The organism is Bordetella sputigena (assembly GCF_965137885.1).
Taxonomy (GTDB): Bacteria; Pseudomonadota; Gammaproteobacteria; order Burkholderiales; family Burkholderiaceae_B; genus Bordetella_C; species Bordetella_C sputigena.
This window is the reverse complement of the sequence record NZ_CBCSCA010000008.1, coordinates 56,477-282,626: the sequence shown is the minus strand read 5'-3', so window position 1 is coordinate 282,626 and position 226,150 is coordinate 56,477. Positions and strand designations below refer to the sequence as shown.

The window sequence follows — 226,150 nt, the reverse complement described above, 5'->3', positions numbered from 1 at the left end:
GATGTGCCCGCGTAGTCGAGGACTTGCGGGACGCTGGATGGATTGTCCGTTACGGTGACGACAAGATTGGCCTGGCTGGGATCATCGACGCGGGTGATCTGCAGCACGCCCACGATGTCCGCCAACGCGGCCTTCCACTCGGCGATCGCTTCATCTATTTTGGCGCTCCAGTCCACGCCGACCGCTCCGCCGTTCACATCGAACTCCATGTAGGAAGTTGTCGGATCGACGTAGATGCGAAGCTGATGGTTGTAGGCGTCGATTGCGCTGAATATGTGACCGCTCCAGTCATGCAGAAACGGGACTGTCGACATCGTCTGCGCGTCGGCCGGCGCGGCGAAGAAAAGTGCGGCTATTGACGAGAGCAGCAGGCGTTTCATTCACGGCAACCGTTGCGGTTCATGGGCCTTTCCCGTTTGCGCGGAGACCGGGCATGGCGGGAAGCTTAGTGAAACGGCGAAGAAGGCCTGTTCAAAAACCGCGGATTCGTTTTGATTGCCCGACGGATCGCGCGCCCGATGTTCAACCCGCCTGCCAGCCCAGGCCCAGGCTCTTTTGCAAGGACACGAAATCCTGCAGCAGTTCGGCCTGGCCGGCGACGACGTCCTGCTGCGCGGCGAATTCGCTGCGTTGGGTGTCCAGCAGATCGATCAGCGTGGCTACGCCGGCGCTGTAGCGCTGGCGCGTCAGGTCGGCGGAGCGTTGCGCATAGTCTTGCACCTGGCGCAGGCGCACCAGGTGTTCGCGCTGATGACCGTAGCGCGACAGGGCGGTGTTGGCATCCTGCAGCGCGGCCAGCACGGTGTGGGCATAGCGCGCTTCGGCCTCATCGCGCGAGGCCTCGGCCGCATGAATGGCGCCTTGCGTGCGGCCGAAGTCCAGAATGTTCCATTGCAGATAGGGCACGCCCACCCAGCTGAAGTTTTCTTTGCGCGCCAAATGGCCCAGCGTGGACGCGCTGAAGCTAATGTCGCCGAACAGCGTCACCTTGGGAAACAGGTCCGCCACGTGTTCGCCGATCTGCGCGTTCGCCGAGGCCAGCCGCCGTTCGGCGCCGCGTATGTCCGGGCGCTGCCGCAGCATCGCGGCCGGATTGCCGACCGCGACGCGATCCGGCAGGGCCGGCAGTGGCGCGCTGGCGCTCAGTTCCTGGTCCAGCGCGCCGGGTTCGCGACCGGTCAGCACGGCCAGGCGGTCCAGCGATTCGTCGATCTGGGCCTCCAGCGGCACCAGCGTGGCCCGCGTCGTCGAGACCTGCGTGGACAGGCGCTGTACGTCGACATCGGCCGCCGTGCCGCGCGCGCGCCGCTGCTCCGTCAGGTCGAGCATGCGCTGCTGCAGCTCGGCGGAGCGGCGGGCCAGCGCCAGTCTCTGCTGTTGATCGCGCAGGCTGATATAGGCTTGCGCGACCTCGGCCGCCAGCGACACCTGGGTATCGGCCAGGTCCGCCCGCACGGCATCGGCTTCGGCGGAGGCGGCTTCCACGGCGCGCCGCGTGCCGCCGAACAGGTCCAGCTCCCAGGAAGCATCGAAGCCCGCGGTGTAGAACTGGACCGGACCCCGCCCGGACGAGCCGTTGTTCGAACCGTCGCCGTTGCCTTGCGATCCCTGTGTCAGGGCGGACGTGTCCGGCGCGCGTGTGCGCACGGCGGCGCCCACGGCGCCTACCGTGGGCATGCCGTTGGCCGTGGCCTGCTGCAATTGCGCGCGCGATGCCCGCAGGCGGGCCTGCGCGGCATGCACGTCGGGGTTGTGCGCCAAGGCCTGGTCGACCAGGGTATTCAACAGCGGGTCGTTCAAGGCCAGCCACCATTTGCTGATCGCCGGACCGGTGGCGACCGCCACGCTTGGCGTCCGCACGAACGCCGCCCGGGCGAGGGCGTCCGGAGCGGCGTCGGGGGCGCCGTGGTAATCAGGACCAACGGTGCAGCCGGCCAGCGCCAGCCCGGCGATAACGGCGACGGCCACCGTACGGATGGTCCCGGGTTCTGCATGCATAACGTCGTGCCTGTACATAAGTTTCAGTGGCCGGAGTCAAAGGGCCGGGTTCAATGGGCCGGGTTCAATGGCAGGGTTCAGTGGCCGGCGCCGGGCGCGCCGCCGCCGCGCGGCGTGCGCAGCAGCAAGGCCAGCGGCACGCAGGCCAGCAGGGCCAGCGCCAGCAGATAGAAAGTTTCGGAATAAGTCATTACCGCCGCCTGCTGCTGGATCTGCGCCGCCAGCTGGCCCAGCGCCCGCATATGCGAGTACGCCATATCGCCGGTCTGCGTGAACCAGTTGGCCGCGTTGGCGGCGATGCGGTCCTGGCCCAACACCGAATTGGCCGTCAGCGATTCGCGCAGCATATGGTCGTGGAAAGTATTGCGGCGATCGATGACGATGCCGATCAAGGCCAGGCCCACCGACCCACCCAGATTGCGCGCCATGTTGTACAGCCCCGCGGCGTCGCCGGATTCCTCGCGCGAGACCGCCGCCATCGACGCCTGGTTGAGCGGAAACATCGCCAGCACCTGGCCGATGCCGCGCAGGAATTGCGAACCGTAGAAGTCGTGGCCCACGCTTTGCGCCGTCAGGTCTATGTCCAGCAGGCAACTGCCGGTAAACATCAGCAAGCCGCCGATGACCAGGATGCGGAAGTCGACCTTGCCCAGCAGCCGGGGCAGCAGCGGCAGCATCAGGAAGGAGGGCAGGCCGGCCAGCAGCATCACCGCGCCGGACTGCTGCGCGTTGTAGCCGGCGATCAGGCTCAGGAACTGCGGCACCAGATAGGAAACCCCGTACAGCCCCGCGCCGATGGCCACGACGATGATGATGACGCTGGCATAGTGCGGATTGCGCAGCAGGCTCAAGCGCAGTATGGGCTTGGCGGCGGTCAGCTGGGAAATCCCGATCAACACGAAGCCCACCAGCGTGACGATGGTCAGGGTGACGATCATCCGGGAGTCGAACCAGCGCTCGCGCTGGCCTTCCTCCAGCACCACCGTCAGGCTGCTCAGGCCGATGGCCAGCCCGACGATGCCCAGCCAGTCGGCCTTGAAGAATTCCGGCCAGCGCGGATGTTCGGGCGGCAGGCCGCCCAACAGCAGCGCCACCAGGGCAAGGCATACCGGCAGGTTTACCAGGAAGCACCAGGACCAGCTGATGTTTTCCGCCAGCCAGCCGCCTACCACCGGCCCCAGCAGAGGGCCCAGCAGCACGATCAGGCCGAACAGGGTCATGCCCGCCGGCATCTGCGAGCGCGGCAGGCGCGTGCGGATGATGGTCTGCGCGGTGGGGATCATGGCGCCGCCGGTGAATCCCTGGCCAAGGCGTCCGGCGATCATCTGCGGCAGGCTGTGCGACAGGCCGCACATCACCGAAAACAGGGCGAACAATACGGCATTGCCCAGCAGGAAATTGCGCATGCCGAAAACGCGCGTCAACCATGCCGCCAGGGGAATCATGACGATCTCGGACATCAGGTAGCCGGTGGATATCCACGTACCTTCCGTGCCGGTGGCGCCGATGGACCCCTGTATCTGCGGCAACGCGGAGTTGGTGATGGAGATGTCCAGCGTCGCCATCAATGCGCCCAGCGCGCCGCCGGCCACGGCCACCCAGTCCGCCGCGGTGGCGCGGGGTTCGGCGCTGCCGGACGGCCGCGGCGCGGCGGAGGGATACGCCGTGTCAGCCATGATGACCCACGTTGCCTGCGTTGCCTGCGTTGCCTGCGTTGCCTGCGTTGCCTGCGTTGCCTGCGTTGCCTGCGTTGCCCGCATCGTCCGCCGGGCTCGTACGGGTCGTGGCCGGCGTACGCCGCGTGTCGACCTCGGCCGTCACCGACAGTCCAGGCACCAGCAGTCCGCGGGTATCCGCGTCCGTGTCGACCCGGATGCGCACCGGCACCCGCTGGACGATCTTGGTGAAGTTGCCCGTCGCGTTTTCCGGGGGCAACAACGCAAACTGGGCGCCCGTGCCCGGCGCGAAGCTGTCCACCACGCCGTGCAGTTCCCGATCGGGCAGGGCATCGACGTGCAGGCTCACGGCCTGGCCCGCCCGCATGCGGCCTATCTGCGTTTCCTTGAAATTGGCTTGCAGATACACGTCCTGGACAGGCACCACCGTCATCATGCGGGTGCCGGGTTGCACATACTGGCCCACGCGCACGGTACGGTCGCCGATATTCCCGGACAGGGTCGCCCGCACGAGCGTGTCCTGCAGATCCAGATTGGCCTGGCGCGCGCTTGCCTGCGCGGCTTCCAATTGCGCCCGGGCTTGCGAAATTTGCGCGGTGCTGACGGCGATCTGGGCCTGGGCGGCTTGTACGGCGGCTTGATTGGCCGCGAGCGTGGCCGTGGCCTGGTCACGCTGGTTGGCCAGGTTGGACAGCCGTTCGGTCGTCTCCGCGCCGGTGGCCGCCAAGGGCCGGTAGCGCCGCACTTCGTCTTCCGCATGCCTGGCGTTCAGGCCGGCCACGCGCGCCTGCGCCTCGGCCTGCGCGACGTTGGCGTTCTGCTGGCGGATTTCCGCTTGCGCGCGGTCGATATCGGCTTGCCGCGCATCGATGGTGGCCTGTGCCTGGTCCAGCGCCGCGCGGTATTGGCGGTCGTCCAGGCGCACCAGCGGATCGCCTGCATGCACCGGCTGGTTATCGCCGACGTAGACCTGTGTCACATAGCCGCTGACCTTGGGCGCGATGGTGACGCTGTCCGCCTGCAGATAGGCGTCGTCCGTGCTTTCGATGAAGCGGCCCACCAGCCACCAATGCGCGCCCCAGGCAAGCGCCGCGACGAGCGCCACGGCGCCGGCGCCGAACAGCACCCCACGCCGGCGGCGCGAACCTCCCTTGGCGGGATGCGCCGGCGCCCGGGCGGGCGCCGCATGGCCATCCATGCCGGCGGGCTGACTATTGTTCGGTGATGAACCCGCCGCGGACGGACTGCCGGCGGCGAGGGAAGTGGCGGGAATATCGGGCGATCCTGCGGAAGAAGGCATGTCGGCTGGGCGCGTTGATCGTTGAATTTTGAACGTTCGGTATATTTTTATCGCCCGGTAAAAATTTAGCAAGTGCTATATTTTGGCCTTGCTAGGGTAAGGAAGCGGCGGACCACGCACCGCGGATGACACTGCGGAGACAGGATATGAACGACACCAAGCGCACCCGGCGGCCGCCGGGCAGCGGCTATGCCCGTGGCGACGAGACCCGCCTGCGCATCATCGAGGCGGCCATCGAGCGGTTCGGGGAATTGGGTTTCGACGGCGCCTCCACGCGCGACATCGCCGCGCACGCGGGCGTCAACGCGCCGGCCTTGCAGTACTACTTCGAAAGCAAGGAGGGGCTATATCGCGCCTGCGCCGAACACATCGCCGACAGCGCGCGGGCCGGTTTCGACCCCGCCATCAATGCGGCCTGGGCGGCGCTGGATGCCGACGCCGATGCGGAGGTGCTGATCGACGCGTTCATACGCATTCAGGATCTGATGGCCGACCGCGCCTTACAGGCATCGTGCGGCCCGGACCAGCGCCTGTTCTTCGCGCGCGAACACGCCGGGCATGAGCCGCCGATCGCATCGGACATCCTGCGGGAACGGGTGCGCAAGCCCCTGGGCGACGTATGCGCCGCGTTGATCGCGCGCATCGCCGGCACGAATGTGGACGATCCCAAGACCATGGTGCGTGTCTTTACGCTGCATGGCCAGCTGGTGATCTTCCATACGGCCAAGCGCGGCGCGCTGTCGCTGTTGGGATGGCAGGATATCGATGCCGAGCGGGTGGCGCTGGTCAAGGAAACGGTGCGCGAGCAGACGCGCACGCTGTTGCGGCTGTGGAACAAGGAAGCGCATGCCCGGCCGCGGCGGCGCTCCGCTCGCCGCGCCTGATCGATCGGCCGCGCTGCCATGTAAGCGGCCTAGGGCCCGGCGCCGCGGAACTACAGTGCCGGCCGAAGTATCCCGGCGCCGCGGCACCACGGCGCCGCTGCCGGGCCAAGGAATCGCGCCGGCGTAGCACTACAGCGACTACAGCGCGGCCGCCGGGCCGAAGAACTCGTAGCGGCTGCGCGCGTCCGGCACGCCCAGGGCCGCCAGGGTTTTCTTCATATAGGCCATGAAGGGCTTGGGACCGACGAAATAGGCGTCCAGGTCGCCCGGCGCCGGCAGCCACTCCCGCAGCTGTTCCTCCCGCGCCCGCCCGACGCCGTCCGGCCGGCGCGCCGCGCCTTCGGCGGCTTCGTAGCACACATAATGGCGCAGCTGCGGATGGCGCGCGGCAAGCTGGTCGATGTAGTCGCCGAACGCATGGACCTGCCCATTGCGCGCATAGTGGATGAAGTGGACCGGCCGGTCGCCACGGCTCAAGGCCGCCTCCAGCATGGCCAGCACCGGCGTGACGCCGACGCCGGCGCTGATAAGCGCCAAGGGCCGTTCGCCATCTTCCAGCACGAAGTCTCCCGCGGGCGGGAAGACATCCAGCGTGTCGCCTTCCCGGATCCGGTCGTGCAGGAAGTTGGACGCCACGCCGCCCGGCTCGCGCTTAACGCTGATACGGTATTGGCTGCCGTCCGCGGCGCGCGACAAGGAGTAATTGCGGCGGATTTCCTGGCCATCGATATCCAGGCGCAGGCCCAGATACTGCCCGGGACGGTAGGCCAGCAGTGCGCCGCCATCGGCCGGGCGCAGATGGAAAGAAGTGATCTCGGCGCTCTCCGCGACCTTGCGCGCGACCACGAAGGGGCGCGCGCCGCGCCAGCCGCCGGTTTCCTGTTCTTGCGCGTCGTACACCGCGCCCTCGGCCTGGATCAGCAGATCGGCCAATTGCTGATAGGCCGCCGCCCACGCCGCGATGACTTCGTCCGTCGCCACCTCGGCGCCCAACACTTCGCGTATGGCGCGCAGCAGGCAGGTCCCGACGATGGGGTAGTGTTCGGGTAGAACCTGCAGCGCAACGTGCTTGTTGACGATCTGGCTGGCCAGTGGCGCCAGGGCCTGCAGCCGGTCGATATTGCGCGCGTACATCAGAACGCCGTTGGCCAGCGCGCGCGGCTGCGCGCCACTGGCCTGGTGCGCCTGGTTGAACAAGGGGCGAACCTCGGGATACTCCGCCAGCATGATCTTATAGAAGTGCGTGGTCAGCGCCTCGCCGCCTGTTTCGAGTAGAGGTACCGTGGCGCGGATGATGGCGAGCTGGTTCGAATCGAGCATGTCATGAAACTCCTGGTTGGCCGCGCGCGTGCTTCGCAGGCGGGCGGCGGACGTCCCGCGATGGGATCGCCATGTCTCAATGCAACACCCATGCCAACTTGCTTCCCGGGGAAGGCCATGTCGATCGATCTATAGAAATATGTTTTAAAGACTCTATTAATACAAATTGAAGTCGTAATGACTCTGAATCGATCCGGATGCGATATGCTCCTTGCATGCCGGAATCGACCAAATCCCAGAACCCGCTGCTCGCCGCCGTTATTCCATTGGTGGCCGATCTGGCGCGCGACCTGGCTCCGGCGGAACGCTATCGCCGCCTGTTGGAGGCCTTGCGCGCTTTGCTGCCTTGCGACGCCATCGGGCTGTTGCGGCTGGAAGGCGATGCGCTGATCCCGCTGGCCATGCAGGGCCTGAGCGCCGACGCCATGGGCCGGCGTTTCCGCCTTGACCAGCACCCGCGCCTGCACGCCTTGCTGCGGGCCGATGGGGCCATGCGTTTCCCGCCCGACAGCGATCTGCCGGATCCCTATGACGGCCTGGTGCAGGATGGCGGGGATCTGCACGTGCACGATTGCATGGGCTGCGCCATCACGGTGGGACAGCGCAAATGGGGACTCCTGACCCTGGATGCGCTGAAGGCGGGCCGTTTCTCGCGGCACGATCTGGCGGTGCTGGACGTCTTCGCCGGGCTGGCGGCGGCCACGGTCACCGTGGCGGCCCGTATCGAGCAACTCGCGGTCACCGCCGAGGACGAGCGTCAACGGGCGGAGAGCTATCGGCTGGCCGTCACCCAGACGACGCGTCGCCTGACCGGCCAGAGCATCGCATTCCGCCGCCTGGCCAAGGACGTGGAGATGGTCGCGGCCAGCGACCTGACGGTGCTGATCACCGGCGAAACCGGCGTCGGCAAGGAACTCGTGGCGCAGGCGCTGCACGCCGGATCTTCGCGCGCCGCCAAGCCCTTGATCAGCGTGAATTGCGCGGCCTTGCCCGACAACCTGATCGAAAGCGAACTGTTCGGCCACGTGCGCGGCGCGTTCTCCGGCGCCGTGCAGGACAGGCGCGGCAAATTCGAACTGGCGCACGGCGGCACGCTATTCCTGGACGAAATCGGCGAACTGCCCCTGAGCGCGCAAGCCAAACTGCTGCGGGTGTTGCAGAGCGGGCAATTGCAGCGCGTCGGGTCCGATCGCGAACATCAGGTGGACGTGCGGCTGATCGCAGCGACCAATCGCGACCTGGCCGAAGAAGTGCGCGCGCGCCGCATGCGGGCCGACTTCTACCATCGGATCAGCGTATATCCGCTGCGCGTGCCACCGCTGCGCGAGCGGGGCCGCGATGTCGTGCTGCTGGCGGGGACCTTCCTGGAGGAAAACCGTGCCCGTCTGGGCCTGGGCGGGGTCAGGCTGCAGCCCGAGGCGCATGCCGTGCTGCAAGGCTACGCCTGGCCGGGCAACGTGCGGGAGCTGGAGCACGTCGTCAGCCGCGGCGTGCTCAAGGCCTTGGGGCGCCAGACCGAGCGGCCGCGCATTCTGACAGTGACGGCGGACGATATGGATATTGAACAGCCTGGCGGTCACCGTGGCGCGCTGCCGGCCGGCGCATCGCCAGCCTGGCCCGGCGCCGGGCCGGAGCATACGGCGAATGGCGGCCAACCCGAGCCCATGGCCGCGGGCGCCCGGCCACCGTCCTTGCAGCACACCCTGCAAGCGGTGGAACAGGCCACCATCGAGTCCTGCCTGGCTCGCCATGGCAATAACTGGAGCGCCGCCGCTCGTGAATTGGGCGTGGACCGCGCCAATCTGCGCCGCCGTGCCGCGCGCCTGGGCATCCCGGTGCAAGGCAAGCCTGGCCGCCCGAGGCGCAAGCCCCGGACGCCCGGGCGAGAATGAGGTTCGCTGCATGGCAGCCGCGATGCGCGGCCGGTGTCCCGCCACGCGCGGAGCGGGCGCTGCCTATCCCCCCGCTTTCTTCGATACACCGGCATACGCTTCGATGGCGCGCAGCCGGCTTGCCCGCAGGTCGACGATCCGCGCGGGATAGCCGCGGGCCGCGCGCTGGGCGTCCGATGGGGCGTGTATGTCGCGATCGTCCAGGTCGGCCAGCTCGGGCAGCCAGTGACGCAGGAAACGTCCGCGCGGATCGAATTTCCTGGACTGCGTTTCGGGATTGAAAACGCGGAAGTAGGGCACGGCGTCGGTGCCCGTCGATGCGCTCCATTGCCAGCCGCCGTTGTTGGATGCCAGATCGCCATCGATCAGATGCGCCATGAACCAGGCCTCACCCTTGCGCCAATCCAGCAATAGATTCTTGCTCAGGAACATGGCGGTCATCATCCGCAGACGATTGTGCATCCACCCCATGGCGGCCAGTTGCCGCATCGCCGCGTCGATGATGGGAAAACCTGTGCGGCCGGCGCGCCAGGCCTGCCAATCGTCGTCCGCGTCGCGCCAGGGTATCGCTTCGGTTTCCGGCCGCATCGGACGATGCATGGACAGCGCGGGATGCGCGGCGAGCAGATGCAGATAGAACTCGCGCCAAAGCAGTTCGGTGATCCAGCCGCGTATGCCGACGCGACCGCTGTCCATTTCGCCATGATTGGCGGATAGCGCGGCACGCAGGCATGCGCCGGGGGAAATGACGCCGGCCGCGAGATAGGGCGACAGGCGGCTGGTGCCGTCCACGCCCGGAAGGTCGCGATTTTCCTGGTATCGGTCGATGGATACCTCGATGAAGTCGTCCAGGCGGCGCGCGGCGGCGTCCGCGCCGGCGGGCCACAGGGCCCGCAGCGCGTCGCCGGTGTGTGGCGTCTCGCCCGCTACGGCATTGCGCGCCTCGTCGGGGCGCGGTGCGTGGCCTGGCTGCGCGCGTGGCGCACCGTGCGCGTCTGCCGCGTCGCCCAGCATGGCGTTCAGCGACGGTATCGGGTCGGGCGGCGCGGGCATCCGCGACTGTGGTCGCGGCTCCGGCCCGGGGCGGGGAGGCGCGGCCGCCAGGCGCTCGCGGCATACACGCGCATAGGGCGTGAAGACCTTGTAGCACTCGCCTTTGCCGGTCGTGATGGTTCCCGGCCGCAGCAGCGTGGCGCCGTGGTGCGTGGTCCATTGGATGCCATCGCGGGCCAGGCGCTCGGCAACGCTTGCATCGCGCCGCCGTTCGTTTACGCCCCATTCGGCGTTGACGTGCACGGCGCGGACATCATGCCGCCGGCAGAAGCCGGCCAAGGCCTCGGACGCTCGCGACCAGTCTTCGATCGCACAGAACTTCAGCGGGACATTCAATGCCGCCAGGCACAGGCCCAGGTCTTCGAGATTACGGCGCCAGAAGTCTATCTTGGCCGGCGCGTCGCCATGCATGCGCCATTGGCCGGGCGCGGGCATGAACAGCGCGATCGCCGGGCCGTCGTCCAGCGCGGCCGTCAAGGCCGGATTGTCCTGTGCGCGAAGGTCGGTACGAAACCAGATGAGAGCAGCCATGCCGCCATTGTCGCATCGCCGCCGATGCCTTCACGGCTGGCGCATTGCGTCCGACCCGGCCGGTCAGCGCACTAGCGTCGCCGGCACGTCGCCACCACGTCGCCACCACGTCGCCACCACGTCGCCGCTACATCCCCGGTATCGCGCTGCCCGGCGTACACCTGCGGCGCGCAATACGCGGCCCGTACCAGAGGCACCGCGCTGCATTCCTGCATGGCGGGGAGAGGACGGCCGCATTGTCCACGCGGCTGGGCCGCTGTAGACTGCATCGATCCCCGTCTCCTTACCGCACGCGCGAACATGCACGCCTATCCCTTGAAGGCGCCGATGGCGGTACCACCCGACATCTATCGCTTTGCCGGCTGGACATTGAACATTGGTGCCCGCACGTTGCGGCGTCCGGATGGCGCCGCCGTCGTGTTGACCGGGGCCGAGTTCGACATGCTGGTGGTCTTCCTGACCTATCCCCAGCGCGTGCTGAGCCGCGAACAGCTGCTCGATTGGACGCGCGGGCGATCCGCGGGCCCGTTCGACCGCACCATAGACGTGCAGCTGAGCCGTCTGCGCCGCAAGCTGGGCGACCAGCCCAGGGCGCCCGTCATGATCAAAACAGTGCGTGGCGGCGGATACCTGTTCGCGCCGGAGGTCGAGCGGGACGCACCCTGAAGCGTGGCCGTGCTCGTCCGCTATCATGGCTGCTGTCGATATCGCAGCAGGATTTTTGCTTCATGGATGTACACGCCGCCCTGAGATCCGCCACGCAGGAGCGCCACCAGCGCCTGGACAGTTCGCTGCGCATCGGTTCGCCCGATGCCGGCTACGCCGACTATGTGGCCTACATCGCCGCGCTGGAAGCTTGGCTGCGGCCCGTGGAAGAGGCCTTGTGGGCGCGGGATTGGCCCGCATCGCTGCGGCCGCGGTTGCGGCGCGACAAGTCGGCGCGGATCGACCAGGATCTGGCGGCGGCCCGCGCGGTGGGCGAGCGGGCGCCGGCGACGCCCGCCTGCGGCATGTTGCCGGCCGTCGGAAAGTCGCGCGCCTATGACGCCGGTGTCATGTACGTCATCGAAGGCTCGCAACTCGGCGGCCGCATGATGGCCAAGCGCCTGCGCCAGGCCTGGCCCGACCGCCAGTTCGAATACATGGAAGGCTATGGGGCGGAGCTCGGCCCGTTGTGGAAGGACTTCATGGCCTTTCTGGCCGAAGAACTGAAAAGCGAGCGGGATGTCGAGCAAGCCACCGCCGGGGCCCGGGATGCTTTCGATACCCTGGCGGACTGGCTGCGCCGCCAGGGTCAGATCAGGACGGCGTAACGCCCAGGTCCCTGAGCGCGGCGTACAGCCCGTCCAGTTCATAAGGCTTCTGGATGAAGGCCACGCGCGTCGCGGCCGGCATGCCTTCGTCCAGCTCGACCTTGCCGTAGCCGCTCGCCACGAGGATGGGCAGTCCGGGATGCCGTTCTGCCAGCCTGCGTATGAGTTCCTTGCCCGGCATATCGGGCAGGCCCAGGTCCACGATGGCCGCGCCGACGCCTGCCGCGTTGTTCTCCATGGTCGACAGGGCTTGCGCGGCCGTACCGGCTTCCGCGACTTCATAGCCGAAATCCGTTAGTGCTTCGGACGTCAGTTCGCGCACCAGGTTGTCGTCTTCCACGATCAGCACACGGGCGCCGCGCACCCCTGGCGCGGCCACGGCGGGCGCCTGTCCGGCTTGGGCCGGCAGTGGCGATGAACCCGCGCCAGTGGCCGCGGCCGCGTTCGGCGAGGCCCGATCGAGAACTTCGCGCACGCGCTGCGCCAGGGCGCTGAAGGTAAAAGGCTTGGGAATGAGCGCGACGCCGGGCGGCAGCTTGCCGTCATGGGTCAATGTGCCTTCGGCGTAGGCGGAGGTATACAGGACACGCAAACCAGGCCGGACGGCACGCGCGGCTTCCGCCAGGTCGCGCCCGTTCATGCCCCTGGGCAGGCCGACGTCCGTGAACAGCAGCGAGATATCGTCGCTTTCGCGCAGGCGCCGCAAGGCGGTCATGGCGTCGGCCGCCTGATGGACCTTGTACCCCAGCTCGGTCAATGCCGAGGCCGAATGCGCGCGGACCGCCTCGTCGTCTTCCACGACCAGGATGGTTTCGCCGCGTGCCGCCACGGGCAGCGCGCCATCGTGGGCGCGTTCGCTGGCGGCGGCCCAGGCGCCGACCTGGCGTGGCAGGTAGATATGAACCGTCGTACCGACGCCGACGCTGCTGTCTATCGCGACATAGCCGCCGGACTGCTTGACGAAGCCATAGACCTGGCTCAGGCCCAGTCCCGTTCCCACGCCTATATCCTTGGTCGTGAAGAAGGGCTCGAAGACCTTTTCTATCAGGTCCTCAGGTATGCCGACGCCGGTATCCGACAGGCTGATGCGGATGTAATCCCCGGGTTGGGCGCCCAGGCCGGGCGTGCGTTCGTCCAGCACGGTGTTGCGGGTCTGAATGAGGATCTGGCCGCCGTCCGGCATGGCGTCGCGCGCATTCACCGCAAGGTTCAGCAGCGCGCTTTCCAGCATGTGCGGGTCGATATGCGCCGGCCAGATGTCGTCTTGCAAGTCGTTGCGCAGATCGACTTCCTCGCCCAGCATGCGGGTCAGCATTTCCGCCGTGGCGGCGATCAGTTCGTTGACGTTGACGCTGCTGGGCTGCAAGGGCTGGCGGCGCGCGAATGCCAGCAGGCGCTGCGTCAGCACCGCGGCGCGCTGCGCGCCTTGCTTGGCGTGGCTCAGCGCGGTTTCGACGCGCCCGGGATCGGCCCCGTCGGCCGCTCCGGCCCCGCCCAGCAACTGGCGCTCCAGCGTTTCCAGATTGCCCAGGATGACGGTCAGGAAGTTGTTGAAATCATGCGCGACGCCGCCGGTCAGCTGGCCGAAGGCTTCCATCTTCTGGGCCTGGCGCAGTTGTTCTTCGGCCTGCTCGCGCGCGGCATCGGCATCCGCGCGCTGGCGCATCTCCTGCAGCAGGCGCTCATTGGTCCGCAGCAGTTCGGCGGTGCGGCTCTGCACGATTTGTTCCAGTTCATCGCGCGCGAGCTTGGCGTCCGTGACGTCGATATTGGTTCCGGTCAGGCCCAGGAAGCGGCCCACGCCGTCGAAGCGGGGCACGCCGCGGCAATCCAGCCAGCGCAGGCGCCGCTGCGCATCGATCACGCGGATTTCCAGCTGCAGGGGCTTTTGTTCCCGCACGGCCTGGTCGAAGGCCTTGAGCAGGGCGGGCATGTCCGGCTCGTAGACCATGCGATACCAGCCCTGGCCCAGCATTTCGCTGGAAGGAAGGCCGAACATGACCTCGTAGTGCCGGTTGACGAAGATGACCTTGCCGCTCGCGTCCGTTTCCCAGATCAGCGCGGGCGCGGAATCCGATAGGGCGCGGAAGCGCACCTCGCTGTCGCGCAGGGCGACTTCGACGCGCCGCCGTTCGCGGCGGTCTTCGGCTTCGGACAGGGCGCGGCGCGCCGCGCCGCCCAGCCGTTCCAGCCGCTGCTTGAGCACGTAATCGGTGGCGCCGGTCTTCAGCGCCTTGACCGCGAGGTCTTCGCCGATGACGCCGGATACGAAGATGAACGGTACTTCGGGCAGCTTGCGCGCCGCCATGGACAAGGCTTCCCAGCCGTCGATGTCCGGCAGGGAAAAGTCGGAGATGACCAGCGAGATGTCGCCGTCGTCCAGGGCCTGGCCGTAGGACCGCCTGTCGTGCACCCGGCGCAGCGGCATATCGCGCAGCGCGTCGGCCAAATGATGCATCATCAATTCGGCGTCCAGGTCGTTGTCCTCGAGCAGCAGGATCAAGGCAGTTCCCGGCTATCGGCGCGCGTGCTATCGCGGCGACGCGGCGGGGGCGGTTGGTTCAATATGGCCCAGAACATGCCGAGATTGCGGATCGCTTCGAAGAATTCCGAGAACTCGACCGGCTTCACGACGAAGGAATTGACCCCCGACTGGTAGCTGCGCACCAGGTCCCTTTCTTCCTTGGACGAGGTCAGCATGACGATGGGAATCTGCTTGTGGTCGGCGTCGGACTTGATGCGTTCCAGGACTTCCAGTCCGTCCACCTTGGGCAGCTTCAGGTCGAGCAGGATGACCGAGGGTTCGCCCAGGGGGCGGCCCGCGTGGGCGCCACGCCGGTAGACATAATCGAGGGCTTCGGCGCCGTCGCGCAGCACGATCACGTCGTTGGCGATATTGCATTGCCTGAGCGCCGTCAGCGTCAGCTCGATATCGTTGGGATTGTCTTCTACCAGCAGGATAGGCCGCAGATCGTTCATTTCTATTTTCTATGCCCTACATATTCACGGATTGGGCAGGGCGAACGAGAACTTTGCGCCCTGGTCGACGATGCCTTCGCCCTTGATCCAACCGCCGTGCTTTTCAATGATGCGTTTGCACAAAGCCAAGCCGATGCCGGTCCCGTCAAAGTCTTCCAGCCGATGCAAACGCTGAAAGACGCCGAACAATTTGCCGGCATAAGCCATGTCGAAACCCACACCGTTGTCGGCAACCGTGAACAGCGTGAATGTACCGCAATTCTGCCCGGTGACCGTGACGATGGACTCGGGCCGGTTGCCGGAATACTTGACCGCGTTTTCCAGCAGGTTGTACCAGACCTGGCGGACGTATTGCGGGTCGCCCCAGGACTTGGGCAGATCGTCGATCCGCCACTGCACCTTTCTGTCCGGCAAGGTCAGTTCGACCGCCTGGCGGACCTCGGCCACCAGCTTGTTCATATTCAGCTCGGAGCTGGCCAGCGCGGCGCGTCCCAGGTGGGAGAAGCGCAATAGATCGTCCACCAGCCTGCCGGCCATGACGGCGGCGCGCATGATGTTTTCGATATAGCGCGTGGATGTCGCATCCAGGCCGGACTCGCGCTGCTTCAGCAGTTCGGCGAAGCCGGCGATATGGCGAAAGGGCGCGCGAAGGTCATGCGACACCGAATAGGAAAACGATTCCAGTTCGACATTGCTGCGTTCGAGTTGTTCGCTGAGTTCGGCGCGTTCTTCCGCGCGCTTCAGGATCAGGTTCACTACCACGGTGCGAAAATCCCCCAGCGCGTCGATCTCCGACTGGCGCCAGGGTGTAGCGCGTCCGCGCAGTTCTTCCTGCCACAGTTCGAAGGATTTGCGCGGATGCAGCCGGCCCGACACGGGATCCACCGACTTGCGGGGATCGCCGCGCCACTGCACGGTGCGTATCACTTCCGGACGGAACCACATCAGGTAGCCCGTGCGCAGGCTGGAGATCGAGGCCGCCGCCAGGCCGCTGGCGACCTCCGCGAATTCGGCGGCCTCGGGCCAGACCAGCGGCAGGCGGTCCGTGTGATAAGACTGCTCCACGTTATTGGCGTGCAGCCAGCCGGCGATCTTCAGGATCTGGGCCTTGGAGGGCGTGTTGCCCATGGTATGCACGTCGTCCTGCCACACCAGCGCCGCGCCATGGGCGCCCAGCAATCGGGTCCAGGCCGGCGAACCCTCGATATAGCCTTCCAGCAGCGTATCCGTGCGGGACAGCAGTTCCACCAGCTCGATCTCGATCTTCTTGAGTTCGATGCGGTGCGCGTGTTCGGCGATGCGCTCATGCGAGCCGATATGGTGGGCGATGATGCGGCCCAGGAATTCGCAGGCCGCGCGTATCTGCGGGCCGACCAGCCGCGCCGCCTTGCTGTGGCACGAGATCAGGCCCCACAGGTGGCCATCGATGACCACCGACACGGACATCGACGAACCCGTGCCCATATTGCGCATGTACTCCAGGTGTATCGGCGACACGCTGCGCCAGTTCGCCGCGGTCAGGTCGATGGGTTCCCGCCCGCCGCCCAGCAGGGCCGGTTCGAGGGCGACCGGCTGGTAGTTGGCGTCGGGAATCAACCGTACGCGATTCTGGCAGTACAGGGCGCGGGCCTGCGCCGGAATATCGGAGGCGGGGAAACGATGGCCCAGATAGGAGGGCAGGGCGCCGTTGCCGTCCTCGGCGACCACGGTGCCGTGGCCGTCGGTATCGAAGCGATAGGCCAGGACGCGGTCGAAACCGGTCAGCCGCCGCACTTCTTCCACGGCCCGCTGAAGAATGAGTTCCGGCCGCCCGGCGGGCTGGATTTCGTCCAGCAGCGTGCGCAGGCGCGGATAGAGCGCGTCCAGGGTGACGCCCTGTTCGATCCGGTCGGGCTCCAGTTCCACCAGCAGGCCCTGCGGCGTGCGCGCGCCGGAGACATGGATGCAGCGGTCGCCGATATACATCGCCGCCGACAGGGTGGCGTCTTCATCGCCTTTCCATGCCTGCAGCGCCTGCATGAGTTCGTTCAAGGCCGTTTTATCGATGACCTGCTGCAAGGGCCGTCCGGGCGGTACATCGATGCCCAGCACGTCGGCCACATTGGCGCTGCGGGTGAGCACCTCCAGCGTGTCGGCCGACAGAAGCAGTAGTGCCGCGAAAGGCTGGATGGCGCCGGGGATGCGTATGGGTTCCTGCGCGCAGCGGTCAAGGTCCGTCTGCATGGAGGAAGCTAGCGTTTGTTCTTGCGGCACCAGATCGCTCCGTTGCGGTGGGTTGCTCGGCGCCGAAATGGCAGAGCGCTAGGATAGCATCGGCGGCGTGGCCTCCTTGCCCTCAACGCCGGCCTCCGCGGTACGGCCGCGAGATGCATTCCCGGCTGCCGAGCAGGGGGGCGCGTCGTCAGCAATTTTCGAGCCCGGTTTCGTTGTTATAGTCGCGTCCATGGAGACACGACAGCAGGGGCGGCAACAGTCCTCGGTCCGGCAGGACGGGCAATCGAAAACGGCGTCCGGGGCCCACGCGGCCCCGTCACGCGCACCACTGGACGGATTGCTGGATTCGCGCCAGTCGTGGATCGTGGCGACCATGGCGCTGATCTGCCTGGGCATGTCCTTCGGCGGGCCGCTGATCTCCGTGGTCGGCTTGAAGACCATCGCCGCCGACATGGGCGGCGCGCGATCGGTGCCGGCGCTGGGCAGCTCGCTCGCGTGGCTGGGGTCCGCCGTGGGCGGCATCGTGATGGGGCGGGTGGCGCATCGTTTCGGCGTGCGCTGGACGGTCATCGGCGGCGCCTTGTCGGTCTTCATCGGACTGGCGATTTCGACCATCGGCGAACCGTGGGCCTTATACCTCGGCCATGGCCTGTTCATCGGTCTGTTGGGATTGGCGGGTTTGAACGCGCCGCTGTACGTGTACGTCAGCCATTGGTTCGTGCGGCGGCGCGGTTCCGCGCTGGCGCTGCTGTCCAGCGGCAATTACGTCGCCGGCATCGTCTGGCCGGTGATTTTCGAAACCGTGATCGATCGCTATGGGTGGCGCGCCGCGATGCTGGGGTACGGGCTGATCCAGGCTGCGCTGGTGGCCACACTGGCCATCGTTTTCCTGCGGCCGCCACCGGCGCCGGCGTCGTCGGCCGGCCCGGCCGCCGCGGGGCAGACGGGCAGGATTGCCGGCATGCGGCCCAACACGGTGTTCGTCATGCTGGCCGCCGCCGGCTTCCTGTGCTGCGTCCCCATGGCGATGCCGCAGGGACACCTGGTGGCGTTGTGCACCGATCGCGGCCTGCCGGCCACGGTCGGCGCGGCCATGCTGTCGATGTTGCTGGCGGTTGCCTTCCTGAGCCGTCAGGGCTGGGGGCTGATCTCCGATAGGATAGGCGGCGTCAGGACGGCCTTGATCAGCTCCGTGATGCAGATGGTGTCCGTGTCGGGGTATCTCTACGTGACGCAGCAGTTCGGCCTGTTTACGGTTTCGCTGGTCTACGGCCTGGGGTTCAGCGCCTTGATCCCGGCTTATGTCCTATCCGTGCGCGCGATATTCCCGCCGCAGGAAGCCTATTGGCGGGTGCCTGCCATGCTATTGATGACCGGCTCCGGCATGGCCGCCGGCGGCTGGGTGGCGGGCTTCCTGTACGACCGCTATGGCAGCTACGATCCGGCCTTTACGCTGGGGCTGGCGGCCAACGTGCTGAACCTGGTGCTGCTGATAGCCTTGACCCGGCGTTTGCATGGCGGTTTCCGTTTGCCGGTGATGCGCCGCGCGTAGAGCGGCGCCGGCAGGCAAGCAGCGCGAGCAGCCATGCGCGGATGCCGCGCTGCCGCCGGCGCCCTCGCGGGCATGCGGTACGCTAGTCGCATGAAGATCCAACTGCTCTCCGACCTGCACCTCGAAACCAATGCCGACTTCACGCCGACGCCGGCGCCCGAAGCCGATCTGTTGATCCTGGCGGGCGATATCGGCTCCTATCAGGCGGGTTCGAAGCTGGCGGGAGACGATTTCGGGCTGGAGATGTTTTCCCCACGCGACCGTTGGCCGGTACCGGTGATCTACCTGCCCGGCAATCACGAATACGACGCCCAGGATTTCGACGCGGCCCATGATCGCCTGCGCGCGGTATGCGACCGCCTGGGTATCGGCTGGCTGGAGCGCGAAACGGTGATCGTCGGGGGCGTGCGTCTGGTCGGGACGACGCTGTGGACCGATTTCGATGCGATGGCCAGGCCGGGCGATACGCTGACGCAGGTCTTGAACAAGCGCGGCAAGGCTTTCCGCGCCGCCAACTTCTATCTGGAAAAAGCGCGGACCACGCGCGGCGGCCAACCCTTTCTGGCGGAAGAATTGCGCGAGCAGGCGCTGGCGTGTCAGGCCTGGCTCAGGGATGCCCTGGCCGCGCCGTTCGATGGTCCGACCGTGGCGGTGACGCACTTCGCCCCGACCCTGGCCAGCGCCGATCCGCGTTATGGCTTGACGCCCGGGACGGCGGGATTCTGCAACAGCCTGGACGAACTGATCCCGCGGGCGCGGATGTGGCTGCATGGACATCTGCACCACGCCTTCGATTACGTCCAGGATGGCTGCCGCATCGTCTCCAATCCCTTGGGCTACGCATCCAAGGGCGAGCAGGAGGGCTTCCGGCCCGCGTTGACCCTCGATCTGGACGCCTTGTTCCACGCCAGGGAAATGTAAGCGCGCGGCATATCCCTTGCAGACGGACGAGCACGCCGCCCACGAGCGGCTTTCTGCAAGGAGACTCGATCATGAAGACCACGATTGCAGCCCTGATGATGGCGATGGCCCTGACCGCCTGCAATAAATCCTCCGACACCCCGCCGCCGTCATCCAGCAGCAGCGGCGCCAGCTCGCAATCCGGCGCGGCCGCCGCGCCTCCGGGACTGGGCAGCCTGGGCGGCAATACCAAGAAGTAGTCAGTTCACCGTGGCGTGGGACTGCTGCACGATTACACGCCAGCGTGCAATCTCGTCGGCCAGGAATTTCTTGAAGAACTCCGGGGATTCCGTCATCGGCGCGGTGCCCAGGTCCTCCAGCTGCTTGCGAAACTCGGGCTTGGAAACGGCCTGGTTCACCGCCTTGTTCAGCTTCTCGATGATGGGGCGCGGCGTATGCGCCGGCGCCAGGATCGAATACCAGGTCGCGACTTCCATGCCCTGGACGCCGGCTTCCGCCATGGTCGGAATATTCGGCACGGCGGAAAAGCGCTTTGCGCTGGTAATCGCCAGCGCCTTTACCTGACCGCTATCGACGAGCTGCTTGCTGCTGGGGATATTGACGAAGGTGAAGTCCGATTCGCCGCTGATCACCGCGGTCAGCGACGGCGCCGACCCCTTGTAGGGCACGTGCGTGGCCGTGATGCCCGCCTTCGCCTTGAACAGCTCGCCCGCCAGATGCTGGGTGCTGCCGCTGCCGGCCGACGAAAAGTTCAGCTTGCCGGGGTGCTTCTTGCCGTAGGCAATCAGGTCGGCCACGGAATTGACGGGCAGCTTGGGATTGATGATCAGCAGGTTGGGCGCCTCCGCGAAGATCGCGATGGGCTCGAAGTCCTTGACCGCGTCGTAGTCCAGCTTGGGATAGAGCGTGACGTTCACTGCCAGGGCGGTCGAAGACAACGACAGCGTATAGCCGTCCGGCGCCGAGCGCGCCACGTATGACGCGCCGATATTGGTGCCGGCGCCGGGGCGGTTTTCCACCACGATGGGCTGGCCCAGGATGGGCGTCAGTTCCTTGGCGATCAGCCGGGCGGCCACGTCGTTGCCGCCGCCGGGCGCATAGCCCACCACCAGCTTGATCGCGTGATCCGGGTAGTTGGCCGCGCCGGCATTCTGCGCCTGCGCGCCCTCGGCATTTAAAGATAGGCCCAGAAAGACGGCCGCTATCGTCGAAAGGAACTTCATTGTGCTGTCTCCGTGATGTTATGTGTTCCCATCGCGGAGACGCCCGATCACGAGCGCGGTCGGCGATCAGGACTTGCTTGGCTTCGCGGCGCCGAGGCTGACGCGGTCGGTTGAAGGCGGCATGGGCGTCGGCGGCAAGCCCGTAACTTATAACACCGAACGAGCGGAAAGCCGGGCCTATTTCGCGCGACACCTATTGCGGTTATCCCTCGGTGCGCAGCATGCGCGCGCGGCGCAGGCGGCCGCTGAACCGGACCCACCAGCCGTTGGCTGCCGCGGGCGCGCGGCGGCCGGAGCCACGATCGTCGATTCCGGCGAGCCCCGACGGCGGGACCAGGCCGCGTACCGGATCCCTGTCGGGCAGGGCGCGCGTGATCCGCGCGGCCGGCGGGAAGATGAATGAGGCGGACAATCGGTCCACGGCGCCGGCGACGTCTTGCCAGTCATCATTGTGGCTGAGGATGTAGTCATAACCGTCATGGCTTATCGACAACCAGCGCCGCTGGCGGCCATGGATGAAGTATCGCAACGCCACGATGTCGCGCGAGCGGCCGAAAGGCGGCGCCGGGCAAGGGCCGATGTGCGCCGCGCGGGCCGATTCCAGATGCCGCTGCATACAGCCCAGGCGCGCGGCCGCGGTGCCCAGGGAAGGGCGGATCCGCAGCTGGAGCCTGGTGTCGCCCAGTCGCAGGACCACCGTGGCGTCGTTGGCCGACAGGCTCGTGTCGTCGAGTTGCCAATCGTCCGGCATGTCGAAGGCAAAGCCGATACGTGGATGGCGGTAATGCATCTGAGTCACCTTTGCATGCGGGCGCGAGCGGACGCTGCCCGCGAGGCCGGCCGCGGGGCGGAAAAACGGCCTAGCCCGAACGAGCTTGTTTTTTAGCGGAAACCGTCGCTGGCGCGCCAGCGCCACGGCGTGGTCTACACAAGATGCGCGTGGGCATCCATACAGTGGACGTGTGCCTAACTATCAAAAGCGGATGAGGCCGGCGCGCGTCGATGCTGTTCGTTGACAGCGCGTCACGCGTATCGCTAATATGTACAGACATTAATTTTAATATGTACATATAAGACATCCTGGAGGAGCAATGAAAGCAAGAATCATGGCGGCCGCCCTATGGCTGGCCGCGGGCGTCGCGGGCAATGCCGCGGCGGCCGATTACCCCACGCGGGCCATCACCTGGATCGTGCCTTTCGCCGCTGGCGGACCGACCGACGCCATGGCGCGCAATATCGCCAATCGCGTGGGGCAGGAACTCAAGCAGACGATTCTCATCGAGAACGTCGCCGGCGCCGGCGGCACCATAGGCGCGGCCAAGGCGGCCAAGTCCACGCCCGACGGCTATACCTTCCTGGTGGGGCACGTGGGTTATATGGCGGCGGCGCCTTCGCTGTACCAGCGGCTGCAATACGACCCGGTCAAGGACTTCGAGGCGGTGTTCCGTTTCCCCGATACGCCGCTGGTCCTGCTGGTGGGCGCCGCCTCGCCGCAAAAGGACGTGAAGTCGCTGGTCGACTATGCGCGCGCCAATCCCGGCAAACTGAATTTCGGCAACGCCGGGGTGGGATCGACGTCGCATCTGGTGGCGGCCATGTTCGCCGCGCAGGCCGGCATCCAGATCACGCCCATCGCCTACAAGGGCGCCGGCCCGGCGATGAACGACCTGATGGGCGGGCAGGTGGACGCCATGTTCGACCAGACCAACACGGCCCTGCCGCAGACTCGTGGCGGCAAGATACGCGCGCTGGCGCTGACCTCGACCGCGCCGATGCCGCAGTTTCCCGGTGTGCCCACGGTAGCGGCCAGCGCGGTGCCGGGTTTCGAGGCCTCGACCTGGTATGGCCTGTATGCGCCCAAGGGCACGCCGCGCCAGGCCATCGACACGCTGTATGCCGCCTGGCAGCAGGCCTTGAAGGACAAGGACTTCACCGGCAAGATGGCCGAGCAGGGTATACAGTTGCTGGATGCCGGCCAATATGCGCCGGCCGCGTTCCAGGCATTTACCGCCAATGAGGTCAAACGCTGGAGCGGCGTCATCGAACAGGCCAAGATACCCAAGCAGTAGTGCTTCCATGCGCGACATCCACGCCGAAGACATCGTCACCAGCATCGCCGACGCGCTGCAGTTCGTCAGCTATTACCATCCGGCCGATTTCGTCATGGCCCTGCGCCGCGCGTACGAAGCGGAAACCCGGCCGGCGGCGCGCAATGCCATGCTGCAGATCTTGATCAACAGCCGCTTGAGCGCGCGCGCGCACCGGCCCATCTGCCAGGATACGGGCGTGGTCCACGTCTACGCGCGGCTGGGCATGGATGCACGCGTGCGCGGCGAACCGGGCATGCCGACGCCCACGCTGCAGGCACTGGCCGATCGGGCCGTCGCCCGCGCCTATGGCTGGCCCGACAATCCCTTGCGGGCGTCGGTAATACGCGAGCCGCTGGGCAGGCGTGTCAACACCCGCGACAACACGCCCGCCGTATTGCACGTGGAGCTGGTCGAAGGCGATGGCCTGCACCTGACCGTCGCCGCCAAGGGCGGCGGCGGCGACGTCAAGGCGCGCTACACCATGCTCAATCCCAGCGATTCCGTGGCTGATTGGGTGGTGGCGCAATTGCCCGGCATGGGCGCGGGATGGTGCCCGCCAGGCAGCCTGGGCGTCGGCGTGGGGGGCACGCCCGAACAGGCCATGTTCATCGCCAAGCGCGCGCTGTTCGAGCCCGTCGATATCGATCTGCTGCGCGCGCGCGGCGCCTGTACGCCGGCCGAGTCGCTGCGGCTGGCGCTGTACGAGCGCATCAACGCGCTGGGCATAGGCGCCCAGGGATTGGGCGGCGACCTGACCGTGCTGGACGTCAAAGTGGCGGAAGCGCCCACGCATGCGGCGTTGCAGGCGGTGGCCATGGTGCCCAATTGCGCGGCCACGCGCTTCGTATCCTTCGAGCTGGATGGGTCCGGACCGGCGCGGCTGCAGCCGCCCGATCCTGCATTGTGGGATGGCCTGCCCGACGCCATGCCGCTGGATGAAGGGCGGCGCGTCGACCTCGACCGCCTGACGCGCGACGACGTGGCGCAGTGGCGCGCGGGCGAAACGCTGCTGCTGTCCGGCACGCTGCTGACCGGGCGCGATGCCGCCCACAAGCGCCTGGCCGACATGCTGGAACGCGGCGAACCGCTGCCGGTGGATTTGCGCAACCGCGCCATCTACTACGTCGGACCGGTCGACCCGGTGGCGGGCGAAGCGGTCGGGCCAGCCGGGCCTACCACCTCCAACCGCATGGACAAGTTCATGCCGGCCTTGATGTCGCGCACGGGACTGCTGGTCTCGATAGGCAAGGCGGAACGCGGCGCGCAGGCCGCCGCCGCCATCGCGCAGGCCGGCGGCGCCTACCTGATCGCCGTGGGCGGCGCGGCCTATCTGGTGTCGCAGGCGGTGCGATCGGCGCGCGTGGTCGCCTTCGCCGACCTCGGCATGGAAGCCATCTACGAATTCGAAGTGCGCGACATGCCGGTGACCGTGGCGCTGGACGCGCACGGAGGGACCGTGCACAAGTTCGCGATATACAATGCGGGGTCCCAAACGCATGAAAAGGTCGCGACGCCCGATGGAGCCGCGTTACGCTGAACTCACCCGGACGCTGATCAAGGACATCGCCGACGGTGTCTATCCCGTGGGGGGCAGCCTGCCCTCGGAAATCGACCTTGCAAGCAAGTACGGCGTCAGCCGCGGCACTGTGCGCGTGGCGCTGGACCGGGTCCAGACCCTGGGCCTGATCACGCGGCGCAAGCGCGCCGGTACCCGCGTGGAAGCATCCGCGCCCCGCGCCACGGAATACGGCCCCACCATTTCCACCGTCGAAGAGCTGGTGCAATACGGCGCCGACACGGAGCGCGTGGTGCATAGCGTGCGCGGCATCGTCGTGGACATGGCGCTGGCGGATCGGCTGGGATTGCCGCCGGGCAGCCGGTGGTCGCACATCCAGACCTCGCGTACCAATCCGTTGTCGCCCGATTACCCATTGGCCTGGTCGCACCTCTACGTGCCGCAGGAACTCGGGCCCCGCATACGCCGCGCGATGGAAGAAAATCGCCAGGCGCTGGTATGCGACCTGATCTGCCAGGCCACCGGCCGCGTGGTGAAGGAAATCCGCCAGACGGTGCGCGCGGTGGGTGTACCGGCCGCGATCGCGCAGTCCCTGGGCACGGCGCCCGATGCCCACGCGCTCGAGTTCGTGCGCCAGTATTACGACCAGTCGGACAAGCTGTTCGAGGTCGCGGTCAGCCTGCATCCGGCCGACCGGTTCAGCTACACCACCGTGCTGCAACGGCAGGGGCCGGCGCGCTGAGGCGCCCCCGTGGATGACGACCAAGGCATGAGCTCGCGCGCGGTCTTCCCTCCGGCGTCTCGACAGGTGGCGTAGACCGCGAATAACGCTATCGTTCGGTACGTGGGTCCGTACTTTTCTTCCAGCTAAGGAGAAAGCGATGCGCAAGATGCGGGCAGTGCAGGTGACGAAGGCGAATGGGCCTCTGGAAATCGTCGAGCGCGACGTGCCGGAGCCGCCAGCCGGCCATGTGTTGATCAAGGTGCAGGCATGCGGGATATGCCACAGCGATTCGTTCACGAAAGAGGGCGTGTGGCCGGGCTTGCGCTTTCCGCGCGTTCCCGGGCACGAGATCGCGGGCGTGATCGACACGCTGGGCGACGGTGTGGAAGGATGGCAGGTCGGGCAGCGGGTCGGCGTGGGCTGGCACGGCGGGCACTGCGGTCATTGCGACAGCTGCCGGCATGGCGACTTCGTTCTCTGCCAGACCGCGCTGGTGCCCGGAATCAGCTACGACGGCGGCTATGCCGAGTACATGGTGGCGCCGCGGGAAGCACTGGCCCGCATGCCCGACGATCTGTCGGACGTCGATGCGGCGCCGCTGCTTTGCGCGGGCATCACGACGTTCAATGCGCTGCGCAACAGCGGCGCTCGCGCCGGCGACGTGGTGGCGATCCTGGGCATCGGCGGCCTGGGGCACCTGGGCGTGCAGTTCGCGCGGCAAATGGGATTCGTGACCGTGGCGATCGCGCGTGGGCAGGATAAGGCGGCACTGGCGCGGCAGTTGGGCGCGCACCATTACATCGACAGCCAGGCAGAGGATGTCGCCGGGACGCTGCGGAGCCTGGGCGGCGCCAGTGTCATCCTGGCAACGGTGACGAGCGGCAAGGCCATGAGCGCCGTGATCGGCGGGCTGGGACGCAATGGCAAGCTGATCATGGTCGGCATTTCGCAGGAGCCCGTGGAAGTGCCGGTGGCGCAGTTCATCGCGGGCCGCCATTCGGTGCAGGGCTGGCCGTCCGGCACGGCGGCGGATTCGCAGGAAACGCTGGCCTTCAGCGCCTTGTCCGGCGTGAAGCCCATGATCGAGGAGTATCCCCTGTCGCGCGCCGCCGAAGCCTACGATCGCATGATGAGCGGCAAGGCGCGCTTCAGGGTGGTGCTGACGCCGGATAAGCGATCTAGCTGAGCAGGTATGTCGGGGCCGCCGCCGCCGGGCGCCGGCGCGGCGCGCAGCGGGGCGCGGCCTCAGGCCGGCGCCGCGGGTGCCGCGGCCGTGGTTTCTTTGGACCGCGCCGCGGGCTTGCGTGCCTGCGCCGCCGCCTTGCCGCGCATCGCGTCGGCCGGCTGCGGAAAGCCGCTGCGGTCGGTGTAGTCGGGGTAGTCGATGCCTCGCCGGCGAGGCGGCCGGCGATAGGCGTTGGCGGCGTATACGTCGACCGCCGTGACGGTAGCCAGGTTGGCCAGCGTCGCGCCGGTGCGCAGCATCGTGGCGCGGCGGCTTCTGTCGCCGGTGACGGTGGCCATATCCAGCACGTCGCCGCCGACCCGTGCCCATAGCCAGGGCGCGGCATCCGCGGACTTCAGGATCCCTACGCCGGTGGCGATTTCGCGTAGTCCGTAAAGCCGGACCAGCGCCGGATTCTGTTTGACCCCGCAGACGCGGGCGATGGTTCTGGGCATGGCCAGTTCGGCGATACCCAGGCCGATGCTGAACCATCCCAGGCCATTCGCCAGGCGGCCGTGAGCGGCGTTTTCGGATGTGGATTGCGTGGTGTCGTCCATGGATGCTCCCTGTCGATGGTTCGCATCGTCAGCAAAGCCCGTTCCGGTCACCGCGCATGGCGAAAAACCTGGAGCGCCCCGCGGCATCGGCCGAGCGGGGCGAGCCCATCCTGCTCAGCGGCGATCGGTGACTTCAACCAGGTGATAACCGAACTGGGTCTTGACGGGGCCTTGCACGACGTTGACGGGCGCGCTGAACACGACTTCGTCGAATTCACGCACCATCTGGCCGGGGCCGAAGGTGCCCAGGTTGCCGCCGTCGCGGCCCGAGGGGCACTGGGAATGTTCACGCGCGACTTGCGCGAAATCGGCGCCGCCTTCGATGGCGGTCTTCAGTTCATTGCATTGCTGTTCCGTGGGAACCAGAATGTGGCGGGCGGTGGCTTGGGCCATGTGAGCGATCTCCTGTAGGCAAAGTGAACCCGAAAGCGTAACCCAATCGCGCGCGCCTTGCCGTGACGCGTTGAAACCCGCCGCCGCCGGTGTGTCAGCGTCCCCGCGCCTTCAACTGCGCATCCAGCCGCGTGTAAATGCGGCGGGCGTTGCCTTCGAAGATCTTGAACCGCGCTTCCGGCGTGATGTCGGCGGCGGCCACGTAGCGGCGGGTGTCATCGAAGTAGTGCCCGGTTTCCGGATCGATGCCACGCACCGCGCCTATCATTTCGCTGGCGAACAGGATGTTGTCGATGGGAATGACCCGCGTAAGCAGATCGATGCCGGGCTGGTGGTACACGCAGGTATCGAAGAACACATTGTTCAGCAGATGATCCTGCAGCAGCGGCTTTTTCAAGGCCTGCGCCAGGCCACGAAAGCGGCCCCAGTGATAGGGCACGGCGCCGCCGCCATGGGGGATGACGAGCTTCAGCGTGGGGAAATCGCGGAACAGATCCGAGTCCAGGCATTGCATGAACGCCGTCGTATCGGCATTCAGGTAGTGTGCGCCGGTGGTATGGAAACAGGCGTTGCAGCTCTGGCTGACGTGCACCATCGCGGGAACGTCGTACTCGACGAGTTTTTCGTACAGGGGATACCAGTAGCGGTCGCTCAGCGGCGGGCTGGTCCAGTGGCCGCCCGATGGATCCGGGTTCAGGTTGACGGCGACGTTGCCGTACTCCTCCACGCAGCGCTGGAGTTCGGGCAGGCAGGTGGCGACGTCCACGCCCGGACTCTGCGGCAGCATGGCGGCCGGCACGAAGTGATCGGGAAACAGCGAGGCGACGCGAAAGCACATCTCATTGCAGATCGCCGTCCAGGTCGAGGACACCTGGAAGTCGCCGATGTGATGCGCCATGAAGCTGGCGCGCGGGCTGAACACCGTGATGTCATGCCCGCGTTCCTTCATGATACGCAGCTGGTTGGACTCGATGGCCTCGCGCAGTTCGTCATCGCCGATATGCAGTTCCGACGCCTTGGGCGCGGGCGTGCCGTCGCTGATGGAAGCGATCTGGCGCTTGCGCCACGCTTCCAGGGCGGGCGGGGCGGTCGTGAAGTGTCCGTGGCAATCGATGATCATGCAACTCATCCGGTGTAGCGTCGGTGCGGGCGAGAGCCGGGCGATGCGAGCATCCGTGTCCGGGGAGCGCAGCCCGCGTTTTCGGAACGCTATAGTGGAGCTATATGGGCAGCGGGTCCAATATATATTTGCATGCGGCTTTATATGAGGATCGAATAAGTGAGCGCCGTGCTCATCCGGTCTTGATAGGCTTATGTCGCGGCCGCCGGTTGAGCTCCATCGCGGTCCCGCGGAATGGGAGCATCAAGCCGTGGGCGCCGCGCATTGATACCGTTCAGAAATTTCTCGAAGGCCCCCGTTTAGATTTTGCTTGTTCGTCCAACGTGACCGCCGTTGATACTCTGCGGGCGACACAGGGGAGACGATGCAACAAGGCCCACGTCGACGACGTGGGCCTCTGGGGTACTCTGGGTTATTACGGTGCGAAGACTGGTGTTATCGCATCCGGCGTTAGTTCTTCGCCGCGTCAGTCTTCCTGGCGCATGCCGGTGGCCTTGACCACGGCGCCCAGGCGCGCGCGTTCTTCGTCGCAGAATTTGACGAAGTCGGCGCGCGTGCCGCCGACGGGCTCGATGCCCAGCTCGGTCAGGCGCTTGACGTTGGCGGGATCCTTCATGGCCGCGTCCACCGCGCCGGCGACCTTGTCCAGGATCGCGTCGGGCGTACCCTTGGGCGCGTGCACGCCGGCCCAGTGCGCGATCTTGATTTCAGGAAAGCCTTGCTCGGCGGCGGTGCTCAGCTCCGGATAGGCCTTGATGCGTTCGGACCAGGTGCAGGCCAGCGCCTTCAGCTTGCCGGAACGGATCATGGGCAGCACGACGATGCTGGCTTCCGACGTGGCGTCGACCTGGTTGCCGATCACGGCGGACACCGATTCCGAGCCGCTCTTGTAGGGGATCAGGTCCAGCTTGGCGCCGTAGGTGGTGGTCAGGATGCCTTCGACGAAATGCGGCGTGCTGCCCGTGCCGGCGGTGGCGAAATGCAGGCCGTGGCCTTGCTTGGACGCCTCGACGAATTCCTTCAGGTTCGAGTAGGGCGAGCTGGCGGGCGCCACCACGACGGAGGGCGCCAGGCCCACCATGGCGACCGGCACCAGATCGCTGTCCTTGTAGTGGACCTTGCGGATCATGCTGTTGGAGATGACGCCGGCCGCGCTGATCAGGAAGGTATAGCCGTCGTTGTCGGCACGCGCTACGTAGTCGGTGCCGATGACCGCGCCGGCGCCCGGCTTGTTTTCCACCACGACCTGCGCGTTCAGATTCTTGGCGATGCCTTCGGCCGCGGCGCGTCCCAGCAGGTCGTTGGCGCCGCCCGGCGCGAACGGGACGATGATGCGGATGGGCTTGGACGGCCATTTGTCGTCCGCGAAAGCGATCTTGGGGGCGGCGGCGACAGCGGCCATGCCGAAGGCGGCCGTGTTGAAGCGGCGGCGAGAAAAGTTCATTGATGTGCTCCGGGGGTAAAGCTTTTTAGTAGTTGTTGTGTGTGGACTTGGGTTTGTGGACTTGGTGGGGACGTGTAATTTAACCGATTCAACGGCCCTTACACGTCGCCCGCCCAAGCACTCCGGAGCATAGGAAAAACCTGACAGGAAGCTGTCAGGAAGGGGCTCGGCGTGGATCAGGAATCCTGTCGCATTCCTGTCGCCTTGACCACGGCGCCCAGCCGGGCACGCTCTTCATCGCAGAACTTGACGAAGTCCGCGCGCGTGCCGCCGACGGGCTCGATGCCCAGTTCGGTCAGGCGCTTGACGTTGGCCGGATCCTTCATGGCGTGATCGACGCCGGCGGCGATCTTGTCCAGGATGGCATCGGGCGTGCCCTTGGGCGCATGCACGCCGGCCCAGTGGGCGATCTTGATTTTCGGAAAGCCCTGTTCGGCGGCCGTGGATAATTCCGGATAGGCCTGGATGCGTTCGGACCAGGTGCAGGCCAGGGCCTTGAGCTTGCCGGCGCGGATCATGGGCAGTACGACGATGCTGGCCTCGGACGTGGCGTCGACCTGGCCGCCGATCACCGCCGACACGGATTCCGATCCGCTCTTGTACGGCACCAGGTCCAGCTTGGCGCCGTAGTCGGTGGTCAGGATACCTTCGACGAAGTGGGGCGTGCTGCCGGTGCCCGCCGTCGAAAAATGCAGGCCGCCACGGCTTTTCTTCGATGCTTCGACGAAGTCCTTCAAGTTGGCGTAGGGCGAGCTGGCCGGGGTGATGATGACCGAGGGCGCCAGGCCTATCATGGCCACGGGAACCAGGTCGCTGTCCTGGTACTGGACCTTGCGGATCATGCTGTTGGAGATGACGCCGGCGCCGCTGATCAGGAAGGTATAACCATCGTTCTCGGCTCGCGCCACGTAGTCGGTGCCGATGACCGCGCCCGCGCCCGGCTTGTTTTCGACGACGACGCTGGCTTTCAGGTATTGGGCGATGCCCTCCGCGGCGGCCCGTCCCAGCAGGTCATTGGCGCCGCCCGCGGCGAAGGGCACGATGATGCGGATGGGTTTGGACGGCCATTTATCGTCCGCGTGGGCGATCCTGGGCGCAACGGCGATGCTGGCAAGGCCGAGCGCGGCCGCGTTCAGGCGGCGTCGCACGATATCCATGATTTGTCTCCGGTCGGTCGTTGTTGTTCGCGGCGGGCCGGCCGCGCATCGCGGCGCGGACCTGGGCGCGGCGCCCGCCGGTCTGTGCAGCGGGCCTATTATCCGCCGGCCGCCACCGGAGCGGAAGCGGGCCAGCCTAGCCGGCGTCGCCCCCCGTCAGCAGGGTGCGCCATTGCGGCAGGCGCCCCTTGGCGTCCAGTTGGTCGTGCAGCGAGGCGCCCTTGCGCGCCAGGGCCTGCTGGATGTCGGCGATGGACGTCGCCAGGGCGGGATTCATGCCGATTTCGGCCAGCATGGCGGCGGCCTCGCGCATTTCCTCGGAGCGGCGCTGGCCGTGCTCCGCGACGCGGCCGATCAAATAGGCTTCGTAGCCCTCATCCCAGCCGACGCTGGGGAAGCTGGCCGCCATGGACGCCAGCACGCGGTCGTCCACGCCGAAATGGCGCGCGGCCAGCATGGACTGCACGCACATGGCTTCCATGCCCTTGATCATGATGCTGCGGCACAGCTTGATGGCCGAGGCCAGGCCGATATCGTCGGCCACCGCTTCGGTGCGCATGCCCAGGGCATTGAGCCGCGCCGAGATGGCGCGCGCGCCGCGGCCGCCCAGCAGCATGGGCACGCGGATGCCCTGGGGCGGGACGGGCGCCATGACGGCCGATTCCACGTAGTCCGCGCCATGGCGCTGGATCAGCGCGCTGTTCTGCTGCTTGACCTTGGGCGAGACGGAGTTCAGGTCGATGAAGGTCTGGCCGGGCCGCATCAGGGGCGCGGCGCTTTCCGCGACGGCGCGCGCCTGGCTGGCCGTGACCGCCGAAAACACCAGCTCCGCGCCGGCCAGGCAATCCGACAGTGAGGCGGCGACCCGGGCGCCGCTGGCCGCGGCGCGCTGCTCGATCTGCGCGCGGGTGGCCGGGTCGTCCAGCTTGATGTCGTAGGCCGCCACCTGGCAACCTTGGGCGGCCAGGGCCTTGGCGAGGATGGGGCCGACTTCGCCGAAGCCGACGATGGCGAGCGCGGGGGCGCCGCTAAGGGTTTGCGCTCGCATGGGAGTTTGCTCTTGCATGGTGTTGCTCCGGTGTGTCGTGAGGGACCGCTTCTGGCTGCGCCACCGCGGCCGGCGCGGGCTTGCCCGCCAGGCAGGCGTTGAACTTGTCCCGATCGAACATGCCTTCCCATTTGGATAGCACCAGCACGGCGACGCTGTTGCCGATGACGTTGGTGGTGGACGTGGCGATGGCCAGGATGCGGTCGATGCCGAACAGCAGGCCGATGCCGCTCAGGGGCAGGGCGCGGGTGGATTGCAGGGTGGCCGTCAGCTTGACCAGCGCGCCGCCGGCCGCGCCCGCGCCGCCTTTGGACGTGACCAGCATGACGGCGAGCAGGGCCAACTGCTGGGACAGCGGCAGCGGCGTGTCGGTGGCCTGGGCGATGAAGCCGATGCCGCAGGCCATGTACAGGCAGGCGCCGTCGATATTGAAGCTATAGCCGGCCGGCAGTACGAAACCGACCACCGCCTCATCGCAGCCGGCCTGGTTCAGCTTGGTCACCAGGCGCGGAAATGCCGCCTCGCTGGCGGCCGTACCCATGGCGATGACGGCCTCGTCCTTGATCAGCGCCAGGATGCGGAAAATCGACAGGCCGGCCAGCCCGGCCACCAGGCCCAGGATCACGAAGATGAAGACGAGCGCGCTGGCGTAATAGGTCAGGATGTAGCGCAACAGGTAGAGCAGCGTGGCGCCGCCATAGCTGCCCACGGCCGACGCCATGGCGCCGAAGGCTCCCAGCGGCGACAGGCGCATGATGAAGCCCAGCATCTTGAATACCACGGCCTGCGCCTCGCCGATCAGCTTCAGCGCGATCCAGTCGGGCCTGGCGGTCAGGCTCAAGGCCGTGCCGGCCAGCAGCGAGACGAACAGCACCGGCAGGATGTCGCCTGTGACAAAGGCCGAGACCAGGGTGCGCGGGATGATGGACAACAGGAAATGCGTCAGCGTGAAGTCCGCCGAGGCCGCCTTGAGCACGCCCGCCGTATGGCCGGCGGCCGCGTCCAGCGCCGCGGCATGCAAGCCCTCGCCAGGGCGCACGACGTTCACCACCACGAAGCCGACCAGCATGGCGATGGTGCTGACTACTTCGAAGTAGATCAGCGTCTTGATGCCCAGCCGGCCCAGCTTGCGGAAGTCCTTGATGTGGCCGATGCCGTGCACCACGGTGCAGAAAATAATGGGCCCGAGCATCATCTTGAGCAGGGCGATGAAGCCTTCGCCCAGCGGCCGCATCTGTACCGCGCGCTGCGGGTCCAGCAGGCCGAAGATGATGGCCAGCGCGATGGCGACGAGAACCTGCACGTAGAGCTTCTTGAGCATGCTCACAGGCGGGCTCCGGAGAAAGGGGGGGATGGCATGGCCGGGCTATTCCGGCTTGATGCCGGCCAGTTCGGCGGCCGCCTTGGAACGCTGGTACTCGACGCGCAGGAAGTCCGCGAAGCCGGCCGGCGTCCGTTGCGCCGCCGTGGCGGTCTCCAGGCCGGAATCGCGCAGTTTGTCGGCGACGGACGGCATCTCCAGGCTGGCGGCCAGCCCTTGCTGCAGCCTGGCCACCGCGTCGGGCGGCGTCCTGGCGGGGACCAGCAGCCCGACGTAGCTGGAAGCGGTGAAGTCCTTCACGCCGGATTCGATGAAGGTGGGGATGTCGGCCGCGATGGCGGACCGCCGCGCCGCCGCCACCGCCAGGATGCGCACCTTGCCCGCGCGGTGCAGGGGCAGGGCGGTGGACAGCTCGGTCATCGTGGCGTCCAGGGTGCCGCCCACCAGATCCGGAATCAGCGCGCCGCCGCCCCGATAGGGCACGTGGACCAGGTCGGCGCCCGATGCCGTGTTCAGGCGCATCAGGGAAAGATGCGTGGCGCTGCCCACGCCCGAGGTGCCGGTATTGATGCGGCGTTTCCTGGACAGTGCGACCAGTTCGGTGAAGGTACGGGCCGGCAGGCCCGGGGTCACCACCAGCACATGCGGTACGTCGCCGATCATGCCGACCGGCGCGAGGTCGCGCAGCGGATCGTAGGGCAGGTGGGCCTGGACGAAGGGATTGACGGTCATCGGTCCGTTGGACGCAACCAGCAGCGTGTAGCCATCGGGCGCGGCGCGCACCACCATATCGGCCCCGATGCTGCCGCCCGCGCCCGGCTTGTTTTCCACCACGGCCGAGACGCCCAGCACCTGCGTCAGGCCCGCGCTGACCACGCGGGCCGTGGTATCGACATTGCCGCCCGGCGCGAACGGCACGATCAAATGCAGCGGCCGGTCCGGAAAGGCCGCCGCGCGGGCCAGCGGCGTCGATGCGGCCGTCAGCAGGACAGCGCAGCGCAGCGCGAAAGCGCGTCGGGTCACGGTCATGGGGCTCCTCCCTGTCGATTGTCGTCGGGACGTTCTGCGTGGTCCCTGTTCGTGCAATGCCGCTCAGGCGGGCGGCCGGCCAGCCGCCGGGGTTTCGATTTCTCCGCGCATCGGCATGCACGGAATCGACCGCTGCCTTTGGGTTTTCCGTGGCGCGTTCATAATGTCTCCAGCCTGGATTTGTATTTGAATGAAGTATCGGGCGGCCCCGCGCGGCACGGGTTGCCTTGTGCGGGGACCGCCGTTCTAATATTTTTATTTCGCTATTGCGGCACAGCATGGAAGAAAGCGCCGGAGGCGGCCTCAGCCTGCATCATCTGCACGTCTTTACCGTGGTCGCGACGGCCGGCGGCGTACGCAGGTCGGCCGAGGCGCTGTACCGTGCCTCGTCGGCCGTGACGCGCGCCGTGGCGCACCTGGAGCGCAGCCTGGGAGTGGCCCTGTTCGAACGCAAGGCCACGGGCATGCTGCTGACCGCGGCCGGCGAGGCCGTGCTGGTGCGGGCGCGCCGCATCGAGGCCGAGCTGGACGCCGTGCGCGACGAGGCCCTGGCGCTGCGGCGCGGCCAGGGCGCGGCCAGCAGCGTGGGCGCGACGGCGGCCTTGTTCCATACCCGGCGTCTGACCAGCGCGGCATTGCTGGCCGACGTGCATCACATGTCCACGGTCGCCCACGCCTGCGGGCTGACGCAGCCGGCCATCAGCGCGTCCATCGCCAAGCTGGAAAAGAACCTGGCCCAGCGCCTGTTCCAGCGCACGGCGCGGGGCATGGTCCCCACGCCGGTGGGCGAGCGCTGGGTGGTGCGCTTCAAGCGGGTGCTGGCCGAACTGCGCAACATCCAGGCGGACATGGCCGCATTGAACGGCGCGCTGGAAGGCGTGGTGACCGTAGGCGCGCTGCCCATGATCCGCACCATGGTGCTGCCCGCCGCCATCGCCAACGTGCTGGCGCGCCATCCCAAGCTGCGCATCCGCACGCTGGAAAGCCCGTACGGGGACCTGTGCGCTCGGTTGCTCAGCGCGGACGTGGATTTCATTCTGGGCGCCTTGAGGCCCTTGCACGATACGTCGCTGAGCACGTGGCGGCTGCTGCACGAGGACATTGTTTTGATCGCGCGCGCGGGACATCCGCTGGCGGGGCGCCGCGTCGGCTACGACGACCTGGCGCGCTATCCCTGGGTGCTGTCGCGGGCGTCCACGCCGCTGCGCGACCAACTGAACGATTTTTTCCGGCGCAAGGGGCGGCCGCTGCTCGTGCCCTCCGTGGAAACCGCGGACCTGGCGCTGCTGCGCGGGCTGTTGCTGCATTCCGATATGTTGACGGCCTTGTCCGTGCACCAGCTGCACTACGAATTCGAAGCGGGCGGGTTGACCACGCTGGACTTCCCGCTGGACGGCATGCGGCGCGAAATCGGCGTCACCACGCGCACCGGCGCGCAGCTGTCGCCCGGCGCCGATGCGCTGCTCGAGGAAGTCACGCGGCTCGCCGCGGCGATGGCGGACGGCGCGGCGTCCCGCGCGGCGGGCGCGCGGACATAAACGAAATAGAGCGGCGACAGCGACACAAGGCAACCCCACGCGGCGCGCGAGATCGCATACTCGGCGGTCTTGAAGAAGATGACAGAGGCGACATGAAAAGCGTGCCACCCCCGAATCCCCATCCCAGCAAGCCGTCGTACGTGTTGCCGCCGCGCAGCTGCGATGCGCACGTGCATGTGTATGGCCCGGTGGCGCGCTTTCCCTATGCGCCGGATCGCGCCTACGATCCACCCGAAGCGCCCATCGAAAAGCTGCGGGACCTGCACCGGCTGCTGGGCGTGGAAAGGGCGGTCATCGTGCAGGCGACGGTGCACGGCATCGACAATCGCGCGATGTTGCACGCCATCGCCAGCGGCTCCGGCCGCTATCGCGGCGTGGCCCTGGTGCCCGCCGACGTATCGGCCGAAACGCTGCGGGACCTGCATGCGCAAGGCGTGCGCGGCGTGCGGTACAACTTCATGCCGCACCTGGGCAAGTCCGCCGACACCGGCGAAGTGCGGGCGGTGGCCGAGCGCATCGCGCCTCTCGGCTGGCACGTACAGGTCCATGTGACCGCCGCCCATCTGCCGCAGATCCGCGGATTCCTGGAATCATTGCCCGTGCCCTTCGTGATCGACCACATGGGACGTCCCATGGTGCGGGACGGCCTGAACCAGCCCGCGCTCGCCGACCTGCTGGACGTACTCCGGCACCCGCGCGCCTGGGTGAAGATCAGCGGCGCCGAGCGGATTTCGGCGCGGCTTTCGGCGCAGGCAACGCCTTACGCGGACGCCGTGCCTTTTGTGCGGCGCATCCTGGACGTCGCCCCGGACCGCACGGTCTGGGGCACCGATTGGCCGCATCCCAACGTGCGCGAGGTGCCCGACGACGGCAAGCTCGTGGACTTGCTGCCGCTGTACGCGGACGATCCCGCCGCGCTCGAACGCGTACTGGTCAGCAATCCGGATCGCCTGTACTGGTACGAGTGAGGTTTCCGGGGCGCACCGCGATGGCGGTCCGGCACGGGCAGGATGGCTCCTGTCCCGTGGCGCGAACGGATAACTCGTGATTCGGGCGTGGAAAGCGCGGGTTCAGGCGCTGCCCGTATAGACCAGTATCGCCGCCGCCAGGTCTTCGGACGCCGCGCCCACGGCTTTGTAGACGGTGATTTCTTCCGTCGTGCGCCGGCCGGGATGTTCCCTCCGGCACAGGGCTTCCAGCGTTGCCAGGACGCGGTCGCGGCTGAAGACGCCGGCGGCGATGGGGGAGAGCAGGTCGCCGGCCTTGTCCAGGGCCTCTTCCGTGTCGACGAAGACGGACGTGTCCGCGAACGTCGCGTCGTCCGCCTCGCGCATGAAGGGCTGGAAGCTGCCGATCAGATCGACATGGGCGCCCGGGCGCAGGCAGGCGCGGCGCACCAGCGGCTGTTGCGAGAGCGTGGCGCAGCTGACGATGTCCGCTTCCCCCACCGCGGCGTCCAGATCGCCGGCGGCGGCGGCCTCGAAGCCATCGCCGCGCAGCCGGGCCGCCAGCGCTTCGGCCTTCTCGATGTGGCGGTCCCAGACGCGCACCTGGCGGATATCGCGCACCGCGGCATAGGCGGGCGCGAGCGCGCCGGCGACGTTGCCGGCGCCCACCACCAGCAGGCTGTGCGCGTCCGGCCGCGCCAGGAAGGAAGCGGCCAGCGCCGAGGCGGCCGCCGTGCGGCGCACCGTGATCTGGTCGCCATCGATCAAGGCCAGCGGCACGCCGTTGGCGGCATCGTAGAGCGTGTAAGTGGAATGCAGTCCGGGCAGGCGGCGGGCGCCATTGCCGGGGAAAATCGTCACGTGCTTGATACCCAGGTAATCGTCCCGCCACGCCGGCATGATCAGCAGGCTGTCCTTGGCGCCGTCGCCTTCACGCAGGATATGGTTATGGCGGCGGGGAACCGTGCAGCCCTGCACGAACATCCGCTCCAGCGCGGGAATAAGTCGGTCGAACGGCAGGCGGGCCGCGGTGGTGGCGCTATCGAATATCTGCAAAGGAGCCTCGTCGCAAGCGTGCCGTCCTGGCAGAAGATGCGGACCGGACCCGGCGGATTATAGAAAGATCCGCCGGTCGCCGGCCGTTGAAAGCCCGCGCTGCGTCGGCCGCGCCGCCAACGTCCCGCCGCTGGCCGCCTCGGCACGGCGTCCGGGCGCGGCGCTACCTGGGCGGCGCTACCTCGTGTACCGGGTCCCGCCAAGCCGCTGGCGCAGCGCATGCAATGGCGTGCGCCGGAAAGTTTCGAAGCGCTCTTCTTCTTCCGAAAACGCCAATGAAGGCTTGACCAGGTCGCTACGGCTGATGACGCCGGCCAGGCGGCGCGATCGGGCGTCGATGACCACGGGCACGCGTTCCAGCCCATGCACCGCGAGCCGGTTGGCGACAGCGCGGCAGGTTTCTCCGGGCAATGCCATGATGGGGACGTTCGCGCCGAACAGGTCGGCCATCCGGTGCGCGGCGGGATCGGCCAGGCCCCGCAGCAGCGCGCCGCGATCGACCATGCCGAGCAGGGCGCCGCCGCGGACGACGGGATAGGCCCGATGTGTCTGCCCATCGCCGAAATAGCCTTCCAGCGCAACGCGTAGCGACACGTCGGCGTCGATGGTGCGCACGTCCGCGGTCATGACTTCGTTGACGAAGTGGCGTTCCAGCGGATCGATGCCGTACTCGCGGTAGATGTGATAGCCGCGCCGCGCGATCTTTTCCGTCAGGATCGAACGGCGCATCACCAGCACCGTGAAACCATAGGCGCAGGCGGATGCCGTCAGCAGCGGCAGCAGGGCATTGATATCGTGCGTCAGTTCGAAGGCGAACAGCACGGACATTATGGGCGCGCGCATCATCCCGCCCAGGGTGGCCGCCATGAAGACCATGGGCCATAGCGCCGGCTGGCCGCCGGGCATATAGGGACCCAGTATCGCGCCGGCCGCCGCGCCCATCATGAGCAGGGGCGCCAGCACGCCCCCTGACGTGCCGGACGCCAGCGAGATCACCCAGATGACCGCCTTGACCAGGATCAGGCCCAGCACCACGCCCACCGCCAGATGGTTGTGCAGCAGGTCGCCGATCACGTCATAGCCCACGCCCAGGGCGCGCGGCTGGAAGTAGCCGCCGATGCCGATGGCCAGGCCGCCCAGCGCCGGCCACCACATCCAATGCAGCGGCAGCTTCATGAACAGGTCTTCCATTTTGTAGAGCGAGGTGGACAGTCCCCAGGACAGGGCGCCCGCCACGATGCCGGCGATGGCGCAGGCAACCAGGCCGGTCGGCCCCAGTACGCCGGTCTGCAGCGGGAACAAGGCGCCGCCTTCCAGGACCAGCGGCCGGAAGAAGCCGGCCACCGCGCAAGCCACCGCGACCGGCAGCAAACTGCGGGGCCGCAGTTCGAACAGCAGCAGCTCCACCGCCAGCATCACCGCCGCGATCGGCGTGCCGAAAACGGCCGTCATGCCCGCCGTCGCGCCCGCCACCAGCAGGGTCTTGCGTTCGGCGCCGGTCAGGTGGAAATGCTGGGCGATGAGCGAGCCGATGGCGCCGCCCGTCATGATGATGGGTCCTTCCGCGCCGAAGGGGCCGCCGCTGCCGATGGCGATCGCCGAAGACAAGGGCTTGAGCACGGCCACCTTGGGCGACATCTTGCTCTTGCCGAAAAGGATGGCTTCGATCGCCTCCGGAATCCCGTGGCCGCGGATTTTCTCCGTGCCGTAGCGGGCGATCAGCCCGATGAGCAGGCCCCCGAGCGCGGGGACGACGATGACCCAGGGGCCTGGCGCGTGATCCGCCGGAGAGCGCGCTTGGAAGGACAAGGTCTGGAAGAAGAACAGGTTGGTGAAGAAACTGATCAGCCGCAGCAGGCAGTACGCCGTCAAGGTGCTCAGCAGGCCTATCACGGCGGCGATGGCCGCGATGCGCAGCAAGCGCGCGCTGGCGGCGAAATCGCCTTTGTTTTTGTCGGGGTGCCGATTCATGCGCACGTCATTCCGGGGAAACACGAAGGGGATGCGTCAAGTATATCGTAATACGATATAATTCCACGGTTGCCGTGGAGCTGCCGTGTAAACTGCCGGATTTTTGATTCGGCGGTATGGACCCAGCACACCGGCGCGCAGGCCTGAGCGGCCCGACCCTGGTTCGCCTGCTTGCCCGCCTGACGGACATCGATGTTTCGGAACCCAGGCAATCCTTGGCGGACCGGCTCAGCCTTTGGCTGGGCTGGACGGATGCGATCGCCTTGTCGGCGGTGCTGAACAGCAATCCCCCGGCCGCCGATCGCCAGCCCGATAACGGGGCGGAAGAGGAGTGCGTCCGGGTGCGCAACGCGTTGACCAACGCCATCACGGAAAAGAATCGCGCGCCCAAGGCGGCCGACAGCCAGGCACGAAGCCGCGCCGTGGCGGCCGACCGCGGCCGGTCGCCGGCGTCTTCCAACGCGCCGGTCGACTACGGCCTTTACAGGCAGCGCTATCTTTCCCTGCAACAGGCCATGGAAACCGGCATCGGCAATCTGCGTACGCGTTTGCGCGGCATGATGGCCGGCAGGACGCCGGCCATGACGCAACTGGCGGCCGCCGACGCCATCATGGAAAGGGCCTTGGGCGCTCGCGAGCACAACGCGCTGGCCGGCGTGCCGGGCTTGCTGGAAGGGCATTTCCACCGCCTGCGCCGCGCGGAAGCCGCGACTCTGGCCGAGGCCGAGGACGCCGGCCATCCGCCGCCGACGGCCGCCGGCGCCTGGCTGGATGTCTTCCGCCAGGATATGCGCGCGGTCCTGCTCGCCGAACTGGATATTCGTTTCAAGCCTGTCGAAGGCCTGCTTGCGGCGTTGCGCGACACGCGCGGCGGCCGCGCTGAACCCGGGATGTCATGACCAGAATTCTCTATATTGTTGCTTTCGTCTTGGGGCTGGCCGTCGTCGGCTGGGTGGGCGCCGGCTATATCGGTTCGAATCCGCTGGCCCTGGCGGTTACCGCCATGATCGCGGTGGCGTATCTGGCCGGCTGCTGGGAGCTGCGGCGCTACCACCAGGCGACGGGCACCCTGTCGCGCGCGCTGGCCGGTCTGTCGGCGCCGCCGGCCAGCCTCCCAGGCTGGCTCGATACGCTGCCCCCCGCCTTGCGCGCACCGGTTCGTCTGCGCATCGAAGGCGACCGCGTGGCGCTGCCGGGCCCGGCGCTGACGCCTTATCTGGTCGGCTTGCTGGTCCTGCTCGGCATGCTGGGGACCTTCCTGGGCATGGTGGCCACGCTGCGCGGCACCGGTATCGCGCTGGAGAGCGCCACCGATCTGCAAGCCATCCGCGCGTCGCTGGCCGCGCCCGTGAAGGGACTCGGGTTTGCGTTCGGCACCTCGGTCGCGGGCGTGGCGACCTCCGCCGCGCTCGGCTTGCTGTCGGCGTTCTGCCGGCGCGAGCGCATCCTGGCGGCGCAGCGGCTGGATACCGGCATCGCCACGGTGCTGCGCGAGCATACGGCCGGACATCGGCGCGACGAGACTTTCCGTCTGCTGCAGCGCCAGGCCGAAGCCATGCCCGTGCTGGTGGACCGCCTGCAGGTCATGATGACGGGCATGGAACAGCGCAATCAGGCGCTGAACGAGCAACTGGCCGCCGGCATGGCGGCGATGGAGCGGCAGCATGCCGCCATGAGCGAACGCCTGGCCACCGGGCAGGCGGCGCTGGACCAGCGGCTGTTGTCCGGGCAGGATGCCCTGAATGCCAGGCTGGGGGCCGGCCAGGATGCCTTCCACGACAAGACGGAGGTCGCCTATGCGCGCCTGGCCGCGTCCGTGGAGCGGACCCTGAAGGAAAGCGCCGTCGAGAATGCCCGCCTGGCCGGCGCGGCCTTGCAGCCGGTGGTCGAAGCGACGATGGCCGGCCTGGCACGCGAAACGGCGGCCTGGCGCGATGCCGTCGCGCAGGCCGTGCTGCAGCAGCACGATGCCATCACCCAGGCCGTTCAGCAGCAGCACGGCGCCATCACACAGGCCGTGGAGCGGCAGCACGACGTTATCACCCAGGCCGTGCAGCGCCAGCACGACACCGTGGCGCAAGCCACGCTGGCCCAGCAGGAAACCATCGCCCAGGCCCTGCGCAAGCAGCAGGATACGGTGGCGGATGCCGTGCAAAAGCAGCTGGACGGTCTATCGACACGTTTCGAGACCTCCGCCGCCGCGCTGGAACAGCTGTGGCGCCAGGCGCTGGACCAGCACAAGGACAGCAACACCGCCCTGGCCGAAGACCTGCGCGGGTCGCTGGACCGCTATGCCGGTACTTTCGAGCAGCGGTCGGCGAGCCTGGTGGACAGCGTCGCCGGCCGTTTCGATGCGGCTACGGCGGAGATGTCGCGCGCCTGGACGGACGCGCTCGCGCTGCAGCAGGATACCGGCGGTGAACTGGCGAAGCGCAATCAGCAGGCGCTGGCGACGGCCGCCGCGGCCTTCGAGCAGCATTCCGCGGCGCTGCTGGCGCAATTGCTGGCCGGCTTCGAACAGCAGTCCGTCACGCTGCTGCAAGCCGTCGAACAGACCCAGGACCGTCAGCGCCTTGCGCTGGAAACGCGCGACAGCGAACGGCTGGATGCGTGGACCGCCACGCTGTCGACCATTGCCGATCAGCTGCGTACGCAATGGCGCGAGACCGGCGAGCAGACGACCGCGCGCCAGCAGGAAATCTGCGAGACGCTGTCGCGCGCCGCGCGCGAGATCACCGAGCATACGCAGTCGCATGCCCGCGAGACCATCGCCGAGATCGAGCGCCTGGTGCAGGCCGCCGCGGAAGCGCCGCGGGCGGCCGCCGATGTGGTCGCGGAGCTGCGCCAGAAGCTGTCCGACAGCATGGTGCGCGACAACGCGATGCTGGAGGAGCGCAGCCGTCTGCTGGATACCCTGGGCACCTTGCTGGATGCGGTCAATCGCGCGTCCACCGAGCAGCGGGAAGCCGTGGAAGCCCTGGTCGGCACCTCCGCCGATCTGCTGGAGCGCGTCGGCAGCCAGTTCACCGATACGCTCGAAGCGGAAACCGCCAAGCTCGCCGAAGCCGCGGGCATGGTTTCGGGCAGCGTCGTCGAAGTCGCCAGCATGGGCGAAGCCTTTGGCGCTGCCGTGCAGGCGTATGGACAGTCGAACGAGAAGCTGATGGAGCACCTGCAGCGCATCGAAGGCGCACTGGAAAAATCCATCGCCCGCAGCGACGAGCAACTGGCGTATTACGTTGCGCAGGCCCGCGAGGCCATCGACCTGAGCGTGATGTCGCAGAAACAGATCATCGAAGAACTGCAGCAGCTCGCGGAGCAGCGGACGTCGGCGGGTAGCGAAGCGGCATGAACGAGGACATCGACGGCGGCATCGAGACCACAGTCCCGACCTGGGCCGTGTTCGGCGACCTCATGTCGGCGGCCCTGGGGGCGTTCGTTCTTATCCTGGTCGGCGTGGTGGGCCTGCAGCTGCAGCTTTCCGCCAAACTCGATGAGGAAGTCAAACAGCGGCAGGCCGAGACGCAGCGCCGCCAGACGCTGGAGCAGGCCCTGGCCGTGCCCCTGGCGACCGGGCGCATTACGCTGGTCAATGGCCGGATCGGCATCAGCGGCAATGTGCTGTTCGCCTTGAATTCGGACCAGCTGCAGCCGGAAGGGCGCGACGTGCTGAAGAGCCTGGCGCAGCCGCTGTCCGACTACCTGCGCACGCACGACGAGATCCTGATGGTCAGCGGGTTCACGGACAATCAGCAGGTGCGCGGCAACAATCGCGGTTTCGCCGATAACTGGGAGCTTTCGGCCCAGCGCGCCCTGACGGTGACGCGGGCGCTCATCGACGAAGGCTTGCCGCCGGAATCGGTCTTCGCCGCGGCCTTTGGCGCCGAGCATCCCGTGGCTTCGAACGCCGACGCGGATGGCCGCGCCAAGAACCGCCGCGTGGAGATCGCGCCGGTGCCCAGGCAGGCCGGACAGGAACGGCCGGGCGGGGCGCCTCGGCCGGGCACGGCCACGCCGGCCACCTCCGCCGCTCCGGGGGCGGGCGGTGAATAGCCACCCCGACAGCGGTGCGCATGCCGCGGGCGTGCTCGACGTGCTCGCCGCATGGCGCGAGCAGGGCGCCGATCGGCTGGATCCGATTCGTTTCCACATGATCGAAGCGCTGGCTCGCCGCGCCGCCGCGCGGACCGGGGTGTCCCGGCGCGTGCTGGACGAAAGGCTCGCGCAACGCATGGAGGCTTATCGACGGGATGTCGATGCCTGCCGGACGCGGTCATCGCAAGGGACGCCCGCCGAACCCGGACTGGCCAAACCGGCCCCGGCCGAACCGGCGCCGGCAGAGTCCATGGCGGAACCGGCGCCAGCCGAAGCACCGGAAAGCCCGCTATCCGCGTTCGTCCACGAATTGCGGACATCGGGACCGCGCTGCGATCCGCTCACCGGCGCCGCGGCGCCGGCATCGGCGCCGCCGCCGGGCCAGGGCTCCTATCCCGAGCTGGCCCTGCTGGATTACTTCCGTGACACCTGGGGCCGCTACAAAACCCGGCGACAGCTGAAGCAATCGGAGGAACGCGTCCCGGAAAACGCCGGCCCGCTGAATTCCAGCCTGCTGGTGCATCGCACCCTGTCGCTGATGCGAGAAGTTTCCCCCGAATACCTGCATCAATTCCTCTCCTACGTCGATGCGCTGGCATGGGTGGAGCAGGCCACCAGCGTCGATCTGCTTTCCGACAAGGACAGGGCGCGCGGCGCCGGCAGGAAAGCCGGCCGCGCGCCGAAATAGCCGGAATCTCCCGGCCTTCCATCGCGAGCCCGAGCCGCAGGCCATGAAAGGCAGCCGGCGCGATGGTCATATCTCGTTACTCCTCTACGTCCTTCAGGGTCCGCCGTTTGCTGGAGCAGCCACCGGCAAGGTGGGCCGCGCCCGTCGCGCGGCCGCCGTCATCTTTCAATCCGGCGCGTCGCCAGCGTGCCGATTCGAGGAGAATCCGAATGCCATTGGCCAAATCCCTGACCGTCATGGGCCGTCTCGCCACGGCCTGCCTTGCGCTCGCCATCATCCAGGGTTGCGCGAGCCGCCCCGAAAGCAAGGAACCTCTCGTACCCACCTTTCAGAGCCAGAGGGTGTTGAACGGTGTGACCACCACGCCGGAAGGCCGCGTGTTCGTGAGCTACCCGCAGGCCGACGGCAAAGGCATACAGGTCGCCGAACTGGATGCTCAAGGCCAGCCTTATCCTTTCCCGGATGCAAGCTGGAACAGCCCGCAGAACTGGGCGCCGGGGACGGTGGGGTCCGGCTATGTGCAAGTGAACTCCCTGCGGACCGGGCCCGACGGCAAGCTATGGATCCTGGACGCCGGCGCGCCCGGCATCGGCAAGCAGGCGGTCAAGGGCGGCGCGCGGCTGTTCCGCTTCGATCCCCAGACGCGGCAATTGCTGCAAACCTACGATCTGGCGGCCGCCGTCTATCCCTATAGCTATATCGACGACGTGCGCTTCAATGGCCGCTACGCCTATCTGACCGACGCCGGCGCGCCGGGACTGATCGTGCTGGACCTGCGGAGCGGGGCGCTGCGCCGGGTCCTGGACAACAACAATGCGACTACCGCCATGCGGCAATTGCGCGCCGATGGACACGCGGTGCTGGATCCCAAGGGCCAGCCGGTGCGCATCCATGCCGACCAGCTGGAAGTCTCGCCCGACGGCCAGTGGCTGTACTTCCAACCGGCTTCGGGTCCGATGGCGCGTATCGCCACGCGCTGGCTGAACGACCCGGCGGTTTCCGAAAAGGAAATCGAATCGCGCGTCGAACTGGCCTGGGCCGACACGTCCAGCACCGGCGGCACGGCGATCGATGCCCAGGGGAACCTGTACACCACGGATACCGACAAGCGCCGCATCCTGCGCATCAGTCCGGAAGGCAGGGTTTCGACGCTGATCCAGGACGATCGCCTCGTCTGGGCGGATGCGCTGTGGATCGACCGCCAGGGCTACTTGTGGATTCCCGCGTCGCAGTTGAGCCGCACGCCGGAGTTCAACGGCGGCCGCATGGCGGTCCAGTATCCGGTGTGGATCTATCGCTTGCAGATCCATGCCGCGCCTAGCCCGTTGGATCATTCCTGATCGTCAATGACGCGAACGGAACCGGCCATACGCCGGCTCCGTTCATAATAATCCAATATAATCAGTTCTTTAAGCGTGGTTATTAAAGAAAAACATGAATGTAAGTTAAAGTGATTTCTCAAGAAAACCTAAAGTAATTTCTCAGGTTTGCTGTAGCGGCATCGCCAGTGTCGCCAAGGCGCCGAAGGCGCGCAGGTGCCGGGCTCAGCCGATCGCCGACAACAGCCAGCCGCCCGCCGCGGCGATGGCGACGATGAGCAGCGGCGGCCAGCGCATGACGGTCAGCAGCGCGAAGCACAGTAGGGCCAGGCCGAAATCCGGCGGCGATCCGATGGCGCTGGTCCAGACCGGGTTGTACAGCGCGGACAGCAGGATGCCCACTACGCCGGCGTTGATGCCGGCCACCGCGTTCTGTATGCCCGGCCGCGTACGCAGCAAATGCCAGAAGGGCAGCGCGGCCACGACCAGCAGGGCCGCGGGCAGGAAGATGGCGGCCAACATGGTCAGGCCGCCGGTCCAGCCGGACAGCGGTCCCGTGGATACCGATCCCAAAAAGGCCGCGAAGGTGAACAACGGGCCGGGCACCGCCTGCGCCGCGCCATAGCCCGCCAGGAAATCGGCGTTCGACACCATCCCGCTGCCGACCGCCGTGGCCTGCAGCAAGGGCAGCACCACATGGCCGCCGCCGAATACCAGCGCGCCGGAGCGATAGAAGCCGGCGAATTGCGCCAGCCACGCCTGGCCCGAGAGCTCCGCCGCCAGGGGCAGGCCGGCCAGCAGCGCGAAAAACAGCACGAGGGCGATGGTGCCGGTGCGCGTGCCGATATGCAGCGTCATCGCCGCCGGCAGGGGGCGTGGCGGCACGCGTAGCAGCGCCGCCCCCACCAGGCCGCATGCGACGATGGCGCCCACCTGGCTCCACGCCGTCGGCAGCACCAGTGTCAGCAAGGTGGCGGCGATGGCCAACATGGCGCGCGGACGGTCCGGGCACAGCGAGCGGGCCATCCCCCACACCGCCTGCGCGACGATGGCGACGGCGACGATCTTCAGGCCATGCACGGCGCCCGAGGCGGCGATGCCGCCGTAGTGGGACAAGCCCAGGCCGAACAGGATCAGCAGCAGCGCCGATGGCAGCGTGAAGGCGACCCATGCGGCCAGCATGCCGGCCCAGCCGGCGCGCATCAGGCCTATCGTCATGCCCACCTTGCTGCTGGCGGGGCCCGGCAGGAACTGGCTCAGCGCAACGATGTCGGAGTAGGCATGTTCGTCCAGCCATTTACGGCGCTCGACGAATTCGCCGCGGAAGTAGCCCAGGTGGGCGACGGGACCTCCGAAGGACGTCAATCCCAGGCGGAGGAACAGCAGGAATACTTCAATCCAGGCGGGCATCGATGCGGGGAGTCGGTCGCGGTGCGTCTGTATAGCACAGCGCCGTTACACCGTGTGGCGTGCCCGCGACCGCGACTATTGCGTCGGCGCCGCGGCCGTTGCGCCCGATGCGCCAGCGGTCTTGGCGCCCGGCTGCATCTCGATATTCAGCCATCTATCGCCGGGCTCGCCGCTCAGCGTACGGGCCGAGCCGGGCGCCAGGTGATATTCCGTCCGCTGGGTGTTTTCGGACTCCACGAACAGAACGATTTCCTGATCCGTGGTGTTGGCCAGGTAGATCTGTTCCGACGTCACGGACAGGGTTGCCGGAATCGCCGCGGTTTGCGCGTGGGCCGCGCCGGAAACGGACAATGCAAAGGCGAGCGCTACGTGGCGATGCAGATTGCTGCGCATAATGTTGACCTCGATGGATCCAGGAATGGGTGGACGCCTGCCGGGGCTTGGTGATCGAAGCGCCGATGCCCGGACGGCGGGTCTGGCGATGGCGAGCTGAACGACGATGGCGTGCCAGGCCGGCGCCGATTACACAGCGCGCCCCGCGCGAGGACAATTGCGACTTCGCTCAGTGCCGGCGCGCATGTTCGGGCAGCACCGTGCTTTGAGCCACATCCATGCCGCGGCGCAGCACGCCGCGATCGTGGCCGGCATCATGCTTTTCTCGTGAAGAAGTAGCCGACCGACCTGGGCGTGGCGCTCGCATGGGCCTCGCGGTGCGCCGGCCGATGCCGTCGCCTGCTTGCGTGGATGCGGGGGATTGCGCTTGATGCACGAGTGGGGGCGCGGCAGGGCCCATCATCGGCCGGCGTCGCGGGCGACGCTGGCGTCCATCATGCGCGCCAGCGCCTGTCGCGTGCGCGGCGCGCGTTGCTGCACAGCGGCGGCCCACGGTTCCATGTCGGTCAGCACCGTCATCAGGGACTCCGTATCCAGCCGGGCGGGAAAACGGAATTGCGGCCATGTCTTCTCAATGACGGGCACCGGTGCATTGACGGCCTTGGACAGGGCCGGCCAGTACTTGCGCGGATGGGTGCCCAGTTCCCGGGAAACCTCGGCGATCGTTTGCACCGATCGAACCAGGGCCGCGCGGCGCCTCGGATCGTTCAGCACCGCGGTCGTGGTGTTCAGGTTGAAACGCTCGAAGTAGGCGTGCGGCGGCTTGCGCGGATCGGTCATGACGATGGCGTCCTTGCCCAATTCGTCGATGGCGTTCTGGGGATGCGGCTCCCACATCGCCATCGCGTCCGCCCGGCCCTGGGCCAGGGCCGGCGGCATGGCCTCGGGCTCCAGCTTGACGGGCGTGACGTCGGCCAGCGTCAACCCGGCCGATTCCAGCATGACCCGCAGGAAGTATTCCGACGAGGTCGCCGGCGTGTAGGCAACCCGTTTGCCGCGCAGGTCCGCGATGCCGCGCAGGCCGGCGCTGCGGCGGCCCACCATGCGGTAGTGGCATTCGGCCAGCGTCAGGATGATGCGCAACTGCGGCTGCAGCACCGCGCTGAGCGTCGCCTGGGTTTCGCTGCCCGTGGCGGCATCGACCTGGCCGCCGACCAGCTGAGCCGACGCCGCGCGGCCGTTCGGCATGCGCACCACGCGCAGGCCGGGTGGATTGCCGATCAACAGCGGGCCGCTTTCGATGGTGGTCTGGTTTACCGCCACCGGCATCGGTCCATCGTCCGCGCGCGCCACGGACAACAAGGGAGCCGTGGCGAGTAAACCCAGTAAATGGCGTCTATGCATCGTTGTCTCCGGCTAGGACTTCTTTTCGACGTTGCGCTCTATCCAATCCAGCAGCCAGTCGGCGACCTGCAGGCTATTGCGGTCCTGCATCAGCATGTGGGAATTGCCGTGGAAGCCGACCTGCGGCAGCTCCACCAGCCGCGCCTTGCCTCCGGCCTTCGCCACGGCGTCGATGAACTCGCGGCATTTCCGCAGGCGCGGCGCCCAGCGTGGCGCGATCTCGACGTTGTCGCCGTACACCACCAGGATCGGCAGTTTGGTATAGGGCGCGAGATCGCCCGTGGGCGCCGGACACACCGTTGGTTCTATCGCGACGATACCGGCGATCCCGTCCGTGCCGAGCGCCGCCGCCTGGAAGGGATACACGCCTCCCTGGGAGTGGCTCATCAGGATCGTGCGGCGCAGTTGCCGCGCCAGGCGGGACAGGTTCGGTACGGTGGGGTTGGGCGTGGGCAGCGCCGCGAACCAGTCGGGCACCAGTTGCTTCCAGAGTTCGGCCTGGGCTTCCAGGGGAAATGCCAGGTTGGGATAAGGCTTGGGATATTCGGGACCGAAGCGGAAGACCGTCCAGGCTTCCTCATGTCCCGCGGCGAACAGGGCGGGCAGGGTGTCGGGAGCTGTCTTCCCCATCTTCACGCTGTTGATGGCGGAAGGGTCGAAGGCGGAGCGGCCGCGCGACACCTGGTCGATGGTGTACGTCGCGTACCCTTTACGGACGAAGTATTCCTGCCATCCCATGCGGCCGTCGGGTGTGGTTTCCCAGGTCTTGCCCGTCAGGCAACAGCCGTGGATCAGCGTGATGGAGGTGCGCCTGGCGCGCGGCGGGATCTGATAGCTGACATACATCTGGTCGACGGTAATGGTGCCGTCGGCGCCGCGGCCCGGGGCCGTCGACAAGGTGTCCGAGTGCACCTCGCGGCCGCCGACGAAGAAGCTGCCCTGGGCCTGTATGGTCAGCGGCTTGGCCGTGGACCGCGCCGCGGGCACAGGCTGCGGGGATAGGGGCGCCTTGGCCGGCTGCGCGGGCTGGCCGGATTGCGTGGGTTGCGTGGGTTGCGTAGGTTGTGCGACGGCCGCCGCGGCCATCACCACCATCGCCGATGCCATGGCGATGCCCGCCACCCTCCCGCGCGTGGCGGGCATGCGTTGCGTACCGGACATATCGTTTGTCTCCCTTGTTTTTTATTGTCGGGCCACGGCCGCCGCCGTCCCGTCGAAAGACTACAGATGGCGGCTGACAACGCCCTTATCGGCGGGCCCCGTCATATCGACGTCACAATGCACCGGTATTGATGGCGCCTGTTCCAGCCCCGCCTACCGCCGCACCCACATGGATACCACCGTCCGCCCGGATCCGCTAGCCAGCCGCAACAGGCTGTTGAGACTGTCGGCGGGGCCCGGGGGACTCATTTGCGCCTTCCGCTTCGGTGGCGGGCAGCCGGTCCGCCTGAACTGGGCCGACATCCAGGACGCCGCCGCGCTCGCGCCGGGCGAATTCACCTGGATCCACCTGAAGATCGCCGACAGCCGCATCCATGACTGGCTGGACCATGCGCGGGATATCCCGGAGGCCGCCCGCCGCTTCCTGGCCGGACGAGACAGCCGGCCCCGGCTGCACGTCACCGACAACGGCGTCTACGGCCTGCTGGTCGACTTGAAGATGGAGTCGGAAGCGCAGGACGATGAAAAAGGCATTCTGCATTTCTTCATGGACGGCACCCGGCTGATCACCGTGCGTACCCGTGCGCTGCGCTCCACCGATAAACTGCGGCGCCTGATCGAGGAGGGCGCCGGCTACGACTGCACGCTGAGCCTGCTGGCGGGCTTGCTGCAGTGCATGCACGAAGGCTTCGTGGAGAACCTGGAGGCCTTGACCGACGAGGTCGACGACATCGAGGCCTCCGTCCTCTCGGACCGGCGCGAGGCCGACCGCAGCGCGCTCAGCGCCGTGCGCCGCCAACTGGCGGAATTCCGCCGCCACATCAATCCGGAACGGAACATACTCGGCCGCCTGTGTACGCTGGGCCACGAATGGGCCGACAGCGATGCGCGCGACCACCTGGCCCAGGTCATCGACGGACTGCACGGCCTGGCCGGGGCCATCGATGCCCTGTACGAACGTGCCAAGCTGCTGCAGGAGGAAATCGCCTCGCAGATGGCGGAAGAAATGAACCGCAACCTGATGGTGCTGTCCATCCTGACCGCCTTGCTGATGCCGGGTACGCTGCTGTCGGGCATCTTCGGCATGAACATGGCCGACGTGCCGGGCTTGCAGACGCCCGGCGCGTTCTGGTGGGTCCTGAGCCTGATGGGCGCGCTGGGCGCCGGCATGCTGCTGCTTCTGAAAAAGCTGAAGCTCTTCTGAGGCGTCCAGCGCCTGCCCGAAGGCGTCGACGCCGCCCCGCGCCGGCCTCAATACCGTTCGGGGACCATCATTTCGGCCGGGACCGGGTGGCGGACGTAATCGGCGTGGCGTTCGCGCGGGGGCAGCACGATGCCGGGACGTTCGATGTCGTGGTATCGCATCTGCGTAAGCAGGTGGGTGATGCAGTTCAGGCGCGCGCGCTTCTTGTCCACCGCCTGTACCACCCACCACGGCGCTTCCGGGATGTGCGTGCGTTCCAGCATGGTTTCCTTGGCGCGCGTATAGGCTTCCCAGCGACGCCGCGATTCCAGGTCCATGGGGCTGAGCTTCCACTGTTTCAGCGGATCGTTGATGCGCCCCAGGAATCGCAGGTGCTGTTCTTCGTCGGTGATGGAGAACCAGTACTTGATCAGCTGGATGCCGGAGCGGACCAGCATTTTTTCGAACTCCGGCACGTCCCTGAAGAACGCTTCGTACTGTTCGTCATTGCAGAAGCCCATGACGTGCTCGACGCCCGCGCGGTTGTACCAGCTGCGATCGAACAGTACGACTTCGCCGGCGGCGGGCAAATGCGACACGTAGCGCTGGAAATACCACTGCGTGCGCTCGCGATCGTTGGGCGCGGGCAGGGCGGCCACGCGGCAGACGCGGGGATTCAGGCGTTGCGTGATGCGCTTGATCACGCCGCCCTTGCCGGCGGCATCGCGGCCTTCGAAGATGATCACCACCTTATGGCCGGTGGCCACCACCCAGTTCTGCAGCTTGACCAGCTCCCCCTGCAGGCGGAACAGTTCGCGAAAGTAGGTGCGCCGCCAGGCTTTTTCTTCATCGGTGGGCATGTGCGCCGCTTCGCCCTGCAGCTCCTCGAAGGTGCGGTCCTCCAGTTCCAGCTCAAGCTCTTCGTCGTAGTGGTCGGCCAGATCGCGGTGGATCCGGCGCACCAGTTCATTGTCAAGGTTGTCCAGCTTCGCGTCCAAGTGCGGCTCCCGGTTCAATGCAGGGGATGCTATGACGCATGAATGACAATGAAGTTACCGGGCGGAGCGGCCCCTTGCTATCATCGCCGCCGGACGTATGGCCGCAATCTCCACCGGAGCCGATCATGGACCGCCGCCGCCTCGAGTGCTTTCTGGCCCTGGCCGAGGAACTGCATTTCCATCGCGCGGCGGTGCGTTGCCATATGACCCAGCCGGCGCTGAGCCAGCAGTTGCGGGCGCTGGAGGATCAGTTGCAGGTGCAATTGGTATATCGCAGCAAACGGCACGTATCGCTGACGCGCGCCGGCGAAGTCTTTCTGGACGAAGTCCGCAAGATCCTGCGCACCATGGACCGGGCGGTCGACGTGGCGCGCCGCACCGAAAAAGGCGAGATCGGCCAGCTGACCGTCGGCGTAACGGCGCCCGCGCTCTACATCGTATTCCCCGAGATCGTGCGCGAGTTCAATCGCCGCCTGCCGGAGGTCGGCATGGTGGTCCACGACATGACCACGGCGGAACAGGAGCAGGCCCTGCGCAACCGCGCGATCCAGTTGGGCGTGGTGCATCCGCCGCTGGAAGACGCGGCCCTGTCCTGCCAGACCATCGCCACCACCGCATTCAATATCGTGCTGTCGGACCGCAATCCCCTGGCCAGGCGCAGGCGGCTGGCCTTGCGCGATCTGGCCAACGAGCAGTTCATCATCTTTCCGCGCACGATAGGCCCGCAGCTGTATGACCACATCATCAGCCTGTGCCGGGCGGAGGGCTTCAGCCCCAAGGTCATCCTGGAGACGACGCCGGCGCAGTCCATCATCGCCATGGCGGCGGCGGATTTCGGTATCGGCTTCATCGCGTCGGAATACCAGATGCTGGCGCGGCCCGGCGTGGTGTTCCGCAAGCTGACGGGCGTCACGCCCTATCTGTCGCTCGGCGTGGCCTACGATGCGGCGGATGTGTCGCCGGCGATGAAGGTGTTCCTCGACATCGCGCAGCGGGTCGGCGCGCAGGTGCGCTAGAGACGCCGCCGCGGGTTCAGTGATAAGCAAAACTACTCAATAGAGTCAAAAAAAGAATTGGAGCTTTTCTAGCCACGCTCCTATTGTCTGCTGCACTACATCCATAAAAGCAGGAGACAAAGCGATGACGCCTGTGCAGGCCGCCGCGCCCGGGACCGGGCCGTCCATCAAAATCGTCAGCGTGCGCACCATCGTGGTCAACGCCGAGATGCGCAACTGGATTTTCGTCAAGGTGCAGACCGACCAGGACGGCCTGTACGGCTGGGGCGAGGCCAGCCTGAACTGGAAAACCCGCGCCGTCACCGGCGCCGTCGAGGACCTGGAGCCCTTGCTGGTCGGGCGCGATCCGCGCGACATCGAACAGTGCGTGCGCGCCATGCACAAGCACAGTTACTACAAGCTGGGCATCATCGGCGTAACGGCCATCAGCGGCATCGAGCACGCGCTGTGGGACATCTACGCCAAGAGCCTGGACGTGCCGGTGTGGCGCCTGCTCGGCGGCCAGGTGCGCGACAAGGTGCGCCTGTACACGCATCTGGGCCTGGGCGATATGAAGTCGGTCTATGAGACCTTCGACCACGGCAGACTGCGGGAAAGCGCGCTGCGGGTGGTGGAGAAGGGCTATGACGCGCTGAAGGTGGTCTTCATTCCATACGGCAACCATGTGTCCTCCATCGCCGCTCGCAAGCACGTCGGGCGCCTCATGGAGACCGTGCGCGACGCCGTGGGCGAGTCGGTGGACATCATGGTCGACTTCCATGGCCGTCCCGGCTCGATCGCCGCATCGCTGGGATTCATCGAGGCGCTGGCGCCATACCAGCCCATGTTCTGCGAGGAGCCCGTGCAGCCGGGCGATACCGCGGCGCTGCGCGAAATCGCCCTGCGCGCGCCTTGCCCGATCGCTTCCGGCGAACGCCTGGTGGGCCTGAACGAGTTCATGCCGATACTGACCGGCAAGGCCGTGCACGTCGCGCAACCCGACCTGAACCACACGGGCGGCCTGCTGGAGGGCAAGCGCATCGCCGCCGTCGCCGAAGCCGAGTTGATCGGCATCGCGCCGCACAATCCCAATGGGCCCATCGCGGGCGTGGCGGCGCTGCACTACGACGTCTCCACGCCCAATTTCCTGATCCAGGAAGAAATGAGCGGCGCCGTGCCCTGGTACGACGACGTGGTGCAAACGCCGCTGCGGCGCGTGGGTACGCACTGGGAGGTGCCGCTGGGCCCCGGCCTGGGCGTGGAAATCAACGAGACGGAAGCCGCCAGGCATCCCTTCAAGCAGGAAGTCATGCACGCGACCGGCGCGGTGCTGGACGATGGCACCATCGTCGAGTGGTAGGCCGGCCGGTTCGAATCACAACGATGGAATGGACGAGCGCATGAAATTCTCAACTCCCGGCGGCGTGTACAACGCCACACCCGCGCGCGTCGTATTCGCGCGAGGCGCCATCGACGGTATTGCGGAAGAGGTGGACCGGCTGGGCGCGCGCCGCGCGCTGATCGTCACCACGCCCGGCCGCGCCGCGCTGGGCGACCGCGTGGCTTCCCTGTTGGGCGATCGCTGTGCCGGCCTCTGGCCGGAAGCGGTATCGCAGGTTCCCATCGAGTTGGCACGCGTGGGCCGGCAAGCCGCGCGCGACGCCGGCGCCGATTGCATCGTCAGCGCGGGCGGCGGCGCGGCGATCGGCCTGGGCAAGGGGATATCGCTGGAGCTGGGGCTGCCCATCGTCGCCATCCCCACGACGTATTCAGGTTCGGAGGTGACCGGCTTCTGCGGGATCACCATCGACGGCGTCAAGCGCATGCACACCAGTCTGAACATGCTGGCGTCCACGGTGGTCTACGACCCGGAATTGACGCTCGGCCTGCCGGCGGACATCAGCGCGGCCAGCGCCATGAACGCGCTGGCGCATTGCGTGGATGCCATTTACGTGCCCACGGTCGATCCGGTAACGGCGCTCGCGGCTGTCGAGGGGGCGCGCGTCATCGCGCGAGCCGCGCCGCGCGTCATTGCGCGGCCGGGCGATATCGAGGCTCGTTCCGAGTTGCTGTACGGCGCCTATCTGGGCGGCGTGGCGCTGACCGGCGGCTTCGCGCTGCAGCATGGGCTGGCGCACGTGCTGGGCGGCAGCTTCAACATTGCCCATGGGCTGTCGCATACGCTGGTGCTGCCGTATGTGGCGCACTACAACAGCGCGTACGCGCCGGAGCCGCTAGGCCGGCTGGGCGCGGCTATCGGCGCGGCCGGCTCAGGCGCGGCCGGCCCAGGCGCGGCCGGCCCTGACGAGACCGGCATAGGCGCAGCCATCCACGACCTGGCCACCGCGCTGGACATCCGCATGGGCTTGACCGGCACCGGCCTGGACCGCGCCGCGCTGCACGATGCGGCCCGCATCACTATCGAGACCGACGACGGCCAGAACCCGGGGCCGGTCACGGAAGACGTGGTCCGGCGCATCCTGGAGGCCGCCTGGGAAGGCGAGCGCCCGGTGTGACAGGGGGCCGGCGAGCCTGACGCCCCGCGCCGCCTCGCGGCCCGGGACCCACCTATAAAACCGATATGGCCGCTGTACAGGAGACATGACGATGATAAGCCGCAGACAGTTGATCAAGGCCGCCGGCGCCGCGGCGATTGCCGCCACCGGGATGGGCGCCGGCTTGCCCGCCGCCCGCGCCGCCGCCGAGTATTCCTGGAAGTTCGGCCACGGTTTTCCACCCAGCCATCCCATACACAAGCACGCGGTCGAGGCCGCGGCCTGGATCAGGCAACAGAGCAAGGGCCAGGTGGACATCGGCGTGTTCCCCAACAGCCAGCTCGGCGGCGACAACGACCTGTTGTCGCAGGTCTATTCGGGCGGCATCGAAATCTTCACCACCGGCGGCATCATCATGTCGACCCTGGTGCCGCACGCCGCCATCAGCGGCGTGGGCTTCATTTTCCAGGACTATGCATCGGTATGGGCCGCCATGGACGGCAGGCTCGGCGCCTTCGTGCGCGACGCTTTCGCCGAGAAAGGGCTGCACGCCGTCGACCGCATCTGGGACAACGGCTTTCGCGAGATCACCACCAGCAACCGGCCCGTCAACACCCCCAGGGACCTGGCCAACCTGAAGCTGCGCGTGCCTGTCAGCCCGATGTATATCTCGCTGTTCAAGGCCTTGGGCGCCGCGCCCACCAGCATCAACCTGGCGGAGGTCTATACCGCCTTGCAGACCGGCGTGGTGGAAGGCCAGGAGAACCCGCTGGTGGTCACCGACACGGCGAAGTTCTACGAAGTGCAGAAATTCTGCTCCCTGACCAACCACATCTGGGACGGCTCGTGGATCGTCATCAACGGCGACGCCTGGGATGGCCTGCCCGCCGACCTGCAGGCCATCGTCAGCCGCGGTTTCAATGACCTGGCGCCGCGCCAGCGCGCCGACATCGCGCAACTGAACGAGTCGCTGGGCGCGGGCCTGGCGCAGCGCGGCCTGGCGGTGAATCGCGCGGATCCCGCGCCGTTTCGGGAGGCGCTGCGCAAGGCCGGGTTCTACAGTGACTGGCAGTCCAAGTTCGGCGCGCAGGCCTGGTCCGTACTGGAAGGCGCGGTCGGGAAACTGTCATGAGCACGGCGCCCTGGAGTCCGCGAGCCAAGGCGGAACTGGTCGCGCGGCTGCGCGCGCGCGTGGATGTGGACGGCGAGCGGGAAGACAAGCGGCACGTTGAGCGGGACAAGAAGAGCCCGGCCGCGGTCGGCCTCCGCGCACTGGCGCTGGCCGACGCCACGTGGCGCTGGACGGTCGAATACCCCGCCGCCTGCCTGGTCGTGGCGGAAGTCGTCATCCTGTTCACCGGCATCGTCGCGCGCTACGCCTTGCACATGCCTATCACCTGGACCGACGAGGCATCGTCCATCCTGTTCCTGTGGCTGTCCGCGCTCGGCGCCGCCGTCGCGCTGCGGCGCGGCGAGCACATGCGCATGACGGCGCTGGTATCCAAATGCGGCCCGGGCACGCGCGCCTATCTGGAGGCCGTGGCCGCCGGCGCGGCGCTGCTGTTCCTGGCGCTGATCATGCTGCCCGCCATCCGTTTCGCCGGCAAACAGGCGGCCTTCGTTACGCCGGCGCTGGAGATCTCCGGCAGCTGGCGCGCCGCCGCGCTGCCGGCGGCGGCGGCCCTGATGCTGGTCGCCAGCGTCTTGCGGCTGGCCCGGGCCGCCGACCGCCGCATCGTCCTGGCCGCGCTTTGCACGGTGGCTTTGCTCGCGCTGGCGTTCTGGGCCGGACAACCCCTGTTCGCCGGCCTGGGCAAGCTCAACCTGCTGGTGTTCTTCCTTGGCGTGGTGGTATTGACCGTATTCGCCGGCGTACCGATCGCCTTCGGTTTCGGGCTGGCCACCTTCGGGTATCTGGCGCTGGCCACGCGGGTCCCGCTGGCCACCATGGTGGGACGCATGGACGAAGGGATGTCGCACCTGGTGCTGCTGGCCGTTCCCTTGTTCATCTTTCTCGGGCTGCTGATCGAAATGACCGGCATGGCGCGCCGCATGGTGGCCTTCCTGGCCAACCTGATCGGCCATAAGCGCGGCGGCCTGGCCTACGTGTTGATCGGCGCGATGTACCTGGTGTCGGGCATATCCGGCGCCAAGGCCGCGGACATGGCGGCGGTGGCGCCGGCGCTGTTTCCCGAAATGAAGAAGCGCGGCGCCAGGGAAGGGGACCTGGTCGCCTTGCTGGCCGCCACGGCGGCGCAGACCGAAACCATACCGCCCAGCATCGTGCTGATCACCATAGGCTCCGTGACCGGGGTTTCCATCGCCGCGCTGTTCACCGGCGGCCTGCTGCCCGGCGCCTTGCTGGCGGTGGCCTTGTGCGCGGTGGTGTGGCGGCGTTATCGCAGCGAGGATCTGGCCGGCGCGGCATGGCCTGGCGCGGCCGTCATAGGGCAGTCGCTGCTGGCCGCGGTGCCGGCGCTGGTGCTGCCTTTCCTGATCCGCTTCGCCGTGGTCGACGGCGTGGCGACGGCCACCGAGGTCTCCACCATCGGGATCGTGTACGCGCTGCTAATCGCCTTGCTGGTGCAGCGCGGCTGCGATTGGTCGCGGCTGCTTCCCATCCTGGTGGAGACCGCCGCCCTGTCCGGCGCCATCCTGCTGATCATCGGCACGGCCACCGCCATGGCCTGGTGCCTGACGCGTTCCGGTTTTTCCACCGACCTGGCGGCATTGATGTCGGGCCTGCCCGGCGGCAAGTTCGGCTTCCTGGCCGTGTCCATCGTCTTGTTCGTCGTCCTGGGCAGTGTGCTGGAGGGCGTGCCCGCCATCGTGCTGTTCGGTCCCCTGCTGTTTCCCATCGCCCAGCAGGTCGGGGTGCATGAGGTGCACTACGCCATGGTCGTCATCCTGGCCATGGGCATCGGCCTGTTCGCGCCGCCGTTCGGCGTGGGCTATTACGTGGCGTCGGCGATCGGCCGCGCATCGCCGGACGAAGGCATGCGGCCCATCGCGGGCTATATGCTGGCCTTGTTCATCGGCGTACTGGTGATCGCGGCGGTCCCATGGATATCCACGGGTTTCCTGCAATAGCGCGGCCGGTCGGGGAGATCCAAGGTGAAGATATTCCTGGTCGGAGAAGCCGCCGCTCACGCCGGCAAGCTCGCCGCGCGCCTGGCTTGCGGCGCCGACATCATGCCCTTGCCGCGCGAGGCCGCCCACGCGGCGGACCATGACCACCTGATCGGCGCCGGCGATGTCGTGGTGTCGCTGCGTTTCCGCCGGCCGGGGGCCGCGCCGCCGTTCCGCCTGTTGCACGTGCCGGGCGCGGGCCTGGACGCCATCGACATGGGCAGCGTCCCGGCCGGCGCGACGGTCTGCAATGTGTACGAACACGAAATCCCCATCGCCGAGTACGTCAGCCTGGCGATGCTGGAATGGCAGATACGCCTGCGCGAGCTGGCGTCGCGCTTCGACGCGCGGTCCTGGTCGGACCTGTACCGGAACCGGCCGCCGCACGCGGAACTGTATGGCAAGACGCTGCTGCTGATAGGCCTGGGCCGCATCGGCGGGGCCATCGCCACGCGAGCACGCGCCTTCGGCATGCGCGTGCTGGCCGTCGATGCGCATGCCCGGCCGCCGGCCGGCCTGGTGGACGGTCTGTTCGCGCCCGCGCAATTGGACGCGGCCTTGCCGCTGGCCGGATTCGTCGTGATCAGCTGCCCGCTGACGGAGGATACCCGCGGCCTGTTCAATGCGCGCACGCTGGCGCGCATGCGCCGCGATGCCGTGCTGATCAACATCTCGCGCGCCGAAATCGCCCGTGAGGAAGACCTGTACGCGGCATTGCGCGACGGGATCATCGCCGGCGCGTTCCTGGATGTCTGGTACCGCTATCCCAAGGCCGCCGACGACCAGGTGCCGCCGTCGTCGCTGCCTTTCCTCGATCTTCCCAATGTCGTCGCCACGCCGCATGCCTCGGCATGGACGGTCGATCTGCCGTGGCGCAGGTATGCCTTCATCGCGGCGAACATCGATCGCCTGGCGAGCGGCCAGCCTTTGGCGAACGTCGTCCGCGCGCCGCTGGAATAGCCGGCCCGCCCGCGGCGCCCGCTCGCCCGGGCGAACTCCTTCCTAGGAATGACCCCTCCGAAAGGGTTATGGAAAGGATGAGTACCGGCGTGCCAGGATGCAGGCAATTCCAGAGGAAGCACGTTCATCATGCAAGAAGAAAACGTGGAATCCCTGCGCACCCTGAGCACGCACGTCGACGCGCCCTCGGCCAGCCAGCGCGCCCAGGCGCCTGCCCGGTCGGTGGCGCGGTTCCTTTTTATTGCCGCGGCGGTATGGGCGGTGCTGGACTGGTGCTATCTGGCCTTCCCATTGATCCGGCCCGGCGCCGACGTGGTCATGGAAGCCAAGTTCCAGTCCCTGGTGAAGGCGCGCCTGTTCTCGTCGGAGGATAGCTCGCGCGTCCTGGTGTTCGGCAACAGCAAGACCCTGGCCGGATTCCGCCCGGAAGAATTCGATGCCGCCTTCAAGCCCGGCGTGCGCTCGTACAACCTCGGGCTGCCCGGCGACGCGCGCATCCTGCCTATCCTGAAGGCCGCACTGGCCGCCGGCAATGTTCCGACCCATATCCTCCTGACCATCCCGTGGGACGGCAAGCCCAGGCCCACGGTGCTGGACGCCCTGCGCGACGACGAGACCATCCTGTACGCGCTGGTCCCGTTCCGCGACCTGCCGCGCGACCTGGCGGCCTTCGTCGCCACCAGCCACTTCGAATTCCGCCAGCGCTACGAAGACAGCCGGCACGAGCGCGACAGGATGCTGGCGCAGCGCGGGTGGTACTTCATCAAGGGCCAGAGCTTCTTCCCCAGCGGCGAGCTGCCTGACGACTACGCCATCGCCACGGACCATCCCGCCGAATTCATCCCGCGCGACCTTCCGCCAAGCTCCTTCGTGCTCGATGAAATCGACCGGCTGGCGCGCGAGTACGGATTCAAGGTCGTACTGGTGCCGGGCAATATGCGGCGCCATGCGCAGGCGGCCGCGCCCGCGCGCGACGCCACGCGCAACCTGGCCATCGCCGGCCATCCCGATATGCGTGTCGTCGGGCCGGATTACTGGATCTATCCGCCCAGGGACTATTCCGACGCCGTGCACTTGAATCCGATAGGCGCGACCGCCTACACGCGGGATCTGGCGCGCTTGCTCGCCGACACCGGGATCCTGAACTGATGCTATTCAATTCCTTCGAGTTCCTCGGCTTCTTCCTGGTCTTCCTGGCCGTGTTTTTCGCGGTCCCGGCAAAGCGGCAGCCCCTGGTGCTGCTGGTGGCCAGCTACCTGTTCTACATGGGTTGGCGGCCGTCCTTCGCCATCCTGCTCGCCTTTACGACCATCATCGACTACACCACCGCGCTGGCGATGGAGGAAGCCCGCGGCCCGCGCGGGCGGCGCCTGGCGATGATCATCGCGCTAAGTATCAACCTGGGCATCCTGGCGACCGTCAAGTACCTGGACTTCGTGATCGCCAATGTGGTCGGCATCAGCGGGTTCTTCGGCATCGAAATCCCCGCCTATGCGCTGGGCCTGATCCTGCCTGTCGGGATTTCGTTCTATACCTTCCAGTCGGTGGGGTACACGCTGGACGTCTACAACCGCCGGCTTCCAGCGGAACGCAACTTCCTGACTTACGCGCAGTACGTCTCTTTCTTTCCGCAACTGGTGGCCGGACCGATCGAACGCGGCGGGCACATGCTGCCGCAGTTCCGCCGCCGCCACGTTTTTCGCTACGACAACCTGGTCAGCGGCGGCTGGCTGATCGGCTATGGGCTCTTCAAGAAGATGTGCATCGCCGATGCCATCTCGCCTTTTGTCGCCGGCGTCTATGCGGACCCGGGCGCGTATGCGGGCGGATACCACGCGTTGGCGGCCGTGCTGTTCGCGGTGCAGATCTACTGCGACTTCTCGGGCTACTCGGATATCGCGCGGGGCGCCGCGCGCATCATGGACTATGAACTGATGATCAACTTCAGGCAGCCGTACTTCTCGGCCAGCCTGACGGAGTTCTGGCGGCGCTGGCACATCTCGCTGTCGTCCTGGTTCCGCGACTACCTGTACATGCCGCTGGGCGGCAGCCGCGGCAAGGAAAGCACGGCGGTGCGCAACATCATCATCGTCTTTGTCGTCAGCGGCATCTGGCACGGCGCGGCCTGGACCTTCGTCGCCTGGGGGGCGCTGCATGGGCTGGGCCTGGTGCTGGAGCGCTGGTTCCGGGGCACCGCGGCGGGAGAGCGCCTGACCGCCGCGTGGCCCGGCCTGGCGACCGCGGCGGGGCGGACCTGGACGCTGATGCTGGTGCTGGCCGGCTGGATATTCTTCCGCGCGGCTACGCTGCCGAATGCCGTCGAGGTCTTTCGCCACCTGGGGGCGCCTGGAACGATGTCCTATGGCGTATTCAATATGCTGGGTTTATCGGCCTTCCAGAGCGCCGTCCTGGCCGCGTCGATCGCATTGTTGTTCGTCGTGGACTTCCATCTGGTCTATCGCCCGGACCGTCTCAAGCGCCTGGCCGCGATCGCGCCGTTGAATACGGTCGCCGGCGTGGCGCTGGGCTATTACGTGCTCCTGTTCGGCGTATTCGGCAGGACCGAATTCATCTACTTCCAGTTCTGAGGCGTCGCCCGGACCGTCAGCCGCGCTTGGGCAGGGTGTCGACCTGCCGCCGCACTTCGTCGGCAATGGGATGCACGTCCGGCGCGGACGCGGGCGCCATCAGGCTGTAGCCCAGCCCCTGGTCGGACCAGGCATAACCCGATACATCGCCCTGCCTGTGCGCCGACATCGGCGTATCGCGTTCGACCGTCATCGGCCTGACCATCATGGCGATGCGCGTGCCCCGGGCGTCGTCATACATGAACAGGCCGGCGGGGCCGTGTTCGGTGGCAATGAGACGGCCCCCCATGAAGCGATAGCCGGCGGCGTTCAGGTCGGGCAGGGCGATACGGCGTTCCAGCCGTTGCGAAATCCACGCCACCAATTGCGCGCTGTCGGCGGCCGGCATTTCGACCGGACGGTTGGGATCGGAGGCGTAGACCTGGTAGCTGGCGGCGGCTTCGCGCGCCAGGGCGGCGATGCCGCCGGCGGACGCTACCGGTCCGGGCGCCACGACCCCGCCGGGCGCGACGGCGGTCGCCACGATCTCCGGCGCTTCCGTGGTGCCGCGCAGGCTCCAGCCGCCCACGCCGCCCAATCCCAGGGCCAGCAGCATGGACGCGGCGATGCGCCATGGGATCCGGCGCCGCTGCCGGTGCGCTTCCACCATGCGGGCCAGGTCCAGCTCCGGCGGGATCGGTTCTTCCATGACCGGCGCCAGTGCTTCGCGCAGCTGGCCGCGCAGCCCGGCATGCTCGCGCACGCGCCGCGCGGCCTCGGGATGGCTGGCCAGGTAGGCTTCGACCTGGGCGCGTCGCGCGCCTTGCAATACGCCGTCGACATAGGCGTGCAGGTCCTCTTCGCGGATGGGTGAGTCGGCCCTGTTCATTTCACGCTCCGCAACAAGGGGCGAGCCGGGCGGCCGCGCCCGGCATCGCGATTGTCCGCGCCATTGCGCGAGCCGACGTCGACGGCGTCGCGCATGATGCGCAGCAGCTTCTCCCGGGCCCGCGCCAATCGCGATGTGACGGTGCCGGTGGGGATATCCAATACCTTGGCCGCTTCTTCATAAGACATGTCTTCCACCGACACCAGCAGCAGCACGCTGCGTTGCTCGTCCGGCAATTGGTCCAGCGCGCGCAGCACGTCGTTGTAATGCAGCGCGTCCTCCTGCGCGGGGCGCACGGCCAGCGCCGCATCGTCCACGCCGTCCAGCGGCACATCGCCCGCCCGCGGGCGGGCGCGCCGCAGATGATCCATCGCCATGTTGTGAAGAATGGCGAATACCCATCTGCGGGTGTCGCCGTCTTCGCGCCGCTGGTGCCAGCGGGCAATGACGCGCTCCAGGCAGTCCTGCACCACGTCGTCGGCCACCGACCGGTCATGCAGCAGCGCTCTGGCATAGCGGCGCAGCGAAGGGATCAGCGGCTCGACGAGCCGCATCATATCGTCCAACTCGGAATCCTCGTGGGCTGGCGTTCAATGGCGCCGCGACGATGGCGCCATTGTCCGGTTTACTTCAAAGGGCCTGCACCTGTACCGGCGCGCCTGCCTTGCCGTCGACCTGGGGCGCGATCACCAGGTAGCGTTGGCTGTCCTTCGCCGCCGCATCCGCCTGCACGACCTGGCGGATGGGACCGATGGCGTTGACGATAGCCGATCCCGCGGGATTGGTGGTGAAGGCCGCCAGGGACTGCAAGGCACCGCTGCCATCGGCATGTTCGGCCAGCGCCAGCACATAGGGATGCTTGGGTTCCAGCCCGGTCGCGGACGCCTGCAGCACCTGCAGCAGCCCCTGATCGAATAGCGTCACGGAGGTGGGCGGCATGTCGCTGGTCCGCGGTTTGCCGTCCTGGACCGCATGCAGGGCCAGGTGCGCGGCCTGGCCGGCCACGCCCAGCGGCTGCAGGTTCCGCATACCGTCACCCTCGGGCACCGCGTCCGGCACGTAGGCGATTGCCTGTGGGGCCTGGCCGATGGGCACATTGCCGACCACCGTGTTGGTCGCCGTATCGATGGCGGCCAGGGCATCGCCGTTCTCCAGGCCGACATAGACGCGCTTGCCGTCGCCGGATGGCCAGACGCCATGCGGCAGCTTGCCCACCGGTATCGTCGCCACCTGGCTGAAGTCGTCGGTGCGGAACACCTTGACCTGGTTCAGGCCGCCGACGGTCACGTAGGCGAAGCTGCCGGCCTGGTTGCGCACGAAGTTCACGTGGTTCGTGATAGGGCCGGTGTCCATGGTTTTCAGCAGCTTGAAAGGCGGCCGCGCGTCGAAGACCTGCACCTTGCCGACGTCCTTGAGCGTGAACCACACCTGCCTGCCGTCCGCGGTGGCGGCGATGTTGGGGCAGAAAGGGCTGGCCTGCGGGACCTTGCCGACGATCTTGTGATCGGACACCCGCACCACCACGGTTTCGGGATTGAAGGAGGAGCACACGTAGCCGTACTTGCCGTCCGGGGAGAAGATCTGCATGCCCGGTCCGGCGGCCGTGATGATGCGGGTCTTCTCCTGGTAGGTCCTGGCATCGATCACCGACACATAGTTCTCGCCGCGTACGGTCACCCATACTTCCTTGCCGTCGGGCGTATAGAAGGCCTCGTGCGGCGAACGGCCCACGTAGGTGGTGTGCTTGACGCTGTTGGTCGCCGTATCGATGAAGGTCACCGAGTTGGATCCTATGGACACCACGGCGAGCGTGCGGTGATCGGGCGAATACCCCATGCCATGCACCAGCACCTGGCCGCGATACAGCGGGCTGAAGTTGCCGGGCGCGGGATCGCCCAGCCGGATCACGCCCAGCAGCCGGTTGTCCACCGGATCGGTCACGGACACGGTATTGGAGAACTGCTCCGCGGCGTAGACGCGGTCGCGGTGACTGGCCGGCACGTCGGCGGCGGAGGCGGCGCCGGGCGCCTGGCCGGCGTGCGAGGACGCCGCGGCGCAGAGCAGGGCGGCGCTCAGGATATTCAGGACGGCTGTGCGTTTCATTGCTCGGGTACTCCTGAGGACATCATGTGAGGGTGATGGGACATGGACATCGGCGTCGTCGTCGATGACGGCGCGCCGGCGGGAAGGTCCGGTTGGGTGGGCGCGGGTGTGGATGGCGGCAGCGGCTGACCGAGCGCCAGGCGCATCGCGGCGATCTCCTGCTGCTGGTCGACGATGATTTCCTGGGCGATCCGCCGCAGCTGTTCGTTGCGGCCGTAGCGCAGCTCGGCCTGGGCCATCTCGATGGCGCCCTGGTGGTGCGGGATCATCATGGCAACGAAATCCTGGTCGACGTCGCCGCTGGGTTTCGCCTCCATGCCGGCCATCATGCGGTCCATGGCGGCGTTGTTTTCGGCCAGGAAGGCGGCTTCATCGCCGCCGGCCGTCCCGGCGGCCCAGGCGGCGCCTCCCAGCGCCAGGCTTGCCGCCAGGGCCAGGACCGCCCCGCGGCGGATGCGGGCAAAGCGTAGGGTCATCGCGTCCTCGTATCGAAAGAGTGGTCGATACCGGGGTAGACGCGCGCCGGCGCGGAATCCTTCCACCTCCGGAAAGTTTTTTTGTGCCAGGTGCAAGGACCGCCCCCGGGGTGCAGGCCGGCTCCGGGGGGTGATCGGCCGGTTTCGGGGGGTTTTAGGCCTTTTTTGCGGCCGTTGACTGCCGGGCCGGCTTACTAGAATTGAACCGTCCCGCCCGCGTGCGCGGGACCCGGCCGGCCGGATGGCCCGGGCCGGCCGCCTCCATGGGCCCCATAATGAATGCTTCAACCCTGATCGGCATCGCCGTCGCCGTCGCGACCCTGGCGGCCGCGATATTCTCGTCGTCGCCCGACGCGATCGCCTTCGTCAACCTGCCCGGCCTGGGCATCGTCCTGGGCGGCACGGCCGCCGCGCTGTTCATCGGCTATCCCATGACGGAGGTGCGCCGGATCGTCCCGCTGCTGCGCCTGGTATTCCGCAATGAGAAGCTCGATACCCAACGCGACATCGACGAACTGGTCGCCCTGGCGCACAGCTGGGCCAGCTCCAACGTACACAACGTCGAGCGCGAGCTGCAGAAGGTCACCAATCCCTTCCTGCGCACCGGCGTGCAACTGATCATCGACAACACGCCGGAAGAGCAGATCATCGAATTGCTGCAATGGCGCATCGCCCGCATGCGCGCGCGTGAACAGGCCGAAGCCCAGATGTTCCGCACGATGGCCAGTTTCGCCCCCGCCTTCGGCATGCTGGCCACGCTGATCGGCCTGGTCAACCTGATGACGGTGCTCGGCTCGCAGGGCATGGACGTCATCGGCAAACAGATGGGCATCGCCCTGATCGCGACCTTCTACGGCATCCTGCTGGCCAACCTGATCTGCAAGCCCATCGCCATCAAGCTGGAGCGCCGCACCGAACAGCGGCTGGTCCTGATGAACATGATTCTGCAGGGCATCTCGATGATGTGCGAGCGGCGTGGCCCCGCGGTGGTCCGCGAAACGCTCAACTCCTTCATGCAGAACCTGGAGGACGAGATCCGCGAACAACCGCCCAGTAAGAAAAGCCAGTCGAAGGCCGCGGCCGCCACCGCTGGCGCCGGCGCACGCGCCGCGCAACGCCCGGCGGCCCCGCGCACCGCGCCGACCATGGCCGGCGCTACCGTGGCGAGCCCGCCCGTGATGGACGCCGCCTCCCTGCGCAACCGGGCGACGTCGCAGCGGCCATGACTTCCAATCCGTCCCGCGCGTCGTGGATAGACATCGCCATACGGCGCAAGGCCGAAGAAGAGGAGCGCCAGCGCCGCGAGCGTAGCAAGACCGTGCGGCGCAGCCGCTACGAACGCTGGCACGTGCCGGAAACCCTGGACAGGGAGCCCGACAATTGGCTGATGACCTATCTGGACCTCATCACGCTGCTGCTGGCGTTGTTCGTGGTGATGCTGGCCTTGACCCGCATCGGCCCCGGCCCTGGCGCCAAGCCGCCGCAGGTGGCTGCCGGCGTCAGCCTGGCCAAACTGCCGCCCGGTCCCGTCGAGCCGTGGGCGGCGGACCTGCCGCGGATTCCGGAGGAATGGTCGCGCTTGCCGGACCCGCCGCCGGAACCGACGGCGACCGCGCCCACCGACCCCTTGGAAGCGCCGGCGCCGCCCGTCAAGATGCCGACCGCCGCCGAACTGGGCCTGGCCGACCTGGGCAAGTCGGTGGACGTGCGGATCAACCGCCAGACCGTCAGCTTCCGCATCAGCAACGAGCTGCTGTTCACCTCGGGGCAGGCGACGCTCAGCAAGGAAGGCGGTCCCTTGATCAAGAAGCTGGCCGACGTGATCAACCGCAGCAAGTATCCGGTATCGGTGGAAGGACACAGCGACAACGTGCCTATCCTGACGCGGCAGTTCGCGTCGAATTGGGATCTGTCGACCAGTCGCGCCACGTCGGTGCTGCGCGAACTCGTGCATGATGGCGTCGATCCGCGGCGCCTGCGCGCGGTGGGTTATGCCGACACCAAACCGCTGGAGAGCAACGACAGCCAGGCGGGCAGGGCGGCCAACCGGCGGGTCGAACTGATCATGCGGATCATGCCGGACAAGAACGCGACGGATTGACGCGTCAGGCGCGCCCGCAGGCAAGATTGGCGGGCACCGCGATATCCATCAGCTGGGGGCGGGGCAGGTTCAAGCCGTTCATGATGGCGACGTATTCCGCTTCGGTCTTGCCGGCCAGCCGCGGGTTGTAGTGCTTTTCCTCGCCTATCGTCGACGCGGTGCAGCCGCGGTAATCGTGCGCGGGATAGACGATGGTGTCGTCGGGCAGGCGGAACAGCTTGTTGACGATGGAATCCCAGGAACGGCGCGGGTCGCCGCCCTGGAAATCGGTGCGGCCGGTGCCGCGTATCAGCAGTACGTCGCCGGTAAAGACCGCCATCGGCCGCGCCGGATTCAGCACGAAGCTGAACGACTCCTCGGTATGGCCGGGGGTGAAGATGCCTTGCAGCTCGATGTCGCCGACGCGCAGGATTTCGCCATCCACGACACGCCGCGCGACGCAGTCCGCCTTGGTGTATTCGCCCATCACGGTGACGCAACCCGTCGCATCGGATAGGTCCGCCAGGGCGGTGATGTGGTCGGCATGCGTGTGGGTATCGATGGCATGCACCAGGCGCACGTCCAGCTGCCGCAGCAGCGTCGCGTAGGCGGCGCAGTGTTCCTTGACCGGATCGATGATCAGCGCCTCGCCGCCCGCGGCCGTGGCGATCAGATAGGTGTAGGTGGAGGATGCGGCGTCGATGAATTGGCGCAGGATCATGGCGGACTCCGGGATCGCGGATCAGTTGGCTAATTTCTTATAGAAATAAGCAAATTTCCATAAATTATAAGCACCGTGCCCGGGTGGGCGTCAATGGCCGCGGCCGGCCGCGGCTCGCGGCGGCGGGCGCGCGCGGCGTTTCCGGCAGGGCCATGATGACGCCGCACACCGGGAAACAAGGAAATTCAGACACGGTATGCTTGGCTCCCTACGGAGTTTTCCCTATGACCGAATCCCATATCACCGCATCCGCCGCCCTGGCCGGCACGGCCATGCAAGGACCGCGCAGGGTTGAAACGGGCGACGCGAGTTTCGCCATCGTGGAAGGCGGCGCGGCCACCGGACCGTGCGTGCTGTTCAGCCATTCCATCATGACCACGCACGCCATGTGGCGGCCGCAGTTCGATATGTTGTGCCGCGCCGGCTACCGCGTGATCGCCTACGATGCCCGCGGCCATGGCGCCAGCACAGTGTCGCCCGCGCCGTACACCGTGCGCCAGCTGGGTGACGACGTGATCGGGCTGCTGGACGCCATGAATATCCAGGCGGTTCACTTCGTCGGCCTGTCGCTGGGCGGCATCGTCGCGTTCGATCTGGCCGCGCGGCATCCCCGGCGCCTGGCCAGCGCGGTCATCTGCGACGCGCGCGCCGATGCGCCGGAGTCGTTCGCGCGTCCTTGGGACGAACGGATCGCGCTGGCGCGGGCGGAAGGCATGCAGGCGCTGGCGTCGCCGACCGTTGCGCGCTGGTTCGGCGCCGCGGCGCGCGAAACCGAAGAGGCGCGCGCGGTGCATCGGCTGATTTGCGATACGCCGGTGGAAGGCTTCGCCGGTACCGCCATGGCGCTGAAGCGCTTCGATTTCCTCGCCGGCCTGGCTGGCATACGGCTACCGGTCACCCTGGTCTGCGGCGATAACGACGGCGTGCTGCCGGAGGAAATGTCCAGCCTGGCGAAGCGTATCCCCGGCGCCGTGCTGGAAATGATCGCGGATGCCGGACATCTGCCGAATATCGAGAATGCCGCCGCCTTCAATGCGGCCCTGGCGCGTCACTTCGCCCGCGTGGCGGCGCGCTGACGCCTCGCTTTACAGTACGGCGTCCCGCGTGCGTCCGCCGCGCGTGGCGGCATAGGTCGACGAGAAGGCGCCGATCAGCATGGAAATAAAGGCCCACAGCGCGAATCCGACCGCGGCCTTGCGGGCCTGGTCGGCGGCCTCGCGCGCCTTCCGGGCGGCTTCGTCGGCCGCCTGTTTGGCGCGGTTCATGGCGTCGTCGATGCGCTTTTCGGCGGTGGGCTGGTCGACGCCGGTCTGCGTAGAGATGACGCGCGCCACATAGGTTTTGTCTTCCGGCGTGATGGATCCGCGCGCGATGCTCACCGCCACGATGCGGCCGACTTCCGCCTTCGCGGCGTCGCCCTGCGTCGCATCGGGGCGATCGGAACGGAACAGGGTATCGACGAAGTACTGCGCCGATTGGCCCTGCATACCGCCCGCGCCGCCGCCATTGCCCGACGCCGATGCGGCCGCCGATACCGCGGCCGCCCCGACGCCCGAAACCGCGCTGGCGCCGACCTTGGCGGCGCCGCTTACCGCCGACGATACGCCCGAGCCCAGCAGGAAGGCGCTGACCACCGCCGCCACGGCCCACACCAGGAAGCCATGCGCGGTATCGCGGAAAAAGACCTCATCGGAATGGACATCCACCCATTTGGTGCGCATGCGGCCGGCGATATAGCCGCCCAGGCCGGCGGAAATGATCTGGATGATGACCAGCCAAATGATGACGCCGATACCGAGCGTGCGCGCCGAAGCGCCTTCATCGCCCCACGGGGACATCGACGCGAAGCCGAAGCCCGCCCCTGCCAGCAGCAGCATCAGATAGGTCGCGGCGGCGACGAAGGCGCCCGCCAGGACCGCGCCCCAGGAGACCGCCGACCCAAAAGACTCGCGCTTGCCCAGCGATGCCGGCATAGCGCCGGTATGCAGATTGGTGCCTTCCATGGATGACCTCGCTCACGACGTTGAAAAACCCGCCGTGATGCGCAATCCGCATTCCTGTGGGCGTGGATGAGCTTGCGGAGGTCAATCCACCTGCGCGCCGGACTGCTTGACCAGCTTCGACCATTTGGCCAGTTCCTCGCGTCCGAAGGCATCCAGCCCCGAGGCCGGGACGTTGCCTTTTTCGACGCCCTGGCCCTGCAGTTTGGCGGCGACGGCCGGGTCGGCCAGGACGCCGTCGGTCGCCTCGCGCAGTTTCTGCAGCACCGCCGGGGGCGTGGCGGCCGGGGCATAGACCATAAACCATGCCACCAGATTGAAATCGCTGCCGGTCTGCTCGGCGATCGTGGGCACGTCCGGCGCGGCCGCGCTGCGTTGCGCGCCCGAGGTGCCCAGCGCCCGCAGCTTGCCGGCCTTGATCTGCGGCAGCACCGCGATGGGGTGGTAGAACATGAACTGCACCTGGCCCGACATGACGTCGGTCAGGGCCTGGCTGCCTTCCTTGTACGGCACGTGCACCATGGTGCCGCCCAGGCGTGATTTCAGCAGCTCGCCGGCCAGATGGCCCGAGGTCCCCGTACCCGCCGATGCGAAGCTGATGCCCGAGGGCTGCGCCGCGGCGGTGGCCAGGTCTTTCAGGGACTTGTATGGCGATGCCGCGCTGACCACCAGCAGCGTGGGCGTCGATCCCGGCATGGCGATGGGGGCGAAGTCGCGGATCGGGTCATAGCCCAGGCGGTGGTAGAGGGCCTTGTTGATGGCGTGCGTGCCTACCGTGCCCATCACCAGCGTGTAGCCATCGGCGGGAGCGCGGGCCACGAATTCGGTTCCGATGGAGCCGCCGGCGCCGGCGCGGTTTTCGACGATGACCGGCTGGCCCAGCGACTTGGCCATGGCGTCGCCGATGATGCGCGCCACGCTGTCGGTGGTGGTGCCGGCGCCGAAGGGAACGATCATCTTGATCGGGTGGTCCGGATAGTCCGCGGCCAGCGCTTGCGGCGGTGTGATCAGCGCCAGGGCGCCCATGGCCAGGCCCAGGGTCAGGGCCAGGGCCGAAAACGCGCGCCGGCCGGAATCCGCGGGCGTGCGACGACGCCATTGCGCGGCGCCGGACGTATTGGTGAGGGTGTCGCGGGCCGGCTGCGTGCCGCCGGCGGTAGGGGCCGATGTTTTCATCGTGCTTGTCTCCGTTTTTGTGATCGTGCCTGTTGTCGGACCGGCGCTGCGGAATCAGGGCGCGTGGTCCGCTCGCGGAGCCGGTCGCCGGCTCGCGCGGTGTACGTCGTGTTCAGTGTCCGGACTTGCCGAATCCGGCCGGTACCTCGCCCTCATACTGCAGCTCGCGCGTCGCCTGGTAGGACAAGGCGAAGCCCGCCGGCTGCTGGAATTCTTCGTTCAGATGCGCGATCAGGCCGGCGGCGCGCGCCAGCAGCGGTACGCCGCGCAGCGCCTGCAAAGGGAAGCCGACGCCCAGCAGCACCGCCGGAATGGCGGCGGAGACATTCAGCTTGAGCGCCTTGCCGATGACGCCCGGGATCTGGCGTTCGACGGCCTCGGCGATATCGACGTATTCCATGCCCGCGCCGCCCGCGCGCGCCACTTCGAACAGGCGGGCCACGCGCGGATCGCGTTCCTTGTGCAGCGGATGGCCATAGCCCGGGATCGCCTTGCCCTCGGCGGCGTAGCGCTTGAGGACGACTTGCGCGGCCGGGTCGATGTCCATGCCCTGGGCCGCCGCCGTCTCACGGATTTCCGCGAACAGCCGGCCGGCGGTTTCGGACGCGCCCAGGATGACCGACCCGCAGCCCAGCAGGCCAGCCGCCACGGCGCCTTGCAGGGCGTCGGGCGCGGCCGCCAGCGTCATGCGCGCGGCTTGCACACTGGGCACGAAGCCGTGCTCGGCGATGGCGACCAGCGTGGCGTTCAGCACGGTGGTCGCGGCGGCATCGGGACGCCGTCCCGTGACCAGCAGATGGAAGTAATCGGTGAACGATATCTGGCCGATCAGGTCCTTGCACAGGTCTTCGCCGCGCACGACGATGGTGTGTTCGTCGGACGTGCAGATGGCGGTACGAGGGATGGTGGCCTTGCCGATTTTCATGATGGGTCCTTATCGGAAGTCGTGGCCCGCGCCTGCGCAAGCTCGGCGCGGATCTGCGTATTGTGTTCGCCGAGCAGTGGCGGCGGCGTGACGGTCGTGGGGCGCTCGCCGTCGAAGCTGACGGGCGACCGCACGGTGCGCCACGGTCCCAGCTTGGGGTGCGTCGCTTCCACTTCCAGTTGCATGTGCAGCGCCTGCGGATCCCGCAGGGCTTCGGCCGTGTCGTACATCGGCGCGTGCGGCACGTCGTGTTCCGCCAGGCGGCGGCACCATTCCTCGCGCGTGCGGCCGGCGAAGACGCCGCCCAGGATGTCGATCAGCGCTTCCTGGTTGGCGATGCGGCCTTCGCGCGTGGCGAAGCGGGCATCGGCCAGGATGTCCGGCCGTTCCATGGCATCGGCCAGGCCGCGCCAGAATTTCTCCGGCGAGGACATGTGCAGCGCGACCTTCTTGCCGTCGGCGCAGGCCAGCGCATAGGACTGCGATACGCGCGGCCGGCTGTAGGGATCCATGATCTCGCCCTGGGCGAAGAAATGCGTGAAAGCGTCCAGGTTGAAGTGGCACATGGCCTCCAGCATCGACACCTCGACGACGCGGCCGACGCCGGTGCGCGCGCGTTCCACCAGCGCGCCCAGGATGCCGTAGGCGGCGTAGAAGCCTGTCAACGCATCGGCGATGGCGGGGCCCACCACGCGCGGATTGGCGGGATTGACCAGCAGGTTCAGAAAGCCGCTGGCGGCCTGGGCGACGGTGTCGTAGGCGGGGCGGCCGGCGGCCGGGCCGGTCTGGCCGAAGCCGCTGATGGCGCAGTACACCAGGCGGGGATTGAGCTCGCGCAGCCGTTCCGCGCCGGCGCCCATGCGCTCGGCCGCGCCGGGCCGGAAGTTCTGGATATAGACGTCGGCGCCGCGGATCAGGTCGTCGAACAGCGCGGCGTCCTCGGCATTCTTGACGTTCAGCTCGATGCTGCGCTTGTTGCGGTTGTAGGTCTGGTAATGCGGACTGTACAGGCCGCCCTTGAACGCGCGGAAAGGGTCGCCCGTTTCCGGCTGCTCGACCTTGATGACGTCGGCGCCCAGGTCGCCCAGCAGCATGCCGGCCGCCGGGCCGGTAATGAAGGTCCCTTGTTCGATGACGGTAATGCCGTCCAGTACCTTGGCCATGTGCTTCTTTGCCTCCATTCCTGACAGGTCGGCAGACTATCCGGCGCCGCTGAAAGATGGAAATGATTAATTTGAGGATTTATTATTGACGTCATCGATCATTGGGCGGAACACAAGACATAAACGGGCGGGGAGACAACGTGGAATTGCGGCACCTCAGGTACTTCATCGCCCTGGCGGGCTCCTTGAATTTCACCCGCGCGGCGGAGCGCGTGCACGTCACGCAGTCGACGCTGTCGCACCAGATCAGACAGTTGGAGGATGAAGTCGGCCAGCGCCTGTTCGAGCGTATCGGCAAGCGCGTGGTGATGACGCCCGCCGGCGAATCGTTCGTGGCCTATGCCGCGCGCGCCTTGAAGGAAGTGGATATGGGCCTGGGCGAGCTGAAACGCGATACGGCGTCCATGATGGGCGAAGTGCGCATCGGCACCACCCACACCTTCAATCTGGAATTCATCCCGGACTGCGTGGCGCGCTTCCTGCAGCAAAGTCCCGCCGTCAGGATCATCGTGGAGGAGCTGCCCGCCGACGCCATCGCGGCGCAGCTGGAGGCCGGCAAACTCGATTTCGGGGTGGGCTACCGGCCGGCCCCGTCCAGCGCCTTGCAGTTCGAACCCTGGTTCAACGAAGAGCTCGTGCTGATCGTGGGCCAGCATCATCCGCTGGCCGAGCGCCGCCGCATACGCATGATCGAACTGCATCGGGAACCGCTGGTGCTGCTGCCGCAGGGGTTTTCGACGCGGCGCATGCTGGATGAGTGTTTTACCGCCGCCGGCGCCGAGCCGGTGGTGATCGCGGAATTGAATTCGATCGCCGCGATGGTCGGCCTGGCCGGCCGCATGCAGGTAGGCACCATCGCGGTCGCCGGCGCCGCGGCGCTGAACCCGGCCCTGCGCGTGATCCCGCTGGAGAATCCCACCCCCATGCGCACGCCCGGCCTCCTGTTCAATAGCGAGCTGCCGCAATCGCGCGCCAGCCGTGCCTTCGCGGCCTTGCTGCGGCGGCAGGCCATGTCGCGCGGGGCGCGGCCGGCCCAGCGTCCGGCGGCGCGCAAGCGTACGGCGAAGCTACTCGACGAGACGGCGCCGCGTCGCCGCTCGCGTCGCGCCGCGACCGGAGTGTGAAGAGGCCGCCTAGATGCGTTCGCTCAATGCCTCATCGCCGGGCGAGGCGGGCGCGCCGGTCCGGTTCAGCGGCATCGCGGCGATCACCTCGCGGCGTATCAAGCGCACCGATTGCTCCGGCGGCAGCAGCCGGTAGGCGTCCTGGCCCATCATGCGCACGGCGGCATGCGCGGGCCAGTTCGGATTCCAGATCAGTTCGCGCGCGAGCGCCACGAGGTCGGCCTGGCCTGCCTGCAGAATGGCTTCCGCCTGCGCGGCTTCGGTGATCAGGCCCACCGCCATGGTGGGACATCCCGTGCGCTGGCGCACGGCTTCGGCGAAAGGCACCTGGTAGCCAGGCACGCGACGCACGACCGGCATGGCGGTCGTGCCGGACAGCCCGCCCGATGAGCAGTCGATCACATCGACGCCGCGCGCCTTGAGCGCGGTAGCCAGCGCGACGGTATCTTCGATATCCCATATGCCGCCGCGCCCGTCCACCGCGGACACGCGGAAGAACAAGGGCAGGGGGTCCGGCCACGCGGCGCGCACCGTCTCCGCGACCTCCAGCGCGAAGCGCATGCGGTTTTCGAGCGAGCCGCCATAGCCGTCGCGCCGGCGGTTGGTCAGGGGGGACAGGAACTGGTGGATGATGTAGCCGTGCACCCCATGGATCTCCAGGACCTGGTAGCCGGCGTCGACCGCGCGCGCCGTGGCTTCCTTCCAGTGCCGCATGTGGCGGCGTATATCCGAGGCGTCCATTTCGCGCATCTTCGGCCAGGCCGGCGGCGGTTCACGCAGGCTGGGCGCCATGCATATCCATGGCGGCGTGCCGGCATCCGTGCCGGCGTCGGTCAGCGGCGCGAAATCCCGCAGCGCGCCATGACAGGATCCCTTGCCCCCGGCATGCCCCAGCTGCACCGCCGGCACCGCGCCCTGTTCCAGGATGAACTCGTTGATGCGGCGATACGCGGCGACGTGGTCGTCATTCCACAGTCCCGCGCATTGATAGGTCTTGCGGCGATGCGGCTCGATCGCGGTTTCCTCGCCGAACACCAGCGCCGCGCCGCCCACGGCGAACTTGCCGAAGTTGACCATCTGCCACGCCCCCGGCCCGCCGTCCACGGAGTGGTACTGGCACATGGGCGACGCCACGATGCGATTGCGCAGCGTGACGGAGCGCAGCTTCAGCGGCGTGAAAAGCAGGGGAAGGGGCGGCGGAACTGCGGGCGTATCTACCATGGCGCTTCCAGGAGAGTGCTTGCCGATGCACGAGCAAGGATGGCGGGCGGCGAAATCGGCAGGGGGGAAATCCCTAATGGGCGAGCGATTGCGGCGCCGGCGATATCGCGACTAGTATATCCAGGATATTGGATCCAATCCTGGGCGGGCATGTCAGTTCCCGAGGCCGCCCGCCTGTCGCAGGAACCGGCCGGTGCTGAATATCAGGCAGTTGAACGTCCGCTTCGGCGGTCTGCGGGTGCTGAACGACGCCACCTTTACGGTGCGCGAAAACGCCATTACGGGGCTCATCGGCCCCAATGGCGCCGGCAAGACCACGCTGTTCAACTGCGTTACCGGCCTGCTGCCGCGCGCCAGCGGTTCGGTGCAGTTCAAGGGTGATTCCATCCTGGGCTGGCGTGCCGACCGCATCGCGCGCGCCGGGCTGGTGCGCACCTTCCAGTTGGCGCGTGGCTTTCCCCGCATGTCGGTGTTCGAGCACCTGATGCTGTACGGCAAACACCAGCCAGGCGAGGGCCTGCTCGCCGCCTGCATGGGCAGCGCCGCCGCGCGCGGCAGGGAGGAAGCGCTGCGCGAACAGGCCTTCCAGGTGGCCGGGCGGCTGAAACTCAGCCACGTGCTCGACCACCTGGTCGTCGACATATCCGGCGGACAGAAGAAACTGCTGGAAATCGGCCGCGCCCTGATGGCCGAGCCGCGCATGCTGTTGCTGGACGAACCCATGGCGGGCGTCAATCCCACCCTGGCCCGCGAGATCGCCGGACAGCTTGCGCGCCTGCGCGAGGACGGCCTGACGGTGCTGCTGATCGAACACGACCTGGAGCTGGTGCGGCTGCTGTGCGACGACGTCGTGGTCATGGCCGAGGGCGCCTTCCTGACGCGCGGAAGCTATGACGAGGTCATCGCCAATCCCGCGGTGCAGGACGCCTATCTGGGCCGCCGGCACGCGGCGAGGGCGACGCAATGAACGCCGCGCCGTTGTTGCGCGTGCGCGGCCTGGCCGGCGGCTACACGCTCACGGACCGCGTCGTCAAAGGCGTGGACCTGGACATCCATCCCGGTGAACTGGTCGTGGTGGTCGGTCCCAACGGCGCCGGCAAATCCACCTTGCTGAAACTGATCGCCGGCCTGCATCACGCCGCCGAAGGCAGCATCGAGCTGGAAGGCCGCCATCTGGCGACGCAAACGCCATTGGCGCGGGCGCGCGCCGGCATCGGCTTCGTGCCGCAGGAAAACAATGTCTTCGGCGGCATGACGGTGCGCGAGAACCTGGAAATGGGCGCCTATCTGCACGGCCGCGGCGAGGAAGCGCGCATCGAGGCCATGTACCAGCGCTTTCCCGTGCTGCGCGACAAGCGCCGCGCGCCGGCCGGCACGCTGTCCGGCGGCCAGCGGCAAGTGGTCGCGATGGCCATGGCGCTGATGGGCGAGCCGCGCATGCTGCTGCTGGACGAGCCGTCCGCCGGCCTGTCGCCCGCGGCCTGCGAAGTCCTGTTCGATACCGTCCGCGAACTGGCCGATGGCGGACTGACCATATTGATGATCGAACAGAACGCGCTGGCCGCGCTGGATATTGCCGATCGCGGCATCGTCATGGTCAGCGGCGCCAAGCGCGCCGACCGGGCCGCGCGCGAGCTGGCCGCCGACCCGGAAACCCGCCGCATGTTCCTGGGCGGCGCCGACACCCGTCAACCGTCACATCGCTGACTTTCGAAGCTTCGAGGACCCCGCCATGTCGAACCTCCCGTACCGCCGCCGTTTCCTGAAGCTGGCCACCGCCGGCGCCGCGCTGGGCGCCCAGCCTTATGTCCTGCGCCACGCCTACGCGCAGGATACCGGTCCGATCGTGCTGGGCGCGCTGTCGCCGCTGTCCGGGTCGGGCGCGCAATATGGCCCGCCGATGCAGCAAGCCATCGCCGCCGTGGTCGAAGAAGTCAATGCGGCCGGCGGCGTGCTGGGCCGGCAGATAAAACTGGTGCGCGAAGATTGCCAGACCAATCCGGAGGCCGCGGTGCGGGCGGCCCGCAAACTGATCGACGTCGACAAGGTGGTGGCCATCATCGGCGTCTGGTCGTCGCCCGTCACGCAGGCCGTGGCGCCCTTGTGCTGGGAAAGCAAGACGGTGATCGCCTGCGCATCCGGCGCCGACAATCTGACGCACCTGCCGCACCAGGGCTATCTGTTCCGCACGCAACCCACGACCACGCTGCAGGGCCGCAAGTTCGGCGAATTCGCGCTCGCGCAGGGCGCCCGCAAGATCGTTTACCTATCGCCGCAAACGCCTTTCGTGCAGTCCATGACGGAGAACATGGCCAAGGCCTTGGCGGCGGCCGGCGGCACGGTGACCACCGTCGTCTATGAAGACAAGAAGGCCAGCTATCGCACCGAGGTCGACAAGGCGCTGGCCGGCAAGCCCGACATGCTGGTGCTGGGCGGCTACGTCGCCGATACGTCGGTGCTGGTGAAGGACCTGTATCGCGCCGGCTATCAAGGCAAGATGCTGTCGTACGCCTACACCGTGAACAAGCAGCTGATCGAGTCGGTGCCCAAGGATACGGTGGAGGGCATCTTCACCATCGCGCCGTCGCCCGCCGCCGACGGCACGGCCTACGCGCGCCTGAAAAAAATCGTCAACTCGGACAGCCCCGATCCCTACACCGCGCAATCCTATGACCACGCCAATCTGGTGATCCTGGCCATGGCGCAGGCCAAGGCCGCGACGGGCGCGGCCATCAAGGATGCGATACGCAAGATCACCGCGGACGGCGGCCAGCGCGTCGACAATGCGGCGGCCGGTATCAAGATCCTGGCCGGCGGCGGCAGCGTCGATTACGTTGGCGCCAGCGGCCCTTGCCGCTTCACGGATATCGGCGATGTCGCCGAGGCCAGCTTCCGCTACGAGCAGGTCAGGGACGGCAAGCCCGTGCTGCTGAAAATCGCTTGAAGGACCGCCCGTGACGGAGCTGTTGCAAGCGCTGGCGAACGGGATCATCGCCGGCGCCACCATCGCCTTGCCCGCGGTTGGCCTGTCCATGATGTACGCGGTGCTGCGCTTTCCCAATTTCGCGGTGGCCGGCGTGGCCAGCGTGGGCGCCTATCTGGCCTACCTGGCCAACGTCCGGGCCGGGCTGCCGCCTGTCGCGACCATACCGGTGGCTTTCGCCGGCGCCGGGCTGGTGGGCCTGGCGTGCGACTGGATAGGCATGCGCCGCCTGCGGCGCGTGCCGTCCTCCGATGGCGGCCTGACGGTGGCGATCGTTTCGATCGCGATCATGCTGGCGCTGGAAGCCATACTGCGTTTCGCCTTCGGCAACGATCTGCGCAGCTTCGACGTGCCCATCATGCGCGACCTGAACATCGGCGGCATACGGGTCAGTCCGCAGCAGTTCGCGAACCTGGCGATTGCCGTCGCCGTCACGGCCTGCCTGTTCCTGTATTTCCGCTATACGCGCATGGGCAAGGCGATGCGCGCCGTGGCCGACAACCCCACGCTGGCGCGGCTGAAAGGGATAGATCCCGATATCGTCGCGGCGCTGACCATCTTCCTGGGGATGGGCCTGGCCGGCGTGGGCGGCGCCTTGCTGGGCATCGATACCAGTATCGACCCGCTGACGGGCAGCCGTTTCCTGTTGACCTTTTTCGCGGCCAGCGTGCTGGGCGGCCTGGCCAGTCCGGCGGGCGCCGTGATCGGCGCCGTCGCGATAGGCGTGGCCGAAGAAGTCGCGCTGATCTGGCTGCCGCCGACCTACCGCAGCGCGGTGGGCTTCGTGGCGATCTTCGTATTCCTGACTTTCCGTCCGCAGGGCCTGATGGGCCGGCGCTAAGGCACAGCCATGCTTTCGTATCTGGCGTTCTCTCTGACATTGGCGGCGGTGTACTGCCTGCTGGCCCTGGGCCTGACGGTGATCTGGGGCTACACCGGCATGGTGAACCTGGGCATCGTGGGTTTCTTCGCGGTGGGCGCGTATGCCTCCGCCATCGTCACCACGCGGCTGGGCTGGCCCATCCTGGCGGGCTGGGTACTGGGCGCCTTGGCGGCCGGCGCGGCCGGCGTGGTGATGACGTATGCGACGCGCGGCCTGCGCGGCGATTACCTGGCCATCGTGACGCTGGGCTTCGCGGAAACGGTGCGGCTGGTCGCGCTCAACGAAAACTGGCTGACCAAGGGCGCCGAAGGCATCTCCGGCATACCGGGACCGATGAAGGCCGAGCTGGGGCCCTGGTTCAACACGGCCTATCTGCTGGTCGCCTGGCTGATCGCCGCACTGGCCGCGTGGATGCTGGCACGCATCGCCGCCAGTCCCTATGGCCGCGTGCTGCGCGCGATCCGCGACGATGACGTGGTCGCGCTGGTGGCCGGCAAGAACGTGCCGCGCTACAAGGTGGCGGCCTTCGCCATCGGCACGGCGCTGGCCGGCCTGGCCGGCGCGCTGTACGCGCATTTCACCTCGTATATCGCACCGGACCTGGTGGCGCCGCTGCTGACCATTTATGTCTTCCTGGCCGCGACGGCCGGCGGCAATAGCCGGCCCCTGGGCGCCGTGGTCGGCGCGCTGCTGGTGATGGCCTTGCTGGAAGGCACGCGCATGCTGGCGGAGTTCACCTCGGCGCTGTCCGCGGTGCAGGCGGCGGCCCTGCGGGATTTCATCATCGCCGCCGCGCTGGTGGCCATATTGCAGGTTCGTCCGCAGGGCATCTTGCCGGAGCGGATACGGCCGGCGGGCGCCGGCCCGCGCGGCGAGACGTAGCCGCCATCGTCCTTGGCCCGGCGGGGGTCTTCATGGCGCGGATCACTCACATAGTCCCAATCACGCATAGGTAGCCATATGGAATCGAGAACATTGCAGTTGCTGCATCAATCCTGCGCCGCGGCGGCGGTGGCGGGCGGACNGGAGGGGTTGTTCCGCGGCATCGACCAGGCATTGGGCGAACTGGTGGGCCACAAGCTGTTCACCATCCTGTATACGTCGCCGGATGCGCAGCAGGTGATACGGCTTTACAGCAACCAGCCGGAGGCTTATCCGGTGAGCGGCGCGAAGAAGATGGGGCCGACGCCGTGGGGCGATCTGGTCATCAAGCGCGGCCAACCGTATATCGGCAACACGGAGGAGGACATCAAGTGGGCGTTCTTCGATCATGAGCTGATCAAGTCGCTGGGGTGCGACTCGGTGCTGAACGTACCCGTGGTGATCGAGGGCCGGACCCTGGGCACGCTGAACCTGCTGCACCAGGCGGGCTGGTACGAGGACCGGCACGTGGCCATCGCCACTCCCTTCTCCTATTTGCTGGCGCCGCTGTTCGACGCGGTGCGCCGGGAAGCCGGAGCGTAGCGTAGCGGGGCAGGGCTAAGGCGTCTTCGCGACCATCAGGTAGAAGATCGCCAGGAACGCGATGAAGGCCGGTATTCCCAGGGCGAACCAGATCGCGAAGTACCGGCGGTAGGAGGCCGGCAGGCGCACCGGCAGCGCGCGGTCGACGGCCCCGCGTTCCGTCGCGCCGCCACCATGTATGCCGCCGGCGGATGCGGTGCCGTTAGGCGCGGCGCTGCCGGATCCGGCAGCGTCCGCTTGCAACGCGGCCTGTGCGGTATCGCGCAGCCGGGTCTGCAGCCACACCACCGGCAGCCAGCAGGCGATCGCGATCACGTAGAGGATCACGGACACGCGTATCCACGTCGCATCCATTCCTATCCCGTAACGCCATGCCAGCCAGGCGCCGGTCGCGGGCTGTATGACGGCGGTCGTCGCGGTGAACATCCAATCGGCCCTTACGACGAAGCGCGCGACGGGCGCGACTACCCTGGCATCGCCGTTCAGGGTCGCCGCCAGCAGGTAGAAGGCGCTGCCTATGCCGGTGCCGAACAACAGCGTCGACGACAGCACGTGTATCCACTTCACGATCACGATTTCCATGGCGGGCACAGGTTCCTTTTCAGCGCTGACGCCGCGACGTGGAGGGCCCTCGTGGCGGGTCGTCCATTTCGCCCAGCAACCACAGGGCGGCTAGCATGGGCAGGTTCTTCAGCAGCGGCCCATAGGGATGCAGCCAGTACTCCGGCAGGCGCAGGCTGATGATGGCCGTGTATCCGAGCATCAGCGCCGCCTGGGCCGCCCAGATCCAGCGTGGCCGTCGAGGCAGCAGGACACAAATGCCCAGCAGCAGGTCGAGCACGATCGCGCCGTATAGGGCGGGCGGCTGCCATGGGCCGGGCACGCCGGCCCGGTCCAGCAGCGCGTAGCTGCCGGCGATCGGATAGCCAAACGCCGACACACAGGCGGTAAGCAGCCATACCAGCGCGATGCTCCAGCGCAGCAAAGGCAGCAGCCATGCCGCGCGCGCCTGCGTGGCGGCGGGTCGGGCCCACGGTCTGTCGATGAATGCGGCGGGTGCGCGGGCGGACCTGCCGAGCAGGCGCCGAAGGGGCCGCGGATCGCCCGTGTTCCCGCGCGCCAGCATGCCGATGGCCTCGCTGTTCAGCATCTCGAATCCGAGCCGGTCGCCCATGCGTGCCATGGGGCGCATGGCGGCCAGCGGTATCGGAAGGAACCGCGCCCGATGGCGCATGTCCATCCCGGCGCGCAAGGTTGCGTAATAGGCGCGCAAGGGCAGGGGCGTGGGGCCGATGACGGGCAATACCTCCGGCATGTCGGCCGCGGGCAGGGACAATAGCGCGAGGACCGCCTGCACCAGATCGTCGACGTGCACCGGCTGGACCATGTTGTCGCCGCCGCCGGGCAGCGGTATGACGGGCAGGCTGGCCATCATCATGAAGAAGCGGCTGCTTGCGCCATCCGGGCCGAAGACCAGCGAGGGCTGCAGGATGGTGTACGGCACGCCGCACTGCCGCAGGGCGTCGTCGCCCGCCTTCTTGCTGCGGTGGTAGGCGGAGCCGGCTTGCTCGTCGGCGCCCAGTGCCGATAGATGGATGATGCGTTCGACGCCTTGCCGCCGCGCGGCGTCGAACAGGGCGCGGGGCGCCTCGCCATGTATCCGGTCCAGGGTGTCCGCGCCACGGGAGCGGAATACGCCGGTGGTATTGATGACCACGTCGCAGCCGGCCACGGCTTGCGTCCATTGTTCCGGCGACAGCGCCTGGGAAAAGTCCAGCGCCACCCACGACGATTTTGATGCCGATGCCGATGCCGATGCCGATGCCGGCGGCCTGCGGCTTACGCAGCGCAGTTCGTGTCCCTGTTCGGCCAGCGCCGCCCTCAGGCGGCTGCCGATGAAGCCGGTCGCGCCGGTCAAAAGTACCCTCATGCGGCTCTCACACCTTACGACAGGCGGCGGAGCCGCAGTCGCCGTGCCTGTGCAAGGCCCCGCGGACGAAAAGACATGGCAAAGAAGGATATGAAGCAAGGCCTGCCCATGCTTGCACGAACGCCGTCCCATCCCGCCGCCCGTGCGAGCCCCGGGTACAGGCATTGCGGTCCGGTATCGATGGGCGGCTCGCGGCCACCCCGCCGGCCAAATTCGGAGATGCCAACATGACAGAGACGAACGACCCTTCCATGAATCCCGGCGACCAGGCGCCGCCGGGCACGGCCGGCACCGGGGAAGCGCCATGTCCCGAATGCGGCGGCAGCGGCCGCAAGGACGGCGCCGAGTGCGGCAACTGCGGCGGGACCGGCAAGGTGATCAAGGCGGTGGGCGGCGCATGAGCATAAATCGTCCCGACGCCGCCGCGGCGGCGCCGTATGGCCTTCATCCCGCTTCGACGATGCACGCGGTGGCCGGCGGCCGCGCCGGCGCGGTGGCGAGCGCCGCGCTATGGTCGGGCGGCGTGGCCAGCCTGGCGACCATGGCCGTCCTGGCCTACAGCGGCCACCGCCAACGCGGCAGCGCGCTGGCGCCCGTCAACGCGCCCAGCCACTGGCTGTGGCGCGACGAATCGCTGCGCCAGCCGGGCTTCACGCTGCGGCACACCGTGCCCGGCTATCTCATTCATCATGCGTCGTCCGTATTCTGGGCGGCGTTCTTCGAGCATCTGCTCTTCGATCGCCCGCATTACGCCCCGCGTACGGCGGCCCTCGCCCTGACGGTGGCCGCCGTGGCCGCCGGCGTCGACCTGAAGCTGACCCCGAAACGGTTGACGCCAGGATTCGAACGGCAGCTCCAACCGCTTGCGCTGACCGTGATGTACGGCGCCTTCGGCCTGGCGCTCTACGCGGTGCATGCCTGGCGCCGTCGCCGCGGAGAACGCGCGCGCGAGCCCGGCAACAAATCGAGTTAACCCCATCATTCGCGGAGCAAGCATGAAAAACCACACACTGGATTGCCTGGTCGCCGCGGCGCTGGGCGCCGCCACCATGTACTACTTCGATCCTGAGCTGGGCCGGCGCCGCCGCGCCTTGCTGCGCGACCAGTTCGACAGCCGCACGGCCGACATGCAGCGCTTCCTGCGGCGGCGGACGCAATGGACCGCCGACCATATGCGCGGCATGGCCGCGCGGGCCCAGCACGCGCTGGACACCGCCGAGGCGCCGGCCAGCGACCGCAAGGTCCACGAGCGTATCCGTGCCGCGATAGGGCGAATCCTGAGCACGCCGGGGGCCGTGGACGTCAACGTCGCGGCCGGCAACGTGCTGTTGACCGGTCATGTGCTGGCCTCGCAGCGGGATGCGCTGGTATCCGCCGTATCGGCGGTGGAGGGTGTGGAACGGGTCATGGACCAGCTGTCCCAGTACGGCGAGCCGGGCAATGTTCCCGAGCTGCAAGGCGCCCGCAAGGACTGATGCTTCCGGCGGCCGTGCGGCGCGGCCAGGTGGCGATGCCTACTGCATCGACAGATTTTCCTCCAGCGGCTCCTGCCGGCTCTGCATGCGCCATAGCGTGGCGAACACCCCGCCACGCTCGCGCAACACATTGGGCGGACCGTCTTCCACAAGACGTCCGTCGTCCAGCACGATGATGCGATCGAAGGACGACAGCGTCGATAGCCGATGGGCCACGGCCAGCACCGTCCGGTTGCGCATCAGATCGGTCAAGGCATGCTGCACCCGCACCTCCGACCGGCTGTCCAGCGCGGAAGTGGCTTCGTCCAGCAGCAATATGGGGGCGTCCTTCAGGAAGGCGCGCGCCATGGACAGGCGCTGGCGCTGCCCGCCTGATAGCGAGGCGCCGCGCTCGACCAATAGCGTATGGTAGCCATCCGGCAGCCGGCCGATGAACTCATCGCAATGCGCAAGCCGCGCCGCTTCGTACACTTCCTCGTCGGTCGCATCCGGCCGGCCATAGCGGATGTTCTCCATGATGGTGCGGCGAAACAGCGGTACGTCCTGCGGCACCACCGCGATGGCGCCGCGCAGGCTGTCACGCGTCAGCCCGTCCACCGGCTGTCCGTCCAGCAAAATGCTGCCGCGATTGACGTCGTCCAGCCGCTGCAGCAGATTCAGCAGCGTCGACTTGCCGGCGCCCGACGCGCCCACCACGCCGACCTTCTGTCCGGCGGGAATGCGCAGGTCCAGTCCGCGGAACACCACGTGGCCGTCGGGATAGGCATAGTGGACGTCATGGAATTCGATCCTGCCGCCACGCGGCTGGTAGATGCGCGCATCGGGCAGGTCTTTCATGCCGTGCGGCTGCGCCACCACGCCCAGCATCTCGCCGATCACGCCGAACTGCTGCGCCGTGCCCACGAGCGCCAGGGCCAGATCGCGCGAGCCATGCAGAATGCGGAAGGCCAGGGCGCTGACGACCACCACATCGCCGGTCGTCATGACGTCGCGGCGCCAGGCATACAAGGCCCAGAACAGCATGGAGCCCGCCATGAGCCACAGGCAGATATCGTGCAGCACGCGCGCTTTCTCCAGGTACATCCAGCTGCGCCGCTGCGCGCGCGCCTCCTGCTCGACCTGCCACTTCAGCCTGTCGTGTTCCAGCCGGTGCGCGGTGAACGCCTGCACCGTCCAGATATTCGACACCGTATCGATGATCTCGCCACCGACCCGCGACGCGTGCATGCCATAGGTCTCATGCAGTTTTCGGCCGCGTATGCCGAACAGCACGATGACCAGCGCCACCGACGCGACGAAGATCGTCAGCGCCAGGGCCAGCTTCCAGTCTATGGTCAAGAGCACCACCGTCGCGCCGATGAATTCGACGCAGGGCGGCGTGACGTTCCAGGTCATCGTCCCGTAGATGGAAGCGCTGGCCGTTGCCGTGGCCGATATGCGGTTGCCCAGCGCGCCGGTCAGGTGACGCTTGAAGAAGGGCAGGGAGTGCCCGGTCAGATGATCGAACAGGTCGATGCGCATATCGGCGCAGGACGCCACGATGGTGCGGCAGCCCAGCCAGCCGGCCGTGCGCCACAATGCGCTTTCCAGGCCTATCAGCACCAGGAAGAAAACCAGCGGATGCCAGATGTCGGCGCGGGCCCGGTCAGGCTCCGCCATGGCGTCGACGATCAGCTTCATGCCGTACTGCACGGCCACCGCGCAGCTCGCCGCGCTGACGATGAGCAGCGCCAGGCAGGAAAAGCTGCCCGGCCTGGCTTTGACGTAGCTGAACAGGAAGGGCAGTGGACGGGATGGAATGGAATGGGCGGACATAGGTCAGGTGTGATCTGCGGATCGGATGTAGGGGTATCGGATGGGCAGTCCCCACGGCGAGGGATCGATGGCGTCGAATCAATGTGCGCGCATGGCGCCGGCGACCTGGCCATGCATGTCGGACAATTCGCGAAACCGGCGCTGCTGCCGCAGCAGCTCGGTCGCCGTCGCCATATCGACGGCCCGGCGTCCGTCGGCGTCAGGCACGCCCAGCAGTCCCGTCGGGCAATGCCTGTCGTCTTCCCAGCCGGGGTAGTCGGTGACCGGATACAGGCATATCCCCAGGATGGGCACACCCTGGGCCATCGCCGCCGCCGCCTCGTCGCAGACATAGCGCAGCCATGGCGCGCGCAATACGCCCTCGGCGCCCGTCTCCGCGATCAGGATGGGCCGTTCATAGCGCGCATGCACGCGGGCCAGCATCTCACGCATGGGCAGATAGCCGGCCGCGCCCCGCGGTATGGTCGGGCCGTTCAGGTACCACTGGTTATGGGGATAGAAGTTGACGCCGACGATGTCCAGGTAGTCCACGGCGCCGCCCAGTTCGGGGGCCATGCTGCCGCGCACCATGTCCCAGCCCTGGTACTGGGCCAGCGTGGCGTGATGGGCGGCCGCGCGGTCTTCCGCCACGGCCGGCGCCACCCGGATCATGGGGTCGGCCAGGACGAAGCGGGCGCGGTTATCCACCTGGCGGATAGCCTCGATCGCGGCCACGGTACATGCCGCGAGCTGGCGCTTCAGTTCATCGCCGCGGCCCGTGCCGCAAGGGCCGAAGTGATTCATCTCGCCGCCCGCCCAGGACCAGTACGACATTTCATTGACCGGGCAGTAGAAGGGCGTACCCGGGCATCGCTCGCGTATCAGGGCGGCGGCCCGCGCGGCGTAGCGGGCGAAACGCTGCGGAAATCCGGGGCTCCAGATATCGAGATGGTCGGGCCAGCCATAGTGGCACAGATCCCATATGACCTGGGTTCCGCCGCGCACGGCCGCATCGATCTGGCCGATCGCGCTGCGCCAGTCGAAGCTGCCGTCTTCCCGCTCGATCAGATGCCAGCGCAGGCCATCGCGCACGGTCTGGATGCCATAGGCGGACAGGGCCTGGAAGTCGGCCAGCGCGTGGCGCGCGTGGCCGGTGGATTCCAGCAGGTCCAGCCGCCTGCCGTCCGGGAACTTCAGCGTCGAGCACTCGAAGCCGCCTTGCAGGAAACTGCGAAATACAGTCGCCATCGCACGCCCCCTCAGGCCACGGCCGCCTGGGCCGGCAGCGATGTCCCGGCGCGGTGTTCCGCCTCGATGCGGCCGTAGGCCGCCAAGGACTGCGCCACGACCTGGTCCATGTTGTAGTAGCGGTAGGTGGCCAGCCGGCCGACGAACAATACGTCCGGACGCGCATCCGCCAGTGCCTGATAACGCCGGTATAGCTCGGCGTTCTCCGGTCGCGGAACCGGATAGTAGGGGTCGCCTTCCGCGCTCGGATACTCGTAGGTGAGGCTGGTGCAGGGATGGCGCTGTCCGGTCAGGTGCTTGTATTCCGTGATGCGCGTGTAGGGCACCTCTTCCGCGGGATAGTTGACCACCCCCACGGCCTGGAACCGCTCCTGGCCGAGCGTCTCGTGGCGGAAGACCAGCGAGCGGTACGGCAGCGCGCCGTGGCAGTAATCGAAGTACTCGTCGATGGGGCCGGTATAGACCAGCTTTCGTGCCGGCACGGCGCCGCGCAGCGTCCGGTAATCCGTCCCCAGGCACACGTCGATATTCGGGTGGTCCAGCATGCGTTCGAACATGCGGGTATACCCCTGGTCGGGCATGGCCTGGAAGCGGTCGGTGAAGTAGCGGTCGTCGTGCGAAGTGCGGGTGGGCACGCGCGCCGTCACGCTCTTGTCCAGTTGCGCAGGGTCCAGGCCCCATTGCTTGCGGGTATAGCCGCGGAAGAAACGCTCGTACAGGTCGCGGCCCACCTGCGATACCACCATGTCTTCCGCGGTGCGGATCTGCAGATGGGTTTCCGCGCGCTCGGCCAGGAAGGCCTGGGCGCTTGCGCTGGTGAACTGCTGCCCGTACAGCGTCGACAGCGTCGTCAGGTTGATGGGCATGGGCACCAGCATGTCGTCCACGCTGGCAAGTACGCGATGCTCGTACGGCCGCCACCCGGTAAACCGCGACAGATACTTCACCACCTGATCGGCGTTGGTATGGAAAATATGGGGCCCGTAGCGGTGCACGAGCACCCCGGCATCGTCGAAGTGGTCGTAGGCGTTGCCGCCGATGTGGGGCCGGCGATCGATCACCAGCACGCGCTGGCCCAGTCCGGCGGCCAGCCGTTCCGCCAGGACGCTGCCGGCAAAGCCGGCGCCGACGACCAGGTAGTCGTATCGCGCCGTCGAAGACCGCGATGCCGGGGACGGCCGGCCCGCCTGCCGCGCGTCGTCCTTCGCGGCGGCGCTTCTGCCTCGCATCGGCACGACAGGCGCCGGGCGCGGCCGGGATACTTCAGCCACCCGTTCCGACATGTCCCGCCACGTGCGATCCCAGGACATGCCGGCCAGCGCGCGATCCGCATGGCCGGCCACGACAGCGGGCGTTTCGGCGTCCCGCAGCGCCGCGGCGGCGGCCGCGACGAAGCCGTCGGCATCGTCGGCAATGCGTACCAAAGGACAGGCGCCATAGCTGCGTTCCACGTCGACGATGCGCGTGCTGACCACCGGTTTGCCGGCGGCGATGAATTCCGGCGTCTTGGTCGGGCTGATGAAGCGAGTGGACTCGTTCAGGGCGAAGGGCATCAGCGCGGCGTCCCAGCCCGACAGGTAGGCGGGCAGGTCACCGTACGCCTTCGGGCCCAGATAGTGGATGTTGTCCGCGCGCGGCAGGGTGGCCGGATCGATCTTGACGACCGGGCCGACGAAGACCAGTTGCCAGTCGGGACGCGCGGCGGCTATGCGCGCGACGAGGCCGGTATCCAAGCGTTCGTCCAGCACGCCATAGAACCCGAGCCTGGGATGCGGTATGCCGGCCTGATCCGCCGGTTCCGCGCCGGCGATCCTGGCCCGCTTGAAATGCTCGATGTCGACGCTGCTGGGAAAGGCATGGACATTGCGATGCCGTTCCCGCTTTGCCTCGTACAGACTGTGCCCGCCGGTAAAGACGACATCGGCGCGTGTCAGCAGCTCGGCCTCGCGCGCGGTCAGCTCCGGCGGCGCGCCGCGGAACGCCGACAGCTCATCCATGCAGTCGTACACGATCGCCGCCGGCGCCAGGTGCGCGGAAAACCCCAGCGCGATAGGCGTGTAGTACCAGAGCACCGCGGGCTGGATCGCCTCATCGGCGATGACCTGGTCGAGCAGGCGGCGCAACGTGGCCTCGGTTTGCCCTGGGTCCATGCCGGCCGGCAGCCGCGGCACCAGGATCGTGACGCCGCAGTCGACGACGTGCCTGTCGAGCCGCGCTTCCCCATCGTCGGCGCCGACCGGCTCTTCGAAGTAGTACACGCGATGCGAGCGGGCAAAGCGCGACAGCAGGTGCTGCGGACGCTGGTAAACGAAATGCCAGCGCAGATGCGAGAAGCAGATCAGGTCGGGACGCGCGGACTGCTGCGCGCCGGCGCCGGCTGCGCGAGTCGAGGGCCGTGCGGTGGCGTTGTCGACGCGCTGGGGAGCTTGGGGATTCATGATCGCCTCGGGGTGATGGCTGGCAGGGAAGTGCCGTGCGGATGAGAATGGGAAGGTGAACGCGGTGCGCGACTGTGTCGATGCCGCGCGCGGCGATCGCGCCGACGCGGCCGCCCATAACGCAGATGGCATGCCCAACGTGAGAACGCTTGCCCGTGAAGCGTTGCGGCGTCCCCTCACTACAACGCGAAGTAAGTCATACTCAAGCTCGGCAAGGTAATATGAGCAGCACTCACAAAAACCTGCCTGAGCAGGGCGTGGCGGAGAGGACATCTCCGCGCTTGCGGTACGGGACCCCATGCTATCGACGCTCATCTATCGCAGCCGCATGCGCGGATCCATGTCGGCGGAAGATCTGCACCAATTGGCCGATGCTTCGCGTCGCCGAAATCAAGCCATACACGTCACCGGCATCCTGCTGTTCGATGGCATGTATTTCTTCCAGGTACTGGAAGGGCCGGACGAGGACGTCGATACGCTCTACAAATCCATTCTGCGTGACGCCCGGCATAGTCAAATCGTGCGGCTGCTGCGCGACCATGCGCCATCGCGGCGCTTCGGCGGACGCGGCATGGAGTTGTTCGATCTGCGCGACTACACGGCGAGCACCGTCATGGACGCATTGCTCGCGCGGGTGACGGCGCGCAACAGCCTGACCTACGATGATCGGGTACTCAAGATCATCAAGGCCTGCGCGGCCGGCGACTGGAAGGACCATTTCGTCGAAGGCAGCGATGCGTCGGAGTGGACCTTCGCGCCGGGCAGCGACATATTCGGCGCGGCCGGCGGCGTGCCTATCGCGGGCCAACCCTGCCAGTTCGCGTTGCAGCCCATCGTCGACCCCTTGCGCCGCGAGGTCAGTTCGCTCGAGGCCTTGATCCGCAGCGCCTCGGGCGGCTCGCCCGAGGCGTACTTTTCGTCCATTCCCCAGGACCAGCTCTATCAGGCGGATCTGGATGCCAAGGCTTACGCATTCGCGCTGGTGAACAGGATAGGCATCGGTGATTGCAAGGTGTCCGTGAACCTGCTGCCCATGTCGCTGGTCGCGGTCCCCCGCGCGGTCGATATCCTGCTTGAGCAACTGGCGGGTAACGGACTCGCGCCGGAACAACTGGTCGTCGAAGTCACGGAGCAGGAGGTCATCTCCCGCCTGGACGGATTCCAGACGGCGATCACGCAGCTGCGGCGCGCCGGCATCGGGCTGGCCATCGACGACTTCGGGGCCGGCTTCGCCGGTTTGTCGCTGTTGGTGGAATTCCAGCCGGAGAAGCTGAAGATAGACCGCAAGCTTATCCACGGCGTCCATGCCGACGGACCGCGCCAGGCCATCGTGCGGTCCATCGTGCAGTTCTGCGCGGCGCTGGGCATCACGATCGTGGCCGAGGGTGTCGAAACCGCGGAAGACTGGTGCTGGCTGCAGGCCGCCGGCATAGAGAAGTTCCAGGGTTATCTGTTCGCCAGGCCGGCCTTGAACGGCGTCGCGCCGATCTGGTGGCCCAGCAGGAAGAGCTGAGGCTTACGCTTTCCGGGCCACTGGAATCGCTTCAGCCGGTTCGAGTGGCCGGTTCCAGTGACTTAACCCAGGCGACTCAAGCCATCCGCTCGTGCCGGCATTCGCGGACGTGTCCAAGGCGCTGGCGCCAGCGGACGCGCTCAATCCTGGCGGATATCACCCTGGCGGATGACTTGCGCCCATTTCGCGTCTTCCTTCTTCAGGTAGTCGGCGAATTCAGCCGGCGTCGAACCCACCGGCTGTACGCCCAGGTCGTTGAAGCGTTTACGGACCTCATCCTCTTTCAACACCTGCACCAGTGTGTCGTGCAGCTTCGCCGCCACGTCATTCGGCACGCCGGCGGGCAGGAACACGCCGTTCCACTCGTAGACCTCGTAGCCCGGAATTGCCGTTTCCGCCACGGTCGGCACATTGGGCAGCAGCGCCGAGCGCTGCGGCGACGAAATCGCCAGCGCGCGCAAGCGGCCGGCTTGGACCAGAGGGTAGGATGCCGCCACCGTGCTGAACATGAAGTCCACCTGGCCGGTCATCACGTCCGTGATGGCCGGGCCGCCGCTCTTGTACGGCACGTGCACCATGTCCAGATTCAGCTTCTGCCGGAACAGCTCGGCGGCCAGGCGCTGGACCGTACCGCTGCCGCCGGAAGCGAAGTTGATCTTGCCGGGATGGGCCTTGGCCTGCGCGATCAGGTCCTTGACGTCTTTGTACTTGGAATCCGCCTTGACGATCAGGATGTTGGGCGCCAGCGAGACCAGCGATAAGGGCTTCAGCGCGTCCTTGGCGTAAGGCATCTGCGGGAACAGATGCGGATTGATGGAGTAGGGCGTGGCGTCGTACAGCACGGTGTAGCCATCGGCCGCGGCCTTGGCCACGTAGGCCGCGCCTATGGTGCCGCTGGCGCCGGGACGATTTTCCACCACGACACTGGTATTCAGTTTGGCGCCCATGCGCTGCGCCAGCAGGCGCGCGAGCGCGTCCGCCGAGCCGCCCGGCGCGTAGGAAACCACCAGTGTGATCGGACGCTCGGGGAAAGCCGCCTGCGCCGTTGCGGCGCCGCCCAATGCGGCGACCATGGCGACCGCGCGTGCCGCGTTCAGGATGGACGATGAGAATATTCCTCGAATGGCTGACATGAATGTCTCCTTTTGATGGTATGGAATGCGCCGGGCCCGCTGTCCCGGCATTGCCTGCCTATTGCCTGCCTATTGCCTGCCTATTTGCCGGCCACGCCCCGCAGCCGCGCCAGGGGGAGCCCGGCATTGGGCGCCGACGCGGTAAGGATGGAGCCGGATACGGATTCGGTGCAGAAGATCGTGCGGCGATCCGGCCCGCCGAACGCGATATTGGTGGTGGACATGCCCTTGGGACTGCGCCAGACGATGATCGGCTCGGCGCGATGATTGAGCAGCCAGACATAGCCCAGTCCTGGATTGCAGACCAGCAGGTTGCCTTCGCTGTCCACGGCCACCCCATCCGGTCCGCTGGGACCGTAGGACGTGAAAAACCGGCTGACCTTGCTGACGCTGCCGTCGATCATCAGCGGCACTCGCCAGACGCAATTGCCGCGCGTCACCGCCAGGTACAGCACGCGGCCGTCGGGCGACAGGGCGACGCCGTTCGGGCTGGGCACGTTGTCCAGCATCAGATCGAGCTGGCCGTTGCGGCGCAGGCGATAAAGGCGTCCGGTGGGATCATGCAGCCCGCTCTGGCCCTGATCGGTGAAATACAGATTGCCTTCGGCGTCGAACACCAGGTCATTCACGCCGCGGAAGCGTTCGCTGTTGCGGCGTTCCAGGTAGGGTTCGACGGCGCCGGTGGTGACATCCAGCATTATCAGGCCGTTCTTGTAGTCGGTGATCAGCAGACGGTTGGTGGCCAGGAACTTCATGCCGTTGGGTTCGCCGTCATACTCGGCGATCAGGGTCCAGGTTCCCGCCTTGTCTATCTTGAAAATCCGGCCCCATGGGATGTCCGTCACGTAGAGATTGCCGGCATCGTCGAAGACCGGTCCTTCCAGAAAGGAATCCGTCGGGGCGCCGCCGCGGTTGGCGTCGGCCCAGGCGCTGCGACGCGGCCTGCGGTACGCATCGGGCATGGCGGACCACACGTCGAAGTCGACGACGCTGGGCGGATTGATCAAAAACATCGTGGTTCTCCGTTGCGCTGCACGCGGCCGGCCAGGCCGGCGCGCGATTTATTCGGCTTTCAATCCCAGGCTCTTGGCCAGGGCGCTGTATTCATCGATCTCGTGCGACATTTGCATCCGGAAAGCGTCGCCGCACGTGCCGCGAGGCTGCATGCCCAGCGCGTCCAGGCTTTTTGCGGTTCCGGCCGCGGACGCGTAGGCGGCGGCGACCTGTTCCAGCCTCTGCCGTGCGTCGGCCGGAATGTCGGCGGGCGCGAGCACGCCGTACCAGGCTTCGGCGGCGTAGCCTTGCACGCCGGCCTGGGCGAAAGTCGGTATGTCGGGCAATTGCGGCAGGCGTTGCGGCGCGGCCACCGCCAGCGCCGTCAGCTTGCCGGACTCCACCTGCGGCAGCACCGAGCCCAGCGTCGCGAAGGAACTGTCGACCTGGCCGCCCATCAGGTCGGACACGGCCTGCGCCGCGCCCTTGTAGGGGATGTGGTTCATCGAAGTTCCGGTCAGCCGCAGGAATTGCTCGGTGACGAAATGGCCGGAGCTGCCGGTTCCGGGCGTGGCATAAGTGTGTTTGCCGGGTTCCGCCTTGAGCTTGCCCAGGAAGGCGTCCAGCGTCTTGACCGGCATCGACGGGCCGACCACCAGCACGGTCGGGCTGAACGCCACGGCGCAGATGGGCGTGAAGGAACGCAGGGCGTCGAACTTCACCCGGGTGCTGTATAGCGCCGGAATCATGGTGTGATTCGTCGCGCCGAACAGCAGCGTATAGCCGTCGGCGGGCGACTTGGCCACGGCCTCCGCCGCCAGGATGGTATTGGCGCCGGGCTTGTTTTCAACAACGAAGGACTGGCCCAGGGCCTGGCTGGCATACGACGCGAAGGCGCGTGCCACCACGTCGGTGGGGCCGCCCGGCGAAAAGCCCACGATGATGCGTACGGGCCGCTCCGGGTAGGCGGCCTGCGCCGTCGTGACGCCACCGCCGATCAGCGCCAGGGCCGCGGCCAGGAAAGGACGGGCAAGGGTCATGTTGTCTCCTCGGCGGTTCGCCGGACGATGCCGGCTTGCGCCACTACTGTTGTCGCCCGCCGCTTGGGGCCGGGCTTTGTTCGACGATGCGTTGCGCCGCCTGGGCGCTATACGGTGATGGCTATACGGCGGTGGCTGTCCATGCGGGCTATACGGTGGCGATGGGTGTTGCCGGCGAGCCGACCGCGCCTGGCAGGCGCAGCGGCGGCGCGGTCAGCAGGAAGCGGCTGCGGCCGTGCGCGCGCAGCCAGCGCGCCAGCGGCGTCAGCCACCAAAGCTCGCCCAGATGGATACCGTTCTTGAACAGGCAGTGCTCGTGCAGCGGCAGGCGCGGCCCGCGCATCGGCTGTCCTTGCTGGCCGAACTTGATCGGCTGCACCAGTTCGACGGCGGGGTTGTCGGAAATCAGGCAGGCCAGCCGGCTATCGACGATCCACTGCAACAGCCTGGCGTCATGGCCGTCCAGCCCGCTGCCCGTCGCATGCAGATGCGCGACATCGGGCGTGCCGCGCATGGACACCAGCATGTCGCCGAAACCGGTATGCAGGCAGACCATGTCGCCAGGCTCAACCACGATGCCATCCGCATCCAGCATGCGCATCAGGGCGTCGTAGCCGACGGCCTGGCGGGTGCGCCCCACGTGGTGCTCCAGGTCGATCAGGACGCCGCGGCCCTGGGCGCCGTGTTCCGCCAGATTTTCGATGCCCAGCGCGCGCGCCGAAGGGCCCGGAAATCTGGCCCAGTCGGTTACCGCGCGAGGATCCTCGGGCGCGGCGCGCAGGTCTACGCCCGCGCGGAAGCCGTTGTAGAACACGGCCTCGTCGACGCCATCGCCATCCGCGTCGAAGCGGCTGCCCATATGCGCCAGGCTGTCCCATTGCGTGGAGTACTGCGTGTTCATCAGCAGTACGTCGTCGCACACGACGTCGGTCAGCGCCGGATCTTCGCTGGCATACGACCAGCAAAAGCCCTGCACGCCGGCGCTCTTGCCATCGCGCAGCGTGGCATAGCGTTGCGGCGGCAGGCGCCGCGGATTGAGCGACATGCCGCCCGGCAGGTCCAGCGGCAGCGACAGGCAGAACGTCAGTCCTTCGCGGACTTCGGCGATGCCTTGCAGAACCTTGGCTTGGTCGACCAGGTTCATGCGCCCGCGCTGGTCGTCATCGCCGAATTCGCCCCAGGAGCTGTCCGGCGGCGCCTGTTTCCATCGTTTAGCCATGGCGTGGATTTCCTTTCAATCGCGCGACGCCCGTTGCCGCAGCACAGCGAGCGCGTTTTCCGCCGCGCCCACCCCCATCTTCACGTAGGCTTCATGCGTGACGCCGCCGATGTGCGGGCTCAGGATGATGTTGGGTTCGGACTGGAAGGGGTGACCGGCCTGCATGGGTTCGGTAGCGAAGCTGTCCAGCCCCGCGGCGCGCACCTGGCCATCGCGCACTGCCCGCAGCAGGGCAGGCTCATCGATCAGGCCGCCGCGCGCGGTGTTGACGATGACCACGCCGCGCTTGCATTGCGCCAGCGTGTCGGCGTTCACCATGCCGCGGTTTTCTTCCGTCAGCGGGCAGTGCAGCGAGATGGCGTCCGACTCGCGCCAGATCGTCGCCAGGTCCACGCCGGCAATGTCGGCGGGCAGGTCCTTGGCATACGGATCGAAGCCGATCACGCGCATCTCCATGCTGGCCGCGACGCGGGCGACCCGGCGGCCGATGGCGCCCAGGCCGATCAGGCCCAGCGTCTTGCCGGCCAGCTCCGCGCTCTTGTGCGTGGACTTGTCCCAATGCCCGGCGCGCATGCGGCTGTCTAGCTTGACCACGGATTTCACGCAGGCCAGCAGCAGCGCCACGGACTGCTCGGCGACGGCCGCCGCGTTGGCGCCCGCCGCGGCCACGACGGCGATACCGCGCGCCTGCGCGGCGGCCTTGTCTATGGTGTCGGTGCCGCTACCGTGCTTGGAAATCACCTTCAGCGACGGCGCCGCGTCCATGGCGGCCGCGCCGACCTTGCTGTAGCGGACGATGATGGCGGCGGGATCGTGTTGCCGGCACAGGGCCACGATGTCATCTTCGGTAGGCGTCTTGCCGGCATAGACCAGGTCGTAGCCGTCCAGCAGCGCCACGGCCTGCGGCGCCAGATCGGCCGCGGTCACCAGGATCGTGGGACGGCCGGGCCGCGGGCGGGCGGCGGCGCTCAAAGCGTTTCTCCTTCCTTCAGCACGCCGGCGGTGCGCAGGGCCGCGCCCAGCCACTTGGCCGCGGTGTCGCCGGCCTTGATGGCGGCGATGCGGGCGGCCTCGTCCTTGACCTTCTTGTCGGCGGCGAGGAGCAGGCCTTCTATCTTGTCGCGCTCGACCACGACCACGCCGTCGTTATCGCCGATCACGAAATCGCCAGGGTGCACGGTGATGCCGCCGACCGTGACCGGATGGCCGATGCGGCCGCCGATGTTCTTGGTCGGTCCGTTCGGGTTGGTCCCGGCCGCGAAAACCGGATAGTCCATTTCGATGATCTCCAGGCTGTCGCGCGCGGCGCCGTCCATCACGACGCCCGCCAGTCCCAGTTGCTTGCAGGCGGTCATCATGATCGTGCCCATCAAGGCGGAGCTCAGATCGCCCTTGCCGTCGATGACCAGGACGTCGCCCGGCCGCGCCAGGGAAATCGCCGCGTGGATCATCAGGTTGTCGCCCGGCCGCACTTCCACCGTGAACGCCGGCCCCGCCAGCTTCATGGAGGAATGCAGCGGACGGATGCGACCGTGCATGGCGCCGCGCCGTCCGGCCACGTCGGCCAGGATGGCGGGCTGGAAGCGCGCGGCCTGTTCGACGACGGAGGCGGAAACCCGCGGAAAATCCCTGATGATGTCGGAAGAGCTCATGGTGATTCCTTGTGGCATGAGAATGGGTCGGCGACCCATGGATTGACGGAATTGGGTCAGGCCTTGATGTGCGCGTCGCGGATCAGGCGGCCCCACTTTTCAAAGTCGGCGCGGCGCAGGGCATCCAGATCGGATGGCGGGCCGCCGGCCAGGGTGATGCCCAGCTTGCCGGCGAGCTCGGCGATGCCGGGATGGCGCAGAGCCTGTCCTATGGCCGTGTTGAGGCGATCGATGATGGCCGCGGGCGTGCCGGCGGGCGCGAACACCGCCTGCCACTGTTCGACGACGAAGTCCTTGTAGCCTTCCTCGGCCATGGTGGGCGTGTCGGGCAGGGCGGCCAGGCGCTGGGCGGACGTCACCGCCAGGGCGCGCAGGGCGCCGCTCTTTACATGCGGCAGCGCGGCGGCCGCCGGCGCGAACATGAACTGCACCTGACCGCCCAGCGTGTCCTGCAGCGCGGGCGTATCGCCCTTGTAGGGAACATGCAGGAACTTCGCGCCGCTCTGTTGCTGCAAGAGTTCGCCCTGCATCTGCAGGATGGTCCCCGTCCCGCCGGACGCGAACGCCAGCTTTCCGGGGGACGCGAGCGCGGCGCTCACGAGATCCTTCAGCGTGGCATACGGCTGCGCGGCGCCGACCACCAGGATGTGCGGAATGGTGCCGAGGGTGATGACGGGCGCGAAGGATTCGATCGGGTCGTAAGGGAGCTTGCCCATGATGTGCGGCGCGATCGCCTGCGGCCCGATGGACGTGCCCAGCAAGGTCAGGCCGTCGGGCGCGGCGCGCGCGACCAGCGCCGCGCCGATGGTGCCGGTGGCGCCGGGCTTGTTCTCCACGATGACCGTGGTCGCGAGCGGGCCGTTCAACTGTTGCGCGATGCTGCGGCCCAGCACGTCGGTGCTTCCGCCCGGCGGGTAGGGCACGACCCAGGTGATAGGCTTGCCCGCGGGCCATGCGTCGGTTGCGCCGGACGCCGCGCGGGCGCCAAGCGCGCCGGTGGCCAGCACCGCGGCCGTGGCCAGGAAGCGCCGGCGGCCGGAGCGCGGGTGGTCGGATGCGGTCATGATGTCTCTCTCTATTCGAGTTGTTTTTGCATGTCCGCTCGCTGTCGCGTGCGCGGACATCGGCCTGTCAATCGATGCGCGCTCCGGATTCCTTGACGATCTGCCCCCAGCGGATGCGGTCGTCATGGATGAGCTTGGCGAAGGCTTCCGGCGAACTGCTGCGTACCGCGGCGCCCTGGGCCTGGAACAGCTTGCGCGTGGCCGGCGCGTCCAGCGCGGCGGCTAGCGCCTTGTTCAGCGTCGCCACCACGCCGGCGGGCAGGCCCTTGGGACCGGCAAGGCCGAACCACGTCACCGCGTCGAAGTTCTTGAACCCGGACTCCGCGAACGTGGGCACGTCGGGCAGATCGTCGCTGCGCTGGACGGAAGTCACGGCCAGCGCGCGCATGGCGCCGCTGCGTATGTGGCCGATCAGGGTGGGTACCGACGACATGTACATGTCGATCTGGCCGCCGATCAGGTCGGTCGATCCTTGCGCCGCGCCCTTGTAGGGGATGTGCGTCAGGCGGATCCCGGCCGCTTTCTGGAACATCTCGGTCGCCAGGTGGGCGACCGTGCCATTGCCTGAAGTCGCCACGTCCAGCGCGCCCGGCTTGGCCTTGGACGCCGCGACGACGTCGGCCAGCGTCTTGTAGGGCGAGTTGGCCGCCACGACCAGGACCAGGGGCGCTTCGGCGACCAGGCCGATGGGCGTCAGGTCGCGTTCGGGGTCATAGGGCAGCTTGGAGTACAGCGTGGGATTGATCGCCAGGTTGCTGGTCTGGCCGAGGACCAGCGTGTATCCGTCGGGCGCGGCCTTGGCGACCTGGTCCACGCCCAGGTTGCCGCCCGCGCCGGGGCGGTTTTCGATCACGAAGGTCCATCCCTTCATGGATCCCATCTCGTTGGCGACCTGGCGTGCCAGAGCGTCCGTGCCGCCACCGGGCGGGAAGGGCACGATCAATCGGATGGGCTTGTCCGGATAGGCCAGGGCGGCCGCGGCGTGCAGGGCGCAGGCCCCGATGAACAGAGCGGCAAAAGCACGACGTAGGAATTTCATCGTTGTCTCCAGTGTTTTTATCGAATGGGGCGAATTGTGGTCCGTTGTTCCACGTACTACAATGCCATTTCACAGTACGAGACACGTATCACTGTATGAAGCACGAAGACGCCCTCGAGAACGAGGAAGATGCCGGCCCGGAAGAGGGCGTAGTCGCCGTGCGCCGCGCCATGCGCATCCTGGAAGCTTTCGGTGTGGAGGACGCCCACCTGTCCCTGGCGGAATTGAGCCGGCGCACGGGATGCCACCGGTCCACCGTGCTGCGGCTGGCGCGCACGCTGGCCATGGACGACTATCTGGCGCAACGGGCGGACGGCAACTGGCGCCTGGCGCGCGCCGCGGGCTGGCTGGGCGCCTGCTACCAGGCCACGTTCAACGTGGTGGAAATCGTGCAGCCGGTGCTGCGCGAGCTATCCGCCGCCACCGGCGAAAGCGCCACGTTCTATGTGCGCGAAGGCAACCAGCGGATTTGCGTAGCTCGCGTGGAGGGGCCGCGGGCGATACGCCACCACGTGCGCGTGGGCGCGGCCTTGCCGCTGAACCTGGGCAGTCCGGGGCGCGTGCTGCTGGCATTCTCGGGCGAGCCCGACGAGCCCTATGAGTCGATACGGCGGGCGGGTTACATGATGTCGCTGGGTGAGCGCGATGCGGAAGTTTCCAGCATTTCCGCACCGGTTTACGGGATCAACTGGAGCCTGGTCGGCGCCATCTGCATCTCGGGGCCCTTATCGCGGCTGACCGGGCAGCTGCTGTTGGAGCACAAGGATCACATCCTGTCGGCGGCCAGCCGCCTGTCGCGCGCGATGATGGGCGTACGGCAAGGGCAGCCGCGCTAGGACGCGGCGCATGCCGCCGGCCTATTGCTGCCTTTGCCCGTTCACCCCCCGGACGCGTCAATAACCCCGCTGCCGGTCGACCTGCCCTAGCAAGGGCTGTCCCGCGCGCGCCCGGGCAATGTTGGCCGCGACGTGCGCGGCCGCCGTCCCGGGATGCGTCATGCTCGCGTTGTGCGGCGTAATGGCGATATCCGGGCGTGTCCAGAACGGGTGATCGGCCGGCAGCGGCTCGACGCGGAACACATCCAGCGTGGCGCCGGACAATAGGCCGGCGTCCAGCGCCGCCAGCAGGTCCGCTTCCACCAGGTGCTCGCCGCGCCCGACGTTGATCAGGTACGCGCCGCGCGGCAAACGCCCGAACGTCTCGGCGCACAGGATGTTTTCCAGCTCGGCCGTCAGCGGCAGCAGGTTCACCAATATGTCCGTACGCGCCAGGAAATCGTCCAGGCCGTCGGCGCCGGCGTAGGCCTCGATGCCGGCCAGCGACTTGGGCCGCCGGCTCCAACCCGCGACCTCGAAGCCCAGGCCCTGCAAGGCGCGCGCGCAGGCGCTGCCCAGTTCACCCAGGCCCATGATGCCGACACGGCCGCCGGTGGACTCCGGCCGCCGCCAGGCCCGCTCGCGCTGGAACGCGCGCATGGCATCCCAGCCGCGATGCCGCTGCAGCACGGCCATGCAGACGTACTGCACCATGCCCGTGGTCAGCGATGGGTCCACCATGCGGGCGACGGGCAGATGGGCGGGGACCGTGGCGTCCTTCAGGATGTGGTCCACCCCGGCGCCGAGCGAGAATACGGCGCGCAGATTTGGAAAGCCGGCGATCACGCCGGGGTCGGCGGCCCAGCTCAGTACGAATTCGACGTCCTCGGCCGGACCGGTGTCCGGCCATACGCGCACTTCCACATCGGGACAGGCGTGCCGCAAGGCTTCGAGCCATTGCGCGGTCGGGGCGGTCTTGCGTATCAATACCAGGCTCATGCGGCCGGCTCCTTGGTGGCGGGGGATGGGAAGCGGTCCACCGCGTAGGCGGCCGCATAAGGGAGGGCGTCCCGCCCCTGGATCAGTTCGCACAGGACTTCGCCCACCGCCGGCGAAATCTGGAATCCCGCGCCGGAAAACCCGAAGGCATGCAGCAGGCGCGGAGCGCGGCGGCTGTAGCCTATGACCGGATTCTTGTCGTCGAAGTAGCCTTCGCGGCCCGACCAGAAACGGATGATGTGCGCGTGGCGCAGCCCGGGCAGGATGCGCGGGGCGTTGCGGCCCAGCGCGGCGATGGCGTCCGGGCCGGGGCGCGCGCGTTCGCCCGGCAGGCCTGTGCCGAAGCCTCCGCCCATGACGACATTGCCGCGCGCCACCTGGCGTCCGTAGAAGCCGCCGCCTTCCACGCCGATGGACACGCCGACCAGCGGCGCCAGCGGCTCGGTCACGGCCATGGTCGGGTATTTCACTTTCATCGGCACATGCTCGCCGAACCAGGCGGCCACCTGGGCGCCCCAACTGCCCGCCGCGTTGATGACGAAGGTGGCGAGCACCTCCGTGCCGGCATGCGTGCGCAGCAGGAAGCGTTCGCCTTGCGACTCGATGCCCGGTACCCGTTCGCCCTGCACCAGCAGCGCGCCGGCGCGGGCCGCCGCCCGCGCATAGGCGGGCGCCACCAGGCGCGGATTGGCCTGGCCGTCCTCGGGACACAGCGAGCCGCCGATGACCTCGGGCCCGAACATGGGAAACCGGCGGCGGAAGGCCGCGCCATCCAGTATCTGCAATCCCAGGTCGTATGCCGCGGTGCGCCGGCGATAAGCTTCCAGCGACGCCAGGTCGGCATCGCTGCGCGCCAGTTTCAGGTGCCCGGTGCGTACGTATTCGCCGTCCACGCCTATCAGCTCGCCGAGGCGCGGCCAGATATCGTGGGCCCGCTGCGCCAGCGGCAATTGCTCGATGGCGCGGCCCTGGCGCCGCACGCCGCCGAAGTTCACCCCGCTGGCTTTCGCGCCCGGTGCATCCTGATCGATCAGCACGACATCGATGCCCGCCTGGCGCAGCGCCAGCGCGGCGGCCGAGCCTATCAGGCCCGCGCCCAGCACGGCGACCTCGGTCGCGATGCGTTTCATGGCGCGTCGCCTCCCAGCTCCGACAGCGCCAGGGGCTTGACGGGCGCCTGCGCGCGCAGGCGGCCGGCGAGTTCCACGCCGCCGCAGGCGCGGCCCAGCATTTCGGCGGCGCCAGCCTGGCACATGCGGCCCTGGCACATGCCCATGCCGACGCGGCTCAAGGCTTTCAGGCGATTGATGTCGCGGATGCCATGCGCGCCGATAGCGGCCGCGGCCTCGGCCACCGTGATTTCCTCGCAGCGGCATAACGTTGTGTCGCCATCGCGCAGCAGGTCCGCCGCGTCGGGCAGGGGAAAAGCCTGTTCCAGCGCACGGCGGAACCGGCGCGAACGCGACAGGCGCCGTTCCAGGGTCCGCGCCCGTGCGCCGTCCACGGCCATGCCCATATCTTCCAGCAGGGCCAGGGCGGCCCGCTCGCCGGCCCACTCCGCATGGTCCGCGCCGGCGATGCCCGCGCCGTCGCCGGCCAGGTATACGCCAGGCACCGATGCCCGGCCCGCGCCGTCCCGCCGCGGCAGCCACGCGCGATTCAATGGATCGAAGTCGAAGGCGCAGTCCAGCAGATCGGCCAACTGCGTTTCCGAGCGCAGGCCGAAGCCCACCGCCAGGGCGTCGCAAGCCAGTTCCCGCGTCTTGCCGCCGACGCTGAAACGCAGGCCGTGCAGCGTGTCTCGGCCATGGGCCTCGCGCAGCCGTGCGCCGCGATGGATGGGGACGCCCCGGGCATGCAGCCAGGCGGCGTAATACAGGCCTTTGGCCAGTACGGCGGGACGCGCCGCCAGGCCAGGCAGGGCGCTCGCCTGCGAGGTCCAGGGCGAGGTATCCACGACGGCCGCCACCCGGGCGCCGGCGCGCGCGTACTGATAAGCGACCAGATATAGCAAAGGCCCCGTACCGGCGAAGACGATGCGGGGCCCCAGTACGCAATCCTGCGACTTCAACGCGACCTGCGCGCCGCCCAAGGTATAGACACCCGGCAAGGTCCAGCCGGGAAAAGGCAGCACGCGGTCCGTCGCGCCGGTGGCAAGCAGCAGCCTGGCATAACGCTGGATGCGAGGCTGGCCGCTTTCCAGCACGTGCAGCAAGCCAGGGCCGGCGTTCCATACCAGGCTTTCCGCGTGATAGTCGGCCTGGCGCGCCAGTGCGTCGCCGGCGTCATGGATCGCGGTGGCGCGGCGCCATTCGAAGCCATAGCGTTGGCGCGGCGCCGTATCGCGGCCGGCGGGCGGCCGGCGGTAAATCTGGCCGCCGGCGCGCGCGCCTTCATCCAGCACGACGGGACGTACGCCGTGGCGCAGCAGGGTCTGGCCCGCGCGCACGCCGGCCGGGCCGGCGCCCACGATAACCACGGGCCCATCGGCAGCCATGGCGTCAGCCGGGACGTTCATGGCCGCGACTCCGGCGCATCATTGCGCGGGGCGGCCACGCTTGCGGCGTTATCCGGGACGCGCGCGCCCATACCGTCGGGGCCCGCGCGCGCGATGTCCGCGTCATCGGGGCAGAGCAGGGCCATGCCCTCGCGCAGCAAGGTCGAACAAGCGCGCACCGATCCGCCTTCCGCCGTGCGTACCCAGCAGTCCTGGCAGGCACCCATCAGGCAGAAGCCGGCCCGTGGCTGCCCGCTGAATGGCGTTGCGCGCAAGGCCGCGCGCCGTGCGAGCAGCACCGTGAGCACCGTGTCGCCGGCGCTCGCATGATGCTCGACGCCGTTGACGGTAAAGCTCAGCCGCGGCGTGCCTGGATCCTTGACCCGCCGCAACCGGGCCATGCTGGCCGCGGGCTTCATCGCACACCGTACAAGCGTTGCGCCAGGCGCTGGTACTCGGCCACTTCGATATCGACGCGTCGCGCCGGCCAGCCCAGCGCACGGCCCAGTTCGGCGGCGCTGGCGGCGATATCCGTCAGGCCCAGGTCCGCATCCCAGAGACGGCCGCGGCGGCGCGCCAGATAATCTTCCAGCGTCACGACGTGTTCGTCGGCGGGGGCGTCAGGCCATGCGTCCGGCACGGCCGCGACGGCGCCGCGCGGGGATGGGCCGAGCCGCGCCTGCAAGGTCCGCAGCAGATCCGCGCCGGTGCGGCGATGCGCGCCCAGCGAGCCATTGCTCAACGCATAGGCGCCGGGCAGGCCGTCGTCGGTCATGTCGTAGATGCGGCGCGAGCGGTGCCCCATGGGGAGCGCGGCATCGAAAGTCAGCGGCCTGACGCCGGCCCAGGTCGAAACGATGTCCCGCCGTCCCAGCTTCAATGCCGGGAACAGATGATTCACTTCGCCCAGGATGAAGTCGACGTCGTCCTTGTCGCAATAGACGTCGTCCAGGTCGCCTTCGTACAAAGTCTCGGTCGGCCCGAAGAAATGCAGGTCGCGCCACGGCATGCAATAGAAGGGGCGGTTGCGCGTGGACATCGCCGCGAAGCCCTGGCCGCGGCAGGATGCGGGCAGGCGGAAAACCAGGTGCGCGCCCTTGGTGCCGGTGATCTTGCGCGATACGGGCTTGCCGGCCAGGGCGTTCACCTGGTCCACCCATACGCCGCCCAGGTTCATGACGGCGCGCGCGCCCACCGTCGCCTGGCTGTCCTCGACCGCGTCGCGCAATCCTATGGTCCAGTGGCCGTCCTGCTGGCGCAGGGACGTCGCCGCGGTGTAGTTGCGCACGACCGCGCCCATGGCCTGCGCCTGCATGGCCAGGTCCACCACGGTGCGCTCCGGCCAATCGAACTGGTATTCGGTGTAGGACGCGATGCTGGCGATGCGTTCCGGCCGGGCGATGAAGCCCGCGAAGGGATTTTCCGCGCGTGCCTGCGCGGCCGGCGCACGGCGATAGTCCAGCGGCACCTTGCCGTCGGAAACGGCGCCCAGGATGCCGAAGGCCACGTCCACCATCCACGGCGCGTAGGGTCCATCCTTGAACAGGGGATAGTGCATGCGCAGCGGCTTCAGGCCCGCCTTGCCGGATCGCACCAGCTCGCTGCGCACGGCCATCGAACGCTTGATGGTGCGCACCGCGTCCAGGAAACGGCCCGGATGGCGCAGGAAGGTGGTCACCGGGCCGCCGGGCATCAGGTACCGCAGCCCGCAGTGCAGCAGCCGGCTGGACCGGGCGCTGGATCCGGAGCCGTAGTCGGCCTTGTCGACGAGCAGGACACGATAGCCGGCCTGCGCGGCGGCATGGGCGGCGGCCGCGCCATTGATGCCGGCGCCGATGATCGCGATGTCGAAATCCCGGCCCTCCAGGGCCTGTAGTGCTGGACGCATGATGGTGGGCGCGCCGCGGCGCTTATTTGTTCAGGGACGTTTTTTCGGTGATCAGCGGGCCATAGGACAGCGAACCTTGCAGGTCGTAGCCATAGTCCAGGGACTTGCGGCTGGCCCAGACGATCTTCTGTTCGAAAAGCGGAATCGCGCAGACGGCGTCGACGATCTTCTGCTGGGCCTGCTTCCACAGCGCCTTGCGCTTTTCCAGATCCAGTTCCTTGCTTGCCGCGACGATTTCGGCATCGGCGGCGTTGCAGTGGGCGAAATTGGCCGCCGCGGTCGGCTGCCCGATGGCGCTGCTGGAGAGATAGAACTCTTTCAGGTAGTTGTCCGCGATGGGAAAGCGCGAGGACGCGTAGATCACCATGTCGCTCAGGTCCTTGCGGATCTGCTGGTGGTAGGTCGCGTGCTCCACCACGTCCATGTCCATCAGGACGTTCACTTTCTTCAACTGGGCCTGGATGATCTGCGCCGGCCCCAGGGTGGCGGCATTCTGCGTCTGGATGACCTTGAACGTCAGGCCGTCGGGATGGCCGGATTCCTTGAGCAGCGCCGTGGCCCTGGCGGGATCGTATCCCGGCAGATGCACGCCGGGATCCGCGCCCAATGTGGCGGTGGGGATGACGCTGGGCGAATCCGCGGCCACCAGCTTGCCCTTGAAAATGACGATGCGGCTGGGATCGATGGCATAGGCGATGGCCTGGCGCACGCGCAGGTCATCGAACGGTTTGCGCGACGTATTCAGGAACGCCAGGCCCTGGTAGGCGGGCTCGATGATGTCCAGCTTGGTGTCGGCGCGGTCTTTCATGCGCTCGGCCCAGCGCTGGTCCTGGCGGCCATAGACCAGGTCCAGTTCGCCGGACTCGTAGGCCAGGTCGCGGCTGGCGTCGGAACGGATGTAGCGATAGACGACCTGGTCTATCCTGGGCGCGCCGCGGAAATACTGTTTGTTGGCCTTGAAGGTCACCGACTGGCTGGCCTGGTAGGCCTCGAACTCGAAGGGCCCGGTGCCGACCGGCTGCAGGCGGAAATTTTCGCCGCGCTGCTCCACCGCCTTCTTGCTGACGATGAAACCACCCTGGTATCCCACCAGCGTGTAAAGCAGGTCCGCGGAGGGCTCTTTCAGCGTAATGCGCACCGTGCGCGCATCGACTGCTTCCACCTTTTCGACGTTGGCGAAGTCCGACGCGAACGAAGAGGTCTTGGGGTCGCGCGCCCGGTCCAGCGAGAACACCACGTCCTCGGCGGTCATTTTGCCGAAGCCGGCGTGGAACTGGACATCCTGCCGCAGGGTGAAAGTCCAAACCTTCTTATCCGCGGAGACCTCCCACTTTTCGGCCAGGTCGGGCTCGATGTTTTCCAGCGATACCGAGCCCGGCTTGAAGCGCGTCAGGCCGTTGTACAGCCACGGCATCAATATCTTTTCCTGCGTGGCCGAGGCGCGGTGCGGGTCCAGGGTCGCCAGGTCGGATGCCGCCATGCCGACGTTCAGGACCTGCGCGGCCAGCGCCTGGCCGGGCGCCAGCGTGGCCATACCCGCGCCGAGCAGAGCGGCGAACAGCGCGGCGTTCTTGATGCGTGCAATCGACATAACGGCTTCCCCTTGCGATGGTTGATGCGTGGTGATGACGGTTTTGTTTATTCGGCGGGCGCCGCCGGCGGCGCGGACTCCTGCAACGGCACGGCCGCGACCACCCACAGCACTTCGGCCTTTTCCTGGCCCGGATTGCGCCAGCGATGCGGCGCCTTGCTGTGATAGCGGAAACTGTCGCCCGGTTGCAGCGTGAAGCTTTTGTCCTCGATCCAGAGCTCCAGCGTGCCGGCCAGCACCAGGCCGACCTGTTCGCCACGTTCGATGGTGAACAACTCCTCGCCGGTGGAACCGCCGGGCTCGATGTACGCGCGATACACGTTGATGCCGGCCGACGGCTGGGGCGTGATGATGACTTTCTCGATGCCTTTTTCCGGCGCCTTCAGCGACGGGTGGCTGCCCGCGCGCGCCACCACGCCTTTTTCGTCCGCCGTGGGCGAGTTGCCGAACTCCAGCAGGGTCGAGCTGGGAATGTTCAGGGCATCGGAAATCACGCGCAGCATGCGCACCGACGGCGAACTGATGCCGCGTTCCACCTGGCTGAGCAGGCCTACCGAGATCTGGCACATCTCCGACAGCTTGGAAATGGACAGGCCCTGCTGCTTGCGGGCGCGGCGGATCTGCTGGCCCAGCCACAGGTCGGCGACGCTACGGGCTTCATAGGAGGCGGAGGTGGGAGGCATGACGCTCCAGCGGTATTGAGACAGGCGAATTCTTCCATTCGTGATGGAATCACGCAAGTGAAAATTTCATATTGACGATGGGTTCATGTGGATGGCAGTATTCACGCATTCCCGATTCCGGGTCGCGCCGGGTGTCGACCGACCGCGCCATGGCCGCGGCGCCGGACCGGACAGGCGCCCGCGCGCTGGCGCCGGCGCCCAGGCCCAGGCCGTCGGCCCGGCCCCCAAGACGTGACGTACCGCTATGAGATACAGGAAAGAACCGTGTTGCTGTATGTGCTGAAACGGCTGCTGATGGCGGTTCCCACGCTGCTGGGCGTCTTGACCATTGTTTTCGTCATCGTCCGCATCGCGCCCGGCGATCCGGCGATCGTCATCCTGGGCGAGAACGCGACCCGCGCGGCCATCGAGCAACTGCACCGGCAATTGGGGCTGGACCTGCCGCTGTGGCGCCAGTACCTGGACTTCATGGGGTCGGTGCTTACCGGCGACCTGGGCCGCTCCATGATCACCAACCGGCCCGTGCTGTCGGAAGTGGCGCGGGTACTGCCTTACACCATCGAACTGACCGTGGCGGCCATCGTCATCGGCGTGGCGGTCGGCCTGCCTTTGGGCGTGATCGCCGCCCGCTACCGCAATCGCGCCCTGGACTTCGCCATCCGCTGCCTGTCCCTGCTCGGGCTATCCTTTCCGGCCTTTATCTCGGCCATTCTTCTTCTGCTGCTGTTTTCCATACAGCTTAAGTGGCTGCCGGTGATCGGCGAGGCCAGCTATGCGGACCCGGGCAAGCGCGCCGCCGCGCTGGTGCTGCCGGCGCTGAACCTGGGCCTGATCATGGTGGCCTACATTACGCGCGTCACCCGTTCCAGCATGCTGAACGTCATCGGCGAGGACTACATCCGCACCGCGCGCGCCAAGGGCGTGCCCGCGCGCTTCGTGGTGTGGCGCCACACGCTGCGCAATGCGCTGATCCCCATCGTCACCGTGATCGGCCTGTACCTGGGTGTGCTCATCGGCAACTCCGTGTTGACGGAAATCGTCTTCAACCGTCCCGGGCTGGGCAAGCTCATCGTCATCGCGCTGAACTCCCGCGACTATCCCACCCTGCAGGCCATGCTGGTCATCTACGCCTTCGTCATCGTACTGGCCAACTTGCTGACCGACCTGATGTACGGGGTCATCGATCCCAAGGTGCGCAACCAATGAGCGCTGTCGCCGTTACCTCTCCATCGCGAGCCGCGCGGCTCCTGCGCCTGTGCTGGCGCCGCAAGGCGGCCAGCGCCGGCGCCATCGTCACGCTGCTGGTGGTCCTGGCGGCCGTCTTCGCGCCCTGGCTGACGCATCTGGACCCGAACGAACAGGACATCGCCTCGCAGTTGATGGGCCCCTCCGCCGAGCACATGCTGGGCACGGACACCTATGGACGCGACGTCTGGGCGCGGATCCTGTACGGCGCGCGGGTCTCGCTGTTCATCGGCGTGGCGTCGATCGCGGCGGCAATGCTGATCGGCGGCTTGCTGGGCCTGGTCGCGGGCTACAAGGGCGGACGCACCGATCGCGTGATCATGGCGGTGATGGACATGATGCTGTCCTTTCCCAGCCTGGTCATGGGACTGCTGGTGGTGGCGGTGCTGGGGCCGTCCATGATCAACCTGATCATCGCGATCTCCTTCACGGCCATCGCGCCTTTCGCGCGCATCGCGCGCGCTCCGACCCTGGCGGTGCGCCAGCGCGATTTCGTGGAGGCGGGCAGGGCGTTGGGTTATTCGGACCTGCGACTGATGCTGCGCCACATACTGCCCAATATCCTGGACGAAATCCTGGTCCTGGGATCGCTGTGGCTGGCCACCGCCATCCGCACCGAAGCGTCGCTGAGCTTCATCGGCCTGGGCGTGCGCCCGCCGACGGCAACCTGGGGCGGCATGATACGCGACGGCTTCGAGAACATGCTGGACGCGCCTTGGCTGGTGGTTTTTCCCAGCATCGCCATCCTGGTCATCATGATTTCGCTGAACCTGCTGGGCGACGGGTTGCGCGACGCCACCGATCCGAAACTGCGCAATGAATAATTCCCCGCACAACGCCGACGCGCCCGTCCTGTCCGTCAGCGGGCTTACCACTGAATTCCGCATCAAGGGCCAGTGGCATCCCGCGATCCGCGACCTCAGCCTGCAGGTCGGCCGCAACGAGACGCTGGCCATCGTCGGCGAGTCGGGTTGCGGCAAGAGCATTACCGCGCTGTCGGTCATGCGGTTGATCAATCCCGCGCAGGGCAGGGTGGCCGGCGGCGCGATCCACCTGGACGGCCAGGACCTGCTCGCGCTTTCGGAGCCGCGGATGGAGAAGGTGCGCGGCAACACGATGGCGATGATCTTCCAGGAACCGATGACTTCTTTGAATCCGGTGATGACCATCGGCAGCCAGATCGCCGAGTCGGTGCGCTTTCATCGCCGCGCCTCGCGCGAGCAGGCGCGTGTGCGCGCCCTGGAACTGCTGGAATGGGTGCGCATCCCGGCGGCCGCACGGCGTTACGGCGATTATCCGCATCAGTTCAGCGGCGGCATGCGCCAGCGCGTCATGATCGCCATGGCGCTGGCCTGTGAACCCAGGCTGCTGCTGGCCGACGAGCCCACCACGGCGCTGGACGTGACGATACAGGTGCAGATACTGGCCCTGCTTGCCGAGCTGAAGGCCTCGCGCGACATGGGCATGGTGTTCATTACGCATAACCTGGGCGTGGTCGCGTCCATCGCCGACCGCGTGGCCGTGATGTACGGCGGACGCATCATCGAGCAGTCGGACGTGCAGTCCCTGTTCGACCGGCCCACCCATCCCTACACCGAGGCCTTGCTGCGTTCCATGCCGCGCGTGGACCGGCCTCGCGCCGACCTGCGCCCCATTCCCGGGCAGGTGCCGCCTATCACCGTGGAAACGCCTGGCTGCCGCTATGCCGATCGCTGTCCCCTGGTCCAGCCGCGCTGCCGCCAGGCGGTGCCGCCGCTGGCGCCGGTGGGCGGCGACCCCGCCCACCTGGCGCGCTGCTGGGTCCGCGCCGACGCCACTGGCCTGGGGGGCGTCGCATGAGCATGAGCGCGCCGGGCCGCCCCAAGCGCGAATCCTCCCTTGGGGAGGAAGTCGCGCAGCGACAGGAGGGCACTTCATTTCTCGCGCCGGGCCGCCCCAAGTGCGAATCCTCCCCTGGGGAGGAAGTCGCGCAGCGACAGGAGGGCACGTCATTGAATCCCTTGCTGGAAGTTCGCAACTTGTCCAAGGAATTCGTCGTCAAGCAAGGCTTTCTGGGCGGCAAGAAGGCCGTCCTGCATGCCGTGCACGACGTGTCCTTCGACGTACAGGAAGGCGAGGCCTTCGGCATCGTCGGCGAATCCGGCTGCGGCAAATCGACCGCCGGCCGCAGCCTGCTGCGCCTGATCGAACCGACCGCCGGAGAAGTGCGCTACAAGGGCGAGAATATCGTCGACTTCGACCGCGCGCGCCTGCAGGCCCTGCGCCGCGAAATACAGATCATCTTCCAGGACCCCTATGCATCGCTGAATCCGCGCATGACGATAGGCGCGACCCTGGAAGAACCCATGCTGCTGCACGGCGTGGCCACGCGAGCCAATGTGCGCGCCAAGGTGGAAGCCGCCTTGCTGGAAGTAGGCCTGCCGGCACAGGCCATGCATAAATACCCTCACGAGTTCTCCGGCGGCCAGCGCCAGCGCGTAGGCATCGCGCGCGCACTGGCGCTCAATCCGCGCCTGATCGTCGCCGACGAGCCGGTATCGGCGCTGGACGTATCCATCCAGGCCCAGGTCCTGCTGCTGATGGAAGCCCTGCAACGCAGCCGCGGCCTGAGCTTCGTATTCATCTCGCACGATCTGGGCGTCGTCCGCCATTTCTGCAATAACGTCGCGGTGATGTATCTGGGGCGGGTGGTCGAGAAAGGGCCGGTCGACCCCTTGTTCGAAACGCCGCTGCATCCCTACACGCAGGCGCTGCGCGCGGCCTCGCCCGTGCCCGATCCACGGCAGAAAATCACCATCGCCAAGATAGACGGCGACATCGCCTCGCCGCTATCGCCGCCCAGCGGTTGCCATTTCCATCCGCGTTGTCCCAAGGCCATGCCGGTCTGCAAGGCGGAATATCCGCCGTTGCGAACCGTGGCGCCCGGGCGCCAGGTGGCATGCCATCTTTATCCGGCGCCGACCGGGCCGGCCGCTAGCTGACATAAATGTAATCGAGCGCCGCGCGCGATCTGGCAACATTCCCCCAGTCTCAACGCGCGCGGTCGCACGCGCGCCTGGCCAGCTTGCATGCCGGTCAGGCCGCATTGCCGTGCGCCGCTTTCCGGATCGCCGCAATCTCGATGCAATCGCCAATTTCCCGACGCAGGTTCGTCAAGGCGCTGGGCGCCACCGGCTTGATGGGCGGCCTGGGCCTGTGGGACAGCGCCCAGGCCGCCGATAACGACGGCCGGCCCGATGTCCTGACGGGCACCGAATTCGACCTATCCATCCAGGAGACGCCGGTCGATTACACCGGCAAGCGCCGCAAGGCATTGACCGTCAACGGCGGCATACCCGGTCCCATCCTGCGCTGGCGCGAGGGCGATATCGTCACGCTGCGGGTCCGCAACCAGTTGCGGGAGATGACCTCCATCCATTGGCACGGCATCGTGCTGCCCGCCAATATGGACGGCGTGCCGGGCCTGAGCTTTCACGGCATCGACCCCGGCGGCACGTACGTGTACCGGTTTCCAGTCCGGCAGAACGGTACCTACTGGTACCACAGCCATTCGGGCTTCCAGGAGCAGGCCGGCGTGTACGGCCCCCTGGTCATCCAGGCCAGGGACCCGGAACCGTTCACCTACGATCGCGATTATGTGGTGATGCTGTCCGACTGGACGGATGAGGACCCCGACGCCATCGCCCGCACGCTGAAAAAGCAGGCCGACTACTACAACTTCCACAAGCCCACCCTGGTGGACTTGTTCAGGGACGGGGAGTCGAAGGGGTGGGGCGCGACGCTGGACGACCGCATGATGTGGGCGCGGATGCGCATGAATCCCACCGATATCGCGGATGTCAGCGGGTCCACCTATACCTATCTGATGAACGGACGCGCGCCGGAGCCGGGCTGGACGGGACTGTTCCGGCGCGGGGAGCGGCTGCGCCTGCGCTTCATCAATGGTTCGTCCATGACGTATTTCGATGTGCGCATCCCCGGCCTGAAAATGACCGTGGTGGCGGCCGACGGCCAATATGTCCAGCCGGTCAGCGTGGACGAATTCCGCATCGCCGTGGCGGAAACCTACGACGTGCTGGTGGAGCCGGATGCGGAAGACGCATACACCGTGTTCGCCCAGTCGATGGACCGCACCGGCTACGCCCGGGGCACCCTGGCGGTCTCCGCCGGGCGGACGGCGCCCGTCCCGGCCATCGATCCCCGGCCGCTCGTCACCATGGACGATATGGGCATGGGCGGCATGGACCACGGCGGCATGGCGAACATGGATGCCGCCCCGGACGACTACACCCCGATGCAGCCCCCGCCGGGCCCGGGACAGGACCCGGGCTCCGGCGACATGCAGGGCATGGACCATGGCCAGTCGCACGACATGCCGGACGCGGCCCACGGCCAATCGGCGGAGATGACCCAACCGGCGGATATGGCCGGCATGGATCACGGCGCGATGCCGGGCATGGACGCCATGCAGGGCCATCCGGCATCGGAGAGCGGCAATCCGCTGGTGGACATGCAGACCATGAACCCGGTCCCCAAGCTGGACGACCCGGGCATGGGCCTGCGCGGCAACGGGCGGCGCGTGCTGACCTATGCGGATCTGCGCAGCGCCTTCCAGGATCCCGATGGCCGGGACCCGGGCCGCACCCTGGAGCTGCACCTGACCGGCCATATGGAGAAGTTCGCCTGGTCCTTCGATGGCGTGAAATTCTCGGATGCCAGTCCGGTGATACTGAAATACGGCGAACGCATCCGCCTCGTCCTCGTCAACGACACGATGATGAGCCATCCCATCCACCTGCATGGCATGTGGAGCGATCTGGAGGATGAGCACGGCAATTTCCTGGTGCGCAAGCACACCATCGACATGCCGCCGGGCTCGCGGCGCAGCTACCGCGTCACGGCCGACGCCCTGGGTCGGTGGGCGTACCACTGCCATCTGCTTTACCACATGGAAATGGGCATGTTCCGCGAAGTCCGGGTGCAGGAATGAAGCAGGCCATCGCAAGCACATTCCGGCGCGTGTTCACCCCCAAGGGCGCGTGGGCGTCGGCCATCATCGTGGCGCTGGGCTGCGCCGCGGCGCAAGCGCGCGCCCAGGCAAGCCCGCCCGTTGAGGCCGGCGCGCCGACGCAAAGCCGCACGCCCATTCCGGCGCCGACGGACGCCGACCGCAAGGCCGCCGCCTACGAAGGGGGCGGCCATGTGGTCCATGACAAGGCGATCAACTACCGGTTCCTGTTCGATGAGCTGGAATGGCAGGATGCCAGGGACGGCAGCGCGCTGAACTGGGACTTCACCGGCTGGGTGGGCGGCGACGTCGACCGCCTCTGGCTGCGCTCGGAAGGGGAGCGCGGCAACGGCAGGCTGGAGCATGCGGAAGCGCAGGCCTTGTGGGGGCATGCGATCACGCCCTGGTGGGACCTGGTCGGCGGCGTCCGCCAGGACTTCAAGCCCGGGCCTTCGCAGACCTGGGCGGCTTTCGGCATCCAGGGCACGCCCTTGTACAACCTGGAATCGGAAATCACCGGCTTCGTCGGCGACAGCGGCCAGACGTCGCTGCGCCTGAAGGGGGAATACGACATCCTCATCACCAATCGCCTGATCCTGCAGCCCATGGCGGAGGTCAACTTCTACGGCAAGAACGATCCGGCCCGCGGCATGGGCGCCGGCCTGGGCACTTCCGAGCTGGGGCTGCGCCTGCGCTACGAAATCCGGCGAGAATTCGCCCCATACATCGGCGTGACCTGGAACCGGTCGTATGGCAATACCGCGGATTTCGCGCGCGCCGATGGCGGCAGCCGGAACGAAACGCGCTTCCTGGCCGGCGTGCGGATGTGGTTTTAAGGGAAATATCCATGACTACCATGCCTTCGACTTTCCGTGCCGTCGTGCTTGTCGCCGGCCTCGCCATCGCGGGTGCGGCGCAGGCGCATCCCAAGCTGCTCTCGTCCACGCCCGAGGCGCAGGCCCAGGGCGCCGCCCCGGGACGGATCGAGCTGCATTTCTCCGAGCCGCTGGTGGCGCAATTCTCCGGCGCCAGGCTGGTCATGACGGGCATGCCCGGCATGGGCGCCCATGCGCCGATGGCGATCAAGTCCGGCGTGTCCGCCGGCGCCGATCCCAAGACCATGGTCGTCGTTCCCGCGCAGCCGCTGGTTCCCGGCACATACCGGGTGGAATGGCGCGCGGTGTCGTCCGATACCCACCCCGTGACGGGAAACTTCTCCTTCCAGGTGAAGTAACCCGATGGATGGCAGTCTCCATGTCCTGGTCCGCTGGGCACTGTACCTGGACCTGGCCTTGACGGCGGGCCTTCCGCTGGCGGGGCTTCTGGCGTTTCGCCGGCACGCCGCGCGGGTGGCGCTGGTGCTGGGGCTGCGCCGGCTGTTGATTGTCCTGGCGGTCCTGGGACTGCTGCTTTCACTTTGCCATTTGGCGATGCTGGCCCAGGCGATGAGCGGCGCGGCCGCCATGACGGACCTGGACGGCGAGGTCTTTGCCACCGTGCTCGGCCACACCGACGCGGGAACCGCCTGGTGGATACGCATCGCGGCGTTGTGCGCCATCGCACTGCTGGCCTTGCGCGCCCGCTCGCGCGCCGGCTTGCCGATCCGGTCGCTTTCCACGTTGGGAGCGGTGTCGCTGGCCACCGTCGCCTGGACCGGACATGCGGCGATGGACGAGGGCGCGCGCGCCTACCTTCACATGGCGGCCGACATCATCCACCTGATCGCCGCCGCGGCCTGGATAGGTGCGCTGGCGGTATTCGCGCTGCTGCTGCGTCCGCGCCAGGCGGCGTCGCTGCCGCGACTGCGGCTGCTGCACCTGGGGCTGTCGCGCTTTGCCTGGCAGGGGACGGCCATTGTCCTTGCCCTTACCGGCACCGGCGTGGTGAATTACTGCCTGGCCGCCAGCCCGCGCCTGTCCGGATTGATGACCACGCAATACGGGCTGCTGCTGCTCGCCAAGCTGGCCCTGGTCGCGGCCATGATCGGGCTTGCGGCCGGCAACCGCTATCGCCTGGTGCCGGCGCTGGGGCAGGCCATCGAAGCCCGCCGGGCGACTGCCGCGACCTCCGCATTGCGCTGGAGCGTCCTGCTGGAAGCCGGCGCCGCCACGGCGATACTGGCTATCGTCGCGTGGCTGGGGATGCTGGATCCATCGCCGCCTTCATAACCGCGCCGCGGCGGCGCGGGATCTTTTCAGGCTTGCGCCGCCATGGATCGGCACGCCTCGGCGCAACGCTGGCAAGCCTGGGCGCATTGCTGGCAGTGGTCCATCGGGTGCTGTCCGCATTCGTCCGCGCAGCTCGAGCAGATCTCGGCGCACAGCGCGCATACGCGTCCGGATAGTTCGCTGCCGCGTCCCATGACGGCCGCCGCGAAGCGACAGGCCTGCGCGCAGTCCAGGTCCAGCCGGATGCATCTTGCCATCTGCCCGACGTCCTGCTCGCGCAGGCATGCCGTCGCGCACATGTCGCAGGCCGCGGCGCAGGCATAGCACTCACGGATGCAATTTTCGAATTGCTGGGCGTTCATCGTCGTCTCCCTTAAGCTGCGCGGGCCCCATGCCGACGCAGGATGGAAACGGCAACGCAGCACCCGCCGTGCCGCCTAAGCGGCGTGCAAGGCGTTGTTTCATTACCGGATTGTCAGGTTCGTGGTCGCGGCGACACCCGCGCGGGCCGGCGCTTCGGGCATCGGCAAGTCCGCGGCCGGCGCGGCGCGGGACAGGCTGAATCCGATCACGGTACGGCCCGGCTCGGACAGCGCGAACACGCGGCCCCCGTGCATCCGCGCGACGGCGCGCACGATCGCAAGGCCCAGGCCATGCCCTTCGGTGCGGCCGGCGCGAGCGTCGTCCACGCGATAAAAGCGGTCGAAGATGCGGGGCAAGGCCTGCGGCGGGATGGTCGCACCGCCGTTGACCACCTGGATCCGTACCTCTGTCGGCGATTCTTCGCAGGATATCTCCAGCGGAGTCCCGGCGGGCGCGGCCTTGATGGCATTGGCCAGGAGGTTGGACACCGCGCGGCGCAGCAAGCGCGGATTCGCGCGCACACGCGCGTCCCCGGCCAGGCGCGGTGTCAGGCCGGCCTCCTGCAGCGCCGCTTCGTAATAGTCGACGACATGGTGGATCTCGCCGCGCACCTGGACCTCGTCGAGGTCGCGCGCCAGCTCGCCGCCATCCGCGCGCGCCAGGAACAACATGTCGTTTACCAGTGCCTGCAAGCCGACCAGTTCCTCCAGGTTGGACTCCAGCACCTCGCGCAACTGCGCATTGGATCGCTCGGACGACAGGACGACCTCCGTGCCGTTGATCAGCGTCGCCAAAGGGGTGCGCAGCTCATGCGCGACGTCGGCATTGAATCCCTCCATCTGCCGATAGGCCGCCTGCAGCCGGTCCAGCGTGCTATTGAACGCCACCGAAAGTTCGCGGAGCTCCCGGTCGATACCTTCGACCGGCAAACGCAGATCCAGCTGATCCGGCTGGATGCGCGCGGCCTGGCGCGACAGGCTATGCACGGGCGCCAGCCCCCGGCGAACGGCCCAGGCGGCGAGCAGGGCGGTGGCGCCGATCCAGACACCGCATATCGCCAGCAGCACGGTGGCGAAGCCATAAAGGAATTCCGCGCCGGGATACGTGTCGATGGCCACCGTCAGCACGGCGCCGGGGGCGGCCAGCGAGTCCACGTGAACCTGCAAGGCGCGCATCGGGTTGCCCGCGGGTATTTCCAGCACGACCTCGCGGCGGTCGGCCGCGCCGGTCGGCGGGGCGGGCGATACGCCGTACAAAACCTGACCGCCCTTATCCACCAGCCAGACCTTCAGGTTGTTATGGCCGACCAGGATGTTGTCCAGCGTGCCCTTGAGCGCCTGCAACTCGCCCGGCGTACCTTGCATGCCGATCAGATGGTCTATCAGGTCGAGTTTCCCGGCCACCTCCGCCATCTCGCGGCGCTGCACCTCATACTTCAAGGCAAGGAACAGGGCATAGCCGGCGATGCTGGAAACCAGCAGCGCGATGGCCGCCAGGTACAGGGTCAGGCGCAGGCGGATGGAGTCGATGGGCCGGGTCTTCATGCGTCGCGGCGTTTCAGCATATAGCCCTGGCCGCGCACCGTGTGCAGCAGCTTGACCGGAAACGGATCGTCGAGCTTGGCGCGCAGGCGCCGAATCGCGACTTCGATGACATTGGTATCGCTATCGAAATGCATATCCCACACCTGCTCGGCCAGGGTCGCCCGTGACACGACCTCGCCCTGCCGGCGCAACATGAGCGACAACAGTACATACTCCTTCGCGGTCAAATCGAGCCGGGCGCCGCCACGGTGCGCCTTGCGGCGCACCAGGTCCAGTTCCAGATCGTCCAGCTTCAGCAGCGTGGCTTCGTGGCTGCGGCCGCGGCGCAGCAAGGCATGCACACGGGCAAGCAGCTCGGAAAAAGCGAAGGGCTTGACCAGGTAGTCGTCGGCACCGCCTTCCAGGCCCCTGACCCTGTCTTCCACCTTGTCGCGCGCGGTAAGCATCAGCACAGGGGTATTCGCGGCCTTGCGCAATTCGGCCAGGATGCCGAAGCCGTCCAGGCCCGGCAGCATCACGTCCAGGATGATCAGGTCATGGCCGCCGGACAGCGCCGCGCGGCGCCCCGAGATCCCGTCGCGCGCCACGGACACCTGGTAGTTCTGTTCGGACAAGCCCTTGCACAGGTGATCGGCAAGCTTGCGTTCGTCTTCGATGATGAGTAGCCGCATGGGGCGCCCGGCGAAAGCGGAAACAATGGCCATTATCCCGCAAGCCGCCGCCCGCGCCCGCGCGCGGCGCGGCCAGGGCACGGCGCCATCCCGCGGCCGCCGCGCTTACCGGCCGGCATTGCCCGGCGCCGCGGGCCGCCGCCGGTATCGCGTCGGATACCTACTGCGGCTCGAAGCCCGATATGCGCACCACGCGCTTCCATTTCTCGTAGTCGGTCCGCATCTGGGCCGATAGTTGCGCCGGTCCCGCGGCGACCACCTGTATTCCCTGTTGCAGCAGGAAGGCTTGCATCCCGGGTTGCTTGAGAACGCCGTCGATCCGGTCCGCGATGCGTTGCTGCACGTCCGCGGGCATATTGGCCGGGCCGTAGATGGCGAACCAGATGATGGCCTCGAAGTCCTTGATGCCCAGTTCGCTGACGGTGGGCACGTCCGGCAGCAGGGGCGAACGTTCGCGCGAGGTCACCGCCAGGGCGCGCATGCGTCCGCTCTTGACCGGCTCCAGCGAGGTCATGATCACGTCCAGCATCATGTCGACGTGGCCGCCCAGCGCGTCCACCAGGGCGGGCCCGCTACCCTTGTAGGGAATGTGGTTGAGCTTGATGCCGGCTTCGGCGGCGAAATACTCCGCGCCAAGATGGCTGGACGTGCCCGGTCCGCCGGATCCGTAGGTAATGCGCCCGGGTTTGGCCTTGGCCAGCGCGATGAACTCCTGCAAAGTCTTCGCCGGCACGGCGGGGTTCACCACGATCAGGTCCGGGATACTGCCTATCATCGTGATGGGCGTGAAGTCCTTGAAGATATCGTAGGGCAGGGACTTGAACACGCTCGGGTGCATCGCATGCGTGGAAACCGTGCCTATCATCAGCGTATAGCCGTCGGCTTTCTGGCGTGTCAGCCAGGACGATCCCACCAGGCCGCCCCCGCCCACGCGGTTTTCCACGATCATCGGCTGGCCGGTTTCCTTGCCCAGCTCATCGGCCACCCGGCGCATCACCAGGTCGGTGGATCCGCCGACCGCGAATGGGACGACGAAGTGCACGGGCTTGTCCGGCCATTTCGCCGCCGCCTCCTGCGCGCCCGCCGGCGTCACGCATAGCATTGCCGCCAGGGCCAGCAACGCGCCCAGTTTTCCCCTTGTGCTCATATAGCGATTCCTTTTCATGGACTCGTAGTAAAAAGACGTGCGGGGCTACGGGCCCCTGAAACATGGTACGAACATCGCGTGGCCCGCCACACATAGTCGTACTTATAGACCCATAGATCGGACACGATGCAGTCCATGGACCTTCATCTCCTGCCGCACTTCGATGCGCTGATTTCCCAACGCAGCGTATCCAAGGCGGCTGCCCAACTGGGCATTACACAGCCCGCCATGAGCTCCGCCCTGAGCCGGCTGCGCCACCTGTTCGGCGATCCGCTGCTGGCGCGGCACGGCAACGCGCTGCGGCCCACCGAGCGCGCCATCCGCCTGCACCGCGAATTCAAGCCGCTGCTGGACGCCTGGCTCAGCGAAACCGCCGGAGGCACGGACTTCGACCCCGCCGCCGCGCACAAGACCTTCAACATCTACGCCAGCGACTATATCCAGTTCATCGCGCTGCCGGCCTGGGCGGGCAAACTGCGCGAGGCTGCCCCGCATCTGCGCCTGCGCGTCCTGCCGCCCACGCCGCACGGCGGCCAGGACATGCTGTCGCAAAACCACATCGAGCTGTACATCGGCCATTATCCCGACCCGCCCGACAGCCTGCGTTCCTCTTTCCTGTTCGAGGAAAGCGCCTGTTGCCTGGCGCGCCAGGGCCATCCCATGCTCGCGCGTCCTTGGGACCTGGACACCTTCCTGGACTATGAGCATATGGATGCCGCCGGCCATGCGGGCTACTTCAATGCCCAACTGGATGCCGCGCTGTCCGTCCAGGAAAAGCGCCGCCGCGTCGGCATGGTGCTTTCAAGCTATCTGGCCGTGCCTTTCGTACTTCGGACCACGGACATGATCTCCACCTTGCCGGCCAGCATGGCGGGCGCGCTGGCGCCGTTGAGCGGTACGGTGATGCGGCCCGCGCCCCTGGCGCTGCCGCGCCTGCGCATCGCCATGTACTGGCATGAACGACACCAGAACGATCCGGCCCATGCATGGCTGCGGCGCTTCATCCTGCAGCAGGGCGTGGCGGGCCGCGCGGAAAGCGCAATGGCGGAGCCGGGCGGCTGAGGTCCTGCCTCTACGCCGGCTTCAGCTGCGCGGGATAATGCGCCTCGGCCCATGCCCGCGAGACGATATCGTCGGCCAGATCGTCCGCGACGTCCGCAGCGGTACGTTCCGCGGCCGGACCCAGTCCGCCGCCGCCCGAAGTCTCCATGCATACGCTCTCGCCGGCACGCAGCGTGATGGCCGCGGGCTTGGACGGCAATTCCCGCACCGCGCCGTCGGTCTCGTGCAGCGCCAGCCGCGCGCGGCGGCCTGGGCCCGCGCCCAGCGCGCCGGTGGCCTGGCCCACCGTATGCGAGTCCGCGCGCGCGGTGAAGATGATGCCGTCGGCCAGGCTGCGTATCCGCCGGCGCAGGCCCATGCCGCCGCGGCGCCGGCCCGCGCCGCCGGAGTCCTGGACATAGCTGTATTCGTCGACGCGCAAGGGATATTCGTTCTCCAGCGCTTCCACCGGCAGGTTGGACGAGTTCGTCATGTGCACGTGGATGCCGTCCATGCCGTCGGCATCGGCGGTCGCGCCCGATCCGCCGCCGATCGACTCCAGGTAGACGAACTCGCCCGCGCGGTTGGCGTTGCCGCCGGAAAACACCATCGCGGGGCAGACGTCGTTGCCGGCGCCCATCACGCGGTCCGCCGGCAGTACGCCGCGGAAGGCGCCGAAGATCGCGCCCGCCACTTTCTGCGCCGTCAGCGAACGCGCGCCCACGGCGGCCGGCGCGTCGGGGTTGACGATGCTGCCGCCCGGCAAGCGTATTTCCAGGGGCTCGAACAAGCCTTCATTCGCCAGCAGGGCCGGGTCGAGCAGGGCCTTGGCGGCGTAGTAGACGCAGGCGTTCAGGGCGCTGACCGGCAGGTTCATGGCGCCGCGCGCCTGCCGGCCGGACCCGGCGAAATCGAAGATCAGGCGGTCGGGCCGGACCGTCACCGACACGCGTATGGCGACAGGCTCGCCGTCGCCCAGGCCGTCGTCGTCCAGCCAGTTCTCGAAGGAATAGGTGCCTTGCTTCAGCCCGGCGATGCGCATGCGCAAGCGGTTGCGCGTGTAGACGATGACGTCTTCCACCGCGCGCAAGGTCTTGTCCATGCCCATCTGCCGGATCAATCCCTTGACCGCGGCGGCGCCGCGTTCATTCGTGGCGATCTGCACCTTCAGGTCCAGTGTGCGTTCTTCCGGATCGCGGGTGTTGTTGGCGATCAGGTTGAGCAGGTCCTCATCCAGCACGCCCGCGCGTACGATGCGTATCACCGGCAGCCGCAGGCCTTCGGCGTAGACCGAGCGCAGGCCGCCGGCGATGGACCCGGCCACCACGCCGCCGAAATCCGAATGGTGGCCGATGTTGGCGGCGAAAAATACCAGCCTGCCTTCATGGAACACCGGTGTTACCACGTTGACGTCGGGCAGGTGGCTGCCGCCCGCCAGGTAGGGGTCGTTGCAGATATAGGCGTCGCCGTCGTGGATGCCGCCGGCGCCATAGCGCCGCAGCACGCTCTTGACCGCGCCGTTCAAGGAGCCCAGGTGCAGCGGTATCTGCGTGCCCTGGGCCACCAGCCGCCCGGCCGCGTCGAACAGCGCCACGGAGCAATCCTTGCGCTCCTTGATGTTGGTGGAGAACGATGAGCGCACCAAGGTGTTGTTCATGTCCTCCGTGATCGAAAGAAGCCGGTTGTTGAAGACTTCCATTTCGATGGGATCGCGTACTGCGTCTTGCTGGTTCATGGTCATTCCCTGTATCGAGGCATTAGGCGATGTCGATGATCAGATTGCCGTAGGCGTCCACCGTCAGGCTCTGGTCCGGTTCCAGCACGGTGGTCGAGCTCATTTCCTCGATCACCGCCGGCCCGGCGATGCGCGCGCCCGCGCCCAGGTCATCCCGGTGATAGACGTCGGCCGGCAGCCAGCCGCGGTCCGCGCCGAAATGGATGTCGCGGCGGCCGCGCGGCGCGTTCGTTCCGTCGGCCGCGCGCCGCTCCAGCGGCGCCTTGGCGATGGTGCCGATGGCTTTCATGCGGCAGTTGATGATTTCGATGGGGCGGGTCGGCACGCTGTAGCCGTACTCTTTTTCGTGGGCCGCGTGGAAGGCTGCGGCAAAGGCCGGCAGGCCGTCGCCGTCAACCAAGTCCATCGGCACCTGCACCTCGAAGTTCTGGCCGACATAGCGGGCGTCGATGTGGCACTCGTAGCGGCGATCCGGCGCCGGCACCTGTTCGTCGTCCAGCCAACCATCCGCCGCCTCGCGCAGCGCGGCGAAGCGCTCGCCTATGCGCGGCCAGCCGCCGGCCTCCACCAGCGAGATTTCGCTGGCGACGAAATCGAAGGAAATGTCGGTAAGCAGGATGCCGCGCGCGCACATATTGCCCGGGGCCGGCGGCACGATGACGGTTGGGATACCGCATTCGCGCGCCACGCCCAGGGCGTGCAGGGGCCCGGCGCCGCCGAAGGCGAACAGGGCGAACCGCGACAGATCGTAGCCGCGCTCCGTCGAGACCGCCCGGATCGCCCGGCTCATGTTGGCGTTGGCGATGCGGATGATGCCTTCGGCCGCCGCCTCCAGGCTCATGCCCAGCGGCCGCGCGACCTGTTCGCGCAGCGCGGCCTTGGCGGCGTCGGCGTAGATGGGCATCCTGCCGTCCAGCACGGCTTCCGGGTTCAGGCGGTGCAGGGCGATCTGCGCGTCCGTCAGCGTCGGCCGCTGTCCGCCGCGGCCGTAGCCGACCGGCCCCGGCACGGCGCCGGCGCTTTCCGGGCCCACCTTCAGGGATCCGGCGTCGTCCAGCCAGGTCAGGCTGCCGCCGCCGGCGCCGATCACGTGGATATCCACCATGGGCGTTTTCACCGGATAGCCCGCCACGCTGCGGCTGGCGCTGAACATCGCCTGCCCATCGGCGATCAGCGATACATCGGTACTCGTGCCGCCCACGTCGAAGGTGACCAGATCGGGATAGCCGATGAGCCGGCCCATCGTGGCCGCGCCCACCACGCCGGCGGCGGGCCCGGACAGGCAGGTCTTGACCGGGAAGCGGCGCACCGCCTCCACCGACATCAGCCCGCCGTTGGAGTGAATCGTGAACGGCTCCTGCGGAATGCCGGCCTCTTTCACGCGCGCCAGGAAGTTGGCCAGGTAGCTCTGCATTCGCGGGCCGACCTTGGCGTTGAGCACGGTCGTGGAAAAGCGCTCGTACTCGCGGAACTCGGGCAGCACCTCGCTGGACAGGCAGATATAGGCGTCGGGCAGGATTTCCTTCACGATGTCGCGGCTGCGTGTCTCGTGATCCGGATTGCGATAAGCGTGCAGATAGCAGATGGCGATGGCGTCCACGCCGTCGGCCTTGAGCTCCAGCGCGGCGCGGCGCACGTCGTCCTCGTCCAGCGGCTCGGCGACCGCGCCATGGGCGTCGATGCGCTCGCGCACTTCCTTGCGCCAGCGGCGCGGCGCCAGCGGTTCGGGCTTGCGTACGCCGTAATCGAAGTTGTGAGGGCGGGTCTGCCGCCCGATATCCAGGATGTCGCGAAAGCCGCGCGTGGTGATCAGGCCGCAGTGCGCGCCCTTGCGTTCTATCACCAGGTTGGTCGCCACCGTCGTGCCGTGGCCGATATGGCGGATGTCCGCCGGATCGAGCGCATTGCCGGAGATGAGTTCCGTAATGCCGCGATGGATGGCTTCAGACGGGTCGTGCGGCGTCGACGGAACCTTGTGGAACACCGTATTGCCGCTTTCGCCATGCACCAGTACCAGGTCGGTAAACGTACCGCCCACATCGACGCCTATTCTGTACATCTTTCCCGTCCCCGCGGAAGTTCAAAGGATGGAGGGATGGTAGGAAGCGCGGGCCCGGGGCGCCAGGCCAGTGCGTTCTATGAGGCTATACACGCCGGCTTATGGCTTGCACGGCGAGGCCGGGCCGTTACACAATGCACCGGTTCGACAATGCACCGGTTCGCCCACGTGTGAACACCCGATATCCCACTGTCCTGGTACCCGACCATGATCACCGACGCCGCACCCCCAACCACCCGCATGCCGGTTTATTTCCTGTCGCATGGCGGCGGGCCGTGGCCTTATATGCAGGGCAAGATGCGGGAACGCTTCGCGCTGCTGGAGCAGTCCCTGCGGGATATTCCCGCGCAGTTGCCCGCGCCGCCCAAGGCGGTCCTGGTTGTTTCGGGGCACTGGGAGGAGCCGGTATTGACGGTATCCTCGTCGCCGCGGCCGGGCATGATCTACGACTACTACGGCTTTCCGGACTACCTGTATCACATCAGCTACCCGGCGCCGGGTTCGCCGGCATTGGCCGAGCGTGTGCAACAGCTGCTTCGCGACGGCGGCTGGCCCGTCCGTGGCGACCCGGAAAGGGGCTTCGATCACGGCACCTTCAGCATGCTGGCCCCGATGTATCCGCAGGCCGACGTGCCGGTGGTGCAGCTGTCGCTGATGACGGACCTGGATCCGGCGCGGCATATTGCCGTGGGCCAGGCGCTCGCGCCATTGCGCGACGAAGGCGTGTTGATCCTGGGCAGCGGGCTGAGCTATCACAACCTGCGCAACTGGGGGCCGGGGGCCGCCGCGCCATCGGCCGCATTCGACGGCTGGCTGCGCCGCGTGCTGCTGGATGCCTCGCCACAAGCCCGGCGCGACGCATTGACGCAGTGGCAGCGCGCACCCAGCGCACGCGAGGCACACCCGCGCGAGGACCACCTGATTCCACTGATGGTGGTCGTCGGGGCGGCGGGCGACGATCCGGCGACGCGCATCTACAGCGAGGCCTTCATGGGCGCGATCGCCGCATCCAGCTACCGGTTCGGCGCGGACCGTACGCCCAGCCGTAGCGACCTCCTGGCCGCCGCGGCGTAAAGACCCTCTGCTTGCGGCAAACCGCCGGAACCATTAACTTCTCCGGGCGAAATCCGTCCGCGGGGACTTTTCGCGACCACAAGGGCCGACAGAAGCCATCCAGCGCGTTCCCCTACATAACGGATTTCGTGGAGTAGTCAAAATGTCCCTGCGTCGATCCTTGGTCCGGCTGTTCGCCGGCCTGTGCATCGTTTCCGCCTTTTCCGCCGTCGCCGCGCCGGGCGACGCCCCCCACGCCGGAAAGTCCCCCCTGGTCCTGGAAGACGAAGGCAGCTTCTTCGTCGGTGGCCGCGAGCAGGCCTCGGACACCTTGTCGCTGACGGAGAAGTACGACCCGCACGGCACCGTGACGGTCGACCAGATGTATGTGCAGTACCAGATTCCCGAGCATGCCAGGCCCTATTCGATCACGCTGATCCACGGCTGCTGCCTGACCGGCAAGACCTGGGAAACCACGCCGGACGGCCGGATGGGCTGGAACCAGTACTTCGTCCGGAAGGGCTACGCCACCTACACCATCGATCAGGCAGGCCGCGGCCGTTCGGCGACGGACATCTCCAGCATCAATGCCGTGCACCTGGGCAAGGCCGCGCCGGACAGCTTGCCGGCGGTCTTCGCGGCCGGGCACGAAGCGGCCTGGACCATCTTCCGCTTCGGTCCCAAGTACCCCGAGGCCTATCCGGACACGCAGTTTCCCGTACAGGCGCAGGCCGGACTGTGGCAGCAGATGGTGCCGGATTGGCTGACCGCGCTGCCCACGCCCAATCCCACCGTCGCCGACCTGTCCAAGCTGGCGATCAAGCTGCAAGGCACGGTGCTGATGAGCCATTCGCAATCCGGCATCTACCCCTTCCAGACGGCCGCCCTGAACAGGGAAGGCGTGGCGGGCATCGTCGCCGTGGAACCCGGCGAGTGCCCGAAGGTCGATGACGCCAAGCCGCTGGTCGGCATCCCGATCCTGGTGGTCTTCGGCGATCACGTGCAGGAATCCAGCCGTTGGGCGCCGCGTTTCAAGGCCTGCCAGGATTTCATCGCGGCATTCAAGGCAGCCGGCGGCACAGGCGAGTTCATGAGCCTGCCGGCCATGGGCATACACGGCAACTCGCACATGATGATGCAGGACAGGAACAATCTGCAGGTCGCGGATCTGCTCCTGGCGTGGATCGATCGCTACGTGGAACGGGCGGGGCGCGCGGCGCGGGCGGCGAGCACGGAGCGCGGGCGCCATCACGTCCTGGTCCAGGCGGGCCCTGACGTCCGCATCGACGTGATCGAGGAGGGCGCCGGCCGACCGCTGGTCCTGCTGCCCTCACGCGGCCGCGGCGCGGAAGACTTCGATGAAGTGGCCCGTCGCCTTGCGCACGACGGCTATCGCGTGCTGCGCCCGCAGCCGCGCGGTATCGGCCAGAGCACCGGCCCGATGAACAACATCACGCTGCACGACCTCGGCAACGATATTGCGGCCGTCATCAAGGATCAGGCCAAAGAGCCGGTGGTGATCGTGGGCCACGCCTTCGGCAACTGGGTCGCGCGCACCACCAGCGTCGATCATCCGGACCTGGTGCGCGGCGTCGTCATCGTCGCCGCCGCGGCGAAGCAGTATCCCCCCGGCCTGAGCGAACACGTCGACCGCGGCGGCGATCTGTCGCTGCCCGATGCCGAACGCCTGAAGTCCCTGCGGTTCGCCTTCTTCGCCCCGGGCCACGACGCCAGTGTGTGGCTGGGTGGATGGTATCCCCAGGTCAATGAAAGCGAACGCCTGGCCGGCAAGGCGACGAAGCAGTCGGACTGGTGGTCAGGCGGCAAGGCGCCGATGCTGGACCTGCAGGCCGGCGACGACCCCTTCAAGCCCGCGGCCACGCGCAACGAAGTCAAGGACGAATTCGGCGACCGCGTCACGATGGTCGTCATCCCTGGCGCTGGCCACGCACTGATACCGGAGAACCCTGGCGCGGTCGTGGACGCGATCGTCAAGTGGGAGCGATCGCTGCCGCCCCCCCGCTGAGTTCCGCGGGGAATAGCGGCTATGCCATGGATGCGGCATCGCGCCCGCCCAGCGCCGCGCGCATGACGCTGCCCAGGTCTTCCAGCCGATATGGCTTGGGCAGCAGCGGTATGCCGTCGCTTTCCGCCGCGCGCGCTTCCTGCCCCATGAAGCCCGTGGTCAGCACGATGGGAAGGGCGAAGCGGCGGGCGCGTATTTCGCGCACGAGCTCCAGGCCGCTCATGCCGCCCGGCATCATGATGTCGGAGAACACCACGTCTATGTGGCGTCCATCCGCCAGCGCGCCCAGGGCAGCGGCGGGGCTGGCGACCCGCGTCGCTTCAAAGCCCAGCTGCGCCATCATTTCGCTTACCAGCGCCGCGACTTCGTCGTCGTCCTCGACCACCAGTACGTGCGCGCACGACGCGGCCGCGGCGATCGAATCGCCGGAAGGCCGTACGGCGGCGCGCAGCGGTTTCACGCATCGGGGCAGCATGAGCCGGACTGTCGTTCCTTTGCCGAGTTCGGTGAAGATTTGCACGCTGCCGCCGGACTGGCGAGCAAAGCCATAGGCCTGCGCCAACCCAAGGCCGGAACCCTTGCCGACGTCCTTGGTCGTGAAGAAGGGCTCGAACACCCGTGCCTTCACTTCTTCGGTCATGCCGGTGCCCGTATCGACGATGGACAGGCTCACGAAATCGCCTTTCAGGACGCCATCGTCGACGTCCGCGACATTCTCCGCGCGGATCTCGATCACGCCGCCGGCAGGCATGGCATCGCGAGCGTTCACCGCCAGGTTCAGCACGACCAGTTCGAGTTCGCCCGGGTCGACCTCCACCGCCCACAGGGTCTCGGGCAGCCGCAGGACCACCTTGATATCGCCTCTCAGGCTGCGGTCCAGCATTTCCCGCATGCCATCGATCTGCTGTGCCAGGTCCACCGGTTCGGCCTGCAAAGGTTGCCGGCGCGAGAACGCCAGCAGCTGCCGCGTCAGGCCCGACCCCCGTTCGACGGCCTGCTGCATCGCCTGCAACAGGCGCGCGCGGCGGTCCGGATCCGTCTGCCGATCGAACATCTGCAAGCCACCGGAAATCACCATCAAGAGGTTATTGAAGTCGTGCGCCACGCCACCTGTCAGCTGTCCCAGCGCTTCCATCTTCTGCGCGTGGCGCAACGTCTCCTCGACCTGCGCGCGTTCCTTTATCTGCTGCCGCAATTGCGCGTTGGCGGCCTCCAGCTCCATGGTGCGGGCGCGCACCATTTCTTCCAGCACGGCGGCCGCCTGCTCGCGCGCGTGCAGCAGGGCACGCGTTTCGTACTGGCGCATGCGGGCGCGCACCGCGGCATGCACGGCACTGGTCAGCGTAATGCTCTGGACAGGACGCTCCAGCAGCGACACGTTGCGCAAGGCGGCCACCATCTTCTTGCGCCATGCCGCCACCGCGGACTGCTGCACGTGGCTGGTCAGGACCACGAAGGGCAGGTCCGACCATGGAGGCTGCCGGTCCACCCAGCCGGCCATGGCTTCGAGGTGGGCACCGAACAAGGCTTCCTCGGTGACGCATACGGCCGACACGCCCTGCACCACGCTGGCCAGCACCTTCTCCATGCTGGCGCAGATTTCGACATCGAGTCCGGACCGGTGCAGCACCGCGGCGGCGGCGGGGCCGTCCCGGCCGATGGGGGCGTAGACGACCACCCGCGCCTCGTGCTCCTCAATCAGCTCCATCGCGATCGCTCAGCATGGGAGGAAGGTTCGCGCCTTCGTAGTGCGGGGTCCCCGCGAAGATCCCGCTGAATTCGGTCAGCGGCGGGCCCACGTGGACGCCGCCCTCGGCCAGGCGGAATTCCCGTATTGTGTGCTCATGGCGGCCCGCGCGCTTTTTCACCACCGATATGGCGCGGCGTACGGTGCCCGCATGCTCGAAATACCGCAGCATCAGCACGCAGTCGCTCAGATAGCTGATATCCAGCGGCGTGTCGGTGACGCCCATCAGTCCATGCTGGGCCAGCACGAGTATGGTGGTGACCCCTTGCTGCGCCAGGAAGGTCAGCAATTCATGCATCTGCAGGATCAGGAAGCGCCCGTCCGGCATCGCGTTCAAATAACCATTCAGGCTGTCGATCACGACCACGCGCGCGCCTTCCACGTCGACGCTGTCGCGCACGACGGCGGCGAATTCCCCGGGCGATAGTTCGGCCGGGTCGATCTGCTGGATGCGCAACAAGCCGCTTTCGAGCGCGCTTTCGATGCCCATGCCCAGGCCCTTGGCCCGTGCTTCCAGCGTGCCCCGGCCTTCATCAAAGGCGAAGACGACGGCATGTTCGCCGCGCTGTGTCGCGGCGATCGCGTACGACAGCGCCACCGACGACTTGCCGATGCCCGCCGACCCCACCAGCAGCGCATTGGTGCCGCGCTCCAGGCCGCCGCCCAGCAATTCGTCCAATTGCGCATTGCCGCTGGATGTCTTGCCGTCGGGAAACTGCGCGTGATGTTCCGCCGCCACCAGTCGCGGGTAGATCGCCAGTCCACCTTTCTTGATGGTGAAGTCGTGATAGCCGCCGCGGAAGTCGATGCCGCGCATCTTGACGACGCGCAGCCGGCGCCGTTGCGCGCCATAGTCGATGGCCAATTGCTCCAGCGACAGCACGCCATGCGAAATCGAATGCAGTTGCAAGTCTATGGAGTCCGACGACAGATCATCCAGCAGGATCACCGTGCACTGCCGGCTGGCGAAGAAGTGCTTCAGCGCCAGCACCTGCCTGCGATAGCGCAGCGGGGTCTGGGCCAGCATGCGCAGTTCGGACAGGCTGTCCACCACCACGCGCGCCGGGTTGACCGCCTCCACCTGATCGACGATCAGCTTGGTGGTTTCATTCAGCTCGACTTCCGCGGGATGGAGCACGGTCAGTTCGCGTTCCGGGTCCAGCGGACTGTCCGGCGGGACCAGTTCGAAGATATCGATACCGTCCAGCGACCAGCCATGGCGCTGCGAGACCAGGGCGATCTCCTGCCGGGTTTCCGATAGCGCAATGTAGAGCACGCGCTCGCCTTGGCGCACGCCTTCCAGCAGGAATTGCATGGCGATCGTGGTTTTGCCCGTACCGGGATTGCCTTCGTAAAGATACATGCGGTCGCGGTCCAGCCCCCCGGCAAGGATATCGTCGAGGCCGGCGCTGCCGGTGGAAATGCGGCCCTGGTTCTCGCTGTGCGGTGCGACACTATCGACTTTCTCGCCCATGGCGTTCCTTTGCGCGTTGACGGGGTTGATCCAGCGTACCGCAAAAGGGTATTTGAACCAGAATCACGCTCTAGCATGACGTGTTAATTGGCAACGACGATTGACTTGGCGTCGGGGCGTTCCCATAGTCGCAGCCAGCGCAAACCCGCAGGATGGATGTTTCGACAAGTGAATGATCGTCCTTTGGATCCCGTGCCCGCGGATGAAGGCCTGGTCACGCCGCGCGGCTTTCACTGCGCCTGCGGCCACCGGATTTTCTTCAGGAATAGCCAGTGCCTGGCATGCGGCAGGCCGCTGGGCTATGTGCCGTCGCGGCTGCGCCTTTTTCCTTTGCGGCCGGGCAGGGACGCGGACACGTGGCGGATCATGCAGGAGGCGGATGGCGCGGGCGTGGTCTATCGCCGCTGCGAGAATTTCGCCTCGGCGGCCGCCTGCAACTGGATGGTCGAGCCGGAGCAGGGCGGATATCGCAATCTCTGCCGGGCATGCCGGCTCAATCGCACCATCCCCGATCTTTCGCTGCCGAACAACCGGCCGTTGTGGCAGAGCATGGAAGCGGCCAAGCGCCGGCTGGTGTCGCAGCTGATAGGGCTGGGCCTGCCGGTGGCATCCAGGGTTTCCGAGGATCCCGCGAGGGGGCTGGCGTTCGACTTCCTGACCAGCGTGCCGGGCCAGCCGCGCGTCCTGACCGGGCATGTCAACGGCATCATCACCATCAATCTGGAAGAGGCGGACGACGCGGTGCGCGAGCGCGTGCGCATCCAGATGCGCGAACCGTACCGCACCCTGCTGGGTCACTTCCGCCACGAGGTCGGACACTACTATTGGGAACGCCTGATCCAGGGCACGGCCTGGGAAGCGCCATGCCGCGCGCTGTTCGGCGACGAGCGCCAGGATTACGCCGCCGCGCTCAAGGCCAACTATGAGAACGGACCGCCATATGATTGGCCGCAGCACTACGTCAGCGCGTACGCCAGCATCCATCCGTTCGAGGATTGGGCGGAGACCTGGGCCCACTACCTGCATTTGCGCGACACGCTGGATACCGCCGAGAGCTACGACATCGCATCCGCGACGTCGGGCGAGGATGTGACGGGCTTTCGCAAGGAAGATCTTTGGTGGCGGGATGCGCCGAATGCGGAGGCCTTCCTGGATATGCTGAGGCGTTGGATAGGCATCACCTGGGTCATGAACGAGATGTCGCGCGCGATGGGTTTGCGGGACTTCTACCCCTTCGTGCTGCCGCGGGCGGCGGTGGCGAAGCTGCACTTCATCCACTGCGTGATCTTCGAGCCGGCCGGGGCCGGGCCGGGGCGCCAGGCATAAGGCTTCGCGACGGCGGCTGGCTATACTGTGCGTATATCCAGCATTGCACGCCCATGTCCGCAGCACCCAGCCCCGGGCTCGCCCCCGATTCCGCCGATCCGCGGTTCTACTACCTGCGCAATTTCCAGTTCGCGCTGGCGTGGATAGGCGCCCGCTACGACGACGTGCTGGGGGCCGAGGAACGGGCATTCATCGCCGCATTCGCCGCCATGCCGCGTTCCGCCCGGGCGCTGATGGCGCGCATGCTGATGCGCAGGGGGCCGCTGTTTCGCGGCGGCACGCTGCGCTACGACGAGATCGGCTGTCCGGTGGCGGCGTCGCGCCATCTGGTGGCCGAGGGATGGGTGGACGCCGAACCGGTGCTCGACCTGGATGAAGCCGCCAGGCTGCTGCGGCGAGGCGAGCTGCAACGGCTATTGCCCCCCGATGTGCCGGCCAAGGGCCTGACCAAGCCGCGGATCGTGGAGTGGCTGCGGCTCAATGCCGCGACTCCGCGTGTCTGGACGGCGTGGGATAACAGCGGCGACTTCGCGCTGCGCATCCTGGTGGCGCCGCTGATCGAACGCCTGCGCCTGATGTTCTTCGGCAATCTGCGCCAGGAGTGGTCGGAGTTCATCGTGGCGGACCTGGGCATCGTGCAGTACGAGCGGGTGCCGTTTCCCGATTCCGCCCGTGCTTTTCATACGCGCGAAGATGTCGATGCCTATCTCTGGCTGCATGGCGCGAGGCAGGAATTGGAAGAGGGCACGAGTCCCGCGGCCGCGCTGCTCGATGCGGTATTGCAGAAGTCCTTCGACTCGCCATGGCTGCGGCATCGACACGCCAAGCTGCGTTTCCTGATCGGCCGTCAGCTGGAACGCGAGGCACGCTGGCACGAAGCCCATCGCGCTTATGACGGCTGCGACCATCCCGAGGCGCGTCATCGCCTTGCGCGCGTGCTGGAGCAGCAAGGGCTCCACGCGGCGGCACTGGCGTTCGCTCTGGACGCGACGCGCATGCCGCGCAACGAAACCGAAACGCAGGCCCTGGGGCGCCTCATCACGCGCCAGCAGCGCCGCCTGGGGCTGTCGAAGGACGAGGCGCGCGGCCGGCCCGCCATCGCGGTCGACACCTTGACACTGCCCGCGCCGGCGTCGCCGCGCCCGGTCGAATACGTGGTGCGGGACCATCTGGCAACGCCGGATGCGCCGGTGTTCTACGTGGAAAACACACTGATCAACGCGCTATTTGGATTGCTGTGCTGGGATGCGGTTTTCGAGCCCTTGCCGGGCGCGTTCTTCCATCCATTCCAACGCGGCCCCGCGGACCTGCATGCGCCGGATTTCCACGCTAGGCGCGCCACGGCATTCGCGGCGCGGCTCGGCCGCCTGGACGACGGCAGCTACAAGGACGCCATCCTGGCGAACTTCGACGCCAAGGCGGGAATCCAGTCGCCGTTCGTGTTCTGGGGCGCGCTGGATCGTGACGTGCTGGACCTGGCGCTGCGGTGCATTCCGGCCGCGCATCTGAAACTGTGGTTCCACCGGATCCTGCAGGACGTCGGCGCCAACAGCTCCGGGCTGCCGGATCTGATCCGTTTCGTGCCGGCCCGGGCCGAATACGAGCTCATCGAGGTCAAAGGGCCGGGCGACAGGCTGCAGGACAATCAGCGGCGCTGGATGGCCTATAACGCCGCGCACGGCGTGCCGGTGCGGGTGTGCCGCGTCAAGTGGATGGGCGCCGGACAGGCCGCCGCGATCACCCCATCTGCCTGAGTATCGCGTCCACGAGCCCCGGAAAACGGCCGTCCAGCTCCGCCCGCCGCAAGCTGTTCTGATGCACCTTGCCCGCCACGCTGGTGCGCACCAGTCCCGCCTCGCGCAGGATCCGGAAGTGATGGGACATGCTGGATTTCGGGCGGCCGCCGTCGAGCTCGCCGCAGGTGGCCTCGTCCACGCGCGAAAGGTGCTGGACGATCTCCAGCCGCACCGGATCGCTCAAGGCATGGAAGATACGCTCCAGGACAAAGTCCTCTGGGGCAGGGTGGGTGTACGCGCGCATGGGGGCCGATTGTAATGTTTATTCGATAGTACGATAATTTTCGAACTAAGGTACTATAGATCGCCCAGAACGCCCGCACTCTCCAACGGAATCCGACAGATGTCCTCGCTATTTACCCCTTTCAAGCTCAAAGACGTATCCCTGCGCAACCGCATCGCCGTCCCGCCGATGTGCCAGTACAGCGCCGAAGACGGCCTGATCAACGACTGGCACCGTGTGCACCTGGCCGGCATGGCCCGTGGCGGCGCCGGTCTGGTTATCGTGGAAGCCACGGCGGTATCGCCGGAAGGCCGCATCACGCCGGGATGCACGGGCATCTGGAACGACGCGCAGGCCCAGGCCTTCGCGCCCGTGGCCGCGGCGATCAAGGCCGCCGGCGCGGTGCCGGGCATCCAGATCGCCCATGCCGGCCGCAAGGCCAGCGCCAACCGGCCCTGGGAAGGCGACGACCATATCGCCGAAGGCGATCCGCGCGGCTGGCAGACCATTGCGCCATCGGCCATCCCGTTTGGCGAAGGCCTGCCCAAGGTCCCTCGCGCAATGACGCTGGACGATATCGCCCGGGTGCGCCAGGACTTCGTGGCCGCCGCCAGGCGCGCGCGCGACGCCGGCTTCGAATGGCTGGAGCTGCATTTCGCGCATGGCTACCTGGGGCAAAGCTTCTTTTCGCCGCATTCCAATCAGCGCGATGACCAATACGGCGGCAGCCTGGAAAACCGCAGCCGCTTCCTGCTCGAAACGCTGGCGGCGGTTCGCAAGGTGTGGCCGGAGAACCTGCCCCTGACCGCCCGCTTCGGCGTCATCGAGTTCGATGGCCGCGATGAGGAAACCCTGGCGGAATCCATCGAACTGGTGCGCAACTTCAAGCGCGAAGGCCTGGATATGTTGAGCGTGACGATGGGCTTTTCGACCCCCGCCGCGCGGATCCCGTGGGCGCCCGGTCTGCTGCTGCCGTACGCCGAGCGCGTACGCCGCGAAGCGGATCTGCCGGTGTCCTCGGCCTGGGGCATCGACACGCCGGCATTGGCGGACGGCGCGGTCAGGAACGGCCAGCTCGATCTCGTGATGGTCGGGCGGGCGCATCTGGCCAATCCGCATTGGCCTTACTATGCCGCCCGCAAGCTGGGTATCGATCGGCCGTCGTGGACGCTGCCGGCGCCGTACGCGCATTGGCTGGAACGCTACGCCGTGCAGCAGGGCTGACATCCGGCTCAGGCCGCCGCGCCGCGCACGGCGGGACGCGCGGCCCGGCCCGCGCGCAGCCTGAGCAGCAAGGCCAGCAGCGCGGCCGTCGTCGCCACGATGGTGACTCCGAGCCAGCCGAAATTCGCCAGCGCGACGCTCGCCAGCGCGCCGCCCAGGGCCATGCCGACGAATACGCCCACCATCAGCACGGCGTTGAGCCGGCTGCGCGCGGCCTGATCGATGCCGTAGACGATGGTCTGGTGCGAAATCAAGGCGATCTGTATGCCCAGGTCGAAACCCACGGTGCTGGCGCCCAGCAGCCACAGTGCGCCGCTGGGCGGCAGCGTCGGCATCAGGGCCATCGCCGCGAAGGACAGGGTGGTCAGTCCGGCGCCGACGCGGCTGACCACGGCCGGACCGCGACGATCCGCCATGCGGCCCGCCACGGGGGCGGCCAGGGCCCCGACCGCCCCGGCGATCCCGAACGCGCCGGCCACGCCGGGTCCCATATTGAAGGGTTGCCCATGCAGCATGATCGCCAGCGTGGACCAGAACGCGCTGAACGCCAGCGACAGCAGGCCCTGTGACAAGGTGGCCAGGCGCAGCGTGGGGTGCCTGAGCCAGAGCTGGCCGACGGAACGCAGCAGCGCCGCGTAGGGCAGCTCGGTCGTCGGCGCGAACGCCGGCAGGCCTCGCCATAAGATCAGGCCGAGCAGCAGCACGGCGCCGGACGCCGCGTAGAACATCGCGCGCCAGCCGAAATGCTCGGCGACGATGCCGCTTACCACGCGCGACATCAGAATGCCCAGGAGCAAGCCGGTCATCACCGTGCCGACGGTCTTGCCGCGCTGATGGGGTTGCGCCAGGTGGGCGGCGGCGGGGACGATGTCCTGCGCCATGGTGGCCGAGAGCCCGATGATGAAGCTGGCGCCCAGCAGCGCGGCGATCGACGGCGCGACGCCGCTGGACAGCAATGCCAGGCTGAGGATCACCGCCTTGACCAGGATGATTTTCTTGCGGTCGTAGCGGTCGCCCAGCGGCGCCAGGAACAGGATGCCGGCGGCATAACCCAGTTGCGTCAAGGTCGGCAGCCAGCCGACGGTCCGGTCGCTGGCGCCGATCGCCGGGGCCAGGACGCCCAGCATGGGCTGGACATAGTAGAGCGATGCGACGCTCAAGCCGGCGGCAATGGCGAGCAGTAGCAGCAGCGCTCCCGATAATGGCCGGGCGCCCGGCTCGTGTTCATGCGCGGAATGAATGGCGGTCATGATGTAGTCCAGAAATGGTGCGGTACGGCATTGTGGCGCCTGGGAAGAACCCGTGGTAGACGGCGGGCCCGCACTTCGGTTATACGTGATACGCATAACCACACCTCCCTACCGTCATGACCACACCGTTGAGCCGCGGGTCGGAGACCCTGCCAGACAAAGGCGGCGCCGACCGGCTGACCTTGATCGATACGTTTGTCCGCATCGTAAATGCCGGCAGTCTCAGCGCCGCCGCCGAGCAGCTCGGCGCCACCCAGCCCACCGTCAGCCGCAGGCTGCAGGCGCTGGAGCGCGCCGTGGGCGTCCGCCTGATCCAGCGGTCCACCCACGGCATGCAGCTTACCGAAGACGGCCGCCGCTGCTATGACCGCGCCGAGGAATTGATCGCGTCCTGGCAGGCCTTCGACAGCGAAGTCCGCGGCGCCGGCCAACAGCCCGTCGGCACCCTGCGGGTGGTCGTCCCCCATGCCTTCGGGCAGCAGCGCTTCGTGCCGCCCCTGGCCACCTACATGGAGCGCTATCCCGGCATGCGGGTGGAATGGCTGCTGAATGACCACATGCCGGATTTCGTGGCCGATGGCGTGGATTGCGCCATACGCGTGGGCGAGGTCGCCGACGAGTCGGTGGTCGCGATCAGGCTGGGGGACGTGCCTCGCATCGTCGTCGCCGCGCCGGCCCTCCTGGCGGACGGCGCCGTGCCGGAACACCCGGGCGAACTTGCCCGGCTGCCCTGGCTGGCCTTGCGTACGTTCTACCGCGACGAGATCGCGCTGAGCCACACGGCCACCGGCGAGACCATACGGGTGCCTTTCCAGGCGCGCATGGCGACGGACAGCCTGTACGCCCTGCGCACCGCCGCGCTGCTGGGCCTGGGCATCTGCGCGGCGTCGACCTGGATATTCGAAGACGACTTGCGCGCGGGCCGCCTGCGGCAACTGGCGCCGCAATGGCAGGCCAGCGCGCTGCCGCTGTCCCTCGTCTATCCCGCCAGCCGGCTGCAACCGCGCAGGCTGCGCGCATTCATAGATACGATGCGCGAGGAGCTGGGACTATCGCTGGAGGCCGGGCGGCAGTAGGCGAAGGGCGCGAGCGGCCATTGCCCGAGAGGAGCAACCCGCTCAGTTCACCGTGATGTTCGCCGACTTGATCACCTGCGACCAGTGCGCGGTGTCCTTGGCCACGGTTTCTCCCAGCTGTTGCGGATCCTGGTAATTCACCCGCACGCCGGCTTCCTCGGCCGTCTTGATGACCGACGGCTCCCGCAGGCCCTTGCCCAATGCCGCGCTGATCTTTTCGATCACCGCGTCGGGCGTGCCGGCCGGGGCGAACAGCGCCACCCAGGCATCCAGCTCGAAGCCGGGGAAGCCTTCTTCCGCGGCGGTCGGGACGTCGGGCAGCATGGGATGACGCGCCGCGCCGGCGATGGCGATGGCGCGCAGGCGGCCGTTCTGGATATGGCCGATCACGGAGGGCGGGGTGGTGATGAACAGCTGCACGCGGCCCGACAGCACGTCCTGGATGGCGGGGCCGGAGCCCTTGTACGGGACGTGGATCATGTCGGTGCCCGTCATCTGCTTGAACAGCTCGGTGCCCACGTGCGGCACCGAGCCGCTGCCCTGCGATGCGTAGTTGATCTCGCCCGGATGCGCCTTGGCGTAGGCCACCAGCTCCTTCAGGTTATGCACGGGCAGCGAGGGATGCACCGTGACGACGTGCGGGGACACGGCCACCATGCCCACGGGCTTGAAGGACCCGGTGTTCCAGCGCAGGCCATTGAACATCGAAGGATTGCCGGCGTGGTACATGGAGTACGAGGCCAGCAAGGTGTAGCCGTCGGGACGGGCAGCGGCGACCAGCGCATAGGCGATGTTGCCGCTGGCGCCGGCCCGGTTGTCGACGACGACGGGCTGGCCCAGCGCCGTGCCCAGCTGCTCCGTGGTCAGGCGCGCGGCCAGGTCGACGATGCCGCCGGGCGGCACCGGCACGATGATGGTGATCGGATGGTTGGGGAAGTCGTTCGCCGGGCCTTGGGCGTGCGCCGCCGGCGCCGCCGCGGTCAATGCGAAGGCGGCGGCCAGCGATGCGCACGAGCGCGCGCGGAACATCGAGCGTATACGGAACATGTGAGCGTGCCCTGGTCAGTTGCCGCGCGCGAGTTCTTCGCGGACGATCCTGGCGCCGTCGGCCATGGCCTTCATCTTGCCGAAGGCGACTTCGCGCGGCAGGTACTTCAATCCGCAGTCGGGCGCGACGATGATGCGCTCGGGCGGCACGTGCGGGAAGGCGCGGCGGATGCGGGCGGCGACGATCTCCGGCGTCTCCACCTCATTCGTCGACAGGTCCAGCACGCCTAGCATGATCTGTTTGTCCGGCAGCGTTTCCAGCACCGAGCAATCCAGGTTGGACTGCGCGGTTTCGATGGAAATCTGGTGGGCCGAGCAGCCGCACAGCTCGGGCAGGAAGGAGTAGCCGGCCGGGCGCGCATGGATGACCGCCGCATAGCCGAAGCAGATGTGCACCGCGGTCTTGCCCTCGATGCCTTCCAGGGCGCGGTTCAGCACCTGAACGCCGAATTCGCGCGCCTTTTCGGGGCGGGCCTGCATGTAGGGTTCGTCGATCTGCACGACGTCCGCGCCGGCGGCGAAGAGGTCGCGGATTTCCGCGTTCACGGCCTCCGCGTAGTCCATGGCCATCTCCACCTCGGAGCCATAGAAATCGTTCTGGGCCTGCTGCGCCATGGTGAAGGGGCCAGGCACGGTGATCTTGATCTGGCGGTCCGTGTGGGCGCGCAGGAATTCCACGTCGCGCACCTGCACGGCGTGCTTGCGACGGATCTTGCCGACCACGCGCGGCACCGGGTTGGGATGGCCGCTGCGGTCGAGCGCCGTGCCCGGGTTGTCGATGTCCACGCCTTCCAGCGCGGTGGCGAAGCGGTTGGAGTAGCTCTCGCGCCGCATTTCGCCGTCGGTGATGATGTCCAGGCCGGCTTCTTCCTGGTCGCGGATGGCCAGTACGGTGGCGTCGTCCTGCGCCTGCTCCAGCCATTCCGGCGCGACGCGCCACAGTTCCTTGGCGCGGACCCGCGGCGGGAAGCGATCGCCGAGGCGTTTGCGGTCGATCAGCCAATCGGGCTGGGCATACGAGCCGACCAGCGTGGTGGGAAGCAGGAGGGACATGGAAACTCCGGGAGTAAGGCGGGATTGTGAAGAAAACGCGAACCCCGATTTATATGCGATACAACTTGAAATCGGTTTGCCGATAACTTGAGCCGATTTCAGGAAGTGCGCGCGGGGGCCAGCCGGAAGTCGTATTCCGCCGTCCAATACTGCGTGTCCATCTCGCGGCCGTCCGGCGCGCGGCCCGGCGGGTGCGGCTGGAACTCGACGATCAGGCTGTCGCGCACGCCGTACACCACGTCGGATTCGATATACGGGCTGTTCGCGACGAAGATATGCGTGGTGATGGCCACGTGGCCGGGCGCCGATACCTTGAAGTGGATATGGCCGGGCCGGTTCGGATGCTGGCCGAAGCCCGACACCATCCTGCCGACCGGGCCGTCCATGGGTATGGGGTAGTAGCTGGGGCGGATGGACCAGAAGGAATAGCGGCCTTCCGCGTCCGTGCGCAGGCGGGCGCGCGCCAGCATCTGGTCCTGGCCTTCGATCTGCATGTCGTAGACGCCTTCGCCGTCGCCGGACCAGACGTCCAGTAGCACGCCGGCCATGGGTTTGCCGGCCGTGTCGGTGACACGCCCGTGGTAGTAGGTGGGCTCGCCGCGCACGCCCTCCGCGATATTGCTGCCCAGTTCGCGATCCGGCGCGCCTTCCCAGTAGTACGGGCCTTGGACCGTCGCCTCGGTGGCGGGCGTGGCCTCGGCCCCGTCGCGCTCCTGCGCCGACGCTCTGGCCTGCGCCAGCATGACCACCTGCATGGAGGCCCCCAGCGTATCCGACAGCAGGATGAACTCCTGGCGCTTGTCGGTACAGGTTTGACCGGTGGCGGTCAGGAACTCGATGGCCGCCATCCATTCCTCCGGCGTCAGGTCGACCTCGCGGATGAACTCGTGCAGCTTGGTGACCAGCGTCGTCATCAGCAGGCGGTAACGCGGATCAGGCGCCTTGGCGATCCGTTCGAGGACGGTCCGCGTAAGTTGCAGCGGGTCGGACTGTTGCATGGAGCCTCCGTATTCTGTTTCTTGATCGGGGTTCAGAGATGGCCGGCGTGCCGCGCGGCGGCGACCCAGCGCACGCGCATCGGCTTGAGGACCAGAATGGACAATAGGGCGGCCGCCACGTCGAGCACGATGATGCAGTAGAAAACAATGTCCCACGAGCGGGTTTTTTCGAAAAGCAGGGCGGCGATCGGCCCGCCCAGCACCGACCCCACCGCGGTCGCGATCAGCAGATAGCCGAAGTTGCGGGCCGCGTGGCGCGTGCCGAACACGTCGGCCTGCAGCGATGGAAACAGGGAATAGATCTCGCCCCAGCCGAAGAACACCACCGCCGACAGGACGACGAAGGCGACCGGATTGGTGCCCAGCTTCAACAACAGGAATATGGCTACGGCTTCCAGCAGGAAAGCCAGCAGCATGGTGGGTTCGCGGCCTATCCTGTCCGATACCCAGCCGAAGAAAGGCCGGGTCAGGCCATTGGCGGCGCGATCCAGCGTCAGGGCCAGCGGCAGCGCGGCCATGCCCAGCACCAGGGTGTTGGACGTGATGCCGAAATGTGCCGCCAGGGCGCCCAATTGCGAAATCGCCATCAAGCCGCCGGTCGCGACCATGGCCATGATGGCGAACATCAGCCAGAACAGCGGGGTGCGCAGCATCTGGGCCGGCGTATAGCCCATCGGACCGGCGGCCGGCGGCACCAGTTCCGGATGCCGCTGCCGCGCGGAGGCATCGACGCGCTTCATGCCCAGCGCCGACAGGATGATGATCGCCGCCAGCGCGATGCCGAACATGACCAGCGTGTCCTTCAGGCCGCTGTCGCGCAGGCTGGCCGCGATGGGAAAGGTCGTGACGATGGCGCCCAGGCCGTAGCAGCCCGCCACCATGCCCACGGCAAAGCCGCGGCGCCGGGGAAACCATTGCACCATCAGTTCGACCACGGCGACGTAGACCCAGCCCGTGCCTATCCCGGACAGCACCCCATAGGTGACGTACAGCACCGGCAGCGAGGTAACGTAGGCCGAGCTCACCCAGCTGAGGCCGACCAGCAATCCGCCCATGATGACGAAGGTGCGCGAGGAAACGCGGGCGGCGAGTTCGCCATGGACCGGGCCGATCCCGCACTGGAAGATACTGAACAGCGCGAAAGTCACCTGCAGCGCGGATAGCGATACGCCCAGCGAGGCCTGCATGGGCTGGACGAACAGCGCCCATACGTATTGCGGACTGGAAATCGCCAGCATCGCGATCATGCCCAGGGCCAGCTGCAGCCAGGGCGTGCTTTCGCTGCGCCTGAGCGACGGCGCGTCCAGGGAGGACGTGGAAGGGTTGGGCGCGGACATGGTTTGTCTCCAGCATGGAAGCCTGATGGGCTTCTCATTTCTTGTCGGGTTGCTGTCCGAGCGAAGACTAAACGCTGTCCCTGGATGACAGAAATGATGAATTTCGTCAGTGATCAGTGATGCCGTCGATCGATGGCCGGATCCCTTGGGCTCAGCCCACCGGCATTCAGGAACCAGCTGCGCCGGACGGCGGCCGGCAGGATGGCCATGGCGTGATCGGCCACGGCATCCGGCCGCATATCAGGCGCCGCGCGAGGAGGCTGCCCCCGGTGGCTACGTCCCCTTCAACCAAAAGGGGCTTGGATAGGCCCGCGCTCATACGTACGATGCAAGGGCGTCCGTCCCGGGCGCCGGCGCGCGCCACCGCGTCACGCGCGCGCAACACCTTGAGGAGCGAATCATGCATACCAAGCGTCTGGTCGCAATGTCATTGCTCGCCGCCGCCATGGCGGCAGCAGGCCCAAGTGCGGTGGCCGATACGAATACGCCCCCGGGCCCGCCGGGCATGGGCTGGCGGCATCCCATGATGGGCGAGGGTCCGATGGGCCGTCAGTTCATGGGCGGCCCAGGCATGCAGGGCTGCCCCATGGCGGCGATGGGCATGGCCGCGCTGCCTCCCGGCAACGAAAAAATCGCCATGCAGATGCATGGGGAAATGATGAAGGCCATGGGCGAAATCCTGCTGAAGTATGCGGACAAGCTCGAGATGGCGCCCGCGCCATCGCCATCGCCGGCTCCCGCGAGATAGCCCCCCGCTTACGCGGACGCCCAAGCGAAAACCGGCGCCGCCGAGCCGGGCTGGCCGGCGTGGGACCGTGCCGGTCCGGTCGGGCCGGCACGGCCGTGCCGCGTGGCGGGTTAGAATCGCCGCTGCATTCAGCGATGGGTTTACTGGACGTTATATGGATTGGGTCCCGATAGTCTTCATCACATTCAAGGTTCTCGTATTCGGCACCGGCATGTTTTTCGCGATCAAGTGGCATCGCGATCAAGCAAAGAAGAAATGACGCAAGCTCTACTGCTTGTCCAAGCCGATCTTCCTGACGATGACGCCATAGCGGCCGTATTCGCCTTGCACTGATTCGCCGAAAACCCTGCCGTCCTTGTAGACCAGCGGCGTGTCCAGTTTCGCGGCGGCGTCCTGATAGGCCTGGGTATGTACCGCCTTGTCGCAGGCCGCTTCCAGCTTGCCCCGCACGTCGGCGGGCAAGCCCTTGGGCGCGATCAGCCCGCCCCAGACGGAAAACGCGATGGGATAGCCCTGTTCCCTGACGGTGGGGACGTCGGGATAGCCGGGCAGGCGCTGCTCGCTGAACAGCGCGATGGGGCGCAGCTTGTACTGGCGCGATACCGTGGGCGTTTCGGCGAAGATGTCGATCTGCCCGCCCATCAGGCCCGTCACCATCTCACCGGAACTCTTGTAGGGGACATGCAGCGCCGTGGCGCCCGCCGCGTCCATCAGGCCCTGCATGGACAGATGCAATACCGTGCCCGTTCCGGACGACCCGAAGTTCAGCTTGCCCGGCTGTTTCCGGGCCGCGTCGATGACATCCTGCAGCGTATGCCAGGGCGAGTCCGGTTTCACCATCATCATCAGGGGCACATCGTAGGTCCCGCACAGATGATCGAAACTCGCGGGCGTGTAGCCGGTATTGCGTATCGCCGGCTGGATCGCTTCCGGTCCTACGACGCTCAGCCCGATGGTATAGCCGTCATGCGGCGCGCGGGCCAGTTCGGACATTCCTATCGCGCCGCCGGCGCCCGCGCGGTTTTCCACGACTACGCCCTTGCCCAGGACATCCGTCAGCGACTTCTGCAGGATGCGCGCCATGATGTCGGAGGTGCCGCCAGGGCCGAAGGGCACGATCATGGTGATAGGCCGGGCGGGATAGCCGTCCTGCGCCCGCGCGGTGCCGGTCAGGGCCGCCACGGCGAACAGGCATGCGCCGGCGCGGCGCAGGAAACCGCTCAAGGGCGTATTGGGGAAGTGGTCAAGCTGGGGCATTACGTTGTCTCCGTTGTCGGTTATCGGCAAATAGACGCCATCACCGCGTCGCGGCCGCCGGCCGCACTGCGCGCGTGGCCGGCGCGACCCGCGGCGCGCCGCGGGCTTCGAATCAATACACGGTGCTGTTGAACGACTGGGCCAGGTTCGGCCGGATGGCTTTCACGAACGCGGTCGCCTGGCGCATCATCATCCCCATGTCCGAGGCGACCGCCACGAAGCGGTAGCCCAGCGCCAGGAACTGGCTGACCGATTCAGGCGTGGGGCCGACGATGCCGCAGGGTATGCCGGCCGCCTGGCTGCGGCGGGCGACGTCCTCGATGACCGCGACGACCTCCGGATGCGCGATGTTGCCGATGTGGCCCATGCTGGCCGACAGGTCGCCGGGGCCCAGGAACAGGGCGTCGACGCCCGGGACGGCGGCAATGGCTTCCAGGTTGTCAACGGCCTTGCGGGTTTCAAGCTGAATGATGGTGAACACCGAGTCGTTGGCGCGCGCGCCGTAATCCGCCGCCGTGCCATAGCCGCTGGCGCGGTGCACGGCCGCGAAGCCTCGTATGCCCTGGGGCGGGTATTTCGAATGGGCCACGGCCAGCGCCGCCTGTTCCGGCGTGTCGATGAAGGGGAACATCAAGGTCCCCGCGCCCATGTCCAGGGCGCGCTTCACGCGCACCGCATCGTTGGCCGGCAGCCGCACGACAGGGCAGGCGGGCGTGCCGGCGATCGCCTGCAGCGTGTACAGGGCGATGGCGTCATCCACCGGCACATGTTCGAGGTCCAGCAGCAGCCAATCGAACCCGGCCCTGCCCATGGCCTCGGCGGTGCTGGTGGCGCCGGACATCAGCCACGTGCCCAGCGGAATACCCGGCGCGGCCAGGCGTTGACGGAAGGGGTTGACGAGCAGATCCGATGTGGCGGTCATGAAGTTTCCCGGTGGTGGACGATAGGCCTGCCTGCCAGGCATGGCAGGCAGCAAAAGGTCAATAGATCGGAGGTTCCGGCGTGGGCGCGCCGCCTTGCAGGAAGGCGAAGTCGCAGCCCTCGTGCGCCTGTGTTACCTGCTCCTGGTACAGCTTCGCGTAGCCGCGGGCGTAGGCGCGCGCCGGCGGCCGCCAGGCGGCGCGGCGTGCCTGCAGTTCGGCATCGGAGACTTCCATATCCAAACGGCGCGCCCCGATATCCAAAGTGACGCGATCGCCCGTGCGCAGCAGCGCCAAGGGGCCGCCAACCGCGGATTCCGGCGAAATATGCAGCACGCAGGTCCCGTAGTGCGTGCCGCTCATGCGCGAATCGGAAAGCCGCAGCATGTCGCGCACGCCCTGGCGCAACAGCTTTTTGGGAATGGGCAGGTTGCCCCATTCCGGCATGCCGGGCGCGCCCACGGGGCCGCCGTTGCGCAGCACGAGCACCGTGTCCGCATCGACGTCCAGGTCGGGATCGTTCATGGCGGCCAGCATGGCCTCGTTCGAGTCGAATACCAAGGCCCGCCCGCTATGGCGCAACAACGCCGGCGTTGCCGCGGATGGCTTGATCACGGCGCCGTCCGGGCACAGATTGCCGCGCAGCACGGCCAGCGCCATGCCGGCCTCGGGACAGCCATCCGCCGGCGGCACCAGCGGATTGTCCAGGTCGCGGATCACATCGTCATCCTGGCATTCGACGCCACGGATGTTCTCGCCCAGGCTGGCGCCGGTGACCGTCAGGGCGTCCAGCGCCAGATGCGCACGCAGTTTATTCAGCAGCGCGGGCAGGCCGCCCGCATAGTAGAAGTCCTCCATAAGCCGGTTGCCTGACGGATACAGGTTGGCCAGCACCGGCACTTTCCGGGCGATGGCATCCAGATCGTCCAACGCCAGTTTCAGGCCGGCGCGTCCCGCCATGGCGGGCAGGTGGACCGCCGCGTTGGTCGACCCGCCCAAGGCCATGTATGCCACGACCCCGTTGCGCAGGCTATCCTGCGTCAGCAGGCGCGATGGCCGCAGGTCTTCCCAGACCATGTCGACGATGCGTTGGCCGCATGTCCATGCCATGCGCGAGTGCGCGGCGTCCATGGCCGGCACGCTGCTCGCGCCGGGCAGGGTCAGGCCCATGGCTTCGACGATGGCCGTCATGGTGCTGGCCGTGCCCATCGTGTTGCAGGTGCCCGGCGTGCGCGTCATCTTGGATTCCAGGGCGATCCATTCCGTCCGCTGGATGTTGCCCGCGGCGTATTCGTCCCAGTACTTGCGCGTGTGCGTACCCGCGCCTACGGTCTGCCCCTTGTAGCGGTCGTTCAGCATGGTGCCGGCGGGACAGTAGATCACCGGCAAGTCCATCGACAGCGCGCCCATTACCAGGCCGGGCGTGGTCTTGTCGCAACCGCCCATCAGGACGGCGCCATCCAGGGGCAGGCTGCGCAGCAGTTCCTCCGCTTCGACGGCCAGCAGGTTGCGATACAGCATCGTGGTGGGCTTGACCATCACTTCGCCCAGGCTGAGCGCCGGCAGCTCCAGCGGATAGCCGCCGGCCTGCAGGATGCCGCGCTTTACCGCCTGTGCGCGCTCGCGCAGGTGGGCATGGCAGGGCGAAAGTTCGCTCCAGGTGTTCAGGATGCCGATGACCGGACGGCCCATGAATTCTTCGCGGCTCAAGCCCTGCTGCTGCATGCGCTGGCGGTGGGCGAAACCGCGGATATTGTCGGTGGCGAACCATTTCTGGCTGCGCAGGGAGTCCAAGGTTCGGCGCGTGGTGTCGGTCATGCGGTTCATTCCATTCTGATATTCGCGCGTTTGACGAGATCGCCCATGGCGGCGTAATCCTTGCGCAGCAGCGCCTCGAATTCGGCCGGCGTGGACGACAGGATTTCGTAGCCCTGGGCGGTGAGAGTGCGGCGGAAACCCGGATCGGCCAGCACGGCGACCATGTCACCGGACAAACGATCGACGATGTCCTTCGCGGTGCCGCGCCTTACCAGGATGCCGTTCCAGACGACGGAGTTCGCGTTCGCGATGCCTGCCTCCGCCATGGTCGGGACATCCGGCAGCAACGGCGACCGCTTGTCGTCGGCGATGGCCAGGGCGCGCAGCTTGCCGCTGTTCACCAGGGCGATGATGGCGGGCAGGTTGTGGAACATCATGGGTATGCGGCCGCCCAACAGGTCGTTCAGCGCTTCCGGGCCGCCCTTGTAGGGGATATGCAGCAGGCGTATGCCGGCGCGCAACTGGAACAGTTCGGCGGCCATGTGCATGGTGTTCCCGATGCCGGCCGATCCGTATTCCAGTTTGCCGGGACGCTGCCTGGCCGCCGCGACCAGCTCCGCCACGCTGCGATAGGGCGTCTGCGCGCCCACGACCAGCACGTTGGGCATGCGGTGGGTGAGGGTGACCGGCTGCAAGTCATCCAGCGGCGAATAACCCATGGACGGATAGATGTGCGGGTTGATCGCCAAGGTGCTGGTGGACCCCAGCAGGAAGGTGTAGCCGTCCGCGGGCAGCCGCCGCGCCGCGTAGGCCGAGCCGATGTTGCCGTTGGCGCCGGGGCGGTTCTCGATGATCACCGACTGGTGCAGTCGCGGGTCCAGGGCCTGGGCGAAAGGGCGCGCGAATTGGTCGGCCGCGCCGCCGGCGGGATAGGGAACGATGAAGGTCAGCGCTTTCTGGGGATAAGCGTCGCCCGACGCGCGGCTCGGGCTTATCGCGGCAAGCCCGAATGATGCCGCGGCGGCGGCCATGAGTTCTCGACGGTTCATGCGTGGTCTCCTCCGTTTATGCAAGTCCCTGGCGGTCCGGAATATCCGCCTGGGTACGTATGGTACCGGTACCATACAGAACAAAAGGTACCGGTACCATCGACATTGGGCGAAGTCTATAATGCGCCCCTTCCGCCGTCAAACACGGGCGGAGCCAGACTGGAGGCAACCGTTGGCCGGACGCAAGGCATCAACGCAGGAGGTGGAGCAGCCGGCTCACGCCGGGCGGCGCAAGATTTCCACCCATACCATCCATGACGTGGCCGCCATCGCGGGCGTCGCTTCCATTACGGTCTCGCGCTATTTCAATACGCCTGACAAGGTGTCGCCGGCGCGCCGCGCCCGCATCGAGGCCGCCATCGCCCAGACCGGCTTCGTACCCAGCCAGGCCGCCATGGGATTGGCCTCCGCCCGCTCCAAGGTGGTTTGCGCGGTGATACCGAGCATCGCGAATTCGGTGTTTTCCGAGACCGTGCAGGGGATGTCGGATGTGCTGCGTTCGTCCGGCTACCAGTTGCTGCTGGCCAGCAGCAACTACTCGACGGCCGAAGAGGAAAGCGCCGTACGCGCCTTCGCCGGCTGGCGTCCGGCAGGGATGATCCTGACCGGGCCATTGCACAGCGCACAGGTGGACGCGATGCTGCGCGCCGCGGCTTTTCCGGTGGTGGAAACCTGGGACGTCAGGCCCAACCGGCCTTTTCACCAAGTGGGCTTTTCCCATGAGCAGGTGGGATACGACCAGGCGATGCATTTGATAGAGCAGGGCGCGCGCCGCATCCGTTTCATCAAGACCGGTTTGCCGGAAGACTTTCGCGCGCAGCAGCGCGCGCTGGGCTATGTCCGGGCAATGGAAACCAAAGGACTGAAGGCGGAGGTTGAGACGCCGGCGGAAACCGACCCTTTCGAAGCCGGCGCGGCCGCCATGGCCCGCTTCGCCGCCACCAGCCCGCGGACGCGGCCGAAGGCGATTATCTTCGCCAACGACAATATGGCCGCCGGCGCCATACTCGCGGCGCCGGCGTGCGGACTATCGCTGCCGGCGGACTGCGCCATCGTGGGCTTCGGCGATTTTCCGATTGCCAAACGCCTCACGCCGGCGCTCACCACCGTGCATCCCGGGCGCTATGAAATCGGCGCGACCGCCGCGAGCCTGGTACTGCGCCTGATCGAGGGCGCGGATGGCGACAGAAAGCCGCCGGAGCCCCAATCCCATCACATCGCCACCCGCTTCCTGGTGCGTGCCAGCTCCAGCATGGCGGCCCGTGGCGCGCGTAAAGGCGCATAGCGCATTACGGTCCAGTCCGAGCGCGCCGGCCATCCGCGCCGGGATGGACCGAGCGCGTGCGTTTCGCGCCGTCAATCCTCCGCCGCGGCCTGCCGCAAGGTGACGAACTCTTCCGCCACAGTGGGATGCACGCCCATGGTGCTGTCGAAGATCGCCTTGGTGGCGCCGGCGCGCAATGCGACCGCGAAGCCCTGTATCACTTCGCCGGCGTCCGGACCGACCATATGCACGCCGATCACGCGGTCGGTCTTCTTGTCCACCAATAGTTTGACCAGGGTTCTTTCGCCGCTGCCGGATAGCGTATGCCGCAGCGCGCGGAAATCGGAGCGGTATACGGCCACGCCGTCATGGCCCAGGGCGGCGCGCGCTTCGGCTTCGGTCAGCCCCACCGTGCCGACGTTCGGGTGGGTGAAGACCGCCGTCGGAATGAACTCGTAGTCCACGGCGCGCTGGCCGGCGCCGAACAGGTGTTCGACGAGCGCCATTGCTTCGGCCAGCGCGACCGGGGTCAGTTGCTTGCGCGATGAAACGTCACCGATCGCATAAACCGACGGGACGCTGGTTCGATAATCCCGATCCACTACCACCGCGCCCTTGTCGTCGATCCGCACGCCAACCTGTTCCAGGCCCAGATCGGCGGTGTTCGGCACGCGCCCCGTGGCGAACAGCACGACGTCGGCGGCGCAGGTCGCTCCCATCCGGCTGGTCAGCACGAGATCGTCCTCTTTCCCGCGGGCCAGCGAGTCGACCGTCCAGTCCAGCTTGATGTCCACGCCCTTGCGACCCATCTCTTCGGCGACGAAGCGGCGTACATCCGCGTCGAAGCCGTTCAGCAGATGGTTGCCGCGATGCACCAGCGTGACTTCCGACCCCAGGCCGCGAAAGATCGAGGCGAATTCGCAGGCGATATAGCCCGCGCCCACCACCAGCAGCCGGCGCGGGACCCGCGGCAGATCGAACATGTCGTCGGAGGTCACGGCCAGCTCGCGTCCCGGGATAGCGGGCACGTAGGGCAGGGCGCCGGTGGCCACGACAATGTGCCGGGCGGTGTATCGCTCGCCATTCACGACGACGGTATGGGCGTCTGCCAGACGCGCGCGCCCGGCAATCACTTGCGCCCCGGACGAATCGAGCAGTCTGGCGTAGACCTCGTTCAGGCGGCTGATCTCGGCGGCCCGGGCGGTCTTCAGCGCCGGCCAATCCAGCGCCGGGGCAGGGCCGCGCCAGCCGTATCCGGCCGATTCGTGAAAGGCTTCCGCATAGCCGGCGGCGTAGCTCAACAGCTTCTTGGGAATGCAGCCGGCGTTGACGCAGGTTCCGCCCAGCGGCCCTGCCTCGGCCACGGCGACGCGCACGCCGCGCTGCGCCGCCATGCGCGCCGCGCGCACGCCGCCGCTGCCGGCGCCGATCAGGAACAGGTCGTAATCGAAATGCGGCTGCGTCATACAAGGATCCCGGCGAGTGGCAATGCGCGTCCGCTCGACCGCGACGGCGATAGGGGCGGCGCCCCGGCGGCGGACGTATATATCGGGATCGTCAGTGCGCCGCCGCCTTGGACGGCCGCGCGCGTATGGCTTCCTCGATCGGCTCGGTACCCCAGCCGGGACGATCCGGGACAATCAGATGACCGTCCTGGTATTCGGGCAGGTGGGTGAACAGCTCCTTGTCCCAGGGCAGGCGGTCGACGTCGGTTTCCATGATGCGGAAATTGGGCACCGCGCACGCGAAGTGCGCGTTCATCATTGTGCATAGATGTCCGTAGAAGTTGTGCGGGGCGATATTGACGTCGTGGATGTCCGCCAATGCCGCCATTTTCATCGATTGCCATACACCATTCCACACGGCGTCGATGATGGCCACATCCACCGCGTTTTCCTTCAGGAAAGGAAGCAGCTGCCGCCCGCCCAGCAGCGTCTCGCACGAGCTGATGGGATGCGGGCTCTGGCTGCGCACGTAGGCCAGCGCTTCGGGATTCTGCGAGTCGATCTCCACCCAGAACAGGTCGTGGTGGGCGGTTTCACGCAGTATCCGCAGCAGCCCCTCGGTCCTGGCGTTGAAGTTTACGTCGATCAGGATATCCATGTCCGGACCGGCGCCGTCGCGCAACGCGTCCAGATGCTCGCGCAGGTTGCGCAATACCATGCGGTCGACGTTCAGCTCCGGGTAATAGGGCGACGAAATGCCGGGTCGCCACTGGCGCATCGGCCCGCCTTCGTGCAGGAACAGGTTGGTCTTGAGGGCGGTGAAGCCGCGCTCGCGCACGTGCGCGCCCATCCGCTTCACATCGTCCAGGGACTTTATCGCGTTGCCGTAATACTCCGGATACCGGACCCGCCACGACATTGCGTGCGACCAATACACCCGCACGCGGTCGCGGATCTTGCCGCCCAGAAGCTCGTAGCAGGGCACCTTCAGCCACTTCGCCTTGGCGTCGAGCAGGGCGTTCTCGATGGCGCCGATGCCTTCGGACACCACGCCGCCCGCGGCCGGCCTGGTGCGGCCGAATGCATCGGCCTGGAATTGCTCGTGATCGGCGGGAGAGCGGCCGATCAGCAGGGGCTTGAAGTACTCGATGACGCTGGTAACGCCCGGCGAACCGTAGCCCTCGTCATACTCGCTCCAGCCGACGATGCCGGTGTCGGTCGTGATCTTCAGGAAGTGGTAGTCGCGCCATCCTGCGTCGCAGGCCATTGTCTCGATATTCGTTATTTTCATTGCTTGCTCCGGAATAGCGCTTTAACCAGGTGCGCCAGGCCTGTCTGCTTGCGATCTCGCTTCTTGGCCTCAATACGCGCGCTGGTAAAGGGCCAGCGCATCGGCCAGTTCGACCGTGCGGGGATTGTTCACGAGCAGCCGCTGTTGCTGCATGGCCTGCTCGGCCAGCGTCGGCAGGTCCGCCTCCGAAATGCCGACATCGCGCAACCGGGCCGGGACTCGCAGGCGGACGATCAGCGCTTCGAAATAGCCGGCCAGCGCGAGCGCGCGGTCCTTGTCGCTGCCGGCGGCAGCGGGAACAAGGATGCCGGCCAGCTCCGCATAGTGCGGCGCGGCCGCGTCGACGTTGAATCGCAGCACGGGGCCGAGCATGAGGGCATTGGAAACGCCATGCGCGACATGGAACAGTGCGCCGACCGGATAGGCCAGGGCGTGCACGGCGCCCACCGGCGCGTTGGCGAAAGCCTGCCCGGCGAGCATGGCGCCCAGCAGCATGTCGGACCGCGCGTCCAGGTCGGCGCCGTCCGCGCAGGCCCGCTCGATGGCGCCGCCCAGCAGGCGCAGGGCCTCGCGGGCGGCATGATCGGACAGCGGATTCTTGCGTACCCGGCTGGTGTAAGCCTCCACCGCATGCACCATGGCATCCACGCCGGTCGCCGCCGTCACCGCGGCGGGCAGCCCCAGCGTCAGTTCCGGATCGAGCAGGGCGACGTCGCACAGCAGCAGCGGCGACACCACGCCCATTTTGCTCTGTGCGCCGGTCGTGACGATGGCCACCGAAGTGGCTTCCGACCCCGTGCCGGCCGTCGTCGGCATCTGCATCAGGGGCAGGCGCGGACCCGCCAGGCGCCCGATGCCATAGGCGTCCGCGATCTGCTGGCCGGTGCGGGCGAGCGCCGCCACCAGCTTGGCCACATCCATCGACGAGCCGCCGCCGATACCCAGGACCACGTCGCAGCCGGCATCCCGGCAGGCCTGTACGGCTTGCTCGACAACCTCGACGGGCGGATCGGCGACGACACCGGTGAAAAGCGTCGTCGTGAAGCCGGCCGCGTCCAACGACGCCAGTGGCGGCCCCAGCACTCCGGCCCGGTGCAGGCCCGCGTCGGTCACCACGAAGACGCGCCGGCTCGCACAGCGGGCGCCCAGCAGTTCGCCCAGGCGGCGGGCCAGGCCGGCGCCGAGCAGGATTTCGGGCACGCTACGGAATTCGGTCAGATTCATACGATGTCATCCTGGGTTTGCCGGACGCGATCGTCAGCCGGCGTCCTTAGCCTTGCATGGGCAGGAATGCAGCATTCTCCTTTTCGAGCTGGGCGACAAGCCCCACCTCCCAGGATAGATAGGCCTTCATCGCGCCGGCGAGGTCGTCGAAATCATAAGGTCCGTACCAGACGTCGTCATTGTCGTCGGCCATGTGCGCGAATCCCTGCTCCAGCGTCAAGCCGGCCTGCTTCCATGCCGCCGTGCCACCGCGCAGGACGTATACCTCCGCCGCGCCCACGGCGCGCAGGTCTTGCGCCGCGTAGCAGGCCAGACTGCCGTCGTCCGAGGTCACGATGATGCGCCGGCCTTCCGATACGCCAGGCAGCGATGCACGGATGCGCGAGCGGACGGCGAACCACGCCCCCGGAATATGTCCGCGCCGGTATGACAGGCTATTGCCGAAATCCAGGATAACGGCGCCGTCGGACCGCCATATTTCGTAGGCTTCGGCCACGCCGATTTCGTTATCTTCGCGCGGCCTGTCGCGCAGCGGCGCGACGTGCTCGGGCCCGCGTTCCAGGCAGGGCGTGGCGTTCAAGCCGTCCGCCAGGACATAGACCTCTTTCCAGCCCATCTGGACCAGCCATGAGGCCGTCATCCGCGCGCGCACGCGGTTGTCGTCCACCAGCACGAGACGGGCGCGCAGCACACCGGCGTAATGTTCGGTGGACTGAATCAGCTGGCCGCCGGGGGCGCTGCGGGAACCCGGCAGATGGCCGGCGGCATACTCGTCGGGCGTTCGCACATCCAGAAGGAACAGGGTACGGTCCTGGTCCTTGCGCAACCGGTCCAGTTCCGCCGCGTCGATTTCGCGAACGCCGAACCGTTTGGCCACGCGCTCCGATGCGGCGATGGCGCGCGCCAGGCCGTCCGCCGTGGGCGGCGGCGCGACGTCGCGTGCGTCCTCGCGCAATTTGCCGCCGTTCAAATACCAGCCGGCCGTGCCGTTCTTCAGCGTAACCACGGGATTGGGTATGCCGGCATTGATGAGCGATTGCGCGCCGATAATGCCGCGCGTGCGCCCGGCGCAATTGATCACGATGGTGGTGCCGGGGCGTTGCGTCATGCTGAACGCCCGATACACCAGCTCGGCGCCGGGGCAGCTGACACCCCCCGGCACGCTGAACTGCTGGAATTCCTCGTAAGGCCGGCTGTCGAGGATGATGTGATCCTTGCCGTCGCGCTGCCACTGCTGCAATTCGGCCGCATCGATGCAGGGCGTGCCGTACAGATGCTCGATGTACTCGCCGAAAGCCTTGTTCGGCACGAAGACGCCGGAGAAGAATTGGTAGCCTTCCCGCTCCCATCCCAGCAGGCCATCCTGCAACAGCTTGACGTCGGTGTAGCCGCAAGCGCGCAGCAGCGCGGCGGCGCGTTCGGCCAGGCCCTGTCCGTCGCCGCTGTCCACCAGGACGATCGGCGTTGCCTTGCGCGGCACCAGCGCGGCGGCGCGCTGCTCCATGTGGCTCAGCGGCAGCGATATCGAATAGAAGATGTGCCGCGCTGAAAATGCGCCGGTTTCGCGCACGTCCAGCAGGGCGAGTTCCGACGCGCCGGCGATCAATTGCCTGAGTTCGCGCGCGCTGACGAGCGACCCCGGCTGTTCGTTTCCCGACCGTGTTTGAAGTGGAGCAGGGCTGGATGCACTCATGATTTCCTCGGTATGGTTGACCGGGAATCTAGCATGACGGTGTTAGGCGTATGTATGTATTTGCCTAGCTATAACTTCGGATCTCATGAAGTTACGGCTCCCACGGCCCGACAGCCGCGCGCATCCGCTTCGCGTCTATTTCCCGTCGGCGTCGCGTTTCCGTGGCGCGGCGCCGCGACGACCCAGCGCCTGGCGCGCCGTGACTTTCAGTGTCTCGAAGAGCGTGGCGATCAGCCGTTCCTTGGGCCCGGAAATGCGTTCCGCGAGCCCCACGTCGCGCATCATGGGCGGTTTGCCCAGCGGCACGATGCGCAGGCCGTAGAACCGGGCGATCGTGGTGTCGGACTGCGGGACGATCGAAACGCCCAGCCCATGGCGCACCATGACTTCGATGGCCTCGCGCGATTCCACGACCATGCTGGGGCGCAGCGCGATGCGGCGCTGGGCCAGGTGTTCCTCGATTTCCTGGCTGACCCAGAATTGCCTGCCGTAGCGGATATACGGAAATTCCCGCAACAGGGCTTCGTCGGTCTTGCCGCGCGCATGGGGCGGCGCGATCACCAGGATAGGCTCGCGCGCGAACTTGGTCCATTTGACGTTCGATACGTAGCCGCGAGGCTGGCCGAGGACGGCGGCATCGATCTCGCCATGCGATAGCTGTTCCAGCAGCGTCCCGGGACGGGCGTATTGCATCTGGATCTGCAGCCGCGGATGAGTGCGCATCAGGGTTTGCAGCGCGGGGGGAATAACGGTGGTGAGCACGGTCACCGAAGCGCCCAGCGTCAGCACGCCCGAGATGTCCGGCTGTTCCAGCACGGCCTCGCGCAGGCTTTCGTATTGCTGGATGATTTCCCGCGCGCGCAGGGCCAGCGAGCGGCCGGCCTCGTTCAGGCGGGCCGGCTTGCGCCGGCGGTCCAGCAGCTCGCACTGGTAGTCGGCTTCGAGATCGGTGATATGCGCGCTGACGGCCGGCACGCTAAGGAACAGGACTTCCGCGGCGGCCGTAATGCTTCCGTGATCGGCGACGGCCACTAGCGTTTTCAGTCTGCGCAAGGACATAACTTCAAGGAAGCCGAACTTAGGTTCTCGAAAAAACAGAATTGGCCTAAGAAGTTCGATGCTAGATTGTGATGGCCGGTTATCCGTGGCTTAGCCGGAAATAGCGCTTGCAGCATATCACAACGACACAGGAGACAATGCCATGAATAAACGCCGGTTATTGCGTGCGGTGGCGTGTACCGCGCTGGCCGCTTTCTCATTCGCCAGCCATGCGGCGTGGCCGGAAGGGCCGATCAAGATCATCGTGCCGTTCGGCGCGGGAGGCAACACCGACATCCTCGCGCGCATGGTGGCCCAGCAACTGGGCGAAGAGCTGCGTCAGCCGGTGATCGTGGAAAACAAGCCGGGCGCCGGGAGCATGCTGGGATCGCAGGTCGCGGCGCGGTCTCCGGCGGACGGCTATACCTTGTTGCTGGGCGGCATCGCCACCGTCTTGAACGACGTCACGTACAAAAAGCCGCTGATCGACATGCGCAAGGAACTGGTGCCGGTCTCCCTGCTGGCCACGGTTCCCAATTATCTGGCGGTCAATCCCAAACTGCCGGTATCCAGCACAAAAGAGCTGGTCGACATGTTGAAGGCCAGTCCCGGCAAGTACAGTTGCGCCAATTCGGGCGTGGGGACCAGCACCTATCTATCGTGCATCCTGTTCCGCGACCTGGCGAAGGTCGATATGGTGCTGGTGCCGTACAAGAGCGGCGTCCAGGCGTTGACCGACGTGATCGGCGGCAGCGCGACGATGGTGATGGTCAACGAATCGTTGCCTTATATCCGCCAGGGACAGCTGAAGGGGCTCGCGGTGACGTCGGCGGAGCCGTCGCCCTTGACGCCCAATCTGCCGCCTGTCGCCAAGACCCTGCCGGGCTATGACGTGACTTCCTGGTATGCGATTTTCGCGCCCGCCGGGACGCCCGACGCCATCGTGCAGAAAGTCGACCAGATGGCGCGCAAGGTGATGCACTCCAGGTCCGCCAAGGAAAAGCTCGACAGCCTGGGCGCGGTCGCCGGGACCATGGACCAGAAGCAGTTCGCGGTATTCGTGGACAAGGAACTGGACCGGTGGGGCAAGATCATCCGGCCGTTGAATCTGCAGCTGGACTGACCCGGGCACTGCCAATCGCGGGGCCGCCGAGGCGGCCCCGCATTGCATCGTATCGACGATGCGTATCAAACGATGGGACCGACGATACACGCCACGGCGTGTATCAACGGCGCCCGTCAACGATGCTTGTCTTCGTCGGCCATCGTGCGTTGCGCGGCCGGGCGCGCCATCATGCGCTGATAGTGGCCCGCCATCGCCGGCGGCAGCGGTATTTCGCGGCGGCCCGCCCACCATTCGATCAGGAAATAGCCGGCATCCAGGATGCTGAACTGCTGTCCCAGCGCGTAAGGCTTGTCGCCCAGCACGGCTTCCATGATACGCAGCCCATCCTCGATTACCTTGCGCCCCTCGCGCTTCACCAGCTCCGGATCGCCGTCCGGCGAGAAGGCGGCAGGATTGGCCAGGCGGCTGAAACCGCGCATATGCACGGTGGCGGCGATGTAGTCGAGCATTTCCTTGGCGCGGATCTGCTGCATGAAGTCATCGGGCAGCAGCCCGGCACGCGGATAGCGGTGCGCCAGGTACTGGCAGATGACCGGCATCTCGGTAATGACGCCGTCCTCCGTCCGCAGCGCGGGAACCTTGCCCTTGGGATTGACGGCCAGGTATTCCGGCTTTTTCTGGTCGGCGCTGGAAAAGCGCAACAGGTGGCGTTCGAACGGCTGGCCGATTTCCTCCAGCAACAGGTGGACAGCCATGGAACATGTGCCGACGGCGTAATACAACTTCATGCGGACCTCCCAGGAACGGTGCGGAATAAAAGTTACCGCCCCGAGGGGGCGGTCAGGTTTGCGGCCAGGCCGATGGCGCGCTGTAGATCATCGATCAGATCCCGTGGATCTTCCAGTCCGATGTGCAGGCGCAGCACGCCGGCCGTGCCGTCCCAGCTGGACTGGAAGGCCAGCTTGTCGGCGCGCGTGGGCAAGGCCAGGCTTTCGTAGCCGCCCCATGACGCGCCGATCGAAAACAAGGATAGATGGTCGGCCACCGCCGTGATGCGCCGCCAATCGAAGTCCTCGAATTCGACGCTGATCAAGCCGTTGGTGCCGCGGAAATCACGTTGCCACAGATCATGGCCGGGATGGTCCGGCAGGGCGGGGCAATAGACGCGGCGCACCCGCGGCAATTGGCGCAGGTGTTCGGCCACCTTCAGCGCGTTGCGGCCGTGCCGTTCCATGCGCACGTCGAGCGTGCGCAGCCCGCGCAAGGCCAGATAGGCGTCGTCGGCGCCCACGCAGAAGCCCATGGCGTCGTAGGTGGCGTCGAAGGCTTGCGCCAGGGCCGGATCGCCGAGGATGACCGCGCCTTGCATCAGGTCCGAATGGCCGGATATGTATTTGGTATTCGCGAGTACCGACACGCTCGCGCCCACGGCCAGCGGGTTGAACAGATATCCGGACGCCCAGGTGTTGTCGACCACCAGCGGGATGCCGCGGCGCGCGGCTTCCGCGCCCAATACACGCAGGTCGGCCATTTCGTAAAGGGTGGAGCCCGGGGTCTCGCTATAGATCATCGCGGTATTCGGCCGCAGGTGATCCTGTACGCGGTCCCGCGTCGCGCTGAAGAAGCTTACCTCCACCCCCATCTTGCGCAGCAGCGCCGCATCGATGCGCTTGATGGGCTGATAGACGTTGTCGCTGACGAGCACGTGCGCGCCCGCGTGCGTCAAGGCAAGAAAGGAGAGGGAAATGGCGCCCAGCCCGGAAGGGGCGAGCAAGGCGCGGCAGCCGCCCTCCAGCGCGCACAGCGCTTCTTCCAGCGCCCGATGCGTTTCCGTGCCATGGCGGCCGTAGGCCGATACGGTTTCGCCCGCATCGCGCCGGTGGTGGATCTCGTCCATCCGGTCGCAATCGTCGAACCGCACGGTGCTGGTCCTGACAACGGGAATATTGACCGGCGCCGTGCCATGGCGGCAATCCGGCTGGCCGGCGTGGATCAGGCGGGTGGCCGGACGCAACCCGGCGGGCCCGCTCATGCCGGCACGGCCCGCGTTGCGAGGCTTTTGCAGAAGCGGACGATACGGCGCGCGCCTTCCATGCATTCTTCCTCGTCGGCCACCAGGGCGAGCCGGACATGGCCGGCGCCCGGGTCTACCCCGTCGACCTCATTGGTGAGATACGTGCCGGGCAGCACCTGTACGTGTTCCTCGGCCATCAGCGCGCGCGCGAACGCTTCGTCGCTCATGCCGGTACGGCGGACGTCGACCCACAGGAAAAAGCCGGCCCGCGGCTCCTGCACCGGCAGCACCGATTGCAGCAGGGGGATGACCCGCCGGTACTTTGTTCGATAGCGTTCGCGATTGGCGTGGACGTGTTCTTCATCGTCCCACGCCGCGATGCTCGCGGCCTCCACGGCCTGGTTCATGCCGCCGCCATTGTAGGAACGGAATTGTTCGGTTTGCCGCAGCAGCGCCGCGTCGCCGGCGATGAAGCCGGATCGCAGTCCGGTCGCGTTCGAGCGCTTGGACAGGCTGAAGAACGCCGCCAGGCGCTCGTAGCCGGCACGTCCCAGCCGCGCGGCGGCTTGCAGGGCGCCCAGCGGGGGGACACCGTTGACGTAGATCTCGCTATAGCATTCGTCGGCCGCGATGATGAAGCCATGTTCATCGGACAGTTGGAAGAGCGTCCGCCAGTCGTCCAGCGTCAACGTATCGCCGCGTGGATTGTCGGGCGTGCAGACGAATATCAGCTGCGCGCGGCGCCAGATTTCCGCCGGTACGGCGGCATAGCGCTCGCCCATGCTGCCCGCGCCGTGCGTGGCGAAGTACCAGGGCGTCAGGCCGGACAGCTTGGTCACGCCGTCGTAGACCGCATAGCCGGGATTGGGGCAGATGACCAGGCTATCGGTGCGCGTCTTGTCCAGCACCGCTTCGGCAAAGGAGAACAGCCCTTCGCGTGCGCCGTTGACGGGCAATACCTGCGTGCGCGGATCCACGCGGGCCGGCGCATAGCGGCGCTCCACCCAGTTCGCAATGCTGCGGTGCATGGCGTCGGAGCCGCGCGTGGAAGGGTAGGCGTTGACTGTCCCGGCCGCGGCGGCGAAGGCATCGACCAGCACCCGCGGCAAGGGATGCCTGGGTTCGCCGACGGAAAAACGGATCAGGGGCTTGCCGGCCGGCGGCTGGATATCCGCAAGGAGGCGCGCCATACGCACCATGGGGTAGGGACCCAGCCGGTCGATGTAGGGATTGCTGGCGTTCGTCATCGTATGCCTTCAGATCGATGCCAGATCGCAGACGATCGGCGCCGCCATGTATTTCTTGTTGTAGCCCGTGACGGTGCCGGCCTCCACGTCGTAGCCCTGCCGGCCGTCGAGCGTATCCAGGGGTCTGCCGTACAGGTGCAGGTGGCGTATGACCTCGCTGCCTTCGCCATGGATACTGTGGATGTCGTCGGGCATGAAGCCCACCGTCGTTCCAGGCTGCACGACCACCGTGCGCACGTGTTCCAGCTTCGCGCGCCCGGGCACCGAGCCGTCATCGACCCGGCGATAGACCTTGTTCGTCTCCGCGCCCTGCAACGCCGCGATGGCGGCCCAGGTGGTGTGGTCGTGCGGCTTGCTGCTCTTGCCCGGCAGCAGCACATTCAGGTAGAGCGCGATGCCGTCGTCCGGTTCCCGGTGCAGCTGATACAGGGCCATGCCGGCGGGATCGCTGGATGGCGGAAAACTTTCCGGATCGAACAGGCCGGGTGTGGCGGCCAGGGTGGCCAGGGCGGACTGGATGTTCCGCAACGCTTCCGGCGTCACGTCGCGACCGTCCAAGGCGGTGCGCACCTGCTCAATCAAGGATAGGACCGCTTCGCGCCGTCGCATGCCCTTGGTCCGATCTACCATGTCAGTCTCCTTTCGCGCCCGTGAGCCCGGGGTCGGCTTGGTTCTGTGGCAGAGCGTAGCACGGGGAAATTCAGCTCAATTACGTTTTTTCCCGTCCTTAACTTCAGCGGCGATGAAGTTATGGCAAGCCCGGTCAGGCGCCACGGGCCCGGCGCCGCGGCGGCCTGCCGGTGGACTCCCGCACCACGAGGGTGGCGTCCACTTCATGGTGCAGGGGCGCCGCTTCGCCGGCCAGGGTCCGCACCAGGTACTCGCCGGCCCGGGTCCAGACCTCGTCGGTAGGCAGGTGCATGGTGGTCAGGCTGGGCCGCAAATGCCGGCTCCACTCCAGGTCGTCGAAGCCCATGACCGACAGATCGTCAGGCAGCCGCAGTCCCTGGCGTTCCGCTTCCAGAAGCACGCCATAGGCCAGCACATCGTTGCCGCAGATGACGGCGGTGGGACGCGGATCGCGCGCCAGCAGCGTGCGCGCCGCCTGCCGCGCGTCATCGAGCTTGTAGGGCACTTCGATATGCCACTCTGGCCGCAGGTCGAGCCCGGCGGCCTCCAGCGCCTGGCGTATGCCCTGTACCCGCGCCGAGGCCCGGTCGTTGTGGCGGGCAAGGGCGGCGACCACGCCGATATCGGTATGGCCCAGGCTCAACAGATACTCGCAGGCCCTGCGCGCCGCGCTTTCGTTATCGGCGCCGACCGACGCATAGGGTTTGTCGGGATGGTAGACGCCCACGTTCACGAAAGGTATGCGTTGCATCGCCAGCAAGCGCCGCAGCGCGGGCGTATGCACGTCGCCGCGCAGGATCAGTCCATCTATCCCGCGGCTCACCATGTTCTGCGCCTGCCGGTGCTCGACCTCCGGGTCGTAGCCGCTGGTCGCCAGCAGAAGCAGATAGTCCTGCGAAGAAAGATAGCGCTGCAGCGCCTCGATCCCGCGCGCGAACATGGCATTGTCCACGGTGGGAATGATCGCCCCTATAGTGCGCGTACGCCGTGACGAGAGGGCGCGCGCCGCCGCGTCGGGGATGTATCCGAGCTCCGCGATGGCGGCATCGATGCGGGCCCGCAGCTCCGCGCTGACGCTGGCCGGCGTATTCAGGGCGCGCGATATCGAGGCGGTGGAGACACCCGCCATCCTGGCTACCTCGCGTATACCCACCGCACGGTTGGATTTCATGAAACAGTTTTCAGAAAACGGCGCCGCCAGCGGGCGACTTCCGCACTGTATCAGAACCGACGTCGTCCACAAGGCGTAAGCGCAGGTAAAAACGACGCTGAAACGTGTTCCCGGGGGTTGACACGAATTTCCGCGGCGACTCATACTTCTGAAAACGGTTACATGAAAGAGCCGGTGTGACGGTGTACGGATCGCGCCAGGCCCTCACAGGAGACAAGGCATGCACAGCGCACTACGTGCCGTGGTCGTCGGCATTTCCTTCGCCACGTTGCTATCCGCATCCCCCCGCGCCACGGCCCAGGCCTTCGATTGGCACAAGTACGCGGGTACGCGCATCACCTTCCTGGCCAACAACAATCCCGTGGCCAATGCCCTCGTCAAGCACAAGGACGAGTTCGAAAAGCTGACCGGCATCGAGTTGAAAGTCGACGCCTACCAGGAGCAGCAGATGCGCCAGCGCCTGGTAACCAGCATGAACGCGCGCAGCAGCGAGGTCGATGTCTTCATGTCGCTGCCGTCGCGCGAAGGACTGCAATTCGCCCGCGCCGGCTGGTATGCGGACCTGACGCCCTATCTGGCGAATGCGGTCGCGCCGGACTATGACGCCAAGGACTTCAGCCCCGGCCTGGTCAAGGACGCGACGGTGGACGGCAAGCTCATCGGCGTGCCGCTGAATCTCGAAGGTCCGGTGCTGTACTACCGCGGCGACATCTTCAAGAAATGCGGCGTGGCGTTGCCGGCCGACCTGAAGGATATGCCCGCGCTGGCCGACCGGCTCAAGAAATGCGAGCCCGACCTGACGCCTTTCGTCTCGCGCGGACAGAAGCCGGCGCTGCCGTTTACCTACAGTGTTTTCCTGCACAACATGGGCGGCAGCTATATGCAGGACGGCAAGTCGGCGCTCTGCTCGCCGGCCGGCGTCGCGTCGATCCGGCTCTATGCCGGACTGCTCAAGGACTACGGGCCGCCGGGGGTGGTGAACTACAGCTTCTACCAGATATCGTCGCTCTACAAGGCCGGCCGGGCCGTGATGGCCTTCGAGTCGTCCAACGAACTGAGCACGATCATGCAGGGTGGCGCGCGCGAAGGCGACACCAATGTGGCGGTGCTGCCGGCCGGCGCCGGCGGTTCGCATCCGACCATGATCGGCTGGACCATGGCGGTGTCCAACTACAGCAGGCACAAGGACGCCGCGTGGCTGTTCCTGCAGTGGGCCAGCAGTCCCGCGATGCAGAAGAAACTGGCCCTGGAAGGCATCGCGCCGCCGCGCGTGTCCGCCTTGCGGGATCCCGCCTTCACGGCCTGGGCCGACCAGCAGCCCGCGCGCCGGCAGTGGGTGGCGGCCCTGGATCAATTGAGCCGCACGGGCACGGCGGAGGTCGGCTATCCCATCGTGGCGAATCCGGCTTCGCGCGAGTTCATCGGCCAGGCGGTGAACGACGTCATGCTGGGAAGCCGGCCGGCGGAGCAGGCCTGCACGCAGGCCGACCAGTCCTTGAACGACCTCATCGCCAAGGAATAGCAATGTTCGACTACGAACCAGGCCATCGCGTGCTTATCGTAGGCGGCGTGGGCGATATCGGATCGGCCATGGCGCGGGCTTTCCTGGCCCACGGCTGCGAAGTGATCGCCACCGGCGTGGATGCCGCGGCGGTGCGGGACAGTCGCCTGCGACCGCAAGCCGGCCTGACGCTGGACGCGCTGGACATCACCGACGATGCGGCGGTAGGCCGCTTCGTCGGCGGGCTCGGGCACCTGGACACGCTGGTCAATTGCGCGGGGATTCTTGCGCGGGGCAAGGAATTCGAGATCGCCACTTTCCAGCGGGTCATCGACGTCAACCTGACGGGTACTTTCCGGATGTGCGCGGCATGCCAGCCGCTGCTGGCGGCGAGCGGGCGCTGTCCGAGCATCATCAATACCGCGTCCATGAATGCCTACGCCGCCTTGCCACTCATCCCGGCATATTGCGCCAGCAAGGGCGCGGTGGTGATGCTGACCAAATCGCTGGCCGTGGCCTGGGCCGGGCAGGGCGTGCGGGTGAACGCCGTGGCGCCCGGTTATGTGGAGACCTCATTGAACGCCGAGGGACGCAGCGATGCCGCCCACTATGCCCGCATCCGCGAGCGCATCCCGCAGGGCCGCTGGGCGCAGCCGGATGACATTTCCGGCAGCGCGCTGTTCCTCGGCTCGACCGCGGCCCGCTACATCACCGGGACCGTGCTGCCCGTCGATGGCGGGTTCCTGGCTGGCTGAGCAGCCGCGCATATACCGAGGAGCGGCACAGATGAGCGCGCATACGAGCAACTATCAGGGCCTGCAGGCACGCCGCGGTTCCATGGCGTCGCGCGCGACGAAAATCCGATCGCGCGCGTTCGGCACCTCCGGCAAACTGGCCGCCATGTCGGCACCGGCGCTGTGCTTCACGGTACTGCTGATCGCCTTTCCCTTCGGCTATACGATCTGGCTCAGCCTGAACGAGTTTTCGCTGGGCGGCGCCATGCATTTCAACGGCGGCCTGAACTATGTGCGCATGGTACGGGACGGGGAGTTCTGGCATGGGCTGAAGATCACGCTGGCGCTATACGCCTTGTCGCTGGCGCTTCAACTGGTGCTGGGCACCTACATGGCGATGCTGCTGCATGGCTCCCGCCGCCTGTCCGGATCGATGCGCACGCTGCTGATCTCGCCGTTCGTCCTGCCGCCGGTGGTGGTCGGCATGATGTTCGTCGTCATACTCGACCCGGCCATCGGCGTGGCCAACTGGCTGCTGCAGCAGGCCGGGCTGCCGCCCTCGGAATGGCTGGCGTCGCCCACCTGGGTCATCCCGACCATTGCCTTGCTCGATACGTGGCAATGGACGCCTTACGTGGCCCTTATCGTCCTGGGCGGCCTGCAGTCGCTGCCGCCCAATGTGTACGAGGCGGCGCAGATCGACGGCGCGTCGCGGCTGCGCATATTCTTTCGCATCACGCTGCCGCTGCTTGCCCCGACGCTGGTGACCGCGGCGATCCTGCGCAGCGTGGACCTGCTGCGTTTCTTCGACATCATCTACATCACGACGCAGGGCGGCCCCGGCAATGCGTCCAACACGCTGAACATCTACGGCTTTCGCAAGGGCTTCGAATTCTTCGAGATGGGATATGCCAGCGCGCTGATGGTGACCCTGTCCACCATCGTGCTCATGGCCGTCATCGTTCTGGTGCGCGCCAGGAAGCGCGCCGCCTGGTAGGAGAGGCCGATGTCCGAACGCATGCTGAACAGGCTCAATGCGCTGCAACTGGCCCTGGTGGCCGTCATCATCCTGGCGCCGGTCGCCTGGATGGTCATGGCCTCGTTCAAGGGGCCGAACGACGTGATCGCATATCCGCCCGCGCTGCGCTTCGCGCCGACGCTGGACAACTATCGGCAGCTGTTCGAAACCACGCCATTTCTGGCGTACACCTGGAACAGCGTGGTGGTGACGGCCGGTTCGACGCTGATCGGCATCCTGCTGGGCGTGCCGGCCGCCTACGCCGTGTCCTGGACGCGCATCACCTGGCCGGCCACCGTCACGCTGATGGCCAGGATGGCGCCGGGCACGCTGTTCCTCCTGCCCTGGTACGTCATGTTCCGCCATTTCGACCTGATCGGTTCGTACACCGCGCTGATCCTGACGCATGCGGTGATCACCATGCCCATCGTGATATGGGTGCTGCTGCCTTTTTTCGATGCCATCCCGCGCAGCGTGCTGGAAAGCGCCCAGGTCGACGGTTGCGGGGTATTCCGCATCCTGTGGCGCATTGCCTTGCCGCTGGTCATGCCGGGCCTGATCGTCGCCGCGATCCTGGCCTTTGTGTTCTCGTGGAATTACTTCCTCTTCGCGCTGGTGCTTTCCGATGGGGACACCAAGACGCTTATTGCCGCCTCATTCAATTTCGTCGGTGAAGGTTCGACCAACTGGGGCGGGCTGATGGCGGCCGCCACGCTGATCGCCTTGCCGCCGTTGCTGCTGGCGTTCGCCGTGCAGCGCCGCCTGGTCGGCGGGCTGGCGCTGGGTGCTGTAAAGGGATAGGAGTCGTTGATGAAAGCTGCCGTATTCCATGGCGACAAGCGGGTCACGATCGAAGACGTGCAAGCCCCCGTCGCCGCCTCGGGCGAAGTACTGCTGAAAGTGGCGCGCACGGCGCTGTGCGGATCCGACACCAAACTGTGGATCAAAGGCGCCAACTACACGCCGGGACACGAAATATTCGGCGTGGTCCAGCAACCCGGGCATCCGATGCACGGCAGGCGCTGCCTGGTGTACATCCCGGTGCACTGCGGCCATTGCGAAAGCTGCATGCGCGGCGACACGCAAATGTGCCTGAACGAGTCCGTGCTGGTCGGCTGGAACCGGCCCGGCGGGTACGCGGAATACCTGGCCGTGCCCGAGCGCTGCCTGCTTCCCGTGCCCGACGACATCGAGGACGACGTCGCGCCGCTGTTGCTGGACACCATAGGCACGGCCGCGCATGGCATACGCTTCGTTCGTCCCCTGGTGCCGCCTTCGGACGCCGGGCCGGTGCTGATTACCGGCGCCGGTCCCGTCGGCATGGGCGCATTGGTCGCGCTGCAGAACATGGGCTATGAGGAGGTCTACGTATCCGACCCGAAGGAGGAACGGCTGCGGCTGGCCGCATCCTTCGGCGCGCGCCGCTGCGCGGTGGACGACGACACGCGGCGTTTCAAGTTGATCGTGGAATGCAGCGGCGCTCACGCCGCCCGCAGCCGCGGCATGGAAATCGTCGCGCCGCGCGGCGTACTCATCCTGATCGGCGAAAACGACCAGCCATGGCCGGTGCAGGAAAACAAGGCCATCCGCCGCAAGGATTTCTACATGGTGCGGACCTTCTATTTCCCGATCGCCGATTTCGCGCTGAACGTGGAATTGCTGCGCAAGGAGAAGTCGCGCTACCGGCGCCTGGTCGACGCGCAGTTCGGCCTGGACCGGCTGCCGGAGATGTTCGGCCGTTTCGTCGCGGGCGAACTGGTGAAACCCCTGTTGTCCTTCGCATGAGGCAGACATGGCATCGATACGGCTTCAGCGCCTGGTAAAGAAGTTCGCCGGACACACCGTCATTCCCAAATTGGACCTGGAGGTGCGGGACCGCGAGTTCCTGGTGTTCGTCGGTCCATCCGGATGCGGGAAATCGACGCTGCTGCGCATCATCGCCGGCCTGGAAACCGTCGACGAGGGCGAGGTCTACATCGATGACCGCTGCGTCAACGACGTCACGCCGGCCCAGCGCGACATCAGCATGGTGTTCCAGGACTATGCCCTGTATCCCCATATGACCGTGCGCCAGAACATGGCGTTCAGCCTGGAAATGCGCCGCATGGCGCGCGACGAGATCGACCGCCGCGTCCAGCGGGCCGCCGCCATGCTGCGGATCGAGGAATACCTGGACCGCAAGCCGCGCGCGCTGTCCGGCGGCCAGCGCCAGCGCGTCGCCATGGGCCGCGCCATGGTGCGCAATCCCAAGGTATTCCTGTTCGACGAACCGCTGTCCAACCTGGATGCGAAGTTGCGCGGCGAAGTCCGCACCGAAATCAAGGCGCTTTCGCAGGCATTGCAGACGACCATGATCTTCGTCACGCATGACCAGGTCGAAGCCATGACGATGGCTGACCGCATTGTCGTGCTGAAGGGAGGCGTCGTGCAGCAGGTGGGAGCGCCGGAACACGTGTACGCCAACCCGGTCAATCAATTCGTCGCCGGTTTCATCGGTTCTCCTTGCATGAACTTCTTCAAGGCCGCCGTCGATGGACACGGCGTGCGGCTGGCCGATGGCACGCTACTGCCGCTGCCCGGCGAGGTACTGCACCCGCTGCAGCGCCAGGCGGTCCGCGAGGCCGTGCTTGGCGTGCGTCCGGAGCACCTTCGCATCCTGCCCGACGGCCAGGGCCCCCTGAAAGCGCGAGCCTGCGTGGTGGAGCCCCTGGGTGCCGACACGCTGGTGCATTTCGATAGCTGCGATGCGCGCCACGTGGTTCGCGCCGATCCCCAGATCCGCGTGCGGCCGGGCGATATGCTGAGCCTGGGTTTCCGTCCCGAATGCGCCCACTTCTTCCATGGCCCCGAAGGGCGCAACGCCCGTCCGGTGGAGACCGTGCAATGAAAGCGGAGGCGATGCCGTCGGATATCGGCGCCATCCGCGCGCCATCCCTGATCTGCCTGGGGCTTTCCGCATTCGATCTGACCTGGGTAGTGGACCGGCTGCTGCCCGGCGGCAAGGCCCGCGCCGGCGAACACCACGAAGGCGGCGGCGGCATGGCCGCCAACGCGGCCGTCGCCGCCGCGCGGCTCGGCGCAAGCGTCCGTTTCTGGGGAAGGGCCGGCGACGATCTCGCGGGTCGCGCCATGCGCCAGGAACTGGCGGATCTGGGTGTGGACGTCAGCGATTTCCGCTTGTTTGAACATGCGCGATCGTCGGTGTCGGGGATCCTGGTGGACGCCGAGGGCGAACGCACGATCGTCAATTTTCGCGGCGAAGGCCTGCCCGACGATGCCGCGTGGCTGCCCCTGCGGCATGTCGCGGGCAGCGACGCGGTACTGGCCGATCCGCGCTGGCCCGACGGCGCATGCGCGCTGTTCGCGCGGGCGCGCGAGCTGGGCGTGCCCAGCGTGCTCGATGGCGACGTCGCCGATGCCGCGATATTCGACCGCCTGCTGCCCTTGACCGACTTCGCGGTATTTTCCGAGCCGGGGCTGGCCGGATATGCGGCCGGCATGGACGACGTCGGCGCGCGGCTGGCCTATGCACGCCGCCGTGGTTGCCGCGTGGCGGCGGTCACCTTGGGCGCGCGCGGCATGGCATGGGACGCCGGGGAAGGGACACGCCACATGCCGGCCCGCAAGGTGCGTCCCGTGGATACGACGGGCGCGGGCGACGTGTTCCATGGCGCGCTCGCATATGGACTGGCGCTGCGCTGGCCCATGGAGGACGCGTTCCGATTCTCGGCGGCGGCCGCTGCCTGCAAATGCCTGCATCGCGGGGGCAGGTCGGGCGCGCCCGATCTGCAAACCGCCTGGACTTTCCTACATCGATCCGAGGAGTAGACATGCCTGCCGAATTGCGCCTGGGCAAGACCTGGGGCCTGCGCCGCATGGCGACCGACCAGGGCCACTTCGCCATGGTGGCGCTGGACCAGCGCCCGCCCATCATCAACCTCATTGCCGAAAAGCGCGGCGTGGCGCCCGACGCGGTCGCCTACGCCGACGTCCTGGAGGTGAAGCGCCTGCTGGTGGACGCCCTCGGCGGGCATGCGAGCGCGATGCTGTTCGATCCCAACTATGCCTTTCCGGCAGGGCTGCAACGGCTGCCGGCCCGAACCGGCCTGGTGGTGACGCTGGAAGATCATCGCTTCGAAGATACGCCGGGCGGACGCCGGTCGCATTCCATCCGCGATTGGAGCGTGGAGAAGATCAAGCGGGTGGGCGGCGATGGCGTGAAAGTACTGGCGTGGTATCGACCGGATGCCGAGCCCGAAGTCCGGCAGCATCAACAGCGCTACGTCGAAGCCATCGGCCGGGAGTGCCGCAAGTGGGATATCCCGCTGGTGCTGGAATTGCTGGTGTACCCCTTTGCGCGGTCGGCCGGCCATACCACCGATTACGTGGAGTCGCCGGAAAAGCTGCCGGAACTGGTCATCGACAGCGTGCGCGAATTCGCACACCCGCGCTATGGCGTGGATCTTTTCAAGCTGGAAAGCCCCTTGCCGGGCGCGTCGCTGCCGGTCCGCGACGGCGGCGACGCGCATCGGGCCGCCCAGGCATGGTTCGACCGCATGGGGCAGGTGTGCGCGCAGGCCGGGATCCCCTGGGTCATGCTGTCCGCCGGCGTAACCGGCGAGCAATTCCTGCGCGTCATGGAGTATGCATACGCGGCCGGCGCCAATGGTTTCCTGGCGGGCCGGGCGATCTGGGGACAAGCGCTGCGCAATTATCCGGATGTGGCGCGGTGCGCGTCCGTGTTGCGGGAGCAGGGCCGAGATACCCTGCGCCGTCTCGGCGCCTTGACCTCAGCCAGCGGCAAACCCTGGGTGCCGGGCTATGGCGCGCTGGAAGAGATGGGCAGGGAAGGGCAGTTCTGCGCGGCCTACGCCTGAACCGCCGCGCGTGACGCGATGGGGGCGCGGTGGGCGCTGGCACCTCGCCCGTGGGCACTCCGCGCCACGCCGTGCCCACGGCTTGCGCAGGCGGCGAACCAGCGATCAGAACGTCGCCTGCGGCAACTGCCGTTTGTCGAAGACCAGGTGCGCCTGCGCATCTTCGGGGATGGGTGGCAGGCTGGCGTCCCACGCGCGCCAGGCCTCCATCAATTCCGCCAGCTTGCCGGGCTCTCGGTCGCGCAGATTCGCCCGTTCCCGTTCGTCCTTGGAGAGATCGAAAAGGTAAGGTATCCCTTCGACCTGCAGGTACTTCCAATCCCCGCGGATCAGCGCCCGCTGATCACGATGTTTCATACGCCAGCAAAGATCGCGCTCGGCGATGGGCGCCTCGCCGCGCAGCATGGGCAGCAGCGATATGCCATCGAGCGGGTACCCTGGCGCCGCGCTCACGCCGGCGGCGTCGAGGAAGGTTGCGGTCCAGTCCATGGTCATGTGCGGAAGGCCGCTAAGCACCTCACCCGGAAGGCCGTTCGGCCAGCTCGCCACTACCGGCACGCGTATGCCGCCTTCGAGCAGATCCATCTTCTGGCCGACGAAGGGCCAGTTGTTGGAAAAGCGCTCTCCGCCGTTATCGCTGGTGAAAACGATGAAGGTGTCTTCGAGAATGCCTTTCTTTTCCAAGGCGGACACGATCCAGCCCACGCCTTCGTCCATGTGATGGATCATGCGCTGGTACGTGCGTATCGAACCGCCGTCCAGGTGTTTGCCTATGCCGGCGATGCGCCGCGATTCGTCGGCGTCCTCGCGCGTCAGCCACGGCCAGTGCGGCGCGCTGTAGTGCAGGCTGAGCAGGAACGGCCGCGTATCATCCGCGGCCGAAATGTAGTCGCAGGCACGCTGGCTCAATAGATCGGTAAGGTAGCCCTGGCGCTCGATCGCCTGGTCGTTCTCCCACAGGTCCGGCTTGCCGCGCGGATCGCAATGCGCGAAGTAATCGGAGCCGCCGGCATGGAAGCCGAAGAAATAGTCGTAGCCGGATTTCGTCGGACCGAAACGGGGCGCGGGCCCCAGATGCCACTTGCCTATCAATGCCGTGTCATACCCGGCCGCCCTCAACAGGGAAGGCAGCGTCGGGTGCTCCGGCGCAAGCCCCAGGACCTTGTCGTCACGCATGACCGTGGGCAGGGGTTCTTCGGCGCCGCCGCGCAAGCGGTACTGCCATCTGCCGGTAATCAGGGCGAAACGGGTGGGGGAGCAGACGGCGGAATTGGAATAGCCGCGCGTGAAGCGCACGCCGCCGGCCGCGAGCCGGTCCAGGTTCGGCGAAATATCCGCCGGCCTGTTCCGCTCATCCATGGCCCCGGTGCAGCCGAGGTCGGCATAGCCCAGGTCATCGGCCAGGATGAATATGAAGTTGGGACGTCTGGGTCGGTTCATCTTCGTCATGGATCATGGTCGGTCCCTCGGAGTTCGACGGGCCGCCGCGCGTGTGCGAGGGTGTGCCAGGCTACTGCAGGACGATGTTCGCCTTTTTGGCGATCATGCGGGATTGTTCGATGCTGGCGCGGGCAAACGCGGTGGGATCCTGGGCATCCTTGCCGGGCGCATCCAGTCCGCTCGCCTTGAGCAATTCCAGTATCTGCGGCGCGCGCAGCGCGTCGGCGACCGCGCGCCGAAATTTTTCCATGACCGCTTCGGGCGTGCCGTTCGGCATCGCCGCGACGTACCACTGGGTCAGCTGGAAATCGGTGATGCCGGCCTCCTGGAAAGTCGGCACGTCCGGGAGGGAGGCGACCCGATAGGGCGAAGTGACGGCGTAGGCAATCAGCTTGCCATCGCGAACCTGCGGAAGAACCGTGGATACGCCAAGGAATCCCAGGTTTACCTGCCCACCCATCACGTTGGCCAGGGCCTGGGTGCCGCCCTTGTAGGGCACATGCACCATCTGCGCGTGCAGCGCCAGGTTGAACATCGCGCCGGCGATGTGCTGGCCGGTACCCACTCCCGAGCTTGCATAGTTGAAACTCGCGGGGGCCTTTTCGATGGCGGCCCGCAGCTGCTTGAAGTCGGCGGGGCCGTTCTTGCTCCCCACCATGACGACCGCGCCTTCGGCGAGCGTCGCCACGCCGACGAGCTTTTCGCCGATCTCCAGGCCGTCATCCTCACGCAGGATGGGGCCGGGAACCGTGATCAGGGTGTAGCCGTCGGGCTTGGCCCTGGCCACCGAGGCGAGCGCGATCGCTCCCGCGGCGCCGGCCTTGTTTTCGACGACGATGTTCTGCTTCAGCGTAGCGCCGACCTGTTGGGCGATCGCGCGGGTAATGACGTCGACGGACCCGCCGGCGCTGAAACCCACGACCCAGGTAATGGGCTTTTCGTCCGGCCACGCCGGCTCGGCTTGCGCCGCCGCCGCGGCCGTCGCCATGGCCACCGCCAGGCAGGCAGTGGCGAGTATCTTGGAAGTCTTCAACGCGGGCCCCAGAGCGTATTTTTGATGGTGGTGTTGGCGCATGGCTCAGTCCTCCTGCCCGGGCGGCGTATTCGGAAAGGCCTTCACGCTGTCATTGAATGCCTTGACGAGTTTCAGGATAGGTCCCATTACCCAGGTATTGAAGACAAGCACATCGGTTTCTTCCTTGGGGTCGCGGGTGATATTGAACAGGTAAGGCGACTCCAGTTTGCCCTTGCCTTCGTTCACCTCGGGTTCCCAATAGAAATGGAGTTTCCAGTCGCGCCATTTGACGGCGCGCAGCTCCTGCTTGATATAGAACGGGAAGCCCTCGCGGGCTGATTTGGGGCTGTCGTCCAGGCTCGTCAGGAAAGGCAACTGATCGACACCGTCGATGGGGCGGTCGGCCGGGATCTCGGCGCCGGCGACCCGCGCCAGGGTGGTGAAGATATCCGTCACGTGGAAAATCTGATTGCTGGTCCGGCCAGGCCTGATCCTGCCGGGCCAGCGGGCGATAAAGGGCACGCGCAGGCTGCCTTCCATGGCCGTGTGGTACGTCCCGCGCCAGGGTCCCGCGGTACCGCGATAGGGGGCCCGGAATTCGGGGCCGTTATCGCTGCAGAAAATGAACAGCGTATCTTCCGCGACGCCCAGTTCATCCACCGCGTCGACGATCTGGCCGACGCGGTGATCCATTTCCATCATCGAATCGGCAAAGTCGCCGTTGCCCGACCTGCCGGCGAAGTCAGGATGGGGAAGGGTGGGGAAATGCAGGTGGACCAGGGGAAGGTAAAGAAAGAACGGGATGCGCTGATCGCGGTTGTCCTTCATAAACCGCGTAGCGCGCTCGACCAGATCGGCGTCGATGCCTCGCCGGGACTCCAGGTCGTAGACCTTGATCTTTTCCGATGGCTTTCCCGCCTTCCCGGCCATGATGTATGGAATGTCGGCCACTTCGGGGTCGAACCCGACCGTCGAGGTGAATTGGCTTTCATCGGTCGTGCGCGGTATGCCATACCATTCATCGAAGCCGCGATCCGACGGATAGCGTCCAGGTATATCGCCAAGATGCCATTTGCCGTAGTGCGCGGTGGCGTAGCCCTGCTTCTTCAGCAGCTGCGGCAGCGTGATTTCCCAGCGTGTCAGGCCTTGCGGCAGGCCGGGCGGCACGCTTTGAAGGCTTCCCGTCCGGATGGGGTGGCGCCCCGTCATCAGGGCCGACCGGGTCGGCACGCAATCGCTTTCGACGTTGAAGTTCTGCAGCAGCAGGCCTTGCCGGGCCAATGCGTCGATGCGCGGCGTCGGCGCGCCGCGCAGGGCCCCGCCGCCGTAGCATCCCAATTCGCCCCAGCCGAGGTTGTCGGCCACGATCAACACGATATTCGGCGCTGCCAAAATAATCCCCGCGGTTTTCTCTGAATACCCCGGAATATATGAGTTCAGGATCGGTCCATCATTCCTGTGCGTGCCGGATTCGATTCCCGCCGGGAATGGTTAGGGTAAATCCCACGAAGCTGCCGGCGCTAGGCCGGGGTCTTGTAGGCAAGCAGCAGATGGTCACGCAGTGAGGCCATCAGGGCGGAATAGTGGCCGCCGCGCCTGCTCAATAGCACCAATCGCCGGGTCAGCGGAAAGCCGGGCAGGGGGACCGTCGTGACCACGGCGGCCCACGATCTGAGGTTCACCAGCGGCGCCACCGCCAGCAGGTCGGTGGCGGCGACCATGCCCAGCGCGGTTTCCGAGACATATTCGGCCTCCAGGGCGACTGTGGGCTCGGCAAGGCCCGCTGCCTCGAATAATTGCGCGACCGCTTTGCGCGCGCCGCTATCCCGGCTGGGCATGACCCAGGCATAGGCGCCGGTCGCGGCGAGCGAGATGGGCGTGGCGCGGAATATCGGATGGCCGGCGCGAGCCGCGACCACCACCGCATCCTGCCCCAGCGTTTCCTGCTCGCAGCTGAATGTCGTTCCCTGGGGGCAGGGAACCACCGCCATATCCAGTTCGCCCGCCTCCACGGCTGCGTTGAGCGAGTCCGACTTTCCTATCGTCAACTTGATGCGCAGCCCTGGACGATTGCGGATCAATTCGGCCAGGGCGCGCACGGTATTGCTGTCGCCAGCCGGGTTGGTCAGGCCGATACGCAATAGTCCGCTGTGGTTCGCCCGCAAATCCGCCGCGAGCCTGGCCAGCTCCGCATGCTGCATGCTCACGCGCCGCGCATGCTCGTGGAAGATGTGGCCTTCGCTGGTCAGGCGGGCGCCGTGGGCGCCTCGTTCGAAGAGGGCGACGCCGACGGTGTTCTCCAGGCGCCGCAATGCCTTGGTTATGGCAGGCTGGGTAACGCCTTGCTCCAACGCGGCCCGGCCAAAATGTCCATGGCGCACGACTGCCAAGAAATAATCGAGATCGGTGGGCGATATATACATCAGGGGATTCTTTGCATGGCCAAGCCCGGTTCGCCCCTGGTCGTTGGGGCGAGGGCTGTTCCGGTACGGAAACGCCCGAATATATCGTCTCCACGCCCGCCAAACACAGTGTGCCCGCGCAGGGAAAAGCGGGAACCCGGCGCATCCGGTAATGGCGTAAGACGCGGCAGACGGGCAAATGCGGAGATTGTGGCGGACGGTGGCGCCGGCCCGAATAAAGGGAACCTGCGGCTTTATCTGACATTTTGCTGACAACCGACTTTAGTTCCGAAGAACAGTGCTGATCTGCCGTTCTTCATCGTTTTGGATTTGTTGCGAATTCATACAATCCACATCGTGGAGCATCGGTCACGTCAGAAGGCCGGGGAACATCTGGAGCCGGGCGGGAGACGAGTTCGCCATCGATTCAAGGCCTCATCTCACCAGTATCACGCACATGAGCAAAACAGTCCCATCTCGCGCCTCGCAGGCGCCGGCCAGCTATGCCCGCCGGGATCTGCTGGTCGCCGCGCTGGCGTCAGTGGCGACCGTCGCGGCGACGACGTGGTCGACCGCTGCCTGGGCAGACGCGCCGGCCGCCGAAGCCAGCAAGCGCTTTCTCGATCTGTCGAGCTTCCTGACCGGCAAGAGCGACCTCGATCCCGTCATCGCACGCCGCACCTTGCAGGCGCTCATCGCCGGCGAGAAAGACTTCGAACAACGCTACGCCGCGCTGGCCGCGGCATGCGAGGCGGCGCGCCAGGCCGGTACGTTGCCCACCATGGCCGCGTTCGACACCTCGCCCGTCGGACAGGACGCCGCGCTGCGCGCGACGGCCGTGGCGATCGTCAGCGCCTGGTACCTGGGCCGCGTGGGCAACGGTCCCGGCACGCAATTGGTCGCCTATCGCGAGGCGCTGATGTACCGGCCCACCGCCGGCATCACGACGATCCCGAGCTACCAACTGGGCGGCTACGGCTATTGGGTGCCGAAGCCAACCGTTTCCGCCGCCTGATTCCACTCCCGCTTCAAGCGGGCAGGCCACGGCCTGGCCGAAGACGGGATTTCCACGAGAGTTTTCATGTCTACAGAATTTGACGCCGACGTCATCGTCGTCGGCTCCGGTGTGTGCGGCAGCCTGGCCGCGCATCGTCTCGGCAAGGCCGGCAAGAGCGTGATCCTGCTGGAAGCGGGGCCGCGCGTGCCGCGCTGGAAAATCGTCGAGAAGTTCCGCAATACGCCCGTCAAGGGCAATCCCAACGGGCCTTATCCGGATACGACGCACGCTCCCAAGTCGGACACCAAAGGCTATCTGGAAGAAACAGGCACGACCAAGAACAATCCCAGCTATCTGCGCCTGGTCGGCGGCACCACCTGGCACTGGGCCGGCGCCTGCTACCGCTTCCTGCCCAACGACTTCAAGATGCAATCGCTGTACGGCGTCAGCCGCGACTGGCCGATCAGCTATGACGACCTGGAGCCGTACTACGCGCAGGCCGAAGTCGAGATGGGCGTGTCGGGCCCGGACGATGCCGACCAGAGCGCCACCGGCCGTGCCGGCACCTATCCGCCGCGTTCGACGCCGTATCCCATGAAGGCCCAGCCGCTGCCGTACATGCAGGCGCGCGCGGACGAGATCCTGTCCGCGGCGGGATTCCGTGTCGTCAACGAACCCACGGCGCGCAATTCGCGTCCCTACGACGACCGGCCAACCTGCCAGGGCAACAACTCGTGCACGCCGGTATGTCCGATCGGCGCGCTGTACAACGGGTCGGTGCATGCCTACAAGTCGGAAGAGGTCGGCGTGAAGCTGTTGAGCGATGCCGTGGTCTATCAGGTGGAAGCCGACGGCGCCGGCAAGATCGTGGCGGTGCGCTACAAATCGCCGGACGGCACGGACCACCGGCTCACGGCCCGCGCCTTCGTGCTCGCCGCCTATTCCATCGAAACCCCGCGCCTGCTGCTGCTGTCCGGCATCGCCAACAGCTCGGACATGGTCGGCCGCAACCTGTCCTGCCAGCCGGAATCCCACCAGTATTTCCTGACCAGCGAAGCCCTATGGCCGGGACGCGGCCCCGTGCATCCCCAGACCTTCTTCACCGCGCGTGACGGCGATTTCCGCCGCGAACGGGCCGGCAGCAAGCATGTGGTGGTGAACAATTCGCCCAACCAGATGATCACGACGAACCTGCTGAAGAAAGGCATCATCGGCCCGCGCCTGGACGAGATGATCCGGGACCAGGCGGCGCGCATCATGGAATTGAGCACCCAGCACGAATACCCCGGCGAACCATCGAACCGCGTCACCCTGAGCACCACCCGCAAGGACGCGCTGGGCCTGCCCACGCCGGTGGTGCATTTCAACCGGGACAACGCGTACTTCCTGGCCGGTTTCGAGGACACGAAGCGCGTTTACAAGCGGGTGGCCGAGCTGTTCGGCGCCACCGAGTACGCGCCCTTGACCTGGGTGCATCCGCATACGCAGGGCACCACCATCATGGGGGCCGATCCGAAGACGTCCGTGGTGGATGCGCAGGGCCGTGCCCACGATCATCCCAATCTGTACATCGTCGGACCCAATGTCATGACGACCACGGGCACGGTCAATCCCACGCTGACCGCGGCGGCGCTGGCCTTGCGCACCGCCGATGCCGTCCTGCATTCGATCTGAGGAAACGCCATGACCACGGTTTATCCATCGCTGCGCCGCGCTGTCGGCGCGGCCTTCGCGTTGGTGCTGGCGAGCGCGGCTCCGGCTGTTTTCGCCGCTGCCCCGGACGAAGCCACGCTCGTGCAGCGTGGCGCCTATCTGGCCACCGCGGCCGATTGCGTCGCCTGCCATACGGCCGCGGGCGGGAAGGCCTATGCCGGCGGCAATCCCATCGCGTCGCCGGTCGGCACCATCTGGTCGACCAACATCACGCCGTCCAAGACCTCCGGCATCGGCAACTACACCGAGGAACAGTTTGCCCGTGCCTTGCGCGCCGGCGTGCGCGCCGATGGCGCCAACCTGTACCCGGCCATGCCGTACACGTCGTACACCAAGATCAGCGATGAGGACGTGCACGCGCTGTACACCTTCTTCATGAAGGGCGTGGCGCCGGTCGACGCGGCCGTTCCGCAAACCAAACTGCCGTTTCCTTTCGACATCCGGACGTCGATGAAGCCTTGGAACCTGCTGTTCAACAGCGACAAGCGTTTCGAACCGACGGCGGGCAAAAGCGAGCAATGGCTGCGCGGCGCCTATCTGACGGAAGCGCTGGCGCATTGCGCCACCTGCCACACCCCGCGCAACGCCCTGATGGCGGAAGACGACAGCCGTGCGTTCGGCGGCGGTTCGCTGGGCAAATGGTATGCGCCCAACATCAGCAGCGATCCCGTACACGGCATCGGCGGCTGGAGCCAGGAAGACCTGGTTGCCTACCTGAAAACCGGCCGCGCGCCGGGCCATGCGCTGGTCGCGGGTCCGATGGCCGAGGCCATCGACCACAGCCTGAGCAAGCTGTCCGATGCGGACCTGAACGCGATTGCCGTGTACGTCAAATCCGCGCCGCCGGTGGCCACGGGCGCGGCGGGCAAGCCGGCTTATGCCTATGGCGCGCCGGCAAAGGACGAGGCCACGATACGCGGCGCGTCCATGGGCCAGACGACGGGCGCGACCTTGTATAGCGGCAATTGCGCGTCCTGCCACCAGGCCAGCGGCACCGGCGCGGAGCAGGGCGGTCCGCCGTCGCTGCTGCATGTGTCGGCCGTGGGCCGCGACGATCCCAGCAATCTCGTGATGGCCATCCTGGAAGGGGTGTATCGCTCCAGTGGCGACTCCGCCCGCCGCATGCCGGCCTTCGCGCATGAACTGAGCGACCAGGACGTCGCCCTGCTCGCGACCTATGTGCGCACGACCTTCGGCAACCCGGATGCCCCCGCGGTGACCGCGGAGCAAGTCAAGGCCCTGCGCGCGCCGTCCCAGCCGGGGCCGATCGTCAGCGAGGCGCGTATCGGCCTGGGCGTGGCGGTCGCCGTGCTGTTGCTGCTGCTGGGTTTGCTGCTGGCCCGGCGGCGTCGCAAGGCCGCGTTCTGAACCTATGCTTTCCACCAAGTCCCTCAAGCCGGCGCGCAATTCTGCTGTTGAAAGCATGAAGCGCCGCTGCCCGTCCCCGGGTTGCGGCATTCGCCATTTCTGGAAGATGCCATCATGAAAAGAATCGATCTCTCCATCAAGGCTCGTATCGCACTCGTCATCAGTTTCCTGGCACTGCTCCTGATCGTGGGCGGCGGCATGGGTATATGGGGTTTCGATTACGGCAACGACACGCAGCAGACGATGTACAAGCGTGAACTCGCCTCGGCCATCGCGATTTCGCAGGCCGACATCTACAATGCGCGCGGCTTCCTGGCGATCTATCGCCTGGGCCTGATGCCGGACAACCCCGGCGCGGATGAACAGGCCAAGCGCTCCCTGGGCTTGTTCAAGCAGTCGGAAAGCGCCTGGGCGGATTACCTGAAACTGGTCGATAGCGACGATCCCGAGGAAGTGCGGCTGGCGCGCGACCTTACCGCCAAGCGCGCGGCTTTCACGAGCAAGGGCTATCAAGCCATCGTGGAGGCACACAACGCCCGCAACGCGGCGGGTGTCACCGCCGCGTTCGGCAATATGCGGGACCTCTTCAACGGCGCCAGCGAAGCCTCGGCCGCCTTGCAGAAGTACCAGGCCCGGCGCGCCGAGTCGCTTTACAACACCTCGGTCGGCGTCTTCAAGACCTTCGTGGCCGTCACATGCGCCAGCCTGTTCCTGGTCGTGGTGATGTCGCTGCTGGTCTGGCGTTCGCTGCGCCAGGCCATCGTCGCGCCCATCGAACAGGCCCTGCGCGCCTTCCGCGCCATGGCCGTCGGCGATCTGACCACCCGTATCGTGATCAAGTCGCGCGACGAAATGGGCGAGATGCTGGGTGGGCTGCAAAGCCTGCAGCAGAGCCTGGCCGACCTGATCAAGCAGGTGCGTCAGGGTGTCGAGCAGATGGATTCGGGGGCGCGCGAGATTGCGGCCGGCAACACCGATCTGAGCAGCCGCACCGAGGAACAGGCGGCGTCGCTGGAGGAAACGGCTTCCAGCATGGAAGAACTGGCTTCGACCGTCAAGCAGAACGCGGACAACGCAAAGCAGGCCAACCAGCTGTCCACCAGCAGCATGGACGTGGCGCGCCGCGGCGGCGTGGTGGTGGAGGAGGTGGTCGGCACCATGCGCGAGATTTCCGTGCGGTCTACGAAGATCGCGGACATCGTCAGCGTCATCGACGGCATTGCCTTCCAGACCAACATCCTGGCCCTGAACGCCGCGGTGGAAGCCGCGCGGGCCGGGGAGCAGGGCAAGGGATTCGCCGTGGTCGCGTCCGAGGTCCGCGCGCTGGCGCAACGCAGCGCCCAGGCCGCCAAGGAGATCAAGCAATTGATCGAAGACTCCGTCAATAAGGTCGGCATAGGCTCGGAGCAGGTCGAGCGGGCAGGCGCCACCATGCAGGAGATCGTGGTGGCCGTGGGACGCGTGACCGACATCATGGGCGAAATCGCCGCGGCGTCGTCGGAGCAGGCCGACGGCATCGAGCAGGTGAACCGCGCGATCAATCAGATGGACGAAGTCACCCAACAGAACGCCGCGCTGGTCGAAGAAGCCGCGGCGGCGACGGCATCGCTGGAAAGCCAGGCCGCGGGATTGAAGGCGGCCGTGGCGAAATTCAAGTTGTCGTCATCGGATGTGATCGATGCGGACGCCGGTCGGCTCGGCGGCACGTCGCATGTATTGTTGGGGGCGACGGCCTGAGCAACTGCGCTGCGGGGCGGCGGGGCGCCAGCGCGTGCGCGGCCCGCCGTCTTTAAGACCATCGTGGGGCTTGAGCCGCGACGCTCTTATCCTGGACAGAGCTTAGGAGGCTGCACGCTATCGCGATGGTTCTTCACGATCTTCGGCGAGATTCAATGCCCCCAGCACAATCGCGCTGATCTGTCCGCCGATCGCCGGGTCTTCTAACACCGGGAATTGCTTCTTCAACTTGCCTGATATCTGCCCACCGGTATCCCGTACAGAGCGGATAATGCGGTCGATTTCCATATCGGGCCCCTCGACGACTTCCTTGATCTGCTCGCGGATTCGGTGCCAGGTTCGCAGCAACTGCGCTTCCTCGCGCATTTGTTCCTCAAGGGTTTGCTTGACGATGTCGAAGACATACTCGACGTGGCGCGTGAGATCCGGGTATTGCCATGCCGGCAGCAGCATGTCGTATCCGGAAAATTCGAAGTTGGTCTCACGGCCATCTTCGGCGACCACTGTTTTTCCGAACGCATAGTTGCCCTGCGCGCGCTGCATGAGCGGCCGCGATAGCACCTCGAGCACTTCATCATATTGATAGCGCCGCGCATGCGACTGGGTAATCGTGGCCGACACCGGCAAGATGAAGGGTGCAGGTACGGCGCCGTCACGCCGCAGCATATCGTTGATCAGAAAGCGTGACACGCGACCATTGCCGTCAGCCAACGGGTGTATATAGACGAAGCCGAACGACACCACCGCCGCGCGTACAAAGTGCAGGGCAAGTGGCGCATTGTCCGGATCGTGGCCGCCGGAAGTACCCAACACTGGAGCGGTCCGATCGACAAACGCCTGCAGGCCATTCAGCAATCCCGGCACTTGGTCCCAGTGCGGCGCGATGTAGTGCACGACAGGCGTCCAGCGTTCTTCCCCGACAAAAACAGGGGAACGGCGCAGGCCCGCCGGCCCCAGGGTCCGGGCCCCAAGGATCTCAGCCTGCAGTGTGGCCAGCGACTCGCCATCGAGCGGAACTGCGCCCTGGCCGCAACGGCGCTCCATCACCGCGGCGAACCGTCGAATCCGATCCTCCTGATCACCCTCGCGCTCGATGACGAAGCTTTGCTTGCTCTCCTTGATTGTCAGCCAGACGGCGCTGCGCAGCAGCAGGTCCTCGCCGAATTCGACATCCAACTTCTGCAATGTCTGCGCACAGCGATACTGGGCACCGGTGTTGACCTGCGTGGTGCGTCGAACGATAGGGCAATAGGCCGGCGTGCCGGGCAGATTGTCCCGCAACCGCCAGCGCCGGTTGTTCGCGGAGGCCGTCGCCGTCACATACTGCCGCGGATCGAGCGCCCACTGATAATTACCCGTCTGCACGCCGCCGAAGGTCAGCATTCGCCCAGTCAGCCACTCATATAGGAACCCGGCTTGGCGGGCATAGAAGCTGGTCGGCGTATCTTGAATCCACTGTTCCAGGAATCCCGGATTCTGGGTTGTATAGAACCGGGCCAGGAATTCGAGATGCACGCCCTCGTGTTTGAGGGCAAACTGGAGGTTCTCCCGCAAATCTTCCCCAGGATCCAGGGGCGCGGGGTAGGTTTCGATAACATAGCCATCCACCCGATCCGTCCGGCGGGACGGCCCCAGGCAACTGGTGATGGGGAAGGGCTGAACGGGATCGATCCCGCTCAGCTCGGCGAGCCGCCGGTAGCCGATCCAACGTTTGGGCGCGGAAGAGGCCATGAGTCTTGCTCAAAAATGATTAAACCGCTGAAATTATAGTTAAAAACGCCGGTTTTCCCTTTTTTTTTATTACTTTCGGCTCAGAGCCCAGCGTCAGCGACCCGCTTCACTCCGTTGCGGGCCGCCTGGGATCGGCTGGAGGACCAGCAGAGCATGCGCAAGGGCGGTTGTGCACAGTCGCATCGAAGCTGGACACCTGCACACGCACATCCCCAACCGGCCGCCAAGCGCCCCCGGTTTCCGCGGTGCCGCCCCTGGCTAACGCTGCGCCAGTTCGGCGCGCAGGACTTCGGCGATGGTGCGCTGGCGCGCGGCGGGCATGCGATCGATCAGGGTGGATACGCTGATCGCCAGCCGGGGATAGCCTTCCGCATCGCACCAGGCCATTCCTACGCCGAGCGCGCCTGGCACCGCGGTGTTGCCGATGACCGACCAGCCACGGTCGCGCGTGCTCTCCACCAGGCGACGGATATGCGCTGCCGTCAGACCGCCGTAGCCGCGCAGGGCTGTTTCGTTGCGAGCGATCACGGCGGCGGCTTCGGCAGGAGGCAGCGCGGCCAGCAGGGCCAGGCCCGCGGCGCCCACGCCCAAAGGCTGGCGATGCCCCACGGTGACGGTCAGCACCTGCACCGGATAATTGCCCAACTCACGATGCAGGCACAGTGAGTCGTCGCCCGCGCGGCAGATGAGGAAGGCCGAGTCGCCGATGGCGTCGCTGATGCGGCGCATCGCGGGGCGCCAGCGCCGTATCGCCTGTTCATGCGGATCGCCACTGTCGGCGTCGGTCTGCAGCACGCGATAACGCGGTTTGTCGCCATCGCGCAGGGCATAGCCTTCGTCCACCAGAACGTCGAGAAAGCGATACACGGTCGAGCGTTGCATGCCGGTTTGCGCGGCGATTTCGGTCACGTGCAGGCCGGTGTTGCCCGCGCGCCGCAACGCACCCAGGATATGCAGGCCACGTCGCAAGGTGCGCGGCCCGCCGTCGCGGTCGGGGAGGGTGGGGGTCCCGCGCTGGCGGCGGCCCCGCGGCGGCGTTCCTTCGGTGGATGTCTTGTTCATTATTTGGACAAACGGCCTTTGCGTGCTTCCTGCATGGAAGCATCATAAGCCCAAGCAAACACAGATTTGTCCAAAATTTAGACAAACATACGGAGACAGGAAAAATGATACTTACACGCTGCGCGCGTGCGCTGACGGCCGCCGTGCTGGGTGGCGCGATGAGCCTGGGCTTTGCCACGGTGGCCCATGCCCAGGCCCAGACGCAAACCCCGTCCAAATACCCCAGTCATCCCGTGACCATGATCGTCGGCTATGCCGCCGGCGGTGCCACCGACATCGTGGCGCGCCTGCTGGCCAAGTCCCTGACGCAGGAATTGGGGCAGACCTTCGTGGTGGAAAACCGCACCGGCGCCAACAGCAATATCGGCGCGGAAACCGTGACGCGCGCCGCGCCGGACGGCTACACGCTCTATGTCGGTTCGATCGCCAACACGATCAACATGACGCTGTACAGCAAGCTCAATTACGACGTGAACAAGGACTTCGCGCCTGTGGGCATGATGGCCTCCGTGCCCAACATCCTGGTGGTCAATCCCAAGGTGCCGATCAATACCGTCAAGGAATACATCGCCTACGCCAAGGCCCATCCGGGCAAGCTGACCTGCGCGTCGTCGGGCAGCGGGTCGTCCATCCATCTTTCCTGCGAGCTATTCAAGATGGAGACCGGCACCGACATCCTGCACGTGCCGTATCGCGGTAGCGGTCCGGCGGTGGCGGACCTGCTGGGCGGGCAGGTCGATTCGATGTTCGACAACATGCCGTCTTCCTTGCCTCATGTGCGGGCCGGGAAGCTGCGCGCGCTGGGGGTGACTTCGCAACAGCGCGTCCCTTTCGCGCCGGATGTGCCGACGTTGGCGGAGTCGGGATTGCCCGGCTTTTCGGTGGAGTCGTGGTTCGGGTTGATGGCGCCGGCCGGCACGCCGCCGGCCGTGATCGAGCGGCTGAATACGGCGTTGAACACGGCCTTGAAGGATGCCGACCTGCGGGCGGTGTACGCCAAGAGCGGGTTCGTGCTGCCGCCCGAGGACAACTCGCCCAAGGCGTTTGGCGCGTTTGTCGCCGCGGAGACGGCGAAGTGGGCCAAGGTTGTGAAGACGGCGAATTTGAAGGCTGAGTGATCGGGCATCGGTCGCACGTGTTGTTGCCACCTGTATTCAAGGAGTTTCCGGTGTACCCCATCGATTTCTTTTTCCGCGCGGCGCAGCGCTATCCTGGCAATATGGCGCTGGATGGTCCGGACGGGAGCATCTCGTACGCCGACCTGGCGGATCGTGTGCGTGCCCTGGCCGCGGCGATGCAGGCCTTCGATCCCGCACCGCAGACCCGCGTCGCCATCTGCGCCGGTAATACGGCCGAACATATCCTGGCGCTGCTGGCCACGCTGGCCGCGGGCAAGATCTGGGTGCCCCTGAACTACCGCAGCACCCCCACCGAGATCGGCCGCATCCTGGAGGCAACGGAACCGTCCATCATCGCGCTCGATGCCGTCGGCGCGCCCCTGGTGGGCACGTCGATCACCGCGCACCGCATCCGGCTGGATGGGGCAGCCGGCGCCCACTCGGCCGAACATGCACTGTCCGCCTTGCTGGCCCGTCATGCCGGCGCGTCACCTCTCATCTATCCCATGGATCGCGACGCGGTGCAAGCCATCAAGTTCACCGGCGGCACCACCGGCCTGCCCAAGGGCGTGATGCAGCCGGCGCGTGCGTGGAACGCCGGCATCATCAACCAGATCAACGGCTGGGGCCTGGGTCCGCAGGACCGCTACGTGGTGGCCGCGCCCATCACCCATGGGACGGGCACCTACCTGCTGCCGGTGCTGGCCCAGGGCGGCGCCTTGCTGCTGGTCGACGCGGCCAGCCCCGCCACCATCACCGCCGCCTTCCGCGAACGCGGCGGCACGCTCAGCTTCATGCCGCCCACCCTGATCTACATGATCATGGCGCAAGACGGCGTGTCGCGCGCCGACTTCCCGCAATTGCGCAACCTCATCTACGGCGGCGCCCCCATGCCCGTGGGCAAGTTCGAGCAGGCGCGCGCATTCTTCGGCCCCGTGCTCGGCACCACCTACGGCCAGACCGAGGCGCCGCAGATCGTCACCCTGATGCGCCCGGCCGATTTCGAGGACGCCGCCAACCTGGGTTCGGTCGGCCGCGTCACATGGCTGTCGGACCTGGCGATCCTGGGGCCGGATGGCCAGCCCGTCGCCACGGGCGAGATCGGCGAGGTAGCCGTGCGCGGCGATCTGGTCATGAAGGGCTATTGGCGCCTGCCGGAGAAAACCGCCGAGACCCTGGTCGACGGCTGGCTGCGCACCGGCGATACCGGCCTGGTGGATGAACGCGGCTACCTGTTCCTCAAGGATCGTCTGCGCGACGTCGTCATCACGGGCGGCTTCAACGTGTATCCGGTCGACGTGGAGAACGCCTTGATCTCGCACCCCGACGTGCACGAATGCTCGGTGTTCGGCGTGCCCGACGACAAATGGGGCGAAGCAGTGCATGCCGCCGTGCAACCGCGCGCCGGCGCCGTCATCGATGCCGAAGCGCTCAAGCTGCATGTGCGCGGCCTGCTGGGACCGGTCCATACCCCCAAGCAGATTCATATCTACGAGAGCCTGCCCCGATCGTCGGTGGGCAAGGTGCTCAAGAACGCGGTGCGCGACGCCGCTCTCAAGGAGATCGCATGACTGGCTCATCGAACGGCACGAATCCAGCGAATCGCACGAACGGCACGGACCGCGGCAAGGGCACCGGCCCCGTCACCCGCCTGTGCGCGCATCATCTCACCGGCATGTCCTATCGCGACGCCGACCTGGTCGAGGATCTGATCGGCAAGACCACGTTCACCGAGGTGCTGTTCATGCAGATCACGGGACGCAAGGCGCGTCCGGTCGACCTGCGCATCGTCGATGCGGTGCTGGTGACCTTGATGGAGCATGGCCTGACCCCCAGCGCCATCGCCACGCGGCTGATCTATATGAGCGCGCCGGAGAACCTGCAGGGGGCAGTGGCGGCCGGCCTGATGGCCGTGGGCAGTTCCTTCGTCGGCACCATGGAGAACTGCTCGCGCCTGCTGGACCGCATCAAGGATGCCGCCGATCCGCGCGCCGAGGCACTGGACATTGCCCGGGCCCACCGCGCGGAGAAGCGTGCCATGCCGGGCTTCGGCCATCATCTGCACAAGCCCGATGATCCGCGCGCGATCAAGCTGCTGGACCTGGCAGAAGCGGAGCCGGAACTGACGGGCACCTCGGTGCGCGCCCTGCGCACGCTGGCCGCCGCGGTGGACGAGGTGGCGGGACGCCACATCACCATCAACGCCACGGGCGCGGTGGCGGCCTTGCTGGGCGAACTGGGCATCCCCACCGCGCTAATGCGCGGTTTCGCCGTGATCTCGCGTGCCGCCGGCCTGGTGGCGCACGTGGCCGAGGAGCAGGAAAGCCCTTCCGGCCGTTTCATCTGGGAAACCATCGACGATGCCATTCCCTATGTGGGCAAGGGCAAGTCCCATCAGACGAAGGAGTGACGGGGCATGGCGATGCAACAAGGCAAGGAAACGGTGCGCGACGTCCTGGTCACGGGCGGCAGCCAGGGAATAGGGCGCGCGGTGGTGCGGCGTCTGTTGGCGGAAGGCGCGCGGGTGATCAATTTCGATATGCGCGCGCCGGCGGAAACGCTACCGGGCGAGACGCATGTGGCGGTCGACCTGAGCGATGCGGCGGCGACCCGCCAGGCCGTGGCGGAGCTGGTGGCGGTGACGCCGGTGTTGCGCCTGGTGAATAACGCCGGCATCGTGCGGCCGGCGCCTTTGCAGGACGCCACGCCGGAAGACCTGGCGGCGGTCAGCGCCCTGAATCTGCAGGCGCCCCTGCTGTTGCTGCAGGGGCTGTTGCCCGGCATGCGGGCGGCGCGCTTCGGCCGGGTGGTGAATATCGCCAGCCGCGCCGCGCTGGGCAAGGCCGAGCGTAGCGTCTACGCGGCGACCAAGGCGGGGCTGTTGGGGATGACGCGCACGTGGGCGCTGGAGGCGGGAGCGTACGGCGTGACGGTCAATGCCATCGGTCCGGGACCGATTGCCACCGAGCTGTTCACGCGCGTCAATCCGCCGGGTGCGCCGGCCACGCAGCGCATCATCGACAACATCCCGGTGCGGCGCATGGGGCAACCCGAGGATGTCGCGCATGCGGTGGCTTCGCTGCTGGACGACCGCGCCGGCTTCATCACGGGGCAGGTGCTTTATGTCTGCGGCGGCATGACGGTCGGCCTGGGGCAGGCGGCATGACGGCGCGCCTGGCGGGCAAGGTGGCGCTGGTGGCGGGCGCGGGGGCCAGCGGGCCGGGCTGGAGCATAGGCAAGGCCAGTTGCGTCACCCTGGCGCGGCAGGGCGCCCGCATCATCGCGCTGGATCGCGACGCGGCGGCGGCGGAGGATGCCGCGCAGGAAGTGGCCCATGCCGGCGGCATCGCCTTGCCCCTGTGCGCCGACGTCGGCGACGAAGCGGCGATGCGCCAGGCCGTGGCCAGCGCCATGGCGGAGTTTGGCCGCATCGACATCCTGCAGGCCAATGCCGGCATAGGCAAGGTGGGCGGCCCGGGCGACATCAGCGTGGAGGAGTGGGAGCGCATCCAGCGCGTCAACGTGACCAGCCTGCTGATCGCCAGCAGCCTGGTGGTGCCCATCATGAAGGAGCAGGGGGGCGGCGCCATTGTCACCGTGTCTTCCATCGCCGGCATTCGCTACACCGGCTATCCGCACCTGGCCTACAGCGTGACCAAGGCCGCCGTCATCCATTTCGCCCGCATGCTGGCGCAGCAGTATGCCGCCGACGGCATCCGCGCCAATACCGTCATTCCCGGCCTGATCGACACGCCGCGCGTGCGTCACACGGTGGGCCGCATGTTCGACCCGGCCGATGCCCAGGCCGCCAGCCGCGCCCGCGATCGCCAGGTACCCATGGGCCGCATGGGCAGCCCATGGGAAGTCGCCAACGCCGTCGCCTTCCTGGCTTCGGACGAAGCGTCCTATATCACCGGCACGGAACTGGTGGTGGACGGCGGGTTGGTGGGCAAGTATGCGTAGAAAAGCCTAGCGCAGTACCGGCGCCGGGCAGGCAGGCCAATTCGGCTAACATCGCTCTACCTAAGTAAGTGTTGCTACGCGGCTGGCTGGAATTGCCGGCTGCGTCAACGGTGGGCGTCATTACCTCTTGCAAGCTCCGATCCAGGACCTGGATCGAAAAACCATTAGGAGATGAATATGTTAGTCGCCGCGGTAGCGCCGGTATATCTGGAGTGCGTAGTCGACAGGCCGACCCGGAAGTACCCCTTCAAGGTGACCATCGATGAACAGAACCAGTCCGTCATATTCGAAGACTCGGGCTCGAATTTTGTTTACCGTCTCCCGGCCACTTTTTCGGCGTCGACCGTCAGTTTCATTTATGCGCGGTACGGGAACGGGCCCGCGTACCAGATCAGCCGGGTGGATTTATCCGTGAAGGAAACATTCCCCGAGGTTGGCCAACCCTGGCCGGGAAAATGCTCCATGGAGAAGGTTTTGAAGCGGGCGTTCTAGGACCGTGCCATCCCATGGCGATGGCACGGGACGACTTGGGACGCTCGACCAGCGGACGCAGTCGATCGTGGCGGGCGATAGCGTCCGCCACCGCACGGTGACGGACATGCCTGGGCATTACTTTACATAATATACATTATGCGGTTATTGGCACCGTAATCCGCGGCCACCTCAAGCACATCGCCCGGGTTCACGGCGCTTTCGCTGCCGCATTGGCGTCGCCGTCCCCCGGCTTGCCGTCCGTGGCCTCCAGCTTCACCTCGCGGGCTTGGGGGTCGTACCAGACCCTGGCGGAGGCGCCGGCCGTAATCGTGCCGGACAGGAGCGCGGTCGCCAGTTTCGATTCGACTTCGGTGCGCACTTTGCGTTTAAGCATGCGCGCGCCGAACTCGGGGTCGTAGCCCACTTCGGCCAGGTGCTCCGCGACGGTGGAATCGAAAGTCAGCGTCACGCCTTGCAAGGACGCCATGTCGGCGACGCGGCGCAGCTGCAAATCCACGATGGCGCGGATATGCCGGCGATCCAGCGCATGAAAGACCACGACTTCGTCGACGCGATTCAGGAATTCCGGCCGGAAGTGGCGCCGCAACAGCTCCATCAGCCGGTCGCGCAGCGTCGGATAATCAAGCTGGTCGCGCTCGTTGGCGCCCAGATTGCGCTGGATGACTTCCGAGCCCAGATTGCTGGTGGCGATGATGATGGTGTTGGTGAAGTCCACCACCCTTCCCTTGCCGTCGGTCAGTCTTCCCTCATCGAACAGTTGCAGCAGGATGTTGTGTACCTCCGGGTGCGCTTTCTCGATTTCGTCCAGCAGCACGACGCAATAGGGCTGGCGGCGTACGCGCTCCGTGAGTTGTCCGCCCTCGTCATAGCCGACATAGCCAGGAGGCGCGCCGACCAGGCGAGCCACGGTATGGCGTTCGCCGTATTCGGTCATGTCGATGCGCACCAGGGCTTCCTCGCGCCCGTAGACCGTGGACGCCAGCGCCTTGGCCAGCTCGGTCTTGCCGACGCCGGTGGGGCCCAGGAAAAGAAAGGCGGCCGTGGGCTTGCCGGCTTCTTTCAGGCCCGCGCGCGCCAGCCGTACGGCTTCGCTGACGGCGTGCACGGCCTCGTCCTGGCCGACCACGCGCTCCCGCAGGCGATCTTCCAGCTGCAGGAGTTTTTCGCGGTCCTGGGTTGTCAGTTCCGATACAGGGATTCCGGTCAGCGATGCCACGATCTGCGCGATATGTTCGGCCGTCACCTGTGGCGTGCTCGTGCCGCGCTGCTTCTTCCACTTGGCGGTTTCGTCGTTCAGCCGTTTTTCCTCTTCGTCGATGCGCTGGCCCAGCTGTTTGGCCTTGTCGTACTGCTTGGCCGTGCCGGCCGCGTCCTGTTCCTGGCGCAGCCGCCGGATGGCGTTCTCTGATTCCTGCAGCGCCGCGGGCCGCGAGCTGGCGCCAATTCGCACGCGCGCCCCGGCCTGGTCGATCAGGTCCAGCGCCTTGTCGGGCTGGAAGCGGTTGGTGATATAGCGGTCGGCCAGCCTGGCCGCGGCGACGATGGCCTCGTCCAGGATCTTTACCTTGTGGTGCGCCTCGAAGCGATCGCGCAGCCCGCGCAGGATCTCGATGGTTTCGTCCAGGCTGGGCTCCGGCACGGTCACCGGCTGGAAGCGGCGCTCCAGGGCCGCGTCCTTTTCGATGTGCTTCTGGTATTCGTTGAAGGTGGTCGCGCCGATCAGGTGCAATTCGCCGCGCGCCAGCGCGGGCTTGAAGACGTTGGCGATGTCCAGGCCGCCTTCGCCCCCGCTCTGCCCCGCCCCCATGATGGTATGCAGTTCGTCGATGAAAAGAATCAGGTCCTGCTGGTTGGCCAGGACCTCTTCCAGCAGCTGCTGCACGCGTTCCTCGAATTCGCCGCGGTAGCGCGATCCCGCCACCATGCTATTGATATTGAGCTCCACCAGGCGTTTGCCGCGCAGGACTTCCGGCACCTGGTCCTGCACGATGCGCTGGGCCAGGCCTTCGACAATGGCCGTCTTGCCCACGCCGGGTTCTCCTATCAGCACGGGGTTGTTCTTCTTGCGCCGGGCCAGGACTTCGATCGTCGTTTCTATCTCCTCGGCCCGGCCGATGACCGGGTCCAGCTTGCCCTGCCGCGCGAGGGCGGTCAGGTCGCGCGCGAACTTGTCCAACGTGGGCGTGGCGCTGCGCTCCTTGAGCTTGCCCTCTTCCGCGCCCTGGCCCACCAGCTTGACGACTTTCTGGCGCAGCGATTGCGGCGTCAGGCCCAGCCTGCGCAGGGTTTCGCCGGCGGCGCCGTCTTCTTCCTCGACCAGGCCGATCAGCAGGTGTTCGGGACCGATGTAGCTGTGGCCCAGTTCGCGCGAAGCGACGAACGCCAGTTGCAGCGCACTCTTGGCGCGCGGCGAGACGCCGACCTGAATTTCGCCGTCCTCCTGACGCAGGTTGCCGCGCGGGGCGTTCTCCTGGACTTCGGACTTCAGGTCCTCCACCGACAGTTTCAGGTCGCGCAGGATGGCCTGAATGATTTCATCGTCGGCCAGCGCAAGCAGCAGGTGTTCGGTGTCCACCTCATCCTTGCCGAAACCCACCGCCTTTTCCGCGGCCGCATGCAGCGCCTTCCTGGCACTTTCGTTCAGGAAGGAGGTCAGGTCGACCTCCTCGCGCGAACGCGCCTCGCGGCGCGGCATGGCGCCGGGGGGAGCGCGGCGCTGACCGCCACCGCGCGCGCCGGCGGGCGCGGTGTCGTCGAAGAACTGGTCTAGCAGACCACCATGAAAAAGCATCTCCAGCGGGGACATGGCCCTGCCCCGCTGTCTTAGCATGCGGGCCCTGAGTTCGGCATAAGGATCTTCCATTCCGCTTCTCCTGTGACCGCGAGGGCCACTATGCGTACAGTCCGCCGCGCGTTACGCCGCGGCGTGATCGTAGGCCGCGGGGCGGCTGCGTCGAGCCTGGATACCCATGGCCAGCAGCAGGATGCCCGTGACGATGGCGTAGAGGCTGATGAGCCATATGAGCGCCAGTGCGCCCGCGCCCGGAAACGCGATAACGCCCACGCCAAAGATGATCGATACGATGCCGGCCAGCACCAGCGTCCAGGCACCGCGGATGACCCGCCGGAGTCGCACGGCAACCGAGATGTCCAGGATACCGGCGACAAGCGCGTTCACGCCCATGATCAGGACCAGGGCCAGCGCCGTTATCGCGGGCCAGATCAGCGCGATGATGCCGGAGGCGATCGCCACCACCCCCAGCAGGACAATCATCCAACCGTCGCCCATGGGATGACGGGCCTTGCGCGCGCGCCAGACGCCGACGACGGCGGCGACACCTCCGATCAGGGCATACGCGGCAAACAGGGCGACAAGGAACAACAGAGTCAGGGCCGGCCACATGAGTGCGACGACGCCGAACAGTATGCCGACCACGCCTCGCACGATGAGTATCCACCATGCTTGTTCCATCAGATGGGCCATAGCCTTTCTCCGGTCGTTCAGCTCTTTCGGGCAAGCGCGCGACGCTGGCTGCGCTTGTGCTTTGTAGCGGGTTGCGGAACGCGCCAGGCCTTATGCCGGGATGGCGTCGGAAGACATCGGAGGCCGGGCAGCATTTCTCTTGCCAGCCATCCCGCGGATTACGCCGCAAGAGCCTTCACGCCCGGAGCGGCCGCGTCGACCGCGACGAAGGCCGTGTTTCCGCCGATGAGCAAAGCTTCCAATTCCGTTCTGTTTCTACACGATCGCTTCGCATGGTGGCGAAGCCGGGTGCCGCGTGCCGCCCGGGCGTCCAGCCCGCCCGGTTTCCGCCGGACCGAAGCGGTCATTCCTTTTGGGCGCTTGCGCGACCCAGCAGAAAGTCCGCAAAAGCCTCTGAACCAAGCGGGCGGCTGATCAGATAGCCCTGGATCGCGTCGCAGCCGGCCGCCTTCAGCTCTTCGGCCTCGCGTGCGCACTCGACACCTTCCGCGATGGTTTTCATCCCCAAGGAACGGGCGAGACCGACAACGCCGCGGATGACCGCCAAGGCCCTCTCTGAATCCACCAGCGCCCGAACGAAGGACCTGTCGATCTTGATCGTGTCGATATGCAGCCGGACCAGGTAGCTGAGACTGGAGTATCCAGCGCCGAAGTCGTCCAGCGATGTATGTACGCCGGCCTGTTTCAGCGCGGCAAGGACCGACGTCGCCTTTTCGATATCGCTCACCAGGGAGTCTTCCGTGACCTCGACATCCAGCATCGCGGGGGAAACGCCGTAGCCGCTCGCGATATGCAGAATCCTGTCTATCAGCCCCACGCTCAGAAGTTGCCGCGGCGACAGATTGAGGCTGATGCGCGGTACCGGTAATCCCATCCGTTGCCATGCACTGATATGCCGGCAAACTGCATTGATCAGCCATTCGGCGAGCGCGCCTTCATAGGGGGACTCCAGCAATACATCCAGGAATGCATAGGGAGTCAGCAAACCCCGTTCGGGATGACGCCAGCGCAGAAGCGCCTCGGCACCGATCAGGGAAGCATCCGCGAATGCGATCTGAGGCTGGAAATGAAGTTCGAACTGGTTCGCCGCGAATGCCTCGGGAAGATCGATGCGCAAGGCGACGCGGTCGCGCATGCCCCGGTCGAGCGCCGCGTCGTACATGCGCGCCTGGAACCGGCCAGATGATTTCGCTGCATACATGGCCGTATCGGCATGGCTCAGCAAGGCCTCGGCTGACTCCGTTCCATTTCTCAGGAGCGCGATGCCGATGCTGGCCGACACGGAGATGGATCGTCCACAGGCCGTGAACGGCACCGCGAGCACGTTGAACACCGAGTGCGCGAACGCTTCCGCGCCGCGCTCGGTGGTATTGCGGAGCAAGAGAACGAACTCGTCGCCCCCGACGCGCGCGGCGAAAAAAGAAGGTTCGAGAATGGCCAATAGCCTTTTCGCGAAGCCGCGCAACAGCTCATCGCCGACAGCATGGCCGAACGCATCGTTCACTCCCTTGAAATCGTCCAGGTCGATAAACAGCACGGCCAGGGTGGCGCCATGCGGGCAGCCGGGCGACGCCGACACGGCGACCGCGTGCGATAGTGCTTCCATGCACTTGCGCCGATTCGGCAAGCCGGTCAGATAGTCGTGACTGGCTTCAAATTCCAGCTGTGCCGCGTGTTCGTATTCGCGCGTGACGTCACGGAAGAGCACGGTAATGCCATCGTCGTGACGAAATGAGCGAGCCTCGAACCACGAGTCGAGCGGCGCGTAATAGCCGGTGTGGCGCCCAGGGACGCCAGTTGCCGCCGTCTCGTGGTAGATACGGTAGTAACCGGAGCCTACCAGGTCCGGGTAGCACTGCCATATGTCGCGGCCGAGCAGGTTTTTCCGCTCCTGCCGCAAATATCGTTCGGCGGTATTGTTGAGATAGGTAAAGCGCCATGATCTGTCTATCGACATGAATCCGTCGCTCAGGCTATCAAGCATGTCGCCAAGGTAAGCCGATGCAGGCGGCCGGGCGCAGACATCTGGCGGTAGGGGAAGACCAGAGGCAGTCTGTCGTTCCATCTTTTGCGCCTTGTGTTCGAAATCAAACCCAAAGTCATCGACCATGGACCGCTGTATTTTAATCGCCGTTGACCTCGCTCGAACATGTCGCTGGTGTGGCGACGTGGCGTTGCTGATTGATGAGCTCCATACGGAAGAGCTCGCGGACGGCGTTATGTCCGGCGTATTTCCTTTGGAAGGATGCCCCCTGTACGCGGCTTCAATTTCCACGCACCCCATCCCGGACATGGGCGAGGAATGCCTTGCACGCTTCCGGCAATATGCGTCCCGCCAGCGTCTGGACTTCGAAGTGCCGCTCGTTCATCTCGCGGTCGCGCAGCGGGATGGCGATGATGCCGCCGTCATTCAGGCGCCCACGGATGGGCAGTTCGCCGCAGAATGCGACGCCGCCGCCCGCGCCGGCGAAGCTGATCAACGCGTCGATATGCTGGCTGACGAAGACCGGTTCGCACCGCAGCTGCTGGCGGCTGCAGCTGATGTCGAACAGTTGCCGCAGCGTCGAATCCTGGCCCGGCAGCGCGAGGGGATAAGCCGCCAGTTGCGACAGCGATAAGGTGCGCTTGCCAGCCAGCGGGTGTGTGCGGGCCATCACCGCCAACACGGGCGCCGGTGTGCGCAGCTCGACGCGGATATCGCGTTCCGAGGTCAGGCTCAGCGTCAATCCGATGTCGGCCTCGCCGTCACGGACGCGGCGCGGCACCTCCTGCTGCGAACAGACTTCCAGCGAGAATCGTATGCCTGCGTAGTCTTCGCGGAAGCCGGCGATCAGCGACGGAATGAAGTCATAGGCATAGCCTTCGGTGCTGACCAGGCGCACTTTCCCGTGGCGCAGGCCACGCAGGGCCATGATGTCCCCGGTCACGCGATCCACATCCTGCTGCATGCGCCTGGCATGCGCGGCAAGGACTTCGCCCGCCGCATTCAGCGCCATGCCGCGCGCCCGGCGCTCGAACAGCAGCGTGTTCAGCTCCCGCTCCAGGCGGGCGATCTGCCGGCTGACCGCCGATGGGGCCACGTCCAGGCGTTCCGCCGCTTCCGTGATGGAACCGGCACGCACGACTTCGACGAAATACCGCAGCGCGGTGCCCTGCAGGACGTGGTTGTTCATGGATCGCCCCTGGATTGCTTTTACGGCAACGCAGGATTCTAACCCTTGATATTGCTGCATGGCAGAGTCCGCCCATAGCATTGCCATGTTTCACCACCATTGCGGCTCCGCCGCCCGCCAGATGACCGACCGTGACGCGCTTGCCGACCAGACCCGCCAGTCCCTCAAGGACGCGCGACCCCTGCTCTGGATCCGCCCCGCCGCCGCGGCGGGGGCGGATGCATGCCGCTGGACGCTGGAGGACGTACGCCAGGCCGACGAGCGCTTCCAGCGTTTCGCGCCGCTGCTGGCCATGCTGTTTCCCGAGCTGGCGCCGGTACGGGGCACGATCGAGTCACCGCTGCTGCGCGCCAACGGCATGCAGGCGGCGCTGCGCTGGCCGGCGGATATGGGCAAGCTCTGGATCAAGGCCGATCATGACCTGCCGGTAGCGGGGTCCATCAAGGCGCGCGGCGGGCTGCATGAAGTACTCGAATACGCCGAGGCCCTGGCCTTGCGCGAAGGCTTGCTGCGGCCCGGACAGGATTATCGTGTGCTGGCCGAGCCCAGGGCGCGGGACTGTTTCGCGAGCCATAGGATCGCCGTCGGTTCGACCGGCAACCTGGGGCTGGCGATCGGCGTTATCGCATCGGCGCTGGGCTTTGGCGCCGCGGTGCATATGTCGGCCGACGCCAAGGAATGGAAGAAGGCGCGGTTGCGCGCGCGCGGCGTGACGGTGGTCGAGCATGCGGGCGATTACGAAAAAGCCGTCGCCGCCGGCCGGGCGGAGATGCGGGACGACCCGCACGGCTACTTCGTCGATGACGAGCGCTCGCCATCGCTATTCCTCGGGTATGCGGCAGCGGCCCTGCATCTGCGTGGGCAATTGCTGGCGGCGGGCATCGTGGTGGACGCGGCGCACCCGCTTTTTGTCTATCTGCCTTGTGGCGTGGGGGGCGCGCCCGCCGGCATCGCCTTCGGCCTGAAGGAAAGCTTCGGCCCGCACGTCCATTGCTTTTTCGCCGAGCCGACGCGATCGCCCTGCTTCCTGGTTCGCATGATGGCCGGCTCGGGTCAATTGCCGGATGCGCCCGCCGCGCCGTCGGTCTACGACGTCGGCCTCGATAACCTTACCGAGGCGGACGGGCTGGCCGTGCCGCGCGCGTCCGAGCTCGCGGCGGCCGTGATGGAAACCCGGCTGGACGGCGTCTATACGGTCGCGGACGACAGGCTCTTCGCCGATCTCGCGCGGCTGCACGACAGCGAAGGCCTGCGGATCGAGCCGTCCGCCGCCGCGGGATTCAGCGGGCCGGAACACCTGTTCGCGTCGGCGGCCGGCCAGGAATACCTGCGAGCCCGCGGGCTGGCGCCGGCCATGGCCGGCGCGACGCATCTGGCATGGACCACCGGCGGACGCTTCGTGCCGCCGGAAGAATTCGATCGTTTCCTGAGCCGCGGCAAGTCAAGCGCGGCCTATACCTAGGACGGTATTTTCCGAGTCGTCCTGTTATCCACCATCCCTACTCCCTCACGGATCCCGCCATGAACGTCCGTTCCTTGTCCCTCGCGGCCTGCCTGGCCCTGCCCTGCCTGCTTGCCACCGGCGCGCCCGCCGCCGCGCAAACCGGTTATCCCGCGCGTCCCGTCACCCTGGTGGTGCCCTTCCCGCCCGGCGGCGCCACCGACGTGGGTGGCCGGGTCATCGCGCAGGCGCTGGGCAAAGAACTGGGCCAAAGCGTCATCGTCGAGAACCGCGCCGGCGCCGGTACCGTCATCGGCGCGGCTTTCGTGGCGCGCGCCGCGCCCGATGGCTATACCCTGCTGGTCACTTCGGGCACGACCTTCACCATCAATCCGGCGGTACGGCGCGAACTGCCCTATGACCCCGTCAAGAGCTTCGAGCCCGTCGGCATCGTCGCGCGCACCGGCTTGATCCTGTTGGCGAATCCGAAGGTCCCGGTCAGCGACGTCAAGTCGTTCCTGGCTTACGTCAAGGAACCCGACCATGAACGCACGCCATATGGTTCCTTCGGCAGCGGCACGACCGCCAACTTTGTCGGCGAGGCCTTCGCATCGGCGGCCGGCATCAAACTGACGCACGTTCCCTACAAGGGCAGCGCGCCGGCGATGGCGGATCTGATCGGCGGCCAGATTCCGTTCTCGGTGGACACGGTGGCGGCGGCGCTGCCGCAGTTGAAGAGCGGCAAGGTCAAGGCCATCGCCGTGTCCAGCCCGCAGCGCTCGGCCTTTCTGCCGGACGTCCCCACCTTTTCCGAATCCGGATATCCGCAGGTCGCCATGGATACCTGGCTGATGGTGGCCGCGCCGCGCGGCCTGCCCGCGGATGTGCGGACGAAGCTGGGCAAGGCCCTGGCCGACGTCGTGGCCGATCCGGACGTGCGCAAGAACCTGCTGGCCCAGGGCTTCGAACCCGGGTTCGAGGACGCGGCGCAAGGCGAGGCGCTGATTCTCAAGGAACTGCCGCAAATGCGGGAGATCGCCCAGCGGGCGAATATCAAGGCGGATTGAAGGCCCGATTCATGACTTCCCTATCTTCTCTCGTTTCACTGCCCGCCGTGGAGTTGCGCCGCCTGATAGGCGCGCGCCAGGTGTCGCCGGTCGAACTGCTGCAAGCCTGCATCGACCGTATCGAGGCCGTGAATCCATGGGTCAACGCCATTACGGCGACGGCGTTCGAGCAGGCGCGCGTCCAGGCGCGCGCGGCGGAACGCGCCGTCCTGCAGGGCGAGCCGCTGGGCCTGCTGCATGGCCTGCCCCTGGGCGTGAAAGACCTGGAGCCCACCGCGGGCCTGCTGACGACCTATGGCTCGGCGATTTACCGCGGCCACGTGCCCGAACAGGATGTGGAGCTGGTGGCGCGGCTGCGGCGCGCGGGCGCCATCGTGACGGCCAAGACCAACGTGCCGGAGATGGGCGCGGGCGCCAATTCGCGCAATACCGTGTGGGGCGCGACGGGCAATCCCTTCGATCCCAACCTGAATGCGGGCGGCTCTTCGGGAGGCTCGGCGGCCGCGCTGGCCTGCGACATGCTGCCGGTCTGCACGGGTTCGGACACCGGCGGTTCGCTGCGCATTCCAGCCGCCAAATGCGGCGTGGTGGGCTTCCGGCCGTCGCCGGGCGTGGCGCCCAGCGTACGCAAGCTGCTGGGCTGGACACCGATTTCCGTCGTCGGTCCCATGGGCCGCACGGTCGCGGATGCCTGCCTGCAACTGGCGGCCACGGCAGGCATGCACGCTGGAGACCCGCTCAGCTATCCGCTGGACCCTCTGTCGTTCCTGCGCCCCGACCATGTCGATCCCGGCACGCTGCGCGTCGCCTATACCGAAGACTTCGGCGTCTGCGCGGTCGACGACGGCATCCGGGCGGTCTTCCGCGAAAAGATCGACGCCATGCGCCACCTGTTCGCGGCCTGCGATCCGATCGAACCCGACATGGGCGAGGCGCATCGCTGCTTCGACGTGCTGCGCGCCGAGGCCTTCGTCGCCGGCGTGGGCGATGCCTATGAAAAAGACCCGGACAGCCTGGGGCCGAACACGCGCGCCAACTACGAGCTGGGCGCGGCGATGAGCCTGAAGGACAGCGCCTGGGCGCAAGCCGAACAGACGCGGCTGATCAAGCGATTCCAGCGGCTGTACGAGGATTACGATCTGGTGCTGTCGCCCACCACGCCCGTGTCGCCGTTCCCGTGGACGCGGCTGTACGCGGAATCCATCAACGGCGAACGCCAGGAAAACTATTACCGCTGGCTGGCGCTGACCTATGTGATCACCCTGACCACGCATCCGGCCATTACCCTGCCCTGCGGGCTGGATCATCGCGGCATGCCTTTCGGCCTGCAGGTCGTGGGCCGTTTTCGCGGGGACCATGCCTTGCTGGGCGCGGCGCAGGCCATGGAGCAGGCCTTCGGCGCCATCGCGGCGCTGCGCCGGCCGCTGCCGGACCTGGCGCGGCTGGGACCGGCGCGGCCGGAATTGCGATCCATCGTCACCACGCCGCCGCTGTTCGAGGGCACGGGCGCCGGAAGCAGCGTATCGGCGGTGTAGCGCTATGAAGTTCGATGCGATCGTATTGGGCGCCGGGATAGTCGGCGTATGCGCGGCCATTCATCTGCAGCGGCGCGGACGCGCCGTGGCGTTGATCGATCGCAAGACGCCGGGCAACGAGACGTCCTTCGGCAATGGCGGTCTGATCCAGGCCGAGGGCTTTTACCCCTATGCCTTTCCGCGCGACCCGGGCGCCCTGCTGAAATATGCCGGCAATCGGGCGCCGGACGTGCGCTATCACTTCGGTGCGATTGCCAGGCAGGCGCCCTTCCTCTATCGCTATTGGTGGAACTCGCATCCGGCGCGGCACGCGGCCATCGCGGCACGCTACGCCGCGCTGATCGAACATTGCATCGCCGAACATCGCGTTCTGGCCACGGCGGCCGGCGCGCAGGGGTTGATCCGGCCATCCGGCTGGGTCAAGGTGTTCCGCCGCGCGGCGTTGCGCGATGCCGAGTTCCGCGTGGCCGAGCGCTGGCGGGACGAGTTCGGCGTAGCCTTCGAAACGCTGGACGCCGAAGACCTGCGTCGCATGGAGCCCGCGCTCAAGCCCGTCCTGGCGGGCGGCCTGCGCTATACCGAGGCGCAGTCGGTGTCCGACCCGCATGCCCTGGTGACCGCCTACGCGCGCCACTTCGAAGCCTTGGGTGGCCGCATCATGGTCGGCAACGCCGCGACGCTGCGGGACGGATGGCGGGTGGACACCGATATGGGTCCCGTCGAAGCGCCCGCGGCGGTCGTCGCGCTCGGCCCCTGGTCGGACGTGGTGACGAGGAAATTGGGCTACCGGCTGCCGCTGGCGGTCAAACGCGGCTATCACATGCATTTCACGGCCGAGGGTGGCGCGCAGCTGAACCACCCTGTGCTGGACGCGGAAAACGGCTTCCTGATCACGCCCATGTCGCGCGGCATACGCCTGACCACGGGCGCCGAGTTCGCGTCGCGCGACGCGCCGCCCACGCCGCTGCAGCTGGCCGCCGTCGAACCGCTGGCGCGCGGCATGTTCCCGCTCGGACGGCCCGTGGACCCGGCGCCCTGGATGGGATGCCGGCCCTGCACGCCGGACATGATGCCCGTCATCGGCCCGGCATCCAGGCACGACGGCCTCTGGTTCGCTTTCGGCCACGCGCATCATGGCTTCACGCTGGGGCCGGTGACCGGACGCCTGGTGGCGGAGATGATGGCGGGCGAACAGCCCTTCGTCGATCCGGCTCCGTTCCTTGCCACGCGGTTTTCCTAGACGTACGGACAGGCCGCGTGGAACAGCCGCGTGGAACGGCCGGGTGGAACAGCCGCGTGGAACGGCCGCGCGCCGCCAGAGGAATCGCCTATGCCCGCATAGGAAAGCCATATTTGTCCTGCGCCATTCCCTTCCCTAGGATGGAGCCCGCTTGCGCAATACGGGTGTCATAAACAGCGCGGCGCTCGATCAATCAGGGGAATTCAATGTCCGTTTTTCGTCCGGCCCTCACGCGGCGCGCCTTCCCGGCGGTCGCAGCCCTATTCGCTTTGTCCGCCCTGCTGGCGACATCTTCCGCACAGGCAGGCGCCTTCCCGGATCATCCCGTCCGGCTCATCGTGCCGCAATCGGCCGGCTCGGGCGGCGACGTCGTGGCGCGCCTGCTGGGGGAACGCATGGGCAGCGAGCTGGGCGCTTCCGTGGTGGTGGAAAACCGGGCCGGCGCCAACGGCATCGTGGCGATGTCCTATGTCGCCAAGGCGCCCGCCGACGGCTATACGCTGCTGCTGGCCGGCGTATCGCAGATGAGCTTCAATCCCGGGCTGTACAAGCAGCTGCCTTACGACGCGGCGCGCGATTACACCTATGTCGCGCCGGTCGTCGACACGCCTTTCGTGCTGGTCGCGAATAAGGACGCGCCCTATAAAACGCTGGCCCAGCTGATCGCCGCGGCCAAAGCCGCGCCGGGCGGCATCACTTTCGCCAGCGCCGGGGCAGGCAACTCCACCCATCTGTCCACCGAGATGATCGCCAGCGGCGCCGGCATCCAGTTGAAGCACATTCCATACAAGGGATCCGGCCCTGCCTTGAACGCCGTCATCGGCGGCCAGGTGGAATTGATGACCAGCGTGCTGGGATCCGCCCTGCCGCAGATCCAGGCCGGCAACGTGGTTCCGCTGGCCGTGCTGGCCGACAAGCGCGCGGGCGATCTGCCCGGCGTGCCCACCGTGAAGGAAGCCGGCATCAACGTACCGCCCATGCCGGGATGGTTCGCCATCGTGGGGCCGGCCGGCATGGACAAGGCCGTGGTAGATAAACTCAACGCGGCGGTCCAGGCGGCGATCGCCGATCCGGCCATCAACAAGAAGCTGAAGGATCTGTATTTCGTGCCGCTGCAAGGCAGCGCGGAGCAGATGCGGGCGCGCGCGGAAGCGGACGCGAAGACCTGGGGCGCCTTCATCGCCAAGACCGGTATCCAGGTCGATTGAGGCCGGAACGCCATGAAAAAATCCATCACGCTGCTGTTGGCGGGCGCCGCGCTCTGCGTTCTGCCGCCGAGCCATGCACAGTCCGCGGCGGGCTCCGCCGCCCCATGGCCCGATAGACCCGTCCGTATCATCGTCCCCTTCGCCGCGGGCGGCTCGACCGACATCGTCGCCCGCAAGGTCGCGCAGCGGCTGGGGCAACTCACCAACCAGCCGTTCGTGGTCGAGAACAAGCCCGGCGCCGGCGGCACGCTGGGCGCGGCTTATGCCAAGTCCCAGCCGGCGGACGGCTACTCGCTATTCCTGGGCACGGTCAGTACCCAGTCCGTGGCGCCGTTCCTGTACAAGACCCTGCCCTACGACCCGCTGCAGGATTTCCGCGGGCTGGCCATGATCGCCTCGGTCCCCAACGTCGTGGTCGTGAACAAGAACCTGGGTATCCATGACTTGAAGCAGCTGATCGCCGCTGCCCGCAAGAAAGCTGGCGGCCTGACCTATGGTTCCAGCGGACTGGGCTCGTCCAACCACCTGGCGACGGAAGCCTTGCGCGCCACCCTGGATATCCCGGTCACCCATGTGCCGTATCGCGGATCCGGGCCAGCCCTGACGGATACGATGGCCGGCCACGTGGACTTCATGCTGGACGTCGCGATGACTTCCCTGCCCTACATCGAACGCGGCGACCTGAGCGCCGTGGCCGTGACCTCCAGGCAGCGCCTGGCGGTGCTGCCGCAACTGCCCACCGTGGCCGAACAGGGCTTCCCGGAATTCGAAGCGGTGGGCTGGTTCGGCCTGTTCACGCCGGCACGGACGCCCGATGCGGTCGCGCGGCGCATCGCCGGGCTGGTGCATGACGTGGTCCTGGAAAAAGACATGTCGGCCTACTTCGCCGCGCAAGGGGCGACGGCCAGCGGGGTGACGCTGGCGGACTTCGATGCCATCGTCGCCGCCGACCGCGCGCATTGGGGCAAGGTGGCGCAGCTGGCGCGCATCCAGCCGGAGTAAGGCGGCGTGCCAGGCGATTGTCTTTCAGGCCGGCTTGCCGGCCAGCCATTCGACGCCGCTCCACGCGCCGGACGTGACCAGCCCCGCCGCCACATCGAACAAGGTCTGGTGCACGTGCACGCAAGCCAGGCTTTTCTCGGCCGACAGCGACATGCACACCGATACGCGCCGGCGATATTCGGGACTGGCGATGCGCGTGGCGACGATGTTCTCCGAGCGGGCTTCGGGTCCCACCAATGCCGACGACGGCAGCACCGTCCAGCCCTTGCCGCCGCGCGCCAGCGTAAGCAGGATGGATACGGCGCTGGTCTCGGCCACGAGCCTGATCGGCAGGGATTCCTCGGCAAAGGTGCGTGCGGCCAGCATGCGGATCGAATTGGGAAAGCTGGGCAGCAGCAACGGCATTTCCGACATCTGTTTGAGCGTGACCGCGTCCAGACCCAGGGGCGGACCGACCAGGAACAGGTCTTCGATCAGCATGGGCTTGGTCGTCATGCGCGCGGGCTGCGGCTGTGCGTCCATCGCCACGGAGAGGTCCAGCCGGTGCAGCGATACCCCGACCGCCAGGTCGGCGCTGCTGCCTTCCACGACCTCCAGCACGACCTCCGGAAAGCGCGCCGCCACCGCTTCGATCAGCGGGACGGCCAGTACGCGCGACGTACTGGTGGGAAGGCCGAGCTTGACGTGCCCCGCCGGCGTGTCGCGACCGTTCTTCAGCGCCGCCCTGGCTTCGTCCACCTGGCGCAGCACCAGGGTCGCGTGGCGATAAAGCAGTTGGCCCGCGTCGGTTGCCCTGACACCGCCGGGACCTCTTACCAGCAATTGCGTGCCCAGTTCGCTTTCCAGGTTGGCGACCTGCTGGCTGAGCGAAGGCTGGGCGATATGCAGCGTTTCCGCGGCGGCGGTGATGCTTTCCAGTTCGACGATGCGGGCGAAATACTTGAGTTGGCGCAGGTCCATCGGACTTCCTTTCGCGATTCCTTGCTACTGCGTGTCGCTCGCATCTTAGCCGCCTATCACCCATTCCGAGGATGAACATGTCCACGTTGATCGACAAGCAAACACCGGCCTGGTCCGTGACGCCGCAGGCCTACGCGGCCGCGCGACCGGTCGATTACACGGTTCCGCCGCCTGTCTCGCGCTACCTTGCGATGCGCGACGGCTGCCGGCTGGCCATAGACGTTTATATACCCGAACGGATCGCCGGGCGTCCGGCAGCCGCCGGGCGCCATCCCGCCATCGTGCTGTTCACGCCCTACTATCGCCGCTTTGCCATCAAGCCCGGCGGCAGCGGCGAGCCGGCGCCCAATACCGCCAAGCTGCGCGATTACTTCGTGCCGCGCGGCTATGCCGTCGTCGTAATCGACGTTCGCGGCACGGGCGCCAGCTTCGGCACCCGCGACAGCTTCCGCTCGCCACGCGAACGCGAGGACAGCCGCGAGGTGGTGGACTGGGTGGTCGAACAGCCCTGGTGCAGCGGGGTGGTGGGCGCCACCGGGATTTCGTATCTGGGCGCGGCCTCGGACTTCCTGGCTGCCACCGGGCATCCGGCGGTCAAGGCGATTGCGCCCTTGTTCTCCGTCTGGGACACCTACACCGACAATTACTATCCGGGCGGCCTACTGCTGAAGGCGCTTACGCGCAGTTATGACGACCTGATGGTGGCGCTGGACCACGACCGGCGCGACATGCTGCACCGCTTCGTCTATTACGCCAATCCGGACTTTGCCGGACCGCAGCCGGTGGACGAAGATACCGATGGCGTGCTGGTGCGGCAGGCCGTCCGGGAACACCTGGGCAATTTCCGCCAGACGGAATTCATGCCCGAGTTCCGCTTCCGCGAAGACCCCCTGCCCTACGACCCGGATTTCAGTTCCGCCACGTTCAGCCCGTACAGCCTGGCGGCGCGCATCCCGGACGACGTCGCCGTGCTGTCGGTCTCGGGCTGGATGGACGGCGCGGGGTATATGAACGCCGCGATCTCGCGCTACCTGACGCTGGACAAGAATCCCCGCCACCTGCTGCTGGGCCCGTGGGACCACGGGGCGCGGATCGACGTCTCGCCGTGGCGCCGCCAGGAGATGGCCGAGCCCTTGTGGCTGGCCGAAGTGCTGCGCTTCTTCGACCATTACCTGCTGGGGCTGCCGACGGGCCTGGAGTCCGAAGCGCCCATCCACTACTACGCGCTGCATGCGGAGCAATGGCGGTCCGCGGCGGATTGGCCGCCGTATGGCGCGGACGGCACGCGCCTGCACCTGGCGCCCGGCGGCGGTCTGTCCGCCGATGCCACACTGGCGACCAGCGAGCAGGATTACCAGGTCGACTTCGCGCTGGGCACCGGGTCGGGCACGCGCTACGAGCGTATCGCGGCCATCAACAGCACCGAGTACTACCCCGACTGGCAGGGCCGCACGGATCGCATGGCCAGCTTTACGTCGGCGCCGCTGCCGCGCGCCATGGAGCTTGCGGGCCATGCCGTGATCGATCTGTGGCTGAGCGGCAGCGAGCCCGACGGCGCGCTGTTCGTCTACCTGAGCGAAATCGAGGCCGACGGGCGCGAACGCTATGTCACCGAGGGCCTGTTGCGCCTGCTGCACCGCAAAGTGTCGCATTGTCCGCCCGAATACCGCACGACCTGGCCCTTCCGCAGCTTCCGCAAGGAAGACGCGGCGCCGCTCGTACCGGGTCGCTTCGAACGCATTGAATTGGGGCTGCTGCCGACGGCATGGCGGTTTTCGGCCGGCAGCCGTATCCGCGTGTCGATCGCCGGCGCCGATGCCGATCATTGCGGCCAGGTCCCCCATGGCCGGCCGCCCCTGTTCAAGCTGGGGACCGGCGGCGATCGGGATTCATCCATCGTGTTGCCCTTGCGGGGCTGCGAATGAGGACGTCGCCGGCGCCGTCCGCCGGTTCAGGGATGGAGGACCTGCGAGCCGTCGCGTCTGCCCTGGCGCTTGCCCCGGCGGCAGGCGAGCCGGATCCGCTGCTGTATGCCGTCGATGTGCTGGCCCAGCGGCTGCTGGGCCATCGCCTGTTTACCGTGCTGCGTTACGACGTCGCGGCCGGACTCGCTCATCGCCTGTACAGCAGCGCGCCCGAGATTTATCCGGCATCGGGCAGCAAGCGGATCGCGACGGCGCCGGCCTTGCAAAGAATGGTCGAAACGGGCCAGCCGCTGCTGACCCCCGATGCCGCGGCCGTGCGGCGGAATTTCCCGGACGCGGAGGCGATCTTCGCGCTGGGCTGCGCCAGCGTGCTCAATCTGCCTGTCATCGTCCGGGGCCGGCTGTTGGGACAGGTGAACCTGCTGCACCAGGCCGGCCACTACACGGCATCGGCGGTCGAAGACGGAATGGTGCTCACCGCGCTGGCCGCGCCGGCCTTGCTCATGGAGAGCTCGCCGATACCGGCCGATGGCGCTCAGGGCCGGCGCAATAAGTAAACGCGGAATGAATGCGGAATGACTGCGCCGCCCCCGCCACCGGTATCTCGACGGCGCGGCGTCACTGGACGTGTATGTCGCCCTCCGCGATCACCTTGGCCCACTTGCTGCTTTCGCCGGCGATGAACGCCGCGGTGTCCGCCTGGGTCATGTAGGTCGGGTTTTCACCGGCCTGCTCCAGGCCGTTCAACATGGCCGGGCTTTGCAGCGCCGTTTTCACGGCCGCGTTCAGTTTCTCCAGCACGTCCGGCGGCGTTCCGCGCGGCGCCAGCAGCGCGGTCCAGAAATTGACGCGGAAGTCGGGGATGCGCTCCGACACGGTGGGCAGGTCCGGCAGCAGCTTGCTGCGTGCCGCGCCCGTGGTCGCCAGGCCGCGCAGCTGGCCTTTCAGGATGTACTGCGAGGCCGCCGGCAAGGTGGCGAAGGCGAAGTCGATGCGGCCGCCGATCAGGTCGGTCATCGCCGGACCGCTGCCCTTGTAGGGCACGTGCACGAAATTCGCGTGCGTGCGCAGCTTCAGCAGTTCGGCCGCGAGATGCGGGCTTGAGCCCAAACCGGCGGATGCGAACGTCACGCCGTCGCGGCTTTGCTTGCCATCGGCGATCAGCTCGCCCAGGCTTTTGATCGACGACGACGCCGGCACGGAGAGCACCAGCGGTGACACGGTCACGGTGGCGACCGGTGTCAGGTTCCGCGGGTCGTACGGCAAGTGCCGCATCAAGCTGGGATTCGTTGCATAGGCCGGATCCGCGAGCAGCAAGGTATAGCCGTCCGGCGCCGCGCGAGCCACGACGCTGGTGCCTATGACGCTGGCGCCGCCCGGCCGGTTTTCGACCACGACGTTGACGCCCAGGGTTTTGTCCAGCTCCCGCGCCAGCAGGCGCGCGACATAGTCCGTGCCGCCGCCGGGCGGGTATGCCAGGACCAGGGTGATGGAATGCGTGGGATAGTCGGCTGCCGCACGGGCACTCGGCGCGGCCAGGAAAACCGCCGCGAACGACAACACACAGGCAAGCATGCGGCTTGGCGGCACTGGTTTCCCCTGAGTTGGCATTTGTTCCAAATTAAGAACATATACCAAAAACGGGTCCAAAACCAGAGCGATGCGGTGCGCCGCTTATACCGTCCAGGCGCTACCGCGCCGCCGTCCGGTCGCCACATGGCGAAGCCGGCCGGCATGGCACCCGCCGCAACAAAACCTTGGCCGCCCCGCAAGAAAAAAGCGTTCGACGCCGTGCCGCGGCAGGCCAGATACTGCATCCACCTTGCCGCCGCGTGACCGGACCTTGACCGCAGGGCCGACGCCGGCAAGGCACTTGGACAACTTTGGGGAGCAGGCAGCCATGGCTATCGTCGTCAAACCTTTCGAGCGGAATTTCGGCGCCGACATCGTCGGCACTCCGCCGGACCTGCAGGTGTCGGACGACGACTTCCGGGTGATCGAAGCCGCCTGGGCGGCGCACAGCATCCTGCGGTTCCGCGGGCTGGACATGAGCCCGGAACAGCACGTGGCGTTCAGCCGGCGCTTCGGTCCGCTGCACATCATGACGCCGCTGAAATTCAATCTTGCCGGCTATCCGGAAATTTTCGTCGTCTCCAATGCCAGCAAGGAGGACCCCACCCGTCCCATTGCGCAGGAACAGGGCGCCGGCGATATGGGCTTGAAGCGCGCCGGCGAAGGCTTCCATACCGATGGCGAGGATAAGCGCATCCCCAATGCGGGTTCGTTCCTGTACGCCCGCAGCGTTCCGCCCGAGCGCGGCGACACGCTTTTCGCCGACATGTACGCGGCCTATGAAGCGCTGCCGGACAAGATCAGGCAGGCCATGGCCGGACGACGGGCGCGCTACAGCCGGATCGACCTGCATCACACGTACTACCCGCTGATGGACCCGTTGACGGAAGAGCAGAAGCGCGAGCGTCCCGATGTCTATCACCCGCTCGCGCGTCGCCACCCGGTCACCGGCCGCACGTCGCTGTATATCGGCCGCTGGGCCTGCGATATCGAAGGCCTGCCCAAGGACGAGGGACGCGCGCTGGTGCGCTATCTGCAGGAGTTCGCCCAGCAGCCGCGCTTCCTGTTTCGCCAGCAGTGGCTGCCGGGCGACGCGATTCTGTGGGACAACCGCTGCACCCAGCACTGCGCGACGGGATTCGACGACACGCGGTACGTCCGCACCATGCACCGCACGACGCTGGAAGGCGACGAGCCGCGCATGGCGGAAACTTCCGCGGCGCTGGCGCTGTGAGCGGCGCCGGTCGCGGGGTAGTTACCAATGGCGCGCGCCGCGATCCCGGGCATGATCGACGGATACCCACCGCTCGAGAAATGCCATGAACATCCGCTTTCTGGAAACCGTGCTCTGGCTGGCCCGGCTGCGCAGCATCAAGGCCACCGCGGAGAAGCTGTGCATCACGCACACGGCGATATCCAACCGGATCGCCTCCATCGAATCGGACCTGGGCGTACGGCTTTTCGTGCGTTCAGAGCAGGGCTTCGAGCCGACGGCCGAGGGACGACGCTTCATCGATCAGGCGCAGATCATCATCGACGACTACCAGAAGCTGCGCCGCATGATGCTCGACCCGGCGGAAATGCGCGGACAGGTGCGGGTCGGCGCGGTCAGCACCCTTATCCCCACCCTCTTCCCGCCCCTGGTCAAGACCATCCGGGAGGAATATCCGCATATCTCGCTGAGCGTGACGACGCAGCTTTCGGAACTGCTGCTCGCCGAGCTGGACGCCGGCCGGCGCGACATCGTGCTGGTGTCGATCACGCCGCCCGCCGAGGCCGGGGTGGTGATCGTGCCCTTGTTGAGTTTCTCGATGTGCTTCGTGGCCAGCCCGTCGTTGGGTGTCTCGCTGGATCGGCCTTTGTCGCCGCGGGATCTGGCCAGGTATCCCGTCATCGGCTATCCGCACGGCACCCCGTCGCAAGCCCGCATAGACAGCTATTTCGCCGACGAAGCGCAGCAGACGGTGGTCATCCACGCGTCGGCGGCGGTACCCACCAATGTACAGATGGCGGCATCCGGCATCGGCATCTGTGCCGTCCCGCGCGCGGTCGTGCGGCAGGAGATCGATAGCGGCGCTCTGGTGGAACTGCCGATCGCCAAGCCTTTCGTTGCCGTGAATTACGTGGCGGTCTTCGCGGACCGCGAGCACTCCGATCTGCCGCGCGGGGTGGCCGCCCTGGCCCGGCAGGCCGCCAAGTTGTACTGCCAGGCATGCAACCCCGCCTGGGCATGGGAAGACGAATCCACAGACGCAGTCCAGGAGGACATGTGAAAGCCAGCATCATCCAGATGAATTCCGTGGCCGACAAGGCGCGGAACATCGAGACCGCGCGCCGCCTCGCGCGCCGCGCCATCGAAGAGGACGGCGCCCGCCTGGTGTCGTTTCCCGAGCATTTCGACTGGGCGGGCGGCACGGTGGCCGACAAAGTCGCCGCCGGCGAAGCGGAACGCGACGGCCCTGCTTACGACATGTGCCGCCGGCTTGCGATCGACCACGGCATCCATGTGCACTCCGGCAGCTTCTACGAGCGTTCGCCGGATCCCGCCAAGGTCTACAACACATCGGTGGTTTTCGATCCACAGGGGCGCGAGATCGCCCGCTACCGGAAGATCCATCTGTTCGACATCGTCGCGCCCGACGGCCTGCGCTATGGCGAATCGGACGCGGTGATGGCGGGCCGCGAGCCCGTGGTGGCGGAGATCGACGGCATCGTCTTCGGCCTGGCCATCTGCTACGACCTGCGCTTTCCCGAACTATTCCAGATGCTGGTCAAGCGCGGCGCCCAGGCCATCCTGCTGCCCGCGTCCTTCACGCTGCAGACGGGCAAGGATCACTGGGAAGTGCTGTGCCGCGCGCGGGCCATCGAAACCCAGTGCTACTTCCTGGCGCCCGCGCAGATCGGTCCCTTCCTGCAGGACGGCGAGCGCCGGCATACCTATGGCCATACGCTGGTCTGCGATCCCTGGGGCCACGTGGTGGCGAAGGCCTCGGATGAAGAAGGCTTCATCACCGCGCGCATCGACCCGGCGCTGGTGCAACGCGTACGCGCGCAGATTCCGTTGGCGAGCCATAAGGTGCTTTGAGATGAAGAAATACGTCATAGGCCCTACCCCCGCGGCGCTGGACCCGTCGGTCTTCGAATTGCTCGACGATGTCGAGACCGCGACGGTCGGGCACTTCCGGCATTGGGGCTTCATGGACCCGGCGATCCAGGCGCTGGGCATCCAGGCGCTGGGCATCCAGGCGCCGGGCACGCCCGCCCGCGTCATCGGGCGGGCGGTCACCCTGGCGCTGCCGGCGCAGGACTCCACCCTGCTCCATCACGCGCTGGGGCAGCTGCGGCCCGGCGATGTGGTGGTCATCGACAGGCTGGGCGACCGCAAGCACGCCTGCTGGGGCGGCGGCGTCACACAACAGGCCAGCAAGGCCGGCGCGGCCGGCGCGGTGGTGGACGGGGTCTGCACCGATCCATCGGAAATCGCCGCCTTCCGCATGCCCGTCTGGTGCCGGGGAATTTCCCCGATCACCACGCGCATCTACGACCTCGCCGGCATGCTGAACATGCCGGTGTCCTGCGGCGGCGTGGTGGTCAATCCGGGCGACGTCATCCTGGCCGATGAGAACGGTGTGCTGGTGCTGCCGCCGGGAGACGTCGCTGAAGTCGCCGCGATGGCGAAAGCAAAACAGGCCCGACAACGCGCCAATGCCGAGAAGATCGCCGCCGGCGCGGCCCTGCTGGGCGAGCTGTCCGGCGCCAGCGGCCATGTGGCGCGGGATAGTTGAATCCGGCCGGTCCGCATTACCGAAGACCCTACGCCGCGCCGTACAACGCAGCGGCCGCGGGTGGCGGGTTGGGGAGACAAGCCAACGCGGCGGACTCCGGCCGCCGTCGACAAAACCTATCAAGGGGAGTCTCATGAAGACTACGCAAGCGTTCATCAAGCGACTGGGATGGTTCGCGCTATGCGGCGCCGTCGCCGCCATTCCGTTGGCGGCCTCCGCCCAGCAGGGCTGGCCCGATCATCCGATCCGCATCATCGTCCCTTTCCCGCCCGGCAACTCGTCGGATGTCTCCATGCGCCTGGTCGCCGAGCAGCTCAGCGGCAGCCTGCATCAAAGCGTGGTGGTGGATAACCGCACCGGCGCCGGCGGCTCGATCGGCACGGCCTACGCCGCCAAGGCACCGGCGGACGGCTACACCCTGGCCATGGGGTCCACCGGCCCGATGTCGATCGGACAGTGGCTGCATCCCGGCACGCTGGGCTATGACCCCGCCAAGGATTTCGTTCCGGTCGGCGCGGTGGCCTGGGCGCCGCAGGTGCTGGTGGTGCGCAAATCCTTTCCCGCGTCCAACTTCCAGGAAATGCTGGCGTATGCGAAGCAGCCCGGCGTGCATCTGAAGTACGGCTCGCCGGGCGTAGGCACGACGCCGCATCTGGTGATATCGGCGATGCTGAAGCAAGCGGGCATCGAAGCCGCGCACATACCCTATCGCGGCGGCGTGCAGACGGCCACGGACCTGGTCGGCGGACAGATCGATTTCATCTCCGACAACGTACCGGTGGTGGCGGGGCTGCTGGCCAAGGACGCGGTGAAGCCGCTGGGCGTCAGCTCGAATACGCGCATCCCTTCCCTGCCCGATGTCCCCACCCTGCAGGAACAGGGATTGAAGGACTTCAATCTGCAAGGCTGGATCATCCTGATGGCGCCGGCCGGCACGCCCCAGCCCATCGTCGACCGCCTGCGCGCGGAAATGCGGAAGATCGTCGCCAAGCCCGAGGTACGGGACAGGCTCAATGGCCTGGGGCTGCTGCCCATGGACATGAGCACGGCGCAACTCGGGGGCTTTCTGGCCAGCGAATCCACCAAGTGGAAGCAGTTGGTGAAGCAGTCCAACGCGGCGGAGAACTGATGGCCGGGCCTCATTCCCCGACTACTCGACCTTGATGTTCGCGGCCCGGATGACCTGACGCCACTTCTTGTCCTCGGCCGCGACATATTGGGCGAAGTCGGCGGGGTCGCTGGCGATGATGTGGAAGCCGGACTCCGTGAGCATCGCGCTTCTTTGCGGGTCGGTCATCACCTTGCGGCTATCGTCGGCGATTTTCCGCACGATCTGCGGCGGCGTTCCGGCAACGGCGAACAGGCCGAACCATACATCGGTGACGAAATCCGGGTAGCCTGATTCGGCCACGGTGGGGACGTCCGGCGCCAATGGGTGCCGGTGCGCGCTCGTTACCGCGAGCGCGCGCAGTTTCCCGGCACGCAGATGCGGCAGCGTCGTCATGATTACGTCGAACATCGCGTCAAGACGGCCGGCCAGGAGATCGTTCATGGACAGCGCCGACCCCTTGTACGGCACGCCAAGGAGCTTGATGTCCGCCCGGGCCATGAGCAGCTCCATCGTCATATGCGGCGTTGCGCCCACGCTGCCGCCGAAGGTCAACGCGCCAGGGTGCGCTTTCGCATAGGCGACGAAATCCTGCAAGGAGCGGAAGGGGGATGAGGCCGGCACTGAAAGAAGCTGCGCGATGGACACCAGTTCCGTAACGGGAATGAAGTCGCGCTGAGCGTCATAAGGAATTCGCGGAAACAGGCCGGGCACCACCGACTGTGTGGTCTGGGTGCCGAACAGCAGCGTATAGCCATCCGGTTTCGACTCCGCGACCACCCGGGAACCTATCATGCCGCTGGCCCCATCCCGATTCTCGATAATGACCGGCTGGTTCCACAATCGGCCCAACCCCTCCGCCAGGGTCCTTGCCACCTGGTCGGTCGATCCGCCCGCGGAGAAAGGCACGATGATGCGCACGGGCCGGGTCGGATATGCATTCTGGGCGGATGCGGGCGCGCAGCAGAGGATGGCCGTGGCCAGCGCCAGCAGCATGCGGGCGTGGCGGGGAAAATGTCCCAGGCGGTTCAGCGTCATGGCGTGGTCCCTTGTGGTGTGGTGATGTTATGGCGTGCGGCGATGCCCCGCCGTCATGTGGCGTCCGGGCCCGTGAACGCCAGGGCCAGGCCGGTCAGGGCCGCGCCATACAGGCGGCGGGCCGCGTCCTCGGTGATCAGGCCGTCGCGCAAGTCGTCGGCCAGTGCGGCGCATGCCCGCGTCGCGGGATCGCCGAAACCGGCGCCGCCCGGCGTCTCTATGCGTATGGTTTCCCCCTTGGCCAGGACGAGATTTTTCACTTTGGACGCCAGTATCTGCTCGTCGTCCCGGCCGGCGTTTCGTATAAGCTTTCCAAGCCCGCCCTCGCCGCCGCCCTGCGCGCCCGCCGCGCCCTGGAGATGACTGTCCGAGCGCGAGGAAAAGATCGTGTCATCCTGCAGCGCCCTCACCTGCCGGACTATGCCCAGGCCGCCACGATGGCGCCCGGCGCCCGCGGAATCCACGGCCAGGCCATAGTGTTCCACCAGCAGTGGACATTCATGCTCGAGGATTTCGGTGGGCAGGTTGCGCGAATTCGTAATGTGCACGTGAATCGCATCCATGCCGTCGCCGGCGTCGCGGCCGCCACCTCCACCGCCCAAGGTCTCACCGCTCAGGTAAATGTTCCCCGTCCCCGGATGAATTCCCGAGAATGAAATCGTCGGCATGGTATCGAAGCTCGATGCGATCGCACGGTCCCGCGGAACCAGGCTGACGAGCGCGCCGATGATCGCGCCCGCCAGCCGTTGACACGTTATCGTGCGCGCACCGCAAGCGGCCGGCGGCCGGGGATTGACGATCGAGCCTTCGGGCGCCTTGATCACGATGGCATCGGCCATGCCGCGGTTGGCCATCAGCTCCGGATCCAGCATGGCCTTCACACAGTAATAGACGGTGGCTCGCAACGCGCTCTCCGAAACATTGAGCCCCCCGCGGGACTGCGGGCCGGAGCCGTCCAGATCCACCACGAGCGAGGCCTCCTGCTTGTAGACCGTCGCAGTGAGCGGGACGCGGCCGCCTTCGCCGGTGCCATCGTCGTCCAGCCATGTCGTAAACCTGGCGCGCTCGGCCGGCAGCGTGGCTATCCGGTGGCGGACGCGCTGCAAGGTGTAGGCGAGCACGCCGTCGACGGCATCCTGGAATGACGCCACGCCGCCCATCCGTTCGATCAGGGCGCGGATGGCGGCCGCCCCTTTGGTGTTCGTGGCGACCTGAACCCGGAGGTCCAGCGACCGCTCCAGCGGCAGGCGGGAATTGAGAGCGATGAGACCGATCAGGTCGTCATCGACCCGGTGCGCCCGCGCGACACGCATCACCGGAATGCGCAGTCCCTCTTCGTACATATTGCGCGCCGACGCGGACGTCGATCCCGGCACCGCGCCGCCCACGTCGGAGTGATGGCCGATATTGGCGGCGAAGGCCACAAGGCTCCCGGCTGCGAACACCGGCGTAATGATCGATATGTCCGGAAGATGCGTGCCCCCGGCAGCGTATGGGTCGTTGCAGATGTAGACGTCGCCCTCCTCGATCTCGTCCACGCGCCACCGTGCCAGGACGGCCTCGACGGAGCCCATGAGAGAACCCAGGTGTACGGGGATGTGCGTCCCTTGCGCGATCAGACGGCCGAGATGGTCGAATATGCCGACGGAGAAATCCCGGCGTTCCTTGATCTGCGGCGAGAAGGACGCGCGCATGATGTTGCTGGCCATCGATTCGGTAATGGCCAGAAGGCGGTTGGTGAAAACTTCGACGGCGATGGGATCGAAGCGCCGTTGCGGCGATGTGCCGGCTGATTCGTTCATAGCGGTAACCATAGCGGGGAGATTCAGGCCTGGATGCGGATGTTGCCTGCCGGGTCGATGGATGCCTTCTGCGCGGGCAGGACCACCGTCGTCGAACTCATTTCCTCGATGATGACGGGACCGGGCAATGTCGTGCCGGCAGCAAGCGCGGCGCGGCGATACACGGGCGTATCGATCCATCCCTCATCGGGACCGAAATACACCCGGCGTTCCGAGGGCGCGGGGGCATCCCGGGCGGCATCCGTGGCCCGCGCGGGCGACATCGCGGCGGTCTGTTTCGGCACCAGTCCCACTGCCTGCGCGCGGCAACTGACGATCTCGATCGGATGCGCCGGGTTGTCGTGACCGTGTTGGGCGCGATGCGCGGCGTGAAAGGCCTCGACGAAGCGCGCTTTGCTTGCGTCCGGCGCTTGCTCCAGCTGCACGCGGATATCGTGGGTCTGCCCCCGGTATCGTCCGTCTATGTGCAGATGGAAGCGCCGGCGCGCCTGCGGCACGCGTTCGCTGGCGAGCCATTCATCACCTTGCCGCGACATTTCGCGCAGAACGTCCAGCACGCTGCGCCACGTTTCGTCCGTCAATGGGCAAAGCTGGGTGCGGACGAAGTCGCGGCTCACGTCGGCCAGCAGGATGCCGCGGGCGCACATGGTGCCGGGTTCATGCGGCACCAGGACGTGGCCGATGCCGCATTCCCGCGCCACTTCGGCGGCATGGAGGGGGCCTGCGCCGCCGAACGCAAACAGCGTGAAATCGGCGGGATCATGGCCGTGCTCCGTCGACACGGCGCGGATAGCGCGGCTCATATTCGCCGTGGCGATGCGCAGGATGCCATGGGCCGCCTCTTCCACCGACATGCCGATGCGTCGCGCGATGCTGGATTCGATGACGGCGGCTGCCCGCGCGCGGTCGACCTTCATGCGCCCATCCAGCAGGGTATGGGGATTCAATCGGCCAAGGACGATGTTCGCGTCGGTCAGGGTGGCCTCGGTGCCGCCCTTGGCGAACGCGACCGGACCGGGAACGGCGCCCGCGCTGTCGGGCCCCACCTTTAATGCCCCAACGTCATCCAGGCGCGCAATGCTGCCGCCGCCCGCGCCGACTACGTGGATGTCCACCATGGGCATTTTTACCGGATGTCCCGCGACCAATCGGTCGGAGGTAAAGCCCGGCCTTCCTCCCGTTACCAGGGACACGTCGGTGCTGGTGCCCCCCACGTCGAATGTGATGATCTCCGATATGCCGGCGGCTTCTCCAATGACGGTGGCACCCACTACCCCGGCGGCTGGCCCGGACAGGCAAGTGAGCACCGGCAGGCGTTCCACCGTGGCCAGGGGCATCAGCCCGCCGTTGGAGTGGAACGTAAGAGGCTGCGCCCCGACGCCGGCTTCCTCCAACCTGGTGCATAGCCGTTCCATATACGTCTGCATGCGCGGTGCGACGTAGGCATTCAATACCGTGGTCGACGTACGCTCGAATTCGCGGAACTCCGGCAGTACTTCATGCGAGATGCTGACGTGCAGCCCGGGCGCGACGCGCTCGACGATAGCCCGCGCCCGCTCTTCGTGCTCAGGATTCCGGTATGCATGCAGGAAGGCGATGGCGAGCGATTCGATACCTTCGGCGACCAGTTCGCGCACACGTTGCGCCAGCTCGTCCTCGTCAAGACCCCTGAGGGGATTGCCGTTGGCGTCCATGCGCTCATCCACTTCGACACGATAGCGGCGGCGCACCAGCGGTTCCGGCTTGCGGACGGCATAGTCGTATAGCGCGGGCCGGGTCTGCCTGCCGATGGCGAGCACGTCGCGAAAACCCGTGGTCGTTATCAAGCCTGTTTTGACGCCCTTGCGCTCGATCACCATATTGGTCGCGACCGTGGTCCCGTGTCCCAGATAGCCGACGCGGGAGGCTTCCACCGAAAAATGCCGCAGCATCTCCTGCGTGCCCTGCGCGATCGCGATGGACGGATCGGCCGGCGACGATGGCACCTTGAAATATGAAAGCGCACCGCTTTCCACATCGGCCATCACGAAGTCCGTGAAGGTGCCGCCCACGTCTATCCCTATCCGGACCATACTGTTCCCTGGTTCCATGTCCTGCTGATTCCTTGCCTACCGGTCAAATGACATGACCCGAATCATGGAAGGGACCGCCTCTACATACAACCACATGGGGTGTTGGACGCCGATAAGTAAATGTTATGCTTGCCCGGCGATCGGGACACCAGAACCATGCAACTCAATCCGCGCCAGCTTGAAGCGTTCCGCAAAGTCATGCTCACGGGAAGCATGACGCTCGCGGCCGAGCTGCTGAAGATCAGCCAGCCCGCCGTCAGCCGCCTTATCCGCGACCTGGAAACCGCCGTTTCCATTCGCCTGTTCCGGCGCGAGGGCAACCGCTTGATTCCCGGCGCCGAGGCGCGGCGGCTCTTCCAGGAGGTCGAGCGCTTCTATCGCGGCATCGAGTCGGTGGAACGGGTGGCGCAGGATTTGAAGACCGCGCGCATCGGCACCCTCAGGATTGCCTCCATCAGCGCGCTCGGGCTGGGGTTCATCAGCGAGGGGATCCGGCGCTTCTCGAACGCCCATCCGGATGTCATGGTGTCGTTGGACGTATGCCCGTCACAGGGAGTGCTCGAACTGATCGCGGCCGGTCAGGTCGATATCGGCTATATCGGGTTTCTCGGCGTGGAGTATCCCGGCGTCGATCTGTATCCCCACCCTAACGTTGCCGCGGTCTGCGTCCTGCCGCGCAGCCATCCGCTGGCGCGGAAAAAGGCGGTGCGCATCACCGATCTGCAGGGGCAATCCATCATCATGTTGCGGCCTGACAGCCCCCTGAGAATGCGTGTGGAAATGGCGTTCAGCGCCGCCGGCGTGACCTTCGACCGTTCCGTCGAAACGACATTCGCGCATTCCGCGTGCAGCATGGTGGCCGCCGGACTGGGCATCACCATCGCCGACCCCTTTACCGCCGGGCAACTGCGCGACCGCCGCGTCGTGTGCCGGCCCATGGTGCCGGCCATCGAGTACATCTACTCCATGGTCCTGCCGGCGCATCAACCGCGGTCCACCGTCGTCAATGATTTTCGGCGGGCGATGGACGCGCTGCTCAATTCGCCGTAACGATACCTCGCAGGTTCACGCGCTTGGCGGCGGCCTGGACGCGGCCTTGCTCGATCTCCTTCTGCAGGAACTCCGAGATCCAGTCCTGGCCCGCGCCGCGGCCGAACGGGATGGCGGCCGAGTAGCGTTCCGTGCCCCAACCGCCGGGCAGCAGGCGCGATGCGGGCAGCTTGTCGTTCATCTCGAACAGGACGGCCTTGTTCGCCGCATATCCATCGATCTTGTTGGCGCGCAGCATCTCGGCGGCGTCGGCGACGGTATTGACGGGAACCAGCCTGGCGTTGGGATAGAGCGAGCGCAACTCGGCGGCGCTGGCACCGTCGGCGCTCACGCCTATCCTGGCCGGCTTTTTCAGGTCATCGAGCACGCGCAGCCGCGAATTGGCGAGCACCAGCACGCCCTTCTCGATCGCCAGGAAAGGCGGCGAGAAATTCATGCGCTGCGCCCATTCGGGCGTGGCGGCACTGAGCGCGAAGTCGGCCTGGCCGGTCGCGATGGCCTGCAGGGCATCGGCGTCGCTGGCGTAGATCTTGGGTGTGAACGGCACGCCCAGCTCCTTGGCGAAATCCTCGCCGAGCTGATACGCCACGCCGCGCGGCGCGTCCTTGGGGTCGGGCTGGACCAGCGAGAGGGGGCTGCCGCGAGTCAGCGCGACACGCAGGCTGCCCGTCGGGGCCAGCACCTGCTTGATCAAGATCGCTTTCTGTTCCTTCCACGACGCGTTGTACGCCTCTTGCGTGGAATCGAATGAAGAACATCCCTGAAGCGCGGCCGCCAGCACGACAACCGCAACGACCGCAGTACGCCTCGTGAACACGCGTTTTCCCTTACTTATGGCTTGCCCGGGCGGGAATTTAGCATCTTCGGCCTGGCGTGCCGAGCCGGGGGCGGCTGTGAACGGCCGGCGGGAAAGATGGTGAATTGTTTCAGCCCGTGGCGCGGCCGGCACGGCCATTGCTGGACGGGTGGCTTGTGCCCGTGCGCGACGTCTTCCACGCGTGGCGCGGGTTGTTGCTGAACCCTATGTCAGGAGAATCACAATGCTGGAAAAAGCTGAAGGTACCGCGCAAAAATGGGCCGGGAAGGCGCAAGACGCCATCGGCGAGGTCACCGGGGACGCCGGCACCCAGATCAAGGGCAAGGCACGCGAACTGGCCGGGCGCACCCAGGAATCCTATGGCGATGCGCTGAATATGGTGCGCGACTGCGCCTCCAACAATCCGCTCGCCACCGTGGCGGTGGCCGTGGGGGCCGGCCTGCTGCTGGGCGCCATGCTGTCGTCGCGTCGCTGAGTTGCCGCGCGGCTCGGGGGCGCTTGCATGAGCAAGCCGTGCCGCGTCCCCGCTTCCTTCGCGCCGCGCCCCGCGGCGCTATTTATTCGCGGGTCGCATCCGGCGACCCGTGAGGGTGCCCCTGGATGGCAATGGGCCGTTCGACGGGATTGGATTGTCCCGGTGCCCCGGTATGCAGGTGGCAGGCGGCGAAGTGCCCGGTCGAAAGCCCGGCGCGCGGCGGCGCGCTTCTGCGGCAGATGTCCATCGCGAATTTGCAGCGTGGATGGAAACTGCAGCCTTGCGGCCGGTCGTACGGCGACGGCCTTTCGCCACGCACCGGTTCGGCCGCGATGCGGGCCTTTCCCAGCGCGGGCGCCGCTTCCAGCAGGGCCATCGTGTAAGGATGGCCGGGTCGTGCAAATAGCTCCGCCGCCGGCGCTTCCTCGACGACTTCTCCCAGGTACATGACGGCTACGCGGTCGCTGACGCGTTCCACCACGGACAGATCGTGGCTGATGAACATGTAGCTCAAGCCCAGCGATTCCCGCAGGTCCTGGAACAGGTTCAGGATCTGCGCCTGCACGGAAACGTCCAGGGCCGACACCGGCTCATCGCAGACGATCAGGCGCGGTTCCACAGTCAGTGCCCGCGCGATGCCGACGCGCTGCGCCTGCCCCCCGGACAGTTGCCGGGGATAACGCTCCGCCATCTGGGCCGGCAGGCCGACCTGGCCCAGCAGCGCCAACACCTGCTCGCGGCGCTCGCGGACGGACAGGCCCGTGTGGACCTTCAATGCTTCTTCCAGTATCTGCCCTACTCTCTGGCGCGGGTTCAGGGACGCGATCGGGCTCTGGAAGATCATCTGCACGTGCCGCCGCGCCTCCTTGGCCGCGGGTCCCCGAAGCTGCGCCATGGGAGTTCCGTGCAATTCCACGTCACCGGCGTCCGGCACCAGCAGCCGCGCCGCGATACGGCCGAGCGTCGACTTGCCGCAGCCCGACTCGCCCACGATGCCGACCGCCTCGCCGGGGTTCACGGCCAGGGTAACGTCGCTTACCGCATGCACGATGCGCCTGCTTTTCGGCACCGCCGCCGGCATCAGGCTGCGCAGCCAGTTGGCCCGGCCGAAGTTCTTCGATACCTGTTTCAGCGACAGTAGCGGGCGGGTATTGCTTGCGACGCTCATGTGGCGCTTACTCCTTCATGGATACGCAGCGGTTTCACGCAACGCACCTGCCGCGCCACGGCCGGCGTGCTCATCGGCACCGGCTCCTGGCAGGCCGCCCCGGCATGCGGGCAGCGCGGCGCGAAACGGCATCCCGCGGGCCAGCTGCCGATGGCCGGCGCCTCGCCGCCGATCTGCGGCAGCCGCGCCATGCCGCGATTGCTGCTGGGAATCGCCCCGAGCAAGGCCTTCGTATAGGGGTGATAGGGCCGTTCGAGGATGTCCGCGGTCGGGCCCTCCTCCACGATCTGGCCGGCATACATGACCGCCACGCGATCGGCCAGCATGCTGACCACGGCCATATCGTGGGTGATCCAGATCGCCGCGGTGCCGGCCTGCATGCACAGCTTGCGAACCTCGTACAGGATCTGCGCCTGGGTCGTCACGTCCAGCGCCGTCGTCGGTTCGTCGCCGATCACGACGTCGGGCTGGTTGATCATGGCCAGGGCGATGCAGATGCGCTGGCGCATCCCGCCGGAAAGCTGGTGCGGATAGGCCCGCATCCGCTCCTTCGGGCCCGATACGTCGAGCTTCACGAGCATGTCCATGGCCAGCGTCTCGGCTTCGGCGCGGGACTTGCCGTAGTGGGCGCGCACCACATTGCAGAGCTGGTTCCCTATCGTCATCGTCGGGCACAGAGCGCTCATCGGGTCCTGGAACACCATGGAGATGCGGTTCCCGCGCAATGCCCGCATCTGCGCGTCGGACGCGCCGCGCAAATCCATGCCCGCGAATCGCACCCGGCCTTCGACCACGCGCCCCGGCGGGTCGATCAGGCCCATGATGGAAGCGCCGGTCACGGACTTGCCGGATCCCGACTCACCCACCAGGCAGAGGATCTCCCCCTGCTTCAGCGAAAACGAAATGCGGTCTATCGCCCGCCGCGCTTTTCCGGGCGGGCCGAATTCGGTGGAAAGTCCCTGCACATCGAGGACGGTCGCGGTTTCCTGCTGTTGCATCGACATCAGGATGCCCCCGGTTCACGGATTTCGCGCAGTCGGTTGCCCACCGCGTTCATGCTGAAGATCACGAACATCAGGGTCAGGCCCGGATAGACGGTCAGCCAGAAATCGCCACCCAGCATGAAGGCGTAGCCGTTCGAGATCAGCATGCCCAGCGAAGGCGACGTGACCGGCACGCCCAGGCCCAGGAACGATAAGGTCGCTTCGAGCAGCACCGCGCTGGCGGTCTGCACGATGATCAGGACGCTCAGCGGGGTCAGGCAGTTGGGCAACAGATGCCGGAACATGATGCGCCATCCGGAATAACCCAGGCAGCGCGCCGCCTCGATGTACTCCTTCTTGCGCTCGGCGGCGCCCACGCTGCGCACGGTGCGGGCGTAGGTGGCCCATTGCACGGCAATGATCGCGATGACGACTTTATCGGCGCCCGTGCCGAATACGGACAGCAGCACCAGCGCGATCAGGATGGAGGGAAACGCCAGCTGCAGATCGACCAGGCGCATCAACAGGCTGTCCATCGCGCCGCCGAAATAGGCCGCCGCCAGGCCGACGGTGACGCCGATCAGCAGCGCGCCGGCGGTGGCCGCCAGGGCAACCGCCATGCTGGTGCGCAAGCCATAGACGATGGAGCTGAGCACATCCCTGCCCTGGTCGTCCGTGCCCAGCAGGTGGAAAGCGCCATCCATATCGGACTCGGCGGGGGGCACCAGCGAGTTGGTGATGGAAAGTTGCGACAGGTCGTAGGGATTCTGTGGACAGAAATACGGGCCTACCGTGCAAGCCAGGATGGTCAGGACCAGGACGGCGACGGCCACCGCCGGGATCACGCCGCCGCGGCCCACGGCCAGCCAGGCATTCCAGAGCCGCCTCATTCCGCTGCTCCCGATAGCCGGATCCGCGGATCTATCATGGAACACACCACGTCGACGATGGCGTTGGTGATCGTCACGAGGATCACCACGAACAGGATGTAGGCCACCACGACGGGCCGATCGGCGTTGCGGATGGAGTCCATGATCAGCTTGCCTATGCCCGGCCAGGCGAACACGGTTTCGGTCACCACCGAAAACGCCACCAGCGCGCTGAAGATCAGGCCCATCACGGTCACGATAGGCACCAGCATGCCGCGCAGCGCATAGCGCAGCACCAAGGCTCGATGCGGGATGCCCAGCGCGCGCGCGAAGCGGATGTGATCCAGCCGCATGGTGTCCTCCAGGCTGGTTTCGGTCATCCGCAGCAGCACGCTCATGGGAAAGACCGATAGGGTCAGCGCCGGCATCAGCAGGTGCAGCAGGCCGTCGCCGGTCAGGAAACTGGCATGCAGGCCGAACAGCTCTCCGACCGCGCCGCGGCCGCCGCTGGGCAGCAGCTGGTAGTTCACCGACAGCGACATGATCAGCACCAGGCCCAGCCAGAAGGACGGCACGCTGATGCCTATGATGGACACGTTGGAGATCAGCTTCCTGGCGGCACGATTACCGCCGTATCCGGCGAGTATGCCCAACGGCATGCCGACCACGGCGGCGATCAGCATCGCACACACCACCAGCTCCAGCGTGGCGGGAAAGCGTTCGACGATCAGTTTCAAGGCCGGCTCGGCGAACACGTACGAGGTGCCCAGTTCGCCGCGCAGGGCATGGACCAGGAACAGCCAATACTGCTCCAGCAGGGGCTTGTCCAGCCCCAGCTCCTTGACGGTACGCGCCACCACGTCCGCCGGCGTCTGCGGGTTCACCAGCATCGCCACGGGGTCGCCGATGGCGTACACCGCGACGAACACCAGGATCGACGTCGCCAGGACGACGCCGATGGCCTGCAACAGGCGTCCGATCAGAAAACGCATCGCTCACTTGCCCGCGGGACGGACGGTATCCGCAATAGTCGACTCGTTGAAGTAAGGCGTGAAGTCCATGCCCTTGCGGGTCGCCACCGCGACGCTTTGCGCATGCATGGGAATCACCGCGACGTCGGCCATGGCCAGTTGCGTGGCCTTGCGCTCCAGCGCCAGGCGCTTGTCCTTATCGACGGTGACGCGCGCCTCGTCGATCAGCTTGTCCACTTCCGGATTGGAATAATGCGTCAGGTTCCAGGTGCCGAGTTTTTTCGCCGGATCATAGGTGTGGATGACGTTCTGCAGCAGATCGATGGCTTCGCCGCTGCCGGCGCTGCTCCAGCTGAGCATGGCCACGCTGCCGCGCGGACCGTCGTGCTTGGTCATCTGCGCCCAGAACACCGCGGTCGGCGCCAGTGCCACCTCGGTCTTGATATTGATGCGCCCGAACATCTGGCCCAGGGTCTGGCAGATGCGGGCATCGTTCACCAGGCGGCCATTGGTGCAGCGCAGGGTCAGCTTGAAGCCGTCTTCCCAGCCGGCTTCCTTCATCAGCCGCTTGGCCTCGGCCACATCGTAGCGGGCCGGGGGAATGTCGTCCGCATACCCGCCGACACCCTTCGTCACCAGTTGGTTCGACGGGAAGGACAAGCCGTTCATGATGCGGTCGCGGATGGCCTCACGGTTGATGGCCAAGGACATGGCCTTGCGCACGCGCACGTCCTTGAAGGGGTTCTTGGTCAGCGGCTTGCTGTCGTTGCCGGTCACGTCCGGCGTCACGTCGCGCTCGGAATCGACCGCCAGGAACACGACGCGGTCGGAGGGGCCGACGTGCATGGTAAAGCGGCCGT

197 protein-coding genes (2 of these 197 cut by a window edge) are annotated in these 226,150 nt (G+C 66.8%); 92 read left to right on the top strand and 105 right to left on the bottom strand.

Annotated features, from left to right (window positions below):
• From ACNA0R_RS17430 to ACNA0R_RS17415, 4 genes are all read right to left on the bottom strand, one after another.
• A protein-coding gene (locus tag ACNA0R_RS17430) for a zinc metalloprotease (protein ID WP_415827301.1) crosses the window boundary here: on the bottom strand, positions 1–380 show its 5' end (the start). 514 nt of this gene lie to the left of the window's left edge; only the first 380 of its 894 coding nucleotides appear in the window; its start codon is at positions 378–380; its stop codon lies off the left edge, out of view.
• Between the two features lie 142 nt (positions 381–522).
• Positions 523–1,998 (bottom strand): efflux transporter outer membrane subunit, encoded by a 1,476-nt coding sequence (locus ACNA0R_RS17425; protein ID WP_415827300.1) that lies wholly within the window; start codon positions 1,996–1,998, stop codon positions 523–525.
• 77 nt (positions 1,999–2,075) lie between these two features.
• Positions 2,076–3,674 (bottom strand): MDR family MFS transporter, encoded by a 1,599-nt coding sequence (locus ACNA0R_RS17420; RefSeq protein WP_415827299.1) that lies wholly within the window; start codon positions 3,672–3,674, stop codon positions 2,076–2,078.
• A complete protein-coding gene (locus tag ACNA0R_RS17415; RefSeq protein WP_415827331.1) occupies positions 3,667–4,872 on the bottom strand; it encodes an HlyD family secretion protein in 1,206 nt (401 codons plus the stop codon). Before ACNA0R_RS17415 ends, ACNA0R_RS17420 begins: the two co-directional genes overlap by 8 nt.
• Positions 4,873–5,120: 248 nt before the next feature.
• Here ACNA0R_RS17415 and ACNA0R_RS17410 point away from each other — a divergent pair, with 248 nt between their 5' ends.
• A complete protein-coding gene (locus ACNA0R_RS17410; protein ID WP_415827298.1) occupies positions 5,121–5,858 on the top strand; it encodes a CerR family C-terminal domain-containing protein in 738 nt (245 codons plus the stop codon).
• Positions 5,859–5,996: 138 nt separating this feature from the next.
• Here the strand turns inward: ACNA0R_RS17410 and hmpA are convergent, their stop codons facing one another.
• Positions 5,997–7,178 (bottom strand): NO-inducible flavohemoprotein, encoded by a 1,182-nt coding sequence (gene hmpA, locus ACNA0R_RS17405; RefSeq protein WP_415827297.1) that lies wholly within the window; start codon positions 7,176–7,178, stop codon positions 5,997–5,999.
• A gap of 215 nt (positions 7,179–7,393) precedes the next feature.
• Here hmpA and norR point away from each other — a divergent pair, with 215 nt between their 5' ends.
• Positions 7,394–9,070, top strand: coding sequence for a nitric oxide reductase transcriptional regulator NorR (gene norR, locus ACNA0R_RS17400; protein WP_415827296.1), 1,677 nt, complete (start codon positions 7,394–7,396; stop codon positions 9,068–9,070).
• A gap of 63 nt (positions 9,071–9,133) precedes the next feature.
• Here norR and ACNA0R_RS17395 read toward each other — a convergent pair whose 3' ends face one another.
• A complete protein-coding gene (locus ACNA0R_RS17395) occupies positions 9,134–10,654 on the bottom strand; it encodes a cryptochrome/photolyase family protein (protein ID WP_415827295.1) in 1,521 nt (506 codons plus the stop codon).
• A 300-nt stretch (positions 10,655–10,954) separates the two neighbouring features.
• Here ACNA0R_RS17395 and ACNA0R_RS17390 point away from each other — a divergent pair, with 300 nt between their 5' ends.
• On the top strand, positions 10,955–11,320 hold the full coding sequence (locus ACNA0R_RS17390; RefSeq protein ID WP_415827294.1) for a winged helix-turn-helix domain-containing protein: 366 nt from the start codon (positions 10,955–10,957) through the stop codon (positions 11,318–11,320).
• A gap of 62 nt (positions 11,321–11,382) precedes the next feature.
• Positions 11,383–11,967 (top strand): biliverdin-producing heme oxygenase, encoded by a 585-nt coding sequence (locus ACNA0R_RS17385; protein WP_415827293.1) that lies wholly within the window; start codon positions 11,383–11,385, stop codon positions 11,965–11,967.
• Here the strand turns inward: ACNA0R_RS17385 and ACNA0R_RS17380 are convergent.
• The 3 genes from ACNA0R_RS17380 to ACNA0R_RS17370 are packed head-to-tail and all read right to left on the bottom strand — an operon-like array spanning position 11,954 to position 17,169.
• The gene (locus ACNA0R_RS17380; protein WP_415827292.1) at positions 11,954–14,470 is read right to left on the bottom strand and encodes a response regulator; all 2,517 of its coding nucleotides are present in this window, start codon (positions 14,468–14,470) and stop codon (positions 11,954–11,956) included. The genes ACNA0R_RS17385 and ACNA0R_RS17380 overlap by 14 nt on opposite strands.
• Positions 14,467–14,946, bottom strand: a complete 480-nt coding sequence (locus ACNA0R_RS17375) for a response regulator (RefSeq protein WP_415827291.1) — start codon at positions 14,944–14,946, stop codon at positions 14,467–14,469. Before ACNA0R_RS17375 ends, ACNA0R_RS17380 begins: the two co-directional genes overlap by 4 nt.
• Before the next feature lie 24 nt (positions 14,947–14,970).
• Positions 14,971–17,169, bottom strand: coding sequence for an ATP-binding protein (locus ACNA0R_RS17370; protein WP_415827290.1), 2,199 nt, complete (start codon positions 17,167–17,169; stop codon positions 14,971–14,973).
• Positions 17,170–17,389: 220 nt separating this feature from the next.
• Between ACNA0R_RS17370 and ACNA0R_RS17365 the strand changes: the two genes are divergently transcribed.
• From ACNA0R_RS17365 to ACNA0R_RS17355, 3 genes are all read left to right on the top strand, one after another.
• Positions 17,390–18,712: an MFS transporter gene (locus tag ACNA0R_RS17365; protein WP_415827289.1), complete on the top strand. Its 1,323-nt coding sequence runs from the start codon at positions 17,390–17,392 to the stop codon at positions 18,710–18,712.
• Between the two features lie 90 nt (positions 18,713–18,802).
• Positions 18,803–19,633 (top strand): metallophosphoesterase, encoded by an 831-nt coding sequence (locus ACNA0R_RS17360; protein ID WP_415827288.1) that lies wholly within the window; start codon positions 18,803–18,805, stop codon positions 19,631–19,633.
• A 71-nt stretch (positions 19,634–19,704) separates the two neighbouring features.
• Entirely contained in the window at positions 19,705–19,872 is a 168-nt protein-coding gene (locus ACNA0R_RS17355; RefSeq protein ID WP_415827287.1) for a hypothetical protein, read from the top strand.
• On the opposite strand, the gene ACNA0R_RS17350 is transcribed toward ACNA0R_RS17355, so the two are convergent.
• Together ACNA0R_RS17350 and ACNA0R_RS17345 are read right to left on the bottom strand one after the other, a co-directional pair.
• Entirely contained in the window at positions 19,873–20,856 is a 984-nt protein-coding gene (locus tag ACNA0R_RS17350) for a tripartite tricarboxylate transporter substrate binding protein (protein WP_415827286.1), read from the bottom strand. It abuts the gene before it with no gap.
• 202 nt (positions 20,857–21,058) lie between these two features.
• A complete protein-coding gene (locus ACNA0R_RS17345; RefSeq protein WP_415827285.1) occupies positions 21,059–21,772 on the bottom strand; it encodes a hypothetical protein in 714 nt (237 codons plus the stop codon).
• Between the two features lie 175 nt (positions 21,773–21,947).
• Here ACNA0R_RS17345 and ACNA0R_RS17340 point away from each other — a divergent pair, with 175 nt between their 5' ends.
• From ACNA0R_RS17340 to ACNA0R_RS17325, 4 genes are all read left to right on the top strand, one after another.
• Positions 21,948–22,925, top strand: coding sequence for a tripartite tricarboxylate transporter substrate-binding protein (locus tag ACNA0R_RS17340; protein WP_415827284.1), 978 nt, complete (start codon positions 21,948–21,950; stop codon positions 22,923–22,925).
• 7 nt (positions 22,926–22,932) lie between these two features.
• Complete coding sequence (locus ACNA0R_RS17335) at positions 22,933–24,483, top strand: fumarate hydratase (protein WP_415827283.1); 1,551 nt, start codon at positions 22,933–22,935, stop codon at positions 24,481–24,483.
• A complete protein-coding gene (locus ACNA0R_RS17330) occupies positions 24,464–25,204 on the top strand; it encodes a GntR family transcriptional regulator (protein ID WP_415827282.1) in 741 nt (246 codons plus the stop codon). Before ACNA0R_RS17335 ends, ACNA0R_RS17330 begins: the two co-directional genes overlap by 20 nt.
• A gap of 139 nt (positions 25,205–25,343) precedes the next feature.
• Positions 25,344–26,372, top strand: coding sequence for an alcohol dehydrogenase (locus tag ACNA0R_RS17325; RefSeq protein ID WP_415827281.1), 1,029 nt, complete (start codon positions 25,344–25,346; stop codon positions 26,370–26,372).
• A gap of 59 nt (positions 26,373–26,431) precedes the next feature.
• Here the strand turns inward: ACNA0R_RS17325 and ACNA0R_RS17320 are convergent, their stop codons facing one another.
• From ACNA0R_RS17320 to ACNA0R_RS17285, 8 genes are all read right to left on the bottom strand, one after another.
• Positions 26,432–26,968 carry a hypothetical protein gene (locus tag ACNA0R_RS17320; protein ID WP_415827280.1) on the bottom strand — a complete coding sequence of 179 codons (537 nt, stop codon included), beginning with the start codon at positions 26,966–26,968 and terminating at the stop codon, positions 26,432–26,434.
• Positions 26,969–27,082: 114 nt separating this feature from the next.
• Complete coding sequence (locus tag ACNA0R_RS17315; RefSeq protein ID WP_066636060.1) at positions 27,083–27,361, bottom strand: peptidylprolyl isomerase; 279 nt, start codon at positions 27,359–27,361, stop codon at positions 27,083–27,085.
• A gap of 94 nt (positions 27,362–27,455) precedes the next feature.
• Positions 27,456–28,481 carry an amidohydrolase family protein gene (locus ACNA0R_RS17310; protein WP_415827279.1) on the bottom strand — a complete coding sequence of 342 codons (1,026 nt, stop codon included), beginning with the start codon at positions 28,479–28,481 and terminating at the stop codon, positions 27,456–27,458.
• 466 nt (positions 28,482–28,947) lie between these two features.
• Positions 28,948–29,925, bottom strand: coding sequence for a tripartite tricarboxylate transporter substrate binding protein (locus ACNA0R_RS17305; protein WP_415827278.1), 978 nt, complete (start codon positions 29,923–29,925; stop codon positions 28,948–28,950).
• 176 nt (positions 29,926–30,101) lie between these two features.
• Complete coding sequence (locus ACNA0R_RS17300; protein WP_415827277.1) at positions 30,102–31,082, bottom strand: Bug family tripartite tricarboxylate transporter substrate binding protein; 981 nt, start codon at positions 31,080–31,082, stop codon at positions 30,102–30,104.
• A 136-nt stretch (positions 31,083–31,218) separates the two neighbouring features.
• On the bottom strand, positions 31,219–32,130 hold the full coding sequence (locus ACNA0R_RS17295; protein WP_415827276.1) for an NAD(P)-dependent oxidoreductase: 912 nt from the start codon (positions 32,128–32,130) through the stop codon (positions 31,219–31,221).
• The gene (locus ACNA0R_RS17290; protein ID WP_415827330.1) at positions 32,111–33,451 is read right to left on the bottom strand and encodes a cation:dicarboxylate symporter family transporter; all 1,341 of its coding nucleotides are present in this window, start codon (positions 33,449–33,451) and stop codon (positions 32,111–32,113) included. The genes ACNA0R_RS17295 and ACNA0R_RS17290 overlap by 20 nt, the downstream gene beginning before the upstream one ends.
• 45 nt (positions 33,452–33,496) lie before the next feature.
• Positions 33,497–34,480 carry a Bug family tripartite tricarboxylate transporter substrate binding protein gene (locus ACNA0R_RS17285; protein WP_415827275.1) on the bottom strand — a complete coding sequence of 328 codons (984 nt, stop codon included), beginning with the start codon at positions 34,478–34,480 and terminating at the stop codon, positions 33,497–33,499.
• A 278-nt stretch (positions 34,481–34,758) separates the two neighbouring features.
• On the opposite strand from ACNA0R_RS17285, the gene ACNA0R_RS17280 reads away from it, so the two are divergent.
• Both ACNA0R_RS17280 and ACNA0R_RS17275 read left to right on the top strand, forming a co-directional pair.
• On the top strand, positions 34,759–36,018 hold the full coding sequence (locus ACNA0R_RS17280) for a LysR family transcriptional regulator (protein ID WP_415827274.1): 1,260 nt from the start codon (positions 34,759–34,761) through the stop codon (positions 36,016–36,018).
• A 92-nt stretch (positions 36,019–36,110) separates the two neighbouring features.
• Positions 36,111–36,986 carry an amidohydrolase family protein gene (locus ACNA0R_RS17275; protein WP_415827273.1) on the top strand — a complete coding sequence of 292 codons (876 nt, stop codon included), beginning with the start codon at positions 36,111–36,113 and terminating at the stop codon, positions 36,984–36,986.
• 102 nt (positions 36,987–37,088) lie between these two features.
• On the opposite strand, the gene lhpI is transcribed toward ACNA0R_RS17275, so the two are convergent.
• Positions 37,089–38,021: a bifunctional Delta(1)-pyrroline-2-carboxylate/Delta(1)-piperideine-2-carboxylate reductase gene (gene lhpI / locus ACNA0R_RS17270; RefSeq protein ID WP_415827272.1), complete on the bottom strand. Its 933-nt coding sequence runs from the start codon at positions 38,019–38,021 to the stop codon at positions 37,089–37,091.
• Positions 38,022–38,198: 177 nt separating this feature from the next.
• Positions 38,199–39,992 carry a chloride channel protein gene (locus tag ACNA0R_RS17265; protein WP_415827271.1) on the bottom strand — a complete coding sequence of 598 codons (1,794 nt, stop codon included), beginning with the start codon at positions 39,990–39,992 and terminating at the stop codon, positions 38,199–38,201.
• Between the two features lie 116 nt (positions 39,993–40,108).
• On the opposite strand from ACNA0R_RS17265, the gene ACNA0R_RS17260 reads away from it, so the two are divergent.
• The 5 genes from ACNA0R_RS17260 (at position 40,109) to ACNA0R_RS17240 (ending at position 46,115) form a co-directional block, all read left to right on the top strand.
• Positions 40,109–40,891 (top strand): DUF3348 domain-containing protein, encoded by a 783-nt coding sequence (locus ACNA0R_RS17260; RefSeq protein ID WP_415827270.1) that lies wholly within the window; start codon positions 40,109–40,111, stop codon positions 40,889–40,891.
• The gene (locus ACNA0R_RS17255) at positions 40,888–43,344 is read left to right on the top strand and encodes a DUF802 domain-containing protein (RefSeq protein WP_415827269.1); all 2,457 of its coding nucleotides are present in this window, start codon (positions 40,888–40,890) and stop codon (positions 43,342–43,344) included. Before ACNA0R_RS17260 ends, ACNA0R_RS17255 begins: the two co-directional genes overlap by 4 nt.
• Complete coding sequence (locus tag ACNA0R_RS17250; protein ID WP_415827268.1) at positions 43,341–44,045, top strand: OmpA family protein; 705 nt, start codon at positions 43,341–43,343, stop codon at positions 44,043–44,045. The genes ACNA0R_RS17255 and ACNA0R_RS17250 overlap by 4 nt, the downstream gene beginning before the upstream one ends.
• Entirely contained in the window at positions 44,038–44,775 is a 738-nt protein-coding gene (locus ACNA0R_RS17245) for a DUF2894 domain-containing protein (protein ID WP_415827267.1), read from the top strand. Before ACNA0R_RS17250 ends, ACNA0R_RS17245 begins: the two co-directional genes overlap by 8 nt.
• Positions 44,776–44,984: 209 nt before the next feature.
• Positions 44,985–46,115 carry an SMP-30/gluconolactonase/LRE family protein gene (locus ACNA0R_RS17240; protein WP_415827266.1) on the top strand — a complete coding sequence of 377 codons (1,131 nt, stop codon included), beginning with the start codon at positions 44,985–44,987 and terminating at the stop codon, positions 46,113–46,115.
• A 204-nt stretch (positions 46,116–46,319) separates the two neighbouring features.
• On the opposite strand, the gene chrA is transcribed toward ACNA0R_RS17240, so the two are convergent.
• The 4 genes from chrA to ACNA0R_RS17220 form a co-directional block, all read right to left on the bottom strand.
• Positions 46,320–47,504: a chromate efflux transporter gene (gene chrA, locus ACNA0R_RS17235; protein ID WP_415827265.1), complete on the bottom strand. Its 1,185-nt coding sequence runs from the start codon at positions 47,502–47,504 to the stop codon at positions 46,320–46,322.
• Between the two features lie 75 nt (positions 47,505–47,579).
• The gene (locus ACNA0R_RS17230) at positions 47,580–47,897 is read right to left on the bottom strand and encodes a hypothetical protein (RefSeq protein WP_415827264.1); all 318 of its coding nucleotides are present in this window, start codon (positions 47,895–47,897) and stop codon (positions 47,580–47,582) included.
• 399 nt (positions 47,898–48,296) lie between these two features.
• Positions 48,297–49,241 (bottom strand): ABC transporter substrate-binding protein, encoded by a 945-nt coding sequence (locus tag ACNA0R_RS17225; RefSeq protein ID WP_415827263.1) that lies wholly within the window; start codon positions 49,239–49,241, stop codon positions 48,297–48,299.
• Between the two features lie 12 nt (positions 49,242–49,253).
• Positions 49,254–50,402 carry an alpha/beta hydrolase family protein gene (locus ACNA0R_RS17220; protein WP_415827262.1) on the bottom strand — a complete coding sequence of 383 codons (1,149 nt, stop codon included), beginning with the start codon at positions 50,400–50,402 and terminating at the stop codon, positions 49,254–49,256.
• 169 nt (positions 50,403–50,571) lie between these two features.
• Here ACNA0R_RS17220 and ACNA0R_RS17215 point away from each other — a divergent pair, with 169 nt between their 5' ends.
• Complete coding sequence (locus tag ACNA0R_RS17215) at positions 50,572–51,606, top strand: CorA family divalent cation transporter (RefSeq protein ID WP_415827261.1); 1,035 nt, start codon at positions 50,572–50,574, stop codon at positions 51,604–51,606.
• Between the two features lie 47 nt (positions 51,607–51,653).
• Here the strand turns inward: ACNA0R_RS17215 and ppk2 are convergent, their stop codons facing one another.
• Complete coding sequence (gene ppk2, locus ACNA0R_RS17210) at positions 51,654–52,583, bottom strand: polyphosphate kinase 2 (RefSeq protein WP_415827260.1); 930 nt, start codon at positions 52,581–52,583, stop codon at positions 51,654–51,656.
• Between the two features lie 125 nt (positions 52,584–52,708).
• Here ppk2 and ACNA0R_RS17205 point away from each other — a divergent pair, with 125 nt between their 5' ends.
• The 8 genes from ACNA0R_RS17205 (at position 52,709) to ACNA0R_RS17170 (ending at position 62,750) form a co-directional block, all read left to right on the top strand.
• Positions 52,709–53,599, top strand: coding sequence for a LysR family transcriptional regulator (locus ACNA0R_RS17205; RefSeq protein WP_415827259.1), 891 nt, complete (start codon positions 52,709–52,711; stop codon positions 53,597–53,599).
• A 124-nt stretch (positions 53,600–53,723) separates the two neighbouring features.
• Positions 53,724–54,938 carry an enolase C-terminal domain-like protein gene (locus tag ACNA0R_RS17200; RefSeq protein WP_415827258.1) on the top strand — a complete coding sequence of 405 codons (1,215 nt, stop codon included), beginning with the start codon at positions 53,724–53,726 and terminating at the stop codon, positions 54,936–54,938.
• Positions 54,939–54,978: 40 nt separating this feature from the next.
• Positions 54,979–56,094 carry a maleylacetate reductase gene (locus ACNA0R_RS17195; RefSeq protein ID WP_415827257.1) on the top strand — a complete coding sequence of 372 codons (1,116 nt, stop codon included), beginning with the start codon at positions 54,979–54,981 and terminating at the stop codon, positions 56,092–56,094.
• An 85-nt stretch (positions 56,095–56,179) separates the two neighbouring features.
• A complete protein-coding gene (locus ACNA0R_RS17190) occupies positions 56,180–57,205 on the top strand; it encodes a TRAP transporter substrate-binding protein (protein WP_415827256.1) in 1,026 nt (341 codons plus the stop codon).
• On the top strand, positions 57,202–59,163 hold the full coding sequence (locus ACNA0R_RS17185; RefSeq protein ID WP_415827255.1) for a TRAP transporter large permease: 1,962 nt from the start codon (positions 57,202–57,204) through the stop codon (positions 59,161–59,163). The genes ACNA0R_RS17190 and ACNA0R_RS17185 overlap by 4 nt, the downstream gene beginning before the upstream one ends.
• 24 nt (positions 59,164–59,187) lie before the next feature.
• Positions 59,188–60,162: a 2-hydroxyacid dehydrogenase gene (locus ACNA0R_RS17180; protein ID WP_415827254.1), complete on the top strand. Its 975-nt coding sequence runs from the start codon at positions 59,188–59,190 to the stop codon at positions 60,160–60,162.
• Positions 60,163–60,291: 129 nt separating this feature from the next.
• Positions 60,292–61,311, top strand: a complete 1,020-nt coding sequence (locus ACNA0R_RS17175; protein ID WP_415827253.1) for a hypothetical protein — start codon at positions 60,292–60,294, stop codon at positions 61,309–61,311.
• Positions 61,311–62,750: an MBOAT family O-acyltransferase gene (locus ACNA0R_RS17170; protein ID WP_415827252.1), complete on the top strand. Its 1,440-nt coding sequence runs from the start codon at positions 61,311–61,313 to the stop codon at positions 62,748–62,750. Before ACNA0R_RS17175 ends, ACNA0R_RS17170 begins: the two co-directional genes overlap by 1 nt.
• Before the next feature lie 16 nt (positions 62,751–62,766).
• Here ACNA0R_RS17170 and ACNA0R_RS17165 read toward each other — a convergent pair whose 3' ends face one another.
• From ACNA0R_RS17165 to ACNA0R_RS17150, 4 genes are all read right to left on the bottom strand, one after another.
• Entirely contained in the window at positions 62,767–63,618 is an 852-nt protein-coding gene (locus tag ACNA0R_RS17165) for an anti-sigma factor family protein (protein WP_415827251.1), read from the bottom strand.
• Positions 63,615–64,175, bottom strand: coding sequence for an RNA polymerase sigma factor (locus ACNA0R_RS17160; RefSeq protein ID WP_415827329.1), 561 nt, complete (start codon positions 64,173–64,175; stop codon positions 63,615–63,617). The genes ACNA0R_RS17165 and ACNA0R_RS17160 overlap by 4 nt, the downstream gene beginning before the upstream one ends.
• Positions 64,176–64,248: 73 nt before the next feature.
• Complete coding sequence (locus tag ACNA0R_RS17155; protein WP_415827250.1) at positions 64,249–65,721, bottom strand: YncE family protein; 1,473 nt, start codon at positions 65,719–65,721, stop codon at positions 64,249–64,251.
• On the bottom strand, positions 65,718–66,197 hold the full coding sequence (locus ACNA0R_RS17150; RefSeq protein ID WP_415827249.1) for a DUF305 domain-containing protein: 480 nt from the start codon (positions 66,195–66,197) through the stop codon (positions 65,718–65,720). Before ACNA0R_RS17150 ends, ACNA0R_RS17155 begins: the two co-directional genes overlap by 4 nt.
• 275 nt (positions 66,198–66,472) lie before the next feature.
• Here ACNA0R_RS17150 and ACNA0R_RS17145 point away from each other — a divergent pair, with 275 nt between their 5' ends.
• Together ACNA0R_RS17145 and ACNA0R_RS17140 are read left to right on the top strand one after the other, a co-directional pair.
• On the top strand, positions 66,473–67,423 hold the full coding sequence (locus tag ACNA0R_RS17145; protein WP_415827248.1) for a motility protein A: 951 nt from the start codon (positions 66,473–66,475) through the stop codon (positions 67,421–67,423).
• A complete protein-coding gene (locus tag ACNA0R_RS17140) occupies positions 67,420–68,298 on the top strand; it encodes an OmpA/MotB family protein (RefSeq protein ID WP_415827247.1) in 879 nt (292 codons plus the stop codon). Before ACNA0R_RS17145 ends, ACNA0R_RS17140 begins: the two co-directional genes overlap by 4 nt.
• A 4-nt stretch (positions 68,299–68,302) precedes the next feature.
• On the opposite strand, the gene ACNA0R_RS17135 is transcribed toward ACNA0R_RS17140, so the two are convergent.
• Positions 68,303–68,998 (bottom strand): MBL fold metallo-hydrolase, encoded by a 696-nt coding sequence (locus ACNA0R_RS17135; RefSeq protein WP_415827246.1) that lies wholly within the window; start codon positions 68,996–68,998, stop codon positions 68,303–68,305.
• A 224-nt stretch (positions 68,999–69,222) separates the two neighbouring features.
• Between ACNA0R_RS17135 and ACNA0R_RS17130 the strand changes: the two genes are divergently transcribed.
• Complete coding sequence (locus tag ACNA0R_RS17130; RefSeq protein ID WP_415827245.1) at positions 69,223–70,074, top strand: alpha/beta fold hydrolase; 852 nt, start codon at positions 69,223–69,225, stop codon at positions 70,072–70,074.
• 9 nt (positions 70,075–70,083) lie between these two features.
• Here ACNA0R_RS17130 and ACNA0R_RS17125 read toward each other — a convergent pair whose 3' ends face one another.
• From ACNA0R_RS17125 to ACNA0R_RS17110, 4 genes are all read right to left on the bottom strand, one after another.
• On the bottom strand, positions 70,084–71,001 hold the full coding sequence (locus ACNA0R_RS17125; RefSeq protein WP_415827244.1) for a hypothetical protein: 918 nt from the start codon (positions 70,999–71,001) through the stop codon (positions 70,084–70,086).
• A gap of 81 nt (positions 71,002–71,082) precedes the next feature.
• Positions 71,083–72,174 carry a Bug family tripartite tricarboxylate transporter substrate binding protein gene (locus ACNA0R_RS17120; protein WP_415827243.1) on the bottom strand — a complete coding sequence of 364 codons (1,092 nt, stop codon included), beginning with the start codon at positions 72,172–72,174 and terminating at the stop codon, positions 71,083–71,085.
• Positions 72,175–72,286: 112 nt separating this feature from the next.
• Positions 72,287–73,099 carry a citryl-CoA lyase gene (locus ACNA0R_RS17115; protein ID WP_415827242.1) on the bottom strand — a complete coding sequence of 271 codons (813 nt, stop codon included), beginning with the start codon at positions 73,097–73,099 and terminating at the stop codon, positions 72,287–72,289.
• On the bottom strand, positions 73,096–74,262 hold the full coding sequence (locus tag ACNA0R_RS17110; RefSeq protein WP_415827241.1) for a CaiB/BaiF CoA transferase family protein: 1,167 nt from the start codon (positions 74,260–74,262) through the stop codon (positions 73,096–73,098). Before ACNA0R_RS17110 ends, ACNA0R_RS17115 begins: the two co-directional genes overlap by 4 nt.
• A gap of 140 nt (positions 74,263–74,402) precedes the next feature.
• On the opposite strand from ACNA0R_RS17110, the gene ACNA0R_RS17105 reads away from it, so the two are divergent.
• Positions 74,403–75,386: a LysR substrate-binding domain-containing protein gene (locus ACNA0R_RS17105; RefSeq protein WP_415827240.1), complete on the top strand. Its 984-nt coding sequence runs from the start codon at positions 74,403–74,405 to the stop codon at positions 75,384–75,386.
• Positions 75,387–75,395: 9 nt separating this feature from the next.
• On the opposite strand, the gene ACNA0R_RS17100 is transcribed toward ACNA0R_RS17105, so the two are convergent.
• The gene (locus ACNA0R_RS17100; protein ID WP_415827239.1) at positions 75,396–76,607 is read right to left on the bottom strand and encodes an NADH:flavin oxidoreductase/NADH oxidase; all 1,212 of its coding nucleotides are present in this window, start codon (positions 76,605–76,607) and stop codon (positions 75,396–75,398) included.
• Positions 76,608–76,800: 193 nt separating this feature from the next.
• Between ACNA0R_RS17100 and ACNA0R_RS17095 the strand changes: the two genes are divergently transcribed.
• The 6 genes from ACNA0R_RS17095 (at position 76,801) to ACNA0R_RS17070 (ending at position 81,937) form a co-directional block, all read left to right on the top strand.
• On the top strand, positions 76,801–77,574 hold the full coding sequence (locus ACNA0R_RS17095) for an ABC transporter ATP-binding protein (protein ID WP_415827238.1): 774 nt from the start codon (positions 76,801–76,803) through the stop codon (positions 77,572–77,574).
• On the top strand, positions 77,571–78,314 hold the full coding sequence (locus ACNA0R_RS17090) for an ABC transporter ATP-binding protein (protein WP_415827237.1): 744 nt from the start codon (positions 77,571–77,573) through the stop codon (positions 78,312–78,314). The genes ACNA0R_RS17095 and ACNA0R_RS17090 overlap by 4 nt, the downstream gene beginning before the upstream one ends.
• 25 nt (positions 78,315–78,339) lie before the next feature.
• Positions 78,340–79,551: an ABC transporter substrate-binding protein gene (locus ACNA0R_RS17085; protein ID WP_415827236.1), complete on the top strand. Its 1,212-nt coding sequence runs from the start codon at positions 78,340–78,342 to the stop codon at positions 79,549–79,551.
• Between the two features lie 10 nt (positions 79,552–79,561).
• On the top strand, positions 79,562–80,431 hold the full coding sequence (locus ACNA0R_RS17080; protein WP_415827235.1) for a branched-chain amino acid ABC transporter permease: 870 nt from the start codon (positions 79,562–79,564) through the stop codon (positions 80,429–80,431).
• A gap of 9 nt (positions 80,432–80,440) precedes the next feature.
• Positions 80,441–81,355 (top strand): branched-chain amino acid ABC transporter permease, encoded by a 915-nt coding sequence (locus ACNA0R_RS17075; RefSeq protein WP_415827234.1) that lies wholly within the window; start codon positions 80,441–80,443, stop codon positions 81,353–81,355.
• A 150-nt stretch (positions 81,356–81,505) separates the two neighbouring features.
• Positions 81,506–81,937 carry a GAF domain-containing protein gene (locus tag ACNA0R_RS17070; protein WP_415827328.1) on the top strand — a complete coding sequence of 144 codons (432 nt, stop codon included), beginning with the start codon at positions 81,506–81,508 and terminating at the stop codon, positions 81,935–81,937.
• A gap of 15 nt (positions 81,938–81,952) precedes the next feature.
• Here the strand turns inward: ACNA0R_RS17070 and ACNA0R_RS17065 are convergent, their stop codons facing one another.
• Together ACNA0R_RS17065 and ACNA0R_RS17060 are read right to left on the bottom strand one after the other, a co-directional pair.
• Positions 81,953–82,519: a DUF2269 family protein gene (locus tag ACNA0R_RS17065; protein WP_415827233.1), complete on the bottom strand. Its 567-nt coding sequence runs from the start codon at positions 82,517–82,519 to the stop codon at positions 81,953–81,955.
• Positions 82,520–82,538: 19 nt separating this feature from the next.
• Positions 82,539–83,867, bottom strand: a complete 1,329-nt coding sequence (locus ACNA0R_RS17060; protein WP_415827232.1) for an NAD(P)H-binding protein — start codon at positions 83,865–83,867, stop codon at positions 82,539–82,541.
• Positions 83,868–84,094: 227 nt separating this feature from the next.
• Here ACNA0R_RS17060 and ACNA0R_RS17055 point away from each other — a divergent pair, with 227 nt between their 5' ends.
• Genes ACNA0R_RS17055 through ACNA0R_RS17045 form a run of 3 tightly spaced genes read left to right on the top strand, consistent with a single transcriptional unit; the run spans position 84,095 to position 85,342 of the window.
• Complete coding sequence (locus ACNA0R_RS17055; RefSeq protein ID WP_415827231.1) at positions 84,095–84,268, top strand: hypothetical protein; 174 nt, start codon at positions 84,095–84,097, stop codon at positions 84,266–84,268.
• Positions 84,265–84,840, top strand: a complete 576-nt coding sequence (locus ACNA0R_RS17050; RefSeq protein ID WP_415827230.1) for a hypothetical protein — start codon at positions 84,265–84,267, stop codon at positions 84,838–84,840. The genes ACNA0R_RS17055 and ACNA0R_RS17050 overlap by 4 nt, the downstream gene beginning before the upstream one ends.
• Before the next feature lie 22 nt (positions 84,841–84,862).
• A complete protein-coding gene (locus tag ACNA0R_RS17045; RefSeq protein ID WP_415827229.1) occupies positions 84,863–85,342 on the top strand; it encodes a BON domain-containing protein in 480 nt (159 codons plus the stop codon).
• 39 nt (positions 85,343–85,381) lie between these two features.
• Here ACNA0R_RS17045 and ACNA0R_RS17040 read toward each other — a convergent pair whose 3' ends face one another.
• From ACNA0R_RS17040 to glf, 3 genes are all read right to left on the bottom strand, one after another.
• Positions 85,382–87,157, bottom strand: coding sequence for an ABC transporter ATP-binding protein (locus ACNA0R_RS17040; RefSeq protein ID WP_415827228.1), 1,776 nt, complete (start codon positions 87,155–87,157; stop codon positions 85,382–85,384).
• A gap of 78 nt (positions 87,158–87,235) precedes the next feature.
• Positions 87,236–88,384 carry a beta-glucosidase gene (locus ACNA0R_RS17035; RefSeq protein WP_415827227.1) on the bottom strand — a complete coding sequence of 383 codons (1,149 nt, stop codon included), beginning with the start codon at positions 88,382–88,384 and terminating at the stop codon, positions 87,236–87,238.
• 11 nt (positions 88,385–88,395) lie between these two features.
• Positions 88,396–90,822, bottom strand: a complete 2,427-nt coding sequence (gene glf, locus ACNA0R_RS17030) for a UDP-galactopyranose mutase (protein ID WP_415827226.1) — start codon at positions 90,820–90,822, stop codon at positions 88,396–88,398.
• A 298-nt stretch (positions 90,823–91,120) separates the two neighbouring features.
• Between glf and ACNA0R_RS17025 the strand changes: the two genes are divergently transcribed.
• Positions 91,121–92,335: a diguanylate phosphodiesterase gene (locus ACNA0R_RS17025; protein ID WP_415827225.1), complete on the top strand. Its 1,215-nt coding sequence runs from the start codon at positions 91,121–91,123 to the stop codon at positions 92,333–92,335.
• A gap of 140 nt (positions 92,336–92,475) precedes the next feature.
• Here ACNA0R_RS17025 and ACNA0R_RS17020 read toward each other — a convergent pair whose 3' ends face one another.
• From ACNA0R_RS17020 to ACNA0R_RS16985, 8 genes are all read right to left on the bottom strand, one after another.
• Complete coding sequence (locus ACNA0R_RS17020) at positions 92,476–93,408, bottom strand: Bug family tripartite tricarboxylate transporter substrate binding protein (protein WP_415827327.1); 933 nt, start codon at positions 93,406–93,408, stop codon at positions 92,476–92,478.
• A gap of 140 nt (positions 93,409–93,548) precedes the next feature.
• Positions 93,549–94,481: an SMP-30/gluconolactonase/LRE family protein gene (locus ACNA0R_RS17015; RefSeq protein ID WP_415827224.1), complete on the bottom strand. Its 933-nt coding sequence runs from the start codon at positions 94,479–94,481 to the stop codon at positions 93,549–93,551.
• Between the two features lie 48 nt (positions 94,482–94,529).
• The gene (locus tag ACNA0R_RS17010; protein WP_415827223.1) at positions 94,530–95,501 is read right to left on the bottom strand and encodes a Bug family tripartite tricarboxylate transporter substrate binding protein; all 972 of its coding nucleotides are present in this window, start codon (positions 95,499–95,501) and stop codon (positions 94,530–94,532) included.
• A 148-nt stretch (positions 95,502–95,649) separates the two neighbouring features.
• Complete coding sequence (locus tag ACNA0R_RS17005) at positions 95,650–96,720, bottom strand: cyclase family protein (protein WP_415827222.1); 1,071 nt, start codon at positions 96,718–96,720, stop codon at positions 95,650–95,652.
• Between the two features lie 15 nt (positions 96,721–96,735).
• Positions 96,736–97,692 carry a hydroxyacid dehydrogenase gene (locus tag ACNA0R_RS17000; protein ID WP_415827221.1) on the bottom strand — a complete coding sequence of 319 codons (957 nt, stop codon included), beginning with the start codon at positions 97,690–97,692 and terminating at the stop codon, positions 96,736–96,738.
• Positions 97,689–98,372 (bottom strand): RraA family protein, encoded by a 684-nt coding sequence (locus ACNA0R_RS16995; protein ID WP_415827220.1) that lies wholly within the window; start codon positions 98,370–98,372, stop codon positions 97,689–97,691. Before ACNA0R_RS16995 ends, ACNA0R_RS17000 begins: the two co-directional genes overlap by 4 nt.
• A 56-nt stretch (positions 98,373–98,428) precedes the next feature.
• Complete coding sequence (locus tag ACNA0R_RS16990; protein ID WP_415827219.1) at positions 98,429–99,436, bottom strand: Bug family tripartite tricarboxylate transporter substrate binding protein; 1,008 nt, start codon at positions 99,434–99,436, stop codon at positions 98,429–98,431.
• A gap of 67 nt (positions 99,437–99,503) precedes the next feature.
• Positions 99,504–100,475 (bottom strand): Bug family tripartite tricarboxylate transporter substrate binding protein, encoded by a 972-nt coding sequence (locus ACNA0R_RS16985; RefSeq protein WP_415827218.1) that lies wholly within the window; start codon positions 100,473–100,475, stop codon positions 99,504–99,506.
• 95 nt (positions 100,476–100,570) lie between these two features.
• Here ACNA0R_RS16985 and ACNA0R_RS16980 point away from each other — a divergent pair, with 95 nt between their 5' ends.
• Complete coding sequence (locus tag ACNA0R_RS16980; protein WP_415827217.1) at positions 100,571–101,311, top strand: IclR family transcriptional regulator; 741 nt, start codon at positions 100,571–100,573, stop codon at positions 101,309–101,311.
• 57 nt (positions 101,312–101,368) lie between these two features.
• Here the strand turns inward: ACNA0R_RS16980 and ACNA0R_RS16975 are convergent, their stop codons facing one another.
• Genes ACNA0R_RS16975 through ACNA0R_RS16945 form a run of 7 tightly spaced genes read right to left on the bottom strand, consistent with a single transcriptional unit; the run spans position 101,369 to position 108,948 of the window.
• Positions 101,369–102,289, bottom strand: a complete 921-nt coding sequence (locus ACNA0R_RS16975; RefSeq protein ID WP_415827216.1) for a 2-hydroxyacid dehydrogenase — start codon at positions 102,287–102,289, stop codon at positions 101,369–101,371.
• The gene (locus tag ACNA0R_RS16970; protein WP_415827215.1) at positions 102,286–103,419 is read right to left on the bottom strand and encodes an NAD(P)/FAD-dependent oxidoreductase; all 1,134 of its coding nucleotides are present in this window, start codon (positions 103,417–103,419) and stop codon (positions 102,286–102,288) included. The genes ACNA0R_RS16975 and ACNA0R_RS16970 overlap by 4 nt, the downstream gene beginning before the upstream one ends.
• Positions 103,416–104,807: an FAD-dependent oxidoreductase gene (locus ACNA0R_RS16965; RefSeq protein ID WP_415827214.1), complete on the bottom strand. Its 1,392-nt coding sequence runs from the start codon at positions 104,805–104,807 to the stop codon at positions 103,416–103,418. The genes ACNA0R_RS16970 and ACNA0R_RS16965 overlap by 4 nt, the downstream gene beginning before the upstream one ends.
• A complete protein-coding gene (locus tag ACNA0R_RS16960; RefSeq protein WP_415827213.1) occupies positions 104,804–105,205 on the bottom strand; it encodes a (2Fe-2S)-binding protein in 402 nt (133 codons plus the stop codon). The genes ACNA0R_RS16965 and ACNA0R_RS16960 overlap by 4 nt, the downstream gene beginning before the upstream one ends.
• A complete protein-coding gene (locus ACNA0R_RS16955; RefSeq protein WP_415827212.1) occupies positions 105,202–106,674 on the bottom strand; it encodes an FAD-dependent oxidoreductase in 1,473 nt (490 codons plus the stop codon). Before ACNA0R_RS16955 ends, ACNA0R_RS16960 begins: the two co-directional genes overlap by 4 nt.
• A 22-nt stretch (positions 106,675–106,696) precedes the next feature.
• The gene (locus tag ACNA0R_RS16950) at positions 106,697–108,265 is read right to left on the bottom strand and encodes an ABC transporter substrate-binding protein (protein ID WP_415827211.1); all 1,569 of its coding nucleotides are present in this window, start codon (positions 108,263–108,265) and stop codon (positions 106,697–106,699) included.
• 47 nt (positions 108,266–108,312) lie between these two features.
• Entirely contained in the window at positions 108,313–108,948 is a 636-nt protein-coding gene (locus tag ACNA0R_RS16945) for a helix-turn-helix domain-containing protein (protein WP_415827210.1), read from the bottom strand.
• Positions 108,949–109,212: 264 nt separating this feature from the next.
• On the opposite strand from ACNA0R_RS16945, the gene ACNA0R_RS16940 reads away from it, so the two are divergent.
• The 8 genes from ACNA0R_RS16940 (at position 109,213) to copD (ending at position 117,369) form a co-directional block, all read left to right on the top strand.
• Positions 109,213–110,154, top strand: coding sequence for an ABC transporter permease (locus ACNA0R_RS16940; protein ID WP_415827209.1), 942 nt, complete (start codon positions 109,213–109,215; stop codon positions 110,152–110,154).
• Complete coding sequence (locus tag ACNA0R_RS16935; protein ID WP_415827208.1) at positions 110,151–111,017, top strand: ABC transporter permease; 867 nt, start codon at positions 110,151–110,153, stop codon at positions 111,015–111,017. The genes ACNA0R_RS16940 and ACNA0R_RS16935 overlap by 4 nt, the downstream gene beginning before the upstream one ends.
• Complete coding sequence (locus tag ACNA0R_RS16930; protein WP_415827207.1) at positions 111,010–112,032, top strand: ABC transporter ATP-binding protein; 1,023 nt, start codon at positions 111,010–111,012, stop codon at positions 112,030–112,032. The genes ACNA0R_RS16935 and ACNA0R_RS16930 overlap by 8 nt, the downstream gene beginning before the upstream one ends.
• A complete protein-coding gene (locus ACNA0R_RS16925) occupies positions 112,029–113,174 on the top strand; it encodes an ABC transporter ATP-binding protein (protein WP_415827206.1) in 1,146 nt (381 codons plus the stop codon). Before ACNA0R_RS16930 ends, ACNA0R_RS16925 begins: the two co-directional genes overlap by 4 nt.
• Before the next feature lie 140 nt (positions 113,175–113,314).
• Entirely contained in the window at positions 113,315–115,183 is a 1,869-nt protein-coding gene (locus tag ACNA0R_RS16920) for a copper resistance system multicopper oxidase (protein WP_415827205.1), read from the top strand.
• Positions 115,180–116,037, top strand: a complete 858-nt coding sequence (locus ACNA0R_RS16915; RefSeq protein WP_415827204.1) for a copper resistance protein B — start codon at positions 115,180–115,182, stop codon at positions 116,035–116,037. Before ACNA0R_RS16920 ends, ACNA0R_RS16915 begins: the two co-directional genes overlap by 4 nt.
• Positions 116,038–116,048: 11 nt before the next feature.
• Positions 116,049–116,435, top strand: a complete 387-nt coding sequence (copC, locus tag ACNA0R_RS16910; protein WP_415827203.1) for a copper homeostasis periplasmic binding protein CopC — start codon at positions 116,049–116,051, stop codon at positions 116,433–116,435.
• Between the two features lie 4 nt (positions 116,436–116,439).
• Entirely contained in the window at positions 116,440–117,369 is a 930-nt protein-coding gene (gene copD / locus ACNA0R_RS16905) for a copper homeostasis membrane protein CopD (RefSeq protein WP_415827202.1), read from the top strand.
• 26 nt (positions 117,370–117,395) lie between these two features.
• Here copD and ACNA0R_RS16900 read toward each other — a convergent pair whose 3' ends face one another.
• The 4 genes from ACNA0R_RS16900 to ACNA0R_RS16885 form a co-directional block, all read right to left on the bottom strand.
• A complete protein-coding gene (locus ACNA0R_RS16900; protein ID WP_415827201.1) occupies positions 117,396–117,731 on the bottom strand; it encodes a four-helix bundle copper-binding protein in 336 nt (111 codons plus the stop codon).
• A 102-nt stretch (positions 117,732–117,833) separates the two neighbouring features.
• The gene (locus ACNA0R_RS16895) at positions 117,834–119,276 is read right to left on the bottom strand and encodes a heavy metal sensor histidine kinase (protein WP_415827200.1); all 1,443 of its coding nucleotides are present in this window, start codon (positions 119,274–119,276) and stop codon (positions 117,834–117,836) included.
• On the bottom strand, positions 119,273–119,947 hold the full coding sequence (locus ACNA0R_RS16890; protein ID WP_415827199.1) for a heavy metal response regulator transcription factor: 675 nt from the start codon (positions 119,945–119,947) through the stop codon (positions 119,273–119,275). Before ACNA0R_RS16890 ends, ACNA0R_RS16895 begins: the two co-directional genes overlap by 4 nt.
• A gap of 160 nt (positions 119,948–120,107) precedes the next feature.
• The gene (locus tag ACNA0R_RS16885) at positions 120,108–121,094 is read right to left on the bottom strand and encodes a Bug family tripartite tricarboxylate transporter substrate binding protein (protein WP_415827198.1); all 987 of its coding nucleotides are present in this window, start codon (positions 121,092–121,094) and stop codon (positions 120,108–120,110) included.
• A gap of 135 nt (positions 121,095–121,229) precedes the next feature.
• Between ACNA0R_RS16885 and ACNA0R_RS16880 the strand changes: the two genes are divergently transcribed.
• On the top strand, positions 121,230–122,156 hold the full coding sequence (locus ACNA0R_RS16880) for a LysR family transcriptional regulator (RefSeq protein ID WP_415827197.1): 927 nt from the start codon (positions 121,230–121,232) through the stop codon (positions 122,154–122,156).
• A gap of 10 nt (positions 122,157–122,166) precedes the next feature.
• Here ACNA0R_RS16880 and ACNA0R_RS16875 read toward each other — a convergent pair whose 3' ends face one another.
• On the bottom strand, positions 122,167–123,870 hold the full coding sequence (locus ACNA0R_RS16875) for a hydantoinase B/oxoprolinase family protein (protein WP_415827196.1): 1,704 nt from the start codon (positions 123,868–123,870) through the stop codon (positions 122,167–122,169).
• Positions 123,871–123,892: 22 nt separating this feature from the next.
• Positions 123,893–125,929: a hydantoinase/oxoprolinase family protein gene (locus ACNA0R_RS16870; RefSeq protein WP_415827195.1), complete on the bottom strand. Its 2,037-nt coding sequence runs from the start codon at positions 125,927–125,929 to the stop codon at positions 123,893–123,895.
• 207 nt (positions 125,930–126,136) lie between these two features.
• Between ACNA0R_RS16870 and ACNA0R_RS16865 the strand changes: the two genes are divergently transcribed.
• Positions 126,137–127,003 carry a DODA-type extradiol aromatic ring-opening family dioxygenase gene (locus ACNA0R_RS16865; protein WP_415827194.1) on the top strand — a complete coding sequence of 289 codons (867 nt, stop codon included), beginning with the start codon at positions 126,137–126,139 and terminating at the stop codon, positions 127,001–127,003.
• Positions 127,004–127,145: 142 nt separating this feature from the next.
• Positions 127,146–129,008: an alpha/beta fold hydrolase gene (locus tag ACNA0R_RS16860; RefSeq protein WP_415827193.1), complete on the top strand. Its 1,863-nt coding sequence runs from the start codon at positions 127,146–127,148 to the stop codon at positions 129,006–129,008.
• Between the two features lie 19 nt (positions 129,009–129,027).
• Here the strand turns inward: ACNA0R_RS16860 and ACNA0R_RS16855 are convergent, their stop codons facing one another.
• Both ACNA0R_RS16855 and ACNA0R_RS16850 read right to left on the bottom strand, forming a co-directional pair.
• Complete coding sequence (locus tag ACNA0R_RS16855; protein ID WP_415827192.1) at positions 129,028–130,716, bottom strand: ATP-binding protein; 1,689 nt, start codon at positions 130,714–130,716, stop codon at positions 129,028–129,030.
• Positions 130,703–132,229, bottom strand: a complete 1,527-nt coding sequence (locus tag ACNA0R_RS16850; RefSeq protein ID WP_415827191.1) for an ATPase domain-containing protein — start codon at positions 132,227–132,229, stop codon at positions 130,703–130,705. The genes ACNA0R_RS16855 and ACNA0R_RS16850 overlap by 14 nt, the downstream gene beginning before the upstream one ends.
• 168 nt (positions 132,230–132,397) lie before the next feature.
• Between ACNA0R_RS16850 and ACNA0R_RS16845 the strand changes: the two genes are divergently transcribed.
• On the top strand, positions 132,398–133,555 hold the full coding sequence (locus tag ACNA0R_RS16845) for a zinc-binding metallopeptidase family protein (protein WP_415827190.1): 1,158 nt from the start codon (positions 132,398–132,400) through the stop codon (positions 133,553–133,555).
• A 53-nt stretch (positions 133,556–133,608) separates the two neighbouring features.
• A complete protein-coding gene (locus ACNA0R_RS16840; protein ID WP_415827189.1) occupies positions 133,609–135,309 on the top strand; it encodes a VRR-NUC domain-containing protein in 1,701 nt (566 codons plus the stop codon).
• Here the strand turns inward: ACNA0R_RS16840 and ACNA0R_RS16835 are convergent.
• Positions 135,293–135,595, bottom strand: coding sequence for an ArsR/SmtB family transcription factor (locus tag ACNA0R_RS16835; protein WP_415827188.1), 303 nt, complete (start codon positions 135,593–135,595; stop codon positions 135,293–135,295). The genes ACNA0R_RS16840 and ACNA0R_RS16835 overlap by 17 nt on opposite strands.
• Positions 135,596–135,694: 99 nt before the next feature.
• Here ACNA0R_RS16835 and ACNA0R_RS16830 point away from each other — a divergent pair, with 99 nt between their 5' ends.
• Positions 135,695–136,798: an NADH:flavin oxidoreductase/NADH oxidase gene (locus ACNA0R_RS16830; protein WP_415827187.1), complete on the top strand. Its 1,104-nt coding sequence runs from the start codon at positions 135,695–135,697 to the stop codon at positions 136,796–136,798.
• A gap of 8 nt (positions 136,799–136,806) precedes the next feature.
• On the opposite strand, the gene ACNA0R_RS16825 is transcribed toward ACNA0R_RS16830, so the two are convergent.
• Entirely contained in the window at positions 136,807–138,048 is a 1,242-nt protein-coding gene (locus ACNA0R_RS16825; protein ID WP_415827186.1) for an MFS transporter, read from the bottom strand.
• A 116-nt stretch (positions 138,049–138,164) separates the two neighbouring features.
• Between ACNA0R_RS16825 and ACNA0R_RS16820 the strand changes: the two genes are divergently transcribed.
• A complete protein-coding gene (locus tag ACNA0R_RS16820; RefSeq protein WP_415827185.1) occupies positions 138,165–139,124 on the top strand; it encodes a LysR family transcriptional regulator in 960 nt (319 codons plus the stop codon).
• 42 nt (positions 139,125–139,166) lie between these two features.
• Here ACNA0R_RS16820 and ACNA0R_RS16815 read toward each other — a convergent pair whose 3' ends face one another.
• From ACNA0R_RS16815 to oxlT, 4 genes are all read right to left on the bottom strand, one after another.
• On the bottom strand, positions 139,167–140,171 hold the full coding sequence (locus tag ACNA0R_RS16815) for a Bug family tripartite tricarboxylate transporter substrate binding protein (RefSeq protein WP_415827184.1): 1,005 nt from the start codon (positions 140,169–140,171) through the stop codon (positions 139,167–139,169).
• Positions 140,172–140,186: 15 nt separating this feature from the next.
• On the bottom strand, positions 140,187–141,224 hold the full coding sequence (locus ACNA0R_RS16810) for a uroporphyrinogen decarboxylase family protein (protein ID WP_415827183.1): 1,038 nt from the start codon (positions 141,222–141,224) through the stop codon (positions 140,187–140,189).
• 98 nt (positions 141,225–141,322) lie between these two features.
• On the bottom strand, positions 141,323–142,222 hold the full coding sequence (locus ACNA0R_RS16805; RefSeq protein ID WP_415827182.1) for a dioxygenase family protein: 900 nt from the start codon (positions 142,220–142,222) through the stop codon (positions 141,323–141,325).
• Between the two features lie 32 nt (positions 142,223–142,254).
• Positions 142,255–143,559 (bottom strand): oxalate/formate MFS antiporter, encoded by a 1,305-nt coding sequence (gene oxlT, locus ACNA0R_RS16800; protein ID WP_415827181.1) that lies wholly within the window; start codon positions 143,557–143,559, stop codon positions 142,255–142,257.
• Between the two features lie 400 nt (positions 143,560–143,959).
• Here oxlT and ACNA0R_RS16795 point away from each other — a divergent pair, with 400 nt between their 5' ends.
• Entirely contained in the window at positions 143,960–144,307 is a 348-nt protein-coding gene (locus ACNA0R_RS16795; protein WP_415827180.1) for a hypothetical protein, read from the top strand.
• 267 nt (positions 144,308–144,574) lie between these two features.
• On the opposite strand, the gene ACNA0R_RS16790 is transcribed toward ACNA0R_RS16795, so the two are convergent.
• From ACNA0R_RS16790 to ACNA0R_RS16775, 4 genes are all read right to left on the bottom strand, one after another.
• A complete protein-coding gene (locus tag ACNA0R_RS16790; protein ID WP_415827179.1) occupies positions 144,575–145,564 on the bottom strand; it encodes a Bug family tripartite tricarboxylate transporter substrate binding protein in 990 nt (329 codons plus the stop codon).
• 112 nt (positions 145,565–145,676) lie between these two features.
• Positions 145,677–146,486: an HpcH/HpaI aldolase family protein gene (locus ACNA0R_RS16785; RefSeq protein ID WP_415827178.1), complete on the bottom strand. Its 810-nt coding sequence runs from the start codon at positions 146,484–146,486 to the stop codon at positions 145,677–145,679.
• Positions 146,487–146,544: 58 nt separating this feature from the next.
• Complete coding sequence (araD, locus tag ACNA0R_RS16780) at positions 146,545–148,302, bottom strand: L-arabinonate dehydratase (protein WP_415827177.1); 1,758 nt, start codon at positions 148,300–148,302, stop codon at positions 146,545–146,547.
• A gap of 5 nt (positions 148,303–148,307) precedes the next feature.
• Positions 148,308–149,291 (bottom strand): Bug family tripartite tricarboxylate transporter substrate binding protein, encoded by a 984-nt coding sequence (locus tag ACNA0R_RS16775; protein WP_415827176.1) that lies wholly within the window; start codon positions 149,289–149,291, stop codon positions 148,308–148,310.
• A 172-nt stretch (positions 149,292–149,463) separates the two neighbouring features.
• On the opposite strand from ACNA0R_RS16775, the gene ACNA0R_RS16770 reads away from it, so the two are divergent.
• The gene (locus ACNA0R_RS16770; RefSeq protein ID WP_415827175.1) at positions 149,464–150,576 is read left to right on the top strand and encodes a LacI family DNA-binding transcriptional regulator; all 1,113 of its coding nucleotides are present in this window, start codon (positions 149,464–149,466) and stop codon (positions 150,574–150,576) included.
• Between the two features lie 71 nt (positions 150,577–150,647).
• On the opposite strand, the gene gorA is transcribed toward ACNA0R_RS16770, so the two are convergent.
• From gorA to ACNA0R_RS16745, 5 genes are all read right to left on the bottom strand, one after another.
• Positions 150,648–152,021, bottom strand: a complete 1,374-nt coding sequence (gene gorA, locus ACNA0R_RS16765; protein WP_415827174.1) for a glutathione-disulfide reductase — start codon at positions 152,019–152,021, stop codon at positions 150,648–150,650.
• A gap of 91 nt (positions 152,022–152,112) precedes the next feature.
• A complete protein-coding gene (locus tag ACNA0R_RS16760; RefSeq protein WP_415827173.1) occupies positions 152,113–153,291 on the bottom strand; it encodes a mandelate racemase/muconate lactonizing enzyme family protein in 1,179 nt (392 codons plus the stop codon).
• Positions 153,292–153,360: 69 nt separating this feature from the next.
• Positions 153,361–154,515 (bottom strand): iron-containing alcohol dehydrogenase, encoded by a 1,155-nt coding sequence (locus ACNA0R_RS16755; RefSeq protein ID WP_415827172.1) that lies wholly within the window; start codon positions 154,513–154,515, stop codon positions 153,361–153,363.
• Between the two features lie 46 nt (positions 154,516–154,561).
• Positions 154,562–156,208, bottom strand: a complete 1,647-nt coding sequence (locus tag ACNA0R_RS16750; protein WP_415827171.1) for a rhodanese-like domain-containing protein — start codon at positions 156,206–156,208, stop codon at positions 154,562–154,564.
• Between the two features lie 135 nt (positions 156,209–156,343).
• Positions 156,344–157,261: a LysR family transcriptional regulator gene (locus ACNA0R_RS16745; protein ID WP_415827170.1), complete on the bottom strand. Its 918-nt coding sequence runs from the start codon at positions 157,259–157,261 to the stop codon at positions 156,344–156,346.
• A gap of 148 nt (positions 157,262–157,409) precedes the next feature.
• Here ACNA0R_RS16745 and ACNA0R_RS16740 point away from each other — a divergent pair, with 148 nt between their 5' ends.
• Positions 157,410–158,369 (top strand): Bug family tripartite tricarboxylate transporter substrate binding protein, encoded by a 960-nt coding sequence (locus ACNA0R_RS16740; RefSeq protein ID WP_415827169.1) that lies wholly within the window; start codon positions 157,410–157,412, stop codon positions 158,367–158,369.
• 116 nt (positions 158,370–158,485) lie between these two features.
• On the opposite strand, the gene ACNA0R_RS16735 is transcribed toward ACNA0R_RS16740, so the two are convergent.
• From ACNA0R_RS16735 to ACNA0R_RS16715, 5 genes are all read right to left on the bottom strand, one after another.
• Positions 158,486–159,100 (bottom strand): glutathione S-transferase family protein, encoded by a 615-nt coding sequence (locus tag ACNA0R_RS16735; RefSeq protein WP_415827168.1) that lies wholly within the window; start codon positions 159,098–159,100, stop codon positions 158,486–158,488.
• Positions 159,101–159,132: 32 nt separating this feature from the next.
• Positions 159,133–160,344 (bottom strand): trans-sulfuration enzyme family protein, encoded by a 1,212-nt coding sequence (locus tag ACNA0R_RS16730; protein ID WP_415827167.1) that lies wholly within the window; start codon positions 160,342–160,344, stop codon positions 159,133–159,135.
• Positions 160,341–161,573 (bottom strand): succinyldiaminopimelate transaminase, encoded by a 1,233-nt coding sequence (dapC, locus tag ACNA0R_RS16725; RefSeq protein ID WP_415827166.1) that lies wholly within the window; start codon positions 161,571–161,573, stop codon positions 160,341–160,343. Before dapC ends, ACNA0R_RS16730 begins: the two co-directional genes overlap by 4 nt.
• A 9-nt stretch (positions 161,574–161,582) precedes the next feature.
• Complete coding sequence (locus ACNA0R_RS16720; RefSeq protein ID WP_415827165.1) at positions 161,583–162,203, bottom strand: cysteine dioxygenase family protein; 621 nt, start codon at positions 162,201–162,203, stop codon at positions 161,583–161,585.
• Between the two features lie 133 nt (positions 162,204–162,336).
• The gene (locus ACNA0R_RS16715) at positions 162,337–163,374 is read right to left on the bottom strand and encodes a LacI family DNA-binding transcriptional regulator (RefSeq protein ID WP_415827164.1); all 1,038 of its coding nucleotides are present in this window, start codon (positions 163,372–163,374) and stop codon (positions 162,337–162,339) included.
• 220 nt (positions 163,375–163,594) lie between these two features.
• On the opposite strand from ACNA0R_RS16715, the gene ACNA0R_RS16710 reads away from it, so the two are divergent.
• Genes ACNA0R_RS16710 through ACNA0R_RS16675 form a run of 8 tightly spaced genes read left to right on the top strand, consistent with a single transcriptional unit; the run spans position 163,595 to position 171,504 of the window.
• Positions 163,595–164,896 carry an ABC transporter substrate-binding protein gene (locus ACNA0R_RS16710; protein WP_415827163.1) on the top strand — a complete coding sequence of 434 codons (1,302 nt, stop codon included), beginning with the start codon at positions 163,595–163,597 and terminating at the stop codon, positions 164,894–164,896.
• 2 nt (positions 164,897–164,898) lie between these two features.
• Positions 164,899–165,630: an SDR family NAD(P)-dependent oxidoreductase gene (locus ACNA0R_RS16705; protein WP_415827162.1), complete on the top strand. Its 732-nt coding sequence runs from the start codon at positions 164,899–164,901 to the stop codon at positions 165,628–165,630.
• Positions 165,631–165,661: 31 nt separating this feature from the next.
• On the top strand, positions 165,662–166,606 hold the full coding sequence (locus ACNA0R_RS16700) for a carbohydrate ABC transporter permease (RefSeq protein ID WP_415827161.1): 945 nt from the start codon (positions 165,662–165,664) through the stop codon (positions 166,604–166,606).
• A 9-nt stretch (positions 166,607–166,615) separates the two neighbouring features.
• Complete coding sequence (locus ACNA0R_RS16695) at positions 166,616–167,428, top strand: carbohydrate ABC transporter permease (protein WP_415827160.1); 813 nt, start codon at positions 166,616–166,618, stop codon at positions 167,426–167,428.
• Positions 167,429–167,437: 9 nt separating this feature from the next.
• The gene (locus ACNA0R_RS16690) at positions 167,438–168,412 is read left to right on the top strand and encodes an alcohol dehydrogenase catalytic domain-containing protein (RefSeq protein ID WP_415827159.1); all 975 of its coding nucleotides are present in this window, start codon (positions 167,438–167,440) and stop codon (positions 168,410–168,412) included.
• Positions 168,413–168,419: 7 nt separating this feature from the next.
• Entirely contained in the window at positions 168,420–169,514 is a 1,095-nt protein-coding gene (locus ACNA0R_RS16685; protein ID WP_415827158.1) for an ABC transporter ATP-binding protein, read from the top strand.
• Positions 169,511–170,455, top strand: a complete 945-nt coding sequence (locus tag ACNA0R_RS16680) for a PfkB family carbohydrate kinase (protein ID WP_415827157.1) — start codon at positions 169,511–169,513, stop codon at positions 170,453–170,455. The genes ACNA0R_RS16685 and ACNA0R_RS16680 overlap by 4 nt, the downstream gene beginning before the upstream one ends.
• Before the next feature lie 2 nt (positions 170,456–170,457).
• Positions 170,458–171,504, top strand: coding sequence for a tagatose 1,6-diphosphate aldolase (locus ACNA0R_RS16675; protein WP_415827156.1), 1,047 nt, complete (start codon positions 170,458–170,460; stop codon positions 171,502–171,504).
• Positions 171,505–171,609: 105 nt separating this feature from the next.
• On the opposite strand, the gene ACNA0R_RS16670 is transcribed toward ACNA0R_RS16675, so the two are convergent.
• From ACNA0R_RS16670 to ACNA0R_RS16655, 4 genes are all read right to left on the bottom strand, one after another.
• Positions 171,610–172,944, bottom strand: coding sequence for a sulfatase-like hydrolase/transferase (locus tag ACNA0R_RS16670; protein WP_415827155.1), 1,335 nt, complete (start codon positions 172,942–172,944; stop codon positions 171,610–171,612).
• A gap of 70 nt (positions 172,945–173,014) precedes the next feature.
• Positions 173,015–173,977, bottom strand: a complete 963-nt coding sequence (locus ACNA0R_RS16665) for a Bug family tripartite tricarboxylate transporter substrate binding protein (protein ID WP_415827154.1) — start codon at positions 173,975–173,977, stop codon at positions 173,015–173,017.
• 45 nt (positions 173,978–174,022) lie between these two features.
• A complete protein-coding gene (locus ACNA0R_RS16660; RefSeq protein ID WP_415827153.1) occupies positions 174,023–175,351 on the bottom strand; it encodes an arylsulfatase in 1,329 nt (442 codons plus the stop codon).
• A gap of 128 nt (positions 175,352–175,479) precedes the next feature.
• Positions 175,480–176,382, bottom strand: a complete 903-nt coding sequence (locus tag ACNA0R_RS16655) for a LysR family transcriptional regulator (protein ID WP_415827152.1) — start codon at positions 176,380–176,382, stop codon at positions 175,480–175,482.
• Between the two features lie 436 nt (positions 176,383–176,818).
• Here ACNA0R_RS16655 and ACNA0R_RS16650 point away from each other — a divergent pair, with 436 nt between their 5' ends.
• The 4 genes from ACNA0R_RS16650 (at position 176,819) to ACNA0R_RS16635 (ending at position 182,176) form a co-directional block, all read left to right on the top strand.
• Positions 176,819–177,376, top strand: coding sequence for a sugar dehydrogenase complex small subunit (locus ACNA0R_RS16650; RefSeq protein ID WP_415827151.1), 558 nt, complete (start codon positions 176,819–176,821; stop codon positions 177,374–177,376).
• Positions 177,377–177,442: 66 nt separating this feature from the next.
• On the top strand, positions 177,443–179,032 hold the full coding sequence (locus ACNA0R_RS16645; RefSeq protein ID WP_415827150.1) for a GMC family oxidoreductase: 1,590 nt from the start codon (positions 177,443–177,445) through the stop codon (positions 179,030–179,032).
• Positions 179,033–179,041: 9 nt separating this feature from the next.
• Positions 179,042–180,439: a c-type cytochrome gene (locus ACNA0R_RS16640; protein WP_415827149.1), complete on the top strand. Its 1,398-nt coding sequence runs from the start codon at positions 179,042–179,044 to the stop codon at positions 180,437–180,439.
• A gap of 114 nt (positions 180,440–180,553) precedes the next feature.
• Positions 180,554–182,176 (top strand): methyl-accepting chemotaxis protein, encoded by a 1,623-nt coding sequence (locus ACNA0R_RS16635; protein ID WP_415827148.1) that lies wholly within the window; start codon positions 180,554–180,556, stop codon positions 182,174–182,176.
• A gap of 117 nt (positions 182,177–182,293) precedes the next feature.
• Here ACNA0R_RS16635 and ACNA0R_RS16630 read toward each other — a convergent pair whose 3' ends face one another.
• Together ACNA0R_RS16630 and ACNA0R_RS16625 are read right to left on the bottom strand one after the other, a co-directional pair.
• Complete coding sequence (locus ACNA0R_RS16630; RefSeq protein WP_415827147.1) at positions 182,294–183,907, bottom strand: Fic family protein; 1,614 nt, start codon at positions 183,905–183,907, stop codon at positions 182,294–182,296.
• Positions 183,908–184,165: 258 nt separating this feature from the next.
• Positions 184,166–184,969, bottom strand: coding sequence for an IclR family transcriptional regulator (locus tag ACNA0R_RS16625; RefSeq protein ID WP_415827146.1), 804 nt, complete (start codon positions 184,967–184,969; stop codon positions 184,166–184,168).
• Positions 184,970–185,073: 104 nt separating this feature from the next.
• On the opposite strand from ACNA0R_RS16625, the gene ACNA0R_RS16620 reads away from it, so the two are divergent.
• The 5 genes from ACNA0R_RS16620 to ACNA0R_RS16600 are packed head-to-tail and all read left to right on the top strand — an operon-like array spanning position 185,074 to position 190,050.
• Positions 185,074–186,087 carry a Bug family tripartite tricarboxylate transporter substrate binding protein gene (locus tag ACNA0R_RS16620; protein ID WP_415827145.1) on the top strand — a complete coding sequence of 338 codons (1,014 nt, stop codon included), beginning with the start codon at positions 185,074–185,076 and terminating at the stop codon, positions 186,085–186,087.
• Between the two features lie 50 nt (positions 186,088–186,137).
• Entirely contained in the window at positions 186,138–187,658 is a 1,521-nt protein-coding gene (locus ACNA0R_RS16615; protein WP_415827144.1) for a class I adenylate-forming enzyme family protein, read from the top strand.
• Positions 187,655–188,497: a citryl-CoA lyase gene (locus tag ACNA0R_RS16610; protein ID WP_415827143.1), complete on the top strand. Its 843-nt coding sequence runs from the start codon at positions 187,655–187,657 to the stop codon at positions 188,495–188,497. The genes ACNA0R_RS16615 and ACNA0R_RS16610 overlap by 4 nt, the downstream gene beginning before the upstream one ends.
• A 6-nt stretch (positions 188,498–188,503) precedes the next feature.
• Positions 188,504–189,253 (top strand): SDR family oxidoreductase, encoded by a 750-nt coding sequence (locus ACNA0R_RS16605; protein ID WP_415827142.1) that lies wholly within the window; start codon positions 188,504–188,506, stop codon positions 189,251–189,253.
• Positions 189,250–190,050, top strand: coding sequence for an SDR family NAD(P)-dependent oxidoreductase (locus tag ACNA0R_RS16600; protein WP_415827141.1), 801 nt, complete (start codon positions 189,250–189,252; stop codon positions 190,048–190,050). Before ACNA0R_RS16605 ends, ACNA0R_RS16600 begins: the two co-directional genes overlap by 4 nt.
• A gap of 682 nt (positions 190,051–190,732) precedes the next feature.
• On the opposite strand, the gene ACNA0R_RS16595 is transcribed toward ACNA0R_RS16600, so the two are convergent.
• From ACNA0R_RS16595 to ACNA0R_RS16580, 4 genes are all read right to left on the bottom strand, one after another.
• Positions 190,733–193,408, bottom strand: coding sequence for an ATP-dependent Clp protease ATP-binding subunit (locus ACNA0R_RS16595; RefSeq protein ID WP_415827140.1), 2,676 nt, complete (start codon positions 193,406–193,408; stop codon positions 190,733–190,735).
• A 51-nt stretch (positions 193,409–193,459) separates the two neighbouring features.
• Entirely contained in the window at positions 193,460–194,029 is a 570-nt protein-coding gene (locus tag ACNA0R_RS16590) for an HdeD family acid-resistance protein (RefSeq protein ID WP_415827139.1), read from the bottom strand.
• Between the two features lie 343 nt (positions 194,030–194,372).
• On the bottom strand, positions 194,373–196,139 hold the full coding sequence (locus tag ACNA0R_RS16585) for a sensor domain-containing protein (RefSeq protein ID WP_415827138.1): 1,767 nt from the start codon (positions 196,137–196,139) through the stop codon (positions 194,373–194,375).
• A gap of 154 nt (positions 196,140–196,293) precedes the next feature.
• Complete coding sequence (locus tag ACNA0R_RS16580) at positions 196,294–197,202, bottom strand: LysR family transcriptional regulator (protein ID WP_415827137.1); 909 nt, start codon at positions 197,200–197,202, stop codon at positions 196,294–196,296.
• Positions 197,203–197,323: 121 nt separating this feature from the next.
• Here ACNA0R_RS16580 and ACNA0R_RS16575 point away from each other — a divergent pair, with 121 nt between their 5' ends.
• The 6 genes from ACNA0R_RS16575 (at position 197,324) to ACNA0R_RS16550 (ending at position 204,695) form a co-directional block, all read left to right on the top strand.
• Positions 197,324–198,664, top strand: coding sequence for a D-serine ammonia-lyase (locus tag ACNA0R_RS16575; RefSeq protein WP_415827326.1), 1,341 nt, complete (start codon positions 197,324–197,326; stop codon positions 198,662–198,664).
• A 59-nt stretch (positions 198,665–198,723) separates the two neighbouring features.
• Complete coding sequence (locus ACNA0R_RS16570; protein WP_415827136.1) at positions 198,724–199,710, top strand: Bug family tripartite tricarboxylate transporter substrate binding protein; 987 nt, start codon at positions 198,724–198,726, stop codon at positions 199,708–199,710.
• 11 nt (positions 199,711–199,721) lie between these two features.
• Positions 199,722–201,245 (top strand): amidase, encoded by a 1,524-nt coding sequence (locus tag ACNA0R_RS16565; RefSeq protein ID WP_415827135.1) that lies wholly within the window; start codon positions 199,722–199,724, stop codon positions 201,243–201,245.
• Positions 201,246–201,249: 4 nt separating this feature from the next.
• A complete protein-coding gene (locus ACNA0R_RS16560; protein ID WP_415827134.1) occupies positions 201,250–202,485 on the top strand; it encodes an NAD(P)/FAD-dependent oxidoreductase in 1,236 nt (411 codons plus the stop codon).
• A gap of 206 nt (positions 202,486–202,691) precedes the next feature.
• Positions 202,692–203,693: a Bug family tripartite tricarboxylate transporter substrate binding protein gene (locus tag ACNA0R_RS16555; protein WP_415827133.1), complete on the top strand. Its 1,002-nt coding sequence runs from the start codon at positions 202,692–202,694 to the stop codon at positions 203,691–203,693.
• 12 nt (positions 203,694–203,705) lie between these two features.
• On the top strand, positions 203,706–204,695 hold the full coding sequence (locus tag ACNA0R_RS16550) for a Bug family tripartite tricarboxylate transporter substrate binding protein (protein WP_415827132.1): 990 nt from the start codon (positions 203,706–203,708) through the stop codon (positions 204,693–204,695).
• Between the two features lie 24 nt (positions 204,696–204,719).
• Here ACNA0R_RS16550 and ACNA0R_RS16545 read toward each other — a convergent pair whose 3' ends face one another.
• Positions 204,720–205,655, bottom strand: a complete 936-nt coding sequence (locus ACNA0R_RS16545) for a LysR substrate-binding domain-containing protein (RefSeq protein ID WP_415827131.1) — start codon at positions 205,653–205,655, stop codon at positions 204,720–204,722.
• Between the two features lie 77 nt (positions 205,656–205,732).
• On the opposite strand from ACNA0R_RS16545, the gene ACNA0R_RS16540 reads away from it, so the two are divergent.
• Both ACNA0R_RS16540 and ACNA0R_RS16535 read left to right on the top strand, forming a co-directional pair.
• On the top strand, positions 205,733–207,580 hold the full coding sequence (locus tag ACNA0R_RS16540; protein ID WP_415827130.1) for a CocE/NonD family hydrolase: 1,848 nt from the start codon (positions 205,733–205,735) through the stop codon (positions 207,578–207,580).
• Positions 207,577–208,137 carry a GAF domain-containing protein gene (locus ACNA0R_RS16535; RefSeq protein ID WP_415827129.1) on the top strand — a complete coding sequence of 187 codons (561 nt, stop codon included), beginning with the start codon at positions 207,577–207,579 and terminating at the stop codon, positions 208,135–208,137. The genes ACNA0R_RS16540 and ACNA0R_RS16535 overlap by 4 nt, the downstream gene beginning before the upstream one ends.
• Before the next feature lie 61 nt (positions 208,138–208,198).
• Here the strand turns inward: ACNA0R_RS16535 and ACNA0R_RS16530 are convergent, their stop codons facing one another.
• A complete protein-coding gene (locus ACNA0R_RS16530) occupies positions 208,199–209,155 on the bottom strand; it encodes a tripartite tricarboxylate transporter substrate binding protein (RefSeq protein WP_415827128.1) in 957 nt (318 codons plus the stop codon).
• Between the two features lie 325 nt (positions 209,156–209,480).
• Here ACNA0R_RS16530 and ACNA0R_RS16525 point away from each other — a divergent pair, with 325 nt between their 5' ends.
• The 5 genes from ACNA0R_RS16525 (at position 209,481) to ACNA0R_RS16505 (ending at position 214,066) form a co-directional block, all read left to right on the top strand.
• Entirely contained in the window at positions 209,481–210,386 is a 906-nt protein-coding gene (locus ACNA0R_RS16525; RefSeq protein ID WP_415827127.1) for a TauD/TfdA dioxygenase family protein, read from the top strand.
• Positions 210,387–210,471: 85 nt separating this feature from the next.
• Positions 210,472–211,425 carry a LysR family transcriptional regulator gene (locus tag ACNA0R_RS16520; protein WP_415827126.1) on the top strand — a complete coding sequence of 318 codons (954 nt, stop codon included), beginning with the start codon at positions 210,472–210,474 and terminating at the stop codon, positions 211,423–211,425.
• Positions 211,422–212,237 (top strand): carbon-nitrogen hydrolase family protein, encoded by an 816-nt coding sequence (locus tag ACNA0R_RS16515; RefSeq protein WP_415827125.1) that lies wholly within the window; start codon positions 211,422–211,424, stop codon positions 212,235–212,237. Before ACNA0R_RS16520 ends, ACNA0R_RS16515 begins: the two co-directional genes overlap by 4 nt.
• Position 212,238: 1 nt before the next feature.
• Positions 212,239–212,937 carry an RraA family protein gene (locus ACNA0R_RS16510; RefSeq protein ID WP_415827124.1) on the top strand — a complete coding sequence of 233 codons (699 nt, stop codon included), beginning with the start codon at positions 212,239–212,241 and terminating at the stop codon, positions 212,935–212,937.
• Positions 212,938–213,070: 133 nt separating this feature from the next.
• Entirely contained in the window at positions 213,071–214,066 is a 996-nt protein-coding gene (locus tag ACNA0R_RS16505; protein ID WP_415827123.1) for a Bug family tripartite tricarboxylate transporter substrate binding protein, read from the top strand.
• Positions 214,067–214,087: 21 nt separating this feature from the next.
• On the opposite strand, the gene ACNA0R_RS16500 is transcribed toward ACNA0R_RS16505, so the two are convergent.
• Genes ACNA0R_RS16500 through ACNA0R_RS16490 form a run of 3 tightly spaced genes read right to left on the bottom strand, consistent with a single transcriptional unit; the run spans position 214,088 to position 218,975 of the window.
• On the bottom strand, positions 214,088–215,083 hold the full coding sequence (locus ACNA0R_RS16500) for a Bug family tripartite tricarboxylate transporter substrate binding protein (protein WP_415827122.1): 996 nt from the start codon (positions 215,081–215,083) through the stop codon (positions 214,088–214,090).
• A 53-nt stretch (positions 215,084–215,136) separates the two neighbouring features.
• A complete protein-coding gene (locus ACNA0R_RS16495; RefSeq protein WP_415827121.1) occupies positions 215,137–216,885 on the bottom strand; it encodes a hydantoinase B/oxoprolinase family protein in 1,749 nt (582 codons plus the stop codon).
• Positions 216,886–216,908: 23 nt separating this feature from the next.
• A complete protein-coding gene (locus ACNA0R_RS16490; protein ID WP_415827120.1) occupies positions 216,909–218,975 on the bottom strand; it encodes a hydantoinase/oxoprolinase family protein in 2,067 nt (688 codons plus the stop codon).
• 138 nt (positions 218,976–219,113) lie between these two features.
• Between ACNA0R_RS16490 and ACNA0R_RS16485 the strand changes: the two genes are divergently transcribed.
• Positions 219,114–220,007 (top strand): LysR substrate-binding domain-containing protein, encoded by an 894-nt coding sequence (locus tag ACNA0R_RS16485; RefSeq protein WP_415827119.1) that lies wholly within the window; start codon positions 219,114–219,116, stop codon positions 220,005–220,007.
• Here ACNA0R_RS16485 and ACNA0R_RS16480 read toward each other — a convergent pair.
• Complete coding sequence (locus tag ACNA0R_RS16480; RefSeq protein WP_415827118.1) at positions 219,994–220,824, bottom strand: transporter substrate-binding domain-containing protein; 831 nt, start codon at positions 220,822–220,824, stop codon at positions 219,994–219,996. The genes ACNA0R_RS16485 and ACNA0R_RS16480 overlap by 14 nt on opposite strands.
• A 223-nt stretch (positions 220,825–221,047) precedes the next feature.
• Here ACNA0R_RS16480 and ACNA0R_RS16475 point away from each other — a divergent pair, with 223 nt between their 5' ends.
• Positions 221,048–221,299 (top strand): CsbD family protein, encoded by a 252-nt coding sequence (locus ACNA0R_RS16475; protein ID WP_415827117.1) that lies wholly within the window; start codon positions 221,048–221,050, stop codon positions 221,297–221,299.
• Positions 221,300–221,381: 82 nt separating this feature from the next.
• On the opposite strand, the gene ACNA0R_RS16470 is transcribed toward ACNA0R_RS16475, so the two are convergent.
• The 5 genes in view from ACNA0R_RS16470 to ACNA0R_RS16450 are tightly spaced (at most 3 nt apart) and all read right to left on the bottom strand, a layout consistent with a single transcriptional unit that may run on beyond the window.
• The gene (locus ACNA0R_RS16470; protein WP_415827116.1) at positions 221,382–222,467 is read right to left on the bottom strand and encodes an ABC transporter ATP-binding protein; all 1,086 of its coding nucleotides are present in this window, start codon (positions 222,465–222,467) and stop codon (positions 221,382–221,384) included.
• Entirely contained in the window at positions 222,464–223,471 is a 1,008-nt protein-coding gene (locus ACNA0R_RS16465) for an ABC transporter ATP-binding protein (RefSeq protein WP_415827115.1), read from the bottom strand. Before ACNA0R_RS16465 ends, ACNA0R_RS16470 begins: the two co-directional genes overlap by 4 nt.
• Positions 223,471–224,340, bottom strand: coding sequence for an ABC transporter permease (locus tag ACNA0R_RS16460; RefSeq protein ID WP_415827114.1), 870 nt, complete (start codon positions 224,338–224,340; stop codon positions 223,471–223,473). The genes ACNA0R_RS16465 and ACNA0R_RS16460 overlap by 1 nt, the downstream gene beginning before the upstream one ends.
• The gene (locus ACNA0R_RS16455; RefSeq protein ID WP_415827113.1) at positions 224,337–225,311 is read right to left on the bottom strand and encodes an ABC transporter permease; all 975 of its coding nucleotides are present in this window, start codon (positions 225,309–225,311) and stop codon (positions 224,337–224,339) included. Before ACNA0R_RS16455 ends, ACNA0R_RS16460 begins: the two co-directional genes overlap by 4 nt.
• Before the next feature lie 3 nt (positions 225,312–225,314).
• Positions 225,315–226,150, bottom strand: the 3' portion of a protein-coding gene (locus tag ACNA0R_RS16450) for an ABC transporter substrate-binding protein (protein WP_415827112.1). The gene runs 748 nt beyond the window's last position; 836 of the gene's 1,584 nt are visible here — the last part of the coding sequence; the start codon falls outside the window, past its right edge — the gene reads right to left on this strand; its stop codon occupies positions 225,315–225,317.

What these genes read in the sequence shown, in the direction of transcription:
- ACNA0R_RS17425 (WP_415827300.1), bottom strand. Translation starts at nt 1,998, where the DNA reads ATGCATGCAGAACCCGGGACCATCCGTACGGTGGCCGTCGCCGTTATC.
- ACNA0R_RS17420 (WP_415827299.1), bottom strand. Translation starts at nt 3,674, where the DNA reads ATGGCTGACACGGCGTATCCCTCCGCCGCGCCGCGGCCGTCCGGCAGC.
- ACNA0R_RS17415 (WP_415827331.1), bottom strand. Translation starts at nt 4,872, where the DNA reads ATGGATGGCCATGCGGCGCCCGCCCGGGCGCCGGCGCATCCCGCCAAG.
- ACNA0R_RS17410 (WP_415827298.1), top strand. Translation starts at nt 5,121, where the DNA reads ATGAACGACACCAAGCGCACCCGGCGGCCGCCGGGCAGCGGCTATGCC.
- hmpA (WP_415827297.1), bottom strand. Translation starts at nt 7,178, where the DNA reads ATGCTCGATTCGAACCAGCTCGCCATCATCCGCGCCACGGTACCTCTA.
- norR (WP_415827296.1), top strand. Translation starts at nt 7,394, where the DNA reads ATGCCGGAATCGACCAAATCCCAGAACCCGCTGCTCGCCGCCGTTATT.
- ACNA0R_RS17395 (WP_415827295.1), bottom strand. Translation starts at nt 10,654, where the DNA reads ATGGCTGCTCTCATCTGGTTTCGTACCGACCTTCGCGCACAGGACAAT.
- ACNA0R_RS17390 (WP_415827294.1), top strand. Translation starts at nt 10,955, where the DNA reads ATGCACGCCTATCCCTTGAAGGCGCCGATGGCGGTACCACCCGACATC.
- ACNA0R_RS17385 (WP_415827293.1), top strand. Translation starts at nt 11,383, where the DNA reads ATGGATGTACACGCCGCCCTGAGATCCGCCACGCAGGAGCGCCACCAG.
- ACNA0R_RS17375 (WP_415827291.1), bottom strand. Translation starts at nt 14,946, where the DNA reads ATGAACGATCTGCGGCCTATCCTGCTGGTAGAAGACAATCCCAACGAT.
- ACNA0R_RS17370 (WP_415827290.1), bottom strand. Translation starts at nt 17,169, where the DNA reads ATGCAGACGGACCTTGACCGCTGCGCGCAGGAACCCATACGCATCCCC.
- ACNA0R_RS17365 (WP_415827289.1), top strand. Translation starts at nt 17,390, where the DNA reads ATGGAGACACGACAGCAGGGGCGGCAACAGTCCTCGGTCCGGCAGGAC.
- ACNA0R_RS17360 (WP_415827288.1), top strand. Translation starts at nt 18,803, where the DNA reads ATGAAGATCCAACTGCTCTCCGACCTGCACCTCGAAACCAATGCCGAC.
- ACNA0R_RS17355 (WP_415827287.1), top strand. Translation starts at nt 19,705, where the DNA reads ATGAAGACCACGATTGCAGCCCTGATGATGGCGATGGCCCTGACCGCC.
- ACNA0R_RS17350 (WP_415827286.1), bottom strand. Translation starts at nt 20,856, where the DNA reads ATGAAGTTCCTTTCGACGATAGCGGCCGTCTTTCTGGGCCTATCTTTA.
- ACNA0R_RS17340 (WP_415827284.1), top strand. Translation starts at nt 21,948, where the DNA reads ATGAAAGCAAGAATCATGGCGGCCGCCCTATGGCTGGCCGCGGGCGTC.
- ACNA0R_RS17335 (WP_415827283.1), top strand. Translation starts at nt 22,933, where the DNA reads ATGCGCGACATCCACGCCGAAGACATCGTCACCAGCATCGCCGACGCG.
- ACNA0R_RS17330 (WP_415827282.1), top strand. Translation starts at nt 24,464, where the DNA reads ATGGAGCCGCGTTACGCTGAACTCACCCGGACGCTGATCAAGGACATC.
- ACNA0R_RS17325 (WP_415827281.1), top strand. Translation starts at nt 25,344, where the DNA reads ATGCGCAAGATGCGGGCAGTGCAGGTGACGAAGGCGAATGGGCCTCTG.
- ACNA0R_RS17320 (WP_415827280.1), bottom strand. Translation starts at nt 26,968, where the DNA reads ATGGACGACACCACGCAATCCACATCCGAAAACGCCGCTCACGGCCGC.
- ACNA0R_RS17315 (WP_066636060.1), bottom strand. Translation starts at nt 27,361, where the DNA reads ATGGCCCAAGCCACCGCCCGCCACATTCTGGTTCCCACGGAACAGCAA.
- ACNA0R_RS17310 (WP_415827279.1), bottom strand. Translation starts at nt 28,481, where the DNA reads ATGATCATCGATTGCCACGGACACTTCACGACCGCCCCGCCCGCCCTG.
- ACNA0R_RS17305 (WP_415827278.1), bottom strand. Translation starts at nt 29,925, where the DNA reads ATGAACTTTTCTCGCCGCCGCTTCAACACGGCCGCCTTCGGCATGGCC.
- ACNA0R_RS17300 (WP_415827277.1), bottom strand. Translation starts at nt 31,082, where the DNA reads ATGGATATCGTGCGACGCCGCCTGAACGCGGCCGCGCTCGGCCTTGCC.
- ACNA0R_RS17295 (WP_415827276.1), bottom strand. Translation starts at nt 32,130, where the DNA reads ATGCGAGCGCAAACCCTTAGCGGCGCCCCCGCGCTCGCCATCGTCGGC.
- ACNA0R_RS17290 (WP_415827330.1), bottom strand. Translation starts at nt 33,451, where the DNA reads ATGCTCAAGAAGCTCTACGTGCAGGTTCTCGTCGCCATCGCGCTGGCC.
- ACNA0R_RS17285 (WP_415827275.1), bottom strand. Translation starts at nt 34,480, where the DNA reads ATGACCGTGACCCGACGCGCTTTCGCGCTGCGCTGCGCTGTCCTGCTG.
- ACNA0R_RS17280 (WP_415827274.1), top strand. Translation starts at nt 34,759, where the DNA reads ATGGAAGAAAGCGCCGGAGGCGGCCTCAGCCTGCATCATCTGCACGTC.
- ACNA0R_RS17275 (WP_415827273.1), top strand. Translation starts at nt 36,111, where the DNA reads ATGAAAAGCGTGCCACCCCCGAATCCCCATCCCAGCAAGCCGTCGTAC.
- ACNA0R_RS17265 (WP_415827271.1), bottom strand. Translation starts at nt 39,992, where the DNA reads ATGAATCGGCACCCCGACAAAAACAAAGGCGATTTCGCCGCCAGCGCG.
- ACNA0R_RS17260 (WP_415827270.1), top strand. Translation starts at nt 40,109, where the DNA reads ATGGACCCAGCACACCGGCGCGCAGGCCTGAGCGGCCCGACCCTGGTT.
- ACNA0R_RS17255 (WP_415827269.1), top strand. Translation starts at nt 40,888, where the DNA reads ATGACCAGAATTCTCTATATTGTTGCTTTCGTCTTGGGGCTGGCCGTC.
- ACNA0R_RS17250 (WP_415827268.1), top strand. Translation starts at nt 43,341, where the DNA reads ATGAACGAGGACATCGACGGCGGCATCGAGACCACAGTCCCGACCTGG.
- ACNA0R_RS17240 (WP_415827266.1), top strand. Translation starts at nt 44,985, where the DNA reads ATGCCATTGGCCAAATCCCTGACCGTCATGGGCCGTCTCGCCACGGCC.
- chrA (WP_415827265.1), bottom strand. Translation starts at nt 47,504, where the DNA reads ATGCCCGCCTGGATTGAAGTATTCCTGCTGTTCCTCCGCCTGGGATTG.
- ACNA0R_RS17230 (WP_415827264.1), bottom strand. Translation starts at nt 47,897, where the DNA reads ATGCGCAGCAATCTGCATCGCCACGTAGCGCTCGCCTTTGCATTGTCC.
- ACNA0R_RS17225 (WP_415827263.1), bottom strand. Translation starts at nt 49,241, where the DNA reads ATGCATAGACGCCATTTACTGGGTTTACTCGCCACGGCTCCCTTGTTG.
- ACNA0R_RS17220 (WP_415827262.1), bottom strand. Translation starts at nt 50,402, where the DNA reads ATGTCCGGTACGCAACGCATGCCCGCCACGCGCGGGAGGGTGGCGGGC.
- ACNA0R_RS17215 (WP_415827261.1), top strand. Translation starts at nt 50,572, where the DNA reads ATGGATACCACCGTCCGCCCGGATCCGCTAGCCAGCCGCAACAGGCTG.
- ACNA0R_RS17205 (WP_415827259.1), top strand. Translation starts at nt 52,709, where the DNA reads ATGGACCGCCGCCGCCTCGAGTGCTTTCTGGCCCTGGCCGAGGAACTG.
- ACNA0R_RS17200 (WP_415827258.1), top strand. Translation starts at nt 53,724, where the DNA reads ATGACGCCTGTGCAGGCCGCCGCGCCCGGGACCGGGCCGTCCATCAAA.
- ACNA0R_RS17195 (WP_415827257.1), top strand. Translation starts at nt 54,979, where the DNA reads ATGAAATTCTCAACTCCCGGCGGCGTGTACAACGCCACACCCGCGCGC.
- ACNA0R_RS17190 (WP_415827256.1), top strand. Translation starts at nt 56,180, where the DNA reads ATGACGATGATAAGCCGCAGACAGTTGATCAAGGCCGCCGGCGCCGCG.
- ACNA0R_RS17185 (WP_415827255.1), top strand. Translation starts at nt 57,202, where the DNA reads ATGAGCACGGCGCCCTGGAGTCCGCGAGCCAAGGCGGAACTGGTCGCG.
- ACNA0R_RS17175 (WP_415827253.1), top strand. Translation starts at nt 60,292, where the DNA reads ATGCAAGAAGAAAACGTGGAATCCCTGCGCACCCTGAGCACGCACGTC.
- ACNA0R_RS17170 (WP_415827252.1), top strand. Translation starts at nt 61,311, where the DNA reads ATGCTATTCAATTCCTTCGAGTTCCTCGGCTTCTTCCTGGTCTTCCTG.
- ACNA0R_RS17165 (WP_415827251.1), bottom strand. Translation starts at nt 63,618, where the DNA reads ATGAACAGGGCCGACTCACCCATCCGCGAAGAGGACCTGCACGCCTAT.
- ACNA0R_RS17160 (WP_415827329.1), bottom strand. Translation starts at nt 64,175, where the DNA reads ATGATGCGGCTCGTCGAGCCGCTGATCCCTTCGCTGCGCCGCTATGCC.
- ACNA0R_RS17155 (WP_415827250.1), bottom strand. Translation starts at nt 65,721, where the DNA reads ATGAAACGCACAGCCGTCCTGAATATCCTGAGCGCCGCCCTGCTCTGC.
- ACNA0R_RS17150 (WP_415827249.1), bottom strand. Translation starts at nt 66,197, where the DNA reads ATGACCCTACGCTTTGCCCGCATCCGCCGCGGGGCGGTCCTGGCCCTG.
- ACNA0R_RS17145 (WP_415827248.1), top strand. Translation starts at nt 66,473, where the DNA reads ATGAATGCTTCAACCCTGATCGGCATCGCCGTCGCCGTCGCGACCCTG.
- ACNA0R_RS17140 (WP_415827247.1), top strand. Translation starts at nt 67,420, where the DNA reads ATGACTTCCAATCCGTCCCGCGCGTCGTGGATAGACATCGCCATACGG.
- ACNA0R_RS17135 (WP_415827246.1), bottom strand. Translation starts at nt 68,998, where the DNA reads ATGATCCTGCGCCAATTCATCGACGCCGCATCCTCCACCTACACCTAT.
- ACNA0R_RS17130 (WP_415827245.1), top strand. Translation starts at nt 69,223, where the DNA reads ATGACCGAATCCCATATCACCGCATCCGCCGCCCTGGCCGGCACGGCC.
- ACNA0R_RS17125 (WP_415827244.1), bottom strand. Translation starts at nt 71,001, where the DNA reads ATGGAAGGCACCAATCTGCATACCGGCGCTATGCCGGCATCGCTGGGC.
- ACNA0R_RS17120 (WP_415827243.1), bottom strand. Translation starts at nt 72,174, where the DNA reads ATGAAAACATCGGCCCCTACCGCCGGCGGCACGCAGCCGGCCCGCGAC.
- ACNA0R_RS17115 (WP_415827242.1), bottom strand. Translation starts at nt 73,099, where the DNA reads ATGAAAATCGGCAAGGCCACCATCCCTCGTACCGCCATCTGCACGTCC.
- ACNA0R_RS17110 (WP_415827241.1), bottom strand. Translation starts at nt 74,262, where the DNA reads ATGGCCAAGGTACTGGACGGCATTACCGTCATCGAACAAGGGACCTTC.
- ACNA0R_RS17100 (WP_415827239.1), bottom strand. Translation starts at nt 76,607, where the DNA reads ATGGTAGATACGCCCGCAGTTCCGCCGCCCCTTCCCCTGCTTTTCACG.
- ACNA0R_RS17090 (WP_415827237.1), top strand. Translation starts at nt 77,571, where the DNA reads ATGAACGCCGCGCCGTTGTTGCGCGTGCGCGGCCTGGCCGGCGGCTAC.
- ACNA0R_RS17085 (WP_415827236.1), top strand. Translation starts at nt 78,340, where the DNA reads ATGTCGAACCTCCCGTACCGCCGCCGTTTCCTGAAGCTGGCCACCGCC.
- ACNA0R_RS17075 (WP_415827234.1), top strand. Translation starts at nt 80,441, where the DNA reads ATGCTTTCGTATCTGGCGTTCTCTCTGACATTGGCGGCGGTGTACTGC.
- ACNA0R_RS17065 (WP_415827233.1), bottom strand. Translation starts at nt 82,519, where the DNA reads ATGGAAATCGTGATCGTGAAGTGGATACACGTGCTGTCGTCGACGCTG.
- ACNA0R_RS17060 (WP_415827232.1), bottom strand. Translation starts at nt 83,867, where the DNA reads ATGAGGGTACTTTTGACCGGCGCGACCGGCTTCATCGGCAGCCGCCTG.
- ACNA0R_RS17055 (WP_415827231.1), top strand. Translation starts at nt 84,095, where the DNA reads ATGACAGAGACGAACGACCCTTCCATGAATCCCGGCGACCAGGCGCCG.
- ACNA0R_RS17050 (WP_415827230.1), top strand. Translation starts at nt 84,265, where the DNA reads ATGAGCATAAATCGTCCCGACGCCGCCGCGGCGGCGCCGTATGGCCTT.
- ACNA0R_RS17045 (WP_415827229.1), top strand. Translation starts at nt 84,863, where the DNA reads ATGAAAAACCACACACTGGATTGCCTGGTCGCCGCGGCGCTGGGCGCC.
- ACNA0R_RS17040 (WP_415827228.1), bottom strand. Translation starts at nt 87,157, where the DNA reads ATGTCCGCCCATTCCATTCCATCCCGTCCACTGCCCTTCCTGTTCAGC.
- ACNA0R_RS17035 (WP_415827227.1), bottom strand. Translation starts at nt 88,384, where the DNA reads ATGGCGACTGTATTTCGCAGTTTCCTGCAAGGCGGCTTCGAGTGCTCG.
- glf (WP_415827226.1), bottom strand. Translation starts at nt 90,822, where the DNA reads ATGAATCCCCAAGCTCCCCAGCGCGTCGACAACGCCACCGCACGGCCC.
- ACNA0R_RS17025 (WP_415827225.1), top strand. Translation starts at nt 91,121, where the DNA reads ATGCTATCGACGCTCATCTATCGCAGCCGCATGCGCGGATCCATGTCG.
- ACNA0R_RS17020 (WP_415827327.1), bottom strand. Translation starts at nt 93,408, where the DNA reads ATGGTCGCCGCATTGGGCGGCGCCGCAACGGCGCAGGCGGCTTTCCCC.
- ACNA0R_RS17015 (WP_415827224.1), bottom strand. Translation starts at nt 94,481, where the DNA reads ATGTTTTTGATCAATCCGCCCAGCGTCGTCGACTTCGACGTGTGGTCC.
- ACNA0R_RS17010 (WP_415827223.1), bottom strand. Translation starts at nt 95,501, where the DNA reads ATGACCCTTGCCCGTCCTTTCCTGGCCGCGGCCCTGGCGCTGATCGGC.
- ACNA0R_RS17005 (WP_415827222.1), bottom strand. Translation starts at nt 96,720, where the DNA reads ATGGCTAAACGATGGAAACAGGCGCCGCCGGACAGCTCCTGGGGCGAA.
- ACNA0R_RS16995 (WP_415827220.1), bottom strand. Translation starts at nt 98,372, where the DNA reads ATGAGCTCTTCCGACATCATCAGGGATTTTCCGCGGGTTTCCGCCTCC.
- ACNA0R_RS16990 (WP_415827219.1), bottom strand. Translation starts at nt 99,436, where the DNA reads ATGACCGCATCCGACCACCCGCGCTCCGGCCGCCGGCGCTTCCTGGCC.
- ACNA0R_RS16985 (WP_415827218.1), bottom strand. Translation starts at nt 100,475, where the DNA reads ATGAAATTCCTACGTCGTGCTTTTGCCGCTCTGTTCATCGGGGCCTGC.
- ACNA0R_RS16980 (WP_415827217.1), top strand. Translation starts at nt 100,571, where the DNA reads ATGAAGCACGAAGACGCCCTCGAGAACGAGGAAGATGCCGGCCCGGAA.
- ACNA0R_RS16975 (WP_415827216.1), bottom strand. Translation starts at nt 102,289, where the DNA reads ATGAGCCTGGTATTGATACGCAAGACCGCCCCGACCGCGCAATGGCTC.
- ACNA0R_RS16970 (WP_415827215.1), bottom strand. Translation starts at nt 103,419, where the DNA reads ATGAAACGCATCGCGACCGAGGTCGCCGTGCTGGGCGCGGGCCTGATA.
- ACNA0R_RS16965 (WP_415827214.1), bottom strand. Translation starts at nt 104,807, where the DNA reads ATGAACGTCCCGGCTGACGCCATGGCTGCCGATGGGCCCGTGGTTATC.
- ACNA0R_RS16960 (WP_415827213.1), bottom strand. Translation starts at nt 105,205, where the DNA reads ATGAAGCCCGCGGCCAGCATGGCCCGGTTGCGGCGGGTCAAGGATCCA.
- ACNA0R_RS16955 (WP_415827212.1), bottom strand. Translation starts at nt 106,674, where the DNA reads ATGCGTCCAGCACTACAGGCCCTGGAGGGCCGGGATTTCGACATCGCG.
- ACNA0R_RS16950 (WP_415827211.1), bottom strand. Translation starts at nt 108,265, where the DNA reads ATGTCGATTGCACGCATCAAGAACGCCGCGCTGTTCGCCGCTCTGCTC.
- ACNA0R_RS16945 (WP_415827210.1), bottom strand. Translation starts at nt 108,948, where the DNA reads ATGCCTCCCACCTCCGCCTCCTATGAAGCCCGTAGCGTCGCCGACCTG.
- ACNA0R_RS16935 (WP_415827208.1), top strand. Translation starts at nt 110,151, where the DNA reads ATGAGCGCTGTCGCCGTTACCTCTCCATCGCGAGCCGCGCGGCTCCTG.
- ACNA0R_RS16930 (WP_415827207.1), top strand. Translation starts at nt 111,010, where the DNA reads ATGAATAATTCCCCGCACAACGCCGACGCGCCCGTCCTGTCCGTCAGC.
- ACNA0R_RS16925 (WP_415827206.1), top strand. Translation starts at nt 112,029, where the DNA reads ATGAGCATGAGCGCGCCGGGCCGCCCCAAGCGCGAATCCTCCCTTGGG.
- ACNA0R_RS16920 (WP_415827205.1), top strand. Translation starts at nt 113,315, where the DNA reads ATGCAATCGCCAATTTCCCGACGCAGGTTCGTCAAGGCGCTGGGCGCC.
- ACNA0R_RS16915 (WP_415827204.1), top strand. Translation starts at nt 115,180, where the DNA reads ATGAAGCAGGCCATCGCAAGCACATTCCGGCGCGTGTTCACCCCCAAG.
- copC (WP_415827203.1), top strand. Translation starts at nt 116,049, where the DNA reads ATGACTACCATGCCTTCGACTTTCCGTGCCGTCGTGCTTGTCGCCGGC.
- copD (WP_415827202.1), top strand. Translation starts at nt 116,440, where the DNA reads ATGGATGGCAGTCTCCATGTCCTGGTCCGCTGGGCACTGTACCTGGAC.
- ACNA0R_RS16900 (WP_415827201.1), bottom strand. Translation starts at nt 117,731, where the DNA reads ATGAACGCCCAGCAATTCGAAAATTGCATCCGTGAGTGCTATGCCTGC.
- ACNA0R_RS16895 (WP_415827200.1), bottom strand. Translation starts at nt 119,276, where the DNA reads ATGAAGACCCGGCCCATCGACTCCATCCGCCTGCGCCTGACCCTGTAC.
- ACNA0R_RS16890 (WP_415827199.1), bottom strand. Translation starts at nt 119,947, where the DNA reads ATGCGGCTACTCATCATCGAAGACGAACGCAAGCTTGCCGATCACCTG.
- ACNA0R_RS16885 (WP_415827198.1), bottom strand. Translation starts at nt 121,094, where the DNA reads ATGAGCACAAGGGGAAAACTGGGCGCGTTGCTGGCCCTGGCGGCAATG.
- ACNA0R_RS16880 (WP_415827197.1), top strand. Translation starts at nt 121,230, where the DNA reads ATGGACCTTCATCTCCTGCCGCACTTCGATGCGCTGATTTCCCAACGC.
- ACNA0R_RS16875 (WP_415827196.1), bottom strand. Translation starts at nt 123,870, where the DNA reads ATGAACCAGCAAGACGCAGTACGCGATCCCATCGAAATGGAAGTCTTC.
- ACNA0R_RS16870 (WP_415827195.1), bottom strand. Translation starts at nt 125,929, where the DNA reads ATGTACAGAATAGGCGTCGATGTGGGCGGTACGTTTACCGACCTGGTA.
- ACNA0R_RS16865 (WP_415827194.1), top strand. Translation starts at nt 126,137, where the DNA reads ATGATCACCGACGCCGCACCCCCAACCACCCGCATGCCGGTTTATTTC.
- ACNA0R_RS16860 (WP_415827193.1), top strand. Translation starts at nt 127,146, where the DNA reads ATGTCCCTGCGTCGATCCTTGGTCCGGCTGTTCGCCGGCCTGTGCATC.
- ACNA0R_RS16855 (WP_415827192.1), bottom strand. Translation starts at nt 130,716, where the DNA reads ATGGAGCTGATTGAGGAGCACGAGGCGCGGGTGGTCGTCTACGCCCCC.
- ACNA0R_RS16850 (WP_415827191.1), bottom strand. Translation starts at nt 132,229, where the DNA reads ATGGGCGAGAAAGTCGATAGTGTCGCACCGCACAGCGAGAACCAGGGC.
- ACNA0R_RS16840 (WP_415827189.1), top strand. Translation starts at nt 133,609, where the DNA reads ATGTCCGCAGCACCCAGCCCCGGGCTCGCCCCCGATTCCGCCGATCCG.
- ACNA0R_RS16835 (WP_415827188.1), bottom strand. Translation starts at nt 135,595, where the DNA reads ATGCGCGCGTACACCCACCCTGCCCCAGAGGACTTTGTCCTGGAGCGT.
- ACNA0R_RS16830 (WP_415827187.1), top strand. Translation starts at nt 135,695, where the DNA reads ATGTCCTCGCTATTTACCCCTTTCAAGCTCAAAGACGTATCCCTGCGC.
- ACNA0R_RS16825 (WP_415827186.1), bottom strand. Translation starts at nt 138,048, where the DNA reads ATGACCGCCATTCATTCCGCGCATGAACACGAGCCGGGCGCCCGGCCA.
- ACNA0R_RS16820 (WP_415827185.1), top strand. Translation starts at nt 138,165, where the DNA reads ATGACCACACCGTTGAGCCGCGGGTCGGAGACCCTGCCAGACAAAGGC.
- ACNA0R_RS16815 (WP_415827184.1), bottom strand. Translation starts at nt 140,171, where the DNA reads ATGTTCCGTATACGCTCGATGTTCCGCGCGCGCTCGTGCGCATCGCTG.
- ACNA0R_RS16810 (WP_415827183.1), bottom strand. Translation starts at nt 141,224, where the DNA reads ATGTCCCTCCTGCTTCCCACCACGCTGGTCGGCTCGTATGCCCAGCCC.
- ACNA0R_RS16805 (WP_415827182.1), bottom strand. Translation starts at nt 142,222, where the DNA reads ATGCAACAGTCCGACCCGCTGCAACTTACGCGGACCGTCCTCGAACGG.
- oxlT (WP_415827181.1), bottom strand. Translation starts at nt 143,559, where the DNA reads ATGTCCGCGCCCAACCCTTCCACGTCCTCCCTGGACGCGCCGTCGCTC.
- ACNA0R_RS16795 (WP_415827180.1), top strand. Translation starts at nt 143,960, where the DNA reads ATGCATACCAAGCGTCTGGTCGCAATGTCATTGCTCGCCGCCGCCATG.
- ACNA0R_RS16790 (WP_415827179.1), bottom strand. Translation starts at nt 145,564, where the DNA reads ATGCCCCAGCTTGACCACTTCCCCAATACGCCCTTGAGCGGTTTCCTG.
- ACNA0R_RS16785 (WP_415827178.1), bottom strand. Translation starts at nt 146,486, where the DNA reads ATGACCGCCACATCGGATCTGCTCGTCAACCCCTTCCGTCAACGCCTG.
- araD (WP_415827177.1), bottom strand. Translation starts at nt 148,302, where the DNA reads ATGACCGACACCACGCGCCGAACCTTGGACTCCCTGCGCAGCCAGAAA.
- ACNA0R_RS16775 (WP_415827176.1), bottom strand. Translation starts at nt 149,291, where the DNA reads ATGAACCGTCGAGAACTCATGGCCGCCGCCGCGGCATCATTCGGGCTT.
- gorA (WP_415827174.1), bottom strand. Translation starts at nt 152,021, where the DNA reads ATGACGCAGCCGCATTTCGATTACGACCTGTTCCTGATCGGCGCCGGC.
- ACNA0R_RS16760 (WP_415827173.1), bottom strand. Translation starts at nt 153,291, where the DNA reads ATGAAAATAACGAATATCGAGACAATGGCCTGCGACGCAGGATGGCGC.
- ACNA0R_RS16755 (WP_415827172.1), bottom strand. Translation starts at nt 154,515, where the DNA reads ATGAATCTGACCGAATTCCGTAGCGTGCCCGAAATCCTGCTCGGCGCC.
- ACNA0R_RS16750 (WP_415827171.1), bottom strand. Translation starts at nt 156,208, where the DNA reads ATGAGTGCATCCAGCCCTGCTCCACTTCAAACACGGTCGGGAAACGAA.
- ACNA0R_RS16740 (WP_415827169.1), top strand. Translation starts at nt 157,410, where the DNA reads ATGAATAAACGCCGGTTATTGCGTGCGGTGGCGTGTACCGCGCTGGCC.
- ACNA0R_RS16735 (WP_415827168.1), bottom strand. Translation starts at nt 159,100, where the DNA reads ATGAAGTTGTATTACGCCGTCGGCACATGTTCCATGGCTGTCCACCTG.
- ACNA0R_RS16730 (WP_415827167.1), bottom strand. Translation starts at nt 160,344, where the DNA reads ATGAGCGGGCCCGCCGGGTTGCGTCCGGCCACCCGCCTGATCCACGCC.
- dapC (WP_415827166.1), bottom strand. Translation starts at nt 161,573, where the DNA reads ATGACGAACGCCAGCAATCCCTACATCGACCGGCTGGGTCCCTACCCC.
- ACNA0R_RS16720 (WP_415827165.1), bottom strand. Translation starts at nt 162,203, where the DNA reads ATGGTAGATCGGACCAAGGGCATGCGACGGCGCGAAGCGGTCCTATCC.
- ACNA0R_RS16715 (WP_415827164.1), bottom strand. Translation starts at nt 163,374, where the DNA reads ATGAAATCCAACCGTGCGGTGGGTATACGCGAGGTAGCCAGGATGGCG.
- ACNA0R_RS16710 (WP_415827163.1), top strand. Translation starts at nt 163,595, where the DNA reads ATGCACAGCGCACTACGTGCCGTGGTCGTCGGCATTTCCTTCGCCACG.
- ACNA0R_RS16705 (WP_415827162.1), top strand. Translation starts at nt 164,899, where the DNA reads ATGTTCGACTACGAACCAGGCCATCGCGTGCTTATCGTAGGCGGCGTG.
- ACNA0R_RS16700 (WP_415827161.1), top strand. Translation starts at nt 165,662, where the DNA reads ATGAGCGCGCATACGAGCAACTATCAGGGCCTGCAGGCACGCCGCGGT.
- ACNA0R_RS16695 (WP_415827160.1), top strand. Translation starts at nt 166,616, where the DNA reads ATGTCCGAACGCATGCTGAACAGGCTCAATGCGCTGCAACTGGCCCTG.
- ACNA0R_RS16690 (WP_415827159.1), top strand. Translation starts at nt 167,438, where the DNA reads ATGAAAGCTGCCGTATTCCATGGCGACAAGCGGGTCACGATCGAAGAC.
- ACNA0R_RS16685 (WP_415827158.1), top strand. Translation starts at nt 168,420, where the DNA reads ATGGCATCGATACGGCTTCAGCGCCTGGTAAAGAAGTTCGCCGGACAC.
- ACNA0R_RS16680 (WP_415827157.1), top strand. Translation starts at nt 169,511, where the DNA reads ATGAAAGCGGAGGCGATGCCGTCGGATATCGGCGCCATCCGCGCGCCA.
- ACNA0R_RS16675 (WP_415827156.1), top strand. Translation starts at nt 170,458, where the DNA reads ATGCCTGCCGAATTGCGCCTGGGCAAGACCTGGGGCCTGCGCCGCATG.
- ACNA0R_RS16670 (WP_415827155.1), bottom strand. Translation starts at nt 172,944, where the DNA reads ATGAACCGACCCAGACGTCCCAACTTCATATTCATCCTGGCCGATGAC.
- ACNA0R_RS16655 (WP_415827152.1), bottom strand. Translation starts at nt 176,382, where the DNA reads ATGTATATATCGCCCACCGATCTCGATTATTTCTTGGCAGTCGTGCGC.
- ACNA0R_RS16650 (WP_415827151.1), top strand. Translation starts at nt 176,819, where the DNA reads ATGAGCAAAACAGTCCCATCTCGCGCCTCGCAGGCGCCGGCCAGCTAT.
- ACNA0R_RS16645 (WP_415827150.1), top strand. Translation starts at nt 177,443, where the DNA reads ATGTCTACAGAATTTGACGCCGACGTCATCGTCGTCGGCTCCGGTGTG.
- ACNA0R_RS16640 (WP_415827149.1), top strand. Translation starts at nt 179,042, where the DNA reads ATGACCACGGTTTATCCATCGCTGCGCCGCGCTGTCGGCGCGGCCTTC.
- ACNA0R_RS16635 (WP_415827148.1), top strand. Translation starts at nt 180,554, where the DNA reads ATGAAAAGAATCGATCTCTCCATCAAGGCTCGTATCGCACTCGTCATC.
- ACNA0R_RS16630 (WP_415827147.1), bottom strand. Translation starts at nt 183,907, where the DNA reads ATGGCCTCTTCCGCGCCCAAACGTTGGATCGGCTACCGGCGGCTCGCC.
- ACNA0R_RS16625 (WP_415827146.1), bottom strand. Translation starts at nt 184,969, where the DNA reads ATGAACAAGACATCCACCGAAGGAACGCCGCCGCGGGGCCGCCGCCAG.
- ACNA0R_RS16620 (WP_415827145.1), top strand. Translation starts at nt 185,074, where the DNA reads ATGATACTTACACGCTGCGCGCGTGCGCTGACGGCCGCCGTGCTGGGT.
- ACNA0R_RS16610 (WP_415827143.1), top strand. Translation starts at nt 187,655, where the DNA reads ATGACTGGCTCATCGAACGGCACGAATCCAGCGAATCGCACGAACGGC.
- ACNA0R_RS16605 (WP_415827142.1), top strand. Translation starts at nt 188,504, where the DNA reads ATGGCGATGCAACAAGGCAAGGAAACGGTGCGCGACGTCCTGGTCACG.
- ACNA0R_RS16600 (WP_415827141.1), top strand. Translation starts at nt 189,250, where the DNA reads ATGACGGCGCGCCTGGCGGGCAAGGTGGCGCTGGTGGCGGGCGCGGGG.
- ACNA0R_RS16595 (WP_415827140.1), bottom strand. Translation starts at nt 193,408, where the DNA reads ATGGAAGATCCTTATGCCGAACTCAGGGCCCGCATGCTAAGACAGCGG.
- ACNA0R_RS16590 (WP_415827139.1), bottom strand. Translation starts at nt 194,029, where the DNA reads ATGGCCCATCTGATGGAACAAGCATGGTGGATACTCATCGTGCGAGGC.
- ACNA0R_RS16585 (WP_415827138.1), bottom strand. Translation starts at nt 196,139, where the DNA reads ATGGTCGATGACTTTGGGTTTGATTTCGAACACAAGGCGCAAAAGATG.
- ACNA0R_RS16580 (WP_415827137.1), bottom strand. Translation starts at nt 197,202, where the DNA reads ATGAACAACCACGTCCTGCAGGGCACCGCGCTGCGGTATTTCGTCGAA.
- ACNA0R_RS16575 (WP_415827326.1), top strand. Translation starts at nt 197,324, where the DNA reads ATGACCGACCGTGACGCGCTTGCCGACCAGACCCGCCAGTCCCTCAAG.
- ACNA0R_RS16570 (WP_415827136.1), top strand. Translation starts at nt 198,724, where the DNA reads ATGAACGTCCGTTCCTTGTCCCTCGCGGCCTGCCTGGCCCTGCCCTGC.
- ACNA0R_RS16565 (WP_415827135.1), top strand. Translation starts at nt 199,722, where the DNA reads ATGACTTCCCTATCTTCTCTCGTTTCACTGCCCGCCGTGGAGTTGCGC.
- ACNA0R_RS16560 (WP_415827134.1), top strand. Translation starts at nt 201,250, where the DNA reads ATGAAGTTCGATGCGATCGTATTGGGCGCCGGGATAGTCGGCGTATGC.
- ACNA0R_RS16555 (WP_415827133.1), top strand. Translation starts at nt 202,692, where the DNA reads ATGTCCGTTTTTCGTCCGGCCCTCACGCGGCGCGCCTTCCCGGCGGTC.
- ACNA0R_RS16550 (WP_415827132.1), top strand. Translation starts at nt 203,706, where the DNA reads ATGAAAAAATCCATCACGCTGCTGTTGGCGGGCGCCGCGCTCTGCGTT.
- ACNA0R_RS16545 (WP_415827131.1), bottom strand. Translation starts at nt 205,655, where the DNA reads ATGGACCTGCGCCAACTCAAGTATTTCGCCCGCATCGTCGAACTGGAA.
- ACNA0R_RS16540 (WP_415827130.1), top strand. Translation starts at nt 205,733, where the DNA reads ATGTCCACGTTGATCGACAAGCAAACACCGGCCTGGTCCGTGACGCCG.
- ACNA0R_RS16535 (WP_415827129.1), top strand. Translation starts at nt 207,577, where the DNA reads ATGAGGACGTCGCCGGCGCCGTCCGCCGGTTCAGGGATGGAGGACCTG.
- ACNA0R_RS16530 (WP_415827128.1), bottom strand. Translation starts at nt 209,155, where the DNA reads ATGCTTGCCTGTGTGTTGTCGTTCGCGGCGGTTTTCCTGGCCGCGCCG.
- ACNA0R_RS16525 (WP_415827127.1), top strand. Translation starts at nt 209,481, where the DNA reads ATGGCTATCGTCGTCAAACCTTTCGAGCGGAATTTCGGCGCCGACATC.
- ACNA0R_RS16520 (WP_415827126.1), top strand. Translation starts at nt 210,472, where the DNA reads ATGAACATCCGCTTTCTGGAAACCGTGCTCTGGCTGGCCCGGCTGCGC.
- ACNA0R_RS16510 (WP_415827124.1), top strand. Translation starts at nt 212,239, where the DNA reads ATGAAGAAATACGTCATAGGCCCTACCCCCGCGGCGCTGGACCCGTCG.
- ACNA0R_RS16505 (WP_415827123.1), top strand. Translation starts at nt 213,071, where the DNA reads ATGAAGACTACGCAAGCGTTCATCAAGCGACTGGGATGGTTCGCGCTA.
- ACNA0R_RS16500 (WP_415827122.1), bottom strand. Translation starts at nt 215,083, where the DNA reads ATGACGCTGAACCGCCTGGGACATTTTCCCCGCCACGCCCGCATGCTG.
- ACNA0R_RS16495 (WP_415827121.1), bottom strand. Translation starts at nt 216,885, where the DNA reads ATGAACGAATCAGCCGGCACATCGCCGCAACGGCGCTTCGATCCCATC.
- ACNA0R_RS16490 (WP_415827120.1), bottom strand. Translation starts at nt 218,975, where the DNA reads ATGGAACCAGGGAACAGTATGGTCCGGATAGGGATAGACGTGGGCGGC.
- ACNA0R_RS16485 (WP_415827119.1), top strand. Translation starts at nt 219,114, where the DNA reads ATGCAACTCAATCCGCGCCAGCTTGAAGCGTTCCGCAAAGTCATGCTC.
- ACNA0R_RS16475 (WP_415827117.1), top strand. Translation starts at nt 221,048, where the DNA reads ATGCTGGAAAAAGCTGAAGGTACCGCGCAAAAATGGGCCGGGAAGGCG.
- ACNA0R_RS16470 (WP_415827116.1), bottom strand. Translation starts at nt 222,467, where the DNA reads ATGAGCGTCGCAAGCAATACCCGCCCGCTACTGTCGCTGAAACAGGTA.
- ACNA0R_RS16465 (WP_415827115.1), bottom strand. Translation starts at nt 223,471, where the DNA reads ATGTCGATGCAACAGCAGGAAACCGCGACCGTCCTCGATGTGCAGGGA.
- ACNA0R_RS16460 (WP_415827114.1), bottom strand. Translation starts at nt 224,340, where the DNA reads ATGAGGCGGCTCTGGAATGCCTGGCTGGCCGTGGGCCGCGGCGGCGTG.
- ACNA0R_RS16455 (WP_415827113.1), bottom strand. Translation starts at nt 225,311, where the DNA reads ATGCGTTTTCTGATCGGACGCCTGTTGCAGGCCATCGGCGTCGTCCTG.